A 226,713-nucleotide genomic window follows, 5' to 3' on the forward strand; every position below is an offset into this window, starting at 1 on the left:
ATTTGCCGACGCGGTTGTTGTAGATGCCGCCGAGGTAGAGATAGCCCTTGTGCTCGCGGATCGAGGTGATCATCGGATGCGCCTCGCCGCCAAGGTCCCACAGCACGTCGAGGATGGTGCCGTCGGCGTCGAACTTGATCACGCAGCCCGTGTTCATGTTCGGGTAGAGCCAGTCGTCGCGGCCGACCTTCTGCACCATGCGGCGGCGGAAGGAGGGCATCCTGAGCGCAAGGTCGAAGACCGGGGCGCGCATGCCGCAGAGCGCGCACCAGTAGGTGCCGTCGGAGGCGCGGTTGATGTTGTCGGGATAGCCCGGCAGGTTGTCGATGACGACTTCCCTCTCGCCCTTCTTCGGCCCGTCGAAATACCAGCGGGTGATGCGGCAGCCCCAGGTCTCGGCGAAGAGCAGCGACTGGCCGCTCTTCTCGACGCAGATGCCGTTGGGAAGCTGCAGGTTGGGCAAAACGGTGCGCGAGGAATTGGTCTTCGGGTCGTAGCAGATGATGCGGCCGTTGCCGCGGCCTTCGAGCGCGTCGACCATCCAGTCGTACATCTCGTAGCGGACGGTGGCCTCGGAGAAGTAGACCTTGCCGTCGGGCGCGATGTCGAGGTCGTCGGCAAGGCGCAGGCGGGAATCGTCGACGATCGAGAGCAGCGAGCGGTTGGTTTCGTCGGAGAGTTTCGTCACCTCGCCGGCGGGCGAGATCTTGTAGAGGCCCATGCCGCCGACGCAGGTGTGCAGGTTGCCCTCTGAATCGAAGGCGAAGCCGAGCGGGTGGCCGCCGATATGGGCGAAGACCTCCCAGCGCGTGTGGTCGGGGGCGAAGAAGCGGATGACGTCGCCGTGGCGCGAGCCGCAGTAGAGGTTGTCGTCCTTGTCGAAGATGACGTCCTCCGGCCCGTCGAGCTCGCCGAGGCCGATGGCTTCCACCCCGCGAAGCTTGTCGTTGAGCGCATAGGGCGAGGCGGAGCCTTCGGCCGTCTCCGGCAGCGGCGGCAGGGCGAAATAGGTCGGCGAGACATAGGCCCGCGCAAGCACCTTGTGGCGGTTCTTGACCCAGCGCACGTCGATGGCGACGGCGGCGAGCAGGATCAGGCCGAGGACGAGGGACGAGGTGCCGCTCGACAGGCCCATGCGGATCAGGGAGTTCTGCACCAGCAGGATGATGATGGCGCCGACGACCGCCTTGACGATCGAGCCGCGGCCGCCGCCGAGCGAGATGCCGCCGAGGACGGCGGCCGTCAGCATCGTCACCTCCAGCCCCTTGCCGACATCGGTGCCGGCGCTGGAGAGACGGGCGGCGTAGAAGGTGGCGGCGAGGCCGGTGAGCACGCCGGAGAGGACGTAGGTGGCGCAGATGGTGCGCTTGACGCGGATGCCGGCATTGTAGGCGGAGCGGCGCGAGCCGCCGACGGCCATGACGTGCCAGCCGAAGCGCATGCGGGTGAGCACCACGTGGCCGACGATGGCGATGACGACGGCGACGACGAGGCTCGACGGGATGCCGAACACCTTGCCGATCGCCATGAACTCCCAGGCGGCCGAGGCATTGAAGCCGCGCATGATCTGCTGGCCGTAGTCGAGCAGCGCCTGGTCGACCACCGCGCGCACGATGATCAGCATCACCAGCGTGGTGAGGAAGGCGCGCATGCCGAGATAGCCGATGAGCACGCCGTTGACGAGGCCGATCAGGCCGCCGAGCAGCATGATCGCGGGGATGCCGATGGCGAGGTTGATCTCCATCGAATTGATGAGGAGCAGCGCGGCGAGATTGCAGAAGGCGAAGACCGAGCCGACGGTCAGGTCGATGCCGCCGGCCATCATCACGAAGGTGATGCCGACGATGATGATGAGATACTCGCCGTAGATCTGGGCGATGTCGGAAAGGTTCGAGCCGCCGAGGAAGCCGGGCATCGCCACGCTGAAGAAGGCGAAGACCGCGGCCAGGATCGTGACCGGGATCAGCGTGTCGATCCAGCTCTTGGACAGGATCTCGCCGACGAACTTGTCCGGAATGTACCGGTATCGCCAGCGCGTCCAGGTTTCCGACGACGCCATGTGCACAGTCTCCAATCGCACGTTCGGGAAAGGGACCGGCGCGGCGGGCGCGCCGGTCCGTCAGGCAGGCGTGCTTGTCAGCCGCCGAACGCCTTCATCTCCTCCAGCGTCCAGCAGGACGAGGGGGTGAGATTGTCCTTGGTCAGGATCTTGAGCGGCGTGTAGAGCGCGAAGGGAGCGCTGCCGGGCTTCGGCTTGGTCTGCAGCAGGATCTTGACCGCTGCGTTGAGGTCGCGCGCCTGGCCGGGCACGTCGTAGCTGACATAGGCGTCGAAGCTGCCGTTCTCGATGTTGTCGCAGGCCGCCGCCTTCGAGCCACCGCCCGACGAGACGAAATAGACCTGATCCTGCATGTTGGCCTCGCGGATGGCGGCCGCCGTGCCGGTGTCCTGGCCGTCCCAGACGCCGAGGATGCCGCACAGGTCCGGGTTCTGCTTCAGCACGGTCGAGGTGATCGCCTGCGCCTTGGCGGGATCGAAGTCGGCCGACTGGCGGGCGACGACCTGGATCTCCGGGTTCTGCGCGAAGACGTCGTCGAAGGCCTGGTTGCCGATGACGATGGTGGGGGTGGCGGCCTGCCCGGTGATGATGGCGATCTTGCCGTTCTTGCCCGAATCCTTGCCGCACGCCTTCACGATGGCCTGGGCCTGCTTCAGGCCGAGATCGTACCAGTCGGCGCCGACATAGGCGTCGCCATTGGTGACGGACTTGAGGTTGACCTGCACGACGTTGATGCCCTCGGCCATCGCCTTCGGCACGATGCGGTTGTAGGCCTGCTGGTCGAGCGGGTGCAGGATCAGCACGTCCGGCTTGTCGGCAATGAAGCCGTTGGCGGCCTGGACGCCGGCCTCGACGTTCCAGTTCGGGTCGCGCACGTCGACGGTGTAGCCGAGCGCCTTGGCCTGGTTCTGCAGGCCGGCGTTCCAGCCCTCGGTGAGGTCGAAGCCCATCGACAGCGGCACGAAGGCGACCTTCTTGCCCTTGAGCACGTCGTAATAGCCCTTCGACTGGCCGTCGTCGTACGGTTCGGAGACGGCAACGCCCGCCGTCATCACCAGCGCCGCGGTCGCGGCGAGCGCTTTCAGAAGCTTCATTCCAGACATGTCATTTTCCTCCACTTGAAATGACGGTTCAGATGTCCCCGTGCTGAGCGGTCTGCTCGTCGCGGGGGTTAAGCAGGGTGTCGACCACGATCGCCGCGAGCAGGATGACGCTCTTCAAGATGCTCTGGACGGTGTAGGTCAGGTTCATGATCGTCATGCCGTTGAGCAGGATGCCGATCAGGATGGTGCCGACGATGACGTTGCGGATGCCGCCCTTGCCGCCCGAGAGCCCGATGCCGCCCAGCACCACGACGAGGATGACGTCGTAGACCATGGTCGACAGGGCGAGCCGCGTGTTGATCTGCGACAGGGCGGTGGCCATGACGATGCCGGCGATCAGCGCGATGATCGAGATGAGCACGTATTGCACGACGATCATCGGCCGGACCGGGATGCCGGTGATGCGCGCGGCGGCCGGGTTGTCGCCCATGCCGTAGATGAAGCGGCCGGGCTTGAGGTAGCGCAGGAACAGCCAGGCGACGAGCGCCACCAGGGCGAAGACGATGACCGGAGTCGGCACGCCGAGCACACGCCCGCTGCCGATCGAATAGAACCAGGACGAGCGGTCGCCACCGATGTAGACGGCTTCGATCGGCACCAGATAGGCCTTGCCGAAGCCGTAGATGGCGATGCCCATGGCCAGCGTGGCGAAGATCGCCGGGATCTCGACATAGGCGATCAACACGCCGTTGATGATACCGACCACGATGGCGAAGGCGAGCGCGCAGAGCAGCGCCAGCCACAGCGGCAGCCCGCCATTGACGAGCGAGAGCATCCACGCGACCGAGATCGGCATGGTCGACAGCACCGACAGGTCGATGCCGCGCCCGATGATGGCGATGGCCATGCCGACGCCGAGGATGCCGAGGATCGACACGTTCTGGACGAGCGAGAGCAGGTTGCCCGGATCGAGGAAACCGGGAAGCGCGACCGAAAACGCGACGAACAGCGCCACCGCGATCACCAGCACGATACGTTCCTGAGAGAGGCCTCTCAACATCGGTGTGGTCTCCTCCCCACCGCACCCATCCAGGCTGCGAAATCTAATGAATGATGTTCACTAATACACAGAACTGTCAATCGGATTTTCGACGCCGGCAACAAAATAGGCGCCGGAATTTCTGCGTATTTCGCTAATAGAACACAAGAATATGACATGACGGGCCGCTAATGAATTAGGCCCATCAAAATTACTAACCTGGTTGTGCCGTCCGCTGCTAGGCCGTTCGAACAGTTGGGTTTCCAAGTCGTCGAGGATGCCGATCGCCGCCTTGCTCCGTCATTCCGGGGCCGCGCAGCGGAACCCGGAAGCCAGAACGCCGGCCTTGCCCGTCCAGATCCTTGATTGCGGCGTTGCCGCACTGGATTCCGGGTTCCGCTGCGCGGCCCCGGAATGACGACATGCGTGTCGGCGACGTAGATCTCCCATTGTCCACAACAACCTACAGCGGATAGCCGACGATCTTCCCGTCCTCGATCCGCTCGATGTATTCAGTCATGCCGTATCCGACCTGCTCGCCCCAGGTGAACCGGGTGAAGCCTTCGGCCACGCGGCTCACGAGAACGCCCTCCTCCGTCTTTCGGCGGTTGCGAAGCGGCGCGAGATTGAGGATCTCGCCGTCGATCCTCACCTTGCGCTTGGCCGTCATCACGCCGAGGCGGACGAAGGCGGGGTCTTGGCTGTCTGTCCAGTCGGTCTGCACTTCGAGATCCATCACCTCCTCGTACTGGCCATCGACCAGCAGCACGCCCTGGCGGCGCACATTGCCGGCCTGGTCGGTGATCTTGAGCAGCATGAAGCCGTCGCCGTTCGGGAAATTGGCAAGGAACAGGCGGTAGAAGTAGATGGCCTGCCAGTAGCGCGGACCCCAGGAGTGGTCGCGCCAGCCGTGGCCGTCGATCTCCCAGCTCTGGTCGCCAACCTTGATGACGCCCCTGGCGCGGCTGTGCTGGTTGAAGTGGCCGAGCGAGAAGTCGCGGCCGTACATGGTCTGGACCGTATCGTCGATCGGCTCGCCGCCATGGACGGGCGACTCCGCCACATGCGTCCACGAGGCGTGGCCGGGCAGCCGCGGTCCCTTGGCGAACAGCTCCTGCGGATTGCGCAGGTCTTCCGGATTGTCGACGATGATGAGCTCGCCGTCGTAGCTCATCGTCACGCTCTTGAGCGGCTCGTTGACGGTGTATTTGATGCCGCCGGCCTCGTGCCTGTCATTGCTGGTGATCGCCGGGCGCTGGAACTGGCAGGCGATGCGTCCGTCCGGAAGATAGAGGCAGACCGAAAGCTCTGCGTAGCCCTCGTTGACGCGGTTGCCGAGACGCATCCAGCCGCCGAACTCGCCCTTCGGGTCGAAGGCATTGGTATAGACGCTCTCGTTGAAGTTGACCGACGAGTCCGGCTGGTGCGTGAACTCGTGCTCGGGCCGCATGATGTATTTGTCGTCGCTCACTGTCCGGCCTCCGCTTTGTCGTCGAGGCGCACGATGACCTTCATGCGCCCGCGCTGGATCTGTTCGTCCCGCTGGTTCAGGACCTCGAACCCATAGGTCGCGAGCCCGCGACCCGGCTTGGAGGTGGGACGCAGCTCCTCGACCGTGACCCGCGAGCGGATCGTGTCGCCGATCTTCACCGCGCCCGAAAAATCCCAGCTGATGTTGACGAGGCCGATGACGCGCTCGCCGAACAGGCCGGTATGCGTCGCCATGCCGATCGCGGTGGCCATCGAATGCGGGCCGTGCGCGATACGGGTTCCGTGCGGCGTCGTCTTGGCGAAGGTCTCGTCGACATGGATCGGGGTGAAATCGCCGACGAGGCCGGCGAACAGGCTGACGTCCCCTTCCCCGATGGTGCGTCCCGCCGTCATGGCGGACTGGCCGACTTGCAATGGAATCATGGTCCGTCCTCAGTTCAGCTTGCCGAGCTCGACGCGGGCGAGCGCCTCGCGATGGACCTCGTCGGGCCCGTCGCCGATGCGCAGGAACCGGGTTTCGGCGAAGGCCTCGGCCAGGAAGAAGTCCTGCGACAGGCCGGCCCCGCCATGCACCTGGATCGCGCGGTCGATGACCTTGCCGGCGGTCTCGGGCACGACGATCTTGGCGACGGCGATCTCGTTGCGCGCGGCCTTGTTGCCGAGCCTGTCCATCGTCCATGCCGCCTTGAGCGTGACGAGGCGGGCCTGCTCGATGTCGCAGCGCGACTGGCCGATCGCCTGGCGGATGGCGCCCATCTCGGCAAAGCTGGAGCCGAAGGCGGTGCGCGACTTCGCGCGCTCGCACATGATCTCCAGCGCGCGTTCGGCGAGGCCGATGAAACGCATGCAGTGATGGATGCGGCCGGGGCCGAGCCGCCCCTGAGCGACCTCGAACCCCCTGCCCTCGCCGAGCAGCATGTTTTCGGCCGGCACGCGGACATTGTCGAACACGACCTCGCCATGGCCGAGCGGCGCGTGCTCGTAGCCGTAGACGCTGAGCGCCCGCTCGACGGTGACGCCGGGCGCGTCCATCGGCACGAGGATCATCGACTGCTGCTTGTGCTTGGGCGCGGAGCGGTCGCTCTTGCCCATGACGATGGCGACCTTGCAGCGCTCGGAGTTGGCGCCCGTCGTCCACCACTTGCGGCCGTTGACGACGTAGTGGTCGCCGTCGCGGCGGATGTCGGTCTCGATGTTGGTGGCGTCGGACGAGGCGACGCGCGGCTCGGTCATGGCGAAGCAGGATCGGATCTCGCCGGTGAGCAGCGGCTTCAGCCAACGCTCCTTCTGGGCGTCGGTGCCATACATGGAGAGGATCTCCATGTTGCCGACGTCGGGCGCGTTGCAGTTGAAGATCTCCGGCGCGGCGAGCGAGCGGCCGAGGATCTCGCAGAGCTGCGAATATTCCCAGTTCGACAGGCCCTGCCCTTCCGGGCCGTGATTGTAGAACAGGTTCCACAGGCCGGCAGCCTTGGCCTTCCGCATCAGCTCCATGGCCAGCGGGCGCGGCGACCATTTCTCCGCCTCGCGCGGCGGTTTCAAGAGCGCGTGCTCGTTGGGGTAGACGTGCTCGTCCATGAAGGCGACGAGCTTGTCGCGCAGGGCCGAGGCATGAGGGGAGAGTTCTGCGAACATTACGTCTTCTCCGTCAGGCGCTTTTCAGCCCGACCTTCTCGCGCTTGATGCGGATGCCGGCGGCATCGCGATCCCAGGTGTCGTCGGTGATGCCGGCCTCGCGCAGCTTCACCTTCTCGATCTTCGCCGTCGGCGTGCGCGGCAGGCCGTCGACGACGCGCACGTAGCGGGGGATCATGAAGTGGGCCATGCGCGGCCGCAGGAACTCGATCAGCTCGGCGGGATCGAACTCGACGCCCTCCTTGAGGGCCACGACGGCCATGACCTCGTCCTCGGCGATCTCGCTCTTCACCGCCACCGCGGCCGCCTCGCGCACCGCCGGGTGGGAGAGGACCTCGGATTCGACCTCGAAGGAGGAGATGTTCTCGCCACGCCTGCGGATCGCGTCCTTGAGCCGGTCGACGAAATAGAAGTTGCCCTCGGCATCCTTGCGGAAGCCGTCGCCGGTGTGGAACCAGCCATTGCGCCAGGCAGCGGCCGTGGCCTCCGGATTGCCGGCATAGCCGTGGTTCAGCGCCCAGGGGCACTCGGTGCGAACCACGAGTTCGCCGGTGGCGCCGACCGGCACCTCGCAATCGTTCTCGTCGACGATGCGGACCTCGACGCCCTTGCGGGCCTTGCCGGCGCTGCCGAGCGCGGTCGGGTTCGGGTCCGAGACGATCGGCATCGAGATCTCGGTCATGTTGAAATGGGTATGCACCTCGGTGCCGAAGCGCTCGTGGAACTGCGGCGCGGTGTCGTTGAGCGGCACGTAGGTGCAGGTGCGCAGCGTGTGGTTCTTGTCGTCCGGGCTCGGCGGGCGCTTGAGCAGGAAGCCGCCCATCACGCCGAGCAGGATGACGGTGGTGATCTGCCGCTGCCGGATCGTGTCCCAGAACGTGTTGGTGTCGAAGGCGTCGACCATGACGATCGAACCGCCATGGATGAGCATGGCCGTCACCGGCATGACGCCGCCGGAGTGGAACATCGGCAGGTTGACCATGTAGCGCTCGTCGGAGCGCAGGAAGGGCGCCGCCTTCGCCATCGAGTAGAGATGCATGTAGGACGACATGACGCCCTTGGACGGACCGGTCGTACCCGAGGTGAAGATGATCGACTGCATGTCCCACGGCGCGATCTCGCGCTCGAGCGCCGGCGCGGTCGTGTCCGCCGACTTGAACGCCTCCGCCTGGTGGACCTTGAGGCCGGGAACCTCCTGGGCAGCACCGCCGAGGACCACGATCTCCTCCAGCCGGCCGAGCTCGATCTCGCCGAGGCGCTGGTGCAGGTCGGCGTGGATCAGACCGAGGCGGGCTTCCGAGAGCTTGACCGCGTGCCGCAAAAGGTTGCCGCGATAGGCAAGATTGATCGGCACGAAGACGGCGCCCAGCATGTTCAGGCCGAACCAGGCGCGCAGGCAGTCGGCGCTGTTGGGCAGCCAGCACAGAACCCGCTCGCCCTGCTTCACGCCCAGCGCCTTCAAGGCGTTGGCGGTGGTGATCGCCTCGCGCAGCGTGTCGGCATAGGTCCAGGTCTCGCCGTCCTGGAAGACGGCGAAGACCTTGTCCGGCTGGGCCTTTGTCCAGCGCTCCAGCATGTAGCGCTGGATGCACTGGTCGGGGGCCGGCATTCTGGGATCAAGATGATAGGTCATGGTTCAACCTCGCAGTCATGCTGCCTTCATCAAACTTTGGCGCCGTCGCCGCCGCTGGCGATCTCGGCGAACAGCGGCTTGCGCGTGATCTTCATTTCGGCCGCCATCTCGTCGTGCAGATGCGCCTGGACGAGCGTGGCGGCGCGCGCAAAGTCCGGCTCGTGCCGGCGCGGCCAGATCGTCGCGATCGCATCGCCGATCGCGGCGTCGAGCATGCCCTTGGCGAGAAGCAGCTCCTCGGCCGTGGAGGGGTGCACGGTGGGCGCTTCGGGCAGCGCGCCGGGCACGACATCGGCGATGCCGGCGAGAAGCGCGCGCTTCTCCTCGATCTGCCGGGCAAGCGGCGCCTGCGCCCACTCGACGCGCGGCGCGATGTTGTTCAACAGGTCGATGACGCCGACGGCCTGGCCGCGGGCATAGGAGTCGGCGACGTGCGGGATGACGTCGGAGCGCATCGTGGCGATGATGCCGTCGATCATGCGTTGCAGCGGAATGTTCACGAGGCGCGCTCCATTGCCGTCTCCACCTGCAGGAGCAGGCGCGGGATCTGCGCCCCCATGCCGGCCATCCTGAGATCGTTGAAGCCGCGGCGCGCGAAGCAGTCGGTCGCGCCATAGTGCATGATGGCGAGCTTGAAGGTGCCGAACGCTTCCCAGTAGGCCATGTCGGCAAGCGAGACCTCGTGGCCAGTGAGCGCGCCGTAGCGGTCGCGCAGTTCCTCGCGCTCGAAGAAATGGCACATATAGGGCGAGCGGCCGCGCCAGGCCTGGAGGCAGACCCAGCCGAGATCCTCCACCGGGTCGCCGAGCCGGACCAGCTCCCAGTCGAGGATGGCGGTGATGGTGCCGTCGACTTCGAGGAAATTGCCGATGCGGTAGTCGCCATGGGTGATCGAGATGCGCGTGGCGACCGGCGCATTCTCGCGCAGCCACGCGGCCGCCAGCTCCAGCATCGGCACGCGGCCGGGCGACCAGCGGGCGAGGTTCGCCATCCAGTTGTCGACCTGCTGCGCGGCCGTCTTGCGGACGTCCTTGGTACCGTCGATCGAGGCAACCGGCGTATCCTGCCAGCGGAACTGGTGCAGGGCGGCGAGGGCCGCGACGAACTGGGTGCCGAGCCGCACGCGCCGCTCCTCGTCGAAGGCGGGACCGCCGTCATGCGTCCACGGGATCGGCGCCTCGCCGGGCACCAGGTCGCAGACGAAGAACGGCGCGCCGAGGATCGAGGTGTCGTCGCTGTACCAGTAGACGCGCGGCACCGGCACGGCGCTGTCTGCGAGCGCCTTGAGCGTCACGAATTCGGGATAGGCGTGGTACGGCCCGAAGATGCCCGTCGGCGGGCCGGCGCGCAGGATCAGGTCGCGCTCGATCGCGGTGCCGCCTTCAGACCACTTCGCCCGGAAGCCGTAGGTGACCCAGGAGAAGCCGACGGTGAAGCGCCTGAGCGGGCCGATCTCGACCCCGCCGCCGACCTGCGCGCTGGCGAAGGCGGCGAGCGTCGAGCGGATCGCCTCGACGGCGGTGGGATCGAAGGCGGCGGGACCATCCCGACGCACGCGAAGGGCACTCGCTGTCATACTGCGGAACTTCCATCATGCACTTCGGCTTCGCCGGAGACCGGCAGACCGAGCAGGCGGCGCATGTCGCGGTAGAGCAGGCGCGACATCTCGAGGATCATCAGGCCGAAGGCGAGCGGCATCATCACCAGGATTGGCCAGAGCGGCAGGAAATTGGTGCCGATCTGCATGGTCCGGTTCTGCACGATGCTGCCCCAGACGAAGCGGAGGATGAACCACATGAAGACGGCATAGACGGCGATCTCGACGATCATGGCCACCGCCGCGATCAGCGCCCGCCGGCGCGGCGGCTGCGCGTCCGCGAAGGTCTCCAGCCGCGGGAACAGCCCGTCGCGATGGGCGATCGGCATCGCCCAGAAGACGAGCAGCGGGAAGAGGATGCGCTCGACGATGTTGTAGGCGCCGGGGATCAGGTCCATCTGCAGGAAATAGCGGCCGGCGACGCTGATGACGGTCACCATCATCATGATGAACAGCATCGAGCCTGCCCCGACCGCCGCGAGGCCCCATTCGAACGCCCAGATCGCTCTCCAGAAACGCATGGTCGGCCCTCAGTTCAGATGGCTCGGCAGCCAGGTGGCGATGCCGGGAAACAACATCATCGCCGCGACGACCACGAAGGCGGAGATCGAGGAAAACAGCATGCACGGCCGGAACACGGGCCCGACCGGCGTTCGCGCCGCCGTCGCGGCGGAGAAGGCGACGAGGCCGACCGGCGGCGTGAGCAGGCCGAGCGAAATGACGAAGCAGGCGATGACGCCGAACCAGATGAGGTCCACGCCGGCGGCCTGCACCATCGGCAGCACGATCGGGATCGAGAGGACGATGATGGTCACCTCCTCCAGCACCATGCCGGCGAGGAACAGGCCGAACATGAGCACCAGGATGAGCAAGGTCGGGCTGGCGACCAGCGGCTCGGCGAAATGCAGCAGTTCAGTCGGCAGGCGCGAGAAGGACATGAAGCGCGAGAAGATCTGCGCGGCGATGAGCAGCATGAGGAGCATCGCCGAGACCTTGACGGAATCGACCAGCGCGCGGCCGATGTCGCCCAGCCCGACGCGGCGCATCGCGATCATGCCGACGAAGGCCGCGAACGCCCCCAGCGCACCGGCCTCGCCCACGGTGACGATGCCGCCATAGATGCCGCCGAAGACGACGACCATCAGCGCGACGACGAAGATGAAGGCGCTGACGGAGCGGCGGGTTGCCGCCGGGTCTTCCTCCTCTTGGTCGCCACGCACGCCGTCCTCCGCGCCCGGAACAACGTCGCCGAAGAAATAGAGGCATCCGACATAGACCAGGATGCAGAGCAGGCCGGGTCCGACCGAGCCGATGAAGAGATGGCCGATCGGCGTCTCGGTCAGCGAGCCGTAGATCATGATCAACAGGCTCGGCGGGATGATGACCGACAGCGAGCCGGAGATCGCGGCGAGCGCCACGGAGAAGCTGCGCGTGTAGCCGACGCGCTGTAGCTCGGGGCCGGCCAGTGTGGCAAGCGCCGCCGCGCTCGCCGTGCCGGAGCCGGAAACGGCGCCGAGCAGGCCGCCGGTGATGAGCGTCGCGACGCCAAGCGGGAAACGGCGATAGCCGGCGATGCGATGGCCGACGCGGAACAGGTCGACGATGACGCCGCCCTTGAGCAGGAGCTGCGCCATCAGGAGATAGAGCGGAATGATCGATAGCGTGTAGGTGGACGCGGTGTAGAACGCGTCCTGGCCGACGATGCCGTTGAGCACGCCCGGCCCCATCCACAGCATGATGCCGAGGATGCCAGCCCCCAGGAGGCAGGTGGCGACCGCCTGGCCCGCGATCATGAAGACCACGATCCAGAGCGTGACGGCCCAGATGATCCAATCCTTGGACATGGAAGCTCCGCGCGGAGGAAGAGGCGCCGCGCGAACGCGGCGCCGTCAGGGGCTACTTGGCGAGATAGTCGGCGACGCCGGCCGGCAGCGTGCCGCCCTCGGCCTGGATCAGCTCGGCATAGAGCTTGGCCGTTGCCTTGGCCGGATGGCCGTTCGCCTCGGTTTTCTCGATCCAGGCGACCCAGGTGTCGGCCGCCGCCTTCTCGATATGCTGCTTCATTGCGTCGGACAGCGTGTTGATCGAAGTGAACTCGCCGCCGTCCTTGGCGATCGACTCGTCCTTGACCTTCGTCAGACGCGTCTCCCATTCCTGGGCGTTGGAGGCCGCGACGTCACGGGCGGTCTTGTCGAAGAGCGCCTTCTGCTCCTCGCTCAGCTCGTTCCAGGCGGCGTCGCTGATGGCGAGGTAGCTTTCCCAGTGGCCGATCGACACGTCGACGATCGAATGGCGCAGCAGCTGCTGCAGCGAGTAGGACGGCCAGTCGGAGATGGCGATGACGAGACCCTCGATCGTGCCGCGCGAGGCCGCCTCGAAAGCCTGCGAGCCGGGCAGCGTGACCGGGGTGGCGCCGAGCTTTTCCAGCATGATCGTGTGCAGCGCCGAACCGGCGCGCAGCGGCGTGCCGGAGAAGTCAGCCGGCTCCCTGAGCACCTTCTTCACGGTCGAGATCGAATAGGGCGCGGTGGCGCCGAGCGCCCAGGCGCGGATGCCCTTGTCGGCGATCTCGTACTGGTAGAACGTCTTGCCGTCCTTGATCGCCACATCGGAGTCGAGCAGCTTCTGGAAGGCGCGGGTGACCATCGGCGAGTCTGTGCCGTAGGCCGGCAGCTGCGTCACGTCGGACAGCGGAAAGCGGCCTTCATGGTAGGGCGCGAGCAGGGGTGCTGCGACGGCGATGGTGCCGCTGGTGAGCGCGTCGAGCTCCTTGCCGACGCCGACCAGCTCACCGGCGTAGAAGCGGGTGAACTTGACGTCAGGCGAACCCTTCTCGATCGCATCGGCGAACGGGTCCATATGCGCGCCGACCCAAGGGTGCGGCTTGCCGAGGCCTGTCGAGATGATGAGATCGGCCGCGTTGGCGGAGGTGCCGAGCGCCGCGCCGAAAAGCGCGGTCGCCGTCACCAGATTACGTGCGAAATGAAACATATGCCCTCCCTTGGGACAGCCGGGATCGTTTCGAGACCAGGGGCTCGACAATCGCGGCGTGACATTGGATACGACCGGCCTCCACCGGTCCAGCAAGCGTCCCTTCTGCCTGGATCGGCACTCCTCCGGGAACGTTCACCACATGCATGCTAGTCTCTTTTGCCCGTTTGTAAACAGAAATGAATCACGAGTCATAATTCATTTCGGTTTGACACATCCGCTTTGCGTCATTAGCGTCCGGTGAGCCATGGCGACCAATCCAACCAACGCAACAGCCGCGCCACCTCTGCCGCGCGAGGTCCGAAAGCCTCGGCTTTCCCGTGCGGAAAAGGCCGAGGCCACGCGGGCGCGGTTGTTCGAAGCGGCGATCGAGATCGTCGGCGAGCTAGGCTATGCGGGCGCGTCGGTGGCGCTGATCACGGCGCGGGCGAACGTGGCGCAGGGCACGTTCTACAACTATTTCGAATCGCGGCAGGACCTGCTCGACCAGCTGCTGCCCTCGATCAGCGAGCGGCTGCACGAATTGATCCGCCAGAGGGTCATGGAAGCGCCGGACGACCCGATCGAGCGCGAGAAGGCCCGCCTCGCCGGCTTCTTCGAGTTCCTCGAAAAGGAACCGCACCTGTTCAAGATCCTCAGCGAGGGCTCCGTCCAGGCACCGCGCGGCTTCCGGGCCCATCTGGAGACTCAGTCGGCTAGCTATCGCCGCGCGCTGGAATATGAGCGCCGGCGCGGCAACCTGCTGATCGACGATCCGCTGGAGATCGACATCCTGATGCAGATGCTGATCTCGACCCGAGAATACCTGTCGGGCCGCTTCTGCTACGAGGACGGCGACTTCGTGCGGCCGGCTCCAAGCGTCGTCGACACCTATGTGAAGCTTCTGCGAGGCAAAGTCTTCAAATGACGGCAGCCGAAACCGCCCGCGCCGAACGCGGCGACGTGCCCTCCTTCTTCCACATCAACGTCAACTGCACAGATTTCGATCGATCGCTGGCCTTCTACCGGCTGATCGGCTTCGAGGTGGTCAACGCCTTTGCCGGCGACGCCTCCTTCGGCGAGGTGGGCCTCGGACCCGTGCTCGGACTTCCCGACGACTGCGCCGGACGCGCCGCGCTGATGATGCTGAAGGGCGACGAGCGCGGCATGCGGCTCGACCTTCTGGAATGGACCTCGCCGCGACTGCCTGCCCCTCCCCCACGCTCGATGGCCCAGCCGGGCGTCGGCCGCATCTGCCTGCGCACCTTCGATGCCGACGCAGTTTACCAGCGCCTCTCGGCCGCCGGGCACCTTTGCTACACGGAGCCGACGCGGGTTGTGCTGGGTGGGTCGGTGATCAACGTGTTCTGCGCGGAAGATCCGGACGGGGTGGTGATCGAGTTCATGCAGTTTCTGCGCGGCTGACTCCCCGCAGGCAGCTCAGGGTCGAGGCGGCATCCTGTCGAAGACAGGTATCGCAGGGTCGACGTGGTCCCAGGCTTGTGCGGCGGCATGCCAAGCGACAAGCTGGGGCGCATACCGGCCAGGGTCGTCGAGACTGCTGGCCTTGACCACGAAAAATTCGGGCATGGCCGGGAACGTCATATAGACCGGTGCGCCGCAGACCGGACAGAACGCCCGTGACTTGACCGTCCCGCCGTCGCCCACAGCCTCCCAGCGCGTCGCCTCGCCGGTCATCTCAACCGCAGCGCGGGGAAATGTCAGGTGCGAGCCGTGGCCGGTCCCGCTCTCGCGCTGGCATTGCCGGCACTGGCAATCGTTCATGCCGATCGGTTCGGCGCGGATCTCATAGCGGAGCGCGCCGCAGGCGCATCCGCCCGAATAGGGCTGACTCATATCGGTCTCCTCAGTGATGAGTGTCTGCGATGCCGGCGAGGTTGTGCAAAACCTTCGGCCAGCCGTTGCTCATGTTCGCGTAGGCCGTATCGTTGGTCGGCAGAACGAAGCCCGAATGGACGACGCGCACGCGCGTGCCGTCCGCGACGCGTTCCAGGCTCCACGTCACCACCGTATCCAGCGGCGAACCATAGGCCGCATTCGAAGGGTGTCCGCCCTTCCAGGCGTAGGCGAGGCGTTTCTCCGGGACCACCTGGAGCACTTCGCAGTGAATGGTCCCGTCCCACTCGCCGGCAGGCTTGGTGCTGAACGTGAAACGATTGCCCACGACCGGCTCGAACCCGGTCGGCTGCATCATCCAACGACCGATCAGGTCCGCGCTGGTGAGCAGCCTCCATATCGTCGCGGGCGCATGCGGAAAGACCTCATCGACCACGATTTCCTGCGTGACGGTGCCCAGAACGGCGCGATTCATGGATCGATCTCCTTCAGGAGGGTGCGGAGGTTGGCGAAGCGTTCGCGCCAGAACACGCCGTAATGCTCCATCCAATCGGCCAGCGGCTGGAGACCTTCCGGCTGGACGCGATAATAGACTTTGCGCCCCTCTGGACGCTCGGCGACGAGACCGGCCTGTTTCAGCGATTTGAGATGCTGCGAGATCGCGCCCTGCGTCACGCCGGAGCCCTGGGTGAGCTCGGCGACGCTGATCTCGCGGGCCTTGCTGATGCGCTCGAAGACCGCCCTCCGCGTGGGGTCGGCGAGTGTTCGCATGACGGCGTCGATGGAGTCTGCAGCGATCATGCCAACCAATTAGCATTCACTAATCAATTAGTCAACACTAATAAATAACCTGAAGCTCTTTTCACGGCGCCCGCACGAGCGGCCGTGTACCGGGATCAGCACGGTCTAGGTCTTGAAATAATCCGGCTTGCCGGTCGTCCACGTCTCGCCCCAGAGCTGGCCGCCGCCGTCGACGGTCAAGAGCTCGCCAGTGACGAACTTTCCGGTCGGGCCTCCGAGATAGACGCAGGCCTCCGCGATGTCCCAGGCGTCGCCGGCGCGCATCATCGGGTTGGAGCGCGGATAGGCGGCGCGCGCCTCGGGGGTGTAGACCTTCCAGCCGTCGGTCTCGATGGCGCCGGGCGCGACGCAGTTGACTCGGATGCCGAGCGGCGCCCATTCGACGGCGACGCTCTTCGACAGGCCGATGACGCCGGACCGTGCCGCGATGGTGTGCGCCACGCCGTAGAGGCCGTGCGTGGTGACGACCACGACATTGACGATGCTGCCCGGCCGGCCCGCGTCGCGCCACTTGCGCGCGGCGGCCTGCATCATGAACCAGGTGCCGTTGAGATTGGTGTTGATGACCGCATTCCAGCCCTTCACGCTGAAATCGATCGCAGCCTGAGGGAACTGGCCGCCGGCGCTGTTGACGAGGATGTCGAGCCGGCCGTGTTCGGCCCAGACGGTGTCGAAGAAGGCGGCGACGCCTTCCGGCTCGCGCACGTCGACCGTATGGCCGCTGGCCTTGAGGCCCTTGGCGGTGATCGCCTTGACGACGTCGGCGACCTTGCCCTCGCTGCGGCCCGAAATGACCGCGTGGGCGCCCATGCGCGCGAACAGCCACGCCGTCGCGCGGCCGATGCCGCCCGCACCGCCCGAGACCAGCACGACCTGGCCGGCGAGCGAGCCCTCGGCATAGACGGTGGGGTGGGTCGCGAGGTCGGCATCGGTGAAGCCGAACTGTTCGGGCGTCTCGCTCACCGCTCCATCCCCTTCAACAGCTCGCCCGAGATGATCATCTTGCGCACCTCGGTGGTGCCGGCGCCGATTTCCATCAGCTTGGTCGAGCGGAACAGGCGGTTGATCTCCGATTCCCAGATATAGCCCGTGCCGCCATGCACCTGCACGGCGAGATCGAGAACCTTGTGCGTCGCTTCGGCGGCATACATCACCGAGGCCGCGGTCAGCATGTGGATGTCGCCGCGCCCGCCCTCGCCGATCTCCAGCGGCGCGGCCGCCGCCAGCACGCGATAGGTGAAGGCGCGGATGGTCTCGACCTGGACATACATGTCGGCCAGCATCGACTGCACCATCTGGAACGAACCGATCGGCTTGCCGAACTGCTTGCGGGTCTTCGCATAGTCGACGGAAAGCTCCAGCGCACGCTCGGCGATGCCGAGACAGAGCGGCGAGATCATCGCACGTTCGAGGTCGAGCCCGCTCATCACCACCGCGACGCCGCGATTCTCCCCGCCGACGAGGTTTTCCGCCGGCACGCGGCAGTCCTCGAACAGCAGCTCGCCGGTCTGGCTGCCGCGATAGCCCATCTTCTTCAGCTTCTGCGCGACCTTGAAGCCCTTCATCTCCTTCTCGACGATGAAGGCGGAGATGCCGTGCGCGCCCTTGTCCCGGTCGGTCTTGGCGTAGACGAGCAGCACGTCGGCGACCGGGCCGTTGGTGATGTAGATCTTGGAGCCGTTGAGCACGTAGTGATCGCCGTCACGGCGCGCGGTGGTGCGCATCGAGCCCAGCGCATCCGAGCCGGCGCCGGGCTCGGTCAGGCCGAGCGCGCCGATCTTGCGGCCGGAGCAGAGGTCGGGGAGGTACTTTTTGCGCTGCTCGTCATTGCCGTTGCGATAGATGTTGTTGGCGCAGAGATTGTCATGCGCGACCCAGGCGAGCGCCATGGCGTGATTCCAGCGCGCCATGCCCTGCAGGACGAGACCGGCGGCGACGAGATCGAGCCCTGCCCCGCCATATTCCTCGGGAATCGTGATGCCGAACAGGCCGTTGTCGCCGATCTTCGGGAAGGCGTCCTCGGGCCACCATTCCTCATTGTCCATCCGTTCGGACAGCGCATAGAGCTCGTTGCGGGCGAAGCGGTCCGCATTGTCGAGGATCATCTGCTGGTCCGCGTCGAGGTCGAACAGGTTCGGTTTCTCATTGAGCCCGGTGAAGTCCTGCATTTTCCTCAATCCTCCCGTTCCGGCCGCGCCCGGCAGCCCTTTCTTCATCGTTAATGAGATCATTTCATCATTTGCGCAAGAGGCCAATGCGCAGTTTTGACGCGGAAACGTATGGATTCCCAATCTGCAAATGACACGGTTGCGGAAAAGCGTCGCATTCCGGTTGACAACACTGATGAACTGAAATCATTTAGACGGAGACAAGGCAAGAAAAGCAGCGGGGGAGACCGTGACAGAGCCAGTCCTGATCGAGCGCCGCGGCGCGGTTCAATGGATCACGATCAATCGCGAGGAGCGCCGCAACGCGCTCAATGAAAAGGTCGCGCTCGGCATCCAGGCGGGCCTCGACGCGGCCGAGGCGGACAAGAGCGTGCGCGCGGTCGTGCTCACCGGCGCCGGCGACAAGGCCTTCTGCGCCGGCGGCGACCTGCAGCTCCAGGCGGACGGAACGCCGTTCACCATCGATGCGGCCGACCCGCGCCACTACGTCGCCCGGCTCCTGCGGCGCATGGACGCCTGCCGGCTGCCGATCGTCGCCCGTGTCAACGGTCCCGCGCTTGCCGGCGGCTTCGGCATCCTGTGCGCCTGCGACCTCGCGGTGGCGCGCGAGGACGCCAAGCTCGGTGTGACCGAGGTGAAGGTCGGCATCTTCCCGATGATGATCCTGCCTTATCTGCTCAGGATCGTCTCCTACCGGCGGCTGATGGAACTCTGCATCACCGGAGAACTGATCACGGGCAGGGATGCGGTCGCCGAGAACATCGTCAACTACGCGGTTCCCTATGAGGAACTCGACCAGAAGCTCGACTGGCTGCTGGCGCGCGTCACCGACAAGTCGCCGACCGGCATCCGGCTCGGCAAGCAGGCGCTGGCCAAGATCCGGGAGATGTCGACGGACGCCGCACTCGAGTATGCGCAGTTCATGCTCGCCAACATGACCCGCACCAAGGACGCCCGCGAGGGCATGCTCGCCTTCAACGAGAAGCGCGCGCCCAACTGGACGGCGGAATGAGCGAGATGAGCAAGATCGTTCGCATCGGCTGCGGCGCGGGCTTCTGGGGCGACAGCCCGGAAGGTCCCGCCCAGCTCGTCCGCAAGGGCGATATCCACTATCTCGTGATGGACTACCTGGCCGAGATCACCATGTCGATCCTCGCCCGGATGAAGGCCAAGAAGCCGGAGCTCGGCTACGCCACCGACTTCGTGACGATGGCGATGAAGCCGCTGGCGAAGGAGATTGCAGCGAAGAAGATCCGCGTCGTCACCAATGCCGGCGGCGTCAATCCAGACGCCTGCCGCGACGCGCTGCTGGCGGCGTTCAAGGAAGCCGGCGTCGACCTGAAGGTCGCGGTGGTGCGCGGCGACGATCTGTCGGACTCGGCCGACACCTATCGCGCGGCGGGGACGACCGAAATGTTCTCAGGCGCGGCGATGCCGGAGAAACTGGCCAGCGTGAACGCCTATCTCGGCGCCTTCCCGATCGCGGCCGCACTCGATGACGGCGCGGACGTGGTCATCACCGGCCGCGTGGTGGATTCGGCCGTGGTGCTCGGACCGTTGATCCACGAATTCGGCTGGAAGCCGGGCGACTACGACCTGCTTTCCGCCGGCAGCCTCGCCGGCCATGTCGTCGAATGCGGCACACAGGCCACCGGCGGCATCTTCACCGACTGGCGCAAGGTCGCGGACGACTGGGACGACATGGGCTTCCCGATCGCCGAATGCGCGGCCGACGGCTCGTTCGTGATCTCGAAGCCCGAGGGCACCGGCGGCCTCGTCTCTACCGCCACCATCGCCGAGCAGGTCGTCTACGAGGTCGGCGATCCCCGGCGCTACATCCTCCCCGACGTGACCGCCGACTGGAGCGCGGTCCGGCTCGAACAGGTCGGGCCGGACCGCGTGAAGGTCAGCGGCGCGAAGGGGGCGGCGCCCACCGACAGCTACAAGGTCAGCGCCACCTATGCCGACGGCTACCGCGCGCAGGTGACGATGATGATCGCCGGCCGCGAGGCCAAGGAACGCGCCGAGGCGACGGCGAAGGCGATCCTCGCCCGTTCCGAACGGCTGATGCGCGCCGCCGGCTTCGACGGCTTCGCCGACAGCTCGGTCGAAATCCTCGGCAGCGAAGCGAACTTCGGCGCGCAATCGCGGGCGGGAGCGACGCGCGAGGTCGTGCTCAAGATCGCCGTGCGCCACGCCAGCAAGGACGCCCTCGGCATCTTCGCCAAGGAGATCTTCCCGGCGGCGACGGCCATGGCGCAGTCGATCACCGGCTTTGCCGGTGGACGGCCCGAGCCGCAGCCGATCGTGCGGCTGTTCTCCTTCCTGGCGCCCAAGGCCGACATTCGCGTCGCCTACGAGTTCGATGGAAAGACCCGCGAGATCGCGCCGCATCTGCCGAACGACGTGCAGGGCGATGTGCCCCCTGAAGCATCCGGCGAGATTCCCTCCGGTGGAGGCAAGCTGGCGACCGTGCCGCTGGTGGCGCTGGCGCACGGGCGCAGCGGCGACAAGGGCGACATCGGCAATATCGGCGTCTTGGCGCGCAAGGCTGAGTACCTGCCGTGGATACGCCGCAGCGCCACGCCCGAGGCGGTCGGCCGCTACTTCGCGCATTTCGTCAAGGACAAGGTCGAACGCTTCGAGTGGCCCGGGCTGAACGGGCTGAACTTCATGCTGCATGAGGGGCTGGCCGGCGGCGGCATCGCTTCGCTGCGCCACGACCCGCAAGGCAAGGCGCTGGCGCAGATCTTCATGGACTTCCCGGTCGAGGTGCCGGCCGACTGGCTCGCCAAGGGCGGCGCGCTCGACGGATGGGACAAGGACGCCGCAGCATGAGCACGCCGCTGTTCAACAAGGTTCTCGTCGCCAACCGCGGCGAGATCGCCTGCCGGGTGATGCGGACGCTGAGGGAGATGGGCATCGGCTCCGTCGCGATCCATCACCGCGTCGAGGCCCGCGCCAAGCATGTGCGCATGGCCGACGAGGCGGTGGAGATCACCGGCGACACGCCGGTCGCGGCCCATCTCGACATCGCCCAGATCATCGCGGCGGCGAAGAAGACCGGCGCGGATGCGATCCATCCGGGCTACGGCTTCCTGTCGGAGAACGCCCGCTTCGCAGCCGCCGTGGCCGAGGCCGGCATCACCTTCATCGGGCCGGATGCCGAGACCATTTCGCTGATGGGCGACAAGATCTCGGCGCGCAACTTTGCCGAGGCGCATGGCGTGCCGGTGGCTCCGTCGGTGATGCCGACGGGCGACCTGGACGCGTTCACGAAGCAGGCCGAGGCGATCGGCTTTCCGCTGCTGATCAAGGCGGCGGCAGGCGGCGGCGGCAAGGGCATGAACATCGTGCGCAATGCCGGTGACCTGCGCGAGGCGGCGCGTATCGCGTCGAGCGAGGCGCAGCGCTATTTCGGCGACGGCCGCGTCTATGCCGAGACCTATGTCGAGCGGCCGCGCCATATCGAAGTGCAGGTGCTGGGCGATGGCAAGGGCGGGGCAATCCACCTGTTCGAACGCGAGTGCTCCGTCCAGCGCCGCTTCCAGAAGATCATCGAGGAGGCGCCGTCGGCGAACCTGCCGGCGAAGCTCGCGGCCGAGATCTGCGAGTCCGCGGTCAGGCTGGCGGCGGCGGCGAACTACAAGAATGCCGGCACGGTGGAATATATCCTCGGCGCCGACGGCCGCTTCTTCTTCCTTGAAATGAACACCCGCCTGCAGGTCGAACATCCGGTGACCGAGATGATCACCGGACTGGACCTCGTGCGCTGCCAGATCGAGGTCGCGGCTGGCAAGGGGCTGCCCGGCAGGCAGGCCGACATCAAGGCCAACGGCCACGCCATCGAATGCCGCATCTGCGCGGAAAATCCCGAGCGCGACTTCATGCCGGAGACAGGCACGGTGCAGTATCTCGGCGTGCCGGAGGAGCCCTGGCTGCGCTTCGAGAACGCGCTGGACCAGGGCCAGAAGGTGACCGCGGACTTCGATCCGATGCTGGCGAAGCTGGTGATCCACGGCGCGGACCGCGACGAGGCCGTGAACCGCTCGATCGCGGCGCTGGACGAGCTGGCGCTGCTCGGCGTCACCACCAACATCGACTATCTCGCCCGCGTGCTCGACCATGAGGCGTTCCGCGCCGGCGACATCCACACCGGCTTCGTCGCCCAGCACAAGGATGCCTTGGCAGCGCCCTCCGTGTCCGATGCAGCGCTTGTCCAGGCGCTCGCGGCGGCGGCGCTCGGCTTCCGCGACTTCCGCGATCTGGCACTGGCGACGCCCGAGCCCTACGCGGCCATCGGCGGCTGGAGGAACTGACCATGTCGATCGAACTGACCATCGACGGGAAGGTCCACCACGTCACCATCGCGCGGCGGCGGCCGCATCTCGTCCTCGTCATCGACGGGCAGGAGCACGAAGTGTCGCGCACGCCCGCCATCGGCGACGGCCGCAACCTGATGGCAGTGGGCGGCCACAGGCTCGAATTCGCGCGCGCCGAGTTGGGCGAGAAGCAGTTCGTCCGCTTCGGCGGCCGGACCTACGAGGTCGGCTTCGTCGACCCGTTCTCGGCGGCCGGAGGGGCCGGAGGAGGTGCCGATGCGCTGAAGGCGCCGATGCCCGGCGCGGTGGTGTCGGTGCAGAAGCAGGCCGGCGACAGGGTCGCGCGCGGCGAGGCCGTCGTCACCATCGAGAGCATGAAACTGCAGACCGCCCTGCCCGCCCCGCGCGACGGCGTGATCGCGAAGATCCTCAAGGGCGAAGGCGAGACGTTCGAGAAGGACGAGGTGATCGTCACGCTCGAGCCGGAAGGTGAGAAGGCCTGACGATGCGCAAGATCCAGTCCATGATCTCGACGTCTTCGGCGGACTTCCGCCGCTATGACGCACACAACCGCAGGGTCGTCGCCGAATTCAGGGAGAAGCAGGAGGCGGCGCGCCATCAACGGCCGCAGCGCGACCTCGACCGGCTCGCCAAGCAGGGCAAGATGCGCCCGCGCGAGCGCATCGAGAAGCTGCTCGATCCCGGCACGCCGTTCCTCGAACTTTCTTCGCTCGCGGCCAACATGGCCTATGACGGCGACTCGCCCTCGGCGAGCTCGATCGTCGGCATCGGCATCGTGTCGGGCCGGGAGGTGGTGATCCGTGCCGACGACCCGACGGTGAAGGGCGGCGCGTGGTATCCGCTGACGGCCAAGAAGATCGTCCGCGCGCTCGACATCGCGATGGAGAACCGCCTGCCGGTGATTCATCTGTGCGATTCCGCCGGCGGCTTCCTGCAGCTGCAGTCGGAAGTGTTTCCGGACAAATACATGGCCGGTCGCATCTTCCGGAACCAGTCGATCCTGTCGAAGATGGGCGTCAAGCAGCTGTCGCTGGTGTTCGGCCACTGCACGGCCGGCGGCGCCTATATTCCCGGCCTGTCGGACTACTCGGTGATCGTGCGCGGCACGGGCGCGGTGTTTCTCGGCGGCCCGCCGCTGGTGAAGGCGGCGACCGGCGAGGAGGTGACGGTGGAGGAACTCGGCGGCGCCGACATGCACACCTCCGTCTCCGGCACCGCCGACTATCCGGCCGCGACAGAGGACGAGGCAATCCACATCGGCCGCGAGATCGTCGCGCAGTGGGACCGGCCGAAGAAGTGGGACTGCCAGCAGGAGACGCCGGAGGCGCCGGCCTACGACCCGCAGGAACTCTATGGGATCGTTCCCGACGACATCAAGAAGAGCTTCGACATGCGCGAGGTCATCGCCCGCATGGTCGACGGCAGCCGCTTCCACGAATACCAGCCGAACTACGGCACGACGCTGATCTGCGGCTATGCCAACATCTGGGGCTACAAGGTCGGCATCCTCGCCAACAACGGGGTGCTGTTCAACGACAGTTCGCTCAAGGGCGGCCACTTCATCGAGCTGTGCAACCAGAACAACACGCCGCTGGTGTTCCTGCAGAACATCACCGGCTACATGATCGGCCGCGAATACGAGCGGCGCGGCATCACCAAGGATGGCGCCAAGATGATCATGGCGCAGTCGTGCTCGGCGGTGCCGAAGTTCACCGTGATGTGCAACGGCTCGTTCGGCGCCGGCAATTACGGCATGTGCGGCCGCGCCTTCGACGGCCGCTTCCTGTTCACCTGGCCGAACCACCAGATCGGCGTGATGGGCGGCGACCAGGCGGCGAACACCCTGGCCGAGGTGAAGCTCAACCAGATGAAGCGTGCCGGGCTCGTCGACCAGAGCGAGGTCGACCGGGTGTGGGAGGAGACGCGAAAAGCCTACCAGGAGCAGTTGTCGGCCTATTACTCGACCTCGCAGCTCTGGGACGACGGCATCATCGACCCGGTCGATACCCGCAACGCGCTGGGCATGGCGATCTCGGCCTCCCTCAATGCCCCGCTCGGCGACCTCGGCTACGGGGTGTTCAGGTTCTGAGGATGGGGAGTGTGAGCGGCGGCGGCGAAGGACGCGCATCTGTGGCGAGGTGCAGAATCATACCCTCGACGCCGTCATCCTCGGGCTTGTCCCGAGGATCTATTGCCCTCGCAGCTCAGAAGCGGACGTGGCCAACCGCCAACGCCGGCAGATCCTCGGGACAAGCCCGAGGATGACGGCGCCAATAGGGGTGACGCTGCAGATGAAGGTGACGGCACCGATATGAAGACGGAGCGATCAGATGCGGCGGAGTTGAGCCGCAGCATTCGTAGCGGCGTCATCCTCGGGCTTGTCCCGAGGATCTACAACCATCTCAGCTCAGAAGCGGATGTGGCCAACCGCCAATGCCGGCAGATCCTCGGGACAAGCCCGAGGATGACGACTTTGATATGAAACCACCAAGGCGAGACGCGCTTTAGCCATGCCCGACCCGATCCGCTTCTACTTCGATTTCGCCTCGCCCTACGCCTACTTCGCGGCGCGGCAGGTCGACGAAATCGGGGCGGAGTTCGGGCGCGCGGTCGAGTGGCGGCCGATCCTGATGTGGGCGGTGCTGAAGGCGCACGGCATCGCAGCCCCGATGGATGTGCCGGTGAAGCGCGCCTACATGCTGAACGACATGGAGCGTTCGGCGGCGTTCTTCGGCATGCCCTATCGCAGGCCGGTGAAGCTGCCGCTTTCTTCGCACCTGGCCGGGCGGCTGTTTTACGCGGTGCGCGAGCAGGACCCGGACAAGGCATCGGCGCTTGCCCGCCGCCTGCTGCCGGCCTTCTTCGCCGAGCAGTGGGACATCTCGGACGCGGCGACCCTGACGGAGCTGGCGGCGGAGGTCGGGATCGCACCCGAAATGACGGCCGAAGCGTTGCAGGGGCCCGTCGGCCGCGCCGGCCTGGAAGCGGCGGTAGCGGACGCGGTCACAGCGGGTGTCGTCGGCTCGCCCTATTTCCTGGTCGACGGCGAAGGTCTTTTCGGTGCAGACAGGCTGCCGCAACTGCGCTGGTTCCTTGGAGGAGGGCGGACGTGATCGCGTATGACGACATCAGCTATTCGGTCGAGAACGGCCGCGCGCGCATCGTGGTCAACCGGCCCGACAAGCTGAACGCCTATCGCAACGAGACGGCCGACCAGCTGCGCGACGCCGTGCTGCGTGCCGGCAGCGACCCGTCGGCACGCTCGATCCTGCTGACGGGCGAAGGCCGCGCCTTCGGCGCCGGCTATGACCTCGCCACCGTCGACCCGAACGAAACGCCGGCGCTGGACGACGTGCTGCAGCGCCATTTCAATCCGCTGGTCATCGCCATGCGCCAGTCGCGCCTGCCGGTCGTGGCCGCGGTCAATGGCCCCTGCGCGGGCGCCGCCGTTGGCATCGCGCTCGCGGCCGACATCGTGATCGCGGCGCGCTCGGCCTATTTCTACGAGCCGTTCGTCGGCATCGCGCTGGTGCCGGACGCCGGCAATACGCAGTTCCTGTCGCGTATGCTGGGCCGTGTACGGGCCTCGGGCATGATGCTGCTGGGCGACCGCATCCCGGCCGAGAAGGCGCTGGCCTGGGGCCTGCTGTGGGACGTGGTGGACGATGCCGAGCTCGCGCCAACGGCCGAGGCGATCTGCGCCCGGCTTGCAAAACTCGACGCCGCGGCGCTGGCCGGCACCAAGCGCCTGATCGATCGTGCCGCGGAATTCGGCATCGACGAGCAGCTGGCGCTCGAACGCGACCTGCAGGGCGAGGCGGGACGGACGCCCGCGATGAAGGCGCAGATCGCCGCCTTCTTCGCCAAGCGGAAAGGATGAACGGATGGCGGTGGACGCAGCCGACGACACGGACCTGATTGCCGATGGCTGGCAGTTGGTCCGGCCATCCGCGTTCGTCGACCTGATCGGCCCTTTCTACCAGCGGCGCGACGAGGGCCGGACACGGTTCTGCTTTCGCGTCCAACCCAAGCACGACAACACGCAAGGGCGGCCGCATGGCGGCATGATCCTGTCCTTCCTCGACGAGGCGCTCGGCCTTTCCGCTCATTTCGTCCGTCCGCAGGAGACCTTCTTCACCATCGGATTCGATTGCCAGCTCATCGGCGGCAGCGTGATCGGCGACCTCGTCGTCGCCGAGACGCAGGTGATCAGCGCCACGAGAACGCTGATGTTCATTCGCGGCGACTGCCGGGTCGGCGACCGCGTCATTGCTTCCGCGAGCGGCACCTGGAAGCGGGTGGCGAACAAAAGCCCCTGGTGAGGATCGGATGGACGCGACACTGAAGACAACGCGCTTCGTCGACGCCGACAGCGAGGTCGTCCGCGACTTCGCCGCAGCCCATGCGGGAACGGGCGACGACGTTTCGAAGGCGGTGAACCTCTACTATGCGTTGCGCGACGCGGTGTCCTACGACATGCGTACCTTCGGGCTGGACGAAGACCAGTTCGTCGCCTCCACCGTGCTGCAGTCGCCGGCCGCCTTCTGCGTGCCGAAGGCGGTGGCGCTGGCCGCACTTGCCCGCGCGGTCGGCATTCCCTCGCGCATCGGCTTCGCCAATGTCCGCAACCACCTCGCCTCGCCGAAGATCCTGGCGCTGATGGACGACGACGTCTTCTACTGGCACGCCTACACCTCGCTGTTCCTCGACGGGAAATGGGTGAAGGCGACGCCCGCCTTCGACATCCGGCTGTGCGAGAAGCACGGCGTGACGCCGCTCGATTTCGACGGGCGCGAGGACTCGATCTTCCAGCCCTTCGACCAGGCGGGCCGCCCCCACATGGAGTATGTGGACTTCATCGGCGAATTCGACGACATGCCCTATGACGGCTTCGCCGACGCGATGCGCACCCACCACGCCCGCATGCTGGCGCACCTGGACGACGAACGGGCCGGCCGCCCGACCACCTGATTCCTTGCAACACGATTGGCTGACAGATGACTGAAACCACTTACATTCTTTCCGGCGCGCGCACCGCGATCGGCACCTTCGGCGGCTCCCTGTCCGGCGAGGAGCCGGCCTCCCTCGGCGCGGCGGTCGCGGTCGAAGCGATGAAGCGCGCGGGCGTCGATCCGGCCGTGATCGGCCATGTCGTCTACGGCAACGTGATCCCGACCGGACCCAAGGACGCCTATCTGGCACGCGTCGCGGCGATCAATGCCGGCATCCCCAAGGAGACGCCGGCGATGACGCTGAACCGGCTCTGCGGCTCGGGCACGCAGGCGATCATCTCGGCGGCGCAGAACGTCATGCTGGGTGACGCGGAGGTGGCGCTGGCCGGCGGCGCGGAGGTGATGAGCCGCGCGCCGCACTACGTCCAGTCCGCCCGCTTCGGCCAGAAGATGGGCGACGTGAAGATGGTCGACGGGCTGACCGGCGTTCTGACCGACCCGTTCGGCAACGGCATCATGGGCGTGACCGCCGAGAACGTCGCCGAGAAATACCAGATCACCCGCGCCGAGCAGGACGCCTTCGCCGTCGAGAGCCAGAAGCGCGCCGCCGCCGCCATCGCCGCCGGCCACTTCACGACGCAGATCCTGCCGCTGGAGATCCAGGCCGGCCGCAAGACGGTGACCTTCGACACGGACGAGCATCCGAAGCCCGACACGACGCTGGAGACGCTGGCGACCCTGAAGCCGGCCTTCAAGAAGGATGGCGTGGTGACGCCCGGCAACGCGTCGGGAATCAATGACGGCGCGGCCGCGGTGGTGCTGGCCTCCGAGACCTACGTCAAGCGCACCGGTGCGAAGCCGATCGGCCGCATCGTCGCCTACGCCCACTCCGGCGTCGAGCCGGGCATCATGGGCGTCGGGCCGATCCCGGCGGTCAGGACGCTGCTCGCCCGCGCCGGCATGAAGCTCACGGATTTCGACGTGATCGAATCCAACGAAGCCTTTGCCTCGCAGGCGCTGGCCGTCAACCGCGAGCTCGGCCTCGACCCGGCGAAGGTCAACCCCGACGGCGGCGCGATCGCGCTCGGCCATCCCGTCGGCGCCACCGGCGCGATCCTAACGGTCAAGGCGCTCTACTACCTGCAGCGCACGGGCGGCCGCTACGGCCTCGTCACCATGTGCATCGGCGGGGGTCAGGGTATCGCGCTGGCCATCGAGCGGGTGTGACGCGAGAGTTTTCGACGCCAGTCGCCGAAACTGCCACTCCTCGCCCCCATGAAATAAGGGAGAGGTGGATCGGGCGAAGCCCGAGACGGTGAGCGGGAATTGGCAAAGGACAATCGACTCGCGCTCGACCTGATGTCTCTGGCTCCCCTGCCCCACTTTGTGCCAAAAGCCGGCGAGGAGGACATCATGACCAATCCGCTCTACGACGCCCTGGTCCTGCCGCATCGCGGCGGGGAAAAGACGTTTCTCGATCTCGACGGCAAGGGGCGGATCAGCTTTGGCGATTTCGCCGACCTCGTCGCGCGGATCGCGACGGTGCTGGTCGAGAACGGTGTGAAGCCGGGCGACCGGGTGGCGGTGCAGGCGCCGAAGACGCCGGAGACACTGGCCGTCTACCTCGCCTGCCAGCAGGCTGGCGCGGTGTTCCTGCCGCTCAACACCGCCTACACCCCCTCCGAGGTCGAGTTCTTCCTGACAGACGCGGCCCCTCGCCTGTTCGTCTGCGACGAAGCCGCGAAGGAAGGCTATGCGGGACTGGCGCAGAAGCTCGGCGTCGGGCTGCTGACCATCGCGGCCGACCGGGGCGGCAGCCTGCCGGCGGCGGCGGCGAAGGCGCAGCCGATGGCGGAGGTGGTCGAGCGGGCGCCGGACGATCTTGCAGCGATCCTCTATACGTCGGGCACGACCGGCCGCTCCAAGGGGGCCATGCTGTCGCACGACAACCTGCTGTCGAACACGCTGGCGCTCACCGACATCTGGCGTTTCACCGGCGATGACGTGCTGGTGCACGCGCTGCCGATCTACCACACGCACGGGCTGTTCGTGGCGTGCAACATCATGCTCAGGGTCGGTGGCACGATGATCTTCCATGCCGCCTTCAACCCCGACGCCGTGCTCGACGCGATCCCGCGCGCCACGGCATTGATGGGCGTGCCGACCTTCTACACGCGGCTGCTCGCTTCGCCCCGGCTGACGAAAGAGCATGTCGCGAACATGCGGCTGTTCATCTCCGGCAGCGCGCCGCTGCTGGCCGAGACGCATGTCGAATTCGAGGAGAGGACAGGCCATCGCATCCTCGAGCGCTACGGCATGACCGAGACCTCGATGACGGCGTCGAACCCCTATGACGGCGAGCGCCGGCCGGGCGCGGTCGGCTTCCCGCTGCCGGGCGTGAGCGTCCGGGTGGCCAGCACCGAGGGCAAGGTGCTGCCGCAGGGCGAGATCGGCATCCTGGAGGTCAAGGGGCCGAACGTGTTCAAGGGCTACTGGAACCTGCCCGAGAAGACGGCGGCCGAGTTCCGCCCCGGCGGCTGGTTCATCACCGGCGACATGTCGATGATCGACGCCGACGGCTACGTCCACATCGTCGGCCGGCAGAAGGACCTGATCATCGCCGGCGGGCTGAATATCTACCCGAAGGAGATCGAGGAAGTCATTGATGCGATTCAGGGTGTGATCGAGACGGCCGTCGTCGGCGTGCCGCATCCGGACATGGGCGAGGCGGCGGTCGCGGTGATCGTCGCGAAGCCCGGCCTCGACCTGGAGGCGGTGAAGGCCACCGTCGGCGAGAAACTCGCCCGCTTCAAGCATCCGCGCCGCTACGAGATCGTCGCAGAGCTTCCCCGCAACACGATGGGAAAAGTACAGAAATCGCAGTTGCGCGAGAGCTACAAGGACAGCTTCACGAACTGAACCTGGCGCGATGGACCAACGGAAATCGCGGCTGTCCGGCCTTGCGGCCGGCACTGTCGGCGTGGTCACCTGACCGGCGAGGAGTTCATCACCATGCGCGCGGCGAGCGGCGATTTTCCCGATTTCGGCCTGACCGAGGATGAGCGGCGCCAGGCGGTGCTGGGGCACTACTACGAGTGGCCGGGCATGGACGGGGAGCGCGGCGAGATCTGGGGCTACACCGGCCACTACGCCTACTTCCCCGGCGACGAAGTCGACCTGCATGTCAGTTCCACCGCGCCGCGCTTCTACCTCGACATCGTCCGCGACGGCGGTGAGGAGACGCCGGTCTTGTCGCATGGAAACATTGCGGCGCGCTGGCAGGACACACCCGACCAGTGCTCGGTCGAGGGCTGCGGCTGGGAGACGACGTTTTCGTTTCGCATCCCCGAGGACTGGCCGTCGGGCGCCTACCGCGCGACGCTGACGGCCGAGGGCCGCGACGGCAGGCCGATCGCCTCGCACCATCTGTTCATCGTCAAGCCGAGGCCGGCCAAGCGGCCGGGGCGCGTGCTGCAGGTCGCCGCCACCGGCACCTGGCACGCCTACAACACCTGGGGCGGCTCGAACCACTATCAGGGCATCACCGGGCCGACCCGGGACCAGTTCGCCACCACCGTCTCGAACCAGCGGCCGTGGTGCCGCGGCTTCGTCGTGCTGCCGAAGGAGGCGCCGCGCGTGCCGCTCGACTTCGCGACGCCGATCGCCACCGTGCCGCGCTATCCGCATATGGAATGGGCCTTCGCAACCGGCCATTCCAAAAAATACGCCTCGGCCGGATGGGCGAGCTATGACGGCCATTTCTTCCGCTGGGCCGAGCGGGCCGGCTATCAGGTCGACCTGATCGGCCAGCACGAGTTGCACGACGAGCCGGAAATCCTCGACGGCTACGACTGCGCCGTCTTCGTCGGCCATGACGAATACTGGACCTGGGAAATGCGCGACACGGTCGACGCCTGGGTGGCGTGCGGCGGGGGTGCGGCCCGCTTCGCCGGCAACTTCATGTGGCAGACGCGCCTCGAGGACGAGGGGCGCAAGCAGGTGTGCTACAAATACAAGGCGCGCGCCGAAGACCCAGCCTACCGCCCCGGTGGCGACGTGACGCGCGCGACGAATTCCTGGGAGGCGCCGGAGATCGGCCGGCCGGGGGCTTCCACCTTCGGCCTCAACGCTGCCAAGGGCGTCTATGCCGGCTGGGGCGGCTGCGCGCCGCGCGGCGTGCGCGGCTTTCCGGTCTACCGGCCGGAGCACTGGGCGTTCAGGGGGACGGGCATCTACTATGGCGACCTGCTGGGCGCCGAGGGCGGCGTCTACGGCTACGAGGTCGACGGGCTCGACCACGAGATCCGCGGCGGCCTGCCATGGCCGACGGCCGACAGCGGCGCACCGGAGCGGCTGTCCATCCTCGCCGTCGGCATGGCGAGCCAGGTCGAGGAGAGCGGCGACCTGCCGGCCAGCGCCCGCTTCCTCGCCGACGAGGACGGCCGCTTTATCGCCGAGACGCTCTACGGACGGCCAAGCGACGAGAACCTCGACAAGGTGAAGCGCTCCAACGGCATGATCGTCAACTTTCCCAAGGGCGACGGCGAGGTCTTTCATGCCGGCTCCTGCGAATGGGTCGCCGGCCTGTTGCGCAAGGACGCGATGGTGGAGAAGGTGACGGCGAATGTGCTGGACAGGTATTTGAGGGGTGGGGCGTGATTTCGTTCAGCGTTTGCGCTCTACGGCGCCCCCCTCTGTCCTGCCGGACATCTCCCCCACAAGGGGGGAGATTGGCTGTCGCCGCTGAGTTCGCTAATCGCCAGCGCCGCAGGACGAGCGAAGACATTCAAGCTGCCGATCTCCCCCCTTGTGGGGGAGATGTCCGGCAGGACAGAGGGGGGCGTGACAGAACGCTGACCTCTCATACCATCAAGAGGTATCACGCCTGACATGACCGCAACTGACCCCCGCCCCTCCCACCTCTTCTACGTCACCCGCCTGCGCCGGCCTCTCGTCGACCGGGCGGAAGGCATCTACCTCTGGACGCAGGACGGACGCCGCTTCATCGACGGCTCATCGGGTCCGGTCGCGGTCAATCTCGGCTACTCAAACCGGCATGTGCTGGATGCGATGAAGGCGCAGATGGAGAAGACGACCTTCGCCTACCGGCTGCATTTCGAGAACGACCCGGCCGAGGACCTCGCCCGCGACATCGCGGGACGGATGCCGAACGGACTCGACCGGATCTTCTTCGTCTCAGGCGGCTCGGAGGCGGTGGAATCCTGCGTCAAGCTTGCGCGGCAATGGGCCGTCGCGACCGGCCAGCCGGGCCGCTGGAAGGTGATCGGCCGTATGCCTTCCTACCACGGCGGGACGCTGGGCGCGCTGACCGTGACACATGACGGCCAGCTCACCGGCCCATTCGAGGCGCAGATGAAGGCGATGCCGTCGATCCCGGCGCCGACGGCCTATCGCGACCGGGACAACCTCACCATGGAACAGCGCGGGCTGAAATATGCCGACATGCTGGAGGAGAAGATCCTGGCCGAAGGGCCGGAAACGGTCGTCGCCTTCATCATGGAGCCGATCGGCGGGGCGGCCACCAATGCGCTCGTCGCGCCCGACAGTTATTATCCGCGCATCCGTGAGATCTGCGACCGGTACGGCATCCTGCTCATCCACGACGAGGTGATGAGCGGCGTGGCGCGCACTGGAAAGTTCCTCGGCGGCGATCACTGGGAGGGCAAGCCGGACATCGTGTCGCTGTCGAAGGGCATCGGCTCCGGCTATATGCCGCTGGGCGCCATGTGCGCGCCGATGCGCATCGTCAAGCCGGTGCTCGACATGGGCGGCTTCGCGCACGGCCACACCTATGCCGGCAACCCGCTCGCCTGCGCGGCCGGGCTGACGGTGCTGCAGGAGGTCGACCGGCTGAAGCTCGCCGACAATGCGGCGGCGCGTGGCGCGGACCTGATCGCGGGGTTGCAGTCTCTCGCCGACCGCTTCCCCTTCATCGGCGACGTGCGCGGCAAGGGGCTGATGACGGCGATCGAGTTCGTTGCCGACAAGGAGACGATGCGGAACCTGCCGCTGGAGGTGAACATCGGCCAGCGGGTGCTGGATCTTGCCTATGAGCGCGGGCTGATCGTCTACTTCCGCCGGGTGAAAGGCGGTGTGCAGGGCGACTGCGTGATGGTGGCGCCGCCGCTGATCGTGACGCGGGAGGAGATCGGGGAGATCGTGTCGATCCTAGGAGATGCGATCGCCGCGGCGGCGCGGGAGTTCGGGCTGCCGGTGGCGAGTTGAGAGACGTTGTGATCCTTCGCGCCGCCCTCTGGCCTGCCGGCCATCTCCCCCTCAAGGGGGGAGATCAGCTATCGCATAGGGTTTCGCCAATCTTCATCGCCGCAGGAAAGGCGGTGTCATCGAAACTGCCGATCTCCCCCCTTGAGGGGGAGATGGCCGGCAGGTCAGAGGGGGGCGCGACAGAGCGCGGACGATCCGCATGACTCTCCTCATCCGCGACGCCACGCCCGCTGACGCCGAGGCGATCCACCGCGCCATCCTTGCGATGGGCGAAGTGCTCGGCACGGCGAAGAAGATCACCAGCACGCCGGAGATCTTTGCACGCGAGGGTCTCGCGCCCGGCCGGGCCTTCGAGGGACTGATCGCCGAGGTCGACGGCACCTTTGCCGGCATGTGCCTCTATCTCCCGGTGTTCTCGACCTGGCTCGGCAGGCCGGGCGTCTATGTGCAGGACCTGTTTGTCGACGAGCGATACCGAGGCATGAAGATCGGCGAGGCGCTGATCCGGCGCGTCGCCCGCATCGGCCGCGCGCGAGGTGCGAGCCATCTCAGGCTCGCGGTCGATTTCGACAACGAGAGAGCGCAACGCTTCTACGAACGCATCGGCGTGACGCGCTATGCCGACGACTACATCCACGCCGCCTATGGCGAGGCGTTCGAGAGACTGAGCGAAGAGGACGTGACATGAAGGCATTCTACGCCGCCGAGCAGAAGCGGCACGACCCGAAGGCATTCCGCACGTCGGGGGGCGTCGCCAGCAATCCGGAGACGCCGGAACGCGTCGAACGCCTGCTGGCGGGCGCGAAGGCGGCGGGATGCACGGTCGTACGGCCGAACAATCATGGCATGGGCCCGATCGCGGCCGTCCACACGCCGGAATATCTCGATTTCCTCGAACATATCCATCCGCGCTGGCGGCGGGTGGAGGGCGCGCCGGAAGAGGTGGTGCCGAGCATCCACCCGATCGCCCGCGACGGCACCTACCCCGCTTCGGCGATCGGCCAGGCAGGCTATCACATGGCCGACACGTCCTGCCCCATCTCGGCCGAGACCTGGGAGAGCGCGCAGTGGAGCGCCTGGAGCGCGGTCGAGGCGGCCGACGCCGTGCGGGGCGGCGAACGCGTCGCCTATGCGCTCTGCCGTCCGCCGGGCCACCATGCCTTCGCCGATGTCGCCGGCGGCTTCTGCTTCATCAACAATTCGGCGGTGGTGGCGCAGCATCTGCGCCGGGATGCCGCCCGGGTGGCGATCCTCGACGTGGACCTTCACCACGGCAACGGCACGCAGGGCATCTTCTATGCCCGCGCCGACGTGCTGACGGTGTCGCTGCATGTCGATCCGGTGCGCTTCTATCCCTTCTTCTGGGGCCATGCCGACGAGCGCGGCAAGGATGCGGGGCTCGGCTACAACCTCAACCTGCCGCTTCCGCGTAAGACGGCCGACGCCGGCTTCCTCGAAGCACTCGACGCCGGCCTGAAGCGCATCCGCGCCTTCGCACCGGAGGCGCTGGTGGTGGCGCTCGGACTGGACGCGTTCGAAGGCGACCCGTTCGGTGGCCTGTCGGTCTCGACGCCCGGCTTTGCCCGCATCGCGGAGAAGATCGCCGGGCTCGGCCTGCCGACCGTGATCGTCCAGGAGGGTGGTTATCTCTGCGACGAGCTGGGCGACAACCTGACCTCGTTCCTGACGGGGTATGGTGGGAAGGGGTGAGGGCCTTCGAGGTTCGCGGCTCGGTTGCCTGGCCGCACACTGTCCGCCGTCATACCGCGCCGGGGGCGACCCGGTATCCATTCTTCTTCGCGATCGAGTTCGCCTTCGAGCCATAGTTGCGACCGCCAATCGGTCCCGGCTGACCTCCGGTCACCGGGATGACGTCGCGCCGAAATCTCCCGCAAAGAGCCAGTCAGGCGGCAGCAGGAACTTCCGCGCGCATCCAGGCCTCCAGCGCCGCCTTCTGCGCGGCGTCCAGATGCAGGCCCCGTTTGGTGCGGCGCCACAGCACGTCCTCGGCCGTTACCGCCCATTCGTTGGCGATGAGGTAGCGCACCTCGGCTTCGGTGAGATCGGCGCCGAAATTCTGGCCGAGATCGGCGATAGAGAGGGCATCGCCCAGCAGCGCGCTTGCCCGCGTGCCGTAAAGCCGCGTCAGCCGCCGCGCGAGGCGGGCGTCGAGGAACGGATAGTCGCGCCTGAGCGCCGAGACCTGCGCGTCGAAGCCGGTCGCCGGGAAATCGCCGCCGGGCAGCGGCGCGGCGGCGGTCCATGGCTTGCCCTTCTTCCCGAGGAAATGCTCCACCTTCTCCAGCATGGACTCGGCGAGCCGGCGGTAGGTCGTGATCTTGCCGCCGAAAGCGTTGATGAGCGGCGGCTCGCCGTGGCCGCCCTCGGCCTTGAGCACATAGTCGCGCGTCGCCTCCTGCGCCTTGGATGCGCCGTCGTCATAGAGCGGGCGCACGGCCGAATAGGTCCAGACGATATCGTCGCGCCGCACCGGCTCGGCGAAATACTCGCTGGCCGCGGCGCAAAGGTAGTCGATCTCCTTGTCGGTGATCGCCACCTTGGCGAGATCGCCCTGATAGTCCTGATCGGTGGTGCCGATGAGGGTGAAGTCTTCCTCGTAGGGAATTGAAAAGATGATACGTCCGTCGCGGTTCTGGAAGAAATAGGCGCGCGGATCGGAGAACTTCTTCCGGACGACGATGTGGCTGCCCTGGACGAGGCGAACGTTGTGGACATCGTTCTGGCCGACGGACCCGGCAAGCACCTTGTCGACCCACGGGCCGGCGGCGTTGACCAGGAGCTTCGCATGGACTTCCTCGATCGCGCCCGAGCGCGTGTCCTCGACCGTGATGCGCCACAGGCCGCCGTCGCGCCGCGCGCTGGTGACCTTGGCGCGGGTGCGGATCGTCGCGCCGCGATCGGCTGCATCGCGGGCGTTGAGCACGACGAGGCGGGCGTCGTTGACCCAGCCGTCGGAATATTCGAACGCCTTGGTGAACAGCGGCTTCAACGGCTTGCCGGCGGCGTCGGTGCGCATGTCGAGCGTGCGAGTGGCAGGGAGCAGCTTGCGCCCGCCGATATGGTCGTAGAGGAACAGGCCGAGCCGGATCATCCAGGCGGGGCGAATGCCCTTGGCGTAGGGCAGCACGAAGCGCATCGGCCAGATGATGTGCGGCGCCATCTGCCACAGCACCTCGCGCTCCATCAGCGCCTCGCGCACGAGACGGAATTCGTAGAATTCGAGATAGCGCAGGCCGCCGTGGATCAGTTTGGTGGAGCCCGACGAGGTGCCGCTGGCGAGGTCGTTCATCTCGGCGAGATAGACCGAATAGCCGCGCCCGACCGCGTCGCGCGCGATGCCGCAACCGTTGATGCCGCCGCCGATGACGAAGATGTCGTGGATCACGCCGCTCATGGGTTCCTCCAGCGCTTTCGCGGGAAGCCGTTCTTGCGGGTTTCGAAAGCTGTTCGGATTATTTCGAACCACAAACGAATGTCAAACGAAATGCCGCATTCATGGGCGCGTGACATTGTCTCACGCCGCGAGACCGCCGCAGGGCATGTGAAAGATGCAGAGGTTCGCTATGCGACCGAAATCGTTTCCAGCGCCGCGCGCAAGGCGGGATTGAGCGGTTTCGGTCGACGGGTCTGGCGGTCGACATAGACGTGGACGAAGAAGCCTTCTGCCGCCGCGACGTCCTCCTCGTTGCGGAACAGGCCGACCTCGTAGCGCACCGAGGACGAGCCGATCTGCGCGACGCGTATGCCGGCGGTCACGACATCAGGGAAGGCGAGCTCGCCAAAATACCGGCAGCCGGTCTCGACCACGAGACCGATCTGGTCGCCGCCATGGATGTCGAGCACCTTGTTCTCGATCAGCCAGCCGTTCACCGCCGCGTCGAACAGCGCGTAGTGGACCACGTTGTTCATGTGGCCGTAGATGTCGTTGTCCATCCAGCGCGTGGTGAGCGTGCGGAAGGCGCGGTAGGCGCTGCGCTCGGAGGGAACGGGCCGCGCCATCACCAGGCCGCCCGGTAGATCGTCAGCGCGTCGGCCTCCTGCACCTCGCGCGGATTGTTGACCAGCAGGCGCTGCTGTTTCATCGCGTCGGAGGCCATCTTGGGCAGATGTTCCTCGCCGATGCCGACCTCGCGCAGCTTCGTCTGCATGCCGAGCTTCTTCGACAGGCCGGCGAGTTCCTCGATGAAGGCGGCGCAGCGCCCTTGCGTCCCCTCCTCCTTCGCAAGGTGCGGGAAGGCGTCGGCTGCGATCTCGGCATAGAGATGCGCGGCATCCGGCGCGTTGTAGCGCAGCACATGCGGCAGGACGAGCGCGTTGGAGAGACCGTGCGGAACGTGGAACGTGCCGCCGATCGGATAGGCGAGCGCGTGCACGGCCGCGACCGGCGAATTGGCGAAGGCCTGGCCGGCGAGCATCGAGCCGAGCAGCATCGCGCCACGCGCGGCGACGTCCTTGCCGTTAAAGACGGCGGTCTCGATATTGGCGCCGAGGAGTTGCAGCGCCTGCTTCGCCAGCATCCTCGACAGCGGATTGTTGTTTGCGTTCTTCGACGCATAGGACTCGATCGCATGCACCATCGCGTCCACGCCGGTGGCGGCGGTAATGGCGGCCGGCAGGCCGAGCGTGAGTTCAGCGTCGAGGATCGCGACATCGGGCAGGATGACCGGCGACGACACGCCGCGTTTTTCCTCCTCGCCGACGGTGATGATGGAGACGGGAGTGACCTCCGATCCGGTTCCGGCCGTGGTCGGCACCAGCGCCAGCGGCAGGCGCGGCCCCTTGGCCTGGGCGACACCCCAGGCGCCATCGAGATCCTCGCCAGAGCCGAGGAGCAGCGCGACGAGCTTCGCCACGTCGAGCGACGAGCCGCCGCCGAAGCCGGCGACGCCTGTCACCCCGGCCGCCCTGCCCGCTTCCACCGCCTTCATCAGCGTCGCGCGCGACGGGTCGGCTTCCACCTGGTCGAATACGGTGACGGTGGCGCCCGTCGCCTCCAGCGAAGCAATCGCCGGGTCGGCAAGGCCGAGCCTGCGCAGGCCGGGATCGGTTACCACCAGCACCTTCGGCCCGAGCCTCTTGCCCGCGATCTCGCCGAAGCGACGCGAGGAACCGGCCTCGAAGACGATCGACGGCGTTGTGTTGAAGACGAAGGGGGTCATGCTGCTTCCTCCAAGGTCCGCGCTGGCGGCGGCCGCGCATGGCTGGCATAGGAGGGGCCAGGTTTTCAAGCCCGTCCCGATCGGATAGAAGGGGCCAGGGGACGGCCCCTTGCAAAATTCACATGGATGGGACGACCCATCCGGCAAGGAGTTTCCCATGCACTGGACCTATCTGTTCTTCGCCGGCCTGTTCGAGATCGGCTGGGCGATCGGCCTCAAATACACCGACGGATTCACCCGCCCGCTGCCGACCGTGCTGACCGTCGCCTCGATGGTGGTCAGCCTCGGCCTGCTCGGCCTTGCGCTGAAATCGCTGCCCGTCGGCACCGCCTATGCGGTCTGGACCGGCATCGGCACGATCGGCACCGCCATCCTCGGCATCGCGCTGTTCGCCGAACCCGCGACCTTCGCCCGCCTCGCCTGCATCGGCCTGATCGCTGCGGGAATTATCGGGTTGAAAACGGTCGCCTAAGATTGACTCAAAGACTTTTTGGAGTCCGTCGCTTGACGTGAGTCGTCAGTCATGAAATCTCTGCAAATCAGCGAGGCACTGCTGCTTCGCTGACCAGTAGGCGAGACGCGGGCGTCTGTCCGCATAGCCGCAAATAGCGTGTGTTCAACGAGTTGGGCAACGCGCCGGGCGACCGGCGCGAATGGGAAGTCGTGCGCGGCGGGGCACGGCATCCATCTCCTTCAGGCCGGAAGAGCCGGAGGGGAACGGGATTGGTACGCGCCGGGAACGGCCGGGGGAATGACGATAGCAATTCGGGATGGCGCGATCCGCCATCCGCAAGGAGCGAATCCGGAGCAGCCGCGCAACTGGTCGATGCCTTCTCTCGACCATCTGAGCGGCCCCCTCACGCGAGGCTCGCTGTCGCGCTCGCTGCGCGAATTGTGCGCAGCCGTCGGGGCAGAACAGTTCTGCCTCGCCGACATGTCGCGCAGCCATGCCGAGGAGCCGCCGCGCGTCCTGTCCTCGAACTGGTCCTATGACGCGGTCGAGATCATCGGCACCGCTTCGATCGAGCTTCTGCACCAGAGCCCGTTCGCCGCCTCGCCCGGCGAGACGCCGCATGCTTTCGAGACTGCCTTTCCGGAGCGGACGCCGCGTGTCGTCGACGAGACGGTGGCGTTGCGCCTGATCGAATTCGGCCATGCCGAACTGTTCCTGCTCAGGCTGCGCGCCGGCCTGCGCCGCGGCATATGCCTGTTTTCGGCCTCCGTGCAGGGCAGGATACGGCGCGAGGCGCTGCCGAAGGCGCATCTGCTCGCGAACTACCTGATGTCGCGCTATTGCGAGGCGGTGGGAGACGCGGCGAGCGACCCACTGTCCGAGCGCGAGCGAGAATGCCTGTTCTGGGTCTCCGAGGGCAAGACAACGGACGAGATCGCGCTGATCCTCGGCGTGTCGGGCAACACGGTCAACAAGTACATCGTCAGCTCGATCCAGAAGCTCTCGGCCGGCAACCGGACGATGGCGGTCGCGGTCGCGATCCGCAACGGGGTCATCTGATGAGCGTCGAGCCGATCGACCTCGCAAGGCCGGCAATCGGCGCGGACGAGCCGCGCCCGCTGGCCGAGATCTCCCGCCTGGCGCGAATGGCGTCGAGCGGCGTCATCCCGGAGGCGATCCGCCGCTGCCGCCGGCTGTCGTCCAGCTTCGGCGCCTCCGGCTTCGCGCTCTGTTTCGCCGGACGCGGCGTCGGCAAGGCGAGGCTCACGCCATGCTTCGACGAAGCCTTCCCGGGCCGCTCGCCGGTCACTTCAGCGCTGATCGCCGAGGGCGCCGACGCGCTCAGCCGGCACGCGGGCGCCTCCTGCGTGCCGGGCTTCTGGACGATGCCCGGCGCGGCCGCGGCCTCCGGCGATCCGCTTTGTGTCCGGCTTCCCGCCATTTTGAGCGACAGGGCCGGCCTTGTCCTGCCGGTGTCCGCGGACTCGGTCTATTCCGGCATCTTCGTCTTTACCGGTCCCGAGCTGCGCTTCGACCGGGACGAGCTGCTCGACCTGCACAGGCAGTGCTTCGAGATGTTCCTCCGGATCGCCCAGCTCAAGTCGAGCAGCACATCAAGCGCGTCCTCGATCTCCAAGCGCGAGCTCGAATGCCTGCGCCTCACGGCCGCGGGGCGCACCAGCGAGGACATCGCCCGCATCCTCGGCCTCTCGGTCCACACCGCGAACCAGTACCTGACGACGGCTGCTTCGAAGCTCGACGCGGTGAACCGCACCCATGCCGTTACCAAGGCGATCAGGCTCGGCCTGATCGAATAGGCGCGTCAGGCGACGCGCCGCTCCTGTTCGGGGGCGACCGTCTTGCGGATTCGGGCCCGTTCAAGCCCGTCCTCAAGCCTGCGGGTGTTCACACCGGGATCGGGATCGGGCATATCGAAGGAGACGTAGTTGACCTCGATGCCCGCATATTCATCGGTGAGGGTCAGCGAGAAATAGACCGTCGCACCGCTGGGCCGCAGTTCGAGGTCGAGCACGATCTTCGGCGGCGACGACCACGCGACCTGCGCTTCGCCGCCGTGGCCGAGCTTCAATGTGCCCGGCATGAAATACAGTTCCGCGGCCGACTCCACGAGGTCGGAGATGTTGCCGAAGCGCTCCATCCGGATGAAGGCGATGTAGTCGACGACGTCGACCATGCGCAGCTCGCTCACTACCTCCTGGATCGCGTTGGCGACCAGGGCTTCCCGCGAGGTCGTATGAGGCTGTCGGATCATGCTGGCCTTGGGCTGGGCGATTTCTTCGCGCCGTTCGCGTAAATGATACGGATCAGTTCGGCCACAGCCTGGTAGAACTGGGGCGGTATCACACTATCGACCGAAACTTGACTGTACATGGAGCGGGCAAGCGCCACCTCCTCGAACACCGGAATGTTGTGCTCCTTGGCGATCTCGCGGATCTTGAGAGCGACGAGGTCCTGGCCCTTCGCCACCACCACGGGCGCATTGTCCCTGCCCCGCTCGTAGCGCAGCGCGATCGAGAAGTGCGTCGGGTTGGCGATGACGAGCGTCGCCTGCGGCACGGCCGCGATCATGCGATTGCGCGCCCTGTCGCGCTGCAGCGAGCGCATGCGCGCCTTGACGATCGGATCGCCTTCCTGCTGCTTCAGCTCGTCCTTCACTTCCTGCCGGGTCATGCGCAGGTTCGTCCGCCACTGGAAGCGCGACCAGATCAGGTCGGCGGCGGCGATCAGCGCCATGATGAGCGTGATCGTGGTGAGCATGTCGGTGGCGATGTCGAGCATCACCGGCAAGAAGGAGGTCGGGCTGGTTCCCATGCCGTCGAGAAGGCGCGCCGGCGCGTTGCGGAGCGCAAACACCACGAAGGCCCCTGCGAACACGACCTTTGCGACCGACTTGACGAATTCCGACAGGCCCTGCGCGCCGAACATGCGCTTCCAGCCCTCCATCGGCGAGATGCGGGAGAATTTCGGCGTGATGCGATCGACGGCGAACTGCGGCGGATGCTGGAGGAGAGCGCCCGCCAGGCCGAAGACCATCATCATCGCGAAGATGACGACCAGTGCGCGCGCGATCTCCATGAACACCATCTGCGACAGGCCGATCGCGTCGGCATTGTTGTCGAGCAGCCAGTCGTTCGGCCTTTCGAGGAAGGTCGCCAGGAACTCGCCGAGCCGTATGGCGGTGCTGTAGGCGAAGAAGAAGACGAAGAGCAGGATGGCGACGAAGGAGGCGAAGAGCGGCGTCTCCTTCGAAAAGGGCGTCTGGCCCTTCTCGACGCTGTCACGGATCTTCTTCTCCGTGGCTTCTTCTGTTTTGCTTTCCTTGTCGTCCGTATCCGCCACGCGAGCGAACTCCGATCAGGTTGACCGCCCCGGCAGGGGCACGCTCGCGGCGCGGCTCAGGCCGCTTCCTGCGTCTGAGGAAGCTGCAGGGCGCCCTCGCCGGCCAGGCGGATCGCGGTGGAGGCGATCTGCTTGCGGGCCTTGTTGATGTCGTTGGCGGATACGTTGCCCGGATCAGCCTTCAGTTCGGCCTCGATCATGCGCCGCGCACGCGCGCCTTGGGCGGAGAGGATCGCTTCCGTCAGTTCCGCGCCCGCATTGCGCAGGGCGAGCGTGACGATGTCGGCCGCGATGCCGTCGAACAAAGTGACCCTCGCCTTCTGGTCGAGGAAGACGATGTCCTCGAAGGCGAAGAGCTGTGCGCGGATGGCGTCGAGATTGACCGCGCCGGCCGAGGCGAGATCATCCATCACTTCGTCGAGCTGCGACTTGTCGAGTTCGTTGAGGACGCTCGCTACCCGCATCTGGGCGCCTGAGGCCGCCTTGCCGGAATCGTCTTCGATCAGGGCGGCGCGGACATGCGCCTCCATCATCGCCACCGCGGTCGGCGAGGCCGGGTTGAGCGCCAGCATCCGCTTGACGATCTCGCCGCGCACCGCCTTGTCCAGCACGATCATCACCTGCGCGGCGAAGGACGGCGCGAGTTTGGAGAGTGCGAAGGCGGCCGCCTGCGGATGCTCGTTGGTCAGGAACGCGCCGACGCGCGCGGGCTCGATCTGCTCGAGCTGCGGCCAGATGGGCTTCGGCTCGTCCGTCGCCGTCTCGATGGGCCCGTCGTTCATCAGCGCCGTCATTTCCTCGGGCGTCAGCGTTTCGCTGAAGATCGTGCCCATCGTGTCGGCGGAATCCAGCAGGCCCGCACCCTCGGCGAACTCGGCCTCGAACTCGGCGACGATCCGCTCCAGCTCCGCCTGCGGAATGGTGCGCAATTCGCGTGCGCCGTCCATCAGCGCCCTCAGTTCGTCCTGCTTGAAGAACTTGAGCAGGCGGCCGGCAGCCGGCTTGCCCAGCGCCACGAGGATCGCAGCGGCCTTCTGGGTGCGGGTGAGACTGGGGAGGTCGGACGTCGCGGTCATTCTTCGGTCTTAGGACTTGGCCGCCGCGATGATCTCGGTCAGCTTGACGCCGAAGCGCGACGGATCGCTCTCCAGCACCGTTATCTCGCCGCGGGCGATCTTGCGCCCGTTGACCACCACATCGACCGGCTCGCCGATGCGGCGGTTGAGCGCGACGGTGGAGCCTTTCTGCAGCGCCAGGAGATCAGACACCGGCATCTCGGCGCCGCCGAGCACGATCTGGACCTCCACGGGGATGTTCATGATGATGTTCGGGTTCGAGGCGGGAGCCGCGCCCGGGGTCGCCGCAGCCGTAGCAGCGGGGCGCGGGGCCGCCGGTTGCGCGGGCGCTGCCGGCTCTTCCTTCAGCACGCCGCGAAGCTCCTCGATCGCCCTGGTCAGATCGTCTTCGCCTTCCGTCAGCGTCTTGGCCGTTGCTTCTTTCATTATCCGTCTCCGTAGCCTCGCCCTGCTCTCAGTGCGGAACGAGGTTGTTCATCAGATCCGCTTCCGGATCGAAAGGCTGCTTGACCCGGACGGTGTAATGTCCGCCGAGCCTGCCGAATTCGCAGATGAAGAGCGTCTTGTCCTTCGAGGACAGCCGCGTCTCGCCCGGCGCCTCGGCCGGCATCTCCAGCACCTGTCCCTCGAACAGCGACGCCACCTGGCCGAGCGTCAGCGTGCCCATCGACACGGTCGCCTCGACCGCCACCTTCGAGCGCATGACCTCGCCGCCGAGGCGCGCCTGCCATTCGCCGGAGCCCGCCTGCCCGGCATCGTCGACGCCGCGCGTGGACAGGACGATCCGCTGCGGCATGGTCACGCAGAACAGGCCCGAGCCGCCTTCGTTGAAGATACGGAAGATCAGCCGCGCCGAGGGTCCGTCGCGGTGCACCTGCTTGCGCCGGTCTTCGCCGGCGATCGGACGCGGCAGCGGGAAGCGCACATTGAGCGCTCGCGCGCCCGAACCGTTGAGCGCCTCGGCGATGCCCTGGAAGACCATCCCGCCGATGTCGAGTTCTATCGCCGACAGGGGCCGCTCGATCGGAGCGAGGGACGCATCGGACGCAGCGCCGAAGAGGAGCCCGGTGAACAGCGACACGGCCGCGGCGTCCATCGACAGGATCAGCGCGTCGGGCGAGTTCGTCGAGGGCGCGACCGTGAGCGGCTCGTTGTCGCTCTCTGTCAGGAAGACCTGGGAGATGCGGCCGAGCTCGACGCTTTCGAGCTCGATCTGGAGCAGCGAGGGGACCAGTTGCGACAGCGCCTTCGCGATCGGCGGCAGCGCGCGTTCGCCGAGCGCCCGCGCAGCGGCGGTCACCTTGTCCGGTTCCGCCGTGTCGCCGATCAACCGCTCGACGAGCAGGTTGCGCAGGGCGGCGGGAGATCCGGGGGTGACGCCGAGCGAATTCATCGGATCATGCCGCCTTCTTCTCGGCGCCGCCGTTCAGCGTGCTCTGCTCGACGGCGTCGATCGACGGCCGGTCGTAAGAGGAGATGGTCTTGCGACCGAACTCGATGGCGACCTGCGGCAGCGAGCCGTTCATGTAGGCGATCAGCGTCTGCTTCACGATCGTATAGAGGCGCAGGTTCTTTTCGCGCACCGTCTTGATCTTGGTCGCGATCGGGCCGGCGACGCAATAGGACATGAAGATGCCGAGGAAAGTGCCGACGAGGGCGGCGCCGATCAGGCCGCCGAGGATTTCCGGCGACTGGTCGAGCGCACCCATCGCCTTCACCACGCCCAGCACCGCCGCGCAGATGCCGATGGCCGGAAAGCCGTCGCTCATCTGGTTGAGCGCCTGGTAGGCCTTCAGCCGGTCGTGCTTGATGGTCTGGATCTCCTCGTCCATCAGCGCCTCGATCTCATGGCTCTTTGCGTTGCCGATGATGATGAGGCGGCAGTAGTCGCAGATGAAATACAACAGGCTCTTGTTCTTCAGGATCGTCGGATAGGCCTGGAACAGGGCAGATTCTTCCGGATTGTCGATATGCGCCTCGACCTCGTTGCGCGACTTGGTCCTGAGCTCGCGCATCAGGCTGTGCAGGACGCCGAGCACTTCGAGATATTCGGTTTCCTTGGGAACGGCCTGCTTGAATGCTTCGAGGACGCCCTTGCCGGTGTCCTTCACCGTCTTCATCGGATTGGCGACGAGGAACGTGCCGAAGGCCGCTCCGCAGATGATCACCACTTCCCATGGCTGGATGAGCACTTCGATGTGGCCGCCCATGGCCATGAAGCCGCCAAGCACGCAACCGAGCGTCACGACCAGTCCGATGATGATTCCCACGGCGACCTGCCTTCGCTGTTTCAGCAGACGATGCGTACCCCCCCTGCCTTGCGTGGGGCTTGAATCGACGGCGGAGCCGGACAGCGGCGATTCAGCTTCACGCAAGGAAGTTGCGCTATTCCTTGACGCTGGCGAGCCACGCGAAGGATCGGACGCTTGATCAACACCTATGTGAGCTATCAGCTGATCGCGAAGGATATCGGCAAGTCGCTGGACCGCGTCCAGAACCAGCCGGTCGTCGAGCGCGAGACCGAGTATTATCTCGAAAACATCACGAAGGTTAAGTCGATCAAGGAGTTCGTCGCCGACGACCGGCTCTTCCGCTACGCCATGAAAGCGCATGGGCTGGAGGACATGGCCTATGCCAAGGCCTTCATGGTGAAGGCGCTGGAAGGCGGCGTCGAGGACAAGGACTCCTTCGCAAACAAGCTCAGCGACAAGCGCTACAAGGAATTCGTCAACACGTTCAACTTCGAGGCCTATGGCGACACCGCGACGCTGTTCACCAAGGCCCAGCAGGGAACGGTCGACAAATATCTGCGCCAGACGCTGGAGGAGAACGCCGGCGACCAGAACGAGGGCGTCCGCCTGGCGCTCTATTTCGAGCGCAAGGCTTCGTCCATCACCAATGCCTACGAGATCCTGGCCGATCCCGCGCTGAAACAGGTCGCCTTCACGGCGCTTGGCCTGCCCGATTCTTTCGGCAATGCCGACATCGACAAGCAGGCGAAGCTGATCGAGGAGCGGATCGACCTCGAGGATTTCAAGGATCCTGAACTGCTTAGCAAGTTCATCAACCGCTTCACCACGCTCTGGGAAATCAACAATCCGACGGTGTCCGCGGCGTCCCTCGTTACGACGCTGTTCACCCAGCCCGAATACGGCATCTCGACGAATCTGCTGCTGACCATGCAGTCGATGAAAGCCTACTGAGATGCAGGATTCGCTCTACGTCGCCCTGTCGTCGCAGATCGCGCTCGAAAGGCGTCTCAACACGATCGCCGACAACGTCGCCAATGCGGGCACGGTCGGCTTCCGGGCGACGCAGATCAAGTTCGAGGACGTGCTGACCGGCTCCGGCGCCAACGAGACAGCCTTCGTCTCCACCGGCGGCACCTTCCTGTCGCAGGCCAAGGGCGCGTTCCGCGCCACGGAGAACCCGTTCGACCTCGCGGTGCGCGGCGACGCATGGTTCGCGCTCGCCACGCCCGCCGGCCAGGTGATGACGCGCGACGGCCGCTTCTCCATGCTCCAGACCGGCCAGATCGTCTCGGTCGAGGGCTATCCGGTGCTGGACGCCGCCGGAACGCCGCTGCAGCTCGATCCCGCCTCTGGGGCGCCAGTGGTCAGCGCCGACGGCTTTATCCGGCAGAACGGCCAGCAGGTCGGCGCCTTCGGCCTGTTCAGCTTCGACCCAGGCGAGAACTTCACCCGCTACGGCAATTCCGGCGTTATCGCCAACGGCACGCAGCAGCCGGTTGTCGACCGCGCCGACACCGGCGTGCTTCAGGGCTATGTCGAGGATTCCAATGTCAATCCCGTCATGGAGATGACACGGCTGATCATGGTGCAGCGCGCCTTCGAGAGCGCGGGCTCCGCGATCAAGCAGACCGAGCAGACCTTCACCGACGCCGTCAAGACGCTTGGCAGCCGCTGAGGCCTGAACGGTGACCTCGGACTCCTCCGCCACTTCCGGACAGAACCGGCTCGCCGCGCTGGAAAGCGCCATGGCGCGCTTCACGGCTCCAGACGCGCTCATGCGCACGGGCGGACGCGTGGTCGAGGTCTCGGCGACGCATTACCGGGTGCGCGGCCTGTCGCGGAAGGCCTGTATCGGCGACGTGGTCGAGCATGAGGGGCCAAAGGGGCGGCGCGCCGGCGAGATCGTGCGCGTCACGCCGGACGACGTGCTGGTCTCGCCCTTCGAGACGACAGCGGACCTCGCCATCGACACCCCGGTGTTCAACAGCGGCCCGCTTGCAGTGCGGCCCGATCACACCTGGCGCGGCCGCGTCGTCAACGCGCTCGGCCATCCGATCGACGGCGGCCCGCCCGTCGGCCACGGCGAGCAGGCGGGCGGACATGCGGTGAGCGCGATGAGCCGCCAGCGTGTCGAAGCCGCCTTCAAGACGGGCGTGCGGGTGATCGACATCTTCACCCCGCTCTGCTTCGGCCAGCGCATGGGCGTTTTCGCCGGCTCCGGTGTCGGCAAGTCGACGCTGCTCGCCATGCTGGCAGCGGCCGATTCCTTCGACACGGCGGTCATCTCGCTGGTGGGCGAGCGCGGCCGCGAGGTGCGCGAATTCCTCGAAGATACGGTCGGGCCGAAGAACATGGCCAAGACCGTGGCGGTGGTCTCGACCAGCGACGAGAGCGCGATGATGCGCCGCCGCGCGCCGGCGACCGCGATGAGCGTGGCAGAATATTTCCGCGACCGCGGCGACCGGGTGCTGCTGATCGTCGATTCCGTCACCCGCTTCGCCCATGCGCTGCGCGAAGTCGCGACCGCCGCTGGCGAACCGCCGATCGCGCGCGGCTATCCGGCCTCGGTGTTCACCGAACTGCCGAAGCTGCTCGAACGCGCCGGACCCGGCACCGCGGGAGAGACGGGCTCGATCACGGCGATCATCTCGGTGCTGGTGGACGGCGACGACCACAACGACCCGATCGCCGACAGCGTGCGCGGCATTCTCGACGGCCACGTCGTGCTCGACCGCTCGATCGCCGAGCAGGGCCGGTTCCCGGCGGTCAATCCCCTCGCCTCGATCTCGCGCCTGTCGGGACGCGCCTGGAGCGGCGACGAGAAGACGCTGGTCGCTCGCCTCAAGGCGATGATCTCGCGCTTCGAGGAGACGCGCGACATCCGCCTGCTCGGCGCCTATGCGCCCGGCTCCGATCCCGAACTCGACCTCGCAGTCCGGCAGGTCCCCTTGATCTACGAAGCGCTCGGCCAGTCGCCCGGCGACCCGCGCACCAAGGATCCGTTCGCGGACCTCGCACGTCACCTCAAGGCAAGGGAGGCGCAGAATGGCCAGCAAGCTGCCTGAGTGGAAGGACATCCCCATCGTGGCCCCGGTCGGCGAGCCGAAAAAGGGCTGGTGGAAACGCGACAGGTCGAAACGGCAGAAAACGCCCAAGGCACCGGAGCCCCGCAAGGGCGCGGCGCCGGCGAAGGCCGCCGGCTGGCGCACGCGGCTCGGCCTGTCCAGCAGCTATTCGCGCGACGACATCCTCCTGTTCGCATCGGGCACCGTGCTGGCAGGCTTCTGCGCCTTCTTCCCCTGGTACGTGTTCCTGAACCAGGACCAGTTCGGCATCCGCGCGGTGAAGCTGGAGAACATTCCTTCGAGCGGTCCCTCGCCCCGCAGCGGGATCGCTGCCAACCGCATCGCTTCGGAGACGGCGACGAAGGACAACCGGGAGACCGACCTCGACACCTTCACGACGGGCACCACGCCCGCCGAGGAAGAGGAAAAGGACCTTCCGCGGATCGCCGACCAGCCCTTCCCGGTCGCCACGCCCGAATTCGAGCTCGTCCATGTCGCCAACGGGCGCGCAATGATCCAGGACGACCAGGGCCTTTACGTCGTGCAGCGCGGCTCGCTCCTGCCCGACAACAGCCGCGTGGCCAAGATCGAGAAGCGCGACGGCCACTGGGTGCTGGTGACGACGGCCGACCGCGTGCTCGAAATCACCAACTAGCCCCGCCGCACCTCCCCTCCCCCGCAAGGTCCGCGCAAGTCACGGTGCCTATCGTCGTTTCACTCGCCAGAGAAACGTCGCAAGGAACCGTTGATGGTTCAGTCAGTGCAACTGTTCCAGCTCGCCTCCTTCCAGGCGGACTGGCTGTCGGCCCGCCAGGCGGCGCTGACCAGCAACATCGCCAATGCCAACACGCCGGGATACCGCGCCGTCGACGTCACCTCCTTCGAGAAGGTGCTGAAGAACTCGACTTCCGCCGTCTCGGTCACCAGCCCGGGCCATATCCCGATCGGCGGCTCCGACGCCACGTTCGGCACGCAGGCGCGCGCCCAGACGTCGAGACTCCCCTCCGGCAACACGGTGCAGGTCGAGGACGAACTGATCAAGTCGAACGAAGTCCGCCAGGCGTTCGAACTGAACACCGCGATCGTCAAGTCCTTCCACCGCATGTTCATGATGACGGCGAAGTGAGGGACAGATGGATCCGCTGACAACCTCGCTCCGCGTCGCTGCCTCCGGGCTCACCGCCCAGTCGGAGCGGCTCCGCGTCGTGGCCGAGAACATGGCGAACGCGCAGTCGACCGCCAACAGCGCGCAGGAAGCCCCCTATACGCGCAAGACCATCTCCTTCGGCTCGCTCGTCGACCGGCAGAGCGGCGTCTCCTTCGTCAGCGTGGCATCGCGCTCGACCGATCCGGCCGAGTTCCCGACCGAATATATGCCCGGGCACCAGGCGGCCGACGAGAACGGCTACGTCAAGATGCCGAACGTCAACATGCTGGTCGAGATGGCCGACATGCGCGAGGCGAACCGGTCCTACGAGGCGAACCTCCAGACCATCAAGCAGGCGCGCGAGCTCATCTCGATGACCATCGACCTGTTGAGGAGCCAGTCATGATCGGCGGCATTTCCCCCGTAGGCAGCATCGGCGCCCGCAGTCTCCTCGAGAACCTGTCCGGCGCGGGCGAAACGGCAACGGGGGCGGACTTCGGCGCTTCGCTCGCAAAAGCGCTCTCCAACGCGGCGAGCAACACCGTGACCACCCTCCAGAGCGCGGACCAGGTGTCGATGAAGGCGCTGCAGGGCGGCGACGTGACCGCCCGCGAGGTGGTGGATTCGGTCATGAGCGCCGAGCGCTCGCTCCAGGCGGCGATCGCCATCCGCGACAAGATTGTCACCGCCTATCTCGAAGTCAGCCGCATGGCGATCTGAGGACATAGTATCATGAGAGCACTCGCCATCGCCGCGACGGGCATGAACGCCCAGCAGACCAATCTCGAGGTCATCGCGAACAACATCGCCAACATCAACACGACCGGCTTCAAGCGCGCCCGCGCCGAATTCTCGGACCTGCTCTACCAGGTCGAGCGATTGGCCGGCGTGCCCAACCAGGCGAACGCCTCCGTCGTGCCGGAAGGCGCGCATATCGGCCTGGGCGTGAAGACCTCGGCGGTGCGCAACCTGCACGTCCAGGGTTCGCTCACCAGCACCGGCAACAAATACGACCTCGCGCTGGTCGGCGCCGGCATGTTCCAGATCGAGGGCCCGAACGGCGAGACCTTCTACACCCGCGCCGGCGCCTTCAACACCAATGCCACGGGGCAGCTCGTCACCATCGACGGCAATGCGGTGATGCCCGCGATCACCGTGCCGACCGACGCGACCGAGGTCATCGTCAACAAGTCGGGACAGGTCTTCGCCCGGATCGACGGCCAGACCGCGCTGCAGGAGCTCGGCCAGCTCACGCTTGCGACCTTCGCCAACGAAGCGGGGCTCACGCCGCTGGGCGACAACCTGTTCGCCGAGACCGAAGCCTCCGGTCCGGCGGTCGTCGGCGTGGCCGGCGATCCGGGTTTCGGCACGATCGAGCAGGGCTATCTGGAGAACTCCAACGTCGACCCGGTCAAGGAGATCACCGACATGATCTCGGCCCAGCGCGCCTACGAGATGAACTCCAAGGTCATCAAGGCCGCCGAGGAGATGGCCGCGACCATCTCGCAGCGGTGATGAGTGCGATGCGGCGGCTGGCGACATTCCTCGCAGGTGCCATGGCGGCCACGCTGTGGCTGTCGGCAGCACCTGCCGCGGAAATGGCGGTCGTCGTCACGCGCATTGTCTATCCGGGCGAGACCGTGACCGCCGACACGCTGGACCAGGTGGCGCTGCGGCCCAGTGCGCGCACCACCGCGCCCTTCGTGCAGGACCTCGACCAGGCCGACGGCAAGGTGGCGAAACGCACCCTCCTGCCGGGCAAGCTCATCCCGGTCAGCTCGCTGCGCGATCCCTATATCGTCGAGGCGGGAGAGCCGGTGACGGTCGTCTTCAAGCAGGGCGGCCTGACGATCCAGGCGACCGCGGTCCCGCTCCAGCCCGGCAGCCTCGGCGACGTGCTGCGGCTTCGCAACGCCGACAGCGGCAAGATCTTCACCGGCATCGTGATGGCCGACGGCACGGTCAGGGTCGGCGGATGAAACGCGTCCTCCTCGCTCTCCTGTTCGCCGCCCAGCTCGCGGCGCCGGCCGCTTCGGCCGACCTGGCGGAGCCGATCGTGATCGGGCCCGGCACCGGCGCACCGGCGGTCTATGGCGGCGGCGGATACATCCACGACACGCCGGCGGCGAAGACCGTGCGCTTCTCCGCCAATGGCGGACCTTCCTCGCTGCCTTCGTTGGGGGCGCCGTCGCGCATCAAGGACATCGCGACGCTGCAGAGCTCGCGCGACAACCAGCTGATCGGCTACGGCCTGGTCATCGGCCTCCAGGGTTCCGGCGACAATCTGCGCAGCGCGCCCTTCACCGACCAGTCGATCCGCGCCATGCTGCAGAACCTCGGCATCTCGCTGCAGGGCGGCCAGGCGCGCGCCAAGAATGTCGCGGCCGTCATCGTCACGGCGAACATGCCCGCCTTCGTCCAGTCGGGCGCCCGCATCGACGTCACCGTTTCCTCGCTCGGCGACGCGACCTCGCTCACCGGCGGCACGCTGGTGATGACGCCGCTGCGCGCGCCGGACGGCGAGATCTACGCCGTCGCGCAGGGACCGGTGATCGTCTCCGGCTTCGCCGCGCAGGGCCAGGCCGAGACCGTCTCCAAGGGCGTGCCGACCTCCGGCCGCGTGCCCGGCGGCGCGATCGTGGAGCGCGAGGTGCCGTCGCAGTTCCGAGAGGACGCGGTGCTGACGCTGCAACTGCGCAATCCTGACTTCTCGACCGCGATCCGCATCACCGACGCGATCAACGAATACGGCATGAACCGCTTCGGCAAGCGCGTCGCCAGCGAGCAGGATGCCCGCACCGTCATGATCAAGCGGCCGGACAACATCTCCTCCGCCCGCTTCGTCGCCGAACTGGAGAACATCCTCGTCGCGACGGATTCGCCGGCCAAGGTGGTCATCGACGAGCGGACCGGCACGATCGTGATCGGCCAGGCGGTGAAGATCTCCAAGGTCGCGATCAGCTACGGCGCGCTCACCGTGCGCATCACCGAGATGCCGACGGTCGTTCAGCCGGAGCCGTTCTCGAACGGCGAGACGGCGGTGGAGCCGTCGACGACGATCGATGCCACCCAGGAGGGCGGCGATGTCGCCACGCTCGACGGGCCGGACCTGGAGACGCTGGTCGCGGGCCTCAACCGCATCGGCGTCAAACCCGACGGCATCATCGCCATTCTCCAGGGCATCAAGTCGGCCGGCGCGCTCCAGGCCGACCTGGTGCTGCAATAAGGATGCAGGGATGAACGCGCGAACGATCGAAATCAGGGTTCCGAGGCTGGCAGCGTCCGTGCTCGCCTGCGCGGCGATCGCGGTGGCGGTCTCGGGCGTGCCCGGCGCGACGCAGGACCAGACGACGCAGACCTTCAACTCGGCTGAGGAGATCGAGAAGTTCTGCGGCAACATCGCCGACGCCGCGCGCGACCGCCGCTATGCCATCCAGACCCGCGAGCTGGAGGCGCTGAAGGCCGACATCGACCAGCGCGTGAAGCAGCTGGAGGAAAAGCGCGCCGAATACGAGAAATGGATGAAGCTGCGCCAGGAGTTCATGGACCAAGCGACCGAGAACGTCGTCTCGATCTATGCCCGCATGCGCCCGGACGCCGCCGCCGAACGGCTGGCCGAGATGGACCCCAGGCTCGCCGCGGCCATCATGCTCAAGCTGCAGGTCAAGCAGTCGGGCCAGATCATGAACGAGATGGAACGCGCCACGGCCGCGAAGCTGACCAGCATCATGTCGAGCGCGGCGCGAAAGGAAGACCCGACATGAAGCATATCCTCCTGACGGGCGCGCTTGCTTTCGGACTGGCCGGCTGCGGCGCCAACCTGGCCGAGGTGGGCAAGCCCCCGGTCATGTCGGCAGTGGGCACCGGGCTCGATGCCAATCCGCGCTCGAACTACTATTATCCCAAGGCGCCCGCGAAGCCGGTGGCGCGCAACTCGCTGTGGGACGACCGCCAGAGCAACCTGTTCACCGACGCGCGCGCGCTGTCGGTGGGCGACGTGCTGACCGTCTACATCTCGATCAACGACAAGGCCAAGTTCTCCAACGAGTCCGAGCGCAAGCGCTCCGCCTCGCGCAACTTCGGCATCTCGGGCGACTACAACATCAATGGCGCCGGACAGGCGGCGGATGCCGGCTTCGACATCGGCTCCACCTCGTCCAGCACCGGAAACGGCCAGACGGCGCGATCCGAGGCGCTGAGCCTGTCGGTCGCCGCCGTCGTCACCGACGTGCTGCCGAATGGCAACCTGATCGTCAGCGGCACCCAGGAGGTGCGCGTCAATGCCGAGCTGCGCGTGCTGACAATCGCCGGCATCGTCAGGCCCGCCGACATCGGTGCGAACAACACGATTTCCTACGAGCGGATCGCGGAGGCGCGCATCTCGTATGGCGGCCGCGGCCGTCTGACCGAAGTGCAGCAGCCGCCCTACGGGCACCAGATCCTCGATCAGGTCATGCCTTTCTAGGAAGAGATCATGGCCAAGGCCGCCGCACTCCCCGCACCACAGGAAGGCGCCCCGTCCAAGGGGCCCTCGCTGGTCGTCCAGCTGGCGGTGCTGCTCGTGCTGACGCTGGTCGCGGCCGGCGCGGGCTATTTTTCCGGCGGGATGCTGAAGGGCGAGACGGCGCCGGAAGAGAGCGCCGCGGCATCCGAGGACGGCCATGGGGCCAAGAAGGAAGCCGATCATGGCGCCGCAGCACCCGAGGACCTGGCCGCGGCGGACCTGAAGCGCGGCATCTACAATCTGCCGGCGATCACCACCAACCTTGCCGCGCCAACCGACACCTGGATACGGGTGGAGCTGGCAGGCGTCTTCGAGGGCGAGCCGGATCCGACCGTCGCCGATGCCGTGCACCAGGACATCCTCGCCTATCTGCGCACCGTGAAACTGCACCAGGTCGAGGGAGCCAGCGGCTTCCTTCACCTCAAGGACGACATGGACGAGCGCGCCCGCATCCGCAGCGAAGGGAAGATGTCGTCGGTTCTCATCAGGACCATCGTCTTCGAATGAAACGAGCCGCCGTCACCCTCGCCGCCCTTGCGATGCTCACCGCCGGAGCCGCCGCGCAGACGATCGACCTCGGCCAGATCACGCGCGGCGCGGACGGTCAGACCGTCGGCACGATCATCCAGCTCTTCGGCCTGCTGACCGTCCTTTCGGTCGCGCCGGGCATCCTGATCATGGTGACGAGCTTCACGCGCTTCGTCATCGCCTTCTCGATCCTGCGCACCGGCATCGGCCTGCAGACGACGCCGGCCAACTTCATCCTGATCAGCCTGGCGCTGTTCATGACCTTCTACGTCATGGCACCAACCTTCGATCGTGCGTGGCAGGACGGCGTCAGGCCGCTGATGAACAACGAGATCAACGAGCAGCAAGCCTTCGAGCGCATCGCCGAGCCCTTCCGGGCCTTCATGCTCGACAATGTCCGTGAGAAGGATTTCGACCTCTTCGCCGACCTCGCCCGGGAGCGCGGCCAGAACGTGGTCGAGGGCCAGGCGGTGGACCTGCGAATCCTCGTCCCCGCCTTCATGATCTCGGAGATCCGCCGCGGCTTCGAGATCGGCTTCCTGATCGTGCTGCCCTTCCTGGTGATCGACCTGATCGTCGCCACCATCACCATGTCGATGGGCATGATGATGCTGCCGCCGACCGTGATCTCGCTGCCGTTCAAGATCCTGTTCTTCGTGCTGATCGACGGCTGGAATCTGCTCGTCGGCAGCCTCGTTCGATCGTTTTCCTAATTATTAACCATGCTCCTTACCGGTTTGGTAGAGGAGCGGGCGCTATGACGGTCCCACGCATGACGGACTGATCATCGCAACGACGATCCCAGGCATGATGCCGCCCCGTCATACCGGTAAAGCCCGGTATGTCCCTGTTTGTAACAAGTCTAGGGGCGTATTCCCATGTCCAGTATCAATACCAATTCCTCCGCCATGCTTGCGCTGCAGTCTCTGGCTGCGACCAACAAGGCTCTCGACACCACCCAGTCGCGCATTTCGACGGGCTATCGCGTCGCCGAAGCATCCGACAACGCCGCCTACTGGTCGATCGCCACGACCATGCGCTCCGACAACAAGGCATTCTCGTCCGTCCAGGACGCGCTCGGCCTCGGCTCCGCCAAGATCGACACCGCCTATACCGGCATGAACAAGGCGATCGAAGTCGTGGACGACATCAAGCAGAAGCTGGTGTCTGCGCTCGGCGCCTCGGATGAGGACAAGGCCAAGATCCAGACCGAAATCGGCCAGCTGCAGGAGCAGCTGAAGAGCACGGCGCTTGCCGCGAACTATGCCGGTTCGAACCTGCTCGCCAACGACGACAGCGCAACGCCGCTGCAGATCGTCGCCTCCTATGACCGCGCCAGCGACGGCACGACGACCGTCAACCGTATCTCGGTCGACCTGTCGAACGTGGTTCTGTTCGCAGCCGACGGCACCGACGGCGGCCTGCTCGACGACACGATGGCGATCGATGTGACCGGCGCCGACGACACCACGATCGAAGGCTTCCTGGCCGACGTTGAGACGGCACTGAGCTCGATGGCGACCGGCGCGTCGAACCTGGGTGCGGCCAAGACCCGCGTCGACATGCAGACCGAGTTCGTCTCGGCCCTCAAGGACTCGATCGAGCGCGGCGTCGGTCAGCTCGTCGATGCCGACATGAACGCCGAATCGGCTCGCCTGTCTGCCCTGCAGACCCAGCAGCAGCTCGGCATCCAGGCGCTGTCGATCGCCAACTCCAACTCGCAGAACATCCTCTCGCTCTTCCGCTAAGCCGAACAGCGACTGTTCTGAACACGGGCCGCGCTCCGCAAGGAGCGCGGCCTTTGCCTTTCCGGCATAATTCCGTTTCCGCGCCGCCCGCGGCCCCTCTTCCCACATCGCGAATCACCTTGAAACCGCCGGGCTGTCACAGCTTCCGCGAGCGCTTCCGCGCGTCCCACACCCCTGAAAAACGTTGGTTTTCCGCGCTTAACCGGGCGTTAACCATAAGCCACTACCAATGATTAACCGTAGCCGACAGCGTAGTGGATTTTTAAGGGGGCTTAGAGGTGACATCAATTCTGACCAACGCGTCCGCCATGACGGCGCTTCAGTCGTTGCAGGCCACCAACAAGGCCCTGGAAACCACCCAGTCGCGCATCTCGACGGGTCTCCGGGTCGCCGAGGCGGCGGACAACGCGGCCTACTGGTCGATCGCGACCACGATGAAATCGGACAACAAGGCGCTCTCCTCCATCCAGGACTCCCTGGGCCTGGGCGCCAGCCGCATCGACACCGCCTACACCGCTATCAACAGCGTGGTCGGGCTGGTCGACGACATCAAGCAGAAGCTGGTGTCGGCGATCGGCGCGTCGGAGAGCGACAAGGCGAAGATCCAGTCCGAGATCACGGAACTTCAGAAGCAGCTGAAATTCGCCGCCGACGCGGCGACCTTCAGCGGCGCCAACTGGCTGTCGGTCGATTCGAGCGTCGCCAACGGCAACCCGGCCGACGGCGAACATGCCGACGCCAAGATCGTCGCCGCCTTCAACCGCAGTTCGGCCGGCGACGTCACGCTCGGCACCATCGACATCAACGTCCAGTCCATCAAGCTCTTCGATGCGGCGGCAACCACCGCCGAGAACCAGGGCATCGTCGAGGGTCTGCGGTCGAGCACCACCGGCCTGCGTGACGACAGCGCCACCACGGCCACGGCGGGAACCTACAACGCAACCGACGGCTATTCGGTCTACACGCTCACCGTCGAAGGCTTCCTCGACACGCAGATCGAGCAGATGCTGACCGTCGCCGACCAGACGCTGGCGGACCTGACCGACGCGGCAACCGTCATCGGTGCGGCCAAGACCCGTATCGACATGCAGCAGAGCTTCACCGCCAGCCTGATGGACTCGATCGAGCGCGGCGTCGGCCAGCTGGTCGACGCGGACATGAACGAGGAGTCGACCAGGCTGCAGGCCTTGCAGGTGCAGCAGCAGCTCGGCATCCAGGCGCTCTCGATCGCCAACAGCAACGCGCAGAACGTTCTGTCTCTCTTCAAGTAGCAATCGAAAATCGCTACTTACCAAACTGATTTCAAAAGGCCGCGTCTCGAACGCGGCCTTTCAATTTTCGCACAAGCTTCGATCTCTAGGCTGCCGCAAGACATTGTTCCGAGGAGCCGATAATCCGTGCCCGAGCAGATTCAGCGAATCCTTGACAACCTCCAGGCCATGGGTGGTCGCCGGCTTTCGATCATGGGCGCGGTGGCCGCGCTCGTCGTGTCGGTGATCGTGGTCGGTTCGCTGTGGCTCAACCGCCCGTCCTTCGAGACGCTCTATGTCGGCCTCGACCGCTCCGACGTCAACCAGATCGGCATCGTGCTCGGCGAGGTCGGCATTCCCTTCGACGTCTCTTCGGACGGAACGTCGGTGATGGTGCCCGTGGGCCGCACCGGGCAGGCGCGCATGCTGCTCGCGGAAAAAGGCCTGCCGACCAGCACGAATGCCGGCTACGAGCTGTTCGACAATGTCGGCTCGCTCGGCCTGACCTCCTTCATGCAGGAAGTGACCAAGGTCCGTGCGCTGGAAGGCGAGATCGCCCGCACCATCCAGTCGATCGCCGGCATCAAGGCCGCGCGCGTCCACATCGTCACCGGCGAACAGGGCAGTTTCCGCCAGGCGCAGCGCCAGCCGTCGGCCTCGGTGGTGATCCGCACCGCCGGCCTCGACGCTTCCCGCAGCGCTGCCTCGATCCGCTACCTCGTCGCGGCGGCCGTGCCGGGGCTGGCGGCCGAGAACGTGACGATCCTCGATTCCGACGGAACCCTGCTCGCCGCCGGCGACGACCCGGCCAACAACACCGCGACCCGCTCGATGGGCGTGGAGCGCACGGTCGAGAACCAGATCCAGGACTCGATCCACCGGGCGCTGTCGCCCTATCTCGGGCCGGACAACTTCCGCACCAGCGTCAACGCGGTCGTGAACACCGACAGCAAGCAGATCGAGGAGACGATCTTCGATCCGGAATCCCGCGTCGAGCGGTCGATCCAGGTCGTCAAGGAAAACAACCAGAACAACCAGAGCCAGTCGACCACTCCCACCTCGGTCGACCAGAATCTCCCCAACGAAGGCGCACCCGGCGCGGGCGGTCCGACATCAAGCGAGAAGAACGACCGCAAGGAAGAGATCACCAATTACGAGATCAACTCGAAGCGCATCGCGACCGTCAGCAACGGTTATTCGGTGACGCGCCTGTCGATCGCGGTCGTGGTCAACGAGGCCCGCATCAAGGCCGTGCTCGGCGAAGGCGCGACGCCGGAGAAGGTGCAGGAGCGTCTTGCCGCCATCCGCGAGATGGTCGCGACGGCCGCCGGCCTGACCGAAAGCCGCGGTGACGCGATCAGCGTCAACGCGGTCGAGTTCATCGACGGCATCGACGGCGAGGCGATCAGCGGGCCGAGCTTCCTCGAAACGGCCGGCCGTCACACCGGCACGATCATAAATTCGGGCGCCTTCGTGCTCGTCGTCTTCCTGGTGGTATGGTTCGGCCTGCGCCCGCTCACCGCCGCGCTCCAGGCGGGACCGGCCGCAGCCCCCAGCTTCGACGAGATCCAGCGCTCGCTTCCGGGCGCGGCGGAAAATCTGCAGATCGCCGCCGGCGGCGGCGCACCGGGCGGAGAAGGCGAGGCGACGACCGCCCAGCTGGCGCGCTCCAACGTCAACCCGATCGACGAGCTGCGCAACAAGCTGAAACCCGCCCCGCAGGACCGCCTCGCGCGGATGCTTGAGCTGAACGAAGAGCGCACGGCGCAGATCCTGCGCAAATGGGCGCATCAGGAGGCGAGCTGATGGCGCTGGCGATCGCCGACTACCTGCCCGACTTCGCGCCACCGCCCCCGCGCCCGGCGCCGGTCGCGGCGGTTCCTTCCCGCGTCGAGCTGGTCCGCCCTGCCCCGCAACCGGAACCCGAACCTGTCGACGTCGACAGGATCGTCGCCGAGGCTGTCGCGAAGGCCGAGGCCGATGCCGCGCAGCGGCTCGAGGCGCTTTACGAGGAGCGTGCGGCGGAGGATCGCGCCCGGCACGAGGAGGAGATGGCGGCGCTGCGCACCACGCTCTCGGTCGAGCTGGCCTCGAAAGCGGCCGCGGCACTTTCCGAGCTCGAACGCAGGGCGATCGAGGAAGCGACCTCGATCTGCGCGCGGATCCTGGGACAGATCGTCGACGAGAAGGTGCGCGACCGCGCGGTGGCGGCACTCGCAGCTGCCGTCAGCAATGCGGTCGGTGACGCCGACGCGATCCGTGTGCGGGTCAGCGGGCCGCAATCCCTGTTCATGCCCTTCGCAGCAGCGATGGGAGACCATGCGCGCCATCTCGAATTCGTCGAGACGGACGCCTGCGACCTGACCGTCTCGCTGGACGAGACGCTGTTTGAGACCAGGCTCGGCGAATGGTCGTCCGCACTCACGGGAGCAGTCGGTTGAGCACTGCCAATCACGCGGAACCGCATCAAGAGATCCTGATCATCCGCCACGGCGGGCATGACGACCACGACGACCACCATGGCGGCGCGTGGAAGATCGCCTTTGCCGACTTCATGACGGCGATGATGTGCTTCTTCCTGGTGATGTGGCTGATCAACGCCGCCAACGAGGAAACGAAGGCCGCGGTCGCCAGCTATTTCAACCCGATCAAGCTGACCGACAAGAACGCCAGCCGGCGCGGGCTCGACGAGGAAGGGCAAGGCTCCACCGCCGCCCAGACCCAGGCCCAGAGCGAAACGGACCCGGCGGCGTCGATCGCTGGCGTCGGCGCGGCCGAGACCGGCAACATGAAGCAGGAGAGCGCGAGCGAATCGGCCGACGCCGAGAAATACACCGACGAACACCTGTTCTCGAACCCCTATGCGGTGCTCGCCGAAATCGCGGCAGAGACCGGGAACCTGCAGAACCTGAGCGAGAAGGGCGAAGGCGGCGCACAGCTTTCCGGTCCCGCGACGGGGGCTTCGGGGGGGGAATCCTTCCGCGACCCGTTCGCGCCCGATTTCTGGTCGCAGCAGATCATCCCGGGCGTGGACTCGCCGCCCACCGAGGACAACACGTTGTCGGAAGCGGGCGAGGAGAAGACGCCGGAGGGCGCGAAGGGCGCCGAAGCCGAGACGCCGGCCGCGCAGGCGGAACGCGCGCCCGCTGAACCTGTCGATCCGGCCAAGCCATCCGAGGCGGTCGAGAAACAGGCCGCCGAAATCCGCAAGGAGATTGCGCAGGCGCTCGGCGCGAACGGCAAGCTCGCCGAAGGCCTGACGGTCGAGGCGACGCCGCAGGGCGTGATGATCTCCGTCACCGACCAGCTCGACTTCGGCATGTTCGAGATCGGTTCCGCCGTGCCCCGGCGCGATCTCGTGCTGGCGATGGAGAAGATCGGCAAGATCCTTTCGGAGCGCAGCGGCAGCCTGCACATCTACGGCCACACCGACGGCCGTCCCTTCGCCGGCGGACAGTATGACAACTGGCGGCTCTCCACCGCGCGCGCCCATTCCGCCTATTACATGCTGGTGCGCTCCGGCCTGGACGAGAAGCGCCTGACCGAAGTGGCGGGCTTTGCCGACCGCAAGCTCAAGGTCCAGTCCGATCCGCTCGCGGCCTCCAACCGCCGCATCGAGATCCTGCTGGAGACCGCCGGATGAAGCGGCTGTGCCGGGCCATGGCGTTCGGCGCTTCGCTCTCGGCCGCGGCCTTCGCGACCGGGCCGGCAGATGCCGCGCTGGACACGTTCCAGATGGTCCGCTCCCTCCAGCTCGTGCAGGACCGTATCGCGGGCGGCGATCACGCCGCCCTGCCGATGCAGCAGAAGATCCTGCAGATGATCGACAAGAAGCTGCGGGAGGCAGGCCCCGACGACTTCCGCGAGCGCAAGAACATCGAGGCGCTGCTGATCTATGCCATGAGCGGCGGCAATCCGGTCACCGTCGACGTCGCCATCGCGCGGCTGAAGCCCGACGAGGCGACAAAGCCGCTCACGGATGGAGTGCGCTTCTACATCCGCGGCGATGCAAAATCGGCCATCACGACGTTGCAGTCGATCGACCCGCGCACGCTCAACAGCGACCTCGGATCGTTCCTCGCCTTGATCAAGGGCTCGATGACGGCGGCCGACGAGCCAAAGCCGGCGATCGCCCTGCTCGACACCGCCCGGCTGCTGGCGCCGGGGACCCTGGTGGAGGAGGCGGCGCTGCGCCGCTCGCTGCCTCTCGCCGCACGGCTCGGCGACACCGAGCGCTTCCTGCGCGCCTCCAGCCAGTATGTGCGCCGGTTCCTGCGCTCGCCCTATGCGACGCAATATGCGGACGAACTGGTGAAGGGCATCGTCGCCCTCTACGCCTCGCTCGACCTGCATGTGATCGAGAGCACCATCGCGGAGATGAGCCGGGAGCACCAGAAGGTGATCTATCTGCGGCTCGCCCGCACCGCCGCGATCGAGGGCCTGCGCGAGCTTTCCGATTTCGCCGCGAAGAAGGCGGCAGATTTCGAAAGCGTCGCGGCCGGCGAGGACGACCCGCGCGCGCTGCTCTATTCGAGCCTGTCGGAGATCGCGTCGGAGAAAGGGCCGGAAATCCTCGAACGGCTGAGGTCGATCGACCGCGACAAGCTCGCCGGACCCGACCGGCAATTGCTGGACGCGGCGATCTCCGTCGCCACCGGCATCATGACCTCGCCGAACGATCCGGCCCCGCCGGCGCCGGTCGCGGCGGCCGAGCCTGAACCGGAGCCGCAGCCCGTCGCACATGCGCCGGCGCCTGAACAGCCGGAGCCGCCGCAGGCGATGGACATTGCCGCCGCGCGTCCGGCGCACGCCTCCGCCGAGCCGCCGCCATTGGCCGTGCAACGCGTCGACCGGCGGCCGGACCCGCCCGTCCTGCCCGTCGATGCCAGCGCCTCGGCGGAAGAACCCTTGCCCCTCGTCAGCGAGACGCGGCGCAAGCTGGAGGAAATCGACAAGATGCTCGAAGGGGCCAAATGACAAGTCTCGTGTCCGCGTCCAAACTGGCGCTCGCCGAACCGCGCCAGCAGGCCCGCAAGGACGGATCGAAAGGCCACCCTGGCTTTCAGGACGCCGTCCGTGCATCTGGCGCCGAGCGGCACGGCAGCCCGGCCGTCCGCGCGCCCGCCACTCCATCTTCGCCTTCGCCGATGCAGGGACTGGCGCAGCGGCTGGACGCGTTCGAGAAGGTCGCGGGGCTTGCGGCAGAGACATCAGCGGGGGGTGTGAGCGACGTTCCGCAGCGCGCCGGCGAACAAGCGCATGCGCAGATCACGGAAGCGGCGGACCAGTCATCGCCTGCGCCGTCACGGGGGCAGGCGCAACAGCTGAACACGTTCGCGAAGAGCGAAAACCTCGCGGACCATACGCCGACAGGAGATGCGGCCGAATCACCGCAGCGCACCGTTGAGCAAACGAAGGCACCAGTCGCACAGGCGGTCGCCGGCCGTTCGCCCTTCGGCGAAGCGGGCTCCGTGACGAATGCCAGGGCAGGCTACGGAACCACGGGCGCCGGCGACGCCAAGCCGAAGCTTGCGCAGACGTTTGAGGAAGATGCGGGCGTGCAGGCCGAACAGGTCACCGATCCCGATGTCTCCTTTGACGCGAACGCGCCGCTGGCGAATGACAGGATCGGGCGCGCCGAAGTGGATGAAACAGGCAAAGCAGACGCACATCGTACGCCCCCTTCCCCTGCGCATGTCGACGAGAAGGCCGGGCCGGCGCCGATGGCGGGTATGCGGTCCGCACCGGTCGAGCTCGATACGGAAGCCGCGGAAGCCTCTGACACGATAGACACGCTTGAACCGGCGTCGGAACCGGAGAGCCCCGACACCGCGGTCGCGAAGACGGACACGATGTCGAAACAGCCGGAGGCGGCGGCGACGTGGTTGCCGTTGCAGGATACCCGCCCAGCGGCGCCGAAGCAGAAGCCGACTGACGACATGCCGGCAGAGACGGTCGCCAAGGCTGCCTCGGACGCAAAGACAATTCCGGCGTCGCGTGCTCCGCGCGACGATGCCACCGCCTCGGATGCGCTCCGCTCAGCGCCCGCCGACGCAGGGGCGGCCTCCGTCAAGCCAGCCGCCACCGTGACCGATGCGCAGGCGCGGCAGCCCCAGCCGGCCGCCGACGTCGCGATTGGCCTGACCAGCAAGCAGGCGCAGGCCGTGGCATCGGGGGACGATGGCATCGAGCGTCGGAGGGTTTCCCGCCCGGCCCCCGGCACCGCGTCGGATCAGGCCGAGGTCTCCATGAGTGCAGCCGCCCAGGCGCAGTCGGCGCCGAATGGGAGCGGGAACGCTAGCGGCGAGCGCATGGTTTCCGAGCGCGCCACGTCCGCCCGCGCTACCTCTACAGCAGCAAAACCTGCCTCAACGGCCACAACGCCTGCGCCTGCTTCTCGCCCAGCCCGGGCCGCGGATGCCGCCGTGCATCCAGGATCGCCGTCCGCACCGGCAAACGAGCGCTTCCAATCCGGGACGGAACCGGCCGAGAAGGAGCCGGTTCGCAGCGATTCCGGCGATGACGCGAAGCCGGCCGTTTCCGGCGACGTGCGCCAGGCCGATACAGTCCGTCCCGCGCCCGCTGCGGTGACGGCGGTCTCCGTGCAGACCCAGCCCACCGCCCCCGCCGCGCCGGCGGCTGCCGTGATCGCCACTGTCCGCGCCGACGCCTCGTGGGCCGCTTATTTCCGCGATACCCAGCCGGGGACCGGCGCTCAGGTCAACTCGCTGAAGATCCAGCTCAACCCGCTCGAACTCGGCAACGTGACCGCCCACCTTCAGATCAAGGACGACGCGGTCTCGGTCGAGTTGACGGCGGAGACGGCAGACGCCCAGCGTCAGCTCGCCACCGACGCCGACACGATCGCGAAATCGCTGCGCGCGCTCGGCATCGACGTCGATCGCGTAACCGTGCAGCTCACCGCCCGCGCGGATGCGCAGCCGCAGACGGATGCCTCGGGCCAGCCGCGCCAGCAGGGTTTTGCCGCCGATGGCGGCGCGGGCAACGCGCGCGAGCAGGACGGCGGCTCGCGCCGCGAGCAGCAGCGGCAGTCCGGGGATCCCGCCGCCTCGGCATCGGGTCCCTCCGCGGCCTCTTCGAACAGGAGCTCATCCGCACGATACATCTAGCCGGACGGCCCGTTCGACCTCCCTCGAAACGAGGTCCGGACAGCCGTTCGAATCAATCGGCGATTGCTCCCGAAAATATGGTTAACGAGTGGTTAACGACCGCGCCCGACAGGGCTGCGGGCGATACCCTAATTATGGTTAACAAGAATTCACGGATGTTCGCGATTCCGGCCCGGGGCTACCCCTTTTGACAGAAGTGGGGCTTCTGATTCGTGGGGCGGGGCAATGATCGTTATCGTGGACGAGCGCGAGCTCGTAAAAGGCGGATTCAGTTCGCTTTTCAGTCGTGAAGGCGTGGCCAGCGCGGGTTTTCTTCCTGGCGAGTTCGACGAATGGATCGACACCGCCGCGCAGCCTGACCTGAAGGCGGTTTCAGCGGTGCTGATCGGCGAGTGCGGCGAGCACGATCTGTCGCCGCGCCGCATCCGCGACCGCACCGCAGCTCCGGTCATCGCGCTCAGCGAACAGCACTCGCTGGAGAACACGCTCAAGTTGTTCGAGGCCGGCGTCGACGACGTCATCCGCAAGCCCGTCCACATCCGCGAGATCCTCGCCCGCGTCTGCGCCATCCGCCGCCGCGGTGCCGACGAGGCGAACTATGCCGAGGTCGGCTCCATGCGCATCTACATGGATGGCCGCGATCCGGAGATCGACGGCGCGCCGCTTCCATTGCCGCGCCGCGAGCGCCGCATCCTCGAATATCTGGCGACCAATTCCGGCCGCCGCGTCACCAAGGCGCAGGTCTTCAACGCGATCTACGGCGTCTTCGACGAGGACGTCGAGGAGAACGTCGTCGAGAGCCACATCTCGAAGCTGCGCAAGAAGCTGCGGGACAAGATGGGCTTCGATCCGATCGAGTCCAAGCGCTTCCTGGGCTATCGCCTCGCCACGCAGGCTGCCTGACCTCGATCCGACAGCCCCGCGCAAGTCCCGGGCTGTAGGCTCATCCTCAGCGGCACCACATCCGAGGAGTAACGGAATGAGTCTTTACGGAATGATGCGGACAGGCGTCTCGGGCATGAACGCCCAGTCGAACCGCCTGTCGACAACCGCCGACAACATCGCCAATTCCAGCACCAACGGCTACAAGCGCGCCAAGGCGGAGTTTTCCAGCCTGGTGCTGCCGAGCACACCCGGTGCCTACAATTCCGGTGGCGTGACCACCTCGATACGCTACGCCATCACCGACCAGGGCGCGCTGCAGTACACCACCTCGATCTCCGACCTCGCGGTCAACGGCAACGGCATGTTCGTCGTCCAGGACTCGGCCGGGAACTCCTTCATGACCCGCGCGGGATCGTTCGTGCCCAACGGCAAGGGCGAGCTCGTCAACGCGGCCGGCTTCATCCTGATGGGTTACGACGCCTCGAGCGGCGTCCCGACCGCCACCACCAACGGCTTTGAAGGGCTGGTCCCGGTGAGCCTGTCGCAGAACGAGCTCAATGCCACACCCTCCACAGAGGGCTCGTTGTCGCTGAACCTGCCCGCTCTGGCAGAGGACCTCTCGACCGGAGACGTGCCCTCGGACAACCTGGCCACCTCCAAATACACCGCGAAATCGTCGATGCAGGTCTATGACGACCTCGGCGGCCAGATCGTCCTCGACATCTACTTCACCAAGACGGGCGCCGACACCTGGGAAGTGGCCGTCTACAACAAGGCCGACGCCGGCGCGAACGGCGGCTTCCCCTACTCGTCGGCGGCGCTTGCAACCGAGACGCTGACCTTCGATCCGACCACGGGCGATTACACCTCGACCAGCCCGACATCGGTGTCGCTGACGATCCCGGGCGGCCAGCCGTTCAAGATCGACCTGGAGAACGCGACGCAGCTCAAGGCCGACTACACGCTGTTCGATTCCTGGTCGAACGGCAACGCGCCGAGTTCGATCGAGCAGATCACCATCGATGGCGACGGCATCCTGTACGCTCAGTACGGCGACGGCACGACCAAGGCGCTCTACCGCATTCCGCTGGCCACCACCCGAAGCGACGACATGCTGACGGTGCTGCCGGGCAACGTGTACCGGCCGAGCAACGAATCCGGTTCGGTGCTGGTCGGCTTCCCCGAGGACGGCACGTTCGGCTCGGTGGTGTCGGGCGCCTTGGAGAATTCCAATGTCGACATCGCCGAAGAGCTCACCAGCATGATCGAGGCGCAGCGCAGCTATACCGCCAATTCCAAGGTTTTCCAGACGGGTGCAGACCTGATGGACATCCTTGTGAATCTGAAGCGCTAGCTGAAGGTCTGCCGGGGGGCAGGGCCAAAGGATGTCGCTTACGACCGCACTCAACATCGCGAAACAGTCGCTTCAGTCGACATCGCGCCAGACTGCGGTCGTCTCGCAGAACATCTCGAACGCGAGCAATTCGGACTATGTGAGGCGCAACGCCGTCGTCTCCAGCGAGGCGCCGGGCGCGCGCGTCGTCCTCATCCAGCGCGCGGCCAACGAGGCGCTGTTCCGCGCCAACCTCTCCGCGGTCTCCTCCTACGAAGGCCAGGGGACGCTGCGCACAAGCATAGATTCGCTGGCGCTCGCGGTGAACGGTGTCGACAACGCAAACTCGGCCGCGACCGCGCTCGGATCGCTCTACGAGGCGATCCAGCTCTATTCGAACAATCCGGCCAACGCCTCGCTCGGCGAGAACGCCATCGAGGCGGCGCGCCAGGTGGTGCGTTCGCTGAACGATGGCACGGCGGCCGTCAGCGCCCAGCGCACCAATGCCGACATGCAGATCTCGGTCGCCGTCGGCGAACTGAACGGCCTGCTGGCCGACTTCCAGACCGCCAACAGCGCGGTCGTGGCCGGCACGCAGACCGGCCGCGACGTCTCCGACCAGCTCGACCAGCGCGACGCGCTGTTGAAGAAGATCGCGCAATATGTGCCGATCTCGACCATCACGCGCGAAAACAACGACATGGTGCTCACCACCTCGTCGGGCGCGATCCTGTTCGAGACGACGCCGCGCACGGTGACCTTCGAGCCGAAGCCCGGTTACGACGCCTCGACCATGGGCAACGCCGTCTACATCGACGGCGTGCCGCTGCAGGCCGGCACCGGCGGCGACACCAATGCGGCGGGCAAGATCGCCGCCTACCTGCAGCTCCGCGACACGGTCGCGCCCGCGGTCCAGGCCCAGCTCGACGAAGTCGCGCGCGGACTCGTCATGGCCTTCGCCGAGACGGACCAGACCGGAACCGATCCGGACCTCGCCGGCCTGTTCACCTGGAGCGGCGGACCGACACTCCCCGCGGACGGCACGCTGGCGCCCGGTATCGCAGGCTCGATCGCGGTCAACGCGGCGATGGATTCGCGGCAGGGCGGCAATCCGACCGTGCTGCGCGATGGCGGCGCCAACGGCGCGGACTACGTCGCGAACACCGCCGGGAACGCATCGTTCTCGTCCCTGCTGATCGGCTATTCGAGCAAACTGGACGAGACGATCCCCTTCGACGCATCCGCGGGCGTCGGCACCAGCGCCAGCGTGATGGAATACTCCTCCAGCATCATCGGCTGGCTGGAGAACCTTCGCCAGCAGGCCACGGCCGCCGAGGAGACCAAGGGCGCGCTGGTCTCGCGCACGGCCGAGACGCTGTCGAACGATACCGGGGTGAACATGGACCAGGAAATGTCGCTCCTGATCGAGCTGGAACACTCTTACGACGCATCCGCCCGCCTGCTCAAGGCCGTCGACGAGATGCTGGCCAACCTCATTTCGATGGTGGGGTAACGGGCGATGAAATCCTCCTACGTCTCCTCGAACGCGATCAGCCAGGCGCTGCGCTATTCGATGATGAAGATGCAGACCGACCTCGTGTCGGCGCAAAAGGAAAGCACGACGCTGCGCGTCGCCGACGTCGGCCTGGCGCTCGGCTCGCGCACCAGCGAGACGGTGTCGCTCGCCCGCGACGTCAGCCGCCTCAACGGCATCATCGATTCCAATGCGCTCGTCTCCTCGCGGCTGACCTCTACGCAGGACGTGCTGGGCCAGCTGACCGCGCAGGCCGAGGAATTGCGCTCGACCCTGTCGGCGGCCGTGTCCGGCTCCTCCGACCGCGGCGTGGTCCAGGCCGGCGGCGCGGCGATGATGGACCTGCTGACCTCTTCGCTGAACACCAGCATTAACGGCCAGTACCTGTTCGCGGGCATCAACACCGACGTGAGGCCCATCTCCGATTTCTCGGATCCCTCCTCCCCCGCGAGGGCCGCCTTCGACACCGCCTTCCAGACCTATTTCGGCTTCAGCCAGACAGACGCCGACGCCGCCGACATCACGTCGGCCGAGATGGAGGACTTCCTCACCAATGTGGTCGAGCCGCAGTTCCTGGGCGCGGGCTGGGAGACCAACTGGTCGAGCGCGACGGACGAGGGCATCGTCTCGCGCATCGCGCTCAACGAGACGGCCGAGACTTCGGTCAGCGCCAACATCACCGGACTGCGCAAGCTCGCAATGGTGTCGGCGATCACCTCCAGCATGATGCAAGGCAATTTCAGCGAGGCCGCCACCAAGGCAGTCACCGAACGCGCACTTGCCCTGACGGTCGAAAGCATATCGGACATCACCGACCGGCAGGCGCTGATCGGCGTGACCCAGCAGCGCGTGACCAACGCTTCCGAGCGCATCGACACCCAGATCGGCGTCTTCGAATCCACGATCAGCGATATGGAGAGCGTCGACCCCTACGAGGCCGCCACGCGCGTCTCCGCGCTCGTGTCGCAGATCGAGACCGCCTACGCGCTGACCGCGCGCATCCAGAACCTGAGCCTGCTCAAATACATGAGCTGAAACTGAATTCGGACGAGACCATTTCGGGACACGACCAGGCATGTATCAATTCTCCTACGCCGACATCCAGACGGACTCGATCGCCGACGCGAAGGATCGTGAGCGGCAGGTGCTTGATCGCTCGATCGAACTTCTGATCGAAGCCCGGACCGCGGGGGTCGATTCCTTCAAGTCGATCGAGGCGATCCATTTCTCGCACAAGGTCTGGACCACCCTGCTCGAGGACCTCGCAAATCCCGACAACGAGCTGCCGAAGGAACTCCGGGCCAACCTCATCTCGATCGGCCTGTGGGTCCTGCGCGAGGCCGAGAACATCCGCCAGGGCACTTCGAACAATTTCGACGGCCTGATCGAGATCTCGCAGATCATCAGGGACGGGCTGCAATGAAAAACACCCTGAAGATCTCGCTCAAGCCGAACGAGAAGATCTACATCAACGGCGCCGTGGTAAGGGTCGACCGCAAAGTGTCGATCGAGTTCCTCAACGACGTGCAGTTCCTGCTCGAGAACCACGTCATGCAGCCGGAGAAGGCGTCGACGCCGCTGCGGCAGCTCTATTTCATCGCCCAGATCATCCTGATGACACCCGGCGCGGCCGAAGAGGCGCGCGCGATGTTCAGGAAATCGCTGTCGCTGCTTCTCGCCAACTTCACCGATGACGGAATTCTGGCCGGGCTGAAGGAAGTCGACCAGCTCGTCGGAGAGGATCAGGTCTACGATGCCTTGAAGGCGATCCGCGCGCTGTATCCAATCGAGGCCATGATCCTCGACAAAGACGCCCCGCGCCGGCCGGTCCAGCAGGAAACCTTCGCCGCCGTGGGAGCACGTTGATGTACGTATCCACCTACGCCTCGCAGAACACGTCCTCATCTTCCACGTCGACCGCGACGTCCGGAAGCATGGTCGACTACCAGTCCTTCCTCAAGCTGCTCGTCGCCGAGATGAAGAACCAGGACCCGACGAGCCCGATGGAATCGACGGACTACGTCGCCCAGCTCGCGACCTTCAGCCAGGTCGAGCAGTCGGTGCAGATGAACACGAAGCTCGACAACATCCTCCAGGCCTCGGTCCTGTCCCAGGCGGGATCACTGATCGGCAAGACCGTGACGTCGGCCGACGGTTCGATGACCGGCACGGTCAAGGAGGTGAAGCTGTACAGCGACGGCATCATCGCCGTGCTCGACAACGGCAAAGAGGTTCCTATGCTTCCCGGCGTCAAGATCAGCTAGGACGCCCCATGAACGAGGCCGACGCGCTCGATATCGTCCAGGCCGCCATCTGGACCGTGCTGGTTGCCTCCGCGCCCGCCGTCGTGGCGGCCATGCTGGTCGGCATCGGCATTGCGCTGCTGCAGGCCCTGACGCAGGTGCAGGAAATCACGCTGACCTTCGTGCCCAAGATCGTGGCGATCCTTCTCGCTCTGGTGCTGACCGGCCCTTTCGTCGGCGCGCAGATCTATGCCTTCTCGGAAGTGGTGTTCCAGCGCATCCAGACCGGGTTCTGAGAGTCTCCAAGCCCACCCTCGCACAAGTTTGGCCCCCTAGTCTGAGCGGAGCGCCACGCGTCGGCGTGTGATTCCGCGAGGATTGCCTTGGCACTGATCGAGACGCTTCCGAGGATGGCGGGCGCCCGCAACGGGCGCGACGTCGGATTCGCCATCGGCATCGTCGCGATCCTGTGCATCCTCTTCCTGCCGATTCCGCCCTTTGTCATCGACATCGGGCTCGCCTTCTCGATCGCGCTCTCGGTGCTGATCCTGATGGTGGCGCTGTGGATCCAGCGGCCGCTCGACTTCTCGTCCTTCCCGACGATCCTGCTGATCGCAACGATGCTGCGGCTCTCGCTCAATATCGCCACGACGCGCGTGATCCTCTCGCACGGCAACGAGGGCACCAATGCCGCCGGCTACGTCATCGGCGGCTTCTCCAGCCTGGTGATGAGCGGCGACTTCGTCATCGGCATCATCGTCTTCTCGATCCTGCTTGTGGTGAACTTCATCGTCATCACCAAGGGTTCGACCCGTATCGCCGAGGTCGGCGCACGCTTCACCCTCGACGCCATTCCCGGCAAGCAGATGTCGATCGACGCCGACCTCTCGGCCGGCCTGATCAACGAGAAGGAAGCGCAGCTGCGCCGGCGCGAACTCGAAGAGGAAAGCTCCTTCTTCGGCTCCATGGACGGCGCCTCCAAATTCGTCCGCGGCGACGCCATCGCCGGCCTGATCATCACCGGCGTCAACGTCGTCGGCGGCATCGTCATCGGCTATGCGCGGCACGACATGGATCTCGGCGAGGCGGCGGAGGTCTTCGTCAAGCTGTCAGTCGGCGACGGTCTCGTCACCCAGATCCCTGCGCTGATCGTCTCGCTGGCCGCCGGCCTGCTGGTCTCCAAGGGCGGTACGCGCGGCTCGGCCGACCAGGCGGTCATGGGACAGCTCTCTGCCTATCCGCGCGCGCTCTATGTCGCTGCCATGCTGCTGACCATCCTGTCGCTGCTGCCCGGCCTGCCGATGCTGCCCTTCCTGTCGCTTGCGATCCTGATGGCCGTCGTCGGCTACGTGATTCCGATGCGCCAGAACAGAAGGGCGGCGGAGGCGGAGACCGCCGAGAAGCACAAGCAGGCGCAGAAGGAAGAAGACGAGCGCAACTCGGTCAAGGAATCGCTCAAGACCGCCGAGATCGAGCTCCTGATCGGCAAGCAGCTCTCCACCAAGCTGGTTGTCGTCCACCAGGAACTGGCGTTCCGCATGGGCAAGATGCGCAAGAAGTTCGCCCAGCAATACGGCTTCGTGGTGCCGGAGGTGAAACTCACCGACGATTTCGCCATTCCCGGCAAGGCCTACCAGATCCGCATGCACGGCACCGTCGTGGCCGAGAACCAGATGCGCGTCGGCGAGCTGATGGTGCTGCTCGGCGCCAAGGAGCCGCCCGATATGCCGGGCGAGGAGGTTCGCGAGCCGGCCTTCGGCATGCGCGCCTTCTCCGTGCCCGAGATGTTCGCGGACGACCTGAAGCGCGACGGCTACGCCTTTGCCGACAACCTGTCGGTGCTGCTCACCCACCTGTCGGAAGTGATCCGCAACAACCTGCCGCAGCTTCTGTCCTACAAGGACATGAAGGCGCTGCTCGACCGGCAGGACCCGGAATACAAGAAGCTCGCCGACGACATCTGCACGTCGCACATCTCCTATCCCGGCCTGCAGGCCGTGCTGAAGCTCTTGCTCGCTGAGCGCGTCTCGATCCGCAACCTGCACCTGATCATCGAGGCGATCGCCGAGATCGCGCCGCATGTGCGCCGCACCGAGCAGATCGTCGAGCATGTGCGCATCCGCATGTCGCAGCAGATCTGCGGCGACCTGTCGGAAGGCGGCGTGCTCAAGGTGCTGCGCCTCGGCAACCGCTGGGATCTGGTGCTGCACCAGAGCCTGAAGCGCGACGCCAAGGGCGAGATCCGTGAATTCGACATCGACCCGCGCCTGCTGGAGGAGTTCGGCCAGGAGGCGGGCAAGGCGATCCGCAAGCTGATCGACGGCGGCGAGCGTTTCGCCATCGTCACCGCGCCGGACGCGCGGCCCTACGTGCGCATGATCATCGAGCGGCTTTATCCGACGCTTCCGGTGCTCAGCCACGTCGAGATCGCCAAGGGCGTCGAAATCAGGGTGCTGGGCTCGGTCTCGTGACCGCCACCTTGCCCGACCTCGTCATCGCGGCGTTCATTACCTTCTGCCGCGTCGGCGCCTGCTTCATGGTGATGCCGGGCCTGTCGAGCGCGCGCGTGCCGTTGCAGATCAGGCTGTTCGTTGCCGTCGCCGCGACGCTAGCGCTGCTGATGAACATGTCGGACCAGGTGATCCCCTATGTGCGCCGACAGCCGGCCGAACTCGCGCTCATCGTCATCTCCGAAAGCCTGATCGGCGGCCTGATCGGGCTGATGGCCCGCTTCTACGTGCTCGCGCTGCAGTTCATCGCCAGCGCGATCTCGATGATGGTTGGCTTCAACGGCGGCATGGGCCATTCGATCGCGGAATCGGAGCCGGAATCGACGCTCGCCGCGCTGATCTCGTTCGCCGGCTTGATGCTGCTGTTCGTCCTCGACTTCCACCACGAGATCGTGAAGGCGCTCGTGCTGTCGTACCAGCTGGCGCCGCTGAACGCGTTCTTCAACCCGCAGTCCAGCCTCGTCGATCTGACCGACACGTTGTCCGAGGCCTTCATGGTCATGCTGAGACTCGGCAGCCCGTTCCTCGCCTATTCGCTGCTGGTCAACCTCGCCATCGGCTTCGTCAACAAGCTGACGCCGCAGATCCCGGTCTACTTCATCTCGCTGCCCTTCGTGATTACCGGCGGCTTCATCCTGCTCTATCTCGGCATGCCGATCTTCCTCTCCCTCTTCGCCGGCAGCTTCGCCAGCGTGACAGTCGGGCGCTGACCATGACGAACCGAAGCGACCGCCTGAAGCAGATCGTAAAGCTCCAGAAGAAGGTGACGGAGATCCACGAGATGCGCCGCGCCAACTTCCTCGCGCAGGCCGCGGCGGCCGAGCGCGAGGCGAAGGAGATTCTGGAGGCTCGCAACGAAGGCTCGATGTCGAACCTTTTTCCGGATGTCTATTCGCGCTTCGTCGAGAAGGCTGTCGCGCGCGCCCGCGACAACGAGGCGCTGGCACAGGCCGAGGGCCTGAAGGTGGCCGCCGAAACCGCCCGCACCAACATCGTGGAACGAACCTGGCGCGAGGCGCTGCGCGACGAGGAACGCAAGGCCGAGGAGCGCGCGGCACTCGACGCAGTGGAACAGCGGCTGGCGCTGAAATAGCGGCTCAAGCCTGCCACAAGTTTTCTCGTCCAGATTAGTCACGACGAAACAGCAAGGGAGAGCACCTTGACCAATGCCGTCATCGACGCGCTCGGCGGCACCGCGATCGGGCAGCCTTCCGTGGACGCGTCCGAGAGCCGCGTCGAACGTCTCGCGCGCCTCGCCGCCGTGTCCGATGCCCGCAGCGCCGCTGCACTTGCCTCGCCGCGCGCCGCCGCCGGCAAGGTTCCAGAGACCTTTCAGAAGTTCGAAGGCATGGTGCTGCAGACCTTCATCCAGTCGATGCTGCCGCAGGAAAGCGAGGCGGTGTACGGCAGCGGGCTGGCCGGCGACATGTGGAAGTCGTTTCTTGCCACCGAGATCGCCAACCAGATGGCGAAGGCCGGCGGCATCGGCATTGCCGAACGGGTGCTCGGCCAGCACTACATGGATGGTGAGAAGAAGGTCGCGATCTCCGGCCTGCCCGGTACAGCGGAGAAGTCCGGCCTCGCCGACCAGCGGCTCCTGTCCTCCAGCCTCGTGCAGGAAATGCAGCGTACGATGATGAAATCGCTCGGCGAGGACCTGGCGGCCACCGGCCGATCAAGCGCGGACTGACGGGTAAGACGATGAGCGACACGACATTCTACAGCCCCAACCTGCCACAGCTCGTCTCCGGCGCGTCCGAGCGGACGCCACAGGGCAGCGTCGGTTCGATCTCCGCCATCATCGGCCGCATCGAGGAGGCGATCGAGAGCGAGACCGCGTCCATCAGGTCGGATCCGAAGTTCGACATCCACGCCTCCAACGCCAAGAAGAGCCGCTACCTCTACGAGCTGAACCGCGCCGTGAAGGGCATTTCTATGAGCGACTTCGCCGAGAAACATCGCGACGCGATCGTGCGGCTGCGCGAAAAACTCGTCGCCAACGAAGCAGTCATCCGCGCCCATCTCGCCGCCGTGGCAGAGGTGGCGGGCCTGATCCAGACCGCCATCGAGCGCGCCGAGACAGACGGCACCTATTCCACCAGCGCATTCCAGCGGATCTGACGGGCATGGTGAAATTCATCGTCGCGGCCGTCTGGATCGTCGCCGTCACGGTGGGCTCGATCTTCTTCGCCTTCTCCTCGACCAGAGACAAGCCGGGGGAGGTCGAGAAGCCCGCCCCGTTCTTCGGCGGGCTCGATTATGTGAAGACCGATGTGATTTCGGTTCCGGTGGTGAAGAACGGCGAAGTGGCGGGCTACTTCATCGCCCGCTTCGTGTTCACCGCCGAGCCGGCGCGCATCGCCAAGATGAGCGTGCCGATGCAGGCGATCATCACCGACGAGTTCTTCACCTACCTCTATTCCAACCCGCTGATGGACTTCACCCGTGGCGACCGCATCGACATCGACGCGTTCCGCGCCGGCCTGCGCGACAACCTGAACAAGCGGCTCGGAGAGGACTTCGTCCACGAGGTGATGATGGAGCAGGTGGACTACCTGTCAAAGCAGGAAATCCGCGACAACGCCATGAAACGGCGCTTGCCGCCCAAGGCCAAGCAACTGCCGGAAGCCCCCAAGCCGTCCAGCGGGCATTGAGGGGTCAGCTGAAGTTCGGCTTGCGCTTTTCGAGGAACGCCCGCAGCCCTTCCAGGGCATCCGGTCCGGTTTGCGACAGCGCCGCGCTGAGGCTTTCCGCATAGAGCCCGTCGCCGCGGCTCATGTCGTCGATGCGGGCGATCGAGTGGATGACGAGATAGTTGACCAACGAGGCGTTGGAGGCGATGTCGCGCGCCAGCGCAATGGCCCTGTCGAGCCCTTCGCCCTCGCCGACGAGATAGTGTGCCAGACCGAGCCGGTAGCCTTCCGCGGCATCGTAGACCCGCCCAGTCAGCATCATCTCTGTCATCCGGTCGGGTCCCAGGATGCGGCCGATCCGCACCGTGGCGCCACCGCCGACGAAGATGCCCCGCTTGCCCTCGGGAAGCTGGAACCGCGTGCTGGGCTCCGCGACGCGCACATGGCAGGACGCGGCGATCTCCAGCCCTCCGCCGATCACCGAACCCGACATCGCCGCCACCACCGGGAGCCCGCCGAACTGGATCGTGTCCATGAGCTGGTGCCAGCGGCGCGAATGCTTCATGACGTCCGCCGGCTCGCGCCGCGACTGTTCGCCAAGGTCGAGGCCCGCCGAGAAATGTCCGCCCGCCCCGGTCACGACCACCGCGCGCACGCTCTTGGGCGGCGCGTCGAAGAAGGCGCGCAGCCCGTCCGCGAGCGCGTCGGAGATCGCGTTGCGCTTCTCCGCCCGATCGAAGGTGAGGATCGCGATATCGTCGCGCACTTCGACCAGCACATGGCCTGCCCCGTCCGGCAGGCGTGTCTGGGGGCTGGTGGTGAGGCTCATGACTGCTGCAATTCCGCTGGCGTCGATTGCATTGTTCTATATCATAACAATATCAGCCGATTCAATCGACACATAGCCGCCGTCGATCGCCGCTGGCCGATTTTGCAGCCGTCCTGCACTATTCATGTGCAGATCAGGTGCGATTCGCGGCCGGTGGATGCGGTCCGGCCGACTTCGGACCTCCTGTCATCCCGCGGCTTCCGGCCTTCACCGGAGCCGATTAGAAGAGGCGCCATGACGGTCGATACGAAGCCAGGTCCTCGCCGCCGCGATGCCCCAGCCACCGAGATGCCCGACAAGGAAGGCATCGTCGGCTACAAGCTGCGCCGTGCCCAACTCGTCGTGTTCCACGATTTCCTGCAGACCTTCGCCCGGATGAAGATCCGGCCGGCGGAATTTTCCGTGCTGTCGATGATTGCCCGCACCCCCGGCCTCAAGCAGACCGAGATCGCCGAGGCGCTGGGCATCAAGCGCGCCAACTTCGTCGCCCTGATGGATGGGCTGGAAGCGCGCGGCCTCGCCGACCGGCGCAAGGGCGGCGCAGACCGCCGCTCGCACGCGCTTCACCTGACGCCCGAAGGCGAGCGTTTCGTCAGGAAGATGGTCGCCGTCTGGCACGAGCACGAGGACCGCATGGTCGACAGGCTCGGCGGCCCGCAGGAGCGCGACCGCCTGATCGAACTGCTGGACCGCCTGCTCGCGGGACAGGAGGCGGCGAAGGAGGACTAGCCCCTCAGCGCCGCTGCGACTTCGTCGGGGATCGCATATCCCTTGATCCTGTCCGGATTGTCCGGATCGACGCCCGCCCAGACCCGCGTCTCGCGCGCCTCGATCGCCAGCGCCTCGCTTTTGTAGACCTTGTGCAGAATGTCGAAGGACGAACGCCTGATCCCGCTCGCCTGCGTCTCGATGCGGATCACGTCGCCGTAGCGCGACGGGATGATGAACTTCGCGCCGGTGTCCACCATCGGGATGCCGACGATGCCGTAATGCTTCGTCCAGGCGATCTTCTTCATGCCGGTGGCCTTCTCCAGGAGATAGGCCGTGGAGGCGTCGAACATCGCGAAATAGCGCGGATAGAAGACGATGCCGGCTGCATCGCAGTCGCCCCATTCGATCTCGACGTCGCGGCTGTTCACCAGCATGTGCAGTTCTCCTGTTGCCGCCTAGGGGACGGCGCCCGATGCCGGCACTCTCCTTCGCACTGAGATGCCGGACTGAAATTCCCACTTACCGAGCCTCTGCAGGGCGCCGTCGACATCAGGCCGGGCGGCTGAAAGCCGACGAAGGTCAGGACTGACCTACATCTGTTTGCACACGTCAGAATAGATACTCTGAAGGTTAAAGACATATTAATATTAATGCCCGTTAACCGCTGGCTCCAAGCAGACATGACTCGTGTCAGAATATTATCGATGATAATCGAGCGACGGTGAGTACTAATTGGTATTCATGGACTTATTTTATGAAGGAGATATAAAGTGAATTTGTTTGCATACATACGAAATGCGGTCGGTCTTGGCCTTTTTGCTGGCACAATCAGCGCTTTTGTTGGTGTCATCTACGCCTCCCCTGCGGCGGCTGAGATTACCGAGTGTACCAACATTACGTCGGTTCCGGCGACCATCAGCACCCAAGGCGTGTATTGCATGAAGCAGCACCTGCCCACGAACCTCGCGTCGGGCGCCGGCATCACCGTCACCGTCAACAACGTCACCATCGACTGCAACAACTTCAAGCTCGGCAATCTCGCGGCCGGCGCGAGCAACACCGCCGTCGGGATAATTGCGACCGGACGGAACAATGTCATAGTTCGCAACTGTGGTATCCGCGGCTGGCGCACCGGCGTTCAGCTCTCGGACGGCGCCTACCGGGTCGAAAGCAACGTGCTGGACTTCAACAGACAGACCGGTATCTTCGTCAGTGGCGACGGCTCGTCCGTCCGCAACAATGAAGTCATCGCGACAGGCGGCAGCACGATTCCGGCCCTGACGGATTTCCACGGCATCAATGTCAGCGGCGACGTCGACATCAACGGCAATCTGGTCGACGGCGTCACCGCTACCGCGACCACCAACGGCAACGCTTATGGCATTCGCACCGAGAATTCGAGCGCGAGCACGATCGGCAGCAACATCGTGCGCAACCTCGCAAAGGCCGGAAGCGGCGCCCGGCGCGGCATCTGGAACCAGAACGGCGCCCACAATACCCTCTTTGGAAACACCATCGTGATGGACGGCAACCTGATCGTAGGTGAGGCGGCGCTGCGCTGCGGCGACGGTCTCATCCTCAACGGCGCGTCGCGCGACAACACCATCCTGGGGACCGGCCTGCTGGGCACGGCGCTCGGCCTGTTGAATTGCACATCCGTCGCGGGCGACTACGTGAACCCGCTGTAAGCGGATAGCGCAAGCACTCTGCTTGCCTGAGCGACAGGCGTCGTCCTCCTTGCGATGTAGCGACGCCTGAAACCTTGCGATTAGGAGCGTACCGGCGAGCTCTGCGACGCCAGGATTGCATCGACCAAGCTTCGACAGCCCGCGTCTTCATCCCGAATGATCAACTTCCACCAGCACCGCGATCCCCTGCCCGCCGCCGATGCAGGCGGATGCGATGCCGTAGCGCAGGCCTGAACGCTTCAGCTCGCGCGCCACGGTCGTCGTGATGCGCACGCCGGTCGCGCCGAGCGGATGGCCGATGGCGATCGCGCCGCCGTTGACGTTCGTCTTGTCCTCGTCGAGCCCCAGTTCGCGGATGCAGGCGAGGATCTGCGCGCCGAAGGCTTCGTTTATCTCGATCCGGTCGATTTGGTCGAGCGAGAGCCCCGTCTCGTCGAGCAGCGCGCGGATCGCGGGCACCGGTCCGATGCCCATGATGTGCGGCGGCACGCCGACGGTCGCCGCCGCGACGATGCGCGCGAGCGGCGCGGTGCCGGCGCGCTCGGCCGCAGCGCGCGAGCCGACGATCGCCGCTGCGGCGCCATCCACCACGGCCGATGAATTGCCGCCGGTCTGCACGCCGCCGAAGGCCGGGCGGATCTTCGCCAGCGCCTCGTAGGGCGAGGGACGGACGTGGCTGTCCTTCGCCACGCTCTCCACGCCGCGCGGCAGCCGGATGCCACGTGCGTTGTAACCGTCCTGCTCGAAAGCCTCGCTCGTCACCGCGACGATCTCGCCGTCGATGAAGCCGTCGGCCTGGGCCTTCAGCGCACGATTGAAGGAGCGCTCCGCGAAGCGGTCCACCTCCTCGCGGCTGATCTGGTATTCCCGCGCCAGGTTTTCGGCCGTATCGCCCATGGTGCAGGAGACGGCCGGATCGAGCAGCGCCTCCCACAGGAAATCCTTGAAGGCCACCTGCCCCATCTTGAAGCCGTTGCGGTGGGTGTAGGCGGCGACAGGGTTGCGGCTCATCGATTCGGTGCCGACGCAGAGCGCGAGGCCGACGCGCTCTTGATCGACCATGTCGGCTGCCTGCACGAGCACCTCGATGCCGGTGCCGCAGATGCGCTGCACCAGATGCGCCGGGCGCTCATAGGGCACGCCTGCATAAAGGCCGATATGGCGCGGCGTCATGTAGGCGTCGAACGATGCCTGCGCCATCAAGCCGGCGATGGTCGTGCCGATCTCCTTCGGATCGATGCCCGCTTTGTCCAGCACCGCACGCGCGGCCTTGATGCCGAGGTCGATCGGCGAGATGTCGGCGAAAGCGCCGGTGTAGTCGACGAAGGGCGTGCGCACGCCCTCGATCAGCCAGGCGTCCTCGAAGCGGTAGCGGAGGCCCTTTTCGGCGGTCATGCGGTCTTCCTTGCGACGAGAATGTGAGGTGGCGGCGGTTCGGCGTAGAGATCCTCGACCAGCGCGGCACGCGTGGTGATCACGGCGCGCTGGTTGATCGAGCCCTTGTCGGTGATCTCGCTGCGGTCCATCGACGGCGGCGTATCCAGTATCACCGCTCGGGCGACGAGGTTGGCACTGCCGGTGGACGTCTTCGCCAACGCGTCGAGCCTTTCCTGGAAGAGGTTCCGCAGCACCGGGCTATGCGCAAGGTCGCGCTCGCTCGCCGTGGCGAGCTCCGGCGCGATCCGGCGCGCGGCGTCCACGTCAAGGAACAGCATCGCGCCGATGTGGTTGCGGTCGAGGCCCGTCAGCACCGCCTCGCGCACGTAGGGCGCGAAGGCGCGGATGACCGCGCCCTTGACCGCCGCGAGGTTGACCCAGGTGCCGGTCGACAGCTTGAAGTCCTCGGAGACGCGCCCGTCGAAGAGCAGCCCCTTGTTGACGTCGGCGGGATCGACGAATTTCAGCGCATCGCCGATCCGGTAGAACCCTTCCTCGTCGAAGCATTCGGCCGTCTTGTCCGGCTGGCGCCAGTAGCCGGGCGTGACGTTCGGACCGCGCAGCCTGAGTTCCAGCTTATCGCCGTCCGGCACCAGCTTCAGCTCGACGCCAGGCGCCGGCAAGCCAACCTCGCCGGGCCGCTCGACGGCCCAGGTCGTGGTCGACGCGAACGGCGCGGTCTCGGTCGAGCCGTAGCCGGTGATGATCATGACCCGGCCGCCGGTGGCCTGGCGTGCAATCCGCTCCAGCCCGTCCCACACATGCTGGGCAAGGCCGGCGCCGGCATATTGCATCAGGTTCAGCCGGGCGAAGAAGCTCTCACGCAGCCGGTCGTTACCCTCCAGGTGTCCGAGCAGCATCTCGTAGCCCTTGGGCACGTTGAAGTAGAGCGTCGGCGACACCTCTTCGAGGTTGCGCACTGTCTTCAGGATGCCGGCCGGCGTCGGCGCGCCGTCGTCGATGTGGAGCGTGCCGCCATTGGCGAGCGTGATGCCGAAATTGTGGTTGCCGCCCGCCGTGTGGTTCCACGGCAGCCAGTCGACCATCACCGGCGGCTCGTCCTTAAGGAAGGCGAGCGCGGAGGCGATCATCGCCTGGTTACAGGTCATCATGCGCTGCGTGTTGATGACCGCCTTCGGCATGCCGGTCGAGCCGGAGGTGAACAGGAACTTCGACACCGTGTCCGGCGTGACCGCCGCGTCGGCCGCCTCCACGACTTCGGTGGCTTCGGTCGCCGCCGCGCAGTCGAACATGGTCGCCGGCAGGTCGGGCACGGCGTTTCGGGCGACGAGAAGAGAAATGTCTTCGGACCAGATCGCGCGTAGCGCCCTGTCGAATGGCTCGCCCTCGGCGACGAAGACCATTCCCGGCGTCAGCAGCTTCACCAGATAGCGCAGCTTCTGGTGGTCGGTGGAGACCAGTGAATAGGCGGGCGACAGCGGCGCAAAGGGAATGCCCGCCATCATCGCGCCGAGCGCCAGCAGGCCGTGCTCGACCGAATTGCCAGACAGGATCATCAGCGGACGCTCGGCCGACAGGCCGCTGTCGATGAGGAACTGCGCCAGCGACCGCGCCTTCGCCAGCGCCTGCGCGTAGGTAACGCGCCGCCACTCGCCCTGCGGGCCCCGATCGGCGAGGAAGACACGATCCGGCTCCGTCCGCGCCCAGTGGCGAAGGAAGTCGATCATCGAGCGGGGATAGGCGTCCAGCCGCGCGCGCGGGCGGATCAGCAGCGTCCCATCCGCGCGCTTCTCCAGCTCCGCAGCGAGATCGCCCATCCGCACCGGCCGCATGCCGGGCACGTCGACCAGCGGCATCCTACTCCTCCCAGATACTGTTATCTTGTATAACAATCTTGGGGCAATGGTTCAAGGGCGCATTGCTGCCTGCGGCCGCACCTGGCCAGAGCCGGCCACCCTGCACCCGTGCTTCCCACCCGGCGAGGAGCCGAGCCCTACTGCCGCAGGCCCAACATCGCCCGCGTCTCGGCGGGCGAGGCGATCTCGCGGCCTGCCTTGCGCGCGCAGCCGGCGAGCGCCTCGATCAGCTGGCCGTTCCCGGTCGCGCGCGTGCCGTCAGGCAGGTAGAACGTGTCTTCGAGCCCCGTGCGCAGCATGCCGCCCAGCTCCGCCGCGCGCTGGTGCACCGGCCAGATCTCCGCCCGGCCGATCAGCGTCGCCTGCCAGCGCGCACCCGTGATCCGGTAGTTCAGCAACAGCTCCAGCAGCGCGGCGTCGACCGGCATGCCCGAGGCGACGCCCATGACGAAATTGTACTGCGCCGTCCGCGCCATGCCGTTCGCCACGTACATGCCGACCGAGCGGACGATGCCGGTGTCGAAGCACTCGAACTCGGGCAGCGCACCTGCCTCGGCCATCCCATCGAGGAAGGCTTTCACCTTCGCCACCGGATTGTCGAACAGCATCGGCGGCCAGGCCCACGATCCGTCCACCTTGATCTTGAGGTAGTTCAGGCTGCCCGCATTGCACGCCGCGATCTCCGGCCGCGCCGCGCGGATGCAGGCGAGCGGACCCGATATGTCCGTGCCGACAGTGCCGGTCGTCTGATTGATGACGATGCCCGGGCAGGCGTGCCGGATCGCCTCGCAGACGGCCACCGCGACCTCCGGCTCCCAGCTTGGCAGGTGGCCCCTGCCGGCACCTTGCTGGCGGAAGTGCACATGGATGATGGATGCACCGGCGTCATAGGCCTCGCGCGCCGAGGCCGCGCATTGCTCAGGCGTGACAGGGATAGCGTTCTGCAACGGGTCGGTCAGCACGCCGTTCAGCGCACAGGTGAGGATGGCTCTATCCATGGCCGGGCTCGATCTCCGCGATGAGCTGGCCCGCTGCTACCTGCGCGCCTTCGGCCACGTGCAGCGCGGCGACAATCCCGTCGATGGCCGCGTTGAGCGCGTTCTCCATCTTCATCGCCTCCACCATCGCCACCATGTCGCCCGCCGCCACCGCCTGCCCCGCGACGACGCCCAGCGCGCGCACCACGCCGGAAACGGGCGCCACGATGCGACGCGGGTCCTTCGGCGCCGGAGGTCGCACCAGAGGGTCGGGCTCGTGGAAGACGAAGACCGTGCCGTCCCGGTCGAGATGGACGTCGCGGCCGTCGAACAGGAGACCAGCTCGGCGCGACACGCCGTCCACCGTGAAGACGATTTCGCCATCGCCGAGCCGCGCCGCCTCGATCGCGACCGCTTCTCCGCCAACGCTCACGCCGGAAAGCCGCCCGCGCTCGAAGCGCACTTCCGTCTCCCGCCGATCCATCCCGCAGGAAAGCGTGATCGGACAATTGGCGGTGCCGGTGGAACGGAACCAGCTGCCGCCGTCCCGCATCGCCAGCGCCACCGCGGCGACCGCGAAGTCGAGCCCGGCGGGCTGCGACGCGTCGAGAATGGCAGCGCCCTCGCCGATCCAGCGGTCGATCAGCCCGGTGGTCATGTCGCCCTTGCGGAATGCCTCGCTCGACAGCAGCTCGACCAGGAACCGGCGGTTGGTTGCGATGCCGAGAAGAGCCGAGCCGCGCAGCGCGGCGACCAGCCGGTCGATCGCCTGCGCCCGGTCCGGCCCGTGCGCAATCACCTTGGCGATCATCGGGTCGTAGAAGGGCGTCACGACGCCGCCTTCCGCCACGCCACTGTCGATGCGCACGCCTTTGTCCGGCCGCCAGCGCAGGACCCTGCCGCTTTGCGGGCGGAAGCCGTCATAGGGGTCCTCGGCATAGAGCCGCGCCTCGATCGCATGGCCGGTGAGGCCTACCTCGTCCTGCGTGGCCGGCAGGGCCTCGCCCGCCGCCACGCGCAGCTGCCATTCGACAAGATCGAAGCCGGTCACCATCTCGGTCACCGGATGCTCGACCTGCAGGCGGGTGTTCATCTCGAGGAAATGGTAGGTGCCATCCTGCGCGACGATGAACTCTACCGTCCCGGCGCCCTCATAGCCGACCGCCTTGGCCGCGCGCACGGCGTCCGCGCCCATGGCGAGTCTCAGCGCCGGCGTGACAAAGGGCGACGGCGCTTCCTCGACGATCTTCTGGTGCCGGCGCTGCGCCGAACAGTCGCGCTCGCCGAGATGAATCGCATTGCCGTGGCGGTCGGCGAAGACCTGGATCTCGATGTGCCGGGCCTCGATGACGAGTTTCTCGATCAGCACCGACGGGTCGCCTAATGCGTTCTCCGCCTCGCGCCGGGCGCTTTCGAGGGCTGCCGCGAAATCCCCTGCCCGGTCGACCCGGCGCATGCCGCGCCCGCCGCCGCCCGCGGCGGCCTTAATCAGGACCGAGAAGCCGATCCGCTCCGCCTCCCGCGCCAGCGCCTGGGGAGACTGGTCCTCGCCTTCGTAGCCCGGCACCACCGGCACGCCGGCCTCGGCCATCAATCGCTTGGCGCGCGCCTTGTCGCCCATGGCGTGGATCGCCGCCGGCGGCGGGCCGACGAAGACCAGCCCGGCCGCCGCGCAGGCTTCCGCGAATGCCGCATTCTCGGATAGGAAACCGTAGCCCGGATGGACCGCGTCGGCACCAGCGGTGCGCGCCGCGTCGATCACCGCGCTCGCGTTCAGATAGGACTCCGCCGGGAGCGCTCCGCCGATCCTGACCGCTTGATCGGCCAGCCGCACGTGTGGGGCGTCCGCATCCGCGTCGCTGTAGACCGCGACCGTGGCGATCCCCATACGCTTCGCCGTCCGCATGATCCGGCAGGCGATCTCGCCGCGATTGGCGACGAGGAGGGAGCGGATGTTCGTTCTTCTCCCCGCTTGCGGGGAGAAGGTGGCGGCAGCCGGATGAGGGGCGGCACTTTCGTTCATGATTCTTGCGCCTTGTGCGCCGTGCGGTCCGGCCCCTCATCCGCCCTTCGGGCACCTTCTCCCCGCAAGCGGGGAGAAGGAGGAGCCCAGATCGGCCGGCGCTTTTCCAGAAACGCCGCCGTGCCCTCCGCCCCCTCGGCGCTGCGCAGCGCGATTGCGGACAGTTCCGCCGCGCGGTCGATGATGCCGCCGGTCGGCGCCAGCCGCGCCTCGGCGAGCAGACCCTTGGCGGCGGCAAGCGCGCCGGGCGCGCAGCGCAGGATTTTTCGCACGCAGGCTTCGACCGCCGCATCGAGATCGTCGGCCACCTCGTGCACCAGACCGAGCGACAGCGCCTCGTCGATGTCGATGAAGCCGCCGATGACGGCGAGCCGCCTGGTCTGGCCGTAGCCGATCCGTTCGATCAGCGGCGGCAGGATCTGCGCCGGCAGGATGCCGAGACCGGTTTCGGGCAGGCCGAACTTCGCCCCGCGCGACGTGATCGTCACGTCCGACACGCAGGCGAGCCCGAAGCCGCCGCCGAGGGCCGCGCCCTCGACCGCTGCGACGACGGCGAGGCCCGTGCGCGCGAACTCGGCCAGCATTTCGCCGAAGGCGCGGTTGACGGCCGCGAACGGATCGGGCCGCCCTTCCACCAGCGGCTCTGCGCGCGCCTTCGCCATGTCGGCGATGTCGCCGCCGGCGCAGAACGTGCCGCCGGCGCCGCGCAGCACGATCACGCGCACGCTCCCGCCCGCCTCGGCCGCCGCAAGGGCCGCACGCAACTCGCGCACCATCGCCAACGACATGGCGTTCTTCACCGCCGGGCGGTTCAACGTCAGCGACAGAACGCCGTCGCTCTCCTCGGCGAGGATGGTCTCGTAATCCGCCATCAGTGGGTCTTTGCCGCCTTGTTGCTCGTTCCGGGCAAGGTGCCCTCCAGCTTGCAGATGATCGACAGCATCACCTCGTCCGCACCGGCGCCGATCGAGACCAGCCGCGTGTCGCGATAGGCGCGGCTGACGGGATTGTCGGCCGTGAAGCCCATTCCGCCCCAGTATTGCAGACAGGCGTCGGTGAGTTCACGCGCCAGCCGCCCGGTCTTCAGCTTCGCCATCGAGGCGAGCCGGGTCACGTCGCCGCCGGCGACATACTGTTCCACCGCGCTCCAGGTCAGTGCCCGCAAGAGCTCTACCTCGGTGCGCAACTCGGCCAGCCGGTAGTGAACCACCTGATTGTCGAGGATGGACTTGCCGAATGCCTGCCGGTCGCGCGCGTAGTCGATGGTGAGATCGATCAACCGGTCGAACCCCTTGATCGAGCTTGCCGCCGAATAGAGCCGCTCCTCCTGGAACTGCAGCATCTGATAGGTGAAGCCCATCCCCTCCTGGCCGATCAGGTTCGCCTGCGGCACACGCACCTCGTCGAAGAAGAGTTGGGCGGTGTCGGAGGAGTGCATGCCGATCTTGTGGATCTTCTGCCTGGTGATGCCCTTGGCATCCATCGGCACGCAGATCAGCGACTTGTTCTTGTGCGCGGGCCCGTCCGAGGTGTTGGCGAGCAGGCAGCACCAGTCGGCCTTCAGCCCGTTGGTGATCCACATCTTCTGGCCCGTGATGACATAGTCGCCGCCGTCCTTGCGCGCCGACGTCTTCGCCGCCGAGACGTCCGAGCCGGCGCCGGGCTCGGAGACGCCGAGGCAGCCGACGACATCGCCCGCGATCGACGGCGCGAGGAAATTCTTCTTCACGTGGTCGGAGCCGAAGCGGTTCAGCGCCGGCGTGCACATGTCGGTGTGCACCCCGATCGCCATCGGCACGCCGCCGGCATGGCACAGGCCGAGCTCCTCCGCCATCACCATCGAATAGGAGAAGTCGAGCCCGAGACCGCCATATTCGGTATCGTATTTGATGCCGAGCAGGCCAAGATCGCCGAGCTTCTTGAACAGCTCGTGCGACGGAAATTCCTCCGCCGCCTCCCATGCGTCGACATGCGGATTGACCTCGGTGTCGACGAACTTCGCCACCGTGCGGCGGAGGTTCTCGTGTTCGGGTGTGAAGTGCATGTGGTTTCTCCCTTTCCTTCTCCCCGTTCACGGGGAGAAGGTGGCCCGAAGGGCCGGATGAGGGGCGGCGCCTTCGTCCTGCAATGTTGTCGCTGCCCCTCACCTGCCTGCCGGCATCCTCTCCCCGTGAACGGGGAGAGGAACGCCTTACATCCTCGCCACGCCGAACGTGTTCGCCCGCAACTCCCGCCGCTCGCCCTCCGCCGCGACCGACAGGCACAGCGCCAGCACCGCCCGCGTGTCGCGCGGGTCGATGATGCCGTCGTCCCAGAGCCGTGCGGTGGCAAACAGCGCGTCCGACTGCGCCTCGATGCCACCGCGGATCATCGCGCTCTGTTTTGCCAAAGCCTCCTCGTCGACTGCGCCACCCTCCCGTGCGGCCTTGCCGCGCGCCACGATCTCCATCACCCGCGCCGCCTGCTCGCCGCCCATGACGGCGGTGCGCGCCGACGGCCAGGAGAAGATGAAGCGCGGCGCAAAACCCCGGCCGCACATGCCGTAATTGCCGGCGCCGTACGACCCGCCGATGACGAAAGTGAACTTCGGCACCCGCGCGTTGGCCACCGCCTGGATCATCTTCGACCCGTGCTTGATCGCGCCGTCGGCCTCGGCCTGTTTTCCAACCATGTAGCCGGTCGTGTTCTGCAGGAAGACCAGCGGCGTGCCGGACTGGTCGCAGAGCTGGATGAACTGCGCCGCCTTGGTCGAGCCGTCCGGCATGATCGGCCCGTTGTTGCCGAGGATGCCGACGGGACGGCCGTCCACGAAGGCATGGCCGCATACAGTCTCCGCCCCGTAGGCCGCCTTGAACTCCAGGAATTCCGAGCGATCGACGATCCGCGCGATCACCTCGCGCATCTCGAAAGGTGTCCGGTCGTCGGCAGGCACGATGCCAAGCAGTTCGTCGGGATCGTAAACCGGCGCGGAGACGCTTCGCGGAGCGCCCTCCACCTTGTCCCAGGCGAGATGGCGCAGGATCTGCCGGCCGATCGCCAGCGCCTGCACGTCGTCGTCGGCGACATATTCGCCGAGCCCCGTGACGCGGCCGTGCACGTCGGCGCCGCCCAGCTCCTCGTCGCTCGCGTCTTCGCCGATCGCGGCCTTTACCAGCGGCGGGCCGGCGAGGAAGATCTTCGAGCGTCCCTTCACCAGAACGACATAGTCCGACAGGCCGGGCAGATAGGCTCCGCCCGCCGTAGACGAACCATGCACGATGGCGATCTGCGGGATGCCGGCGGCGGAGAGCCGCGCCTGGTTGGCAAAGGAGCGTCCGCCCTCGACGAACATTTCTGCCTGGTAGAGCAGGTTCGCGCCGCCGCTCTCGACCAGCGAGACAATCGGCAGCCGGTTCTCCAGCGCGATCTCTTGGCAGCGAAGCGCCTTCTTGAGCCCCATCGGCGGGATCGTCCCGCCCTTGATGCCGCTGTCGTTCGCCGTGACGACGACGCGCTTGCCGGCGACCACGCCGATGCCGGCGATCGAGCCGCCGCCCATGATGTTCCTGCCGCCGTCGTCGTCGTGCATGCGATAGCCGGCGAGCGTCGAGATTTCGAGGAAAGGCGCACCGCGGTCGAGCAGCCGCTCCACCCGCTCGCGCGGCAGGATCTGGCCGCGCTTCTCGAAGGTCTCGCGGCGCGCGGCCGAGTTCTGCCGCACCCGCTCCTCCAGTTCGCGCACCTTGGCGAGCTTCGCCGCCATTGCCTCGGCATTGGCCTTGAAGGCGGGGGACTGAGGATCGACAGAGGAGGACAGCACCGGCATCAGCCAGTGTCCTTTCCGGACAGGACCTCAGGCATGACGGCGCGGTGGAAACCGTCGAACGGTTCGGTTCCCCTTCCCTTGCCGATCGGGAACAGCGCCGAGCCGAGCGGCGACCCGCCATCGATCGGGACAGTAACGCCGGTGACGAAAGACGCGGCCGGCGACAGCAGGAAGCAGATCACGGCGGAGACCTCCGCCTCCACACCGATCCGCCCCACCGGCACGTGCCTTTTCAGCTGCGGGATCAGCGCCCGTGTCATGCCGTCATAGGTGTCCATGCCGGAGGAGGCGATCCAGCCGGGCGCGACGCAGTTGACGCGAACGCCGGCCGGCCCCCATTCATAGGCGGCCGTCTTGGTGAGGTTGACCATGCCGGCCCGCGCGGCCCCCGAATGCGCCATGCCGGGCATGCCGCGCCACATGTCGGCCGCCATGTTGACGATGGCGCCGCCGGCCGCCTCCATCGCCTGGACGTAGACCTCCCGCATGACCAGGAAGCCGCCGGTCAGGTTGTTGGCGACGACAGCGTCGAAACCCTTTTTCGAGATCGATTGCATGGGTGCGGGAAACTGCCCGCCGGCATTGTTGACCAGACCGTCGATCCGCCCGCGCGCGGAGATGATCGAGGCGATCGCCTCTTTCACCGCCTCCTCGTCGCGGATGTCGAACGCGCGCGCCTCCGCCGAGCCGCCGTCCTCGGCGATTTCGGCCAGCACCCTGTCCAGCTTGTCCTGCTTGCGCCCGGTGATGACGACATGCGCGCCGAGGCTCGCGAGCTCGTGCGCGACGCAGCGGCCGATGCCCGATCCGCCGCCCGTCACCACGATCGTCTGTCCGTTGAAACAGTCCTGTCGCAGTATGCTGCGATACGTCATCGGCCTCCTCCCCGAGGTGACCGGACGCTAGACTACGTTGACGTAAACGTCAAACGACTGGTAATGACTCGACAGCCCCGGAACGGTCCGGGCCGCCCATCAATCGCCGGCTGGCGCGCATGCCCGCCCGCACTCAGGAGGACGCCATGAGCGTGGAAGACATCGCCGCCAAGATGAAGGACAAGGTCGCCGCCAGCGGTTTCGACCGCTCGGTCAAGTTCGACCTCAAGGGCGAAGGCGTCATCGTCATCGACGGCACCACCGTGTCGACCACCGACGCCCCCGCCGACTGCACGATCACCATGTCGATGGACGACTTCAAGGATCTGATCGCCGGCGAGCTGAACCCCACCGCGGCCTTCATGACCGGCAAGATCAAGGTTGCCGGCGACATGTCGGTCGCCATGGCGCTCAGCCAGATCGTGTGATCAGCCGGCGGGCCTACAGGTCGCCGACCAAATGCCGAGGGATTCGAAAGTCCCTCGGTTTCCAGCTTACTCGACGACGAGCGCCCTGACCCTCGCGTTTCGCGGCAGGTCGAGGGTGAACAGGATACTGTCCACGACCTCACGATTGGTCAGGTTCTCTCTGACCGCGTCCCATGCCTCGGACAGGGGCGACAGGTCCTCGAAGTCTCCCGGATAGACCGCGGTTACTCGGATCCGCGTCTGCTTCAACTCCTCCGACAATCCGTGGACCATCGCATCCTGAGCTGCCTTCGCTGCGCGGAAGGCGATCGATGTCCCCGACAGTGGGGCGTTTGCCAGGCCGCTGGTCGAGACGACGGTGTGAATGTCGGCAAATGGCCGAGCCCTCAGCACTGGCAGCACATGGCGCGTCAGAATCAGCGAGCCGATCGCCGCCGAAGAGATGCAGGCCTGAATCTCGGCATCTACGATGTCGGCAAGCGATCCGGGCAACCACATCGCCCCGTTGTGTATCAAGCCGTCCAGATCAGCATGATCGCGTGCGAGCACGCGACCGGCCTCAGCGCAGCTCTCGGTATTCGACAGGTCGCATTGCTGGACATCGACACTGTGGCCCGTGCGGGCGTGGATCGTGTCCGCAATTCCTTTCAGCATTCGACTATCGCGCGCCAGCAGAACCAGCCGTGCTCCGCGATCGGCCATGACGATGGCCAACGCCGCGCCCAGCCCACGGCTTGCGCCGGTGATGGCGAACTTTCTGCCGGAAATCGACATCCTCAGATCCCTGGCTGCGAGACGGCAATCCGCGCTCGAACGGTGCCTGTCGTCGCCGGGACGAGCCGCCGATGTCAAGATCGAAAGGCGTCGTGATCACCCCTCCCTGCGGATGAGCGCCATGTTCATCGTCTCGCGCAGCTGGAACCCGATGGACTCGTAGAGCCTGATCGCGGGCATGTTGGTCGCATAGGCGTGCAGGAAGGCGGTTTCCCCCGCCTCCTGGATCTTGCGTGCTCCATAGAGCGACATCAGCCGCCCGAGCCCTTGGCCCTGCGCGTCCGGATGCACGCAGACGCCGCTGAGTTCCCGCAGTCCTTTCGGCCCGAGCCGCTGGCCGGCCATGGCGATCAGCCGGCCATTCTGGCGGATGCCCCAGAACGGGCCGAAATCCTGTGCCCTGAGCGAGAACGGCCCGGGCTTGGTCAGCATCGCCAGTTCCAGCATGTCAGCCGCGTCGCCAAGAGCGAGCGGCCGGATGCGCGCATCGTCGGCGAAGGCGACGGGCGCGTCCGCCACCATCTGCACCAGCGTCGCCTGCGAGACCGGCTCGAAGCCGGCGGGGAAGACGAGCGGATCTTTCTGCACGAGCAGCAACGTCCCGCCGAGCTCACCGAGCGCCGCGATGCTCTCCTCCGTCTCGTCGCCCGTCGCCGCGAAGGCGGACATGTCGGCGGGATAGCGCTTCGCCAGCGCCCCGCCCTCGGCCAGCGCCGCGTGACGCCACAGGAGCGATGTCCAGATCGGCCTATCGAGAAGATGCGCCATGACCACCCTCCCCGCCCCTTCGCGCCAGCGGCATGTCGGCCAGCCTGTCCTCGATCGTCGTGAGTTGCTGCAGGAAATCTCCCGGCAGGTCGCGGCAGAGCTCGGCCACCGCCGCCTCGATGCGCGGCCAGATGACGGTCTTGCCTTGATGGACCGCCTCCCTCCCGGCCTCTGTCAGCGTGATGACCCGTCGACGCTGGTCGTCCGGCGGCGCGTCGGCCGCGACCAGGCCCATCTTGGTCAGTTCCGACACCGACCGCGTCGCACCGGGCTGCGTGATCCCCAGCGCCTCGGCGATCTCGCCAATGCCGAGCGGCCCCAGCCTGTCGAGCGCGGCGAGCAGCGGATGGAGCGCCGGCTGCACCGGTCCGTCATGCTCGTCGATGATCTTCTGCGTGTCCGCCTGCAGCCGCTCGCCAATGCGGCGAAACCGGGTACCGAGGCACAGATAGCCCAGCGCGCGTACGACGTCCTCGACCATCGGGATCTCCATAGGCAGTTATATAATCAGTAATATAAATGCGTATGGAGTGGGGCGTCAAGCAGCCGGCAGTGCGGCGTCATCCTCGGCCTTGAGCTGAGGATCTGCTGCCGCCGGCACGTTTGCTTCGCCATTTCTCGTAATCACCGGCGTCAATAGATCCTCGGCTCAAGGCCGAGGATGACGGAGCGGAGAGACAGCCGGAACGTGGCGCGTCCGCTAGCGACCACCCGCCCCGTGGCCTTCATGAATCAGAACTCAGGCCGCCACGGCCACCTTTGTCGCCTCGCTCCTGCGCCCCGCGGCCTTCAGCACCCCGTGCGCGCCATCGAGCGAGCCGTCCCGCAGTTCCAGCGCGAGGAAGCGGTGCTTCTCGTAGGGGCCGGGCATGGCAAGCGTATCGGTCTTTTCAGCCGAGAAGCCGAAGCGCGCGTAGTACGGCGCGTCGCCGACCAGCAGGACGGCGCCGTGCCCGAGACGCGCGGCTTCCGCGATCGCGTGCTTCATGAGCGCCGAGCCGATGCCGGCCGACTTCAGCGACGGGTCGACCGCCAGCGGGCCGAGCAGGAGGGCGCGCCTGTCGCCCGCCTCGACATCCCACAGCCTGACCGTGCCCATCACGCGCCCGTCCTCGTTGCGCGCGACGAAGGCGAGGCCTTCGGCGGGCAGGCGGCCGCGGCGGATCTTCTCCGACGACTTACGCTTGCGGCCCGGGCCCATGGCGCGGTCCAGCAACGCCTCGCGAGCGGCGATGTCACGGGCGGATTCGGTCTCGATCGTGAAGGCGAAAGCGATGGAAGGGGCAGGCACTGCGTTCATTTTTTCTGTCCTCAGGTGTGCGTCAACGCACCCCCAAAGCGAGAGTTGCAGGAGAATCGGTGGATCTGGTCGATTGTCCCAGGCGAGGCAGAACGCCTCGCCTGTCGCATTTCTGTGCAGCCCGGAAGCCGGGCCGGGCTCGTCAGATGACGTAGGCCCGGAGCGGCTCGAAGCCGTTGAACGCCACCGCCGAATAGGTGGTCGTGTAGGCGCCCGTGCCCTCGATCAGCACCTCGTCGCCGATCGTCAGCGACAGCGGCATCGGATACGGCGTCTTCTCGTACATCACGTCGGCCGAATCGCAGGTCGGGCCGGCGAGCACGCAGGGCGCCGTCTCGGTGCCGTCATGCGCGGTCGAGATCGGATAGCGGATCGCCTCGTCCATCGTCTCGGCGAGACCGCCGAACTTGCCGATGTCGAGATAGACCCAGCGCACGTTGTCGTTCGCCGACTTCCGCGAGATCAGCACGACCTCCGACTTGATGACGCCCGCATTGCCGACCATGCCGCGGCCCGGCTCGATGATCGTCTCCGGGATCTGGTTGCCGAAATGCTTCGACAGCGCCTCGAAGATCGACTGACCATAGGCCTGCGCGGTCGGCACGTCCTTCAGGTAGCGCGTCGGGAAGCCGCCGCCCATGTTGACCATCTTCAGCGCGATGCCTTCCTCGGCGAGCGTCGAGAACACGCGCTTGGCATCGCCCAGCGCCTTGTCCCAGGCGTCGAGGTTGGTCTGCTGCGAGCCGACGTGGAACGACACGCCATAGGCGTCGAGGCCGAGCGACTTCGCATGGCGCAGCACGTCGACCGCCATCGCCGGCACGCAGCCGAACTTGCGCGACAGCGGCCACTCGGCGCCCTCGCCGTCGGTGAGCACGCGGCAGAACACACGGGCCTCGGGAGCGACACGCGCGATCTTCTCCACTTCCTCGACGCAGTCGACCGCGAAGAGGCGGATGCCGAGCTCGTAGGCGCGCGCAATGTCGCGCTCCTTCTTGATGGTGTTGCCGAAGGAGATGCGGTCCGCGGGCGCGCCCGCATCCATCGCCATCTCGACTTCGGCAACGCTCGCGGTGTCGAAGGACGATCCCATCGAGGCAAGCAGGCGCAGGATCTCCGGCGCCGGGTTTGCCTTCACCGCGTAGTAGATCTTGCTTTCCGGCAGCGCCTTCTCGAAGGCACGGAAATTGTCGGCCACGACGTCGAGGTCGACCACCAGGCAGGGGCCGGACGGACGTCGGGTGGCGAGGAAGTCGAGGATGCGCTGAGTGGCCATCGGTCTCTCCGTCGCGCGGATGCGCGCCATTGCTGCGAGCGAGCGGGCACGCAGCCTCGCTGTCGCGGTCAAACAAAGGCGGGACGCGTATCCGATGGAACCAGCCGGTGGAGACCCCGGAACCATCGAAAGCCGTCTCGCGGCGATGAACCTTGGTCAGCCCGACCTCGGTTCGCTTTGTCTGCCTTGGCTTGGAGGGGAGACCCGTCCGCACTGCCGGCAATGAGGGTGTGCCTCAGAGGAGACCGGCATGTGGACAACCGGCTTCCAACAAGGCCCGCACCGTCGTTGCTTCAAGGCGTCCTCGGATCGGCGGTTGGCCGCTGAACCGACCGGGTTCGTTACTCCCCAGTTACCTGCCCTCGCCTCGCCATTCCGAGGTTCGGGGGACGCCCACAGGCACGTGCGACTTTGGGCAAGCGCGGATGTAATGAGAGAGGGTGTCACAATCAAGGAAAAAGTAGGGGCGGGGCGGATTTTTTTCGTGAGGTCGCGGCAGATGTTAACGGGTTGTTTCGCCGGAGGATTCCGGCGTTTCCGGCGCAGCGCTTTTCAGACAGGTAAGGAGCACGTCCGCACGACATGCGCCTAGGCGGTCCCCTGCCCGACATATCGCGACGGCGGCACACCCACGAACCGGGTGAAGGCGGTGCTGAAGGCGCTTGCGGAGCCATATCCGACGCGCTCGGCAATCTCCTGCATCCCGATGCCGCTCTGCCGCAGGAGATTCTTGGCGAGCGCCATGCGCCAGGACAGAACATATTCCATGGGGGCGACCCCCATGGCATTGCGGAACCTGATGAAAAAGGCCGACCGGGACAGCGAGGCCTCTCGCGCCAGCGATTCGACGGTCCAGCCCTTTGTCGGATCCTCGTGCAGCCGTCGAAGCGCCGAAGCGAGGCGCTCGTCGCCAAGTCCGCGCAGCAGGCCGGCAGGCATCGATGTTCGCGCGCCGGAGCGCAACGCCTCCAGGAGCAAGGCTTCCAGCAGCCGCTGCAGGATCGCGTCTCGCGCCGGCCGGTCGGAGCGGGCCTCGTCCGTCACCAGTTCGACGATGGCCGACAGTCGCCTGTCGCCGCGGACATGGACGAGTTCGGGCAGCAGCGACACCAGCAGATCCGCATCCGGCGACCCGAAGCCGAAGTGGCCGACGAGCAAGCGCACGTCGGCCGGCACATTCGGATCCCCATGCCGGATCTCGTTCGACCCCGAGACGACGGTCGGCGCATCGACGTCCCCTGGACCCATTTCCTGCATGCTCGACATCGTGAACCCCCGCGCCGCCGGGATCAGGACGAAGTCGCCGGCGTGGAGGATGACCAGGTCGCGGCCGTCTACTGAAAGGCGGGACGATCCGTCGAGCAGCAGGCAATAGAAGGGCTGGCCCGTGGCATCCCGGCGAACCCGCCAGGCGCCCACACCGCTCACCACCTTCGCCACGCGCGCGCAGGGCTGCAGCAAGGCGACAACGTCCGACAGGGGCTCTGACATTCGACACTTTCGATAATGAGATATGGACTTTCCATTATATCAAGTATCGCCCCCTCGATCTAGGCTTCGGGCACTCACAAAAAGGAGTGTTTCATGAAGACCGTTCTCATCACTGGTTGCTCGTCCGGCTTCGGCCTGGAGATCGCGCGGCATTTCCTGCAGGAGGGCTGGAGGGTAATCGCGACGATGCGCACGCCGCGCGCCGACCTTTTGCCTGCCTCTAAAAATCTCCAGGTCGTCGGCCTAGACGTCAGGGATCCGGACAGCATCCGCAGCGCCGTCGAGGCCGCGGGCGACATCGATGTCCTGGTCAACAATGCCGGCATCGGCTGGCTGAACGCGCTGGAAGGGACCAGCCTGGACACGGCGCACGACGTGTTCGAGACCAACACGCTCGGAACCATGGCGATGATGCAGGCGGTGCTGCCTGGGTTCCGGGCGCGCAAGGGCGGCGTCGTCGTTAATGTCTCGTCCAGCGTGACGCTGAAGCCGCTCCCGCTTCTGTCGGTCTACACGGCGAGCAAGGCGGCGGTGAACGCGTTCACCGAATCCGTTGCCCTTGAGCTCGAACCGTTCAACATCCGGGTGCGGATCGTCCTGCCCGGCCGCGCGCCCGTCACCCGCTTTGGCGAAAATGCGCGGACGCGGATGCAGGCCTCCGGCGGCATTCCCGATGCCTATGGCGAACTGGCCCGGAACGTGTTCGCCGGATGGGCCGGAGACACGGCCGACCTGACACAGGCGCGCGACGTTGTAGATGCCGTCTGGCGTGCCGCGACCGACCCAAACTGTCCGATGCGCCTGTATGCCGGAGCGGATGCCGTGGCCCTGGCCGCATAGGCTGCGCTCACGTCAGGTTCCCGCCACGCGCCGGCGGTGGCGGCCGCTGCGCGGCGCAGGAAGGCGCGGGCAAGGGGTCGGCGCATGGCATGTGCATCACGCCGCGACCATGCGTCCCGCCCGACCCCGATACGGCATCAGCCTCTTGCGCTCGATCGCCCGGAATGGTTTAGGCACCGCTTCCTGACGGTCGCGACGGCCGGATTCCTCTCGGCTGGGCACGCATGATCCGTCTCGAATCCATCTCCAAGCAGAACGGCAAGCAGATCGTCTTCATCGAGGCGTCGGCCACGGTGCAGCGCGGCGAGAAGGTCGGTCTCGTCGGCCCCAACGGCGCCGGCAAGACGACGCTGTTCCGCATGATCAACGGCGAGGAGCAGCCGGACGAAGGCCAGGTCTCGATCGATAAGGGCGTCCGCATCGGCTATTTCAGCCAGGACGTCGGCGAGATGTCCGGCCGCAGCGCGGTGGTCGAGGTCATGGACGGCGTCGGCCCCGTCAGCGCGCTGGCGGCCGAGATGGCCGAGCTGGAGGCCGCGATGGGCGATCCGGACCAGGCTGACCGGATGGACGAGATCATCGCCCGCTACGGCGAGGTGCAGGCCAAGTTCGACGAGCTCGACGGCTATGCGCTCGACGGCCGCGCGCGCGAGGTGCTGGGCGGCCTCGGCTTCTCGGACGAGATGATGAACGGCGACGTGGCCAAGCTGTCGGGCGGCTGGAAGATGCGCGTCGCGCTCGCCAAGATCCTGTTGATGCGGCCCGACATGATGCTGCTGGACGAGCCGTCGAACCATCTCGACCTCGAAAGCCTGATCTGGCTGGAATCCTATCTGAAGGGCTTCGACGGCGCGATCCTGATGACCTCGCACGACCGCGAGTTCATGAACCGGATCGTCGGCAAGATCATCGAGATCGACGGCGGCACGCTGACCTCCTATTCCGGCGACTACGAGTTCTACCGCGAGCAGCGCGCGCTGGCCGACGTGCAGCAGCAGGCGCAGTTCGAGCGCCAGCAGGCGATGCTCGCCAAGGAGATCGCCTTCATCGAGCGCTTCAAGGCGCGCGCCAGCCACGCCGCGCAGGTGCAGAGCCGCGTCAAGAAGCTGGACAAGATCGAGAAGGTCGAGCCGCCCAAGCGCCAGCAGACCGTCCGCTTCGAGTTCCAGGCAGCACCCCGCTCGGGCGAGGACGTCGCGACGCTGAAGAACGTCTCGAAGAGCTATGGCAGCCGCACGATCTATGACGGCCTCGACTTCCAGGTCCGCCGCCGCGAGCGCTGGTGCGTCATGGGCGTCAACGGCGCGGGCAAGTCGACGCTGCTGAAGCTCATCGCCGGCGCGTCGGAGCCGGATGCCGGCACGGTGGCGCGGGGACCGAGCGTCAAGATGGGCTATTTCGCCCAGCACGCGATGGACCTGCTCGACGGCGACCATACGGTGCTGCAGTCGCTGGAGGATTCCTTCCCGCAAGCGGGCCAGGCGCCGCTGCGCGCGCTCGCCGGCTGCTTCGGCTTCCATGGCGACGAGATCGAGAAGAAGTGCCGCGTACTGTCGGGCGGCGAAAAGGCGCGGCTGGTGATGGCCAAGATGCTGTTCGACCCGCCGAACTTCCTGGTGCTGGACGAGCCGACCAACCACCTCGACATCGCGACAAAACAGATGCTGATCGAGGCCTTGTCGCGGTACGAGGGCGCGATGCTGTTCGTCAGCCACGACCGCCATTTCCTCGCCGCGCTGTCGAACCGCGTGCTTGAGCTGACGCCGGACGGCATCGAGGCCTATGGCGGCGGCTACACGGAATACGTTCAGCGTACCGGTCAGGAAGCGCCCGGCTTGAGAAGCTGAAGCTCAGTTGGACGGGTCGGTGAGCGCTACGAAGTCGGCGATCGCCTCGACGATCGGGACGATCGCCCGCTCCGGCAGCTCATGTCCTACGCCGCTCAGTTCGAGGAGCCGCGCATTGCGGGCGGTCGAGGCGATTGCCCGGCCGTTGTCGATCGGCACAACCGGATCCTCGGCGCCATGGATCACGAGGACGGGCTGTCCGATCCGCCCGATCGCGCCGCTCCAATCGCCGCGCAGCCCGATCCTGCTGTGGTTGAAGGCGCTTCGCATCTCTCGCGCCCGATCCATCTCGGCTTCGATCCGCAACCGCTCGCGCTTCTCGTCGAAGGCTGAACTCGTCGCGGCGCAGAGCCGCGCCACGCCGAGCATGAAATCGGCCACCGCCGTGCGCGAGGTCCAGTCGAGTGTGGCCAGACGGCCGAAATGGGCCGACACCTCCGGTGCCATTCCAGGCAGGTCCGGTCCCGTCCATCCGAGCGGTTCGGCGGCGATCAGGGTCAACGACCTCACCCTCTGCGGGAACGACAACGCCACCATCTGGCAGATCAACGCGCCCAAGGACGTGCCGATGAGATGCACTCGCTCGATCCGGTAGTGGTCAAGGACGGCCACCAGATCCTGCATCATTTCCTCGACGGAATAATCCGGCATGCCATTGGTCGAGCGTCCCGTGTCTCTGTGATCGTATCGGACGACGTGAAACCCACGAGCGGCCAGCGCGCGACACAGCTCCTCGGGCCACCACATCATCGACGCGGTGGCTCCCATGACGAGGACGAGCGCCGGGTCGCTGGGCGAACCGAACGTCTCGGCGGCCAGAAGCACCTCGCCGGAGCGGACGACCGCCGGGCAGCCGGACGCGGAGGGCTTCGGAATGTCGGGCAAAGGACCAGCGCTCATCATCGCCCCCTCATTTATAACTAACGCGTCAGTTATAAATAATGCCAAGGCGTGTCAAGCTGCGACGAAGTCCGGGAAGCGGATCATGATCGCCTCCGCAGCGCGCCGGCGGACATAGGCCGACAGGTCACCTTCTTGCGTGGCAACCCACTGCATCGTGGCGCCGGCAATCACCGCGTGCAGGTGCAGCGCCAGCTCATCCCGGTCGGCGACATCTGGCAGCCGGAGCGCGATAGCCTCCTGCACCAACCGGTAGCGTTCCGCGGCGCAGGCGCGCAGGGCGGCTTCGCGGCTCTCCATGAAGGCGATGAGGATGCGGACGGAAAACCCTTCGCCCGAGCCCATGCTGTCGATGATCTCGCGAAGGAAACGCCAAAGCCCGTCGAGGCCTTGCTCTATCGGGATCGATGCCAGATAGGCCTTCGTCGCGACGACCTCGCGTTCCGCCATCATGCGCAGGATCGTCTCGCGATTGTCGAAGCGCTGGATCAGCGCCGCACGCGAAAGCGCCACTTTCCGGGCGACGTCGGCCAACGTGAAGTTCGTGGACCCCGCCTCCGCGAGCACTGCATTCGCTGCATCGAGGACGTCGTCGTCACTGGCGGTCTTCTTGCGTGGCATCGCGCAACCCTTTCCGCCTCATGGCAGCCGTCAGCCTGTGCGAGCCGCCCGCGCCAGCCCGTGCGCCACGAGCCGGTCGATGAGCGTGGGGTAGTCGATACCGCTCGCGGCCATTGCCTTCGGATACATCGAGATGTTGGTGAAGCCGGGGATGGTGTTGAGCTCGTTGAGGCGGATGCCGAAATCCTCCGTGACGAAGAAGTCGACGCGCGCCATCGCATCGCAGCCCGTCGCCCTAAACGCCTGTGCCGCCAACTCTTTCAGCCGCTCCTCAACCTCCGCCGGAAGCTGAGCCGGAACGATGATCTTCGCCCCGTCGGCGTCGATATATTTCGCGTCGTAGCTGTAGAAGCCGTGGCTTTCCGCCGGCGCGATCTCGCCCGGCCGCGAGACGAACAATCCGCCCTCGGGGGCCTCGAGCACGGCGAGCTCGATCTCCCGGCCCTTGATGAACTCTTCCACCAGCAGCTTGTCGTCATGGCGGAAGCCGAGATCCAGCGCTGCCGTGTAGCCCGCCTCGTCGGACACCTTGCTGACGCCGACCGAGGAGCCGTGCCGGGCCGGCTTGACGAACACCGGCAGACCGAGCGCCGCCTTCACCTCGGCGAAGGACGGAGCAGAGCCCTCGATGACCGTCAGCGACCGCGCGACGGGCACGCCGGCCTGGAGCAGCAGCTGCTTGGCGATGTCCTTGTCGAGCGCCACCGCCGAGCCGAGGATGCCGCAGCCGGCAAGCGGCACGCGCGCCGCCTGCGCCAGCCCTTGCACCGATCCGTCCTCGCCGTTGAGGCCATGCAGCACCGGGAAGACGATGTCGACCGGAGGCAAGTCGCGCGCAGCACCCGCCTCGATCGCCAGCAGCCGGCCCTGCCCGCCCGCGGTCAGGCAAAGCTCCGTGCCACTGTCCGGCCTGGCCAGCGCTCCGTCGGCGAAGCTGCTCGCCAGCCAACGGCCCTCGCGCGTGATGTAGACGGGGACGGCGTCATATTTCGCCGGATCGAGAGCCGCCATGACGTTCGTCGCCGACATCACCGAAACCTCGTGTTCGGAGGAGCGGCCGCCGAACAGGACGGCGATGCGGAGTCTTTCGGTGTTGGTCATGAAGGCGTCCCGGCGATTCTGTTCGACTCCCGCCTAGTCCCGATGCCCTCCTCCCCGCAAGCGGAAAGCGCCGCCGCTTCCTTGTGACCGAAACCCAGGCGGCAAGCACCCTCCGCCCGCCGCTCTCTTACTTCCCTCCCGCCTTCGCTCCTGCCATAAATCTCGAACGATCCGGCTTCTGCCGTTCCCGATTCGTAAACGACGGTGCGAACATGGACACGCTCACCCGCATGCGCGCTTTCATCGACGTGGTGGAGGCCGAGGGCTTCTCCGCCGCCGCGCGCAAGATCGGCCGCTCCAAGGCGTTGCTGTCGAAATATGTTCGCGAGCTGGAGGACGAGCTCGGCGCGCTGCTGCTCAACCGCACCACGCGCCAGTTCTCGCTCACCGAGGCAGGCCACACCTATTACAAGCGCGCCTCGGAGATACTGCGTGAGATCGACAGCCTAGCGGACACGGTGCGCGATTCGTCCGGCGACGTGCGCGGCCGCATCAAGCTCACCGCGCCGCGCACCTTCGCCGACGCGCCGATCGGCCAGTCGATGATCGACTTCGCCAAGGAGCACCCGGACATCGTTCTGGACATCCATCTGGACGACCGCTTCGTCGACCTGGTGGAGGAAGGCTACGACCTCGCCATCCGCATCACCCGGCTCGAAAGCTCCTCTTTGATCGCCCGCAAGCTCGCCCCCTTCGGCATCAGGATCTGTGGCGCGCCGGAGCTGATCGAGAAAGTCGGCCGGCCGATGCGGCCGCAGGACCTGACGCGCATGCCCTGCGTGATCGACACCAACGGGCGCTGGCTGTCCAACTGGCCCTTCGTCAACGAGGCAGGCGAGCCGATCACCGTGCCGGTGACCGGAAGGCTGGAGGTCAACAGCCCGCAATCCGTGCGCGCGGCGGCGGTCGCCGGGCTCGGCTTCGCCACCATGCCCGACTTCATTGCCCGGCCGGCGCTGGAGGACGGGACGCTGGTCTCGGTCCTCGACGAGTTCGTGCCGACCGGCGGCGGCATCTTCGCCGTCTATCCGCACCGGCGCTACCTGCCGGCCAAGGTCAGGGTCTTCGTCGACTACCTCGCCCAGTGGTTCAAGAAGTACGACGCCGCCTGATGTCCCAATTTCGCCCCCATTGGAAGGCATTTGTCGCGGGGCTCGCGGACACGAGGGGACGGATGCCATTTCCTGAATCGAAGCGATGGATCGTGGCGGCGACGACCCTGTCGGCCGCCCTGCTGTGGTCGGCGCCCGCCTGGGTCCATCCGCACGTCTTCGCCGAGGCCAGCCTCGAGGTGAAGCTCGACCACTCGCACAACGTCTCGTCGCTCCGCCATGTCTGGCGCTTCGACGACCTGTTCTCCTCGACCGTTCTGGTCGAGTTCGACACCAACAAGGACCTGAAGCTCGACGAGGCGGAGCTGGCGGAAGTGTCGAAGACGATCTTCGAGTCGCTCGCCGAATACAACTACTTCCAGCTGGTCGAGGCGGACGGCAAGGATGTGGCGATGAACGCGCCCGACCATCTGATCGCCACGCTCGAGGACAACCAGCTCATCGTCCTGTTCGAATCGAAGCCGAAAGCGCCGTTCCCGCTCTCCGGCAAGATCGATTTCGGCGTCTACGACCCGACCTTCTACACGGCAATCGACTTCACGGAAGACGACAACATGAAGGTCGACGCGCTGCCCACCTCCTGCAAGCGCCAGGTGATCCGTCCCGACCCCGACGAGGCGATCTCGCAGAACCAGGCGACGCTGACCGACGAGTTCTTCAACGATCCGGCGGGCACTGACATGAGCAAGATCTTCGCGACCAAGCTGGAGATCACCTGCCAGGCACAGGGTTGAACGACATGCAGCAGAAGACGGTGCGGATCGCATTTGCAACACTGGCGGCGGCTTACGTACTGACGCATTTCGCCGCCCACGCCCACGCTGCGAGTTCGCTCGGCATCGGCACCAACGAGGCCGTGCTGCCCTCCACCGGCTTCTTCTCTGGCGTGCTCAACTGGATCAACGCCCAGCAGCAGGGCTTCTACCGCCAGCTCACCACGGCGATGAAGTCGATGCGCGACGGCGGTGGCGGGGCCTGGCTGCTGGTCGGCCTGTCCTTTGCCTACGGCATCTTCCACGCCGCCGGCCCCGGACACGGCAAGGCGGTTATCTCCTCCTATATGCTGGCCAACGAGGTGGCGCTGCGGCGCGGCATCCTGCTCTCCTTCATTTCCGCCTTCCTGCAGGCCGCGACCGCGATCGTGGTGATGACGCTGGTCTATTTCCTGTTGCGCGGCACCAGCGTCTCGATGACCGACGCGACCTGGTTCCTCGAAGTGTCGAGCTATGTGCTGGTCACCGCCTTCGGCGCCTGGCTGCTGTGGAAGAAGGCCGGGGCGCGGCTGGTCTCGCGCCTGTCCGGCCGCCCGGCCCACAGCCTTTCCGCCGCCGTCGCCCATGCGCATGCCGGCCATCACCATGGCCATGACCATAGCCATTCGCACGCGACCGCACATGCCCACTCGCATGGTCACGACCATCATGGGCATGGCCATGACGGGCACGACCATCACGCGCACTCCCATGCACACCACCATCATGATCACGCGCATCATGCTCACGGCCCGGGCGAGGTCTGCGAGAGCTGCGGACACAGCCATGCGCCCGACCCGGCTCTGCTGTCGTCGGAGCGGTTCGACTGGCGCGCCGCCTGGGCCGCCGTTGCATCCGTCGGCATCCGTCCCTGCTCCGGCGCGCTGATCGTGCTGACCTTCGCTTTCCTGAACGGCCTCTGGGTCGCCGGCATCGCCTCGGTGTTGGCCATGGCCGTTGGCACCGCCATCACCGTTTCGGCGCTCGCGACGCTCGCGGTGACGGCGAAGAACGTGGCGGTGACGATTGCCGGCGACGGCCGTATCGGCAACCGTATTCACGTCGCAGTCGAAATCGCAGGCGCCGCCTTGGTCTTTCTGATCGGCCTGACGCTGCTGATGGCGACGGTTTGAGTTATCTCTCGCGAGGGCCAAACGATCGGCTAGGGGCAGTCGCTCGGCTCGATCGTGAATGAGATGACTTCGCCGCGAAGCCGGTAGTTGTAGTCCGCGCCGTTGACCCTGCCGGCGGCGAATTCCGGTTTCCAATGCGCGCATAGATCGGACAGAAGGCCGGTCTTCATCGTTTCAGCGGTGACATTCGGAAGGCTGTCGTCCAATTCGTAATGATAGACATAGCGCCGGCCGTCGTAGTCGATCCGCACGATGGTCGTCACCTCGTCGCCCTTTTTCGGCAGGTCAGCGTTAAGGCTGGCTGTGATGATACGCGGAATGACGACCGACTTGGTGACCTGAGTGCTTGCGACAGCTCCGACGACCGCAAGGACGGACGCCAGGTGGGGAATCCGCAAAACCCTCTGCAGTGCTCCCCCGATCAGGCCGCCGAGCCCTCCCAGGATCGCCCCCACGAGACCATGGATCACCCAACTGGGAAGATCGATCAGGCCAGCGAGGAGCCAATCCATCAGGCGAGTTCCTCCTCGACATAGACCTTCACGATCTCGTCGAAGCTGGTCTCCGCCTCGAAGCCGAGTTCGCGCGCCCGCCGCGCCTCGAAGCGGGTCGGCCAGTTTCTGACGATCGACCACACGGCCTCGTCGGGCGCCTCGCGGATGAGGCTGACCACGTTCGAGCCCGCGACCCGCTCCAGCGCCTCGATCTGCTCGCCGACCGTCACGCCCACGCCCGGCATGTTGAGGTTGCGCCTCGGCCCGACGAGATCGCCGTCGATGCCGGCCGCGCGGATCAGGAAGCCTACCGCCGAGCGGGGGCTCGCATGCGTGTGCACCACGGAGCGCGGCACCGGCAGGATCGCCTCCTGCCCGTTGAGCGGCTCGCGGATGATGCCGGAGAAGAAGCCCGAGGCCGCCTTGTTGGGCTTGCCCGGCCGCACGCAGATGGTGGGTAGCCTGATGCCGATGCCGTCCATGAAGCCGCGGCGCGTGTAGTCGGACAGGAGCGCCTCGCCGATCAGCTTCTGCGTGCCGTAGGAGGTCATCGGCGTCGGGTGGAAATCGTCGGGGATGACATCCGGGAACGGCGCCCCGAACACCGCGATGGAGGAGGTGAAGACGACGCGCGGACGGTAGTCCGCCAGCCGGATCGCGTCGAACAGCATCCGCGTGCCGTCGAGGTTGACCCGGTAGCCAAGGTCGAAATTGGCTTCCGCCTCGCCGGACACGACGCCGGCGAGATGGAAGATGACGTCCGGCCGGCGCGAGACCAGCATGTCGACAGTGTCGGGGCTGGCGATGTCGCCGACGAAGACCGAAGTCTCTGCGTCGGCAATGGAAACGAGATCGGCCGCGACGATGTCGTGCAGGTCGAGCGCGGCGATCGGCTTGCCGGCGACCTCGCCGTCTCTTGCGAGCCGGGCGACCAGCTTGCGGCCGATCATGCCGGCCGCACCGGTTACCAGGATGCGCATCAGCGTCCCCCACCCTGCGCGCGGCCGCGCAGCCAGAACACCAGGAAGAAGGCGAGCACGAAGAGGACGGCGACGCCGCCGGCTGCGACGGGCGAGCGCTCGCCGACGAAGAGCATGATCTTCGGCAGGTAGAAGGCGACGATGCCAAAGCCGAGCAGGATGACCAAGGCGGCGATCGCCGAATTGCGGGTGCGCGGGTCCATCAGAGCGTCCAGCCTCCGTCGATTGGAATGGCGGTTCCGGTGGTGAAGGCGGACTCGGCCGCGGCGAGGTAGACGGCCAGCGCCGCGATCTCCGAGGCCTCGCCGACGCGGCCCATCGGCTGGCGCGACACGAACATTTCCATCGCCTTGTCCTTGCCGCCGACCGATTTGCCGAGATCTTCCACCCGCCCCTCCCAAGACGGCGAGCGGACCGTGCCGGGACAGATCGCGTTGCAGCGGATGCCCTGGCGGATGAAGTCGACCGCGACGGATTTGGTGAGGCCGATCACGGCCGCCTTCGTCGCGCCGTAGACGTAACGGTTCGGCGCACCTTTGAGCGAGGAAGCGCCGGAGGATAGATTGATGATCGAGCCGGAGCTTCCATTTGCCTTCGCCCGCGCCAGCATACCCGGCAGGAAGGCGCGGATCGTCCGGTGCATCGATTTGACGTTGAGATCGAAGGAGAAGTCGAAATCCCTGTCGCTCGCGTCGAGCACGGTGCCGTGATGCACGAAGCCCGCCACGTTCACCAGGATGTCGACCTCGCCGACCTTGGCGGCATAGGCCTCGACCGCCTTTGTCGACAGGACGTCGAGCTTCGCCTTCTTCGCCCGCGCCAGCCCATCCAGCTTGTCGCGCGCGATGTCGGAGGCGAAGACCGTTGCACCTTCGGCAATGAACGCCTCCGCGATCGCGCGGCCGATCCCCTGGCCGGCGGCCGTGACGACCGCGATCTTTCCCTTCAGCCTGCCCGCCATCGAGTTCCTCCCGTCAGTGCCGGTGCGCCGCACTCCCGTCGGCGCAGGCGCCATACTCCACCTCGACAGTGGCATGGCCGATGCCGTGGCGCGATGCAAGCCGCTGCTTGATCGCCGTCACAACGCCGAAGGCGTCCGCACCGTCGTTGAGGCAGGCGTGCAGGGTCGCCATGTTGCGCGATCCGTCCATCGACCAGACATGCATGTGGTGCACTTCCCGCACCCCCTTCACGCCGCTCTCAATGTCCTTGGCCACGGCATCCCGGTCGACGTTTGCGGGGACCCCTTCCAGAAGGACATGGGCGGCCTCCTTCATCAGCCGCCAGGCGGTCGACAGGATCAGCAGCGCCACCAGCACCGAGAGGATCGGGTCGATCGGCGTCCAGCCGGTCAAAAGGATGATGATGGCCGCGGCGATGGCCGCGACAGAGCCCAGCATATCGCCGATGACATGGACCAGCGCGCCGCGCATGTTGAGGCTGTTGCGGTCGCCGCCGTGCAGCACGAGGAAACCGGCGATGTTGACGACCAGACCGAGAACCGCAACCCAGAACATCGGCCCTGCCAGAACCGGGGGCGGGTTCATGAAACGGAGCACCGCCTCGTAGCAGATCCACACCGCGATCGCGAAGATGGTGATGCCGTTGGTATAGGCGACAAGCGTCTTCACCCGTCCGAAGCCGTAGGTCATGCGCATCGTCGCTGGCCGTTCCGCCAGCCTGAACGCGAACCAGGCGAGCCAGAGTGCGATCGAATCGGTCAGCATATGGCCGGCGTCCGCGATCAGCGCCAACGATCCCGTCACCAGTCCGCCGATGGCCTCGGCGACCATGAAGCCGCCGGTGAGCAGCGCCGCGATGAACACACGCGTCTTGTCGGCACCTTCGGCATGATCGTGGGAATGTCCGCCGTGCGAATGGCCTTCGTGCCCGTGCGCATGGTCGTGATGATCGTGGTGGTCGTGATGGCCTGACATGGCAAAGCTCCGTCTTTTGCGGACGGCTTACGCCAGCCCGGCGACGTTATGCTATTCCACCGGCCGCGATCGGAAATCTTCCAGTCGCCGCTTCTGATGTCCCGCCGCGTCGAAGTTCGCCGGGTCGAGCCAGGCCTCGTAGGCGCGTTTCAGATCCGGCCACTCCGTGTCGATGATCGAATACCAGGCAGTATCGCGGTTTTCGCCTTTGACGATCAGGTGCTGGCGGAAGATGCCCTCGAAGGAAAAGCCGAAGCGCTTGGCCGCCCGCTTCGACGGCTCGTTGCGGTTGTTGCACTTCCACTCGTAGCGGCGATAGCCGAGGTCGTCGAAGACGTATTTCGCGAACAGATACTGCGCCTCTGTCGACAGACGCGAGCGCTGCATCTTCGGCCCCCAGTGGATGTTGCCGATCTCGATCACGCCATAGGTCGGGTCGATCCGCATCAGGGTCTGCCGGCCCACCGCCTCGCCGGTCGCCTTGTCGATGACGGCGAAGAACAGCGGGTCCTCGCTTGCCTCGACCTTGGAGAGCCAGGCATCGAAGCTCGCGCGGTCGGACGGGGTGGTCTCGAACAGCCAGCGGAACCGGGCGTCGGCTTCGTCCTCGGTCGCGGCCCTGTAGAGACCATCGCCATGTTTCGCCACGCTTAAGGGCTCCAGCCGGACATACCGTCCCTCCAGCACTGTGCGTTGCGGACGCGGTCGCGGGGTCCAGTTCGAGAGATCTTGCATGGGTCTTCCCTTGAAGGCGGACGCCGGAATATGCTCCCCGCCGATTTGACTTCCATACTAGGTCAGAATTCTGGGTCAATTGATTGGTCCAGAGCGAAATACCGTTCGGAACACCGAGGAAACATGACGCTCCACACAGTCCCCGCCTTCGACCGCATCGGCGAGGAGAACGCCTTTGCGGTGCTTGCCCGCGCCACGGTACTTGCCCAGTCGGGCAAGGACATCATTAATCTCGGCATTGGCCAGCCGGATTTCCGCACGCCCGACCACATTGTCGAGGCCGCCATCAAGGCCCTGCGCGACGGCCATCACGGCTACACGCCCGCCACCGGCCTGCTCGCCTGCCGCGAGGCAGTGGCGCGGCGAACGCTGGCGACCACCGGCGTCGAGGTGTCGCCGGAAAACGTGATGATCCTGCCCGGCGGCAAGCCGACGATGTATGCGGCAATCGTCATGTTCGGCGAGCCGGGCGCCGAGATCATGTATCCGGACCCCGGCTTCCCGATCTATCGCTCGATGATCGAGTTCACCGGCGCGACGCCCGTGCCGATTCCGGTGCGCGAGGAGAACGGCTTCGCCTTCTCGGCCGAGGAGACGCTGGCGCTGATCACGCCGAAGACGCGGCTGATCATCCTCAATTCGCCCGCCAACCCGACCGGAGGCGTGACGCCGAAGGCCGAGATCGAGAAGCTGGTGAAGGGGCTGGAGAAGCATCCCGACGTCGCGATCCTGTCCGACGAGATCTACGACGTGATGACCTATGACGGCGAGGTGCACACCTCGCTGCTCACCTTCCCCTCGATCCGCGACCGGCTGATCGTGCTCAACGGCTGGTCCAAGACCTGGGCGATGACCGGCTGGCGCATGGGCTGGTCGATATGGCCGGACAGGCTCTACAACCTCGTGCGCAAGCTCGCGGTCAACTGCTGGTCCTGCGTCAACGCCCCGTCGCAATATGCCGGCATCGCCGCGATCGACGGGCCGCAGGACGATGTCGACAAGATGATGCGCGCCTTCGACCGGCGCCGGAAGGTCGTGGTGGAGGGACTGAACGCCCTGCCCGGCGTCTCCTGCATCACGCCCAAGGGCGCGTTCTACGCCTTCCCGAATGTCTCAGGCACCGGCTGGAAGGCGAAGAAGCTCGCCTCTGCCCTGCTGGAAGAAACCGGCGTGGCGCTGATCGGCGGACCGGACTTCGGCGTGCTCGGCGAAGGCTACATGCGGCTGTCCTACGCCAATTCGGAGGAGAACATCCTGAGGGCGCTGGAGAGGATCGAGGAGTTTCTGAAGCGGTAGTTTGCACAGGATCACCGATTGCTGTAGGTTCTTTGGAACCTAAAGGATGTTTTCCATGGCTGGAACAGTTGCAGCGCATATCGACGAGAAGACGCGCGAGCGGCTCAGGAACACTGCCGACAGCGAAAGCCGTTCGCCTTCGCAGATCATGGGCGTCGCGGTGAAGACCATGCTGAGCTTGTCGCCCGCTGCTCGACGTGCGCTGTTTGCGATAGACGGAGCCGCCTCTGAAGACGAGCGGCAGCTTGCGATGCGCATCGTCGGCCGCAGCGCACTGAAGGCCCACGAACGCCTCATCGTCGCGCGCCACACCGATCCGGACCGTCAGCCGGCAACCAATGAGATACTGGACAACGAGACCGCCATCGAGGCAGAGGCAGTCGAACTTTGCCGCTGATCGAGGAACGGGTCATCCGTCTCACGATCGACCTCAATGTCTTCGTAGCTGATCTGATTGCCACCGAACGCCGTGTGAAGGCGACGGCGGCATCAATGCTCGTGGAAGCCGTGCGCGACGGCACCTGCCCAGCCGGACCAGTTCAGCTCGTGGTATCGATTCCGATGTTGGAAGCACTCTCCGACGTGCTTGTGCGGCGGCTGGCTTTTCCATTCGACGATGCCGCGCGGCTGGTCGACACCGTCGCTGCCTATGCCATCGAAGGACCAATTCCCACGCCCCCGCTCATCGCGCTGGCAGCGGGCTTCATCCCATTCGCCGACGAGCAGGAGATCGCCAAGGCCATGGCCAACCGCCTGTCCCGACGCGATATGCCTTTGTTCGACGAGATCGAAGACGACCGGCATGTGCTGACCACCGCGCTGGCAGGCCGGGCCGACATCCTGATAACCGCGAATATACGCGACTTCCTCCGCGGCCCTGTCATTCGTCTCGCTCGCCCTGATGTCGCTCTCTATCCGTTCGCTGGCCAGACGCTCGTAATCGCAACGCCGACCTTTGCTCGTCACTGGCTATGGCAGGGAATCATGCCTGACGCTGCCTTTGTTCAATCCCAACCGGACGAATTCATCCGTCGATAGCATCGAGAGAACCCGCTACACAGCCTTCTCGAACCAGTGTTCCGCATAGGGATTGTCGTTGTAGCGCGGGATTGCGCGGTATCCGCGCTTGGCGTACATCGCCTGCGCTTCCTTCAAGGTCCCGTTCGTATCGAGCCGCAGCAGTTCGAAGCCCGCCCCCGCGGCAAGCGCTTCCAGCCGGTCCATGATCCGGCTCGCGACGCCGAGACCGCGGGCGGAGGGTGAAGTCCAGACGCGCTTGACCTCGCCAATTCCGTCGTCCAGCGCCTTCAATGCACCGCATCCGACGGGCTCTCCGTCGAGGCGCGCGAGAACGAACCAGCCTTTCGGCGGCGTCATTTCGGCCGGATCGAAATTGTTGCCGGCCAGCGGATCGAAGCCGGAAGGAAAGCGGCGGGCGAGTTCGGCGTAATACTGCTCCAGACAGGACCGGGCATCCGGACTGTCTGCCGGCTCCACCGCCACCGCTACAGAAGCCGCGCGCAGCAGGTGTTCGATCTGCGCCATCGCCTCCACGACCAGTTTGCGGTCCGGCTCGCGCAGCGACCCTAAAAACCCCTCCGCCGCAACGTCGGACAGACGATCGTAAGCTTCGAACTCGACCTGCCCGTTCGCCGTCAACCGTGCCTGACGCGCACGAGCGTCCCGTTCATCCCGGACGAGCTCGACCATTCCCTGAGTTTCCAGCGATCGAATGAGCCTGCTGAGATAGCCTGAGTCGAGACCGAGCCGCTCGCGCAGCGACTGCAGGCCGATCCTACCGGCGAGACCGATCTCGAACAGGACCCGCGCCTCGCCGAGCGGGCGACCGCGCGCAAGATAGGTCTCGTCGAGCACGCCGATGCGCTTTGTGAAGGCGCGGTTGAACCGTCTGACCTGATCGATCTGCGTCCGATGCATTGTCTGACTTTAGTCAGATATATGGCTTTCTGCAAGCCGGAGACTGATCTTGCTTATCCGCGCCCCACGAACGGCATCTTGGTGGCCATCACCGTCATGAACAACACGTTCGAGGCGAGCGGCAGGTTGGCCATGTGCAGGACAGCGTCCGCGACGTGCTGCGGGTCCATCGTCGCCTCGACGGCGATCTCGCCATTGGCCTGCGGCACGCCCTTTGTCATCGGTACCGCCATCTCGGTCAGCGCGTTGCCGACGTCGATCTGGCCGCAGGCGATGTCGAACGGCCGGCCGTCGAGCGCGATCGTCTTGGTCAACCCCGTGATCGCGTGCTTTGTCGCCGTATAAGGCACGGAGCCTGGACGCGGTGCGTAGGCCGAGATCGAGCCGTTGTTGATGATGCGCCCACCCATCGGCGTCTGGTGCCGCATCATGCCGAAGGCAGCTCGCGCGCACAGGAACGAGCCGGTGAGATTGACGTTCACCACGTCCAGCCAGGTCTCGACCGGGATCTCGTCGATCGGCGCGCCCTTCGAACCCATGCCGGCATTGTTGAAGAGCAGGTCCAGCCGTCCGAACTCGGACTTGATCGCGGCGAAGAGCGCGTCGACCTCTGCAGGTTTTGTCACGTCACAGGCGACGGCGAGCGCCCTGCCCGGCGTGGCGCCGGCGCGCGCAACCGTCTCGTCCAGCTTCTCCTTGCGGCGGCCGGTGAGAACCGTGTCCCATCCGTCCCTCAGCAGCGCAGCGGCCACTGCCGCGCCTATGCCGGTGCCTGCCCCGGTGACGAGCGCTACTCCCTTGGCCATGAAGATCCTCCGCGTGTTGGCGCGGCGAACCTTGCAGAAGCGGGGGTGAGAGGCAAGCGGCCGGACAGCGGCAAAAAAAGGCGGCCATTGGTGGCCGCCCAGTGACTGGATCTGCTTGGGAGGATGAGAGCAAATCCGATGGTTAAAATTACGATACGAATCTTAACCAAAGGTTAACGTTCATATCGGGCACCGACGCGGCGAAACTGAACCGTTTGCGAATAGCCGACCTTTTCGGCGCGGGCGCTTTACGACGTAAAGATTGCGGGGCGGCGGGCGGGCGACTACACCGCAGGCGAACATAGATTGTAAGGACGATCGCTTGGGCAAGAGCGGACAGGAAACCGGATCGCCGACCCCGAAAACGCCGTATCATCACGGCGACCTGCGGGAAGCGCTTTTGCGGGCCGCCGAGGCCGAGCTGACGGAAAAGGGCATGGAAGGCTTCACGCTGCGTGGCTGCGCCAAGCGCGCGGGCGTGTCGCATGCCGCGCCGAAGCACCACTTCCGCGACGCGAACGCGCTGCTGACGGAACTGGCGGCGGTCGGTTTCGGCCGGTTCGTGCAAACGATGCGCGCCCGCCGCGACGCGGCTGAGGACACGCCCCGCGCACGGCTGGTGGGCGTGGGCCTTGGCTATATCGACTTCGCACAGGAGAACCCGGCGCTGTTCCGCCTGATGTTCTCCTCCTTCCGCCCGAACTTCGAGACGGCAAGCCTGATGAGCGAGGCCAGCGACGCTTTCAACGTTCTGGTGGAAAGCGTCGGAGAGCTGCGAGGCATCGATCCGCGCATCAGCAAATCGGCGATGCGCGACGTCGCCGCCGCCTGGGCAACCGCACACGGACTGGCGGACCTGCTCCTGTCGGACCGGATCAGGTTCATGGCCGAGATTTCGGACGGCGCGCCCGAACGTCTCTACGCCGACATCGTCAGCCGGTCCGTGCCGGACCGGCCGGTGGGCAGCGATTGAGCCGCCGCCCCATTGGTATGCTCGTCAGGCCGGGACCTTCGCCGCCGACACTGTCGCCTCGACGTGGTCGACCAGCGCATCGGGCAGCTTGAGCCGGCCGGCGAGCATATCGAGATAGCCGCGCTCGGCGCGGGTCTCGGGCTCGATCGCGAGGCGCGAGGCGGTGTAGAGTTCGACCTTCTGTGCATCGGTCTGCGCGGCGGCGACCAGTTCGTCGAGGTTGAACGGCCGCTCCAGTTCGGCGGTGAGGAACTGCTCGGCCTCCTCGCCGATGCCGGAGAGCTTCAGCCTGTCGGCGATCTTCGCCCGCTCCTCGTCGTCGATATGCCCGTCCGCACGGGCGGCCAGGATCATCGCCCGCACCAGGCTCAGCGTGAACTCCGCCTCGCCCTGCGGCGCCTGCGACGGATGGAAACTCGTGTCGGAGGGAGGAGGAAGCAGTTCCGGCCCTTGCTTGGCGGCTTCTGCGGGCTGGTTGCCGTTCTGGTAGTTCTGGTAGGCCTTGTAGGCGAGGCCGGCGATGGCCGCGAGACCACCCGCCTTCAGCGCCGTGCCGGTGACGGCGCGGCCGGTTCCGGTGCCAAGAAGGATCGCGGCAATCGCGCCCGTGGCGATCGGATTGTCCTTGGCGAGCTGGACGGCCTGGCCCGCCTTGTCGCGGACGGTTCCCTGACCGCCCGGAATCTGGGTTCCGAGAAGATCATCAAGCAGTTTCTTGGGATCGAACATGCGTTCTCCTTCGATAGGGCCTGACACGGCCGGTCGCTTCCGCCGAGCCAGAGGTAGGCAGGCGACGGCGACATTGCAATGACGATGAGGCGGCTTGCTAGCTGCGGCGGCCGATGTGCTCCTCGCCGCGCCGCTGGGCCAGGTCGACCTGACGCTGGCGTTCGGCGTACCGGTCCCGGTCGGCATCGCTGCGCACCTCGTGGCAGTGCGGGCAGGACACGCCGGGATGGTAGTGCGGCGCGGCGCGATCGGCGGCGGTGAGCGGCATCCGGCAGGCGCGACACAGCTCCGCCTCCCCCTCCTCCAGCCCGTGCCTCACGGCCACGCGCTCGTCGAAGACGAAGCATTCGCCTTCCCACAGGCTGTCCGACGCGGGAACATCCTCGAGATATTTCAGGATGCCGCCCTTGAGGTGGTAGACGTCCTCGATGCCGAGCGAACGGACATAGGCCGTCGCCTTCTCGCAGCGTATGCCGCCGGTGCAGAACATTGCCACCTTGCGGCCTTCGAGCAGGTCGCGGTTCGCTTCCGCCCAGGCGGGGAACTCGCGGAACGACTTCGTCGCCGGGTCGACAGCGCCGCGAAAGGTGCCGATCGCCACCTCATAGTCATTGCGCGTGTCGATGACGACCGTGTCCGGATCGCTGATCAGCGCGTTCCATTCGCCGGCCGGGACATAGGCGCCCGCCGCGAGCGCCGGGTCGATCTCGGGCCTGCCCATGGTGACGATCTCGGCCTTCAGCCGCACCTTGAGCCGGTGGAACGGCATCTCCGAGGCGCGGCTGAACTTGATCTCCAGATCGGAAAGTCCGTGCGCGGCAAGGCGCTCGACAAGCGCTTCGATCGCCTCTTCGCTGCCCGCCACGGTACCGTTGATGCCCTCGCGCGCAATGAGCAGCGTGCCCTTGATCCCCTGTCCGCAGCAGAACGGCGCGAGATCGGCACGCAGCGCCGCGGGGTCCGCGACCGGCACGAACCTGTAGAGCGCGGCGACCCGGAAAGGCCTGTTGGGGGTGGATCGATCCATGACCGCTGCGCCTAGACCCTCGATGCGGCGATTTCAAGTACGCCCGGATTTCCAGGCCTTTGCCGGCACGGAAGGTCATCGCCGGACCGCCGCAACCGAAAAATCGATCCCCGCCTCCCCAGGACTGCCCCACTCTTGCGCAGAACCAGCACGGGAGAGGCAATCATGTTCAGCAACAGCGAGATCGAGACGATCGCCGTGCGCAGCGGCCTGGAGCCGGCCGCGCTGCTCGCGATCGCGGAGGTCGAATCGGCCGGCAAGGCCTTCGCCAATGTCGACGGCCGGCGCGAGCCGCTGATCCGCTTCGAAGGGCACTATTTCGACCGCCGGCTGCCCGCCGGCAAGCGCGCCGCCGCGCGGGCGGCAGGTCTTGCGAACCCGAAGGCCGGCGCGGTGAAGAACCCGGCCTCGCAGGCGGCGCGCTGGGCGATGCTCGCGAAGGCGGCCGCGATCGACCACAAGGCCGCGCACGAATCCGTCTCCTGGGGGCTCGGCCAGGTGATGGGCGCGCATTGGGAATGGCTGGACTATGCCAGCATCGACGCACTGGTTGCCGAGGCACGCGCCGGCGCGGGCGGGCAGGTCGCGCTGATGGCGCGCTTCATTGAGAAGGCCGGGCTCGCCGGCGCGATCCGCCGACGCGACTGGACCGCCTTCGCGCGCGGCTACAACGGCCCCGACTACAGGCGCCACGGCTACGACCGCAAGATCGCCACGGCCTATGCGAAATATGCCGACGAGATCGCAGCCGCGTCGCCGACCACGGCCAACGCCCCGCTGCGGCGCAGGTCCGCGGGCAAGGCCGTGCGGGAGTTGCAGGACCTTCTCGCAGCCGCCGGCTACTGGGTCTCGTCGGACGGCATCTTCGGCCCCCAGACGGAAGCCGCCGTGCGAGACGTTCAAAGAGCGCGTTCTCTGGACGTCGATGGTATAGCCGGCCCGAAGACGCTGGAAGCGCTGAAGGGACCGGCGATCGAGGCTCCGCCCTCGAATACATCCGAGGCTTCGTCGCCGGCTCGATCTTTCTGGCCGTGGTTCCTGCTCTGGCTGCGCGGTCTCTGGCGCGATTGATGGACTTGGCGGTCGCCATCTGTTAGGCGGTGCAACATCGATCGTGTCAGGGGATGCGCCTGGAATGGCTCAGAAGACCGACCTCCTTCTTCCCGTCATGACCGGTCAGCCGGTCATCCCCGTCATAAAGATCGCCAGGCTGGCGGATGCCGTTCCGCTGGCGCGGGCGCTGGCGCGTGGCGGGTTGAAGGCGATCGAGATCACGCTGCGCACGCCCGTCGCGCTCGACGCCATCAAGCTGGTGGCGAACGAGGTCGAAGAGGCGGTGACGGGCGCCGGCACCATCCTCAACCGCAAGCACTTCGAGGGCGCCGTCGAGGCCGGTTCGCGCTTCATCGTGAGCCCAGGGCTCACGCCGCAACTGGTCGCGGCCGCCGACGAAAGCAACGTGCCGCTGCTGCCGGGGGCGGTGACGTCGAGCGAGATCATGACGGCGCTGGAGGCGGGCTATTCGCTGCTCAAGTTCTTCCCTGCCGAGCAGGCCGGGGGCGCGGCCTATCTGAAGTCGCTGTCGTCGCCGCTGGCAGGCGTGCGCTTCTGCCCAACCGGCGGCGTGACCGAAAAGAACGCCCCGACCTATCTCGGCCTGCCCAACGTGCTGTGCGTCGGCGGTTCCTGGGTCGCACCGGACGAACTGGTCGCCGACGGCAAGTGGGCGCAGATCGAGGATCTGGCCCGACAGGCGGCGACGCTGTCGAAGCCGCGCTGACGTAATCCTGAATCCTAAACGAAACCGGGGCCTCAAGGCCCCGGAAATATCGCACGTGAAGGGTCGGCTCAGTTTGTGCTGAACTTGGCCACCGACATGAAGGTCACCGCCTTGCCGGTGAAGCGCTGCGGATCGGGCGCACGCGCCACCTGCTGGAAGCCGGCCGTGTAGACCTCCCTCGGCGCCTGGCGGATCGACGAGACGGCGAATGCCTTGCCGTCGGGCCGCACCGGCTTCCGGACTGTCGGCTCCGGCGCAAGGGTGCGGTCGACCAAACCGGTCTTGATCGGAACCTGAACGGGCTTCGGGTCCGGCTTGCTGTCGGCGGACACGGGGCGCGCGGATTTGGGCGTGGTCGCCGGACCGGCGTTGAGCGCCGCGACCGGATCGCCGCCACCACGCAACGCATCGCGCGGGCTGGCCGGACGCTCGCCGACAGCAGCGACCTGGCCCACTTCCTGCTGCTCGACGGCATCGGTCACCGTAGGACGCGTCTGCGGCACCAGTGCCGCGAGAACGACCGGCGCATCCGGACGGGCGTGCGGGACTGGAATTCCATTCAACTCGGCCGGACGATTCTCCCTCGCCAGGACGGTTTCGATGGCAAGCTCGCCCGCGGTTGTCGTCGGCTTGCCGGCGATCGCCGTCACAGCGGGCGTGGCTGTCGCCGCAGCGGCAACTGCCGTCTCGGGCGCGGTGTAGGCAGGGCGAGGCATCGGAACCGGCACGTTCTCGGCTACTGCCTGTACCGCATCGCCGACGGTCAGGTCCTGCGCAGCCGCCACAGCGGGAGCCACCTCCGCCGCGCCGACATCCACGGACGGACGCGGCGCGAACACCGGCGCCGGCACATCACGCAGCGGCAGCGCCGCGATGATCGTCGCGGGCGTCTCCGGCTCGGGCTGGGCGGCCTGGACCGGGATCTCCACCGCCGGCGCAGCCGCCGGTGCGGACGCGACTGCGACCGGGGCCTTGGCCACCGAATCGTCGACCCCGCCGGTCTCCTCTTCCTCGTCGGCGCCACCACCAAACAGCGACGCCAGGAAACCGCGCTTCTTGCCCGCAGGCTCGTCGGCGCTGGCATAAGCCACCGCGGCGCCCTTGCGCTTCTGGTAGGCGGCAACCGCCTGATCGTAGCCCGGCAGCGGCTTGCCATCGGTCGGCACATGCATCGTGCCACCCTTCGGGAACACGGCAGCGAGCTCGGTACGGTTCATCTTCGGCCAGTGACGGACATTGCCGACGTCGAGATGAACGAAGGGCGAGCCGGAGGTCGGGTAGTAGCCGACGCCGCCACCCTGGAGGCGCAGGCCCGCATAGCGCAGTTCCTTCAGCTTCACGCCGGGGATGAAGAAGTCCATCGCCTTGCCGAGCATGTGCTGGCTCTTTTCGGCAACGCCGCGGCCGCGCTTGCGCAGCATGGAGTTCGTCGCCGGCGACCGATAGGCCGAGACGACGTGGATGTAGCCGCTCGCGCCGACATTCTTGTAGACCTGCCACACGACGTCGAAGAGCCGCGGGTCCATCTTGGTCGGCTCGTTGCGCCGCCAGTCGCGTAGGAAATTGTTGAGCTGCTTCAGGCCGGACGGAAGATACTTGCCGTTCTTCTTGAACGTGATCTCCGCCTTTTCGCCGGTGTGGATGTAGTAGAGCTTCAGGGAGCGCGTCTCGGCACTGGCCGAAGAGCCTGCGGCGAGGACACAGCCCAACGCCAGCAACAGGCTGGCACACCAGCGTTGCCAAGAAACAGATCCCGCGTCCCGTCCACTTTGGGGTCGTCCGATGCTCGTCAAAACGTCTCGCCTTGTCGGCTGATGGTTGGTCCCCGCGGGATGATTCGCAGGCAAAGCTACCCACGATCATCGTGCCTAATGGTTAATCACAGCTTAGTGAAGCTCAAATGCGGTGACACAATGGCAGCATGTTGGCAAGCGCGTGAGGCGTCCCGGCATGGTAAACGAACGCCTTCCGAGAGGGGATAACGGGGAAATTTCAGCCCTGCGCCGACATCGGGCGCCCCTCGTCCGGATCGATCCCGTATTCCTTGAGCTTCCTGTAGAGCGTCGAGCGGCCGATGCCGAGTCGGCGTGCAACTTCGCTCATCTGGCCTTTGTAGTGCTCGATCGCGAACAGGATCATTTCCAGCTCGACATCGGCCAGCGTCCGCACATTGCCGCCGTCGTCCAGCGCGCGCACCAGGCCGAAGCGGCCTGAATAGGCCCGATCGGCAGCCTCCGTGGCAACGGGCCGCTCTACCGGTATCGAGACTGCCGCCGCGGCGGCGGGTGCGTCGGCATAGGCGTCGAGGTCGACGCCGTCCACCTCGAGTCTGATCTGCGGGAAATCGTCCACCGTCAGCATGTCGCCGTCGGCGAGCACCACGGCGCGGAACACCGCGTTCTCCAGCTGGCGGATGTTGCCCGGCCAGTCGTAGGCCATCAGCATGGCGAGCGCCTGCGGCATGATGCCGTGCACGCGGCCGCGATGTTCCTTCACCTGGATCTGGCGGATGAAATGCGACACCAGCGCCGGAATATCGTCGCGGCGGTCGCGCAGCGGCGGCACGGAGATCGGAAAGACGTTCAGCCGGTAGAAGAGATCCTCCCGGAACAGCCCGTCCTTGACCCTCTGCAGCAGATCGCGGTGCGTCGCCGAGATCAGGCGGATGTCGACCTTCTGTGTGCCGCGGGCGCCGACCGTCTCGATCTCGCCCTCCTGCACGGCCCTGAGCAGCTTCACCTGCACGTCGAGCGGCAGGTCGCCGATCTCGTCGAGGAACAGCGTGCCGCCATTGGCCTCGACGAACTTGCCGGAATGTTTCTCGGTCGCGCCGGTGAAGGCGCCTTTCTCGTGGCCGAAGAGGATGCTCTCGACCAGGTTTTCCGGGATCGCGCCGCAGTTTACCGTCACGAACGGCTTGCCCTTGCGGTCGCTGCTGCCCTGGATGGCGCGCGCGACAAGTTCCTTGCCGGTGCCGGATTCGCCCTCGATCAGGATCGGAATGTTGGAGGCGGCGGCCTTCTGCCCGAGCCGCATGACGCGATCCATCGCAGGACTGGAGGTGACGATGTCGCGGAAGGTGAGCGTTCCGGCGGGCCGGCGTCGCGTCTGGCGCGCCTCGCCTTCCATCGCCTCGACCTTCATCGCATTGGCGATCGCGGTGCGCAGGCGCTCCGGCGAGACCGGCTTCACCACGAAGTCGAAAGCGCCCTCGCGCATCGCGCCGACAACCGATTCGATGCCGCCCTGCGACGTCTGGACAATGACCGGCGCGGCGATGCCGCGCTGGCGCAGCCGGCGGAGCACGTCGAGCCCGCCGACGCCGGGCATGACGAGGTCGAGCACGACCGCGACGATGTCCGCGCCGCTCGGCCCATCGAAGGCGACCAGCCCCGCTTCCCCGCCTTCGGCGAGAATCGTGCGATAGCCGAACTTGGTCAGCGCCGCGTCGACGAGACGGCGCTGCACCGGGTCGTCATCGATGACGAGGACGGCGCCGCCTGCGACAGTCTCCTGTGCTCGCGGGGACGTGAGTTGATTCATGGTGCATCAACTTGGCACAGGCTCCTAAACAACGGCTCAACAAAGCCGGTATACGAATGCTTACGGCCGGTTTAGGAATGCCGTACACTTCGACAGGATCCGGAATGTTGAACGACTTTATCGCCCGCACCCATCTTGCGCCGCAAAGCGCCGCGGCAAAGGCGCCGACGACAGGCGCCCTGCCCGAATGGAACCTGTCCGATCTCTATCCGTCGATGGACGGGCCGGAGCTCGCAGGCGACATCGCCCGCGCCCTGTCGGAATCGGCCACCTTCGAGAACCGGTGGAAGGGCAAGCTCGCAGACGAGGCCGCGAAGGGCGGGCTCGGCGCGGCGATGGCGGAATATGAGGCGCTGGAGGAGTTGATCGGCCGCATCGTCTCCTATGCGGGTCTCGTCTATTCCGGCGACACGTCCGATCCCAAGCGCGCGAAGCTCTACGGCGACGTCCAGGAAAAGATGACAGATGCGAGCGCGCATACGCTCTTCTTCGCGCTCGAACTGAACAAGATCGGCGACGAGGCGATCGAAGCCGCGTTCGATCACGATAAAGGCTTTGCGCACTACAAGCCCTGGATCGTCGATCTCCGAAAGGAAAAGCCCTACCAGCTCGAGGATCGTGTCGAACAGCTCTTCCACGAGAAGTCCGTGACCGGCCGCGGCGCCTGGAACCGCCTCTTCGACGAGACGATGACCAGCCTGCGCTTCACGGTCGACGGCGAGGAACTGACGCTGGAGCCGACGCTCAACAAGCTGCAGGACGCCGACCCGGAGACCCGCCGCAAGGCGTCGGAGGCGCTGGCAGCGACCTTCAAGGCCAACCTGCGCACTTTCACGCTGATCACCAACACACTGGCGAAGGACAAGGAAATCTCCGACCGCTGGCGCGGCTTCGAGGATATCGCGGACTCGCGCCACCTCGCCAACCGCGTCGAGCGCAGTGTCGTCGACGCGCTGGCGACCGCCGTGCGCGAGGCCTATCCGAGCCTCTCGCATCGCTACTACGCGATGAAGGCGAAGTGGCTGGGCCTCGAGAAGCTCAACAACTGGGACCGCAACGCGCCGCTGCCCGACACGCCACAGGCCGTGATCGGCTGGGACGAGGCCAAGCACACGGTGCTGTCGGCCTACCAGCTGTTCTCGCCCGACATGGCCGAGATCGCCCGCACGTTCTTCGACAGGAGCTGGATCGACGCCGCGGTCCGCCCGGGCAAGGCGCCGGGCGCCTTCGCGCACCCCACCGTGCCATCGGTCCACCCCTACGTCCTCGTCAACTACATGGGCAAGCCGCGCGACGTGATGACGCTGGCGCACGAGCTCGGCCATGGCGTGCATCAGGTGCTTGCAGGCGCGCAGGGCGCGCTGATGGCGTCGACGCCGCTGACGCTTGCGGAGACGGCGTCGGTCTTCGGCGAGATGCTCACCTTCCGCTCGCTGCTCGACCAGACCCGTGAGCCGCGCGAGCGCAAGGCGATGCTGGCGCAGAAGGTCGAGGACATGATCAACACGGTCGTGCGCCAGATCGCCTTCTACGAGTTCGAGCGAAAGGTGCACACCGAGCGGCGCAACGGCGAGCTGACCTCCGACCGGATCGGCGAGCTCTGGCTGGAAGTGCAGTCGGAGAGCCTCGGCCCGGCGATCGCGCTGCAGCCGGGCTACGAGACCTTCTGGACCTATATCCCCCATTTCATCCACTCGCCCTTCTACGTCTACGCCTATGCATTCGGGGACTGCCTGGTGAACTCGCTCTACGCGGTCTACCAGAATGCCGAATCCGGCTTCCAGGAGAAGTATTTCGACATGCTGAGGGCCGGCGGCACAAAGCATCATTCGGAGCTTCTGGCGCCCTTCGGCCTCGACGCCTCCGATCCGCAGTTCTGGGCCAGGGGGCTGTCGGTGATCGCCGGGCTGATCGACGAGCTCGAAGCGATGGGGTGAGCCGCTTGGCGGCTCTGCCCGTTCGCGCTAGATTCGGGATTGAGGAGCCAAGCGATGAACATCCCGCTCAAGAAGCAGCAGGCACAGTGGATCGCCGAACAAGTGAGTTCCGGTCGCTACCGCGATGAACTCGAAGCGATCGAGGACGCCATCACGGCTAAGATGCGCGAAGACGAGGCTGACTGGGCCGCGGCCAGGGAAGAATTGCGCGAAAAGCTGCGCCGGTCCGAAGAGGACATCCGCGACGGCCGCGTTGTGGTGGCCAACGATGCATTCTGGAACGAGATCGATGAGAGGATCGACCGGATAGAAGCAACTCGGAAAGCATGACCGCCCGGATCGTTTTCACCGAAAACGCGCGGGAAGATCTGCGAAACATCGCCGAACATATCGCCTTGGAAAATCCGACGCGTGCCCGTTCTTTCGTTGCCGAGCTGCGATCTCGGCTAGAGGCTAAGCTGTCGGTGTTTCCCGCTGGCGGTCCGGCAATCGGGAAATACCGCTATACCGTTGTCGGCCGATATGTTGCGATTTACCGCACGACCCATAACCCCGACACAGTCAGCATCGTCATGGTGACCGAAGGCCACCGCGATTGGCAGCGTATGATCGAGGATATGATCTGAAATCCTCTTTCCCCACCCCCTATGACGGCTCGTCGCGTCCGTTCACCATCGGTTTGAAGCCGATCGATCCGGCCGAGTGGATCGTGCCTGCGGACAACCTCGAAGCGATGCTTGCCGAGAAGGACCGGCTGAACCGCGAGATTCCGGATCTCGTCTTCGTCGAGGAGCCGGGCACGCGCGGCGCGCAGGCGGAATTGCGCGACCTGCTGGCGGCGCATCTCCTCGAATGCCAGCCCGTGCTGTATCGGCGCGACGGAAACGCGATCTCGGTCGGCGGTGTCCGGACGGTGGAACTGGCCGATGCAGACCGTGCGCCGCTGCTCGCCGCCGCCGGTCTCGTTGCGGACGACCTGGTGCTGATGCGCAAGGACGACAGCGGCTGGAGGCTCGTCGCCGCCTCGCTGTGCTTTCCTTCCTCCTGGACCCTGTCGGAAAAATTCGGCCGGCCTCTGCAGCAGATCCACACGCCCGTCCCCGGCTTCGGCGAGGGCACGCGCATGGCAGACGTGATCCAGCGCATCTTCGACAACCTCCAGCCGGGCCAGCCCGTAATCCGCTGGAACTGGTCGCTGCAGGCCGACCGCGCGCTCTACAAGCCGCTCTCCTCGGTCCAGCGCGACGAGCGCGCCGCGGCCCGACCGCCGCGCTTTGCAGACGGCGCAGCCTCCGCCTTCATCCGGGTCGAACGCCAGACGCTGCGCAAGCTGCCGGTATCGGGCGACATCGTCTTCACGATCCGCATCGACCTCGACCCGATGTCAGCGTTGAAGACGCATCCGGACGGCGCACGCCTGGCGGCGGGCCTCGCCGCGCAGCTTGCGGCGCTCGACAGTGCACAGGTCGATTACAAGGGTTTCGGCGCCGATCGCGACCGTCTGATTGCGGATCTGCAACAAGTCGCTGCCGGGTAACCGTGTTCTGGCAAACCGCTTTCCGCTTTATTGTGACAGGCTAATATGGTTTGACCGGGGTGCGGCCGTTCAAAAAGGCCGGATATTGAAGGAGTTTTTAAAGAATGGCGGAAAAGAACTGGCCGATCTACGGCGAAATCAGCGGGCCCGTGGTGATGATCGGCTTCGGATCGATCGGCCGCGGCACGCTGCCGCTGATCGAGCGCCATTTCAAGTTCGACAAGGCGCGCATGACGGTTGTCGACCCGTCGGGGGAGAACCGCAAGCTGCTCGACGAGCGAGGCATCGCCGTCGTGAACGAACACGTCACTAAGGACAACTACAAGAAGCTGTTGACGCCGCTGCTGACCAAGGGCGGCGGCCAGGGCTTCTGCGTCAATCTCTCCGTCGACACTGGCTCGGTCGACCTCATGCGTCTCTGCCGCAAGCTCGGCGTTCTCTACATCGACACCGTTGTGGAGCCCTGGCTCGGCTTCTACTTCGACGCGGAAGCCGACAATGCGAGCCGCACCAACTATGCGCTGCGCGAAACGCTGCTGGAGGAGAAGCGCAAGCATCCCGGCGGTCCGACGGCGGTTTCCACCTGCGGCGCCAATCCCGGCATGGTGTCGTGGTTCGTCAAGCAGGCGCTGGTCAATCTCGGCAAGGACATCGGCCTCGACTTCGAGGAGCCCGCGACTTCGGATCGCGAAGGCTGGGCCAAGCTGATGAAGAAGGTCGGCGTCAAGGGCGTCCATATCGCCGAACGCGACACGCAGCGCACCAAAAAGCCCAAGCCTCTCAACGTGTTCTGGAACACCTGGTCGGTCGAGGGGTTCATCTCCGAGGGCCTGCAGCCGGCCGAGCTCGGCTGGGGGACCCACGAGAAATGGATGCCGAAGAACGCGCGTCAACACAAGCACGGGTCCAAGGCGGCGATCTTCCTCGAGCAACCCGGCGCCAACACACGCGTGCGCACCTGGTGCCCGACGCCGGGGCCGCAATACGGCTTCCTCGTCACCCATAACGAGGCAATTTCGATCGCCGATTTCTTCACCGTCACCAACAAGAAGGGCAAGGTGACCTACCGGCCGACCTGCCACTACGCCTACCATCCCTGCAACGATGCCGTGCTGTCGCTGCATGAGATGTTCGGCGCAGCCGGCAAGGCGCAGCCCGTCCATCACGTGCTGGACGAAAACGAGCTGGTCGACGGCTCGGACGAGCTGGGCGTTCTGCTCTACGGCCATGACCTCAACGCCTACTGGTACGGCTCGCAGCTCTCGCTCGCGGAGGCGCGCAAGCTGGCTCCCAACCAGAACGCGACCGGCCTGCAGGTCACCTCGGCGGTGCTCGCAGGCATGGTCTGGGCGCTCGAGAACCCGAATTCGGGCATCGTCGAGGCCGACGAGATGGATTTCCAGCGCTGCCTCGAGGTCCAGATGCCCTACCTCGGACCGGTGAAGGGCTACTACACCGAATGGACCCCGCTCGCCGATCGTCCCGGCCTTTTCCCGGAGGATATCGACGAGAAGGATCCCTGGCAGTTCCGCAACATTCTGGTGCGGTAACTCCACGTGCAAGGTCTTGCTTTCGCGCGGATAACGCGCGATGCAAACCATGTAGGGGGACTCACTACAGGAGAATCGCCGATGCCGAATGCGCGCACGCTCTTATCGGCCACACCGCTTGTCGCGCTTCTGGCGCTCGCCGGATGTCAGGCAACCGGCCCCGGCCCGGGAGGTTCCGGGACAACCGCCTCGCGCCCCTCCGGCGTCGAGGGCGAATGGCTGAGCACGGACGGGGTGGCGATGTCGCGCTTCACCGGCGGCTCGTTCGAGACGCTCGCGGTCGATACCGGGAACAAGCTCGCGACGGGCTCGTACCGCTATGCCGACCAGCGCACGATCGAGATTTCCGTCACCTCGATCATTCGCCAGACGACCTCCAGCGTGAACTGCGCCCTGGTGACCATGCAACAGCTCAACTGCACCAGCTCCGCCGGCCAGCAGTTCGTGCTGGTGCGCAAGCAAGCCGGTGCATGAGCGCCGGACGCTAGCGGACTGATGTCGGAGGGCGGTACGTGATCGCCCTCCTCGCGGTCGCATTCCTCTCGGTTGCGATCCTTCCGCAGCTTTGGGTCCGCTGGACGATCAACCGGCATGCCGCGGACAGGGCGGACTATCCCGGCACGGGCGGCGAGCTGGCGCGTCATCTGCTCAACCGCTTCGACCTTGCCCATGTGAAGGTCGAGATCACCGACAAGGGCGATCACTACGATCCGGACGACAAGGCGGTGCGGCTCTTGAGGCAGCACCATGACGGCCGCTCGCTCTCGGCAGTCGCGATCGCCGCGCACGAGGTCGGCCACGCCATCCAGGACGGGCGCGGCGAGCGCGCGCTCCAGGCGCGTCAGTCGCTGGCAAAGCTGGCGATGCAGACCGACCGGATCGCGTTCTGGTTCTTCCTCGCCGCTCCGTTCTTCGGCATCCTCGCCCGCACCCCGCTTGCCTTCGCCGCCGTGCTCGGACTTGGCGTCGCCCTGCTCGGGGTCCGCGTCCTCGTCAACCTGGTCACGCTGCCGGTCGAGTTCGACGCGAGCTTCGGCAAGGCGCTGCCGATCCTGAAACAGGGACGGTATCTCGACGAAGGCGACCTGCCGCGCATCCGCAGCGTGCTCGCCGCGGCCGCGCTGACCTATGTCGCCGGTGCGCTTATCTCGATGGTCAACCTTGCGCGTTGGATCAGCCTGTTGCGATAGTGCGGAAAAACCATCGGGAGGACACATGCCGGACCATTTCGACGCGCTCGAGACACGTGCGCCCGCCGAGCGCGAGGCGGACCATTTCTCGCGGCTTCCAGTTTTCCTGAGCCAGGCGATGGCGAACGCGCCGGGACTGGCGGCGTGGCTTTCCGGGCACGACCCCGCAACGGTCACCGACCGGCGCGCGCTGGCCAGGCTTCCGGTGCTGCGCAAGTCCGAGCTGATGGAATTCCAGCAGAAGGATCCGCCTTTCGGGGGCTTCGCGAACACTTCGCAGCTGAAGGGCGGGCGCGTCTTCCTGTCGCCCGGTCCGCTGTGGGAGCCGCAGGCGGCCGGCGTCGACCCCTGGCAGGCCGCGCGCGCCTTCCATGCCGCCGGCGTGCGCCAGGGCGAAATCGTCCACAACGCCTTCGCCTATCACATGACGCCCGGCGGCTTCATCCTCGATGAGGGCGCGCGCGCCATGGGCTGCACGGTCTTCGCTGCCGGCACTGGCAATACCGAGATGCAGGTCGACGCCGCCGCGAGCGTCAAGCCGTCGGTCTATGCGGGCACACCGGACTTCCTCAAGGTGATGCTCGACAAGGCTGCCGAGATGGGCCGGGATCTCTCGTCGATCAGAAGGGGCCTCGTCTCGGGCGGCGCGTTGTTCCCCTCGCTGCGCGAGGAATACCGCTCCCGCGGTGTTTCGGTGCTGCAGTGTTACGCCACCGCAGAGTTCGGCGTCATCGCCTACGAGACCGCGCAGGCCGACGGAACCCCCCTGCCCGGCATGATGGTGAACGAGGGGCTGATCCTGGAGATCGTCCGCCCCGGCACGGACGAGCCGGTTCCCGACGGCGAGGTCGGTGAAGTCGTGGTGACGTCGTTCAATTCCGCCTATCCCCTGGTGCGGCTCGGCACCGGCGACCTGTCCGCCATCATCAGCGAGCCTTCGCCCTGCGGGCGCACCAACACCCGCATCCGTGGCTGGCTGGGCCGCGCCGACCAGCGCACGAAAATCAAGGGCATGTTCGTCGATCCGAAGCAGGTCGCGGCGGTCCTCTCGCGCCATCCGGAGATCGCCAAAGGCCGGCTGGTCGTCACCCGGGACGGCGAACGCGACGCGATGGCGCTGCACGTCGAGGCCACGGCCGGCGCTACGACGGACGCCGCGGCGGTCGAGGCAACGCTCCGCGACGTGACCAAGCTGGGTGGCTCGGTGCTGATCGCGCCGGCCGGCAGCCTTCCCAACGACGGCAAGGTGATTGCGGACGAGCGCGACTACCGCGCCTGAGCCCGGCCGGAATCCGCTTGCATCGCTAACGAGCCGGTGGAAGATTGCCCCTACCGGGTTTGCAATATCGCTGACACCTCGCCCCTTTAGGAAGGTGCCGTCGCGAAACATGGGAGACGAAAACATGCGGAAAACCGCCCTGATCGGAGCGCTGTCGGCATCGGTTCTTGCGATGTCCACCGCGGCGTCCTTTGCCGACTACACGCTGAACATCCTGCACATCAACGACTGGCACAGCCGCATCGAGAGCAACAACAAATACGAATCCACCTGCTCGGCCGAGGAAGAAGGCAAGGGCGAGTGCATCGGCGGCGCCGCGCGCCTTGTCACCGCGATCGCCGACCGCCGCAAGGCGCTCGAAGGCCAGAACGTGCTGCTGCTCAACGGCGGCGACAACTTCCAGGGCTCGCTGTTCTACGCGACCTACAAGGGTGCGGCCGAGGCCGAGTTCCTCAACCTGATGAAGTTCGACGCCATGACCGTCGGCAACCATGAGTTCGACGATGGCGAACCGGCTCTCAAGACCTTCCTCGACCTGGTGAAGTTCCCGGTGCTGAGCGCCAACGTCAAGGCGGCTTCCGCCTCCACCATCGTCGACCGCATCAAGCCGTCGCTGGTGCTCGACGTCGGCGGCCAGAAGATCGGCATCGTCGGCGCTGTGACGACCGACACGCCCGAGATCGCCTCGCCCGGACCGAACATCACCATCGAGGACGACATCGCCACCATCACGGCCGAGGTGAAGAAGCTCGAGGCCGAGGGCGTCAACAAGATCATCGCGCTGACGCATGTCGGCTACCCGCGCGACAAGGAACTGATCGCGAAGATCCCGGGCGTCGACGTCGTGGTCGGCGGCCATTCGCACTCGCTGCTGTCGAACACCGATGCGAAGGCCGAAGGCCCGTATCCGACGATGATCGACAATCCGGGCGGCTACAAGGTGCCGGTGACGCAGGCCGCATCCTACTCGAAATATCTTGGCGAGTTCACCGTCACCTTCGACGACAACGGCGTCGTCAAGGAAGCCAAGGGCGACCCGCTCTACCTCGACAAGTCGATCATCCCCGACGAGGCGGTTCTTGCCCGCATCAAGGAACTCGGCGCGCCGATCGAGGAGCTGAAGAAGAAGGAAGTCTCCGAAGCCGCCGCAGCGATCGACGGCGACCGCAAGTCCTGCCGCGCCGTCGAATGCACGATGGGCAACCTGATCGCCGACGCGATGCTCGACCGCACCAAGGACCAGGGTGTCACCATCGCCATCCAGAACGGCGGCGGCATCCGTGCCTCGATCGACCAGGGCGTCATCACCATGGGCGAGGTCCTCACCGTCCTGCCCTTCCAGAACACGCTCGCCACTTTCCAGCTCTCCGGCAAGGACCTGAAGGATTCAATCGAAGCCGGCCTCTCCGAGATCGAAGAGGGCAAGGGCAAGTTTCCGCAGGTCGCGGGCCTGAAATATACGTTCGACAAGTCGGTCGCGCCGAACGGCGGTCGCCTCAAGTCGCTCGAGGTCATGGACGGCGGCGCATGGAAGCCGATCGACGAGGCCAAGGTCTACACGATCGCCACCAACAACTTCGTCCGCGCCGGCGGTGACGGCTACAAGCTCTTCGCCTCCAACGCGCAGAACGCCTATGACTTCGGCCCGAGCCTCGAGCAGGTGGTCGCCGACTACCTCGAGAAGAACCGGCCCTACACGCCGAAGCTCGACGGCCGCATCACCGAGGTGACGCCTGCCGCAGCCGCTGCCCCGGCCGCCGAGCCGGCGCCGGCTGCAACCCCCGCTCCTGCCGCCACTCCGGCTCCCGCCGCGACTCCTGCGCCGGCCGCGACGGCGGAGCCTGCCGCCAAGCTGCCGGAGCTGCCTGCCGCGTCCAACGAGATCGCCAACCAGGCGCCGAAGGTCGAGGGAGCACCCGCGGCGCCTGCGCCCGCCGCGGCCCCCGCCACGCAGACGGCTGCCGCTCCTGCGACGCAGGCCGCATCCCCGGCCACGCACACGATCGTCGCCGGTGACAACTTCTGGAACCTCGCCAAGGAAATCTACGGCGACGGCTTCCTGTGGAAGAAGATCTCGGAGGCCAATCCGGGCCTGAAGCCGAAGGAACTGCCGATCGGCGGCACCCTGAACATCCCGCCGAAGGGCTGACGCGCCGACGCATCGAAATGCGGCCGGGCCGTCCGAACCTCGGGCGGCCCGGTTTCCATTTGCCGCAGCCTTGCCGGCGGCCTTGTTGTTGAATTCGTGCCCGCACGGGCTAAGTGTGGCGCAACACGGAGCAGGCGATGGGCACGACGGAACTGACACCACAGGCCGACCGAAAATCGATAGGGCCCTTGCCTGCCGGCCACCCACCCGTACGCAAGGGCCGCATTGGAGTCCTCCTCGTCAATCTCGGCACGCCCGACGGCACGGACTATGGGTCGGTTCGGCGCTATCTGAAGGAGTTTCTCTCCGACAGGCGCGTCATCGAGATACCTCCCCTCGTCTGGCAGCCGATCCTCAATCTCTTCATCCTGACGACGCGGCCGCAGAAGACCGGCGCCAACTACCGCAAGATCTGGAACACCGAGCTGGACGAGTCGCCGCTGCGCACCTTCACGCGCGGCCAGGCGGAGAAGCTTGCTGCCGCGCTCTCCGACAACCCGGACATCTCGGTCGAATGGGGCATGCGCTACGGCAATCCGTCGACCGCCAGCGCGCTCGATCGCCTGCTCCAGCAGGGCTGCGACCGTATTCTGACCTTCCCGCTCTATCCGCAGTATTCCGCCACCACGACGGCGACCGCGAACGACCAGCTCTTCCGCGCCCTGATGGAGATCCGCAACGCGCCGGCCGTGCGCACCGTGCCGGCCTATTACGACGAGCCGGTCTATATCGACGCGCTGGCAGATTCACTGAAAGGCCATCTCGCCAAGCTCGACTTCGAGCCGGAGGTTGTTCTCGCTTCCTATCACGGCCTGCCGAAGGTCAATCTCGAGAAGGGCGACCCCTATCATTGCCATTGCCTGAAGACGACGCGTTTGCTGCGCGAAAGGCTGGGCTGGGACGAGAAGCGGCTGATCAGCACCTTCCAGTCGCGCTTCGGCGCGCAGGAATGGCTGCAGCCCTACACCGACAAGACGGTCGAGCGGCTGGCCAAGGAGGGTGTCAAGCGCATCGCCATCCTCAATCCCGGCTTCTCGGCCGACTGTATCGAAACGCTGGAAGAGATCGACGGCGAGGTACGCGAAGTGTTCCTGCATGCCGGCGGCGAGCGCTTTGCGCACATCCCCTGCCTCAACGACAGCCCTGAAGGCATGACCGTGATCGAGAGCCTGGTCCGGCGCGAAGTCCAGGGCTGGATCTGACCGGCCGGAACGTCCTTGCAGGCGGCGCGTTTCCCTCGGCTGACTGAGGGGATAGCCGAATGATCCGCAGACTCGACCTGAGGACCGGAACGCCGGTCTGGATGGCCTATCGCGCGCCGCGCGTACCAGTCGCGACGCTCTCGCGCGACATGAAGACCGACGTGCTGGTCGTCGGCATGGGCATATCCGGCGCAATGATCGCCGAGGCGCTCACTGCCGACGGACTGGACGTGATTGTCATCGACCGGCGCGGTCCGCTGAAAGGCTCCACGCCCGCGACGACAGCGCTCGTCCAGTATGAGATCGACCAGCCCCTCACCCTGCTGTCGCGGAAGGTCGGCAAGACGCATGCGCAGGCCGCGTGGCGCCGTTCGCGCGTCGCTGTCGCCAACCTCTCCGCCAGGCTGGACGAACTCGGCATCGCCTGCGCAAAGACTCCACGCCCCTCGCTCCTCCTCGCAGGCAATGTGCTCGGTGCGTCTGGCCTGCGCGACGAAGCCAATGCGCGGCGCGAGGCAGGGCTTTACGCGGAATATCTCACCGCAGGGCAGCTTCGAGATCGTTTCGGCATAGAACGGGACGGCGCGATCCTCAGCCCCGACAACCTAGCGCTCGATCCGCGCAAGATGACGGCGGGATTCCATCTGGCGGCGATCGCGAGGGGTGCGCGCTACCACGCCCCCGCCGAGGCGAGCGCCTTCCGCTCGTCCGCTTCCGGCGTTGAGGTAGAGACGAGCCAGGGCCCGGTCATCTCCGCGAAGCATGTTGTGCTTGCGACCGGCTACGAGCTCGCATCCGTGGCCCCCGCCAAGGGCCACTCCGTCATCTCCACCTGGGCGATCGCGACGCGGCCGCAGAAGCAGGCCCTCTGGCCTTCGCAAGCCTTCATCTGGGAAGCGTCGGACCCGTATCTCTATCTACGCGCCACGGCTGACGGCCGCGTCGTTTGCGGCGGCGAGGACGAGGAATTCCAAGACGAGGACGCGCGCGATGCCCTCATGGCCGCTAAGACGAAACGCATCGCTGAAAAGCTCGGCCGGCTGATGCCGCACCTGGACGTCACGCCGGAATTCGCCTGGACCGGCTCTTTCGGTACGACCGCAACCGGCCTGCCGATCATCGCGAAAATCCCGCGCCACCCACGCATCCATTCCGTCATGGGATATGGCGGCAACGGCATCACCTTCTCGCGCATGGCGGCCGAGATCATCCGCACGGACCTCGCCGGCGGCCGCGATGCCGACGCCGCGCTCTTCGCCTTCCCCGAATAGCAACCCGGCCGGGGATTGTTGCGCGCCGAGATTGTAACGCGCACGGAACACGCTTAAATCGTTGGACGCAGGCGATGCGAAGCGGCATCCGTCCACCGAAACGGGGGTTCCCATGGACTTTTCTGGCCTCGATATCGTGATACCGGTCCTCGTGGTCCTGGTGCTTCTGCTCATCTTCGCAGGTATCAAGACCGTCCCGCAGGGGTTCAACTACACGGTCGAGCGCTTCGGCCGTTACACCCGAACGCTCACCCCCGGCCTTAATCTGATCATCCCGTTCATCGACCGCCTCGGCGCGAAGATGAACATGATGGAGCAGGTTCTGGATGTTCCGACCCAGGAGGTCATCACGCGCGACAACGCGATCGTCGCAGTTGACGGCGTCGCCTTCTTTCAGGTGCTGAACGCGCCGCAGGCCGCCTATCAGGTGTCGGGCCTGCAGAATGCTATCCTCAACCTGACAATGACCAACATCCGCTCGGTCATGGGCTCGATGGATCTCGACGAGCTTCTGTCCAACCGCGACGCGATCAACGAGCGCCTGCTCAAGATCGTCGATGACGCGGCGAGCCCATGGGGCATCAAGATGACCCGCGTCGAGATCAAGGACATCAATCCGCCCGCGAACCTGGTGGAATCCATGGCCCGCCAGATGATGGCCGAACGCAACAAGCGCGCCCAGATCCTCGAAGCGGAAGGTTTGAAGCAGGCGCAGGTGCTGGAGGCGGAAGGCCGCAAGGAAGCCGCCTTCCGCGATGCCGAGGCCCGCGAACGCGCCGCCGAGGCCGAGGCCCGCGCCACGCAGGTCGTGTCCGAAGCGATCGCCAAGGGTGATGTCCAGGCCATCAACTACTTCGTCGCACAGAAATACACCGAGGCGCTGGCGAAGATCGGTTCCGCCACCAACAGCAAGGTGGTGTTGATGCCGATGGAGGCTTCCTCGCTGATCGGCACGCTGGGGGGCATCGGCGAGATCGCCAAGGAAGTGTTCCGCGCGGAGGGCACCGCGGGCGCGCAGCGCTTGGCCGGCCGCACTCCACGCGTCCCGCCGGAAGGCGGGAACTGAGGCCGCGCCTCGTTCCAGGCGCAGGGAGGTAACGCATGCTCGAACGGATATTCCTGGAGCTCGGACCCTGGAACTGGATGGTTCTCGGCTTCGTGCTGCTCGCGCTGGAAATTCTCGTCCCGGGTGTCTTCCTGCTCTGGATCGGCATCGCGGCGATCATCGTCGGTGCGCTGTCGCTGCAGTTCTGGGACTGGGCGGCCTGGACCTGGCAGGTGCAGACGCTGCTTTTCCTCGCCTTGTCGCTGGTCGCCGCCTATGTCGGCCACCGCGTCAACAAGGCGCGCGAGACCGACAGCGACGAACCCTTGCTCAACCGTCGCGACGCCCAGCTCGTCGGGCGCACCGCGACGCTCGAGGAGCCGATCCGCGAGGGCCGCGGTCGCATCAGGCTGGATGACACGGTCTGGAAGGTGATCGGCCCCGACGCCCAGCCGGGCACGCGCGTCCGCGTCGTCAGCGCGCATGGCGGAGAGCTGACCGTCGAGACGGTCTGACGGAACTCAGGCCGCGCCGATCCTCAAAAGATCATGCAGGTGGACGATGCCGACCGGCTTCGGGCCTTCGACAACCATCAGCGTCGTGATCGCGGACGAGTTGATCAGCTGCAGCGCGGTGGCGGCGAGCATGTCGGGCGAGATGGTCTTGGGATTGCGCGTCATCACCTGCTCGACGCTGAGCGACAGCAGGTCGCTGTCGATGTGACGGCGCAGGTCGCCGTCGGTGATGATCCCGGTCAGCGCACCCTCCCCGTCGACGATGCCGACGCAGCCGAAGCGCTTGCGCGAGATCTCCAGGATCGCCTCGCGCATGCTCGTGCCCGCCGGCACGATCGGCAGGCGGTCGCCGGTATGCATGATGTCGCCGATGAGCGTGAGGTTGGCGCCGAGTTGTCCGCCCGGGTGGAAGGTGCGGAAATGGTCGGCCGTGAAGCCCCTTGCCTCCAGCAGCGCCACCGCGATCGCGTCGCCGATGGCGAGTTGCAGCAGCGTCGAGGTGGTCGGCGCCAGCCCGTGCGGGCAGGCTTCCGGCGCGCGTGGAAGGCAGAGCACGACGTCGGATTCCCGCGCCAGGATCGAGCCATCGTTCGAGGTGATCGCGATCAGCGGGATGGAGAAGCGCCGCGCATAGGAAACGATGCCCTTGAGCTCGGCGCTCTCGCCCGACCACGACATAGCGATGACGACGTCATCGCTGGCGATCATGCCGAGATCGCCGTGATTCGCTTCAGCTGGATGGACGAAAAAAGCCGGCGTACCGGTTGAGGCAAGCGTCGCGGCGAGCTTCGAGCCGATATGGCCGCTCTTGCCGACGCCGGTGACGATCACGCGGCCGGAAATGCCCGAAATCGCCGAGACCGCATCCGCGAAGGGCTCGGCGAGCCCGTTGTCGAGCGCGGCTGCGAGAGCAGCCATTCCGGCCTGTTCCGTCGTGATTGTCCGCACCGCGGAGCGGATCGCGGCGGCGCGGTCTACGGTCTTGCGTTTCAGGCCTGCATGCATGGCGCCCGGATTAGCGCGTCGTCCCGTTCCTGTCCAACGCTGTTTCAGAGCGGCTGGCGCTTCTCAACCCTCCATTAACCATCGCCGTTTACGGTTCGGTAAGCATGGCGCAAGCAGCGCCGTGGCAAATTCGAGTGGTCATGCCGCGTCTTCGAACCCCTTCGTCGCGCCTGCTGCGCAGCCGGGCTCTGCTGCTCTCGGCTGGCGTCGTGCTCGTCGCGCTCGCCCCGGCATTCTCGCAGGAAGCAGGTCTGCGCGGCGAAGTGACCGAAGCCGATATCCGCAGGGACCTCGTCTCCCGCCCCTCGCCGCTCTATCCGGTGACGCCGCCGACGCCGGAGGAGCAGCGCGCCGCCAACCCCGCCTACGTTCCCGAAGGCCCCCGCGCGACCGAGGAAGAGGCCGTTCCGGCGGAAACGCTCTCGACCCTGTTCTCCGATGCGGCAGGCGATGCCGCGGCACTCGGAGAACCCGAAGCGGCGGAGAGGCCCGTTGGCGTCCGCAAACGCGAGAGCGAGACAGAAGCCGTTCCCGAAGAACCCGCCGCGGAGGAGGAAGAGCCCGCTTCCGCCAACCCGCGCGCGGAAAAGGTCGATTCGGAGGACGAAGAGCGCAACATCCGCATTGAGCCCGAGAACGTCCGCACCGCCGGCATCGAGAGCCCCGAGCCGGAGGTGGAGGAGAACCCCTACGCGCCGCTCGGGCTGCGCCTCGGCACCTTCAATGTCATCACCACGCTGGAACAGGGCCTGACCTGGACTTCCAACGCGACCTACAGCCCACAACCGAAGTCGGCATTGCTCTCCGAGTCGACGCTGCGCCTCAATGCGGCATCCGACTGGTCGCGACACTCGGCGAACATCAACGCGTACGGCACCTACCGCAAATCGATCAGCGGCGAGCCCGTCACCGATCCGTCGGCGGGCATTGACGCCACGCTCAACCTCGACTTCGCCGACGACCTGCGCGGCATCGGCAAGCTCGGCTATGTGCTGAAGCGCGAGGACGCCGATTCGCCCGTCGAACAACCGGAAACAGTCACGTCACGACCTATCCGCCAGGAGATCACAGGTAGCCTCGGGCTCGAGAAGGATGTCGGCAAGCTGCGCTTTGCCGCGACCGCCAACCTGCTGCGCCTCGACTACAGCGACGCCGACCTCAGCGAGGGCGGAACCCTCTCGCAGCGCGAGCGCAATTCGACGCTGGTCACCGGCGTTCTTCGCGCCGGCTATGAGATCTCGCCGGCGATCACGCCCTTTTTGGAACTCGAATACGGCCGCCGCAGCTACGACTTCACGCCCGAGGGCGGCAACCACCGCTCCTCCGACCGCATGGCCGCGCGGCTCGGCACGGAACTCGACCTCGGCGAAAAGCTGTCCGGCGAGCTGGCGCTCGGCTATGTGACTGAAAACTTCGACGATGCCGCCCTCTCCGACATTTCGGGCATGTCGGCGAGCGCCGACCTGTCCTGGTCGCCGCAACGCGGCACGACCGTCGGCTTCAACGCCTCGACCGAGGTGGAAGGCACGACGACTGCAAACGAGAGCGGGTCCGTCCTCTATTCGGGAACCGTCTCGTTGCAGCGCGAGATCCGCGCCAACCTGTCGGCAAACGCCTCGCTCGGCCTGTCCTGGCGCGATTATGCCTCGACGCCGGACCACGATCTCACCTGGCGCGGAGAAACCTCGCTGACCTGGTGGCTCAACCGCTATGCCGGGGTGACCGGGCGCTACCGGTTCGAGCATCTGACCAGCACGAAGACGGAAAGCGACACGACGGTCCACAACGTCTTCCTGGGCGTCACGCTGCAACGGTAGCGGCCGTGCCGGCCGCTATTCCGTGGGCGTCACCTCGGCAGACAGCCGTTCGATCGCCGACTGGACATGGCCGCGCATGTCCGGCCGCCAGAGGCCGAAGGCAATGTTCGCCTCGATGAAGCCTTCGGGCGAGCCGCAGTCGAAGGTGCGGCCGCGATAGTGGAAGCCGTGGAAAGTCTGTGCCTTGGCGAGCGTCAGCATTGCGTCGGTAAGCTGGATCTCGTTGCCCGCCCCGCGCTCCTGCGTGGCGAGGATGGAGAAGATCTCCGGCTGCAGGATGTAGCGCCCGTTGATGAACAGGTTGGACGGCGCGGTGCCCGGCTTGGGCTTCTCGACCATCTGTGAGATCTCGAAGCCGGTGTGGACATCCCTGCCCTTGCCGACGATGCCGTATTTGTGCGCTTCGGCGGGATCGCATTCCTGCACGGCGACGACGTTGCCGCCCGCCTCCTCGTAGAGCTCGACCATCGAGGCCATGCAGCTCTTCTGCGACTGCATGATCATGTCCGGCAGCAGCAGCGCGAACGGCTCGTCGCCGACGAGTTCGCGCGCGCACCATACTGCATGCCCGAGGCCGAGCGGCACCTGCTGGCGTGTGAAGCTGGTCGTGCCGGCCTCCGGCTGCATCGCCGACAGCTTGTTGAGCGGCTCCGTCTTGTTGCGCTCCCGCAGCGTCGCGTTGAGCTCGAACTGGATGTCGAAATGGTCCTCGATCACGGCCTTGTTGCGGCCGGTGACGAAGATGAAATGCTCGATGCCGGCGGCGCGTGCCTCATCCACCACATACTGGATCACCGGCTTGTCGACGACGGTGAGCATCTCCTTCGGGATAGCCTTCGTCGCCGGGAGAAACCGTGTTCCGAGCCCTGCGACCGGAAACACTGCCTTGCGAATCTTCTTCTTGGACACCTTTTCCTCCGCGCCGGTTTCACCGGCGTTGGTCCGACACTTTCATGCCGGAATTTAGAAATACTGAACATTTCCGCAACTGACCAAACGGAATGCGTACTTGACGTTCAGGTTCCGTATCGTCTCTATGGTAAACTGAATCCTAACCCTCTTCTCCGATGAATTGGCTTCCGAAACGACGATGGAGGCAAGTATGTTCATTCGCAGAACGACGATCCGCGCGGGGGTTGCCGCTCTTGCGCTCACGCTCGGCTCGATGGTTGCGGCTGCGCCCGCCCTCGCCGACGCCGGCTTCAAGCGCTGGATCGCCGATTTCCGCGGCGTCGCCGCCGGTGCCGGGATTTCCGGCAGCACGTTCGACCGCGCCTTCCGGGGGGTCAGCGATCCCGATCCGGAAGTGCTCGAAAAGGCGCGCTACCAGCCCGAATTCACCGCTCCGGTATGGGACTATTTCGACAACCGGGTGAACGAGGATTCGGTCCGCGTCGGCCGCGAGATGGCGCGCAAATACAAGTCCACCCTCGACAAGATCGAGGCGCGCTTCGGTGTCGATCGCCACATCCTGCTCGCCATCTGGTCGATGGAATCGAACTACGGCGAAATCCTCGAGAACGACAAGGTCATGCGCAACGTCGTGCGCTCGCTCTCGACGCTCGCCTATGCCGACAAGAAGCGCGCCAAATTCGCCCGCACCCAGCTGATCGCGGCGCTGAAGATCCTGCAACGCGGCGACATCGACGAAAGCCATCTGACCGGCTCGTGGGCCGGCGCCATGGGGCACACGCAGTTCATTCCGACGAGCTTCATCGCCTACGGCGTCGACTTCGACGGCAACGGCCGCCGCGACATCTGGAATTCGGTTCCCGATGCGCTCGCCACCGCGGCCAACCTGCTTGCCAAGAACGGCTGGCAGTCGGGGCAGACGTGGGGCTACGAGGTCGCCCTGCCGCAGGGCCGCAAGTTCCCGGGCGGCAAAGCGTCGATCGCGAAGTGGGTGGACATGGGCATTACGAGGGCAAGCGGCAAGCCGTTCCGCTCGACGGGCATGTCGGCCGAGCTGAAGGTTCCGGACGGACGTTCCGGCCCGGCATTCCTGGCGACGAAGAACTTCTTCGTGCTGAAGGCCTACAACAATGCGGACAAATATGCCCTGGCGGTCGGCCTCCTTGCCGACCAGATTGCAGGCTATGGCGAACTCGTGAACGACTGGAACCGGCCGTTCACGAAGCTGACCTTCGCGGAGAAGCAGGAACTGCAGAAGCGTCTCCTCACGCTCGGCTATTATGACGGCGAGTTGGACGGCAAGATCGGCTCGGGCTCGCGCGAGGCGATCAAGGCGTTCCAGCAGCGCGCAGGTCTCGCGGCCGACGGACATCCGAGCAAGGAAGTGCTGACGACGCTTCGTCAGAGATAGTGGTGGGTTTTGCGACACACGGCGTTCCGGAACATCTCATCCAGGGCCATCGCGATCTTGACGGTCGCGGTGGCCGCGACTTTTTTCGTGTCGTCGATCGCACCCGTCTTCGCGCAGGATCGCCCGCGTTCGCTGTTCGACTTTCTGTTCCGGTCGAACAGGCCGAGGCCGGAGGTCGAGGTTCCGGAGAAGCTGCCGCGCCCGACGATCAAGCGCAAGACGTCCGCCAGCGCGAGCGAGCCCAGCGCGCCGGCGCCAGAGGCCGTCGCCAAGGCGGAGGATGCCCGCGTGGTGCTCGTCGTCGGCGACTTCCTGGCCAGCGGCCTGGCCGAGGGGCTTGAGAGCGCTTACGCCGAGCTTCCCAACGTGCGCGTCGTGGTGAGGGCGAACGGCTCCTCCGGCATCGTCCGCGACGATTTCTACGATTGGCCGGCTGAGATCGGCGGCATCATCGAACAGGAAAAGCCTGCGGCGGTGGTGGTCATGCTCGGCGCGAACGACCGTCAGGAAATGCGCGTCGGAGACGTGCGTGAACCGAAGCGTTCCGAGAACTGGATGAAGGAATACGAACGGCGCGTCGCCAATCTCGCCAAGGCGGTGACCGATCGCACGATCCCGCTCGTCTGGGTCGGCATGCCGTCGTTCAAGAATTCCACCATGGCGTCCGACATGCTCGCCTACAACGACGTCTACCGCTCGGCGGCGGAAGCCGCGGGCGGCAGCTTCGTCGACATCTGGGACGGTTTCGTCGACGAGAACGGCGCCTTCGTCTCGACCGGTCCGGACATCAACGGCAACCCGGTGAGGCTGCGGTCGGGCGAGAACGGCATCAACCTGACCCGGCCCGGCAAGCGCAAGGTCGCCTTCTACGCCGAGAAGCCGCTGGAGAAGATTCTCGGCACGGCCAGGCCGGCGCAGATCGGGGCAATCGGCCCGAACGGGCTCTTGCCGCAGCCGCCGGGCGCGGTCGGCCCGGTCGATATCGATCGCACCGTTCCGATTTCGCTGTCCGATCCGGAACTGAACGGCGGTCAGGAACTGCTGGGCGCCACATTCAAGCCCGGCGTGGAAAAATCGCAGACCGCGGCGGAAAAGCTCACCAAGGAAGGCATCGCGCCGCGGCCGGTCGTCGGCCGGGCAGACGATTTCGGCGACGGCGTCGCGGCGAAGTCCGCAGCCGGAACTCCCCCGGCGGCAGCGGAGAAGACGACGGCGATCGCGAACTGACGTCGCCGCCGGTGATCCGGCCTATCGCGGCAGGACCGAAGACCCCATCAGATGCTCGTCGACCGCGCGGGCGGCCTGCCGGCCCTCGCGGATCGCCCAGACGACCAGCGACTGGCCGCGACGCACGTCGCCGGCGGCGAACAGCTTGTCGACGGAAGTGCGGTAGTCCTTGTCGTTGGCCACGACATTGGTCGAGCCGCGCGCATCGCGGTTGAGCTTCAGCCCCTCGGTGGTCGATGCGAGCCCATCCTCCATCGGCCCGGCGAAGCCGATCGCGATGAAGGCGAGATCCGCGCGGATGACGAATTCGGTGCCGGCGATCGGCTTGCGCTTCTCGTCGACCTCGCAGCACTTCACGCCGGTCAGCGCCCCGTCCTCGCCGATGAACTCCAGCGTCGCGACCTGGAACTCGCGCTCTGCGCCCTCGGCCTGGCTGGACGAAGTGCGCATCTTGGTCGCCCAGTACGGCCAGACGGTCAGCTTGTCCTCCTTCGCGGGCGGCTGGGGGCGAATGTCGAGCTGCGTGACGCGGACGGCGCCCTGGCGGAACGCAGTACCGACGCAGTCGGACGCCGTGTCGCCGCCCCCGACCACGACCACATGCTTGCCGTTGGCGAGGATCGGATCCGCCGCCCAGGCGACCGACGTGATCGGCTCGCCGCCGACACGCTTGTTCTGCTGCACCAGATACGGCATCGCATCGTGCACGCCGGAGAATTCGATCCCGGGGATGCCCGCCGGACGCGGCTTCTCGGAGCCGCCGCAATAGAGGACGGCGTCATACTCGGCGATCAGCTCGTCGAGCGGCTTGTCCACGCCGACATTGACGTTGCAGAAGAAGGTGACACCCTCGCCCTGCATCTGCTCGACGCGGCGGTCGATATAGTGCTTCTCGATCTTGAAGTCGGGAATGCCAAAGCGCATCAGCCCACCGGGACGGCTCTCGCGCTCGTAGACATGCACCTCGTGCCCGGTGCGGCCAAGCTGCTGCGCCGCCGCCATGCCGGCCGGCCCCGAACCGATGATAGCGACCTTCTTGCCCGTCTTCGCGGCTGCCGGCTGCGGCACGATATAGCCGCTGTCATAGGCCTTGTCGGCAATCGCCTGCTCGATCGTCTTGATCGCGACCGGAATGTCCTCGAGATTCAGCGTGCATGCCTCCTCGCAGGGCGCCGGGCAGATGCGGCCGGTCCACTCCGGGAAGTTGTTCGTCGAATGGAGATTGCGGATCGCGTTGTCCCAGTCGCCATTGTAGACGAGGTCGTTCCAGTCCGGAATCTGGTTGTGGACCGGGCAGCCCGTCGGGCCATGACAATAGGGCACGCCGCAATCCATGCAGCGCGCGGCCTGTTTCTCGACCTCCTTGTCCGACATCGGCAGCGTGAATTCGCGGAAGTGCCTGATGCGGTCGGAGGCCGGCTGGTACTTGTGCACCTGCCGGTCGATCTCAAGAAAGCCTGTTACCTTGCCCATCGAAGTTCCTACTCACGATCCACGGGAGCATCCCGCAGCCAATTCTCTACTTTCAGTCCAGGAACGCGAACGAATTCTCGTTCGTTGTCCGTGACCAGCGTCACCCCGAGTGCCACGGTGTGAGCGGCGATAAGCATGTCGTTCTGGCCAATTATCCTGCCTGTGCGTTCCAGCAACGTCCGTATGCGCGCATATGCAAAGTCGGCTGGCGTATCCCAAGGTGCGATCTCGAAACTTGCCAGGGTCTGCTCTATCAGCTGCTCCAGCTTGGGCGAATCCGCTTTCGTGTAACCGAACCTCAGTTCGGCAGCGACGATGATGCTGGTGCCGAGCTCGCCCACTTCCAAGTTCCGCACCCGACTTGCGGCGGCACCATTCGGAAACCTGTAGATGTTCGAGATCACATTTGTGTCGAGCAGATACCTCACTTCGGAAAGTCCAGATCCACCGGGTCGGGCGGAAAGTCCTCTATTTCCGGAAACTCATCGTCGGTCAGCGGCGGCTGCTGCCGCAACCAGTCGATGAGTTCGCGAGGAGACATCCGTTTCTTGCCCGGTGAGATCGTAAGGCTACCATCGGCCTCTCTGCTGATCGTGACTTCATCTCCCTCAAGCTCGAATTCCTTAGGAATGCGCACCGCCTGACTCCGCCCATTGCGAAAAAGGCTGGCAGTGCGCGTTTTGTTGTCGTGTGCGTTCACCGAACCTCTCCTTATGGCATATGACAAAGCATATGCCATAAGTCGCCCCATTTCAATGGAGCCTACTCCGCCGCGACCCCCATGCGAGAGCGCTCCATCTCGATCAGCGCACGGCGGTACTCGACCGGCATGACCTTCCGGAACTTCGGCCGGAACTCAGCCCAGTTGTCGAGGATATGCTTGGCCCGCGTCGAACCCGTATAGTGCAGGTGGTTCGAGATGAGCTGGTAGAGCCGCTCGTCGTCGTGCCGCGTCATGTCACCGGTCACGTCGACGCGGCCCATATGGGCAATGTCGCCGCCATGGTGATGCAGCTTCTCGAGCAGCTCGTCCTCTTCCGGCACCGGCTCCAGGTCGACCATCGCCATGTTGCAGCGTTCGGCGAAGTCGCCGGCCTCGTCGAGCACATAGGCGATGCCGCCCGACATGCCCGCCGCGAAGTTGCGGCCGGTCTTGCCGATAACCACCACCACGCCACCGGTCATGTATTCGCAGCCGTGGTCGCCCACGCCTTCGACGACGGTGACGGCGCCGGAGTTACGCACGGCGAAGCGTTCGCCGGCGACGCCGCGGAAGTAGGCCTCGCCCTCGGTTGCACCGTAGAGCACGGTGTTGCCGACGATGATGGAGTCCTCCGCCACGATCCGTGCATCATCCGCCGGGCGGATGACGATGCGACCGCCCGACAGGCCCTTGCCGACATAGTCGTTGCCGTCGCCCACCAGCTCGAACGAGACGCCACGCGCCAGGAAAGCCGCGAAAGACTGCCCGGCCGTTCCGGTCAGCTTGACGTTGATCGTGTCGGGACGAAGCCCCTTGTGACCGAAGCGCTTGGCGACCTCGCCCGACAGCATCGCGCCGGCCGAACGGTCGACGTTGCGAATGGTCGCCTCGATCGTCACGGGCTGCCGGGCGACGAGCGCCGGCTCAGCCTCGGCGATCAGCCTGCGGTCGAGGACGTCGTCGATCGGATGCTTCTGGGTCTGCGTCCAGTAGGTCTCTTCCTTCAGCGCGTCCGGCTTGTAGAACATGCGCGTGAAGTCGAGGCCCTTCGCCTTCCAGTGATCGATCACCGCCCGCTTCTCCAGCAGGTCCGATTGGCCGATGATCTGGTCGAGATGCGTGTAGCCCATCTGGGCGAGCAGCTCGCGCACCTCATCGGCGACGTAGAAGAAGAAGTTGATCACGTCTTCGGGCGTGCCCTTGAAGCGCTTGCGCAGCACCGGGTCCTGCGTCGCCACGCCCACCGGACAGGTGTTGAGGTGGCACTTGCGCATCATGATGCAGCCGGCCGCGATCAGCGGCGCCGTCGAGAAGCCGAACTCGTCGGCGCCGAGGAGCGCGCCGACGATCACGTCGCGGCCGGTGCGGAGCCCGCCGTCGACCTGAAGCGCCACGCGGCTGCGCAGGCCGTTCAGCACCAGCGTCTGGTGCGTCTCGGCAAGGCCCATCTCCCAGGGCGAGCCGGCATGCTTGAGGGAGGTCAGCGGCGAAGCGCCGGTGCCGCCGTCATAGCCCGAGACCGTGATGTGGTCCGCGCGCGCCTTGGCGACGCCGGCGGCGACCGTGCCGACGCCGACTTCCGAAACGAGCTTGACCGACACGCCTGCGGCCGGATTGACGTTCTTCAGGTCGAAGATCAGCTGCGCGAGATCCTCGATCGAATAGATGTCGTGATGCGGCGGCGGCGAGATCAGGCCGACGCCCGGCGTCGAATGCCGGGTCTTGGCGATGGTCGCGTCGACCTTGTGGCCGGGCAACTGGCCACCCTCGCCGGGCTTGGCGCCCTGCGCGACCTTGATCTGCATCATGTCGGAGTTGACGAGATACTCCGCCGTCACGCCGAAACGGCCCGAGGCCACCTGCTTGATGGCCGAGCGCTCCGGGTTCGGAGAGCCGTCCGGCAGCGGCTTGTAGCGGTCAGGCTCCTCGCCCCCTTCTCCCGTATTCGACTTGCCGCCGATCCGGTTCATTGCGATCGCGAGCGTGGTATGGGCCTCGCGCGAGATCGAGCCGAACGACATCGCGCCCGTCGAGAAGCGCTTGACGATCTCGGACGCAGGCTCGACGCTCTCCAGCGGCACCGGCTTGCGGCCGGCAGCTTCCGCCAGCTTGATCTCGAACAGGCCGCGAATGGTCTTGGCCCGCGCCGCGGCGCTGTCGAGCTCGGAAGAATATTCCTTGAACGTCTCCCACGACTTCTTGCGCACCGCGTGCTGCAGCGTCGCGACCGCGTCGGGCGACCACATATGCGCCTCGCCGCGCATGCGGAACATGTATTCGCCGCCGACGTCGAGCGCGCTGCGCAGCACGGGGTTGTCGCCGAAGGCGTCCGAGTGGCGACGCACCGTCTCCTCGGCGATCTCGTCCAGGCCGACGCCCTCGATCGTGGTCGCGGTGCCCGCGAAGTAACGGTCGACAAACTCGGACTTGAGACCCACCGCGTCGAAGATCTGCGCGCCGCAATAGGACTGATAGGTCGAGATGCCCATCTTGGACATGACCTTCAGGATGCCCTTGCCGATCGACTTGATGAAGCGGCCGACGATCTCGCCCGCATCCACCTCAGGCGGGAACTCGCCGCGCTTGTGCATGTCGAGCAGTGTGTCGAAGGCGAGATACGGATTGATCGCCTCCGCGCCATAGCCGGCGAGACAGCAGAAGTGATGCACCTCGCGCGGCTCGCCGGTCTCGATGACGAGGCCGACAGACGTGCGCAGACCCTTGCGGATCAGGTGGTGATGCACGGCCGCCGTCGCGAGCAGCGAGGGAATGGCGATGCGGTCCGGTCCGACCTGGCGGTCGGACAGGATGATGATGTTGTAGCCGCCCGCGACCGCTGCCTCCGAGCGCTCGCACAGCCTCTCCAGCGCACCCTGCATGCCCGCCGCCCCTTCGGACGACGAATAGGTGATGTCGATGGTCTTGGTGTCGAACCGGTCTTCGGTGTGGCCGACCGAGCGCAGCTTTTCCAGATCGCCATTGGTCAGGATCGGCTGGCGCACCTCGAGCCGCTTCTTGCGCGACGTCCCCACGAGATCGAAGATGTTCGGCCGCGGCCCGATGAACGAGACGAGGCTCATCACCAGTTCCTCGCGGATCGGGTCGATCGGCGGGTTGGTGACCTGGGCGAAGTTCTGCTTGAAATAGGTGTAGAGCAGCTTCGACTTGTCCGACATGGCCGAGATCGGCGTGTCGGTGCCCATCGAGCCCACGGCCTCCTGGCCGGTGGTGGCCATCGGCGACATCAGGATCTTGGTGTCTTCCTGCGTGTAGCCGAAGGCCTGCTGGCGGTCGAGCAGCGTCACGTCGCGGCGCGGCTCGCGCGGCGCCACCGGCTTCAGGTCCTCGAGGATGATCTGCGTGTTCCTCAGCCAGTCGCGATAGGGATGCTTCGCGGCAATCTGCGACTTGACCTCGTCGTCGGAGACGATGCGGCCTTCCTGCAGGTCGATCAGCAGCATGCGGCCGGGCTGCAGCCGCCACTTCTTGACGATGTGCTTCTCCTCGACCGGCAGCACGCCGGCCTCGGATGCCAGGATCACCCGGTCGTCGTCGGTGACGATGTAGCGCGCCGGGCGCAGGCCGTTGCGGTCCAGCGTCGCGCCGATCTGACGACCGTCGGTGAACGCGACCGCCGCCGGCCCGTCCCACGGCTCCATGAGCGCGGCGTGATACTCGTAGAACGCCTTGCGGTCGGCGCCCATCAGCTTGTTGCCGGCCCAGGCTTCCGGGATGAGCATCATCATCGCATGGGCCAGCGAATAGCCGCCCTGCGTCAGGAACTCGAGCGCATTGTCGAAGCAGGCCGTGTCCGACTGCCCCTCATAGGAGATCGGCCACAGCTTCGAGATGTCGTTGCCGAACAGCTCCGAATCGACCGACGCCTGCCGCGCCGCCATCCAGTTGACGTTGCCGCGCACCGTGTTGATCTCGCCGTTGTGCGCGACCATCCGGTACGGATGCGCCAGCTTCCACGACGGGAAGGTGTTGGTCGAGAAGCGCTGGTGGACGAGGATCAGCGCGGATTCGAAATCCGGATCCGAGAGGTCCTTGTAGTAGGAGCCGACCTGGTAGGCGAGGAACATGCCCTTGTAGACGATGGTGCGCGACGAGAGCGACACGCAGTACGCGCCGACGTCCTTGTTGTCGTGCTCGTGGTAGAGCCGCCCCGAGATCACCTTGCGCAGGATATAGAGCCACCGCTCGTATTCGTCGTCGGACGAGGCCTCGGCAGGCCGGCCGAAGAAGACCTGCCGGTGCACCGGTTCGGCGGCCGCGATGTCGGGCGCCTTCGACAGTGACTCGTTGTCCACCGGCACGTCGCGGAAGCCGAGCAGGGGCACGCCTTCCGAGGCCGCGCTCTCGCGAATCAGCTCCTCGACGTGCAGACGCTTCGTCTCGTCCCGCGGCATGAACCAGTGACCGACGGCATACTGGCCGACCGGCGGAAGCTCGACGCCCTGCGCCGCCATCTCGCGGCGGAAGAACTTGTCTGGAATCTGGACGAGCACGCCCGCGCCGTCGCCCATCAGCGGGTCAGCTCCGACTGCGCCGCGATGCGTCAGGTTCTCGAGCATGAACAGCCCGTCCTTGACGATCTGGTGCGACTTGACGTTCTTCATCTGCGCGATGAAGCCGACGCCACAGGCATCGTGCTCGTTGCGCGGATCATAGAGGCCGACGCGGCCAGGCTGCGTTTTGACGGCGCGCGCATTGCCCTGCGTACGGGCAGCAAGCTCCGTCGTCAGAGATGGCGTCATGTCCGTCATCGCTTCATCCTCCTGTTCGATCGGGGAATCGGTCCCCGCACCCATCGCGCGCAAGGCCGGAATGGCGCGATGATACGCCAATTCCGGCCATCGTAACGACGATAATTAAGACAGCAGTGCTGTCCTATATTTTGTATGGCAGAAATCGGGCGGCCACACAAGACCGAATTGCAAAGGTTGAGGTCGGGCTGCGTATTTTTCATGCATGGGCATGCAGTCGACGGAAATTTTCTTTCGCCACCAGCCGGCAGGCGAAAACGGCGCGCCCGACGGCAAGCCGGCCGCCGGCCGTTGCCCGCTGAAAGATGCTTGCACAAGACGATCTGAACGAACAGTGTCCCGCCGCACTGCAACAGGGGCCCAGCATGATCTTTTCCTCCGACAACTGGGCAGGCGCCCACCCATCCATCGCCGAAAGCCTCGTCAGGCACGCCCGGGGCTTCGCATCGGCCTATGGGACGAGCGATCTCGACAAGGCGGTCGACGCCACATTTAGCCGGATCTTCGAACGCGATGTCGCCGTCTTTTTCGTCGGCACCGGCACGGCCGCGAATTCGCTTGCGATGGCCGCCTGCTACAGGCCGGGCGGCGTGGCCTTCTGCCATTCCGACGCACATATGATCGTCGACGAGTGCGGCGCGCCGGAATTTCTCGCCGGAGGGATCCGCCTCTGTCCCGTGGCGGGTGCGCTCGGCAAGATCGGCCCGGATGCGCTTTCCGCGGCGATCGGTCGCTATTCGGCGCGGGTCGTCCATTCCGGTCAGCCGATGGCAGTCTCGATCACCCAGGCGACGGAAGTCGGAACCGTCTATTCGCTGGACGAGATCGAGGCGGTGGCAGGGGTTTCGCATGCCCACGGACTGCCCTTGCACATGGACGGCGCACGCTTCGCGAACGCGCTCGTGGCGCTGGAGACGACGCCGGCCGAGATGACCTGGAAGCGCGGCGTCGACCTGGTTTCCTTCGGCGGCACCAAGAATGGCTGCTGGTGCGCGGAGGCGCTCGTCGTCCTCGATCCGGGGAAAGCCGCCGAGATTCCCTTCCTGCGCAAGCGGTCGGCGCATCTCTTCTCGAAATCGCGCTTCATAGCGGCGCAGTTCGAGGCCTATTTCGCCGACGATCTGTGGCTCGCCACCGCGCGCCACGCCAATGCGATGACGAAGCGCCTGGCGGACGTGCTCGCCTCGTCCAATCGCGTCAGGCTTGCCTGGACGCCGGATGCGAACGAGGCCTTCGCCGTGATGCCGCGGGCGCTGATGGAAGAGCTGAACGCCCAGGGCGCCCGCTTCTATCCCTGGGCAAAGCCCGCGTCCTATGACGAGCCGGTCGCCGACGACGAAACGGTCTGCCGCTTCGTGACGAGCTTCGCGACGCGCGATGAGGATATCGACGGGTTCCGCAAGCTGCTGATGTCGAAATAGATCCTGACCCGATTGTCAGGAGGTCCGCCCGCCCCGGCTGGCCGGACGGACCCAGGCCTCCTAGCTGTGTCACGGGCGGATCGCCAGTGACGGAACAGGAGCCACACGATGTCCTCATTCGCGGAATTCATGGAGCGGCGCGAAGCCGCGGCGGAAGCGTATGTGCGCGGCCGGTCCGACAAGGTCGAGGCCATGGCCTCCGAAACCGAACCATCGACCTTCTTCGGTCCCGACGGCAAGGTGCTCGCCGGAAGGTCTGCGATCGTCGCCTCCTACCAGGCTGGCGCTTCGCGGTTCGGGTCGGATGGAGAGAGCCGGCTGGACGTGATGCAGTCCGCCGAGGGCGGCGACATTGCCTATTGGTGCGGCATCCAGCGGGCGATCGTCGAGATGGATGGCAAGGCCGTCCCGATGAACCTGCGGGTGACCGAGCTGTTCAGACGGGAAGACGGCGACTGGCGGCTGGTTCATCGCCACGCCGACTTCCTGCGGGAGTAGAAAACGGAAGCGGCGCCCGGAGGCGCCGCCATGATGTGCCGTGAAGACTGGATTACGCGGCCGCTTTGGCCTCGATCTGCTTCGAAGGCTTGGCCGCGGTCGCAATCGCGATCTTGCGCGGCTTCATCTCTTCCGGAATGTTCCGCTTGAGATCGACATGCAGCAGGCCGTTCTTCAGCGTGGCGCCGGTTACCTCGACATGGTCGGCGAGCTGGAAGCGGCGCTCGAACGCGCGGGACGCGATGCCGCGGTAGAGCAGCTCCGAACCCTCATTGGCGCTTTCCTCGGACTTCTCGCCCTTGACGGTCAGCACGTTGCGGTGAGCCTCGATGGAGATCTCGTTCTCGCCGAAGCCGGCAACCGCCATCGTGACGCGGTAGGCGTCCTCGCCGGTGCGCTCGATATTGTAGGGCGGGTAAGTCTGGCCCCCGTCGGGCTGGCCGATCTGGTCCAGCATCGAGAAGAGACGGTCGAAGCCGACAGTGGAACGATAGAGCGGCGAAAAATCAACAGAACGCATGGGTGTTCTCCCTTGAGCAACAAGTCTTGCGTGATGACCGACTCTCGAAAACCCGTAGCGGCGTTTCCTGTCGGTCAGTGGCCCCTTCAAGGCGGCCACGACAATGATTTGGGAACGGCATTTTGCGATTTCAAGGACTTTTTCGCGCCACCTTCGATGAACGCAGGATGAACCGCCGCTTCGGATGCCGTTCAGGCCGCGACGCCTAGAGTTCGGTCATGGATCAACGGTCGATCGGGGCCTGCGATCCCGGTTCGGGTGTATCGTCCCTTCCACCCGGGCTTGAATCGGCCGGAGGCGGCTTGTCCGCTTCCGGCCATTTTTTTGCGATCGCGACAATGTGGAGCTGCTCGACATCCGGCGGTTACGTCGACCCATTTTGACATGCCCGAGCCCTCGGAGGCTTTGCTTTTGCAGCCGGCCTCCCTATCAAGGACCGCAGTGCCACCGGATTCTTCAATGACCGAATCTCTGGTCGACATTCCCGAAAATCCCGCACCGGACTGGGGCGAGGTCGAACGCTTTTCCGCTCATGACGGCCGCTCCATCCGCTATGCCCGCTTCCCTGCGCAGACGCGGCCGCTGAGAGGCACCGTCGTCATCCTCGCCGGGCGCAACGAGTGCATCGAGAAGTATTTCGAGACGATCCGGGAGCTCTCCGCGCGCGGCTTCGGCACGGCCATCATGGACTGGCGCGGCCAGGGCGATTCGGAACGGCTGCTGCGCGACCGCGCCCGCGGCTATGTGACGAGTTTCGACGAATACGTCTCCGACCTGGAGAAATTCTTCGACGACGTCGTCCTGCCGGATTGCCGGGGACCTTACTATATCCTCGGACACTCGACCGGCTCGCTGATCGGGCTGCTCGCCACTCCGCGTCTCTTCAACCGCGTGCGACGCATGGTCCTCGTGGCGCCGCTGGTGGAGTTCGTCGGCCTTCCCGTCTCGATGACGGCGCTGCGCCGCATGACCGCGGTCCTCTACAGCCTCGGCCTCGGCACCCTCTACGTCTCCGGCGGTCCACGCCCGAAGGGTGGCTACCCCTTCGCCGCGAACAAGCTGACGACCGACCTCGCCCGCTTCACCCGCAACACTGCTTTGTTCAACCAGGCGCCGCATCTCGCGATGGGCGGGCCGACGGTCGCATGGGTGCACGCGGCCTGCATCGCGGCCGAACGCGTGCGCGATCCCGATTTCGCGGCAAGGCTGCACATTCCGACGCTGTTCGTCGCTGCCGGCGGCGACGAGGTCGTGTCGACGCCGGCCATCGAGGCCCTGTCGCGGACGATGCGGTCCGGGTCGGTCGTCACGATCGACGGCGCCCGCCACGAGATCCTGCAGGAAGCCGACATCTACCGGGAGCAGTTCTGGGCGGCCTTCGACGCCTTCATACCCGGCGAAGACGCCGAGGACTGACCGCGCTCAGCCGTTGATCAGCTTGAGCGCCTTCTCGTGCAGGACCGGATTGGCGCTGGCGAGGATATCGCCGCCGCCTTCGGCCGCTCCGCCCGTCCAGGTCGTCACCACGCCGCCCGCCTGCTCGATCAGCGGGATCAGCGCGACGATGTCGTAGGCCTGCAGGCCCGCATCGACCGCAATGTCCGCATGCCCCGCGGCCACCATGGCAAAGGCGTAGCAGTCGGTGCCGTAGCGCGGCAGGCGCACCGAGGCTTCCAGCCGGTCGTAACGCTCGCGCATCGCGCCCTTGAACAGCGCCGGCGTGGTGGTGAACAGGGTGGCGTCGGAAAGAGCCGCTGTCGCACGCGTCGCAAGCCTGCGCGGCCCGCCCGGCCCCTCGAAATGCGCGCCGTCGCCGAGCGCATAGAACAGCTCGCCGGTGAAGGGCTGCGACATCAGCCCCGCCTTGGCGTCGCCGTCGACCGTCAAGCCCACCAGCGTGCCCCATACCGGCAGGCCGGAGATGAAGGCGCGGGTGCCGTCGATCGGATCGATCACCCAGACATGGCTCGACGTGATGTTTTCGGCGCCGTGCTCCTCGCCCAGTATGCCGTGGCCGGGATATTCGGACAGGATCAGAGCCCGGATGGCGCGCTCGGCCTCGCGGTCGGCCTCGGTCACCGGATCGAACCCGGACGCTTCCTTGTTCGATATCGAACCTTCCATCCGGAAGCGCGGCAGCGTCTCCGCGGCCGCGACGGCGGCCAGCCGGCGCATGAAATCGGCGCTGACGGTCATGTATCCCCCTGTTCCGTTGCCTATCTGCCACATTTGCAGGCAGGCAAATCAGTGTGAATTATTTTTAAGCGTTTCGCCTTGACATTTGTGCAATGCAGCAAGATTGTAACGACAGACGGGTTCGCCCGTCTATGCCCTCCTTGGGCGTTTCCTCCCTAGACTTGGACCGCGTCGTGCGAACGATGCGGTCTTTTTTTCGGTCCGGCTGGGGGGAAGCCGCTATTCGGCGGCGAGCGCCGGGCGGTCGAAAAAGAAGTCGGCAAACGCCATCAGCCGCGCGGAGAACTCGGTCAGGTCCTCGGCCAGCGCCTCGAAGCCGGCCGACTTCTCGTAGGTCCGCTCGTTCATGTAGAGGCCGCGGTTGATCTCGATCTGCATGGCGTGCAGGCCCTTGCCCGGCCGGCCGTAATGCTCGGTGATGAACCCGCCGGCATAGGGCTTGTTGTGCGCAACCGTGTAGCCCATCGAGGTCAGGATCGCGATCGCCTGCTGCGACAGCGGTTCGGCGGCCGATGCGCCGAACCGGTCGCCGAGGATGAAATCCGGCCGCAGCCCCGCCTCCCCGACCCGGATCGAGGCCGGCATCGAGTGGCAGTCGATCAGGATCGCGCGGCCGAAATGCGAATGCGCCCGCATCAGGAGGCTGCGCAGGCGCTGGTGGTAGGGTTTGTAGAACGCCTCGATGCGCGACAGCGCCTCTGCCAGCGGCAACCGGCCCGAATAGATGTCCTGCCCCTCGCCGACGATGCGCGGGATCGTGCCGAGCCCGCCCGCGACGCGCGCCGAGCGCGCATTGGCGAACGGCGGCAGCGGTTCGGCGAACATCCGCGGGTCGAGTTCCCAGGGCTCGCGGTTCACGTCCAGATAGGCGCGCGGGAAGTTGGCGGCGAGCAACGGCGCGCCGAGCGAGGCGACGCCGGCAAAGAGCTCGTCTACATAGCAGTCCTCCGAACGGCGGATGCCCTCGCCATCGAGGCGGATCATGCCGAGGAAGCGCTCCGGGTAGTGGCTGCCGCTGTGGGGAGAGTTGAAGACGAAAGGAACGACAGGATCCGCGGGCGAGATCTCGAAAAAGGGTGTCGTTTCAGCGAAGTCCGCGCCTGCGTTCATCAATCTTCGGTCGGTTGGATAGGCCATGCCGGCTGTTCCCGCACCGTGCCACCCGCACGCCCTCCTGTCCAGAGCGGCTGCCGGCGGCGGATGCGCGCGTTCACTTGATATTTACCCGCCGCCTTTCATATACAGAACATGGTTAACGGGCGGGTTTTCATCCGCCTGCACATGTGATTCGGACGGGACAATGGCACGAATTCTCCTTGCGGAAGACGATGACGACATGCGCCGCTTCCTCGTGAAGGCGCTGGAGAGGGCGGGCTACGACGTCTCCGATTTCGACAATGGCGCATCCGCCTACGAGCGCCTGCGCGAGGAGCCGTTCTCGCTGCTCCTGACCGACATCGTCATGCCGGAGATGGACGGCATCGAACTCGCCCGCCGCGCGACCGAGATCGACCCGGACCTGAAGGTGATGTTCATCACCGGCTTCGCCGCCGTCGCCCTCAACCCCGATTCGAAGGCGCCCCGCGACGCCAAGGTCCTGTCGAAGCCCTTCCACCTTCGCGATCTTGTCAACGAGGTCGAGAAGATGCTGCAGGCGGCCTGAGACCCGCCGCCCCGCCCTGCCCCGGCTTCCCCTGGGCGCACTCACTTCCCCGCCATTTGGCTATTGACGCCCGGCGTCAGGCATGATGTATGCGCCGCGTCGGATGGGCGTGTAGCTCAGCGGGAGAGCACTACGTTGACATCGTAGGGGTCACAGGTTCAATCCCTGTCACGCCCACCATCCGAACTCTCTGACCTCGTTGAAAAATTCGACTTCACCCCGGCCCCTCACCGCTGGGATGCGTTCTCGTCCACGGCCGCGAGGCCCTTGAGTGCGTCGCGGCTGCCGGTGCCGGCGGCGGCTTCGAATATACGGCGGGCGTCTTCGCGGCGGTTGAGGTTGAGATAGGCGTAGCCGCGCAGCACCATCAGGTCGATCCGCTCCGGGGCGATCTGCGCGCGCTGGTCGAGGGCGATCAGGGCCTCGACGTAGCGACCGTTCTCGAAGGCGCCGAGCGCGCGTTCCGCCAGGATGCTCGACTGCAGCTCGGCCACCCGGCGCCGCTGCTGCGGTGCCTTCGCAGCCGCCACCGCAGCGTCGTCGACAAGGCCGGCGCGCAGATAAGCGAGGCTCTGGCCATAGGCCGCGTCGCTGCGGGCATGGCCGTCCGTCGTCGCCAGGGCGCGTTCGAACGCCTCGGCCGCTTCGAGCGGCCGGTTCGCTTCCATCAGGCACCAGCCGCGGTCGAGCGCGCCCTGCGCCGAGAGCGTCGACGGATGGATCGTGTCGGCGCAGCCGCGCGGACGGCTCGCCGTACCCGGCGCGGCGGCGCTCTCGCTCACCGCATTGTTCCGGGGCGCTGCGAGAACCGGGGCGGTCTCGACTGCAACGGATTGCGCCGACGGGGGCGCGGCGGGCGTCTCCACCGCGACCGACGTCGGTGTGCCGCCGGCCGGTTGGCCGCGCGTCCGCTCGCCAACGGCGAGGATGCGCTCCGAACGTCCGCGCCAGATGCGCTTCAGTTCGGCCAGTCCCGTCGCATTGCCGAGCTGATGGTACGTCAATGCCAGCCCGTAGGCGGACGGCTCATCGTCGGGGTTCCAGGACAGAGCGGTCGAGAACCATTTCCCGGCCGTGTCGAACTGGTTGAAGGCGCGCGCATACCAGCCGAACTGCTGCGCGGCGGCAACGTCGCGCGCGCTCGCGGCGGCCGCGGCCATGCGCTGCAGCACCTCGGGAGGCACGTCGACACGCGGCTCGACCCCGAGCAGGTTGGCAACCGCGGCGAGATAAGAGGAGCGCGTCTCGTCATTGGCGTCGCGCCATGGATAGAGGACGCTTTCGGCCTCCTCGAAGGCCTTGCGGGCGACGAGGACCAGGGAAAGTCCCTGCGATGCCTCGGCGCTGTCCTCGATCCCGCGCGCCGCCCGGAACCACTTCTCGGCGGCCTCGCTCTGGCCGTGCCGCAGGTTGTACCATCCCAGCAGCAGGCTGTCGGATGCCTTGCCCTCGGCGGTCGCCAGCTTCTCCACCCGCGCCAGCTGCTCCGGCGAGGCGTCCACCGCCGGATCCGCGCCGCCGGCCGCCACGCCCTTGCGCGCGAGATCGTCGCGCACCGGCCCGAACTCGCCGACGCCCGCCGCGTCGAAGCGCTCGAGCGCCAGGAGCTCGTCGGCCATCTCCGACGGCAGCAGCCGCACCGCGTTCTGCGCCGTTGCCAGGCGTTCCTGCGTGTCGTCGCAATTGGTGAGGATGTAGCGGTAGGCGTCGCGCGCCCGGTTCGCCCGCTGCGTCTCGGCAAAGGCCTCTGCAACCCGCCACAGCACGTCGACCTCGCTGCAGGTCAGCAGGCTCGGATGTCCGGAGCCGATGCGGATCACCGTGTCGTACTGGTGAAGGTTGGAAGCGTTGACGAGTTGCTCGCGTGCCTCGGCGACGGCCAGCCGCTCCAAGAGGTCAGGCGGCGGCGTCCAGCCGGGTTCGTCCGTCCGGCGCTGTGCGATCGCACGGCGCGCCTCGGCATATTTGCCGGCGGCATAGAGCGCCCAGACAGCTTCCAGCTTCTCATCGACATTGACCGGAACCGCGAGCGGATCGGCAGGCGGCGTCCAGTCGGGGTAAAGCGCCTTGAGCCTGGCGATCTCGGCCTCCAGACGCTTCGTGTCGCCCTGGCGTGCGAAGTAACGCAGCGCCGACTCGTCCACCTTCGGCCGCTGGCCGGCCTGATCAGGCGCGGAAACAACCGGAGCCGGCGGGGAAGCCGGGGCTGGCTGCGCCTGCGCCGTTTCCAGCGGCGGCCGCGGCATCTCCTGCTGCACCTCGATCACATCGGCGGCGGGAAGCCTGAGCCTGTGCGGCGGGACGGTTCCGGTCGGGCGCGGATCCCATGGCGGCACGATGTCGTCGGCGATCGCATGAAAGCAGGTGCCGACCCCAAGCAGGGCGACAGCGAACAGCCGGATCGCGCCTCTCACGGCAGGCATCGTCCGCCCCCGCTCCGCAGATGGGACAGGGCCAGGAGGTGGAGGGTGGAGGGATAGTACAGGGTGGGCGAGAAGCGCCGGAGCTCTTCGGGAATCGGCGTGCCCTCGACGACGCAGTCGATCAGCGCTGGCAGGATACGGTAGCCAGGATCGTCCAGCCGGTCGCGCACGCCACCACTGCTCAGGTTTACAGTCGTGGGGGTAGTATCGGTCCCCGCCATTCCCTCGCGCAGCCTCCTCAAGACTTCCACCTGGTCCGTTCCGTCCCGAATAAGATAGAGCGGAATCCGGAGGGCATTATAGCCAAACTCGGCGGGAAAGCCTTCAGCCGATTTCAGTTCATCCCCAAGTGCAAGCCAGTCGGGCGGAAGCTGTCGAGGGCCGAGCCTGGCGGCGCGGACCAGCCTCACGCCGTCGTTACGAAGCCGCTGCCAGTCATAGGCCGGCGCCAGCGACGCCAGCACCGGAAAGGCCTCGAAGACCCAATAGGACAGGTTCACCACCGGTCCGTCCTTGCGGCCGTCGGCGTCGAACCCAGCTACGCCCGGTCGCAGGAGCATCACGCCGCCATATTCGTAGACGACCGACCTGCCGATCGCCTCCGCGAGTTGCCTGGCCGCCGCGGTGAGATCCGGCCGCTGCCAGGCCTCGCCCGCCAGCGCGAGCGCATAGGCGATCAGGATGTCGCCATCCGAGGCGTTGTTGGGATCCGTGACATGCGGATTGGCATTCTCCTCCCAGCGCCATGCCGCCAGGCCGTCATCGCGCAGCAGCAGCTCCGTGCGGGTGAACGTCCAGACCTGATCGAAATCGGCCATGTTTCCGGCGAGGTAGGCGAGGATGAGACCATAGCCCTGGCCTTCGCTGTGCGAGATACCTCCGTTGCCGTCGTCCACCACGCGGCCGTCGGGCATCACGAAACGCGCGCGATAGCTCTCCCATTCATCGGGCCGAACCGTCGACTCCAAAGCCGCGGCAAGAGAGGTGGTGCACATCGCGATCGCCGCTGCCCAGAGCAAGCGCCTCACCGCCGCCTCCCGAGACGGCTCAGCAGGAACGTCGTCGTCGCGCCGAGGACAACGCAGGCGAGGATCAGAGCAAGGGAGTAGGACAAAATGTTCGCCGAAAGCCAGTTGGCAGCGATGAGCCGGTAATTCCAGATCGACGGCGGCACCGTCTCGACGAATTCGAACTGCCCGACCGGCACCGCATCGACTTCGCGCGTCGCGGGATTGAACGAGGTAATATGTCCTGCCAGCCTGCCCCAGTTGCCAAGATCGGTGAACGCGGCCAGGTTCTCGCGAAGGGCGGCCGTATCAGGCGCGACGACGACGGTCCACGTTCCCGATCGCGCCGGGTTGCTGCTCTGCGCGATCACGAGGCCGGACGTGGGCGGCGGCACATAGGCCGCCTCCTCCTCTGGCACGAAACGGAGCATGTCGGAGGTGATGTTGAAGGTGCGCTGCAGCCATTCACGGAAATCGCGCCAAGTCCTGCCGAACCAAGATCCGGTGACCTGCTGACGCCACTCGTCGAGCGTTGGTCCGGCGGGAGCAGGGCTGCCCGACGCGCCGGCCTCCCAGTCGGCATCGCTCTCGACGGAAACGCCAACCTGCTGGAGTATCTCCTGCGGAATGTCGGCCGCGCCGCCCATGATAATCGCGTCGCGCATGCCGAGCCCGTCCTGCGATGCGACGAATTCGATCGGCAGGATACGGCCGGCTGATCTCGCCATGCGCGCAAGCAGGGTCGCGAGGCTCGAAAGCCCGTCATCCGTCGAGCGGTCCACCACGACGGCGATCGGGTCCACCGCGCGGCCGTAGGGAAAACTCGTACCCGACAGGGCCGACAGGTTTGGACGCTGCGCGATACGCGCGAAGGTCGGCATAACGAAGCGGGAAGTGTCGAAGAGCGCAAAGCGCGGCGTATCGTCCGCAGCCGTGCCGGGGCTGCATACTTCGTCGGCCGCCGTGCGCAGATCCGCCTCGAGGACAATGCGGTTCAGGCCGGGCCGGATATGCTGCATGGTGAAGTTGATAGGGAAGCGGTTGAGCACCGCACCCTGCGTGGCCGTGATCGGCATCGAGGCCGCAACGCTGCCGTTGACATAAACGTTGATGAGGCTGCCGGGTTCGACCCGGTCGGAATAGGCGGCGTCCAGCAGGATGCGTGCCTCTCCATAGGCGTCGGCATAGAAGTCGGCCGGCACGCCGAACTCGAATTCGGCCGTGTAGCGGCGGCCGGAGAATTGCTCGGAACGCAACCCCATGTCGGCGAAGGGCACTTGCTCTCCGACAAAGATCATCGGCGCGTTGGGCGTACGCCACGCTTCTGTCAGGAAGACGTCCCGCTGCAAGTCCACGGACCTGTCGACCGGAGTGACGAGGCTGTCGAGCGCGGCACTCCACTGCGCCCTGTCGCGGCCGCTGACGAGGTAGACTGGAGCCTGCCCCTGCCTCGCCGGCGCGAAGGCGCTGAAGGGGCCATCGATCGCGGGCAGCGCATATCCAAGGGAGGAAAGATCTTCGGCCGTTCCGAGCAGCACCACCAACTCCGCCGCCGACTCGGCAGGCGGGCGGGAACTCACGCTGATCTCGATGTCCGGCGTATTGATATGCCGCGCGAGCGCCTGGGAAAGCCGCATAAGTTCGCTGGCGATATCGAGGCGCGCCAGGGCCGGGGCGACGATTGCAACGCGGACTTTGCCTGCGGCATCGCCGCCGACCGCGGAAAGCTCCTCGGCGGTCGCGAGTTCGGCCGCGGCCGGATCTTCGAACGAGAGATAGGTCCCGCTCGCTGCGATCTCAGTCCACAATTCGTACGTCGATTCGATCGTGCAGTCCGTCCGGTGGCGGTGGCGGGCCGAGAAGCCGATCTCGTTGCGCCCGGCGCGCAGCACGCCGGGCGGAATCTTGACCTCCCTGCTGACGACCCCGTCGGGTGCTGCGACCTGTTCCTGATGGATCGCGGTTCCGTTCACAATGACGCTCAATTCCGAGCTTTCCGGCGCGACGACGACAGCGTTCTGATAGCCGAAGGTCAGCGTGGCAGGCGATGCGGCCTGGCGGGGAGAAAGATAGATCGCCCAGGTGCGGCGGGCCTGCTCGCCGGCAAGCGTCAGCTTGGAGTCGGGCAGCAGGAAACGCCGGAACCGTGCGGGCGTCGCTGGCGGCGCGGGTTCGACAGGCACCGGCGCAGCCTCCTCGTCCGGCGGCACTGCGGGATCGTCGGCCGGCTCGGACTGTGCGGGACGCTCCGGGCTCATGTCGAACGGCGTGTTTTCCTGCGCGTAGGCGCCGCAGGCCCAGGCCAGCATCAGGACGGCGACCAACGCAAGCCTCATCGGGACACCTCCCCGCTTCGCGCCTCGTCCTTGTCGCCGCGCGCGCTCCGGAAGAGATAGACGAGACCGCGATAGGTCTGGAACATCGCCAGCCGCAGGAACCAGATCGTTCCCATCAGGACGCCGGGATTGCGGCGTCGCGCACTCTGGAACTGCGTCCACTGATCCGCGCTCGCGAAGACGAGATCGGCGACGTAGCGGTGATGGTCGGCTGTGGACCGGACGTATCTGCAGCCGATGGCGAGCCCGTCCGCCGATCGTTCCGAATTGCGAATCTCTACCGGCAGGATCGCAGTGCCTGCACCGGACAGCATCTCGAAGCGGAGATTGACCTCGCCGTCACCCAAAGCGTCGAGGGCGTCGCCGCGATAGACCTTGATCCGCGCCCCGTTGACCGAAACATCCTCGATCGTGCCCGGATACCAGATGCCCTCGCGCCCGAATTCGCAGCGGCGCTTCACTTTGATCCGGCGCGTCGCGGCCCGCTCCCGCTTTTCCGACACCACGCCGAGCGCGCAACCCGCCATGATGAGGTTGAGCAGGTTCCAGCCTCCGACAACCAGCGTCACGTCGGCCTTGTAAGGCTCGGCATAGATCCGCCAGGCCGCGACAAACGTCGCGACCACCAGGAGGGCGAAGATGAGAAAGAACGGCCGGCTGAGCTCCGAAAGACGGCTGACCGCGACGGATTCGTCCTTGGCCGTCACCTTGAAGGTCGGCTTGCGCGGATTGAGCATCACCGAGATGACGGCCGGCAAAAGGTGGACCGACTGGATATATTCGTAGAGTTCCGAAATCCACGGCCAGCGGAAGCTGCCATAGAGATAGTTCTGCATCATCAGGTTCACGATCATGTAGCTGAACGTGTAGGCGAGGAACTCGCCGCCCGAGGCCGTAAAGATCTGCAGGTCGAAGAAGAGATAGAACAGCGGCGCGAGAAGAAAGATCGTGCGCGGGAAGGGAAACAGCCAGAACAGCGTCGAGGACATGTAGCACAGGCGTTGGGGAAAGCTTAAGCCGCGCTTGAGGAGCGGGAAGCGGAACCGCAGGATCTGCATCATGCCCTGCGCCCAGCGGCTGCGCTGTCCGATAAAGCTCGCGAAGGTCGTCGGCTGGAGGCCGGCGATCAGCGGCTTGTCGACATAGACGCTGTTCCAGCCTCGCGAATGCAACTCGATCGCCGTCTCGCAGTCTTCGGTGATCGAAACGCCCGAGAAGCCGTTCGCCTCCATCAGCGCCGCGCGGCGCAGGACAGCCGCCGAGCCGCAGAAGAAGGCGCCGTTCCACTTGTCGAGGCCGCGCTGGATGATGCCGTAGAACATCTCGTTCTCGGACGGCATCTTCTCGAAGGTCCTGAGATTCCTTTCGAGCGGATCGGGATTGAGGAAGAAGTGCGGCGTCTGGACGAGGAACAGGCGCGGGTCCTCGTTAAAATAGCCGACTGTCTCCCGCAGAAAACTGCGCGTGGGCGCGTGGTCGGCATCGAAGACGGCGATGAGCTCGCCTTGCGAATAGGCGAGGCCGTTGTTCATGTTGCCGGCCTTGGCGTGCTCGTTGCGTTCGCGCGTCAGATAGCGGGCGCCGAGATCGGCGCAGAGCTGCTGCAGCGACTTGTGCCGCTCGAGCGCCGTCTCGGCCTCCACGACATGGGTAGCGTTGCGCTTCTGCACCGTTCCGCCGTCGTCGAGCAGCCAGACGGTGAACTTGTCGGCGGGATAGTCCATCGCACGTGCCGCCGCGATCGTGTCGGCCAGAAGCTGCGGCTCCTCGTTGTAGCTCGGCACGAAGACATCCACGGTCGGCAGGTTGGATTCGTCCGTCACGATCTTCGGCGGGCGCGACGGCAGCGGCTTGGCGACGATGAACAGGCTCAGCCCCAGCATGAACACGCTGTACATCTCGGCGAGGTAGAGCAGCAGTCCGGGGATGAAATTTTCAAGCTGGCTCACCGGCGGCAGCGTGCTCGTCGTGCGCCAGTAGGCGTAGCGAAGCACGATGGCGGTTCCCAGCGCCAGCGCGACGAGGCGCCAGTTGCCCTCGGCCCGCAGCAGCTTGAGAGCCATCATCAGCACGAGGACGACCGTCCCGGCGATCAGATGCGTCTGGAGGTTGATCGGCAGCGACACGATCAGAAGGACCAGCGCCGCCGAAAGGGCCCAGACCAGGACAAGGAGAAACTTACTCATCGACCGCACCCGGCTGAACGGTTTCGTGTCGCGTGACTACCCCTCAAGTCCGCGCATCATCTAAACGTCTGCGCCACTGCAGATTGTCTTAACACACCGTGAAACGACCGAGTTCGGTAAGTTTTTCGTTAACGGCATCGGGCAGATAGCGCCAAAACTATCCTCCGCCCGGCGGCGGAGTGGGCACGATCGGCACCGATCCTTCGCCCGGAGGAGGAGGCACCACCGGCGCGCCCGCGGGAGGAGCAGGCACCGCCTCGGCGGCCGGCTTCGGCGGCGGCGACGCGCTGGTGCGCACAGTCCGCCGCACAGCCGGCTGCGGCGCAGGTTCCGCTACCCCGTCGACCCAGGAGCCGTCGGCGGGATTGACTGTCTGCCCCGTCCTGCCGAGACGAGGATCCGGGTCCGGCGCGTTTCCGTAAGGGTTCCATCCGCCCGGCAGAGATGCGTTGATGGTGTAGCCGTACATCATCGCGAGCAGCGAGCGCTCGCTGGCGCCGCGCTGGCAGATGCGCATTCTGACCTGGATCGACCCCTGAGGCGAAAACGGGCCGGCATTCTTGGCGCTGGTCATGCGCTGCCAGCCATAGAGGCACATGTCGCCCGACCCATGCGTGCCGACGGCGTAGCCAAAGGGTCCGTAGCTGTTTTGCGCATAGAGCGGCGACCGGCGCATCGCCACACCTGGAAAATAGGCCCTCAGCTCACGGCCGATGTCGGATGAGGCCAGAAAGGGATCGCCTGCGCGCGATGTGCCGGCGCCCTGCCCCGTGCGTCCGAAAATCTGTATCCGGATCATGTTCTGCCCCGACACAGCCGTGTCGGATGCAAGCACGATCTCCTGCTGGATGGCATTGCTGTAGGTGCGCTCGATAACGCCGGTGACCGCGGGACCACCGGGCGGCGGCAGCGCGAACGCCTTGGCCGGCTCCACGCTGCCGTTAAGCGCGTGGCGCGTCACCGCAGGCCCGCCGCAGCCAGCCAGCGTCAGAACACAGAAACTCAGCGCCGCCGCAGAGCAGACATGCCAACGCGGAAAGAACGCGAGGACCAAGACAAGCCTCGAATCATTATATGCCCTCCGGCATCGTAGATCGCCTTGTCCGCTTTGCGCGCAGATAGTGGCGCCGGCACCGGTTCATCCACAACGAGGGTTGGCGACACTGGTTCCAGGCCGACCCTACGCGGCTGCGCCGCGATAATGCTCACGTCAGCCCGCCGTCCGCCAGGATGGTGCGGCCGCTGATCCACCGCGCGTCGTCGGAGACGAGGAAGGAGACGATGCCGGCGATGTCATCGGGCTGGCCGATGCGGCCGAGCGGCGTCGCGGCACGGATCTGGTCGCCGCGTTCGGCGATGATCGCCGTCGTCATGTCGGTCTCGATCACGCCCGGCGCCACGGCATTGACGGTGATGCCGCTCGGGCCCAGCTCCTTCGCATAGCCTTGCACCAACGCGACGACGGCCGCCTTCGAGGCGGCGTAGACGGTGCTGGTCGGGATCGGGCTGTAGGCGAGGCGCGAAGAGAAATGCACGATCCGCCCGCCCTGCCCCGCCATGGCGGCCGCCGCCGCCTTGGTCAGCATGATCGAGCCGAGCACGTTGGTGTCGAACATCGCCCGCACATAAGCCTCGTCGACCTTGGCCAGCGGCCGGTACGGACCTATCCCCGCCGCGTTGACCAGCGCGTCGAGCCGACCGAAATGCCGATGCGCTTCCTCGACCATCCGCATAGCGTCGCCATCGACACCGATATCGCCTTTGACCGCGCGTGCCCGGCCCCCCGACGCGACGATCTCGTTCACAATCGTCTCGGCCTCGGCCGTCGCCGAACGGTATCCGATTGCGACCGCGGCGCCGTCCGCCGCGAGCCGCCGCGCCACGGCCGCGCCGATCCCGCGTGAGCCGCCGACGACCAACGCCACCTTGCCTGCGAGCTTTCCGGTCATGATCTCCTCCTTACCTCTGCTGCCGCCACGCGCCGTCCGGCACGAGGTCGAGCGGGCTCTCGATCTTGAGGCTGCGGTCGACCGGCTTCTCGGCCGCCCTCAGCACATGTTCTTCCAGTGCATCGAGATAGGCCGCGCGTCCCGCAGCGTCGACGCGCGGCGCGCCATAGGCGACGAAGGGCGGCTCCAGCTCATAGCCCATATATTCAAGGCCGAGATGCTGGATCTGCCACAGCACCTGCCTCTCCAGCTCGCCATAGGCCGCGCCCGCGCCGAAGCGGGCCGTGGTGCCGCCCGACGTCAGCGAGACCATCGCACGCCGGCCGCGGAAGACGCCGGTGTCGAAGCGCAGCCCGTCGGCATAGCCGAAGCCATAGGAGAAGACGCGCTCGCCCCAGCCCTTGAGGATCGCCGGCACGCCGCCCCACCAGAGCGGGAACTGCAGGATGAGGAGGTCGGCATCGGCCACGCGCTTCTGCTCGCGCGTGATGTCGGGTGCATAGCTGCCGTGGCGGGCCGCATGCGCCTGTTCGGTCTGGTAGTGGAAGACCTGTTCGTCGGCGACCGAAAGAAAATCGTGACGGCCGGCAACCGGATTGAATCCTTCGCCATAAAGATCGGAAATCACCACCTCATGCCCGGCTCGGGTCAGCGCATCCCGCGCGCGGTCGCGCATCGCGGCGTTAAAGGAGGCGGGTTCAGGGTGGGCGTAGACGATGAGGACGTTCATGGCCGGAGGAAGATCCTGGCAAGCGCTGACATCAAACCATCATCCTCAGAAATTCACCTTGTCTGCGCCCTTGAGCTGCAGGATATCGCGGGCCTCGGCGGGGGTGGCGATCTCCAGCCCAAGGCCTTCGATGATGGAGCGCACCTTGGCGACCTGCTCGGCATTCGTCTTCGCCATCCGCCCCGGCCCGAGCCACAGCGAATCCTCCAGCCCGACGCGGACATTGCCGCCCATCGCGGCCGCCTGCGCGGCGATCCGCATCTGGTTCGCGCCCGCTCCCAGCACAGACCACGAATAGCTGTCGCCGAACAGACGGTCGGCCGTCCGCTTCATGTGCGCCACATCCTCCGCATGCGCCCCGATGCCGCCCAGGATGCCGAACACCGACTGCACGAAGAACGGCGGCTTCACCAGGCCGCGGTCGACGAAATGCGCCAGCGTGTAGAGATGGCCGATGTCGTAGCACTCGATCTCGAAGCGCGTGCCGTTCTCCGCGCAGGTCGTCAGGATGTTCTCGATGTCGGCGAAGGTGTTCTTGAAGATGCGGTCGCGCGAGCCTTCGAGATAGGGCAGCTCCCAGTCGTGCTTGAACTCCTTGAAGCGGGCGAGCATCGGGTAGAGGCCGAAGTTCATCGAGCCCATGTTGAGCGAGGCGACCTCCGGCTTGAAGGTCGCCACCGGCTGCAGCCGCTCGGCGATCGTCATGGTCGAGGCGCCGCCGGTGGTGATGTTGACCACGCAGTCGGAGCGCTGCTTGATCACCTTGAGGAACGGCTCGAAGGCCGCCGGCGACTGGTCGGGCAGGCCGTTCTTCGGATCGCGCGCATGCAGGTGCACGATCGCCGCCCCCGCCTCCGCCGCCCCGATCGCGGCATCCGCGATCTCCTGCGCCGTCACCGGAAGATGCTCCGACATCGACGGCGTGTGGATCGAGCCCGTCACCGCACACGTGATGATTACCTTGCGAGGCGCCATCGGCGAACTCCCTTATCTGTCAGACGTCAGGCCGCGAGGCCCAGCAGGCCGGCGGCGTTCGCCGAGGTGATCTTCCTGATGTCAGCCTTCGACACCTGATGGTCGAGCAGGTCGGAGACGATCATCCGGTAGCCGTCGACCGGCTTCGGCGCCTGGGTCAGTCCGAGGTCGGAGCCGAGGATGGTGCGGTCGACGCCCGCAACCTCCATCATGTGGATCAGGTCCTCCGTCTCGTGCTGCTTGGCGCGACCGGGAATGAACATGCAGATCGAGTGCTCCATATAGGCGCCAAGCGCCACCAGGCCCCTGATGTCCTCGTCCGAGCAGCCGATGATGTAGCTTGGATGGTTGACCATCATCTTCTTCACGCCACGCTTCTTCGCTTCCTCGAACAGGATGAACAGTTCCGAGACGTGCAGGTGGCCGCCGGCGAGGATGATGTCGCCTTCCGCGATCAGGTCGCAGATCTGCTTTGTATCGTCGGTCAGCTTGCCATTGGCGTCGAGCACGGTCAGCGGGATCGGCGGCAGCATCGGCTTCGCCGTCTTCGGGAACGACTTCGCGGCATAGGCTTCGATGTGGTTCTTGGCCGCGAAGGTCGGGAACCAGACGATCTTGCCGCCGAGCTTGATCGCGTGGTCAACGGCGTGCGGGTTGATGCCGCCGGACGCATTGTTCAGCGCGACGCCGGAGAAGAGCTCGACCTTCGAATCCGGATAGATGTCCTTCAGCACCGCGCAGTGCGGCATGCCGACATAGTAGTGGTCCTTGTAGAGCAGCGCCTTGAAACCCGCTTCCTCCGCCATCCGGAACGCCTCGGTATGCCCGAGGATACGTGGCATCGCGGCCGGACCGGAATGGCAATGAAGGTCGATCGCGCCGACCAGCAGATCGGCGACTTCGGCCTTGCGCGCCGCGCTCATTTCCGGAAGCGGCACGATCATCGGATAGTTCGTCGTGGTGTCGGCCATGGTCTGTCTCCTTGCTGGCTCGCGTCAGGCGCTCTTGGCGCCCACGGCGGAAATGTCTGCATAGGCCTTCAGCGCCGCCTGGCGCATGAAACCCTGGTCGGACGCGACGATGAACGTCGTCGCGCCCATCTTGTGGAAGCGGTTGGCGTCGTCGGCATTGGCGACCATCATCGCCACCGGCTTGCCTACCTTCTTGGCGGCGGCGATGATCTTCTCGCAGGTGGCCATGATCTCAGGCGCGTCCATTGCAGGCGCGCCGAGCGCGACCGTCAGATCGCCGCGGCCGATGAAGACGCCGTCCAGCCCCTCGGTGGCGACGATCGCATCGATCTCGTCCAGCGCTTCGGGGTCCTCGATCATCGCGATGAACGTCACCGACGCGTCCTGCGCGTCGACATGCGGCCAGACGCCGACAGCGCCGAAATTCCCGGCACGCGTCGTGTTGGAGAAGCCGCGCCGGCCGCCGCGGAAGCGGCAAGCCCTGGCGATCTCCTGTGCCTTGGTGACCGAGCTCACATGCGGCACCAGCACGCCGGTCGCGCCGTCGTCGAGCACCGCGAGGATCTTGGCCGCACTCGGCTCGGCAACCCGCACGATGCCGGCGGTGCCGGACGCCCGCGCTGCCAGCAGCGCATGGTCGATCGTCACGCGATCCCACGGCGCGTGCTCCTCGTCGATCACCACGAACTCGAACCCGGCCTGGCCGAGGATCTCCACGGGGTGGCTCGCCGGCGTCTTGACGAAGGTGCCGACAAGGGTCTCCCCGGCGATGAAGCGCTGGCGGAAACTGCGAGCGGCGGAAGACTGTATCATGGGAATTCTCCGGATTGATCGCTCAGTTGCCCACGAGCATCGCGTGCGGCAGCCAGAGCGTGACGGCAGGAAGCGCGGCGACAAGGACCAGCACGAGCAGACAGACCGCAAGCAGTGGCAGCGCCTCGCGCGAGACCGCCGTCAGCGATTGCCCGGAGGCGGCGCAGACGATGAAGAGCAGGATGCCCACCGGCGGCGTAGCCATGCCGATCACCACGTTGAGCACGACCATTGTGCCGAACTGCACCGGGTCCATGCCGATGATTTTCAGGAACTGCATCAGGATCGGCATGGTGAGGATCAGGATCGAGATCGGCTCCAGGAACATGCCGAGGACGAGCAGCACGAGGTTCAGCATGATCAGCACGACGATCGGATTGTCGCTGACCGTCAGCACCGCCTGCGCGATGGTCGTCGGAACTTGTTCGAGAGTGAAGACGAAGGCGACAATGTTCGCCATCGCCGTGATGAACAGAATGGAGGAACTTACGATCGTTGTAGCGATCATCGCCTCCCAGACCCTGCCCAGCGTGAGGTCGCGATAGGCGAAGCCAACGATGAGCGCGTAGATCACGGCCACCGCTGCCGCCTCGGTCGGCGTAAAGATGCCGGCCTTGATACCGACCACGATGATCAGCGGCAGGATCAGCGCTGGCAGCGTGCGAATGGTCGCCGCCCGCCTGTCGCCCCACCCCATTTTCGGCGTTACCGGAAACCCGTCGCGGCGGGCGCGATATCCGGCATAGGCGAGCAGTCCGCCTGCAAGAAGCAGCCCCGGTCCGACGCCTGCGAGGAAGAGCTGTCCGATGGATGTGCCGGACAGCACCCCGTAGATGATCATGGTAATCGACGGCGGGATGATCGGCCCCATGATCGAGCTGACGCCGACCAGCGCCGCCGCATAGGCCGGCGGAATGCCCTGCTTCTGCATCGCGGGGATCAGGATCGAACCGAGCGCCGAGGCCTCCGCAGTCGCGCTCCCCGAGATGCCCGCGAAGAAGCCCGATGAGAGCACCGTCACCGACGACATGCCGCCGCGCCTGTGACCGACCATGGCGCGAGCGAAGGTGACGATGCGATCCGTGATGCCGCCGACGTTCATCAGCATGCCGGCGAGCAGGAAGAGCGGGATGGTGAGCAGGATGAACTGGTCGACGCCGGCCATCATCCGCTGCGGGAGGGCGAGAATGACCGCGCCGTTGCCCGAGAGGAACAAGTAGAACATCCCGCCGACGCCGAGCGCGAATGCGATCGGCACGCCGGTCGCGAGCAACAGTAGAAACGAACCAAAAAACGCGCCCATGCCTCAGCCCTCCGCTTCGGTCGGCGCCGGTTTCTCTGGCGCGTTGGGGAGCTGGCGCCAGTCGAGCACCAGCGATGCAATGATGTGGAGGGCGAGAAGCGCCGAACCGACGGCAACCGAGACGTAGACCCAGAAGATCGACAGGCCGACGCCGTGGCCGATCAGCGACATGAAGATGAAGTCGACCGCGGGTACGATCTGATGGCCGAACCGCGTCGAATAGTCGAAGCCGTTCACCATCATCAACCAGAGGAAAACGAGGATCGGGATCGACACCAGCGCCTTCAACGCCAGCCGCCACCTTGGAGAAAGCATGAGCGGCACGATGTCGACGGCGACAAGCTCACCCTTCGTGTAGGCAAGTCCGATGAACAGGAAGGTCTGCCAGATCAGGATGTAGCGGCAGAGTTCCTCGGCCCAGATGAGCGATGAGCCGAATATGTAGCGGGCGGTGACCTGGGCCGTCATGATCACGACGATCATCATCATGGTCGCGCCTGCGAGAAAGCGCAGGGTTGAGACATACCAGCCGATCGGCCCCCGGACGCGCGCGTCCGCAGTTTCAGAATGCTGCATGAGTTCTGCTCTTCGTCATCTTTGCGCGAGGTGGTGGCGGGCGGTCCTGCGTCCGCCACCCAAAGAGAACCTCAGGCCATGCCGCGCGCGGCGGTGACGAATTCGGCGATCAGCGGATCCTTGGCGCTCCAGGTCTCGACGATCGGAGCGACCTTGGCCTGCATTTCGGCAAGATTCTCCAGGTTGTGGATCTGCACGCCCTTGGCCTTGAGTTCATCGCGGCCGGTCAGGTCCTGGTTCTTCGTGTATTCGAGCGTCGGAGCCACCGACGTGCGGCCGGCCTCGCGCACTGCCTTCTGCAGCTCCTCCGGCAGCCCGTCGAACACCGCCTTGTTCATGGCGATGACGTTGTGCCACGGATAGTGGCCGGTCAGGGTGAAGTTCTTGCCGACCTCCCACAGGTTCTCGCCGAGCATCGAGGAGACGTTGATCTCCACCGCGTCGATGACCTTGGTTTCGAGGGCGCCATAGACTTCGCCGTAGGGCATGCCCACCGGCGACACGCCGACGCCTTCCCAGATCGCCTTGTGCAGGGGCACGGGCAGGATGCGGGTCTTGAGGCCGGCGAAATCGGGCACGGACTTGACGACCTTGGTGGCCGACAGGAAGTGGCGCTGGCCGATGTCGGTGGTCTGCAGGCCGACAAGGCCGGCGGGCGCGAGGTCGTCCAGCACCTTCTGCCCGATATCGCTCATCGCGATCTTGGCGAAGTGGTCGTAGTCCTTGATCAGGAACGGCAGCTGGTAGGCGTCGAGCGCCTGACGGCCCGTCACGAGCGGGAACAGCACGCCGGAGCAGCCGCACAGCTCGTTCGTGCCGGCCATGGCCGACTCGAGGTTCTGCTTGTCCTCGCCGAGCTGGCGGTTCGGGAAGATGGTGATGTCGATCGCGCCGGGCACAAGTGCCTCGAGCGCCTTCTTGAATTCGACCGCGGCGATATGGCCGGGATGAATTTCATTGGCGGCATGGGCGAGACGCATCTTGATCGGTGCGGCGCGCGAGACGTGGGGCATGGCAAGCGTAGCGGCCATCGCGCCTGTCGACACGATGAGTTGTCTGCGGGTCAGCATGAACGTTTCCTCCGTTTCGTTATGCAGAACACTGTTTCGTCCAATAGTTCCTTGATCAAATGATGCTGTCAAGCGGGATCGGCCAATTTTTGCCGCATGTGTGCAATCTCTGCAACCGGTCTTGACAAGAACGGCGGAGACGGCTTTCTAATTTTAGATCAAACGTTCTGCTCTACAGAACGATTCAGGGAGAGAGACGATGTACGACCCTAGCGATCCCAGATCCCGCATGGCCGCGAGCGCCGCCGCTCCGAAAGCCGCAGCGCCGCAGGCTTTCGCCGGCGCCGACTACGGGCTCTTCTACGAGATCGCACCGCAGGTCGTCGGCGACGGCGCGAAGACCTGGCTGACCCGCGGACAGAACTTCCTGGTCGCCCAGAGTGAGGTCGATGCGGGCGGATCGCTGCAGCGCAGCGGCCAGGCCGATGAATACGTGCTGCTGCTTCCCGACCGTGACACGCCCGCCCTTATCGAGGCCAACGGCGAGCGCGTCGATGTCGACGGCTTCTCGCTCGTCATCCTCCCGCCGGGCGACAGCGGCATCACCCTGCCCAAGGGCGGCCGTGCGACACGGATCTTCTCGACGGGGTCGGACGACCTGAACGCTCTCTGTTCGAACGCCGAGTCGTACGCCGAGCCGCATCCGAATGTCGCGCTGCTGGAGCCCTGGCCCGATCCCATCGGCGGTTTTCGCATCCGCGCCTACAGCCTCGACGTGCCGCCGACTCCGGGTCGTTTCGGCCGCATCTTCCGCTGCACGACCCTGATGGTGAACTATCTCGACCCGCAGCACGGGCCGAGGGACATCACCAAGCTGTCGCCGCATCATCACGACGATTTCGAACAGGGTTCGCTGGCCCTCGACGGCGCCTTCACGCATCACCTGCGCTGGCCCTGGACGACAAACCTCAACGTCTGGCGTGATGACGAGCATGCCCTCGTTCAATCGCCTTCGTTGACAGTAATTCCGCCGCCGGCGATCCACACCTCGCGCGGCATGGAGCCGGGCCTCAACCAGCTGGTCGACATATTCTCGCCGCCGCGCGTCGACTTCGCGAAGCAGGGTTGGGTGCTGAACGCGGACGAATACCCGATGCCGAGCCATCTGGCAGACTGACCATGCGCGGTTTGCCGCCCTTCAGCGGGCTTGCTCCTCGCAGCAGGAACGATAAGTCTGGCAATGGTGCCGATGTCGTTACGCGGCGCGGAAGGGATAAGGGCGCAGTGAAGGACGGCACGAACGGCGAGACATCACGCGGAGGGTCGATCCAGGCTGTCGAGTTCGCACTCGAGATCCTGGAATATGTGGCACGCGGCCAGACATCCGTCGGCGTGTCGGAAATGGCGCGCGCCTTCGACACCACCAAGAGCCGGATCCATCGCCACCTGCAGACCCTCGTCTCCGCCGGCTATCTGATTCGTAATGAAGAGACCGAGCGCTATTCGATCAGCGCCCGGCTGATGGCGCTCGGCCAGGCCGTCAGCGAGAGCTTCGAACTCGCCACCGCCGCGCGTGACGTCGCGCGCGAGCTGCGAGACCAGACCGGCCATGCCGTCGCCATCAGTCAGCCCGAGGGCGACGGCATGCGCATCCTTTTGGTGATGCCCAGCAGGTCCAACATCGAGATATTCGTCAAGCCGGGCTCGCTGCTGGCCTACAATTCCAGCTCACAGGGCAAGATCTCGCTCGCCTTCGGCGACGAACTCGTCTTTGCACGCGTCCTGTCCGAACCGTTGGAAATGCGAACGCCCTATACCATCACCGACCCGGAGCAGCTCCGCCGCGAGGTCGAAGCGATCCGCAAGCGCCGATGGGCGGTTGGCCCCAACGAATCGATGATCGGCCTCAACGCGCTCGCAGCACCGATCTTCGATGCGCTCGGCGGCTATGTCGGCGCGATCGCCATGACCGATTCGGTGCAGTACATCCCCGAGACACCAACGACGGACCAGGTTCGCCATCTGCTGGCGGCGGCTGCCAAGATCTCCGCCAATCTCGGCTTCAGGCCGAGGAAGTGATCGGACGAGAGGTCAGCTCACCCGCTGGCCGCAACGCCAGACCGAACGAACCGTCGGCAGGCCATGATGGTGGCGCACGCGCACCAGGTCGGCCCGCTTCTCCAGCGCGATCTCGCCGCGGTCATCGAGCCTGACGGTCCGGGCGGGCGTGGAGGTCACCAGCGCGACAGCCTCGGGCAGCGAGATCGCCCCCTCACCTTCGGCCAGCAGGAATGCCGCATGGATCAGCGAGGACGGGATGTAGTCCGAGGAGAGCACGTCGAGGATGCCGGCATCGGCAAGGTCCCGGGCCGCGATGTTGCCGGAATGCGAGCCGCCGCGCACGATGTTGGGCGCTCCCATCAGGACGCTCATTCCCGCCTCGTGCGAGGCGCGTGCCGCTTCGAGCGAGGTCGGGAACTCTGCCAGCCGCACTCCGTCCGCGATCGCCTCGTCGACATGGGCGAGCGTCGCATCGTCATGGCTGGCGAGCGTCACGCCCGCCGCGCGGCAGTGCTCGGCGACGGCCTTGCGATGGACGGCCGAATAGCGCGCGGATTGTTCCTTGCGGGTCGCGACATAGCGCTCGAACGCTTCGTCGGACAGGCCCCGCTTCGTCTTGTAGTAGAGCGTATACTGCTCCATCGTCTGGAACTGCCGCTGACCGGGCGCATGATCCATCAGCGAGGCGAGCCGCACGTTGCTGTCCGCCTTGAACTGTTCCAGCGCGTCGAGCACGTCGGGCGAGGAAACCTCGCAACGCAGGTGCAGCAGATGGTCCGCGCGCAGCCTGCCGTGTCCCTGCGCCGTCTCGATCGCGTCGGCCAGGAGGCGCATCTCGTGCGGATCGAAGCCGCCGTCCTCGTCCGAGCCCATGCGCAGGCAGTCGAACACCGTCGTGATGCCGGAAGCCGCGATCTGCGCGTCATGCGCCTGCACGGCGGCGACCGCGTTCCACCGCACGCCGGGTCGCGGCGAATAGTGGCCTTCGAGATGGTCGGTATGGAGCTCGATCAGGCCCGGGACGAGATAGTCGCCCTCCAGGTCCTCGCCCACGGTGCTCGACGACGAGATGTCCGCGATGCTGCCGTCGCGGATGAGCACCGCGCCCGGCCTCACCTCGTCGCGAAGGACGATCATGGCGTTGCGAAGAACGGCTTCCTGCGGCATGCGGACGACTTCCCATTGCGATCGACCCGCCGAACCTTCGGTCGCGGGCCTGTAGCCGGTCGCTTAGGAGATTTGCATGACAGTTTGACGAAGGCCGGTGGGCAAGCCCGCGGGATCAGGTCGGGCCGGCCGGCGGCGCGATCAGCCGCTGTCTCAGCGCGGTCGAAATGTTGTCGAAGATGAACACGACGATCAGGATCAGGATCACCATATAGGCGACATTCTCCCAGTCGGAATTGGTGCGGATCGCCTCCCAGAGCTTGAGGCCGATGCCGCCGGCTCCGACGGCGCCGATGATGGTCGCCGAGCGCGTGTTCGATTCCCAGAAGTAGAGCGATTGCGACAGGAACACCGGCAGCACCTGCGGCACCACGCCGTAGCGCTGCACGACGGCCGGCGCGGCACCCACCGAGCGAACGCCCTCGCGCTGCTTGTCGTCAATGTTCTCCAGCGCCTCGGAATAGAGCTTTCCGAGCGTGCCCGTGTCGGTGAAGAAGATCGCCGAGATGCCGGCGAGCGGCCCCGGCCCGAAGGCGCGGGTGAAGAACAGCGCCCAGATCAGCATGTCGACCGAGCGCTGGAAGTCGAAAAAGCGCTTGGCGACCTGGTTGAGCAGCCGGTTCGGCATGATGTTGCGCGCCGCGACGAAGGCGAGAGGGAAGGCGATCAGCGAGGCCAGCACCGTGCCGGCAAAGGCCATCACGATCGTCTGCAGCAGCTTGGTCCAGACGTCGAGATGCTGCCAATCGGCATTGTAGAGGATGTTGTCCCAGGCGAGCGACAGGTTGGAGCGTGACGGATCGATCCGCTCGCCCGACACGATCAGGTCGAACACCTCCCCTGCGGATTTTCCCCAGAAGGGCGAGTTGATGTCGAAGACGAAATTCGCCCAGCCGAGGAAGCGGTGGCGGATCTTCACCTCGTCGCTCTCGATCTCCGCGCGACCGGGAACGCCGAAATAGACGATCACCTTGTCCCCGGGTGAACGTTGGCTGGCCCAGGACGGCAATGCGCCTCGCACGTTGACGGCTTCATTCCGGACGATATCGAGCACCAGCGTCTCGTCGCCGCGCGTGACGGTGACCTGGTCGGGGCGGACATCGACGGTGCCAGCCCCGCTGAAGTCGACCGTCGCGCGGACGACCTCCTCGGTCGGCGCTGCTGGTGCTGCCTGGACGGATGGGGTGGCCGCGGCGCCTGCCGACCCGGTGGGAGCAGGCGCGCCGCCGACCGGCCCGAGGAAACTGCCAGAGGAACTCGATGCTCCACCGCCCGCGCCGCCGATCTGGTCGGCCTTCTTCACGACCATCGCGGTCTCGCGCGCCAGCCAGTCGGGGTTGCCGTTCGGACCCAGCGGATCGAAACGGGTGAACTTCACGTCGAGATGGCCGTCCCGCAGGTCGATGTTCGGCCGCACTTCATAAGACACCCAGTCGGCGAGATAGGTGCCGGCAATGTCCCACTTGGCGTTGGCGAACACGCTGCCGATGGAGAAGAACCACCAGGCGAAAACGAGATAGAGGACGAAGCCGCCCGCAACGGCCCAGGATACCAGGCTCTTGCGCGCCGAGCCTTCGAGGGCGGCCGGATAGCGGGCCGCCACTTCTCGCATTTCAGCGGTGACCACATTCGGCATCGTCAGGCGCCCCGTCCGAATTCGAATGCCTGGTCGCCGACCAGGCGGCGGCGCAGCCAGGCGGACAGTTGGTCGACCGCGACGATGGTGACGAACAGCAACAGGATGATCGCCAGCGTCTTGGCCTCGTGGGTGCGGCTGATCGAGAGGCGCAGCGCCTCGCCGATGCCGCCGCCGCCCACCGCGCCGATGATGGTCGAGGCGCGCACGTTGATCTCGAAGCGCAGCAGCACATAGGAGACGAAATTCGGCATCACCTGCGGCACGATGCCGAACCAGACGCGCTCGATCCAGCTTCCGCCGACGGCGCGCAATCCCTCGTCCGGCCGCATGTCCGCGTTCTCGACCACCTCGAAGAACATCTTGCCGAGCGCGCCGATGGTGTGGATCGAAACGGCAAGGATGGCGGGAATCGCGCCGAGCGAAAACACGGCGAGGAAGAAGCCCGCGATGACGATCTCCGGGAAGGCGCGCAGGATTTCCATGAAGCGGCGCACGAAAAAGCGCAGCCAGCGGTTCGCAACGAGATTGCGCGCGGCGAGAAAGCAGAGCAGGAAGCCGAAGAAAAAGCCGATCAGCGTCGAGAGCAGCGCGATGTTGAGCGTCTCGATCATCAGGTAGACATATTCCGGCACGTAGAGCGCCTGGGTGAAGTAGGCGCGCCCTTCCGGATAGTCGAATTTGAGGCTGCCATCGTCATAGGGCGACGGCAGATCGAACAACGCGCGCCAGATTTCCCACCCGTCGCGCGGGACGAGCTGCCAGACGAAGTCGAAGAAATAGGGAAGCCTGTCGAAGAACTTGCCGGCGTTGGATTCGTTGGCGAACCACAGCGATCCCGCCATGGCGATCAGGAGGAAGGCGACGCCGCCGAACGTGTAGAGCCGGCGACGGCCGGCCAGCTCGCGCCAGTGGCGCTCGACCAAGCTGCCGCTTTCGGACAGGGCCGGCTTCGGCGCTCTTGTCGTATCTGTGATCGCGCTCATCGGGTGCCCCGCAATAAAAACGCCGCGGGGGTTTCCCCGCGGCGTCTTCGTCCCTGTTTCGATCAGGAGCCGATCTGGGCCTTACGGGCGTCGATGATCGGCTGGTAGAACTCGGTGGTGACCTCGGTATAGCCGGTAAAGTCGCCGCCCTGGATGGCCGAGAAGCAGGCCGGATCGGCCTTCGGCAGGTTGATCATGAAGTCCTTGAACTTGGATTTGATGTCGGCGTCGAGCGAGGTGCGGACGACGATCGGGCCGTTCGGGATCAGCGGCGACTTCCAGATCTCGGTCAGGTCGTCCATATCGAGGATGCCCTTGTCGACCATCTTGCGCAGGTTGCCCGAGGTGTAGCCCTCGCTGAAGTCGCCGACGCCCGAGCCCCAGGTGGTGCCGGCATCGAAGGTGCCCTTGAGCACTTCGAGCACGAGGTTCTCGTGGCCGCCGCCGAAGCCGGTCTCGGAGAAATAGTCCTTGACGGCCGCGCCGCCGAGATCCTTCGGCAGGGTGACCGACGGGATCAGATAGCCGGAGGTCGAGTCCGGATCGGCGAAGCCGAGCTTCTTGCCCTTGAGGTCGGCGAGCGTCTTGATGCCGGAATCCTTGCGGGCGACCATGATCGAATAGTAGCCGGTCGCGCCGTCGGTCTGAACCGTGGTCAGGATCGGCTCGACCGCCTTGGCATCTGCGAGATAGATCTTGGCGAAGCCGGAGGCGCCGAGCTCGGCATAGTCGAGCGTGCCGCCGAGCAGGCCCTGGATGGTGCCGTCATAGTCGGCGGCCGGGAAGAGCGAGACCTTCTCGACGCCGATCGCGGCCGGCAGCTTGTCGACCATGCACTGGAAGTTGCGCAGGCGGTCGGCCTCGTTCTCGCCGCCGATGATGCCGATGCGGAACTCCTTGAGGTCCTCGGCCTGGGCGGAGTGGGCGACGAGCGCGCCGAGCGCGGCGGCGGCCAGAAGTGCTTTCCTGAACATGTGGTCTCTCCTGTTGCAAGCGGCGGCTGCCGCAGCTTTCCGAACTCAGTCTTGATGCTGGCCCGTCACGAGGGCGATACGATCCCGGTCGCTCACAGCCCGGCGAAGGCGGGTTCGAGCGGACCGGCGGATTGGAATTTTCGGGGCTTTTCCGAAGCGATGCTGGTGGACGTGATCTCTTCGGGAATGTCGTCCGCATCGGCGCCATAGACGCGCGCGACGGCCTCGCGATCGAGGTCCTCCGGCCCGCCGTCGAACACGACCTTGCCGCCGGACATGCCGATGATGCGGTCGCAATAGCTGCGGGCGGTGTCAAGCGTGTGGAGGTTGGTGACGACGGTCAGGCCTTCGCGGCGGTTGATGTCGCGCAACGCGTCCATCACGATCTTGGCATTCAGCGGATCGAGCGAGGCGATCGGCTCGTCGGCGAGGATCACCTTCGGCTGCTGCATCAGGGCGCGGGCGATCGCGACACGCTGCTGCTGGCCGCCCGACAGCGTGCCGGCGGCCTGCAGCGCGGTCTGCGCGATCCCGAGCCGCTCCAGCGCGTTGATCGCAAGGATCCGCTCGTCGCGGCTGAAGATGCTGAGCAGGTTGAGGATGGTGGAGCGATGGTTGAGCCGGCCGAGCAGCACATTGGTCAAGACGTCGAGACGCGGCACGAGGTTGAACTGCTGGAAGATCATGGCGCAGTCGCGCTGCCAACCGCGCAACTGAGCCCCGCGCAGCGTCGAGACGGTCGCGCCGCCGAAAGAAATCGAACCTTCGGACGGATCGATCAGCCGGTTGATCATGCGCAGCAGGGTAGACTTGCCCGCGCCCGAGCGGCCGATGACACCGACCATCTGCCCGGGCTCGATGTCCAGCGTGACGCTGTCGACGGCGGTGTTCCTGCCGAACCTGCGCGTCACATTGGTGATCTTTAGCATCCGCAGCGCTTTCCCGCCGAGCGGGTCCCCTTCGCATCTGCGAGAAGCGCTATGGGATCAACATGAAACCGGCATGTCCGTTGGATGACGGTTTTGTTACGATTCACAGCGGCGCGGGCCGCCGGAACCAGGCCTCAACCGCCGTGCTTTTCCAGGAAAGCCTCGGCGCTCAGGGAGCGGAAATCCCCCAGTGCGTCGCGCAGGCGCCGGTGGTCCCAGTCCCACCAGGCGAGCGCCTGGTAGCGTTCTGCCGTCCTGCGGTCGAAGCGCTCGCGGATCGGCCGGGCGGGAACGCCGGCGACGATCGTGTAGGGCGCGACATCCTTCGTCACCACCGCGCCGGCACCGACCGCCGCGCCGTCACCCACGGTCACGCCGGGCAGCACCGTCGAGCCGTGGCCGAGCCAGGTGTCGTGGCCGACCGTCACCTTGCGCGCCCGCCGCGCGGCAAAGAAATCCGCCTCGTGTTCGGCGTCCGGCCAGTAGTCGGAGGCGCGGTAGGTGAAATGGTGCAGCGTCGGCCGGTCGACCGGGTGGTTGGTCGCATTGAGCCGGACGGAGGCCGCGATGTTGGCGAACTTGCCGATCTCGGCGCACCAGACATGGCAGTCCTGCATCAGGTAGGAATAGTCGCCGATCTCGGCCTCCGCGACGCGGCAGCCTTCCGCGATCTCCGTGTAGCGGCCGAGCCTGGTGTCGCTGACCTGCGCAGAGGAATGGACGAGCGGCTCTTCGGACAGGCCCTTGGGCATCAGGCGGCTTTCTTCGGTGCGAATGCGGTGACGTCGATGACGTGGTCGGCGACCGCCTCGCGCACGTCCTGATCGTGGAAGATGCCGAGCATGGCGACGCCCGCCCGCTTTTTCTCGCCGATCATGTCGATGACGATCTGCCGGTTGGCAGCGTCGAGCGAGGCGGTCGGCTCGTCGAGCAGCAGGATCGGATGGTCGGTGATGAAGCCGCGCGCGATGTTGACGCGCTGCTGCTCGCCGCCGGAGAAGGTGGCGGGCGGCAATTGCCACAGGCGCCCCGGCAGGTTCAGCCGCTCGAGTAGCGCCCGCGCCCTGCCCCGAGCCTCTTCCCGGTCCTCGCCTCGCGCCAGCAGCGGGTCGGCGACCACGTCGACGGCCGAAACGCGCGGCACCGCGCGCAGGAACTGGCTGACATAGCCGATCGTGTCGCGGCGGATCGCCAGCACGGTGCGCGGCCCTGCGGCCGCCAGATCGACCAGATGGCCGTTGTGGGAGACGATCACCTGGCCGGCGTCGACGCCGTAATTGCCGTAGAGCATCTTGAGGATCGAACTCTTTCCCGCGCCGGACGGGCCGCCGAGCACGGCGCACTCGCCCGCCTTGAGCGAGAAGGAGACGTTGCGCACCACGGGCAGCTCCACGCCACCGCGCAGATGCATGACGAAGCTCTTGGCGACGTCGGAGACGACGAGTGGGGTGGGCATGTCACACCTGCAGGATCGAGGAGACGAGGAGCTGGGTGTAGGGCGCGCGCGGATCGTCGAGCACGCGGTCGGTCAGGCCGTGCTCCACCACGACGCCGTCCTTCATCACCATCATCCGGTGCGAGAGCAGACGCGCCACCGCAAGGTCGTGCGTGACGACGACCGCCGCGAGCCCGAGGTCGCTGACCAGCCCGCGCAACAGGTCGAGCAGGCGCGCCTGGACGGACACGTCGAGCCCGCCAGTCGGCTCGTCCATGAACACCAGCCGCGGTCCGGTGACGAGGTTGCGCGCGATCTGCAGCCGCTGGCGCATGCCGCCCGAAAAGGCGCGCGGCTGGTCGTCGATCCGGTCGGCGGAGATCTCCACGCGGCCGAGCCAGTCGATCGCCGTCTCGCGGATGCGGCCATAGTGCCGGTCGCCAACGGCCATCAACCGCTCACCGACATTGGCGCCGGCCGAGACAGACATGCGCAGGCCATCGGCCGGGTTCTGGTGCACGAAGCCCCAGTCGGTGCGCATCAAGAAGCGGCGCTCGGCTTCGCTCATCCGGTAGAGGTCGCGCCACTGGCCGTCGCGCATGCGATAGGAGACGAGGCCAGAACTCGGCGGCAGGCGCGTCGAGACGCAATTAAGCAGCGTCGTCTTGCCGGAACCTGATTCGCCGACCACGGCCAGCACCTCGCCGGGCCACAGCTCGAACGAAACGTTCTCGCAGCCCCGCCGCGCGCCGTAGGATTTTGACAGCGAGGTGACGCGGAGCAGGGGTTCGTCGGTCACGACACAGCCTCCGCCTTCTCCCCCAGATCGCCCACATGCCCCTCCGCCCGTCGCGTCTCGCAATGATCCGTGTCGGAGCAGACGAACATCCGTCCGCCGCGGTCGTCGAGGATCACCTCATCGAGATAGACATGCTCCGCGCCGCAGAGCGCACAGGGCCGGTCGAAGGTCTGCACCTCGAAGGGATGGTCCTCGAAGTCGAGGCTCACCACTTCGGTGAAGGGCGGAACGGCATAGATGCGCTTCTCGCGCCCCGCGCCGAAGAGCTGGAGCGCCGGCGACATGTGCATCTTCGGATTGTCGAATTTCGGCGTCGGCGACGGGTCCATCACGTAGCGCCCCTCGACCTTCACCGGATAGGCATAGGTTGCTGCGATGCGCCCGTGCCGGGCGATGTCCTCGTAGAGCTTGACGTGCATCAGGCCGTATTCCTCCAGCGCGTGCATCTTGCGCGTCTCGGTCTCGCGCGGTTCGAGGAAGCGCAGCGGCTCGGGGATTGGCACCTGGTAGACAAGCACCTGGCCTTCGGTCAGCGGATGCTCCGGGATGCGATGCCGCGTCTGGATGATGGTCGCCTCGGCCGTCGAGGTGGTTACCGCCACATCGGCGACCTTCTGGAAGAAGGCGCGGATCGACACCGCATTGGTCGTGTCGTCGGCGCCCTGGTCGATCACCTTCAGCGTGTCGTCCGGTCCGATGATCGACGCCGTCACCTGCACGCCGCCGGTGCCCCAGCCATAGGGCATCGGCATCTCTCTGGATGCGAACGGCACCTGATAGCCGGGGATCGCGATCCCCTTCAGGATCGCGCGGCGGATCATCCGCTTCGTCTGTTCGTCGAGATAGGCGAAGTTGTAGGCGGCGATGTCTGTCACTTGCATTTTCATTCCGCGGCCTCCCGGAGATCGTCGCGCTGTCCCGCCTCGAATTCGGCTCGCATGCGCCGCACAAGCTCGAGCTCGGCCTGGAAGTCGACATAGTGCGGCAGCTTCAGGTGCTCGACGAAGCCGGTCGCCTGGACGTTGTCGGAATGCGAGATGACGAACTCCTCGTCCTGCGCGGGAGCGACGATATCCTCGCCGAACTCGGCGGCGCGCAGCGCCCGGTCGCAGAGCGCCATCGCCATCGCCTTGCGCTCCGATTGACCGAACACCAGCCCGTAGCCGCGCGTGAACTGCGGCGGCGCCTTGGACGAGCCCTTGAACTGGTTGACCATCTGACACTCGGTCACGCGGATCGAACCCAGCGGGACGGGAAAGTCGAGTTCCGGGACGTCGAGCTCCAGCTCGGCCTCGCCGATCCTGATCTCGCCCACGAAAGGATGCGTGCGCGCGTAGCCGCGCTGGGTGGAGTAGGCGAGCGCGAGGAGAAAGCCCTCGTCGCCGCGTGCCAGCGCCTGCAGGCGGGCATCGCGCTCCAGCGGGAATTCGAGCGGTTCGCGCGTGATGTCGGCGACCGGCGCACCGGCGGGTACCGCGCCATCGGCCTCGATCAGTCCCTCCTCGCCCAGCAGGTCCGAGACACGCGGCATCGACGCGGTCTCCGGTTCGCGCTGCATCGGCTCGTCCTGAGGCGCATCGCCTGCCAGCGCCGGATCGAGCAGGCGGTGCGTGTAGTCGAAGGTCGGTCCGAGAAGCTGGCCGCCCGGCAGGTCCTTATAGGTCGCCGAAACGCGCCGTTCGACCTTCATGGCCGCCGTGTCGAGCGGCCGCGTGTAGCCGAAGCGCGGCAGCGTCGTGCGATAGGCGCGTACGAGGAAGATCGCCTCGATCATGTCGCCCCGCGCCTGCTTCATCGCCAGCGCGGCAAGTTCGCGGTCGTAGAGCGAGCCCTCCGCCATCACGCGGTCGACTCCGAGCGCCAGTTGCTCGACGATCTGGTCGAGGCGCAGCGCCGGCACGGAGCGGTCGCCGCGCCTGCGGTCGGCCAGCAGCGAATGGGCATTCCGGATGGCGGCCTCGCCGCCCTTTACTGCGACATACATGGCTCAGCCTCCCGCCTGTCCGTCGGCAATGCGCGTCGTGCGCGGCAGGCAGACGATTTCGCCGCCCGACACCAGGATCAGGTCGACACCGCGTGGAAACCGCGCCCCGTTCTGCCGCCACTGCGCACTGAAATGGCGCGGCATGGGCGACGGCGCGACGGTCGCGGTCGTCCGGATTCCCGGTCCCGTGAGCACCAGAGGCGGGCCCGAGTCGAAACTTTCCACCTGCAGCACGATCGTGGTCGACCGGTCGGGATAGTCCTGCGAGCCCTGAGCAAAACTCTCCAGCGCCACCAGTTCGTCCGGCGCAGCCGCGAAAGCGAAATGCGCCTCGGTCGCGATCGACGTCACCGGTGCGCCGCTGTGGAAGCCGAGCCAGTTGCGCACGTCGACGCTCAAAAGCTGCCGGTCGAGCCAGACCGGCGTGTCGTGATCGCAGAGCGCCAGCGCGACCGCTCCGGCGAGCGGCGACATGGGCGCGGGAGGCAAGGTCAGGGCAGTAACGGAGCGGCGGCTGCCCGGCCGCGCCATCGCATCCATTACCGCGCGAAATACGGATTGCGCATCGAAGACAGGCGCCCGGAAGCCGCCCTGGATCACGGCCGTCGTCGGCATCAGTCCTCTCCTCTCACCATGGTGAAGAAGTCGACCTTCGTCGCGGCGACCTCGGCGGCGCGGCGCGCGGCATGAGCATCGTGTTCCAGCCGCAGCGGTGAGAGGATCAGGTCTTCAAGGCGCGACCGCAGCTCCGGCTTCTGCCACAGCGCGTCAATCGTCGCGGCGATCCGCGCCTTGTCTGCGTCGCGGCCGAGCGCATAGGAATGGCCGACTTCGCCGCCTGCGAGCCGTACCGTCGCGCGGGTGACCGTCGCCTCGCCGGCATTGAAGGGCGCGCCGCCGCCGCCCATCCGGCCGCGCACCGTGACGAGACCCGTCTCCGGCCCCCGCACGGGCTCGGCCGCAGCGTCGAACGCCGCGGCGGTCCAGAGTTCCGACAACCGCGCCGCCGGGGCGTGGGCGAGCACCGCCATCATCTCCCGCCGCAATTCGCTTTCGGGCCTCGCGCCCGTCCGGATGCCGTGCATGCTGCAACTCGACTTGTCTAGTGTTATAGACAACTATATGATGACCTCGATTAGACCCATCGCATGACGATCTGATGACAGCGACAGTTGCAGAAACCTCCGCCGACAGCTCGATCCGCCGCAACAGCGGCGTGTCGCTCTGGCGTCAGATCTCCGACCGGATCCGCCGCCTGGAGACGGACGGTCAACTCGATGCGGATGGCCGCCTGCCGCCGGAATTCAGGCTCGCCGAAGAGTTCGGCGTGAACCGCCACACCGTCCGCAGCGCCATCTCGCATCTCGTGCAGGAAGGCGTGCTGCGCACCGAGCAGGGGCGCGGCACCTTCTTCCGCAGCCGTCCGCGCCTTGCCTATCCGATCGGGCGACGCACGCGCTTCTCCGCCGGCCTCGAAGGCCAGACCTCGACGCTCCAGACGGTACTGGTGGACTCCGCCACCGTTCCTGCCGACACCCGCGTGGCGGAAGCGCTCGGCATGGCGCCGCAAGCGCACACGGTCTGGCTGAGAACGATAGGCCTGGCCGACGGCGAGCCGGTGTCGACGGCTGAGAGCTGGTTTCCGGCGGACAGTTTGGGAGGGATCGCCGACACGTTCCGGCGTACTGGCTCGATCACCGCGGCGCTCGCCGCGCTCGGCGTCGCCGACTACACGCGCCGCTCGACGGTGCTCACCGCGACCCATGCCGGCGACGATGATCTGGCGCGGCTGAAGCTCGCGCCCGGCGCCATCGTGCTCGCGACCGAGAGCGTCAATGTCGACCCCGCCGGCAGGCCGATCCAGTATTCCCGCACGCGCTTTTCGGCGGATCGGATCGAGCTGACGATCGAAAACGGCTGACCGGCCGCCCGGGTCGGCAGGCGGCCGGTCAGAAGCTGGAAGACATAGCTTGAAGCCGCGCGCTGGTTCGTCAGATCTCCTGATAGGCGGCGATGACGGCCGCGACCTGATCGGAGTTCATCACCTGGATCTGTGCGGTCGTCAGCGCCTGGACCTGGTCTTCGTCCAGGGCCTCGATGTCTTCGACCGCAAGGCCGGAGATGGCGCCCGTGTTGATGGCGGCGATGTCGCCGGTGGAGAAGCGCTCGAAATCCTCGGACTCCATGGCCGCGATCTGACCGGAGCCCAATACGGCGGTCTGGGCTTCCGAGAACGCCTCGACCTGGTCGGCGGTCATGGCCGTGATCTGCGACGCCGTGAGGCCGACCACAGCCTTGACGCTCAGCGCGCCGACCTGATCCTCGGTCAAGGCGCCGATCTGGTCCGTCGTCAGCGAGGCCACCTGCCCGGCGGTGAGCGCGCCGACCTGGTCGGTCGAGAGATCGCCGATCTGGTCGGTGGTCAGCGCGGCAATTTGCGTCGGCTTCATCAGCGCGATCTGCGAGGTCGTGACGGCCGCGAGTTGGTCCGTGCTCAGCGCCGCGACGGCATCGTTGCTCAGGCCGGAGATGGCTTTTGTACTGATGGCGGCGATCGCGTCGGTCGACAGCTCGGCGATATCGTCAGCGCCGAGCGCGCCGACCTGCACCGCGCTCAGCGCGCCGACCTGCGCCGTCGTCAGCGCCCCGACCTGATCCGTGCTCAACGCACCAACCTGCGTGGCGCTGAGCCCGATGATAGCCTTGGTGCTGATCGCGCCGACCTGGTCCTCGCTCAACGCGCCGATCTGGTCCGCGGTGAGCGAAGCCGCCTGGATCGCGGTCAGCGCCCCGACCTGTTCGGCCGAGAGATCGCCGATCTGGTCGACGGTCAAGGCCGCGATCTGCGAGCCCTTCATCATGCCGATCTGGCCCGTGGTCAGTGCGCCGACCTGGTCGGTGCTCAGGGCCGCGACGGCGTCGTTCGACAGGCCCGAGATCGACTTGGTGCTGATCGCGGCAACCGCATCGGTCGTCAGCTCGGCGACATCGTCGGCGCCGAGCGCTCCGAGCTGCGTTGCGCTCAGGACGCCGACCTGCGCGGTCGTCAGCGCTCCGACTTGATCAGTGCTCAGCGCGCCAACCTGGGTGGCGGTCAGGCCGAGGACGGCTTTGGTGCTGATCGCACCGACCTGCTCCTCGCTCAGCGCGCCGATCTGGTCAGCCGTCAGCGACGCGACCTGGGTCGCGGTCAACGCGCCGACCTGGTCGGTCGAGAGATAGCCGATCTGGTCCGTGGTCAGCGCTGCGATCTGCGTACCCTTCATCATGCCGATCTGACCTGTGGTCAGCGCGCCGACCTGATCCTCGCTCAGCGCCGCGACGGCGTCGTTCGACAGGCCCGAGATGGACTTGGTGCTGATGGCCGCGATTGCATCGGTAGACAGTTCGGCGACATCGTCAGCGCCGGGCGCGCCCAGCTGCACCGCGCTCAGCACGCCGACCTGCCCTGTCGTCAGGGCTCCCACTTGGTCAGTGCTTAGCGCCCCCACCTGCGTGGCGGTCATGCCGATGATCGATTTCGAATTGATCGCGCCGACCTGATCCTCGCTCAGCGCACCGATCTGGTCGGTGGTCAGCGAGGCGACCTGCGTCGCCGTCAGCGCGCCGATCTGGTCGGTCGACAGATCGCCGATCTGGTCCGTCGTCAGTGCCGCGACCTGCGTGCCCTTCATCATCGCGATCTGACCGGTCGAGAGAGCGCCGAGCTGGTCGGTGCTGAGTGCTGCGACCGCGTCAGCGGAGAGGCCGGAAATGGATTTCGTGCTGATGGCCGCGACTGCATCGGTCGAGAGTTCGGCCACGTCGTCAGCGCCCAATGCCCCGAGCTGCGTCGCGCTCAGCGCGCCGACCTGCGCCGTGGTCAGGGCCGCGACCTGGTCCGCGCTCAGGGCGCCCACCTGCGTCGCGGTCAGGCCGATGATCGACTTCGAATTGATCGCGCCGATCTGCTCCTCGCTCATGGCGCCAATCTGGTCGGTGGTCAACGCCGCGACCTGCGTCGCCGTCAGCGCGCCGACCTGATCGGTCGAGAGATAGCCGATCTGGTCCGTGGTCAATGCCGAAATCTGCGTCGGCTTCATCGCGGCGACCTGGCCGTTGGTCAAGGCCCCGATCTGGTCCTCGCTCAGCGCCGCGACCGCGTCAGTGGTCAGGCCGGAGATGGATTTCGTGCTGATCGCGGCGATCGCGTCGGTCGACAGTTCGGCGACGTCGTCAGCGCCGAGACCGCCGAGCTGCGCGCCGGTCATTGCGCCGACCTGTGCAGTCGTCAGGGCTGCGACCTGATCCGTCGAGAGGAGAGCAACCTTGGCCGAGGTCAGGCCGAGGATGGCCTTGGTGCTGATGGCGCCCACCTGCTCCTCGCTCAGCGCGCCGATCTGGTCGTTGGTCAGGGCAGAGACCTGCGTGGCGTTGAGCGCGCCGATCTGGTCGGTCGAGAGGTCGCCGATCTGGTCCGTCGTCAGCGCCGCGATTTGCGCGCCCTTCATCATCGCGATCTGGCCGGTCGTCAGCGCGCCGAGCTGGTCGGTGCTCAATGCGGCGACGGCGTCATTCGAGAGACCCGAAATGGCCTTGGTGCTGATGGCGGCAACCGCGTCGGTCGACAGTTCGGCGACGTCGTCAGCGCCGAGTGCGCCGAGCTGCAGCGCGCTGAACGCACCGACCTGCGCCGTCGTCAAAGCGCCCACCTGATCCGTGCTTAGCGCGCCCACCTGCGTTGCGGTCAGGCCAAGGATGGCCTTGGTGCTGATCGCGCCCACCTGCTCTTCGCTCAGCGCACCGATCTGATCGGTGGTCAGCGACGCGACCTGCGTGGCGGTGAATGCGCCGACCTGCGCGGTGCTCAGATCGCCGATCTGGTCGGTGGTGAGCGCGGCGACCTGCGTGCCCTTCATCATGCCGATCTGACCGGTCGTCAGTGCGCCGAGCTGGTCCGTGCTGAGCGCTGCGACCGCGTCGTTCTTCAGGCCCGAGATCGACTTGGTGCTGATGGCGGCGATCGCGTCGGTCGACAGCTCGGCGACGTCGTCAGCGCCCAGCCCCCCGAGCTGCGCCGCGCTCAGCACGCCGACCTGGGCCGTCGTCAACGCACCCACCTGGTCAGTGCTCAAGGCGCCGATCTGCGTGGCGCTCAAGCCGATGATCGCTTTGGTGTTGATCGCGCCGACCTGCTCCTCGCTCAGCGCGCCGATCTGGTCCGCCGTCAGCGACGCGACCTGGCTAGCCGTCATCGCGCCGATCTGGTCGGTCGAGAGATAGCCGATCTGGTCCGTGGTCAGCGCGGAGATCTGCGCCGGCTTCATCGCAGCGATCTGGCCGGTGGTCAGCGCGCCGACCTGATCTTCGCTCAGCGCCGCGACGGCGGCGGTGGACAGGCCGGAGATCGCCTTGGTGCTGAAGGCGGCGATCTCGTCGGCCGAGAACTCGGCGATGTCGTCGGCGCCGAGTGCGGCGAGCTGCGTCGAATTGAGCCCGCCGACCTGTTCAACGGTCAGAGCCTCGACCTGATCGGTCGTCAGCGCCCCGATCTGCGTCGCCGTCAGCGCGGACACCTGGGTCTTGTTGAGGCTCTCGATCTTGGTGCTGTCCAGCGCGCCAAGCTGGTCGAGGGTGAGGCCCCTCATGCCGTTGGCGGAGATCGCACCGAACTGGTCCGCGCTCAGCGCCTCGAAATCTTCCTGCTCCATCGCCGCGATCTGCGTCGCGGAGAGCGCGTTGACCTGGGCGGTTGAGAGGGCCCCGATGTCCTCGGTGGTGAGATTGGCGATGGTCGTCGCGGACATCGACCGGATCTGATTGACGGTCAGCGAAGAAACGATGGAAGTCATGAGCGGCGCCCCCAGAGATACGCGTTACCGGTATGATGGCTTCGCCACGCGGCTGGGGGATATCTCGACGAGGGTCCACGCAGCCGGAGGCATTTGCCGCGCCTACTGACAGGTTGTCCGTTTGGCGGGCCGGCAATGGCAGCCCCCAGGCGGCGCCTCGTTGGACGCTTTCAAGCTAGGCAACATGGCCCTCTTGCAGGAGCCCGGGGATCGGAAGCGCATCATGCTGCCGGAGCCGACGGCTCCTCGTCCGATACCTTGTTCACGCGGCCGTCCCGGCTGTGCGGGACGTGCGTCGCGAAACTCCCCTGCCCGATTGAAAACTCACTCCGGCCAGAGCTTCGCATGTGTCAAATACGACGAGACCTTCTAATTTTGCATTAACGTTAAAGGCTCTTCACCTTGGCCGCGGCGGCGTCGGGGGACGGCGAGGAACCGGCCGCGCCTCAGCGCGGCCGGACAACCTTCACGACCACCTCCGCATCCTCCGTCAGCGGAATGTGATCGCTCGCCCGGCCGTTCACCGAGATCCCCGCTTCCTCTTCGGCCACGACGCGGATGCGGATCGTCCTGCCGTCGAGCTTGAGGGTTGCGGCAAATCCGTTCCAGCCGGACGGCAGCGACGGTTTCACGACGAGCCTGTCGCCTTCCCGCTTCAGCCCCAGGATGCCCTCCACCGCCGTGCGGTAGAGCCATCCGGCCGAGCCGGTATACCAGGTCCACCCTCCGCGACCGGCCAGCGGACCTTCTGAATAGATGTCCGCCGCCACGACATAGGGTTCGACCCGGTAGCGCTCGGCCGCGTCGGCATCGAGCGCGTGGTTGACCGGATTGAGCATGCGGAAGCCGTTATGCGCCTCGTCGCCGAGGCCGAGCTCCGCCAGCGCCAGCACGAACCAGGCCGCCGCATGTGTATATTGCCCGCCGTTCTCGCGCACGCCCGGCGGGTAGGCCTTGATGTAGCCGGGCTCCTTGTCCGTCCTGTCGAAGGGCGGCTTGAACAGGCGGATGATCCCGATCTCGGGCTCGACCAGCCGCTCCCGCGCCGACGCCATCGCAAGGCGCGCGCGTTCCGCGTCGCCCTGGCCGGAGAGCACGCTCCACGACTGGGCGATGGAATCGATCTGGCATTCGTCGGCCAGATGCGAACCGAGCGGCGTCCCGTCGTCGAACGAGCCGCGGCGGTACCACTCGCCGTCCCAACCGGAGCCTTCGAGTGCCTGCTTCAGCCGCGCCGCATGGGCGAGCCACCTCTCGGAGCGCGCAGAGTCGCCTCGCTTCTGCGCGAACGGCGCGAAGTCGTTCAGCGTCTTGAGCAGGAACCAGCCGAGCCAGACACTGTCGCCCTTGCCGCCCTCGCCCACCCGGTTCATGCCGTCGTTCCAGTCGCCGCCGAGGATCAGCGGCAGGCCGGTCTCGGCCGTCCGCGTGATGGCGAGATCGAGCGCGCGGGCGGCATGCTCGTAGACGCTCGCCTTCTCCTTCGACACTTCCGGCGTGAAGAAGGAATCGTGCTCGCCCGGCTTCAGCGGGTCGCCGAGGATGAAAGGCAGTTCCTGGTCGAGGATCGAGGCGTCACCCGTCACCTTGATGAAATGCGCCGCCGCGTAGCCGAGCCACACCACGTCGTCCGAGATCATGGTGCGCACACCGGCCCCGGTGCGCGGCAGCCACCAGTGCTGCACGTCGCCGTCCGGGAACTGGCGCGAGGCCGCGTTCAGGATCTGCGAACGCGCCAGCTCCGGATCGTGCAGCAGCAGCGCCATCGTATCCTGCAGCTGATCGCGGAATCCGAAGGCACCGCTCGCCTGGTAGAAGCCGGCCCGCGCGCGGATGCGGCAGGCGAGCGCCTGGTAGGGCAGCCAGTGGTTGACCATCGCGTCGAGCGCCGGATCGGGCGTCTCGACCTGGACCGTATCAAGGAAGCCGCGCCAGCTTGCCTCGTTCTCGGCCAGGCGCTGGTCGAAGCTAAGTGCGCGGTGGCGCTTCACCAGGCTTACGGCCTCCTCTTCAGACGTCGCGTCGCCCATCAGCCACAGCATGTCGAACGACATGCCGGGTGCGAGCTCGATGTCACGCGCCAGCGCCGCGCAGCCGTCGAAGCCCGGTTCCACCTTGCCGGACAGCGCGCTGCCAGAGGCGACGGCGGCCGGCTGTATCACCGATCCGGCCTGGCCGAGGAATTCGAGCCGGTCGGAGGTGCGGTGCGACGGCGCGATGTCCGACGCTAGGAACGCGAAGCGGTCGCCATAGTCGAGGCTGTAGGCGTTGCGCGCGAGAAGCGCGCCCGTCTCGGCGTCGTGCGAGGGCACGATCATCGGCGCGGTGCGGCTTCGGCTGGTGCCCAGCACCCATTCGGCATAGCCGTAGACCCGCAGCCGCTTCGTCGCGTCTCCCCGGTTGGTGACGCGCAGCCGGGTCACCTTCACCGGTTCGGACGGGTCGACCAGCATCTCGGCACGGACCGACAGCTCGTCGGTCCTGGCTGAAAAGACGCTGACGCCCTGCCCGTGCCGCGCCTCGTAGCGCGCGCCGGCGTCTGGTGCCAGGCAGGCGAAGGGCGACAGCACCGACCCACCGTCCAAGTCGCGGATATAGAGGCCCTCGCCCGGCCGGTTCGTCACCGGATCGTTGGTCCACGGCGTGAGCTGGAAGTCGCGGCTGTTGCGGCTCCAGGTGAAGGTCGAGCCCTCGGCCGAGACGTGGAAGCCAAAGCCCGGATTGGCGATGACGTTGATCCAGGGCTGCGGCGTGGCCCGGCCGGCAGCCAGCCGCACCACATAGGTGCGCCCACCATCGGCGAAGCCGCCGTAGCCGTTCCAGAATTCGAGCCCGTCGCTCGTCACCGCCGGCGCCCGATCCGCGCGTGCAGGAGGCGAAGCCGGCAGAGCAGGCGGCTGCGGCGCCGCCAGCTGTTCCGCCTCGGCGCGGTCGATCTGGTCCTCGATCTTGCCGTTGCGGGTGTGCAGCACGATGAGTGCGGAGGCGATGAGCGTGCGGTAGGACCGCTCGTCCATCAGGTCGCGGCGCACGGCGAAGATATGCTGGCGCGGGCCGAGCTCGGTGCCGCGATGACGCGCGTTCTCGCACAGCCAGTCGATGGCGTTCTGAAGGTCCTGGACATAGGAGGAGGACTGTTCATTGACGACGACGAGATCCACGAGCAACCCGCGCGCGCGCAGATATTCCTGAACTCGTAGAGCCTTGGCGACGATCTCGATGTCGGCGACGTCGGCGATGCGCAGCGCGAAGATCGGGAAGTCGCCCGAAATGCTCATCGGCCAGAGCGCCGCCTGCGACCCCATGCCGGTGGCGATGGTCTCAGGCGCCGCGCGAAGCGCGGGATGCGGGTAGAGCAGGTAACGGGCCAGCTTCTGCACGTTGGCCGCGTCGGCGAGGCTGAAGCCGACATGGCGCGTCTGCACCTGCGAGCGCGTCCAGGCGTGCATCGACTGGCGGGCGAAGCTCTCCGGATGGTCGATCCGGCCGATCGCTTCCTCAAGCTGCGCCCTGTCGGCCGCGGCAATGGTCCAGAACGTGACGCTCACCTTCTTGTGGGCGGGAATGCGGATCCTGCGCCGCAGCGAGAAGATCGGATCGAGCACAAAGCCCTGCCCGCCGCCGAGCCGCGCGCCGTCGTCGAACGCGGCGGGATTGCGAATGTCGCGGCCGCGCCCGATGAAGGCGCGCCGGTCCGTCTCGGCCTCGGTCTCGCCGGTGTGGCTGGCGCCGATGGTGAGGAAATGCGCCGCCGCGATGCCCTTGTCGGAGGGCGCGCGCTTGCGCCGCTCCGCGAAGATCACGCCGCGCGCGGAATCGATCTCCGTCTTCACGAACATCTTGGAGAAGGCCGGGTGCGCGCTGTCGCTCGCCTCCGGCGCCAGCGCCAGTTCCGCGAAGGACGTCACCTCGATGACCCGCTCGCTGCCCGAGTGGTTGAAGATGGTGACCTGCCTGCCCTCGCCGTCGGCCTCCGAGGCGACGATGCACTCGACCTCGCTGCGCAGGTTGCCGACGGTCTTGAGGAAGGTCGACTTGTCGTCCGAGAAGATCACCTCGCTCGTCTCTTCGACCGCGGCCTTCGGCTCGCCGGTCGCGGACCACCACTCCCCGCTCTCCACGTCGCGCAGGAAGATGAAGGAGCCCGCGCGGTCCTCCACCGGATCCGGTTGCCAGCGCGTGATCGACAGGTCGCCGAGCCGCGCATAGCCCGCACCGGTCGACGACAGCATCAGCGAATAGGTGCCGTTCGACAGGACGTTGGTCGCCTTCGGCGCCCGGATCGGGTCCGCGATCTTGCGGATATCGGGCGTCTCGTCGACCTGGTCGAGCTTGCTGCGCTCCGGCGCCTCGCTGCGGACCGTCGTGATCGGGATGTCGCGCGGCGCCTTTTCCTGCAGCAGCAGTTCCGCCGCCTCGATCACCGGATCGGCGTGGAAGCGCTCGCGCATCCGGCCCTCGTGGATCACGTTGGAGATGGCGACGATGCACATGCCCTGGTGGTGGGCGTAATAGTTGCGCACCACCGCGCATTCATGCCCCTCAGGCACGCGGGTGGGCGTGAAGTCGACGGCGTCGTAGAAGCCGTAGCGGCCGACCGCGCCAATGGAGGCCAGCCGGTCGAGATTGTCGACGGCCACATGCGGCATGAACTGGCTCGCCAGCACCGTCGCATAAGGCGCGATGACGACGTTCTGCCCGAGGCCGCGCTTCAGCCCGAGACCCGGCACGCCGAAATTGGTGTACTGGTAGGTCATCTCGCGGTCGCGGGCGTTGTAGGCCGCTTCCGAAACGCCCCACGGGATGCCCTTGGAACGGCCGTAGGCGATTTGGCGCTTGATGACCTGGCGGCTCGTCTGCTCGAGGATGCTGCCCGGCGGCTCGTTCATCACCAGCGGCGGCATCAGATATTCGAACATCGATCCCGACCAGGAGATCAGCGCTCCCCGGAAGCCGATCTCCACGATCGGCCGGCCAAGCCGGAACCAATGCTCGGTCGGCACGTCGCCCTTGGCAATGGCGAACAGGCTGGCGAGCCGCGCTTCCGAGGCGAGCAGGTCGTAGCAGCTCTCGTCGAGCTGGCGGTCGTCGACCCGGTAGCCGATGGACAACAGCTTGCGGTCCTGCCGCAACAGGAAGGAGAATTCCATCTTGAAGGCAATGGTGCGGGCGCGGCGCGAGATCTCCGACAGCCTGGCGCGCAGCGCCGCGAGCTTCGCCTCCTCGAAATGCGCGTCGGCGATATGCGCCTCGCACACGGCCTGGAGCTTGGCTGCCCAGGTGACCAGCAGGTCCGAGCCGGCGGTGCCGGTCTCCTCGTGCAGGGCACGGGCGAGCTTCAGGATCTCGGCGGCGTTCACCGCGAGGTTGAGTGTGCGGATCGCCGCGGTCTCCGGCTCGTTCCTGATCGATTCGACCGCGCGCCGCATGCCGGTGACGCGTTCCGCCAGGCGCTGACGCACCGGGCGGATCTGACGCCTGTCGTCGGGAAGCGCAGACAGTGTCAGGTCGAACATGCCGGTCGTGTCGAGCACCCCTTCCAGATCGCCCTGCAGGTAAGCGGCCGGCGCCTCCGCCCATTCCTCGAAGGCCCGCGCTACCGCGATCAGGTGCCCGGCGAAATTGCCGCTGTCGACGCTCGAAATGTAGCGCGGATAGAGTGGGTTGAGGGTGCGCGTGTCGTACCAGTTGTAGAGGTGGCCGCGATCCTTATCGAGCTTGTCCACCGTATCGAGAGTGGCGGCGACGCGGTCGGCCGCATCGTTGAGCGAGATCCAGCCGAAATCGCGCGCGGCGATCGTCGACAGGAGATACATGCCGATATTCGTCGGCGAGGTGCGTGGCGCCTCGACCGGGTGCGGCGTCTCCTGGAAATTGTCCGGCGGCAGGAAATTGTGTTCCGCAGTGACGAAAGTCTCGAAATAGAGCCATGTCCGCCGTGCGACGCGGCGGAGCTTCTCGCGGTCGGACTGCGTGACCTCGATCTGGTCCTCGATCTCGGCCGAGCGGCTGACGAGCCATGCGATGGCCGGCGCGGCGATCCAGATCACCGCGTAGGCAAGCGCCAGGTAGAAGCCGGTCGTGCCGCCGAACGCCGCGATCACCACCGATGCGACACCAATCACGACCGATCCGAACATCAGCCGGTAATAGGGCGCGATGCCCTGCGATTGCGATTTCTGCACCTGCGAGGCGGTGCGCCATTCGAGCAGGTTGCGGCGGGACACGAACATGCGGTGAAGCGTGCGCAGGATCGCGTCGCCCATCATCCAGGCTGAGTGCGCAATCAGCACGATCTTCAGCGCCACCTGCGCCGAGGCGAAGACGAAGTCGCGCACGAAGGCGGCGAAATGGCCCCTCAGCGTGTTCTCCGCGCTCTTCGGCGTCAGGCCGTGAATGATGTCGAAGGTCGGCCCAATGAACAGGGCTATGACGAGCAGCGCCATCCACTGCGAGGCGATCGTGAACGGCATCAGAGCCCAGGCGGCCACCGCGGCCATGATCCAGAAGATCGGCGTGAGCGTGCGACGCAGGTTGTCGATCATCTTCCAGCGCGAGACGCCGCTGATGCCCGCGCGCAGGTCGAAGATGAACGGCAGCAACTGCCAGTCGCCCCGCGCCCAGCGATGGTGACGCGACGCATCGACCGGATAATGCGCTGGATAATCCTCGACGACCTCGACGTCGGTTGCCAGCGCGGCGCGCGCGAAAGCGCCTTCGAGGAGATCGTGGCTGAGCACGGCGTTCTCGGCAATGCGGTCCTTCAGCGCCGCGATCATGGCGTCGACGTGGTAGAGGCCCTTGCCCGTGAACGTGCCCTCGCCGAATACGTCCTGATAGAGGTCGGACACGGCGAAGACATAGGGGTCGAGGCCGCGATTGGCCGAGAAGACCCGCTGGAAGAACGAGGACTCCTCGCCCGAGGTGAGCGACGGCGTGACGCGGGGTTGGAGGATGCCATAGCCGCGCACGACCTTGCGGCCGGCCACGTCAACGACAGGCCTGTTCAGCGGATGCGCCATCTTGCCGGCCATCTTGGTGGCGGCATCGCGCGTCATCCGTGTGTCGGCGTCGAGCGTCAGAACATGGACGACGTCGGGCGGCAGCGGATGGTCGAGCGGCAGGAAGGTCGTATCCGGATCGCCGCGCAGGAGGAGGTTGAGCTCGTCCAGCTTGCCTCGCTTGCGCTCCCAGCCCATCCAAACGCCTTCCGCCTCGTTGTAGAGACGGCGGCGATGCAGCAGGTGGAAGCGCTTCGCCACGCCCTCGGGATAGCGCTCGTTGAGCTGGGCGATCTGGGCGCGCGCATGGGCGAGCAGTTCGAGATCCTGGTCCGACTGCTCGAAGCGACTGTCCGGCCAGTCGGTCAGAAGCGCGAAGTAGAGCTCGCCCCGCATGTTGGCGAGGTGGTGCACCTCGATGCGGTTGATCAGTTCCTCCACGTCGCCGCGCGAACCGATCAGGGCCGGGACGACGACCAGCGTGCGCGCCTCGGCCGGCACGCCGTCTCGGTATTCGTAGCCGACGAGCCGGGTCGGTTTCATGAAGACCAGCATCAGCGTGTTGAAGAGCGCCACCGCGCCTTCCATCGCCGGGAAGGCGAACAGGACCAGGAGCAGCGCCGTCCATTCGCCGGACAGCCCGGCCGCCCGCGTCACGGTCCAGGCGGTCAGGATGAACAGCGCGGTCAGCACCGCGACCGGCGCGGCGATGGAAAGCCAGCCGCCGCGACGCAGCGTCCGCATCAGCCGTTCCATCGGCTTGGGCCGATAGCCTATGGCGCGTTCGAGCTCGCCGCGGCGCGGTCCCGCGAGAAAGAAGCCGATGTCGGATTCGTCCGATCCATCGGCCGCAGCCGCCATCTGCAGCGCCTTCTCCGTCACGTCGTGCTCGGTAAGGCGTGAGCGTCGGGCCATGTCCTCGATGGAGGTGCGGTACTGGTCGCGCGAGGCGAAGTCGAGGTCCGAGAAGTTCGACCCATCGCGCAGCATGGCGTCGATCAGGCTGACGCCCTCGAACCAGCTGGTCCAGTCAACGTCGTTGACGGTCCTGAAGCCGCGGATGATGTTGCCGGTGGTGACGTTGCCGCTGGCGAGCGTCCGGTGCTCGGTGCGCGTGATCTCCTCGGCGTCGGAGCCGTGTTTCTCGAGCTCCCGCTCCAGCCATTGCAGGGCGGTGCCGGCGCTGCGCGAGCCGTCGCGCAGGCGATAGAGCAGTTGCGTGGCAAAGGAGGCGTCGCTGGCGTGCGCGGTGTAGCCGCTCAGCAGCGCTTCCTGGGCCGCCGGGTCGGCCTGCTGCGCCAGCTGGTCGGCGGTCTGGTTCGCGGTCCGCCGCATCAGCCGCGCGCGATCCACCCGCACCGCCAGCCGGCGAAGGTTTTCCGCCAGGACGAAGCGGACGAAGGAGGGCAGCGCCCAGATCTCGCCGATCCGCAGCGGCTCCACCGACTGGTAGCCTTTCACCAAAGCGCGCAGCGTGTCGGGCGAGATCGTGCTGTCGGTATGGCCGACATAGGCCCAGGCGATGAGGAGCGTGCGCGGCACCGACGCGCCGTTGGGCAGCTTCACGGTCGGCAGTTCGCGGTAGAAACGCTTCGGCAGGTCGCGGCGCACCTGCACGATGCTTTCCTCGACGAGGTAATTGTTGTCGAGCAGCCACTGCGCCGCCGGCGTGATGGTCTCGCCTCGCGCCTGGGCGGCGTTGGTGTCGTTGTAAACCGCGAGGATGCGGGCGGCGTCCTCCTTGATCCGCGCATGGAAGTCGCCCTCCCCCAGACCCGGGAAGTTCGGGATGCGTCCAGACGCGAGGTCGGCACCCAACCGGCCGAGCCGCTCTTCCTGAAAGAAGTCGTACCGGATCGGCTGTTCGGCTTTCGGCGGCAGGGGATGCACATCCGGGTCGGTCCGGAGTGACTTCACAGAGGCGTTCATCAAGCGAAAATCCAGGTGGCGAACGTCACATCGGCAGGTCAGACAAGCGCCGGCCGGGCGCGCCTAAAATCGTTTAGAAAGCGATCCGTTCCGTTGCAATACGCCGCTCCTCACAAATGAGCATTCTTTGTTTCAATCGTATCACGACGATGGAACCAATGCCGCAGTCGCGCGTTCGTGGGTCCGGGACAGCAGGTCTGCCGTCTCGGAGGCGGTGGCTGTCCTGCTGGTCTGCGGCATGTTGTCCGGCAAAACCGGGGACGCAAGAAAAAGGGGATCGAGATCGACGCGGAGCGATCGCAATCCGCTCGATATTCCAACGGTTCGAACCATTTCCATTCACAGACCCGTGATCACGCAGCATTACAATCGCGGCACGAGATTTGTAGTCGATTTCGGAACGTCTGCCATGTTTGGCCCATTGTCTGCCGACATGCCTCTCTACATGGTGCGATGCACAAAGCCTCGGGTGGAGTAAACGAGTGACACTGCTGGAAGTTTATTGGCGGGCGTTGAACTATCTTGCCCCCAAAGGCAGGAGCGTGCTGCTTGTCTGCTGCTCCAACATCGTTCTTGCGATGGTCGTGATCGCCGAGCCGATCCTCTTCGGACGGATCATCGATGCGATCGCCGACAAGCAGGACGTGGTGCCGACCCTGATGCTATGGGCGGGCCTCGGCCTTTTTAACATCGTCGCTTATGTGCTCGTCGCCCGCCAGGCCGATCGTCTGGCACACCGCATGCGCGTCGAAGTGCTCACCCGCTCCTTTTCGAACGTCATGACGATGCCGCTGTCGTGGCACTACGAGCGCGGCACGTCGAACGTGCTGCACACGCTGATCCGCGCCGTCGATACCCTGTTCGGGCTGTGGCTTGAATTCATGCGCCAGCACCTGACGACGGCGGTCTCGCTGATCCTCCTCATCCCGACGGCGATCGCGGTCGACTACCGCCTGTCGCTGGTACTGATCGTGCTCGGCGTGATGTATTTCGCCATCGGCCGCTTCGTGATGCGCCGCACCGAGCAGAACCAGAAGGCCGTCGAGGCGCACCACCACAAGGTGTTCGCCCATGTCAGCGATTCCGTCAGCAACGTCGCGCTGCTGCAGAGCTACAACCGCGTCTCGCAGGAGACGCAGTCGCTGCGCGTCTTTGTCGACCGTCTGATCAAGGCGCAGTATCCGGTACTCGACTGGTGGGCGCTGGCCTCGGCCATGCACCGCGTCGCGTCGACCATCTCGATGATGGTGGTGATGATCATCGGAGCCTTCCTCGTCTCCAGGGGCGAGCTCCGCGTCGGCGACATCGTCGCCTTTACCGGCTTCGCCTCGCTGCTGATCAGCCGTCTCGACCAGATCTCGGCCTTCGTGAATCAGATCTTCGAAAGCCGCGTGCGGCTTGAGGACTTCTATCGCCTCGAAGACGCGACCGAGATGCGCAAGGAGCCCGACGGCATCGACGCGCTCGGCCACGTCGCCGGTCATGTCCGCTTCGACAATGTCAGCTTCGCCTTCCCGAACGCGGCCCGCGGCGTGTCCAACGTCTCCTTCGCCGTGGAGCCGGGCAAGACGGTGGCCATCGTCGGCCCGACGGGCGCGGGCAAGACGACCCTGATCAACCTCCTGCAGCGCGTCTACGATCCGCAGGAAGGCTCGATCTTCATCGACGGCGTCGACACCCGCCGCGTCACCCGCGCCTCGCTGCGCAGCTCGATCGCGACGGTTTTCCAGGATTCGGGCCTGCTTAACCGAACGATCGAGGAGAACATCCGCGTCGGCCGCGCCAACGCGTCGAACGACGACGTGCACGAGGCGGCGTGCGCCGCCTCCGCGCACGAGTTCATCCTCGGCAAGACCGACGGCTACGACACGCTGGTCGGCGAACGCGGCGGGCAGCTCTCGGGCGGCGAGCGCCAGCGCATCGCGATCGCGCGCGCCATCCTCAAGGACGCGCCGATCCTCGTCCTCGACGAGGCGACCAGCGCGCTCGACGTTGAGACCGAGGAACGGGTCCGCGCCGCCGTCGACGACCTGCGCCGCAACCGCACCACCTTCATCATCGCGCACCGCCTCTCGACCGTGCGCGACGCCGATCTCGTGCTCTTCATGGACGAGGGCCGGATCGTCGAGCAGGGCTCGTTCGACGACCTCGCCGCGCGCGACGGGCGCTTTGCCGCGCTGCTCAAGGCCGGCAGCCTGATCGCCGACCGCAAGCCGGCAGGCGTCGTGGTGCCCTTCGAGTTCCAGGCCGCCTGAGTTCCAGAAGGCATCTCGGCGGGACGCTTCCCGCCGATTGCATTCGGCTCCACGATCGATCACCTTCCGATGGAACGGCGTCGCCGACGAGGCGGCACCCATACGGGGACGATTCGTCAATGGATTGGAACAAGCAACGGCTCGACGAACTGCGCGCCAGATATGGCGCGGACAAGGGCGGCGAGATCCGCGATCCTGCCTTCCGCAAGGTGGCGGAGAAGATCTTCGACAGCCGCGGCACGCGGCTGGCGCCCTATGCCGGCGTGCCGACCTTCCTCGCAGCCCCCTACCTTTCCCTCGACCCCCAGGCGCCCGACTTCGGCGACCTGCAGGTGGCGATGCTTGGCGTGCCGATGGATCTCGGCGTAACCAACCGCAACGGCTCCCGCTTCGGCCCCCGCGCACTGCGCACGATCGAGCGGATCGGCCCCTACAACCACGTGCTGAAATGCGCCCCGACGCATGAGCTGCGGGTCGCCGACATCGGCGACGTGCCGTTCCGCAGCCGCTACCTGCTGGAGCAGAGCCATGAGGACATCGAGCACCACGTGGCGAGGATCGTCGGCGCCGGCGTGATCCCGCTATCGGTCGGCGGCGACCATTCGATCAGCCATCCGATCCTCAAGGCCGTCGGCAGGGACCGCCCGGTCGGCATGATCCATATTGACGCGCATTGCGACACGGGCGGGCCGTTCGACGGCACCAAATTCCATCATGGCGGCCCGTTCCGTAACGCAGTGCTCGACGGCGTGCTCGACCCGACCCGCACGATCCAGATCGGCATACGCGGGCCGGCGGAATATCTGTGGGAGTTCAGCTACGAATCCGGAATGAGCGTGATCCATGCGGAGGAGATCGCGGCGATGGGAGTGCCGGCGGTAATCCGCAGGGCGCTGGAGGTCGTCGGCGACGGCCCGACCTACCTCTCCTTCGACATCGACAGCCTGGACCCGGCCTTCGCGCCGGGCACTGGGACGCCGGAGGTCGGCGGGCTTACGACGCGCGAGGTGCTGGAACTGCTGCGCGGGCTGAAGGGCGTGAATCTCGTCGGCGGCGACGTGGTCGAGGTCGCGCCGCAATACGACGCAACCAGCAACACGGCGCAGGCCGGCGCGCAGGTGCTGTTCGAGATCCTGAGCCTGATGGTGTTCAGTCCATCGGTCGGAGGCGCGGCGTAACTTTCGCGGCCTCTCCCTTCTCCCCGTTCACCGGGAGAAGTGCCCGAAAGAGGCGGTTGACGGGCGCTCTGCCTGTTCCGGCGAACCCGCCTACGCGTCCAGCACCAGCAGGTCCGCCGGCGAGAAATGGACCGTGGTCTGGTCGCCGGGCGCAGGCGGTGGAGATGCGGGGTTGTTGAAGGTGTCGAAGGACAGCTTGTTGCTTGCGGCGTCCGCATTGATGCGGATGACCGAGCCGAGGAAGTTGACCGCGGTGATGGTGCAGGGGATGGCGACGGCGCGGGCGCCCTCCTTCGCCATCGAGATCGCCTCCGGCCGCAGCGCCAGCGCCACCTTGTCGCCGGGCTTCGCGCCGCCGAGACCGCGGCCGAGCGCCACCGGCACGCCGCCGACCTCGACCGCGCCGGAGGCCGCATCCTTGACCACCGCCTCGATGACGTTGAGCGTGCCGACGAAGCCCGCGACGAAGCGCGTGGCGGGCCGGTTGTAGACCTCGAAGGGCGCGCCGACCTGGTCGGCGCGGCCGGCATTCATGACGACGATGCGGTCCGACATCGACATCGCCTCTTCCTGGTCGTGCGTGACGAAGATGGTGGTGATGCCGAGATCGCGCTGGATGGCGCGGATTTCGTCGCGCAGCGACACGCGCACCTTGGCGTCGAGCGCCGACAGCGGCTCGTCGAGGAGAAGCAGGCGCGGCTTGGGCGCGATCGCACGCGCCAGCGCCACGCGCTGCTGCTGGCCGCCGGAGAGCTGATAAGGATAGCGCGCGCCGAACTCGCCGAGCTTGATCAACCCGAGCATCTCGCCGACACGCGCGTCGATCTCTGCCCTCGGCCGGCCGGCGACCCTGAGCCCGAAGCCGATGTTCTGCGCCACCGTCATGTTGGGGAACAGCGCATAGGCCTGGAACACCATGCCGATGTTGCGCTGGTTGGGCTTCAGCCCCGTCACATCCTTGCCGCCGACGACGATGCGGCCGTCGGTCGGCTGCTCGAAGCCGGCCACGATGCGCAGCATGGTCGTCTTGCCGCAGCCGGAGGGCCCGAGGAAGGAGATGAACTCGCCCTTGTCGACGTCGAGGTTGAAGTCCTGGACGACCGTCGTCGCCCCGAAGGACTTCCGCACATGCTGGATCGAGAGGAACGGTTCCGACATGGGTTCTTCCGGTTAGTGGGGCTGGGCCGGCGCTTTGGGAGCGAAGCGCGACACGACCTGGATCAGGGCCATGCAGCCCCACGTGATGGCGAAGGCGATGACGGCGAGCGCGGCGGGCTCGTAGGCGCGGTTGGCGCCGAGGAGCTGCATGAACGGGCCGAAAGCGGGGCGGTTGAGAAGCGCTGCCATCGTGAACTCGCCGATGACGATCGCGAAGGTGAGGAACGCGCCGGACAGAACGGCCACCAGAACGTTGGGCAGGATGATGCGGGCGAGGATCGTCACCCACCCGGCGCCCAGTGACTGCGCCGCCTCGGTCAGCGTCGCGACGTCGATGGTGCGCAGGCCGGTATCGACGGCGCGATACATGTAGGGCAGCGCCAGTGTCGCATAGCCGAACATCAGGAGGATGTTGGTGCCGAGCGTGGAGCCGGTGAGCGGCAGGAAGCTCGACGTGTTGTAGAGCCGGATGTAGCCGAAGACGATGACGATGGCCGGGATGACCAGCGGCAGAAGCGTGATGAACTCGATATAGGGCCTGAGGCCGGGCAGCCTGAGCCGCACCCAGTAGGCCGTGGGCACGATGAGCAGCACGCCGAAGATGATGGTGGCCACCGCCATGCCCACCGAATAGAGGAACGTCTCCTGGAAGCGCGGGTCGGCCAGCACGCGGGCATAGGCGTCGAAGGAGTAGACGCCGCGGCGCATCTTGAGCGAGAACTCGGTCATGCCGACCAGCGGCAGGATGAAGTAGACGATGCCGGCAATCAGCGCGGCCCAGGCCCAGAACTTTCTCATTTGAGCCAGCGCTCCGAGCGCGCCCTGAGCCAGATGTAGATCGTGTTGGCGATGCCGGTGACGACGATCATGCCGAAGGCGAGCGCATAGCCGAGATGCGGGTCGCCGAGCACGTCGCCGCGGATCTGGGCGAAGAGCAGGATCGGCACGATCGACAGCGACGAGCCGGTGAGCGCGATGGCCGTGGCGACGGCGCCGAAGGCGTTGGCGAAGAGCAGCGCCAGCGTGCCGAGCAGCGACGGGAACAGGATCGGCAGCGCGATCATCGTCCAGTACTGCCGGCCGGTGGCGCCGAGGATGCTCGCCGCCTCGCGCCATTCGCGCTTCAGCCCGTCCAGCGCCGGCGTGATGATCAGGATCATCAGCGGAATCTGGAAGAACAGATAGGTGATCGTCAGGCCCCAGAAGGACAGGATATTGAAGCCCATCGCCCTGAGGTCGATGCCGAGATTGGTGCGCAGGAAGACCGTGACGAGGCCGATCGGACCCAGCGTCGCGATGAAGGCGAAGGCGAGCGGCACGCCGGCAAAGTTGGAGGCGACGCCGGAAAAGGTCAGCAGCGGCGAACGCACCCATTGCGGCAGGCCGCCGAGCACGACGGCCGCGGCCATGGCGAAGCCGACGAGGCAGCCGAGGATGGCCGAGGCGAGGCTGATGCGGATGGAAATCCAGTAGGCCGCCATGATCGACGGCGTGAACAGGCCCTGGACGTTCTTGAGCGTGAACTCGCCGGCAGGCGTCTGGAAGGCCCCGATCACGATGTTCATCGTCGGCAGGATCAGGAAAAGAAGCGCGAAGAGCAGGAACGGCGCAACGCCCAGCCAGTCGAGCGGCAGCCTGAAACGGGTACTGGCGGGCTGCGCGGCGGGTGCGCTGGGCGGCATCTGGGTTTCGCTTCGCGGGAGGAGCGCCTGCCCCGCCGGATGGCGGGACAGGCAGGTTCGGGTAACGTCTTACTGCACGTTGGCGCCGACGACCTTGTCCCAGCCACCGGTGACGGCGGCCTTGTTCTCGTTCACTTCGTCGAGCGTCGGGAAGTAGGCGGCCTCGTAGGCGGCGGCCGGCGGCAGCTTGTCAAGCACGTCCTGCGGGATCACGCCGCGCTTGGCCATGTCGTTGAAGCGGATCGGGTGGCAGTAGCCCTTGAGCCAACCGAGCTGGCCTTCATCGGAATAGAGATACTCCATCCACAGCTTCGCCGCGTTCGGATGCGGCGCGTAGGCGCTGATCGCCTGGACGTAGACGCCCGCGAGCACGCCCGACTTCGGCACCACGACCTCGACCGGCGGGTTGCCGGCGAGCGTGTCCTTGGCGGCGAGCGCATTGTAGTCCCACATCACGACGATGGGCGTGGCGCCCTGCGCCAGCGTGCCGGCCTTGCCGATGACGGGCACGAAGTTGCCGGCCTTGTTGAGCTCGGCGAAGAACTCGAGGCCCTTTTCGCCCGCTTCCTTGCCCGACTTGCCGCCCGTCGCGATGCCGGCGGCGAGAGCCGCGAGGATCGCCTGGTTCGACGCGCGCGGATCACCGGCGAGCGCCACCTGGCCCTTGTATTCGGGCTTCAGCAGGTCGGCCCAGTCGGCCGGCGCGTTCGGCACGAGGTCCTTGTTCACGAGGAACGACATCACGCCGTAGTAGTCGCCGTACCAGTGACCCTCGGGGTCCTTGGCGCCTTCCGGGATCGAATCCCAGGTCGAGACCTTGTAGGGCTGCACCAGGCCTTCGGCCTTGGACGACGGGCCGAAGGCCAGGCCGACGTCGATCACGTCGGGCGCCTGCGGGCCCTTGTTGTCCTTGTTCGCCTTGATCGCCTCGATCTCGTCCGCAGAACCCGCGTCCGGATTGAGCTCGTTGACGGAGATCTCCGGATACTTCTTCTTGAAGCCCTCGATAACCGCGCCGTAGCCGCACCAGTCGTGCGGCAGCGCGATCGTGGTGAGCATGCCTTCCGCCTTGGCAGCCGCTTCGAGCGCCGCCAGGTCCTGAGCCGACGAAATCGCCGACGAGGCCATCAGCGTGACCGCCGTGACCGAGAGAACCTTCCCCATAGCCTTGAACATATTCTTCTCCTTGAGACTGACGCCCACAGGCACCGGCAACGCGGGTAGCCGTTTCCCATGACAACTGGATGAACGTTATGCGAAGTCTGCGCCCTATCGAAATTAAAGCGTTTTCCGACTTTCCCCGCAATCAGGCCGCAGAATTAATTTCTTCGGCTAACAACCGGATATTGGCGGACGACCCTTGCCGCCCGCTTCTCCTCACAGCTTGCCGCTAATGGCGTGGTCGAGAACTTCGAGCGCCGCCTTCTTGGTAAACTTGACCGGATTGGAGCCCGTCGACGGGTCGGCGACCGCCATCTCGGCGATCATCGCCTTGCGCTTCTTGTCCATGTCCAGGCCCTTGATCAGCTCGGGCAGTGTGTGCGGCACCTTGAGCTGCTTGCGCAGCTTGAGCACCGCCTTGGCGAAGCCCTCATAGCCGCCCTTGATGCCGAGATAGGCGGCGGCGCGCGTCAGCCGCTCCTCGATGGCGGGACGGTTGAATTCCAGCACATAGGGCATGAACACGCCGTTGGTCATGCCGTGATGGGTGTCGTAGAGCGCGCCGATCGGATGCGACAGCGAATGGATCGCGCCCAACCCCTTCTGGAAGGCGGTCGCGCCCATGGCGGCCGCGCTCATCATGTGGGCGCGAGCGGTCAGGTCGCCCGGATTGGCGACGGCCTTGGGCAGGTTCTCGAACACCAGCCGCATGCCTTCCAGCGCTATGCCGTCGGCCATCGGGTGGTAGCCTGGCGCACAATAGGCCTCGAGGCAGTGCGCCAGCGCGTCCATGCCGGTGCCGACGGTGATGAAGGCCGGCATGCCGACCGTCAGCTCCGGATCGGCAATGACGATCTGCGGCAAAAGCTTCGGGTGGAAGATGATCTTCTTGGTGTGGGTCTCCTCGTTGGTCAGCACCGCGGCGCGACCGACCTCGGAGCCGGTGCCGGCCGTGGTCGGCACGGCGACGATCGGCGCGATCTTCGAGGCGTCGGCGCGGGTCCACCAGTCGCCGATGTCCTCGAAGTCCCAGACGGGGCGGGTCTGGCCGGCCTGGAAGGCGATCAGCTTGCCGAGGTCGAGCGCCGAACCGCCGCCGAAGACGATCGCGCCGTCATGCTTGCCCTTCTTCCAGACCGCGATGCCGGCGGTGAGGTTCGCCTCGACCGGGTTCGGCTTGACGTCGGAGAAGACGCCGTAGGGCACGCCGGCATCGTCGAGGATCTTCAGCGTCCTGGCCACGACCGGCAGCTTGACCAGACCCGGGTCGGTAACGAAGAGCGGCTTCTTGATGCCGACAGCCGCGAGTGCATCGGGCAGTTCCGAAATGCGGCCGGCGCCGAAGCGGACGGTGGTCGGGTAGTTCCATTTGGAGACGAGCTTGGTCATGGTTGCCTCTATGGGGAAAGTCAGGTTGTCGCGAATGATCGATGGGCCGCCGGAGCGGCCAGCTTTGCACCGGGCTGCCGGCCGGACAGGATCTTGTCCGCCACGCGATCGACGAAGCCGCGCATGCCGGGAACCGACAGCGCGTCCGCGTAGCCGATGGTCCAGTAGCGCGCCGCCGATGACGTCCGGGGGGGAAACAGCTGCTCGTCGGGCAGGTTGACGAACAGCCCACGGTAGCGATCGAGCTCGCGCGCCGCGGGCGGGTCCCAGTCGGCGGCGAAGGACCGCTCCACGGCACTGCCGCGCCCCAGCGCAGTGACGGCCTCGCGCAATTCCTGCGGCATCTCGCGGACGGCGTAGTGGGCCATATAGATGGTCTCGGTGCTCCTGCCGGCGCCGGCATTGTCGAACAGCTCGTCCGGCGCGACGCCGAAGCGCGCCGACAGCGCGCCGTTGACGAGGCGTGTGATCTCGGCGAGCTCCGGGTCCGCGTTGCGGTGGACCCATTGCTGGCTTGCGCCGGCCGCGAGCGTCGCGGGATCGTCGATGCCCATTTCGGCGAGAAGGGTGGGCACGACGCTGCCGTCTCGGACGACGGCCCAGTCGCACGACACCGCCTTCACCTTGCCGCCGGCGACCGAGGTCGCCCGGTCGAGAACGAGGTCGAACCGGTGGTCGACATGCCGCCCGGCGACGACCTTGTCCAGAAAGGCGGGGAAGGACTGCGCGTCGCGCCTGCGGCAATATTGAGCCCAGCGCGACGGCAGGTAGCCCGCCCAGTGGCGGAAGGCGAAGATGAAGGTGAGGTCGCAATCGCCGAAGCAGCCCGCCACGGTGCGCAGCGCCTCCGGCGGAAAGGTCGTCAGCGCCTCCCCCGAGAGCACCAGCTTGCCGGAACCCTTCGCGATCGCGGTCTCCACCACCTTGCGCAGTTCGGCCGGATTCCAGTCCGGCCGGATCGCGTAGAGCAGCGGTCCGTGCTGCCCCTTCGGCCCCGGAGCATAGAACACGCCGGCGGCGAGAAGCTCGTCGCGCCGCGCATCCATGAAGGTCTGGAACGAGGTCGTGCCCGTCTTGTGCATCCCGCCGTGGATGAAGACCTCGAGCCTGCGCCCAGCGGACATCACACCTGTCTCAGATGATAGCTCTTCGGCCGGGTGAGGTTGTCGTAGCCGATGGCGGAGAGGGCTGCGCCCTTGCCGGTGTCCTTGACGCCGGTCCAGACGAGAGCCGGGTCGAGATAGTCGCAGCGGTTCATGAACAGCGTGCCGGTCTCCACCCTGTCGCCGATCTTCTCGGCCCGCTCCAGGTCCCTGGTCCAGATCGAGGCGGTGAGGCCGTAGGGGCTGTCGTTCATCAACGCGATCGCGTCCTCGTCGCCGCGCACCTTCATGATGCCGACGACCGGGCCGAAGCTCTCCTCGCGCATGACGCTCATCTGGTGGTCGACATTGGTCAGCACCTCGACCGGGAGATAGGGCGAGCCAGCGACGTCGCGCTCGTCCTTCGTGTTGAGGTGTGCCGTCGCACCCTTGCGCAGGGCTTCGGCCTTCTGCTCGCGGATGAAGTCGGCGAAACGGGCCTGAGCCATCGGACCGATGACGGTGTCGGCCTTCGTCGGGTCGCCGAGCGTCCAGTTTTTGCTCTCTGCGATGAAGCCGTCGACGAAATCGTCATAGACCTTCTCGTGCACGTAGATGCGCTCGATGCCGCAGCAGCACTGGCCGGAATTGTAGAACGCGCCTTCGGCGAGATTGGCGATGGCGTGGTCGAGCTTGGCGTCGGGCAGCACATAGGCCGGGTCCTTGCCGCCGAGCTCCAGGCCAAGCGTCATGAACGTGCCCGCGGCCGCCTTCTCGATCGCACGCCCGCCGGCGACCGAACCGGTGAAGTTGACGTGGTCGATCTTGCCCGAGGCGAGCAGCTTCTCGGTCTGCGAATGGTTCATCACCAGGTTCTGGAACAGGCCCTTCGGCAGGCCCGCCACATCGAAGGCCTTCTGGAAGCGCTCGCCGACCAGAAGCGTCTGCGCCGCGTGCTTGAGGATGACGGCCGAGCCCGCGATCAGCGCCGGCACGATCGTGTTGACGGCGGTGAGGTATGGATAATTCCAAGGCGCGATGACCATAACCACGCCGAGCGGCTCGCGCTTGACGTAGCGCTTGAAGCCTTCCTTCGGGTTGGACGCCATGACCGGCTTCAGCGCCTGTTCGGCGATCTCGACCATGTACTGGACGCGTTCCTTCACGCCGCCGAACTCGCCGCCATACTTGACCGGACGGCCCATCTGCCAGGCGAGCTCCGGCACGATCTCATCGGTCATGCCCACCAGCGCCTCGAGCATGGCGAGCATATACTTGCAGCGCTCGGCGACCGGCACGTCGACCCACTTCGCCTGCGCGGCCTTGGCGCGCTCGACGGCGGCGTTCACGGCCTGGTCCGTTGCGACCGGACGCTCGGCATAGATCGAGCCGTCGACGGGTGATTTGATCTTGACCGTTTCGGTCATGGCATTTCCTCGTTCTTGATGTCTCAGTAGCGTTCGAAGCCGCGGTGCAGCTCCCAGTCGGTGATGCGCCGGTCGTATTCGAACTGTTCCCAGCGCGCGGTGTGGACGTAGTGTTCTATCACGTCCTCGCCGAGCGCCGATTTCAGCATCTTCGACTTCGCCAGCGTTTCGGTCGCCTCACGCAACGTCTTCGGGATCTCGGGCAGCTTCGCGGCCTGGTAGGCGTCACCCACAAAGGGCTTCTGCAGCTCAAGCTTCTCGTCGATGCCAGCGAGACCGGCGGCGATCAGCGCGGCGAAGGCGAGATAGGGGTTCAGGTCCGCGCCCCCGATGCGGCACTCCATGCGGATACCCTTGGTCCCCTCCCCGCAGAGCCGGAAGCCCGCGGTGCGGTTGTCCTCGGACCACATGATCTTGGTCGGTGCGAAGGTGCCCGACTGGAAGCGCTTGTAGGAGTTGATGTAGGGCGCCAGGAACCAGGTGAACTCCTTGGCATATTTGATCTGTCCGGCCGACCACTGCTGGCCAAGCTTGGACAAGGTCCACGGCTCCTTCTTGTCGAAGAACAGCGGCGTCTTGCCGTCGGCGCTCCACAGCGAATTGTGGATGTGCGACGAGTTGCCGGCGAGCGCGTAGTTGTACTTGGCCATGAACGTCACGGCCTTGCCCTCTTGGTCGGCGATCTCCTTGGCGCCGTTCTTCAGGAAGACGTGCCGGTCGGCCATTTCGAGGGCCTCGGCGTAGCGGACGTTGATCTCCTCCTGGCCGGGTCCCCACTCGCCCTTGGAGTTTTCGACCGGGATGCCGGCGGCGTGCATCTCGTTGCGCAGCCGGCGCATGAAGCCTTCTTCCTTGGTGGTGATGCCGATCTGGTAGTCGCCGATATGGGGCGAGGCGGTCGATAGGTCCTGCCAGTGCTTCGCGCGCGCCGTGTCGTAGGTCTCGCTGAGCAGGTAGAATTCGAGTTCCGAGGCGAAGTAGCCGATGTAGCCGCGCTCCGCGAGGCGGGCGACCTGCTTGCGCAGGATGGCGCGCGGCGAATGCGGCAGGTCCTCATGATGGTGGTGATCCTGGATGTCGCAGATGACCAACGCGGTCTTTTCGAGCCACGGCACCCGGCGCAGCGTGTTCATGTCCGGCTTGAGCACGAAGTCACCATAGCCCTGGCTCCAGCTCGCCGCCTTGTAGCCTGGCACCGGCTCCATATCGATATCGAGCGCCAGCAGGTAGTTGCAGCCATGCGTCTCGTCATAAGCGGACTCTGCAAAGAAGGACGCGAGGAACCGCTTGCCGAACAGCCGGCCCTGCATGTCGACGCCGCAGGCGAGCACGGTGTCGATCTCGCCCGATGCGATCGCTTTCTTCAGGTCTGCGAAGGAAAGATTTCCGGCCATTCGTCCCTCTCGATGCGGTTCATCCGCCCAATCCGCAAAACGGCCGGGCCCATGCCCGGCCGCCTCGTGTTTCTATCCCTTTGTCAGCCCTGCGTGTAGACGCCGCCGGCCTTCTTGAGGATCTGGTTGTACTCCTTGAAGATCGAGACCACCTTGGCCTTGACTTCGCCTTCGGCGGCGATCTCGTCCCAGAACTTGAGCGCCGCGTTTTCCACCTCGGCCCATTCGGCGGCCGGGATGGTGGTGAGCTTCAGCTTGTCGCCGGTGGCGCGCAGCTTGGCCTCGCCGCCCCAGTACCACTGATTGCGGTAGGTGTGGCCGGCGTCGACGCAGGCCTGCCAGAGCTGCTTGAGGTGGTCCGGAATGTCGGCCCAGCTCTTCTCGTTGACGAACCACGAGCCGATCCAGGCGCCTGAGATGTTGTTGGTGGTGAAGTGGTCGGTCACGTCGGCCCAGCCCACCGTGTAGTCCTCGGTGATTCCCGACCAGCTCATGCCGTCGAGCTCTCCGGTCTGGACCGCCACCTGAACATCCTCATAGGGCAGCACGACCGGCACCACGCCGAACTGTGCGAGGAACTTGCCGGCCGTCGGGAAGGTATAGAGACGCAGGCCCTGCAGATCCGAAAGCGAGTTCAGCGCCTTCTTGGTATTGAAATGGCACGGGTCCTGGCCTGCGGCCGACAGCCAGACGACACCGCCGGCCTTGGCATAGGCGTCGCGCCAGATGTCGGCGAGGCCGTACTGGTTGAACAGCACCGGCACGTCGAGGATGTGCTTGGTGGCGAACGGGAAGTAGCCGCCGAAGACGGAGATGTCGACGGGCGCGGCCATCGAGTCGTCGTCCGAATGCACGGCATTGATCGTGCCGGCCTGCATGGCGCGGAACAGTTCGCCGGTCGGCACGATCTGGTCGGCATAATAGAGCTCGATCTCCATCTCGCCCTTCGCCGCCTTGTTGAACATGTCGACCGCCGGCTTGGTGACGTGCGGGCCGAGGGCCGCGCCGGCATAGGTCTGCAGCCGCCACTTGATCGGCGTCTGGGCGATCACGGCCGGAGCGGCGAGCGTTGTAGCGCCGGCCGCGCCCGCGGTGACAAGGCCGGCCTGCTTCAGGAAATTGCGTCTGCTGTGTATGGTCTTCATCATGTTCCCCTTTGCTTGAAACTCATCGGACTATTTCGAGTAGACGTAGTTCGGCAGCCACGTGGCGATCGCCGGGAAGAGCCCGATGATCAGCAGCGTGAGCAGCATGATCCCCACGAACGGGAATACGGATCGGTATATGTCCGGCAGGGTCACCTCCGGCGGCGCCATCGCCCGCATCAGGAAGAGGTTGTAGCCGAAAGGCGGCGTCAGATACGCGATCTGGCAGGTGATGGTGTAGAGCACGCCGTACCAGACAAGATCGAAACCGAGCGCGCCGGCGAGCGGGATGAACAGCGGCGCCACGATCACCAGCATCGCCGTGTCGTCGAGAAAGATGCCGAGGCCGAGGAAGGTGAGCTGCATCAGCACCAGCACCTGCCACGGTTCCAGCCCCATGTCGCCGAGGAACAGCCGTTCGATCGACTTCACCGCCCCCAGCCCGTCGAACACAGCGCCAAAGCAGAGCGCGGCCGTGATGATCCAGAAGAACATGCACGAAATGCCGAGCGTCTTCCTGATCGTCTCGTGCATCACCTTGCCGGTCAGGCGGCCGCGCGCCGCCGCCGCAAGAATGGCGGAAACGGCACCGACCGCTGAACTCTCGACCAGGCTGGTGACGCCGGTGACAAACAGGCCCATCATCGACACGAAGATCGCAAGCGGGATAAGGCCGGCGCGCAGCAGTTTCAGCTTCTCGGCCAGGCTGTAGCCGTCGCGCTCTTCCCTGGCGAGGGGAGGACCGAGGCTCGGCTGAAGCCAGCAGCGGACCGCGATGTAGACCACGAAAAGCGCGGCCATCAGCAGGCCCGGAAACACGCCGGCGAGCCACAGATTGCCGACGGGCTGCCTGGCGATCATGCCGTAGAGCACGAGCACGACGCTCGGCGGCACCAGGATGCCGAGCGAGGAGCCGGCCTGGATGACGCCCGTCACCATGATCTTGTCGTAGCCGCGACGCAGAAGTTCCGGCAACGCGATGGTGGCGCCCACCGCCATGCCCGCCACGGACAGGCCGTTGATGGCGGAGATCACCACCATCATGGCGATCGTGCCGATGGCGAGCCCGCCACGCACCGGCCCGAACCAGACGTGGAACATCTTGTAGAGGTCGTCCGCAATGCGCGATTCCGCCAGCATGTAGCCCATGAACACGAACAGCGGCAGCGTGAGCAGCGGATACCACTTCATCACTTTGATGAAGGCGGTGAACGGAATCTCGATCCCGCCCTCGCCCCACAGCAGCAGGGCGGCGAAGGCGCCGACGAAGCCGATGACCGCGAACACCCGCTGCCCCGTCAGGAGCAGCAGCATCATCGAAGAGAACATCAGCGTGGCGATGAGGCCATAGCTCATGGGAGAGGTTCTCCCCTGAGTTCCGCCCAATCGCGGAAGAACAAGGCGACCGCCTGGAGCAAGGTGAGAAAGATGCCGATATTGAGCACGACCTTGACCGGCCACATCAGCGGCGCCCACGCCGAGAAGCTCTTCTCGCCGTAACCGATCGCATAGATCAGCGAGGAGACCCCGCCGATCTGCAGAATGACCAGGAAGCCGATCAGCACGACGCTGGTGAAGAGGTCGGAGCGCGCTTTCCCCCGCATGGTGAAGCCGCTGTAGAGCAGATCCATGCGCACATGCTCGCCTTCCTTGAGGGTGTAGGCCCCGCCCAGCGCGAAATACGCCACCATCACGAACTGGGCCATCTCGACGGTCCAGATCGAAGGATGGAAAAACACCTTCATGATGGAGGCGTAGGACAGGATGCCGATCATCACAAAGATCAGGTACATGGCGAAGAGGCCTATGTACCTGCTCCAGGAATCGATCACCCTGACGTAAAGCTTGATGGCCTCAGGCACTGTGACGGTATCCTTTCGGTTCTCTGGCCGTCTCCATCCTGAGCTTCACGTCCGATTCTTCGATGCCGGACAGGATTGTCGCCAGGCGCTGCGCCCACACGTCCTGGGACGCAGCGTCGACGATCTCATCATTGCGTATTTCGACCATCGCGCAAGGCAGTTCGCGCGGGCGGGCATGTCTTTCGAGCGTGTAGTAGACACGGTCGGCCGGGCTGTAAGGCTGGTTTGCGCCCACCGTGATGCCGGCGATGCCGCGCAGGCCTGCCAGCAGCGGCGCGGCAAGACACTCGTCTTCGTCATGGATGATGCCGATGTGCCAGGGCCGCGACACGCCCTTGTAGAGCGGCGTGAAGGAGTGGATCGTGACGATCCAGGTCTCATGCCCCTGCGCGAGGCGGTCCTCGATCACACCGGCCAGCGCGTCGTGGAACGGCCGATGCGACAGGGCAATCCGCGCTTCCCGTTCCGCCGCGCCAAGACCGGCATTGCCGGGGATACGCGTCGTCTCGCTCGTTTCCGCGATGAGGTCCGGCGCATCGACGGGGCGGTTGCAGTCGATCGCGAGACGGGACACGCACGATTCGACCAGCGTCGCGTCCAGTATCTCCGCCAGCCTTGCCGCGACCGGCAGGGCGCCCGGATCCCAGGCGATGTGGCGTTCGAGGTCGGCGGCGGGAAGTCCGAGCGTTCCGAGCGAGGCCGGCAGCCAGTTCGAGGCGTGTTCGCAGACGATGAGGTACCGGCTCTTGCCGGCCGGATTCGTGACCCGCACCGGATCACGCCCTTCATTCGCTATCTGTTCGACTGCTATCGCCACAAGACCCCACGCCGACGTACTGTTTGATACGTTTTCTGATTGATTTTGCCGGCGCGGACGATTTCATACAGAATTTGAAGCGTTGTCAAATACCAAGTAGCGTCCGAACGTCTACCAAGTAGCGTCCGAACGTCGGACCGAAAGGAGCGCCGGATGGCGTCGAGCATAGCCGAGATCATCGCCGACCGGCTGACGGACATGCCCGCCCGGGAACGACGCGCCGCGCAGGCCCTGATCGCCAGCTATCCGATGCTCGGCCTCAAGACCGTCGCCGAATTCGCGCAGCGCGCGGGCGTCAGTTCCCCGACGATCCTCCGGCTCGTGTCGCGCCTCGGCTACCAGAACTATGCCGAGTTCCAGTCCGCGCTGAACGACGAACTCGCTGCGCGCCTGCAATCGCCGCTGTCGCGCACCGGGCTCGCGCGCGCTGGGCAAGAGGGAGAGGCGGCCCCCCTGCTCGCGGCGACGCTGGACAACGTCTCGGAGACGTTCCGGGTGGTCTCCGACAAGCAGCTGGGCGAGATCGTCTCGGTGCTTTCGGAGACCAGGCGCAGGGTTCATCTCGTCGGCGGCCGCTTCACCGATCCGATCGCGCGGTATCTGACCGCCCATCTCGCCATCATCCGCCCGGGCGTGGTGCATCTCGACGGGCAGGAGAACCTGTGGCGCGACCGGCTGATCGACATGGGAAAGCGCGATGTGCTGGTGGTGCTCGACATCCGCCGCTACCAGGACAGCCTGCTGACAGTCGCAGAAAAGGCCGGTGCCCGGGGCGTGACCATCATCCTGTTGACCGACCAGTGGCTTTCGCCGATCGCCCGCTTCGCCACCCATGTGATCGCCGCGCGCACGTCGGTTCCGTCCGCCTGGGATTCGTCGGCGGCGCTGTTCATCCTTGCCGAGCATCTCATCGCCGGCGTCACCGACAGGCTGCCGGAGCAGAGTGCGGCGCGCATCCGCGAGATGGACGCATTGCGGCGCGAATAACGCAGTCGTGATGCGATGCAGCATCATACGGGATGTCTGGCGCACGACATTACCAAACTTTAAGATGACACCGGTGGCGACGCCGACGACATGTCGTCTGGCGCGTTTTGTGATGCATGCCTGGCCGGGACCGCCGGGCGTGCAATGAAACCTTTAGCGAACGGCATGCCGAGGCGCGGGTGGGCGTCGAGGCATCGAACCGGAGTAGCGAATGTCGTTCTGGAAACAGGCACTTGTGTCGCTGGTGCTGCTTGCCGCGGCCTTTCTCGGCTGGGCGAAGTTCTTCCCCGGCGCTGGCGATGTCCTGGCCCGCTGGGGCGTCGACTGGGTGCCGTTCGCCTCCGCCGATGCGCGTCCGTCCGAACAGGCGCGCAATGCGGGCCGCAACGCAAACGGCCAGTCGCGTATCCAGCAGCCCGTCATCGCCGCCACGGTCACGCAGGAGACGATCAACAACCGGCTTTCGTCGATCGGAACCGGGCGGGCGAAGCAGACGGTTGCCGTCACGCCCTATGCTTCCGGCCGTATGACCGAAATGCTGGTGACATCGGGCGCCACCGTGCAGGCGGGCGAGATGATCGCGCGTCTCGACGACGAGACGGAAAAGATCGCCGTCGATCGCGCCAAGTTCGCGCTGGACGATGCGCTGGCCAAGCAGGAGCGCATCCAGCAGCTGCGCGCGACCAACACGGCGACCAATGTGCAGGTGAACGAGGCGGCGCTTGCCGTCGACAATGCGCGGCTCGCGGTCCGAGACGCGGAGCTGGCGCTGGAGCGCCGCTCGATCCGCGCGCCGATCTCCGGCATCGTCGGCATCCTGCCGGTCGCGGCGGGCAACTATGTCGCCACGACCACCGAGATCGCCCGCATCGACGACCGATCCCAGATCCTGGTCGACTTCTGGGTGCCGGAACGCTACGCGAGCATGATGGAGGTGGGCATGCCCCTTTCCGCCGCCTCGGTCGCGCGGCCGGGCGAGGCCTACCAGGGCAAGGTGAGCGCGCTCGACAACCGCATCGACGACCAGAGCCGCACGCTGCAGGTGCAGGCCCTGCTTGAGAATCCGGACGACCGGCTGCGCGCCGGCATGTCCTTCCAGGTGACGATGGAGTTCCCAGGCGATGTCTTCCCGGCCGTCGATCCGCTGGCCGTGCAGTGGGGATCGGGTGGCGCCTATGTCTGGCTGGTCAGAGACGGCAAGGCGGTGCGCACGGACGTCAAGATCATCCAGCGCAACACCGATTCCGTCCTCGTGCAGGCGGCAATCACCCCCGGCGAGATCGTCGTGACCGAAGGCGTCCATGCGGTGCGCGACGGCCAGCCGGTGACGATCGCCCGAACCAACGGTGCGTCGGAGGCTTCGCCTGCCGCGGCCGCGCAGACGACGGCCAGCGGAACCTGACCGATGAGCGGCGCGCCCCAGTCCAGTCCCGAAACAGGCATCACCGCGCTGTTCGTGAGGCGGCCGGTGCTGGCCTTCGTCCTCAACGTCCTCATCATAGTCGCAGGCATGGCCGCCTTCCTGGCGGTCGAGATCCGCGAATTGCCGGACGTCGACCGGCCGGTGGTCACCATCGACACCACCTTCTCCGGCGCGGCGGCCGAGACGATCGATCGCGAGCTGACCTCGATCCTCGAAGGCGCCGTCTCGCGCGTCTCGGGCGTCAAGTCCATCTCTTCGTCCTCGTCTTTCGGCCGCAGCCGCGTCACGGTGGAGTTTAACGATGGCGTCAACCTCGACGTCGCCGCCTCCGACATGCGCGACGCGATCAGCCGCGTCCAGAACGACCTGCCGGACGATGCGGACGTGCCGCGCATCGTCAAGGCGGACGCCAACGCCGACGCCGTCATGCGGCTCGCTGTCACTTCCGAGACGATGTCGATCCAGGACCTGACCATTTTCGTCGAAGACCAGATCGTCGACGCGCTGTCGGCCGTGCCCGGCGTAGCGGACGTGCAGGTCTATGGCGACCGCGCAAAGATCTTCCGCGTCGACATCAACCAATCACGCCTTTCCGCGCTGGGCCTCACCGTCGCCGACGTGCGCAACGCGCTGGCCTCGGTCGCGTTCGACACACCTGCCGGCTCGCTGACCAGCAACTCGCAGGACCTCGTCGTGCGGGCGACAGCGTCCGTCACGACGCCGGATGAGTTCGAGAACCTCGCGGTCGGCGACAGGGCGGCGATGATCAAGCTGCGCGACGTCGCGTCCGTAACGCTGGGCGCCGACATCGGCCAGTCTTCGCTGCGCGCCAACGGCAAGACAGGCATCGGGCTCGGTATCATCCGCCAGGCGCAGTCGAACACGCTGCGCATTTCCGAAGGTGTGCGCGCCGCGATCACCACGTTGAACGAATCGCTGCCGCCGGGCGTCGAGATCCGCATCACCAGCAACGACGCGATCTTCGTGGACGGCGCGATTCATGAGGTGGAGATCGCGCTCGGCCTGTCGGTGTCGCTGGTGCTGCTCGTCATCTACATGTTCCTGCGCGACTGGCGCGCCACCCTCATTCCGGGCATGTCGCTACCGGTGGCGCTCGTCGGAACCATCGCCGCGATCTACCTCGTCGGCTTCTCGCTCAACATCCTCACCCTCCTGGCGCTGGTTCTGGCGACGGGCCTGGTCGTCGACGACGCGATCGTGGTGCTGGAAAACATCGTGCGGCGGCGCAACGAAGGCATGGGCCCCCGCGCGGCGGCCGTGCTCGGCGCGCAGGAGGTGTTCTTCGCCGTCATCGCCACCACCGCGACGCTGGTGGCGGTGTTCGTGCCCCTGTCCTTCCTGCCGGGTCAGACGGGCGGCTTGTTCCGCGAGTTCGGCTTCGTGCTTGCCATCTCGGTCATCCTGTCGGCCGTCGTGGCGCTGTCGCTTTGTCCGATGCTCGCATCACGCATGCTGCGCGGCCATTCGCATGAGGAGGACAACGGCGTCCTTGCGCGCATTGGCGGTGGCCTGGCCGGGCTCTACAAGCGAGTGCTGCGCGCCTGCCTCGACGCGCCGCTGATCGTGGTGCTCGTCTCGGTGCTGTTCGGCGCGGTCGCCTGGGGCATCTCCGGCGCCATCAAGTCCGAACTCACCCCGCCGGAAGACCGTTCAATGATGTTCCTGCGCATCAGCGCGCCGCAGGGCGTATCAATCGACTATCTCGGCCAGCGCATCTCGGAAATCGAGCGGCTGCTGCAGCCGCTGCGCGACAGCGGGGAGCTCACCAACACCTTCGGCATCGCAGGCTCCCAAGGCTCCTCCAACAGCGGCTTTCTGGTGCTGACGCTGGCGCCCTGGCAGGATCGCGAACGCACCCAGCAGCAGATCGTCGGCGAGGTCGAGCAACTCGTCGTCAAGGTTCCTGGCGTGCGTGCCTTCGCCAACCAGCCCAACAGCCTCGGGATCCGCGGTGCCGGCAGCGGTCTACAGTTTGCGCTTGCCGGCAACAGCTATGCCGAACTCGGGCAGGCGGCGCAGGCGATCGTGGCCGACATGGAGAAAGATCCGCGCTTCACTCAGCCGCGCCTCTCGCAGGACACGACCCAGCCACAACTGTCGGTCGACATCAACCGCGAGCGCGCCTCGGACCTCGGCATCGACATCACCGGCCTCGCCGAAGCGATGCAGGCGATGCTTGACGGCCGCGACGTGGGTTCCGTCTTCATCGAGGACCGCAGCTTCGACGTGAAGCTCGTCTCCACCACCAATCCGATCAACGACCCGACGGACCTGGAGAACATCTTCCTCAAGACCCGCGACGGCAAGTTCGTGCCGATGTCGACTATCGCGTCGCTGACCGAGCGCGCCGTGGCGCCGTCGCTGGCACGCGAGCAGCAGTTGCGCGCGGTCGCGATCACTGCCGGCCTGAGGTCCGACTTCGCACTCGGCGAGGCATATCAGGTCGCGCAGGAGATCGCCCGGCCGCACATGCCCGCCGGCTCGCGCATCATTCCGCTGGCCGAGACCGCGACGCTGGGCGAATCCACCGGCTCGATGCTCACAACCTTCGGCTTCGCCATCGTCATCATCCTTCTTGTGCTCGCGGCGCAGTTCGAGAGCTTCGTCAGCGCGATCATCATCATGGCCACCGTGCCGCTCGGCCTCGCCTGCGCGATCTTCGCCATGCTGCTCACCGGCACGAGCCTCAACGTCTACAGCCAGATCGGCCTCGTGCTCCTGGTCGGCATCATGGCGAAGAACGGCATCCTGATCGTCGAGTTCGCCAACCAGCTGCGCGACCGCGGCCAGGGCGTGCGCGAGGCGATAGAGAACGCGGCGAACATCCGGCTGAGGCCGGTGATGATGACGATGATCTGCACCATTCTCGGCGGCCTGCCGCTGATCCTGGCGTCCGGCGCAGGGGCGGAAGCGCGCATCGCGCTCGGCTGGATCATCGTCGGCGGGCTTGGCCTCGCCACTGCCTCGACGCTGTTCCTGACGCCTGTCGCCTATGTGCTGCTGGGCCGCTTCGTGACGCCTAAGGTCGATGAGGAAAAACGCCTGCATCGCGAACTGGAGGACGCCGAGGCGCTGGAGAAGCGCCTCCAGCCGGCGGAGTAGGGTTGAAGCGCGGCCACGCCGCGCAATCCCGCTGAAAAGGCAAAAAGGCCGCGCCGGTTTCCCGACGCGGCCTTCTTCAATGAGGGCTCAACTCACTGCGACTTGGTCGGATCGACGCGGCCGATCTCGACCCACTTGCCGCCCTGGATCTGCGAGATGAAGATCAGGTCGCCACCCTGATGATCGTTCGGGCCATACTTGACCGGAACGTCGCCGGAGACCACGTCGGTGTATTCCAGGCTCTCCATGCCCTTCTGGAAGCTCTCCGCCGTCAGGTCCTTGCCTGCCGCCTCCAGAGCCTTGATCAGAGTGTTCGCGGCGCCGTAGCCGAGGATGGCCGCGGTTCCGGCCGGCTCGCCTGTCTTGGCCTTGTAGTTCTCCGCCCAGGCCTTCACCTCAGGATTGTCCATGCGGGCCTCATGATCGGTCCAGCCGGCGGCGGCGTAGTAGCCCTCGGTCACGCCTTCCGGCACCTTGGCGACGGCGGTGTTGAAGCCAGCCGAGGAGCCGATGAAGGAGACATTCGTCCAGCCGAGCTTCTTGGCGGTGCCGAAGGCGACGATCGTCTGGCGTACGCCGACCGCGGTCGCGACGATGTCGCACTTGGCGTCGCGCAGCTTGGAGATCGTGCCGACGAAGTCCTGCTCGTCCGGCTTGTGCGTGGTTTCCGCCGCGAAGGTCAGGCCCAGCGCCTCGGTCTCGTCCTTCGTGCCTTCGTAGACCTCAAGACCGAAGTCGGTCGGCAGGTACATCGCGCAGACGTTCTTCGCGCCCTTTTCCTTGGCGAGGTGGCGCACGCCCGCGCGCATCTGGTCGTAGTAGGACGAGAAGCCCGCATACTTGTAGGTGATGTCGCCCTCGAGCATCTGGCGCGCGGCGGTCAGCGGGCCGACATTGGCCACCTGCTTGGCTTGCATCATCGGGAAGCCGGCGATGTTGTGCGGCGTGCCGAGATTGAGGATCATCGCGAACACCTTGTCCGAGTTGATCAGCTTGTTGAAGTTCTGCACGGCCTTCGGCACCTGGTAGCCGTGGTCCTCCACCACGAACCGGATCTTGCGGCCGTGGATGCCGCCCTTCTCGTTGACCTCGTCGAACATGACCTGCGCGGCCTTGATCGCGCCGACATTGAAGGCGGCGAAGATGCCGGACAGGTCGCCGTTCGATCCGATGACGACTTCGGTGTCGGTGACGCCCTGCGTCGCGAACGCGGCCGAGCTCATGCCGAGCGCGAGACCCGCCGCGAGAATGGATGTCCTGAGTGCAGTTTTCATAAAGTCTCCTCCTGGTTTGTGACGTGAGTCATGCGGCGTCCTTGCCGTACATCTCGTCGATCAGCTTCTTGTGTTTCTTTTCAACGAAGCTGCGTTTCAGCTTCATCGTGGCTGTCAGTTCCTCATCTTCTGCGGTCAACAGCACATCGATCAAGCGGAAATCCTTGATTTGCTCCACGCGGGCGAACTCGCGGTTGGTGTCCTCGATCACGCCCGCGATCAGATCGCGCACCTCCTGCGCGGCGCATAGCGAGCGGAAGTCGGAGAACGGCACCCTGTTGTCCTGCGCGAACTTCTCGACGTTCTCCTGGTCGATCATCACCAGGCAGGACAGGAACTTACGCCTGTCGCCGATCACCACGGCGTCGGAGATGTAGGGGCTGAACTTGAGCCGGTTCTCGATCTCGGCCGGCGTGATGTTCTTGCCGCCGGCGGTGATGATGATGTCCTTGGCCCGGCCGGTGATGGTGAGGAAGCCCCCGTTGTCGATGCGGCCGACGTCGCCGGTCTTGAGCCATCCGTCCGGCGTGACTGTCTCGGCCGTCTTCTCCGGCTTGTTCCAGTAGCCCTTGAAGACGTTGGCGCCGCGATAGAGGATCTCGCCGTCCGGCCCGATCGCGACCTCGCCGCCCGGCACCACCTTGCCGATGCTGCCGGTCTTGTAGTCCTCGATCACGTTGACCGAGATGACGCCGGAGCTTTCGGTCATGCCGTAGCCTTCGAGCACGGTGACGCCGATGGCGCGGTACCAGCGCAGCAGGTCGGGAGAGATCGGGGCGGCACCCGTCGTGCCGCGGCGCAGCCGCTCCAGCCCGATCATCCGCCTGAGGTTCTTCAGCACCGCGAAATCCCAGAAGGCGTAGGCGAGCCGTGTGCCGAGCGGCACCGCCCTGCCCTCCTCGATCAGCAGTTGACGCTTCATGCCGGTGGCGACCGCCATTTTGTAGGCGACCTTGCCGAGCCGGGTCGCCTCGTTCGACATGATGGTGATGCGCGAATAGACCTTTTCCCAGACGCGCGGCACGGCGGTGAAGACGTGCGGCGAGACCTCACGGACATTGTCGAACACCGTCTCGGGGCTTTCGGCGAAGTTCACCGTCGAGCCCATGCCGATCGGGATGAAAGCTGTGATGAGCCGCTCCAGGATGTGGCAGAGCGGCAGGAAACAGACCTGCTCGTCGCTTGTCGTGACCGGCAGGGTGATCGCCGCGCCGATGATCGAGACGATGATGTTCTCATGGCTGATCATCGCGCCCTTGGGCGGGCCGGTCGTGCCGGACGTGTAGACCAGGATGGCGGTGTCTTTGGCCGAGGAATTCGCGATCTCCTCCTCGAAGCGGTTCGGATTCTGCTTCAGGAACTCGCGGCCGATCCGGTAGAGGTCGTCGAGGAAGATCACCCGGTCGTCGGAAAAGCCGTGCAGCCCGTCGCGGTCGTAGACGATCACCCAGGCCAGCCCCGGCATCTCGTCGCGCACCGACAGGTATTTGTCGAGTTGCTCGTCGTTTTCGACGAACAGGAAGCGGCTGTCGGAATCATTGACCAGATATTTGAGCTGGGCGGCGGAATCGGTGGTGTAGACGCCGGACGCGACGCCGCCGACGCTCTGGACGCCGAGGTCGGTGTAGAGCCATTCCTTGTTGTCTTCCGACAGGATCGACACCACCTCGCCGCGCCGCAGGCCGAGCGACAGCAGCCCGAGCCCGATCAGGCGCGCATTATCGTAGAACTCGGTCCACGAATAGGCGAGCCAGATGCCGTAGTCCTTCTCGCGGTGCGCGATCTTCTCGCCCCAGCGCTTGCAGCTCTCGCGGAACAGCTTCGGCAGCGTATCGCAGCCGTCGAAGTAATACGGTCCCTTCGTCAGGTCCTCGTTGAAGGAGTGTCCGTTCAACGTCCGCTGGGCGGGGATCTTGCCGGCAATCGTCATGCTGTCCTCCTCACCGCCATGTCTTTTTCTGCTTCCAGCGCTTCTGGCCGCGCTGGGTCTCGCCCTGGACGCCGAGATAGAACTCCTGGATGTCCTTCGAGGCGAGCAGCCGCGCGGAATCGTCGGCCATCACCATGCGGCCGAGCTCCATGACGTAGCCGTAGTCGGCGACCTCGAGCGCCACCTTGGCGTTCTGCTCGACCAGCATCATGGTGACGCCCTGCTCGCGGTTGAGCCGCCGGATGATGGTGAAGATCTCCTTCACCAGGAGCGGCGAGAGGCCGAGCGAGGGTTCATCGAGCAGCATCAGCTTCGGCCGCGCCATCAGGCCGCGCGCGATGGCCAGCATCTGCTGCTGGCCGCCCGACATCGTGCCCGCCGCCTGCCGCCGACGCTCCTTCAGGATCGGGAAATAGCCGTAGACCATCTCCTCGTCGGCCTTGATGCCGGCCGTGTCGCTGCGGACATAGGAGCCCATGCGCAGGTTTTCCTCGACGGTCAGCAGCGGGAACACCTCGCGCCCCTCCGGCACGTGGACGATGCCGGCCTTGACGATACGGTCGGGCTCCTCACCGGCGATGTTGCGGCCGCCGTACCAGATCTCGCCCTTCTCGGGGTTCATCACGCCGGAGATGGTCTTGAGCAGCGTCGTCTTACCTGCGCCGTTGGCGCCGAGCACGGTGACGATCTGGCCCTGGCGCACGTCGAGGCTGACGCCGCGGATCGCCATGATCGGCCCGTAATAGCTTTCGAGGTTGCGCACCGACAGCACGGCTTCCGCCGTGGAGGACGCCAGGTTGATCGCCTGCTTCAGCATCACGCGACCACCCTTTCGTTCTCGTCGGCGACGCCGATATAGGCCTCGATCACCTTTGGATGGTTCTGAACCTCCTGCGCCGAGCCGATCGCCAGCGTCTTGCCGTCGGCGAGCGCCATGACGCGGTCTGAGACGGAGGCGACGAGATGCATGTCGTGCTCCACCATCAGCACGGTGATGCCCATCTGGGTCTTGATGTCCTCGATCCAGAAGGCGACATCCTGCGTCTCCTCGACCGACAGGCCGGACGCCGGCTCGTCGAGCAGCAGCAGGCGCGGCTCGATCGCCAGCGCCCGGCCCATCTCCACCACCTTGCGCACGCCGTAGGGCAGGCCGGCGATATACTTCTCGCGATAAGGCTGCAGGTCGAGGAAATCGATCACCTTCTCGACCGCCTCGCGATGCCGCCGCTCCTCCTTGCGGACGAAGGGGGTGAACAGGATCTCGTTGAACACGTTGCCGCGCCGGTGACGATGGCGGCCGACCAGAAGATTCTGCAGCACGGTCGCCTGGTCGAACAGTTCGATGTTTTGGAAGGTGCGCGCGATGCCGAGCCCGGCAATCTCGTGCGGCGCCTTTTTCAGGATCGACTCGCCCGCGAAGCGGATGTCGCCCGCGACCGGGTCGTAGAAGCGCGAGACGAGGTTGAAGAGCGTCGACTTGCCGGCGCCGTTCGGTCCGACAAGGGCGAACACTTCGCCCTCCTCGACCGAGAAGGAGACGTCGTTCACCGCGGTGACGCCGCCGAACTTGAGGGTGACGTTTTCGACTTCCAGCAGGCTCATCGCATGCGCTCCGTCTTGAGGTAGCTCCGCTGGCGGCGGAACATGTCGCGGCGGTAGAAGGGGAACAGCTCGAAATAGGTGCGTATCTTCAGCCAGCGGCCGTAGATGCCCATCGGCTCGAACAGGATGAACAGGATCAGGATCGCGCCGAACACGGCCGTCTCCAGCCCCGGTATGGTGATCGCTGTTCCGGTGATCGAGCCGACCCAGTCGCGCATCTGCGCGATCGCCTGCGGCAGCAGCGCGATGACCATGGCGCCGAAGAAGGCGCCGTGGATCGAGCCGAGGCCGCCGATGACGATCATCAGCAGCATCTGGATCGAGATGATGATGGTGAAGGTCTCGTTGTTGAAGATGCCGGCGAAGTGCCCCATCAGCGCGCCGGCGAGACCGGTGATCGCCGTCGACAGGCCGAAGGCGACCGCCTTGGTGCGCGCGACGTTGACGCCCATCGCCTGCGCCGAGATCTCGGAGTCGCGCACCGCGGCGAGCGAACGGCCGAGCGGCGTGCGCAGGATGTTGCGATAGGCAAGCACCACCAGGATCGTGACGAACAGGATCAGCCCGTAGAACCGCACCGGCGTGGCATAGCGGTCGAACTGGATGCCAAAAATGTCGATGGTCGGCGCGAGCAGGCCATTGATGCCGCCGGTGAGCGGTTCGGCGATGACGATCAGGTCGTCGACCAGGATCGACACGGCGAGCGTGCCGATTGCGAGGTAGATGCCGTGCAGCTTCGACGTCGGGATCGCCAGCGCCACGCCGGCGAGCCCAGCGATGACGCCCGCGAGCGGCAGCGACAGGATGAAAGGCAGGCCGAGCCGGTCCTGCAAAAGCACATTGGCGTAGCAGCCGACGGCCAGGAAGGCCGCATGGCCGAGACTGGCCTGTCCGGTCTGGCCGACGAGAAGCATCAGCCCCATGCCGGCGATCGCCCAGATGAGCACGTTGGTGACCTCGCCCAGCGCGAAGTCAGATAGGAGGAAGGGCAGCACGAGCATCAGCGCCACCAGCGACAGATACCAGAAGGCCTGCGCGCCATGGCGGAAGAGATTGATGTCGGCGTCGTAGCTGGTCTTGAAGACGGTGCGCATGGTTACACCTTCTTCCGGTGGATCTGGGCCAGGATGCCGTGCGGCCTGAACACCAGGATCACGAACAAGAGTAGATAGGGCATGATCTGGGAGTAGCCGGCGGCGATGTAGTAGGAGGCGAAGGGCTCGATCAGCCCGACGATGATGCCGCCGAGCAATGCGCCGGGAAGCGAGCCGAAGCCGCCGATGACCGCCGCCGCGAAGGCCTTGATGCCAAGCAGTCCGATCGACGGGTCGATCGATCCCTTCGAGGCGAAGAGGATGCCGGCGACCGCCGCCACCATGCCGGCCAGCGCCCAGATCAGCGAATGCACGCGCTTGACCGGGATGCCCATATAGTAGGCCGCGAGCTGGTTCTGCGACGCCGCCTGCATGGCGACGCCGAGCTTGGTGACGTTGAAGAAGAAGTAGAGCAGGATCGTCGAGATGATCGTCACCGTGATCACCACGATCTCGTCCAGGCCGAGCACGAGGCCGCCGAACCGCACGTCCTTGCCGGCGATGGGCGATTCCAGCGCGATCGGCTCGTTGCCCCAGATCAGCCCGGCCGCGAAGCGCAGCACGAAGCCCATGGCGATGGTGAGGATGACGATCGAGACCTGGGACTGGCCGAACATGCGGCGCAGCACGATCATCTCGATCAGGTAGCCGAACAGGCCCATCGCCGCGATGGCGATTGGCACCGAGAGCCAGAACGGCAGGCCCCAGAACTGGTCGTTGGTGAGCCCGAGCGTGATGAACGCCCCGAGCATCATGAAGTCGCCCTGGGCGAAATTGACGGCCTCGGTGGCCTTGTAGATGAGCACGAAGCCGAGCGCGATGAGGCCGTAAACACAGCCGTTCGCAAGGCCGCTCACAAAGAGCTGCAATACGTCCAAGGACGTTCTCCTCCCAATGTCGTCGCGGTCTTATGCCGCGTTTGGTTCGACTATAGACGGCCGTGCCCCCAGCACAAGCCGCGTACATTCACTAACGTTTATGGTGCGATGAAGACCTTTCCATTTGGCTTGGCCAGTTCTT

General features: G+C 66.0%; 210 protein-coding genes, 1 tRNA gene and 1 pseudogene (2 of these 212 cut by a window edge). 100 read left to right on the forward strand and 112 right to left on the reverse strand.

What is annotated here, in order from left to right:
* From B9Z03_RS22250 to B9Z03_RS22305, 12 genes are all read right to left on the reverse strand, one after another.
* Positions 1-2,059: the 5' portion of an ABC transporter permease gene (locus tag B9Z03_RS22250; protein WP_085466214.1), read on the reverse strand. It extends 65 nt beyond the left edge of the window; only the first 2,059 of its 2,124 coding nucleotides appear in the window; it begins with the start codon at positions 2,057-2,059; its stop codon lies beyond the left edge, outside the window.
* 77 nt (positions 2,060-2,136) lie between these two features.
* Positions 2,137-3,162, reverse strand: a complete 1,026-nt coding sequence (locus B9Z03_RS22255) for a sugar ABC transporter substrate-binding protein (RefSeq protein WP_085466215.1) — start codon at positions 3,160-3,162, stop codon at positions 2,137-2,139.
* A gap of 28 nt (positions 3,163-3,190) precedes the next feature.
* On the reverse strand, positions 3,191-4,162 hold the full coding sequence (locus tag B9Z03_RS22260) for an ABC transporter permease (RefSeq protein ID WP_085466216.1): 972 nt from the start codon (positions 4,160-4,162) through the stop codon (positions 3,191-3,193).
* A 442-nt stretch (positions 4,163-4,604) separates the two neighbouring features.
* Positions 4,605-5,612: a DUF7064 domain-containing protein gene (locus tag B9Z03_RS22265; RefSeq protein ID WP_210191381.1), complete on the reverse strand. Its 1,008-nt coding sequence runs from the start codon at positions 5,610-5,612 to the stop codon at positions 4,605-4,607.
* The gene (locus B9Z03_RS22270) at positions 5,609-6,055 is read right to left on the reverse strand and encodes a MaoC family dehydratase (RefSeq protein ID WP_085466217.1); all 447 of its coding nucleotides are present in this window, start codon (positions 6,053-6,055) and stop codon (positions 5,609-5,611) included. Before B9Z03_RS22270 ends, B9Z03_RS22265 begins: the two co-directional genes overlap by 4 nt.
* Positions 6,056-6,064: 9 nt before the next feature.
* Positions 6,065-7,267: an acyl-CoA dehydrogenase family protein gene (locus tag B9Z03_RS22275; RefSeq protein ID WP_085466218.1), complete on the reverse strand. Its 1,203-nt coding sequence runs from the start codon at positions 7,265-7,267 to the stop codon at positions 6,065-6,067.
* A gap of 13 nt (positions 7,268-7,280) precedes the next feature.
* Entirely contained in the window at positions 7,281-8,900 is a 1,620-nt protein-coding gene (locus B9Z03_RS22280) for an AMP-binding protein (protein ID WP_085466219.1), read from the reverse strand.
* 29 nt (positions 8,901-8,929) lie between these two features.
* Positions 8,930-9,400, reverse strand: a complete 471-nt coding sequence (locus tag B9Z03_RS22285; RefSeq protein WP_085466220.1) for a hypothetical protein — start codon at positions 9,398-9,400, stop codon at positions 8,930-8,932.
* Positions 9,397-10,476: a phosphotransferase family protein gene (locus B9Z03_RS22290; protein WP_085466221.1), complete on the reverse strand. Its 1,080-nt coding sequence runs from the start codon at positions 10,474-10,476 to the stop codon at positions 9,397-9,399. Before B9Z03_RS22290 ends, B9Z03_RS22285 begins: the two co-directional genes overlap by 4 nt.
* Positions 10,473-11,018: a TRAP transporter small permease gene (locus tag B9Z03_RS22295; protein ID WP_085466222.1), complete on the reverse strand. Its 546-nt coding sequence runs from the start codon at positions 11,016-11,018 to the stop codon at positions 10,473-10,475. The genes B9Z03_RS22290 and B9Z03_RS22295 overlap by 4 nt, the downstream gene beginning before the upstream one ends.
* Before the next feature lie 9 nt (positions 11,019-11,027).
* The gene (locus B9Z03_RS22300; protein ID WP_085466223.1) at positions 11,028-12,341 is read right to left on the reverse strand and encodes a TRAP transporter large permease; all 1,314 of its coding nucleotides are present in this window, start codon (positions 12,339-12,341) and stop codon (positions 11,028-11,030) included.
* A gap of 52 nt (positions 12,342-12,393) precedes the next feature.
* Positions 12,394-13,488, reverse strand: a complete 1,095-nt coding sequence (locus B9Z03_RS22305; RefSeq protein ID WP_085466224.1) for a type 2 periplasmic-binding domain-containing protein — start codon at positions 13,486-13,488, stop codon at positions 12,394-12,396.
* Positions 13,489-13,735: 247 nt separating this feature from the next.
* Between B9Z03_RS22305 and B9Z03_RS22310 the strand changes: the two genes are divergently transcribed.
* A complete protein-coding gene (locus B9Z03_RS22310; protein ID WP_085466225.1) occupies positions 13,736-14,395 on the forward strand; it encodes a TetR/AcrR family transcriptional regulator in 660 nt (219 codons plus the stop codon).
* Complete coding sequence (locus tag B9Z03_RS22315; RefSeq protein WP_085466226.1) at positions 14,392-14,892, forward strand: VOC family protein; 501 nt, start codon at positions 14,392-14,394, stop codon at positions 14,890-14,892. The genes B9Z03_RS22310 and B9Z03_RS22315 overlap by 4 nt, the downstream gene beginning before the upstream one ends.
* A 15-nt stretch (positions 14,893-14,907) precedes the next feature.
* Here B9Z03_RS22315 and B9Z03_RS22320 read toward each other — a convergent pair whose 3' ends face one another.
* From B9Z03_RS22320 to B9Z03_RS22340, 5 genes are all read right to left on the reverse strand, one after another.
* Positions 14,908-15,324, reverse strand: coding sequence for a GFA family protein (locus B9Z03_RS22320; RefSeq protein WP_085466227.1), 417 nt, complete (start codon positions 15,322-15,324; stop codon positions 14,908-14,910).
* A gap of 10 nt (positions 15,325-15,334) precedes the next feature.
* A complete protein-coding gene (locus tag B9Z03_RS22325; protein ID WP_085466228.1) occupies positions 15,335-15,799 on the reverse strand; it encodes an SRPBCC family protein in 465 nt (154 codons plus the stop codon).
* On the reverse strand, positions 15,796-16,125 hold the full coding sequence (locus B9Z03_RS22330) for an ArsR/SmtB family transcription factor (RefSeq protein WP_085466229.1): 330 nt from the start codon (positions 16,123-16,125) through the stop codon (positions 15,796-15,798). Before B9Z03_RS22330 ends, B9Z03_RS22325 begins: the two co-directional genes overlap by 4 nt.
* Positions 16,126-16,230: 105 nt before the next feature.
* A complete protein-coding gene (locus B9Z03_RS22335) occupies positions 16,231-17,088 on the reverse strand; it encodes an SDR family NAD(P)-dependent oxidoreductase (protein ID WP_085466230.1) in 858 nt (285 codons plus the stop codon).
* Positions 17,085-18,293 (reverse strand): acyl-CoA dehydrogenase family protein, encoded by a 1,209-nt coding sequence (locus tag B9Z03_RS22340; protein ID WP_085466231.1) that lies wholly within the window; start codon positions 18,291-18,293, stop codon positions 17,085-17,087. Before B9Z03_RS22340 ends, B9Z03_RS22335 begins: the two co-directional genes overlap by 4 nt.
* Before the next feature lie 229 nt (positions 18,294-18,522).
* Here B9Z03_RS22340 and B9Z03_RS22345 point away from each other — a divergent pair, with 229 nt between their 5' ends.
* The 16 genes and pseudogenes from B9Z03_RS22345 (at position 18,523) to B9Z03_RS22420 (ending at position 35,544) form a co-directional block, all read left to right on the forward strand.
* A complete protein-coding gene (locus B9Z03_RS22345; RefSeq protein WP_085466232.1) occupies positions 18,523-19,305 on the forward strand; it encodes an enoyl-CoA hydratase-related protein in 783 nt (260 codons plus the stop codon).
* Between the two features lie 5 nt (positions 19,306-19,310).
* Positions 19,311-21,131 carry an acyclic terpene utilization AtuA family protein gene (locus tag B9Z03_RS22350; RefSeq protein WP_085467816.1) on the forward strand — a complete coding sequence of 607 codons (1,821 nt, stop codon included), beginning with the start codon at positions 19,311-19,313 and terminating at the stop codon, positions 21,129-21,131.
* Positions 21,128-22,612, forward strand: coding sequence for an acetyl-CoA carboxylase biotin carboxylase subunit (locus tag B9Z03_RS22355; RefSeq protein WP_085466233.1), 1,485 nt, complete (start codon positions 21,128-21,130; stop codon positions 22,610-22,612). The genes B9Z03_RS22350 and B9Z03_RS22355 overlap by 4 nt, the downstream gene beginning before the upstream one ends.
* A 2-nt stretch (positions 22,613-22,614) precedes the next feature.
* The gene (locus B9Z03_RS22360) at positions 22,615-23,118 is read left to right on the forward strand and encodes an acyl-CoA carboxylase biotin carboxyl carrier protein subunit (protein WP_085466234.1); all 504 of its coding nucleotides are present in this window, start codon (positions 22,615-22,617) and stop codon (positions 23,116-23,118) included.
* A 2-nt stretch (positions 23,119-23,120) separates the two neighbouring features.
* A complete protein-coding gene (locus B9Z03_RS22365; RefSeq protein ID WP_085466235.1) occupies positions 23,121-24,725 on the forward strand; it encodes an acyl-CoA carboxylase subunit beta in 1,605 nt (534 codons plus the stop codon).
* A 421-nt stretch (positions 24,726-25,146) separates the two neighbouring features.
* Positions 25,147-25,749 carry a 2-hydroxychromene-2-carboxylate isomerase gene (locus tag B9Z03_RS22370; RefSeq protein ID WP_085466236.1) on the forward strand — a complete coding sequence of 201 codons (603 nt, stop codon included), beginning with the start codon at positions 25,147-25,149 and terminating at the stop codon, positions 25,747-25,749.
* The gene (locus tag B9Z03_RS22375) at positions 25,746-26,516 is read left to right on the forward strand and encodes an enoyl-CoA hydratase-related protein (protein ID WP_085466237.1); all 771 of its coding nucleotides are present in this window, start codon (positions 25,746-25,748) and stop codon (positions 26,514-26,516) included. The genes B9Z03_RS22370 and B9Z03_RS22375 overlap by 4 nt, the downstream gene beginning before the upstream one ends.
* A 4-nt stretch (positions 26,517-26,520) precedes the next feature.
* Positions 26,521-26,958, forward strand: a complete 438-nt coding sequence (locus B9Z03_RS22380; protein ID WP_085466238.1) for a PaaI family thioesterase — start codon at positions 26,521-26,523, stop codon at positions 26,956-26,958.
* Positions 26,959-26,965: 7 nt separating this feature from the next.
* The gene (locus B9Z03_RS22385; protein ID WP_085466239.1) at positions 26,966-27,607 is read left to right on the forward strand and encodes a transglutaminase domain-containing protein; all 642 of its coding nucleotides are present in this window, start codon (positions 26,966-26,968) and stop codon (positions 27,605-27,607) included.
* A gap of 26 nt (positions 27,608-27,633) precedes the next feature.
* Positions 27,634-28,815 (forward strand): beta-ketothiolase BktB, encoded by a 1,182-nt coding sequence (bktB, locus tag B9Z03_RS22390; RefSeq protein ID WP_085466240.1) that lies wholly within the window; start codon positions 27,634-27,636, stop codon positions 28,813-28,815.
* A 186-nt stretch (positions 28,816-29,001) separates the two neighbouring features.
* On the forward strand, positions 29,002-30,507 hold the full coding sequence (locus B9Z03_RS22395) for a malonate--CoA ligase (protein WP_085467817.1): 1,506 nt from the start codon (positions 29,002-29,004) through the stop codon (positions 30,505-30,507).
* Between the two features lie 93 nt (positions 30,508-30,600).
* A complete protein-coding gene (locus tag B9Z03_RS22400) occupies positions 30,601-32,247 on the forward strand; it encodes a N,N-dimethylformamidase beta subunit family domain-containing protein (RefSeq protein ID WP_085466241.1) in 1,647 nt (548 codons plus the stop codon).
* A 25-nt stretch (positions 32,248-32,272) separates the two neighbouring features.
* Positions 32,273-32,436, forward strand: a pseudogene (locus B9Z03_RS30680) (ABC transporter ATP-binding protein); the annotation flags it as partial.
* A gap of 42 nt (positions 32,437-32,478) precedes the next feature.
* Positions 32,479-33,834, forward strand: a complete 1,356-nt coding sequence (locus B9Z03_RS22405) for an aminotransferase family protein (RefSeq protein ID WP_085466242.1) — start codon at positions 32,479-32,481, stop codon at positions 33,832-33,834.
* A gap of 199 nt (positions 33,835-34,033) precedes the next feature.
* Positions 34,034-34,522 carry a GNAT family N-acetyltransferase gene (locus tag B9Z03_RS22415; RefSeq protein WP_085466244.1) on the forward strand — a complete coding sequence of 163 codons (489 nt, stop codon included), beginning with the start codon at positions 34,034-34,036 and terminating at the stop codon, positions 34,520-34,522.
* On the forward strand, positions 34,519-35,544 hold the full coding sequence (locus tag B9Z03_RS22420) for a histone deacetylase family protein (RefSeq protein WP_085466245.1): 1,026 nt from the start codon (positions 34,519-34,521) through the stop codon (positions 35,542-35,544). The genes B9Z03_RS22415 and B9Z03_RS22420 overlap by 4 nt, the downstream gene beginning before the upstream one ends.
* A 193-nt stretch (positions 35,545-35,737) precedes the next feature.
* On the opposite strand, the gene glpD is transcribed toward B9Z03_RS22420, so the two are convergent.
* The 3 genes from glpD to B9Z03_RS22435 all read right to left on the reverse strand — a co-directional run bounded on the left by glpD (position 35,738) and on the right by B9Z03_RS22435 (position 39,014).
* Positions 35,738-37,249, reverse strand: coding sequence for a glycerol-3-phosphate dehydrogenase (gene glpD / locus B9Z03_RS22425; RefSeq protein WP_085466246.1), 1,512 nt, complete (start codon positions 37,247-37,249; stop codon positions 35,738-35,740).
* 167 nt (positions 37,250-37,416) lie between these two features.
* On the reverse strand, positions 37,417-37,854 hold the full coding sequence (locus B9Z03_RS22430; RefSeq protein ID WP_139832365.1) for an acyl-CoA thioesterase: 438 nt from the start codon (positions 37,852-37,854) through the stop codon (positions 37,417-37,419).
* The gene (locus B9Z03_RS22435) at positions 37,854-39,014 is read right to left on the reverse strand and encodes an iron-containing alcohol dehydrogenase (RefSeq protein ID WP_085466247.1); all 1,161 of its coding nucleotides are present in this window, start codon (positions 39,012-39,014) and stop codon (positions 37,854-37,856) included. The genes B9Z03_RS22430 and B9Z03_RS22435 overlap by 1 nt, the downstream gene beginning before the upstream one ends.
* 157 nt (positions 39,015-39,171) lie before the next feature.
* On the opposite strand from B9Z03_RS22435, the gene sugE reads away from it, so the two are divergent.
* From sugE to B9Z03_RS22450, 3 genes are all read left to right on the forward strand, one after another.
* Positions 39,172-39,486, forward strand: a complete 315-nt coding sequence (sugE, locus tag B9Z03_RS22440) for a quaternary ammonium compound efflux SMR transporter SugE (RefSeq protein ID WP_085466248.1) — start codon at positions 39,172-39,174, stop codon at positions 39,484-39,486.
* 279 nt (positions 39,487-39,765) lie between these two features.
* Positions 39,766-40,527 (forward strand): helix-turn-helix transcriptional regulator, encoded by a 762-nt coding sequence (locus B9Z03_RS22445; RefSeq protein ID WP_139832366.1) that lies wholly within the window; start codon positions 39,766-39,768, stop codon positions 40,525-40,527.
* Positions 40,527-41,285, forward strand: coding sequence for a helix-turn-helix transcriptional regulator (locus B9Z03_RS22450; RefSeq protein ID WP_085466249.1), 759 nt, complete (start codon positions 40,527-40,529; stop codon positions 41,283-41,285). The genes B9Z03_RS22445 and B9Z03_RS22450 overlap by 1 nt, the downstream gene beginning before the upstream one ends.
* Positions 41,286-41,290: 5 nt before the next feature.
* Here B9Z03_RS22450 and B9Z03_RS22455 read toward each other — a convergent pair whose 3' ends face one another.
* The 6 genes from B9Z03_RS22455 to motA are packed head-to-tail and all read right to left on the reverse strand — an operon-like array spanning position 41,291 to position 46,174.
* Complete coding sequence (locus B9Z03_RS22455) at positions 41,291-41,740, reverse strand: hypothetical protein (RefSeq protein ID WP_085466250.1); 450 nt, start codon at positions 41,738-41,740, stop codon at positions 41,291-41,293.
* The gene (flhB, locus tag B9Z03_RS22460) at positions 41,737-42,828 is read right to left on the reverse strand and encodes a flagellar biosynthesis protein FlhB (protein ID WP_085466251.1); all 1,092 of its coding nucleotides are present in this window, start codon (positions 42,826-42,828) and stop codon (positions 41,737-41,739) included. The genes B9Z03_RS22455 and flhB overlap by 4 nt, the downstream gene beginning before the upstream one ends.
* A gap of 56 nt (positions 42,829-42,884) precedes the next feature.
* On the reverse strand, positions 42,885-43,904 hold the full coding sequence (locus tag B9Z03_RS22465) for a flagellar motor switch protein FliG (protein WP_085466252.1): 1,020 nt from the start codon (positions 43,902-43,904) through the stop codon (positions 42,885-42,887).
* A gap of 9 nt (positions 43,905-43,913) precedes the next feature.
* A complete protein-coding gene (gene fliN / locus B9Z03_RS22470; RefSeq protein ID WP_432417044.1) occupies positions 43,914-44,333 on the reverse strand; it encodes a flagellar motor switch protein FliN in 420 nt (139 codons plus the stop codon).
* Between the two features lie 25 nt (positions 44,334-44,358).
* On the reverse strand, positions 44,359-45,297 hold the full coding sequence (locus tag B9Z03_RS22475; RefSeq protein WP_085466254.1) for a FliM/FliN family flagellar motor switch protein: 939 nt from the start codon (positions 45,295-45,297) through the stop codon (positions 44,359-44,361).
* 4 nt (positions 45,298-45,301) lie between these two features.
* On the reverse strand, positions 45,302-46,174 hold the full coding sequence (motA, locus tag B9Z03_RS22480) for a flagellar motor stator protein MotA (RefSeq protein ID WP_085466255.1): 873 nt from the start codon (positions 46,172-46,174) through the stop codon (positions 45,302-45,304).
* A gap of 156 nt (positions 46,175-46,330) precedes the next feature.
* Here motA and B9Z03_RS22485 point away from each other — a divergent pair, with 156 nt between their 5' ends.
* The 35 genes from B9Z03_RS22485 to B9Z03_RS22655 all read left to right on the forward strand — a co-directional run bounded on the left by B9Z03_RS22485 (position 46,331) and on the right by B9Z03_RS22655 (position 76,687).
* Positions 46,331-47,107 carry a DUF1217 domain-containing protein gene (locus B9Z03_RS22485; protein WP_085466256.1) on the forward strand — a complete coding sequence of 259 codons (777 nt, stop codon included), beginning with the start codon at positions 46,331-46,333 and terminating at the stop codon, positions 47,105-47,107.
* 1 nt (position 47,108) lies between these two features.
* On the forward strand, positions 47,109-47,831 hold the full coding sequence (gene flgF, locus B9Z03_RS22490) for a flagellar basal-body rod protein FlgF (RefSeq protein ID WP_085466257.1): 723 nt from the start codon (positions 47,109-47,111) through the stop codon (positions 47,829-47,831).
* A 70-nt stretch (positions 47,832-47,901) separates the two neighbouring features.
* Positions 47,902-49,221 carry a flagellar protein export ATPase FliI gene (fliI, locus tag B9Z03_RS22495; protein ID WP_085466258.1) on the forward strand — a complete coding sequence of 440 codons (1,320 nt, stop codon included), beginning with the start codon at positions 47,902-47,904 and terminating at the stop codon, positions 49,219-49,221.
* Positions 49,202-49,876 (forward strand): hypothetical protein, encoded by a 675-nt coding sequence (locus tag B9Z03_RS22500; protein ID WP_085466259.1) that lies wholly within the window; start codon positions 49,202-49,204, stop codon positions 49,874-49,876. Before fliI ends, B9Z03_RS22500 begins: the two co-directional genes overlap by 20 nt.
* A gap of 93 nt (positions 49,877-49,969) precedes the next feature.
* Positions 49,970-50,347, forward strand: coding sequence for a flagellar basal body protein (locus tag B9Z03_RS22505; RefSeq protein WP_085466260.1), 378 nt, complete (start codon positions 49,970-49,972; stop codon positions 50,345-50,347).
* Between the two features lie 7 nt (positions 50,348-50,354).
* Complete coding sequence (gene flgC / locus B9Z03_RS22510; RefSeq protein ID WP_085466261.1) at positions 50,355-50,774, forward strand: flagellar basal body rod protein FlgC; 420 nt, start codon at positions 50,355-50,357, stop codon at positions 50,772-50,774.
* Positions 50,771-51,088: a flagellar hook-basal body complex protein FliE gene (locus tag B9Z03_RS22515; RefSeq protein WP_085466262.1), complete on the forward strand. Its 318-nt coding sequence runs from the start codon at positions 50,771-50,773 to the stop codon at positions 51,086-51,088. The genes flgC and B9Z03_RS22515 overlap by 4 nt, the downstream gene beginning before the upstream one ends.
* A gap of 12 nt (positions 51,089-51,100) precedes the next feature.
* On the forward strand, positions 51,101-51,883 hold the full coding sequence (gene flgG, locus B9Z03_RS22520; RefSeq protein ID WP_085466263.1) for a flagellar basal-body rod protein FlgG: 783 nt from the start codon (positions 51,101-51,103) through the stop codon (positions 51,881-51,883).
* Positions 51,883-52,347 carry a flagellar basal body P-ring formation chaperone FlgA gene (gene flgA / locus B9Z03_RS22525; protein WP_244561816.1) on the forward strand — a complete coding sequence of 155 codons (465 nt, stop codon included), beginning with the start codon at positions 51,883-51,885 and terminating at the stop codon, positions 52,345-52,347. The genes flgG and flgA overlap by 1 nt, the downstream gene beginning before the upstream one ends.
* Positions 52,344-53,594, forward strand: coding sequence for a flagellar basal body P-ring protein FlgI (locus B9Z03_RS22530; protein WP_085466264.1), 1,251 nt, complete (start codon positions 52,344-52,346; stop codon positions 53,592-53,594). Before flgA ends, B9Z03_RS22530 begins: the two co-directional genes overlap by 4 nt.
* Before the next feature lie 10 nt (positions 53,595-53,604).
* On the forward strand, positions 53,605-54,132 hold the full coding sequence (locus tag B9Z03_RS22535; protein WP_085466265.1) for a MotE family protein: 528 nt from the start codon (positions 53,605-53,607) through the stop codon (positions 54,130-54,132).
* Entirely contained in the window at positions 54,129-54,833 is a 705-nt protein-coding gene (gene flgH, locus B9Z03_RS22540; RefSeq protein ID WP_085466266.1) for a flagellar basal body L-ring protein FlgH, read from the forward strand. The genes B9Z03_RS22535 and flgH overlap by 4 nt, the downstream gene beginning before the upstream one ends.
* Before the next feature lie 9 nt (positions 54,834-54,842).
* Complete coding sequence (locus tag B9Z03_RS22545) at positions 54,843-55,379, forward strand: flagellar basal body-associated FliL family protein (RefSeq protein ID WP_085466267.1); 537 nt, start codon at positions 54,843-54,845, stop codon at positions 55,377-55,379.
* Positions 55,376-56,113: a flagellar type III secretion system pore protein FliP gene (fliP, locus tag B9Z03_RS22550; protein ID WP_085466268.1), complete on the forward strand. Its 738-nt coding sequence runs from the start codon at positions 55,376-55,378 to the stop codon at positions 56,111-56,113. The genes B9Z03_RS22545 and fliP overlap by 4 nt, the downstream gene beginning before the upstream one ends.
* Before the next feature lie 165 nt (positions 56,114-56,278).
* Positions 56,279-57,148 (forward strand): flagellin N-terminal helical domain-containing protein, encoded by an 870-nt coding sequence (locus B9Z03_RS22555; protein ID WP_085466269.1) that lies wholly within the window; start codon positions 56,279-56,281, stop codon positions 57,146-57,148.
* A gap of 278 nt (positions 57,149-57,426) precedes the next feature.
* Positions 57,427-58,419: a flagellin N-terminal helical domain-containing protein gene (locus tag B9Z03_RS22560; RefSeq protein ID WP_085466270.1), complete on the forward strand. Its 993-nt coding sequence runs from the start codon at positions 57,427-57,429 to the stop codon at positions 58,417-58,419.
* Positions 58,420-58,545: 126 nt separating this feature from the next.
* Positions 58,546-60,204 carry a flagellar basal-body MS-ring/collar protein FliF gene (gene fliF, locus B9Z03_RS22565; protein WP_085466271.1) on the forward strand — a complete coding sequence of 553 codons (1,659 nt, stop codon included), beginning with the start codon at positions 58,546-58,548 and terminating at the stop codon, positions 60,202-60,204.
* Positions 60,204-60,839, forward strand: a complete 636-nt coding sequence (locus B9Z03_RS22570) for a hypothetical protein (protein WP_085466272.1) — start codon at positions 60,204-60,206, stop codon at positions 60,837-60,839. Before fliF ends, B9Z03_RS22570 begins: the two co-directional genes overlap by 1 nt.
* On the forward strand, positions 60,836-62,041 hold the full coding sequence (locus B9Z03_RS22575; RefSeq protein WP_244561817.1) for a flagellar motor protein MotB: 1,206 nt from the start codon (positions 60,836-60,838) through the stop codon (positions 62,039-62,041). The genes B9Z03_RS22570 and B9Z03_RS22575 overlap by 4 nt, the downstream gene beginning before the upstream one ends.
* Positions 62,038-63,375 (forward strand): hypothetical protein, encoded by a 1,338-nt coding sequence (locus B9Z03_RS22580; RefSeq protein ID WP_085466274.1) that lies wholly within the window; start codon positions 62,038-62,040, stop codon positions 63,373-63,375. Before B9Z03_RS22575 ends, B9Z03_RS22580 begins: the two co-directional genes overlap by 4 nt.
* Entirely contained in the window at positions 63,372-65,528 is a 2,157-nt protein-coding gene (locus tag B9Z03_RS22585) for a flagellar hook-length control protein FliK (protein WP_085466275.1), read from the forward strand. Before B9Z03_RS22580 ends, B9Z03_RS22585 begins: the two co-directional genes overlap by 4 nt.
* Positions 65,529-65,753: 225 nt before the next feature.
* Positions 65,754-66,431: a response regulator transcription factor gene (locus tag B9Z03_RS22590; protein ID WP_085466276.1), complete on the forward strand. Its 678-nt coding sequence runs from the start codon at positions 65,754-65,756 to the stop codon at positions 66,429-66,431.
* 76 nt (positions 66,432-66,507) lie between these two features.
* Positions 66,508-67,767 carry a flagellar hook protein FlgE gene (locus B9Z03_RS22595; RefSeq protein ID WP_085466277.1) on the forward strand — a complete coding sequence of 420 codons (1,260 nt, stop codon included), beginning with the start codon at positions 66,508-66,510 and terminating at the stop codon, positions 67,765-67,767.
* Positions 67,768-67,798: 31 nt separating this feature from the next.
* Entirely contained in the window at positions 67,799-69,259 is a 1,461-nt protein-coding gene (flgK, locus tag B9Z03_RS22600) for a flagellar hook-associated protein FlgK (protein WP_085466278.1), read from the forward strand.
* A gap of 6 nt (positions 69,260-69,265) precedes the next feature.
* The gene (locus tag B9Z03_RS22605; RefSeq protein WP_085466279.1) at positions 69,266-70,315 is read left to right on the forward strand and encodes a flagellar hook-associated family protein; all 1,050 of its coding nucleotides are present in this window, start codon (positions 69,266-69,268) and stop codon (positions 70,313-70,315) included.
* A 40-nt stretch (positions 70,316-70,355) separates the two neighbouring features.
* Positions 70,356-70,703, forward strand: coding sequence for a flagellar biosynthesis regulator FlaF (gene flaF, locus B9Z03_RS22610; protein ID WP_085466280.1), 348 nt, complete (start codon positions 70,356-70,358; stop codon positions 70,701-70,703).
* On the forward strand, positions 70,700-71,146 hold the full coding sequence (gene flbT / locus B9Z03_RS22615) for a flagellar biosynthesis repressor FlbT (protein ID WP_085466281.1): 447 nt from the start codon (positions 70,700-70,702) through the stop codon (positions 71,144-71,146). The genes flaF and flbT overlap by 4 nt, the downstream gene beginning before the upstream one ends.
* On the forward strand, positions 71,146-71,544 hold the full coding sequence (gene flgD / locus B9Z03_RS22620) for a flagellar hook assembly protein FlgD (RefSeq protein ID WP_085466282.1): 399 nt from the start codon (positions 71,146-71,148) through the stop codon (positions 71,542-71,544). Before flbT ends, flgD begins: the two co-directional genes overlap by 1 nt.
* A gap of 8 nt (positions 71,545-71,552) precedes the next feature.
* Positions 71,553-71,819, forward strand: coding sequence for a flagellar biosynthesis protein FliQ (gene fliQ / locus B9Z03_RS22625; protein ID WP_085466283.1), 267 nt, complete (start codon positions 71,553-71,555; stop codon positions 71,817-71,819).
* Positions 71,820-71,933: 114 nt separating this feature from the next.
* Positions 71,934-73,994, forward strand: coding sequence for a flagellar biosynthesis protein FlhA (gene flhA / locus B9Z03_RS22630; RefSeq protein WP_176247684.1), 2,061 nt, complete (start codon positions 71,934-71,936; stop codon positions 73,992-73,994).
* Complete coding sequence (gene fliR / locus B9Z03_RS22635; protein WP_085466285.1) at positions 73,991-74,743, forward strand: flagellar biosynthetic protein FliR; 753 nt, start codon at positions 73,991-73,993, stop codon at positions 74,741-74,743. The genes flhA and fliR overlap by 4 nt, the downstream gene beginning before the upstream one ends.
* A 2-nt stretch (positions 74,744-74,745) precedes the next feature.
* Positions 74,746-75,126, forward strand: a complete 381-nt coding sequence (locus B9Z03_RS22640; protein ID WP_085466286.1) for a hypothetical protein — start codon at positions 74,746-74,748, stop codon at positions 75,124-75,126.
* Between the two features lie 66 nt (positions 75,127-75,192).
* The gene (locus tag B9Z03_RS22645; protein WP_085466287.1) at positions 75,193-75,723 is read left to right on the forward strand and encodes a rod-binding protein; all 531 of its coding nucleotides are present in this window, start codon (positions 75,193-75,195) and stop codon (positions 75,721-75,723) included.
* Between the two features lie 11 nt (positions 75,724-75,734).
* Entirely contained in the window at positions 75,735-76,154 is a 420-nt protein-coding gene (locus B9Z03_RS22650) for a hypothetical protein (RefSeq protein WP_085466288.1), read from the forward strand.
* A 5-nt stretch (positions 76,155-76,159) separates the two neighbouring features.
* The gene (locus B9Z03_RS22655) at positions 76,160-76,687 is read left to right on the forward strand and encodes a hypothetical protein (RefSeq protein ID WP_085466289.1); all 528 of its coding nucleotides are present in this window, start codon (positions 76,160-76,162) and stop codon (positions 76,685-76,687) included.
* Between the two features lie 4 nt (positions 76,688-76,691).
* Here the strand turns inward: B9Z03_RS22655 and B9Z03_RS22660 are convergent, their stop codons facing one another.
* A complete protein-coding gene (locus B9Z03_RS22660; RefSeq protein ID WP_085466290.1) occupies positions 76,692-77,495 on the reverse strand; it encodes a crotonase/enoyl-CoA hydratase family protein in 804 nt (267 codons plus the stop codon).
* Positions 77,496-77,729: 234 nt separating this feature from the next.
* Between B9Z03_RS22660 and B9Z03_RS22665 the strand changes: the two genes are divergently transcribed.
* Positions 77,730-78,224, forward strand: coding sequence for a MarR family winged helix-turn-helix transcriptional regulator (locus B9Z03_RS22665; RefSeq protein ID WP_085466291.1), 495 nt, complete (start codon positions 77,730-77,732; stop codon positions 78,222-78,224).
* Here the strand turns inward: B9Z03_RS22665 and B9Z03_RS22670 are convergent.
* The gene (locus B9Z03_RS22670) at positions 78,221-78,640 is read right to left on the reverse strand and encodes an acyl-CoA thioesterase (RefSeq protein WP_085466292.1); all 420 of its coding nucleotides are present in this window, start codon (positions 78,638-78,640) and stop codon (positions 78,221-78,223) included. The two genes, B9Z03_RS22665 and B9Z03_RS22670, sit on opposite strands and share 4 nt — an antisense overlap.
* 336 nt (positions 78,641-78,976) lie before the next feature.
* Between B9Z03_RS22670 and B9Z03_RS22675 the strand changes: the two genes are divergently transcribed.
* Entirely contained in the window at positions 78,977-79,894 is a 918-nt protein-coding gene (locus tag B9Z03_RS22675; RefSeq protein ID WP_139832368.1) for a right-handed parallel beta-helix repeat-containing protein, read from the forward strand.
* A 147-nt stretch (positions 79,895-80,041) separates the two neighbouring features.
* On the opposite strand, the gene B9Z03_RS22680 is transcribed toward B9Z03_RS22675, so the two are convergent.
* The 8 genes from B9Z03_RS22680 to B9Z03_RS22715 form a co-directional block, all read right to left on the reverse strand.
* Positions 80,042-81,289 carry a thiolase family protein gene (locus B9Z03_RS22680; RefSeq protein WP_085466294.1) on the reverse strand — a complete coding sequence of 416 codons (1,248 nt, stop codon included), beginning with the start codon at positions 81,287-81,289 and terminating at the stop codon, positions 80,042-80,044.
* The gene (locus B9Z03_RS22685; protein ID WP_085466295.1) at positions 81,286-83,148 is read right to left on the reverse strand and encodes a feruloyl-CoA synthase; all 1,863 of its coding nucleotides are present in this window, start codon (positions 83,146-83,148) and stop codon (positions 81,286-81,288) included. The genes B9Z03_RS22680 and B9Z03_RS22685 overlap by 4 nt, the downstream gene beginning before the upstream one ends.
* Before the next feature lie 137 nt (positions 83,149-83,285).
* Positions 83,286-84,146: a beta-keto acid cleavage family enzyme gene (locus B9Z03_RS22690; protein WP_085466296.1), complete on the reverse strand. Its 861-nt coding sequence runs from the start codon at positions 84,144-84,146 to the stop codon at positions 83,286-83,288.
* Positions 84,139-86,148, reverse strand: coding sequence for an acetyl/propionyl/methylcrotonyl-CoA carboxylase subunit alpha (locus B9Z03_RS22695; protein ID WP_085466297.1), 2,010 nt, complete (start codon positions 86,146-86,148; stop codon positions 84,139-84,141). Before B9Z03_RS22695 ends, B9Z03_RS22690 begins: the two co-directional genes overlap by 8 nt.
* The gene (locus B9Z03_RS22700) at positions 86,145-87,020 is read right to left on the reverse strand and encodes an enoyl-CoA hydratase-related protein (protein WP_085466298.1); all 876 of its coding nucleotides are present in this window, start codon (positions 87,018-87,020) and stop codon (positions 86,145-86,147) included. The genes B9Z03_RS22695 and B9Z03_RS22700 overlap by 4 nt, the downstream gene beginning before the upstream one ends.
* Complete coding sequence (locus B9Z03_RS22705) at positions 87,020-88,192, reverse strand: acyl-CoA dehydrogenase family protein (protein ID WP_085466299.1); 1,173 nt, start codon at positions 88,190-88,192, stop codon at positions 87,020-87,022. The genes B9Z03_RS22700 and B9Z03_RS22705 overlap by 1 nt, the downstream gene beginning before the upstream one ends.
* Positions 88,193-88,339: 147 nt before the next feature.
* Positions 88,340-89,953 (reverse strand): acyl-CoA carboxylase subunit beta, encoded by a 1,614-nt coding sequence (locus tag B9Z03_RS22710; protein WP_085466300.1) that lies wholly within the window; start codon positions 89,951-89,953, stop codon positions 88,340-88,342.
* A complete protein-coding gene (locus tag B9Z03_RS22715) occupies positions 89,953-90,828 on the reverse strand; it encodes an SDR family oxidoreductase (protein WP_085466301.1) in 876 nt (291 codons plus the stop codon). Before B9Z03_RS22715 ends, B9Z03_RS22710 begins: the two co-directional genes overlap by 1 nt.
* Before the next feature lie 146 nt (positions 90,829-90,974).
* On the opposite strand from B9Z03_RS22715, the gene B9Z03_RS22720 reads away from it, so the two are divergent.
* Positions 90,975-91,256 carry an SCP2 sterol-binding domain-containing protein gene (locus B9Z03_RS22720; RefSeq protein ID WP_085466302.1) on the forward strand — a complete coding sequence of 94 codons (282 nt, stop codon included), beginning with the start codon at positions 90,975-90,977 and terminating at the stop codon, positions 91,254-91,256.
* Positions 91,257-91,322: 66 nt separating this feature from the next.
* On the opposite strand, the gene B9Z03_RS22725 is transcribed toward B9Z03_RS22720, so the two are convergent.
* The 5 genes from B9Z03_RS22725 to odc2 all read right to left on the reverse strand — a co-directional run bounded on the left by B9Z03_RS22725 (position 91,323) and on the right by odc2 (position 95,374).
* The gene (locus B9Z03_RS22725; RefSeq protein ID WP_085466303.1) at positions 91,323-92,030 is read right to left on the reverse strand and encodes an SDR family oxidoreductase; all 708 of its coding nucleotides are present in this window, start codon (positions 92,028-92,030) and stop codon (positions 91,323-91,325) included.
* Between the two features lie 96 nt (positions 92,031-92,126).
* The gene (locus B9Z03_RS22730; RefSeq protein WP_085466304.1) at positions 92,127-92,798 is read right to left on the reverse strand and encodes a GNAT family N-acetyltransferase; all 672 of its coding nucleotides are present in this window, start codon (positions 92,796-92,798) and stop codon (positions 92,127-92,129) included.
* Positions 92,779-93,279 carry a MarR family winged helix-turn-helix transcriptional regulator gene (locus B9Z03_RS22735; protein WP_085466305.1) on the reverse strand — a complete coding sequence of 167 codons (501 nt, stop codon included), beginning with the start codon at positions 93,277-93,279 and terminating at the stop codon, positions 92,779-92,781. Before B9Z03_RS22735 ends, B9Z03_RS22730 begins: the two co-directional genes overlap by 20 nt.
* Positions 93,280-93,537: 258 nt before the next feature.
* On the reverse strand, positions 93,538-94,098 hold the full coding sequence (locus B9Z03_RS22740; protein WP_085466306.1) for a GNAT family N-acetyltransferase: 561 nt from the start codon (positions 94,096-94,098) through the stop codon (positions 93,538-93,540).
* A gap of 142 nt (positions 94,099-94,240) precedes the next feature.
* Complete coding sequence (gene odc2, locus B9Z03_RS22745; protein WP_085466307.1) at positions 94,241-95,374, reverse strand: ornithine/lysine decarboxylase; 1,134 nt, start codon at positions 95,372-95,374, stop codon at positions 94,241-94,243.
* On the opposite strand from odc2, the gene B9Z03_RS29550 reads away from it, so the two are divergent.
* A complete protein-coding gene (locus tag B9Z03_RS29550) occupies positions 95,367-95,600 on the forward strand; it encodes a hypothetical protein (protein ID WP_139832369.1) in 234 nt (77 codons plus the stop codon). The genes odc2 and B9Z03_RS29550 overlap by 8 nt on opposite strands.
* A 362-nt stretch (positions 95,601-95,962) precedes the next feature.
* Here the strand turns inward: B9Z03_RS29550 and B9Z03_RS22750 are convergent, their stop codons facing one another.
* Entirely contained in the window at positions 95,963-96,865 is a 903-nt protein-coding gene (locus B9Z03_RS22750; RefSeq protein WP_085466308.1) for an AraC family transcriptional regulator, read from the reverse strand.
* A gap of 93 nt (positions 96,866-96,958) precedes the next feature.
* Between B9Z03_RS22750 and B9Z03_RS22755 the strand changes: the two genes are divergently transcribed.
* Both B9Z03_RS22755 and B9Z03_RS22760 read left to right on the forward strand, forming a co-directional pair.
* Positions 96,959-97,705 carry an SDR family oxidoreductase gene (locus tag B9Z03_RS22755; protein ID WP_085466309.1) on the forward strand — a complete coding sequence of 249 codons (747 nt, stop codon included), beginning with the start codon at positions 96,959-96,961 and terminating at the stop codon, positions 97,703-97,705.
* A 224-nt stretch (positions 97,706-97,929) separates the two neighbouring features.
* On the forward strand, positions 97,930-99,552 hold the full coding sequence (locus B9Z03_RS22760) for an ABC-F family ATP-binding cassette domain-containing protein (protein WP_085466310.1): 1,623 nt from the start codon (positions 97,930-97,932) through the stop codon (positions 99,550-99,552).
* 3 nt (positions 99,553-99,555) lie between these two features.
* On the opposite strand, the gene B9Z03_RS22765 is transcribed toward B9Z03_RS22760, so the two are convergent.
* The 3 genes from B9Z03_RS22765 to B9Z03_RS22775 are packed head-to-tail and all read right to left on the reverse strand — an operon-like array spanning position 99,556 to position 102,174.
* Positions 99,556-100,452 carry an alpha/beta fold hydrolase gene (locus tag B9Z03_RS22765; RefSeq protein WP_085467821.1) on the reverse strand — a complete coding sequence of 299 codons (897 nt, stop codon included), beginning with the start codon at positions 100,450-100,452 and terminating at the stop codon, positions 99,556-99,558.
* A gap of 54 nt (positions 100,453-100,506) precedes the next feature.
* Positions 100,507-101,073: a TetR/AcrR family transcriptional regulator gene (locus B9Z03_RS22770; protein ID WP_085466311.1), complete on the reverse strand. Its 567-nt coding sequence runs from the start codon at positions 101,071-101,073 to the stop codon at positions 100,507-100,509.
* 30 nt (positions 101,074-101,103) lie between these two features.
* Positions 101,104-102,174 (reverse strand): D-alanine--D-alanine ligase family protein, encoded by a 1,071-nt coding sequence (locus B9Z03_RS22775; protein ID WP_085466312.1) that lies wholly within the window; start codon positions 102,172-102,174, stop codon positions 101,104-101,106.
* A 212-nt stretch (positions 102,175-102,386) separates the two neighbouring features.
* On the opposite strand from B9Z03_RS22775, the gene B9Z03_RS22780 reads away from it, so the two are divergent.
* From B9Z03_RS22780 to B9Z03_RS22790, 3 genes are all read left to right on the forward strand, one after another.
* Positions 102,387-103,286 (forward strand): LysR family transcriptional regulator, encoded by a 900-nt coding sequence (locus tag B9Z03_RS22780; protein WP_085466313.1) that lies wholly within the window; start codon positions 102,387-102,389, stop codon positions 103,284-103,286.
* Positions 103,287-103,348: 62 nt separating this feature from the next.
* The gene (locus tag B9Z03_RS22785; protein ID WP_085466314.1) at positions 103,349-104,020 is read left to right on the forward strand and encodes a DUF1007 family protein; all 672 of its coding nucleotides are present in this window, start codon (positions 103,349-103,351) and stop codon (positions 104,018-104,020) included.
* Positions 104,021-104,025: 5 nt separating this feature from the next.
* Positions 104,026-105,171 (forward strand): nickel/cobalt transporter, encoded by a 1,146-nt coding sequence (locus tag B9Z03_RS22790; RefSeq protein WP_085467822.1) that lies wholly within the window; start codon positions 104,026-104,028, stop codon positions 105,169-105,171.
* A gap of 29 nt (positions 105,172-105,200) precedes the next feature.
* Here B9Z03_RS22790 and B9Z03_RS22795 read toward each other — a convergent pair whose 3' ends face one another.
* From B9Z03_RS22795 to B9Z03_RS22820, 6 genes are read right to left on the reverse strand one after another with little or no spacing between them, the layout of a single operon-like run.
* Entirely contained in the window at positions 105,201-105,683 is a 483-nt protein-coding gene (locus tag B9Z03_RS22795; protein WP_085466315.1) for a hypothetical protein, read from the reverse strand.
* Entirely contained in the window at positions 105,683-106,645 is a 963-nt protein-coding gene (gene denD / locus B9Z03_RS22800) for a D-erythronate dehydrogenase (protein WP_085466316.1), read from the reverse strand. The genes B9Z03_RS22795 and denD overlap by 1 nt, the downstream gene beginning before the upstream one ends.
* Positions 106,645-106,848, reverse strand: coding sequence for a hypothetical protein (locus B9Z03_RS22805; protein ID WP_176247597.1), 204 nt, complete (start codon positions 106,846-106,848; stop codon positions 106,645-106,647). The genes denD and B9Z03_RS22805 overlap by 1 nt, the downstream gene beginning before the upstream one ends.
* Entirely contained in the window at positions 106,848-107,606 is a 759-nt protein-coding gene (locus B9Z03_RS22810) for an SDR family oxidoreductase (RefSeq protein WP_085466317.1), read from the reverse strand. The genes B9Z03_RS22805 and B9Z03_RS22810 overlap by 1 nt, the downstream gene beginning before the upstream one ends.
* A gap of 13 nt (positions 107,607-107,619) precedes the next feature.
* Positions 107,620-108,582 (reverse strand): cation diffusion facilitator family transporter, encoded by a 963-nt coding sequence (locus B9Z03_RS22815; RefSeq protein WP_085466318.1) that lies wholly within the window; start codon positions 108,580-108,582, stop codon positions 107,620-107,622.
* 51 nt (positions 108,583-108,633) lie between these two features.
* Complete coding sequence (locus B9Z03_RS22820) at positions 108,634-109,317, reverse strand: GNAT family N-acetyltransferase (RefSeq protein ID WP_085466319.1); 684 nt, start codon at positions 109,315-109,317, stop codon at positions 108,634-108,636.
* 123 nt (positions 109,318-109,440) lie between these two features.
* On the opposite strand from B9Z03_RS22820, the gene B9Z03_RS22825 reads away from it, so the two are divergent.
* Genes B9Z03_RS22825 through B9Z03_RS22835 form a run of 3 tightly spaced genes read left to right on the forward strand, consistent with a single transcriptional unit; the run spans position 109,441 to position 111,651 of the window.
* On the forward strand, positions 109,441-110,613 hold the full coding sequence (locus B9Z03_RS22825; protein WP_085466320.1) for a pyridoxal phosphate-dependent aminotransferase: 1,173 nt from the start codon (positions 109,441-109,443) through the stop codon (positions 110,611-110,613).
* Between the two features lie 55 nt (positions 110,614-110,668).
* On the forward strand, positions 110,669-111,010 hold the full coding sequence (locus B9Z03_RS22830) for a hypothetical protein (protein ID WP_139832370.1): 342 nt from the start codon (positions 110,669-110,671) through the stop codon (positions 111,008-111,010).
* Positions 111,001-111,651 carry a PIN domain-containing protein gene (locus tag B9Z03_RS22835; protein WP_085466322.1) on the forward strand — a complete coding sequence of 217 codons (651 nt, stop codon included), beginning with the start codon at positions 111,001-111,003 and terminating at the stop codon, positions 111,649-111,651. The genes B9Z03_RS22830 and B9Z03_RS22835 overlap by 10 nt, the downstream gene beginning before the upstream one ends.
* A 15-nt stretch (positions 111,652-111,666) precedes the next feature.
* Here B9Z03_RS22835 and B9Z03_RS22840 read toward each other — a convergent pair whose 3' ends face one another.
* A complete protein-coding gene (locus tag B9Z03_RS22840; RefSeq protein ID WP_085466323.1) occupies positions 111,667-112,551 on the reverse strand; it encodes a bifunctional helix-turn-helix transcriptional regulator/GNAT family N-acetyltransferase in 885 nt (294 codons plus the stop codon).
* Between the two features lie 53 nt (positions 112,552-112,604).
* A complete protein-coding gene (locus B9Z03_RS22845; RefSeq protein WP_085466324.1) occupies positions 112,605-113,357 on the reverse strand; it encodes an SDR family oxidoreductase in 753 nt (250 codons plus the stop codon).
* A gap of 322 nt (positions 113,358-113,679) precedes the next feature.
* Between B9Z03_RS22845 and B9Z03_RS22850 the strand changes: the two genes are divergently transcribed.
* Complete coding sequence (locus tag B9Z03_RS22850) at positions 113,680-114,330, forward strand: TetR/AcrR family transcriptional regulator (RefSeq protein WP_139832371.1); 651 nt, start codon at positions 113,680-113,682, stop codon at positions 114,328-114,330.
* A gap of 24 nt (positions 114,331-114,354) precedes the next feature.
* Here the strand turns inward: B9Z03_RS22850 and B9Z03_RS22855 are convergent, their stop codons facing one another.
* Positions 114,355-115,059, reverse strand: coding sequence for a tellurite resistance TerB family protein (locus B9Z03_RS22855; protein ID WP_085466325.1), 705 nt, complete (start codon positions 115,057-115,059; stop codon positions 114,355-114,357).
* Positions 115,060-115,156: 97 nt separating this feature from the next.
* Positions 115,157-116,086: an oxygen-dependent tRNA uridine(34) hydroxylase TrhO gene (locus B9Z03_RS22860; RefSeq protein ID WP_085466326.1), complete on the reverse strand. Its 930-nt coding sequence runs from the start codon at positions 116,084-116,086 to the stop codon at positions 115,157-115,159.
* Between the two features lie 165 nt (positions 116,087-116,251).
* Here B9Z03_RS22860 and B9Z03_RS22865 point away from each other — a divergent pair, with 165 nt between their 5' ends.
* Together B9Z03_RS22865 and B9Z03_RS22870 are read left to right on the forward strand one after the other, a co-directional pair.
* Positions 116,252-117,157, forward strand: a complete 906-nt coding sequence (locus B9Z03_RS22865; RefSeq protein WP_085466327.1) for an N-acetylmuramidase domain-containing protein — start codon at positions 116,252-116,254, stop codon at positions 117,155-117,157.
* 64 nt (positions 117,158-117,221) lie between these two features.
* A complete protein-coding gene (locus B9Z03_RS22870; RefSeq protein ID WP_085466328.1) occupies positions 117,222-117,866 on the forward strand; it encodes a 2-dehydro-3-deoxy-phosphogluconate aldolase in 645 nt (214 codons plus the stop codon).
* 68 nt (positions 117,867-117,934) lie between these two features.
* On the opposite strand, the gene B9Z03_RS22875 is transcribed toward B9Z03_RS22870, so the two are convergent.
* Both B9Z03_RS22875 and B9Z03_RS22880 read right to left on the reverse strand, forming a co-directional pair.
* A complete protein-coding gene (locus B9Z03_RS22875) occupies positions 117,935-119,584 on the reverse strand; it encodes a peptidoglycan L,D-endopeptidase MepK (protein ID WP_085466329.1) in 1,650 nt (549 codons plus the stop codon).
* Between the two features lie 274 nt (positions 119,585-119,858).
* Positions 119,859-121,409 carry a sigma-54-dependent transcriptional regulator gene (locus B9Z03_RS22880; RefSeq protein ID WP_085466330.1) on the reverse strand — a complete coding sequence of 517 codons (1,551 nt, stop codon included), beginning with the start codon at positions 121,407-121,409 and terminating at the stop codon, positions 119,859-119,861.
* A 104-nt stretch (positions 121,410-121,513) separates the two neighbouring features.
* Here B9Z03_RS22880 and B9Z03_RS22885 point away from each other — a divergent pair, with 104 nt between their 5' ends.
* The 13 genes from B9Z03_RS22885 to B9Z03_RS22945 all read left to right on the forward strand — a co-directional run bounded on the left by B9Z03_RS22885 (position 121,514) and on the right by B9Z03_RS22945 (position 135,084).
* Positions 121,514-123,346, forward strand: coding sequence for a M3 family oligoendopeptidase (locus tag B9Z03_RS22885; RefSeq protein ID WP_085466331.1), 1,833 nt, complete (start codon positions 121,514-121,516; stop codon positions 123,344-123,346).
* Positions 123,347-123,400: 54 nt separating this feature from the next.
* A complete protein-coding gene (locus B9Z03_RS22890) occupies positions 123,401-123,676 on the forward strand; it encodes a ribbon-helix-helix domain-containing protein (RefSeq protein WP_085466332.1) in 276 nt (91 codons plus the stop codon).
* A complete protein-coding gene (locus B9Z03_RS22895; RefSeq protein ID WP_085466333.1) occupies positions 123,673-123,972 on the forward strand; it encodes a type II toxin-antitoxin system RelE/ParE family toxin in 300 nt (99 codons plus the stop codon). Before B9Z03_RS22890 ends, B9Z03_RS22895 begins: the two co-directional genes overlap by 4 nt.
* Entirely contained in the window at positions 123,942-124,883 is a 942-nt protein-coding gene (locus B9Z03_RS22900; protein ID WP_244561818.1) for a heme-dependent oxidative N-demethylase family protein, read from the forward strand. Before B9Z03_RS22895 ends, B9Z03_RS22900 begins: the two co-directional genes overlap by 31 nt.
* Before the next feature lie 104 nt (positions 124,884-124,987).
* Positions 124,988-126,433 (forward strand): homospermidine synthase, encoded by a 1,446-nt coding sequence (locus tag B9Z03_RS22905; protein WP_085466334.1) that lies wholly within the window; start codon positions 124,988-124,990, stop codon positions 126,431-126,433.
* 81 nt (positions 126,434-126,514) lie between these two features.
* The gene (locus B9Z03_RS22910; protein WP_085466335.1) at positions 126,515-126,907 is read left to right on the forward strand and encodes a hypothetical protein; all 393 of its coding nucleotides are present in this window, start codon (positions 126,515-126,517) and stop codon (positions 126,905-126,907) included.
* 38 nt (positions 126,908-126,945) lie between these two features.
* On the forward strand, positions 126,946-127,623 hold the full coding sequence (locus tag B9Z03_RS22915; RefSeq protein WP_085466336.1) for a zinc metallopeptidase: 678 nt from the start codon (positions 126,946-126,948) through the stop codon (positions 127,621-127,623).
* A gap of 25 nt (positions 127,624-127,648) precedes the next feature.
* Complete coding sequence (locus tag B9Z03_RS22920; protein WP_085466337.1) at positions 127,649-128,902, forward strand: phenylacetate--CoA ligase family protein; 1,254 nt, start codon at positions 127,649-127,651, stop codon at positions 128,900-128,902.
* Between the two features lie 124 nt (positions 128,903-129,026).
* Positions 129,027-131,051 (forward strand): bifunctional metallophosphatase/5'-nucleotidase, encoded by a 2,025-nt coding sequence (locus B9Z03_RS22925; protein ID WP_085466338.1) that lies wholly within the window; start codon positions 129,027-129,029, stop codon positions 131,049-131,051.
* A 137-nt stretch (positions 131,052-131,188) separates the two neighbouring features.
* On the forward strand, positions 131,189-132,253 hold the full coding sequence (gene hemH / locus B9Z03_RS22930) for a ferrochelatase (RefSeq protein ID WP_085466339.1): 1,065 nt from the start codon (positions 131,189-131,191) through the stop codon (positions 132,251-132,253).
* Between the two features lie 59 nt (positions 132,254-132,312).
* Positions 132,313-133,524 (forward strand): NAD(P)/FAD-dependent oxidoreductase, encoded by a 1,212-nt coding sequence (locus B9Z03_RS22935; RefSeq protein WP_085466340.1) that lies wholly within the window; start codon positions 132,313-132,315, stop codon positions 133,522-133,524.
* A gap of 112 nt (positions 133,525-133,636) precedes the next feature.
* On the forward strand, positions 133,637-134,590 hold the full coding sequence (locus B9Z03_RS22940; RefSeq protein WP_085466341.1) for an SPFH domain-containing protein: 954 nt from the start codon (positions 133,637-133,639) through the stop codon (positions 134,588-134,590).
* Positions 134,591-134,625: 35 nt separating this feature from the next.
* Positions 134,626-135,084, forward strand: a complete 459-nt coding sequence (locus B9Z03_RS22945; protein WP_085466342.1) for an NfeD family protein — start codon at positions 134,626-134,628, stop codon at positions 135,082-135,084.
* A gap of 6 nt (positions 135,085-135,090) precedes the next feature.
* On the opposite strand, the gene B9Z03_RS22950 is transcribed toward B9Z03_RS22945, so the two are convergent.
* The gene (locus B9Z03_RS22950; RefSeq protein ID WP_085466343.1) at positions 135,091-136,089 is read right to left on the reverse strand and encodes a KpsF/GutQ family sugar-phosphate isomerase; all 999 of its coding nucleotides are present in this window, start codon (positions 136,087-136,089) and stop codon (positions 135,091-135,093) included.
* Positions 136,090-136,229: 140 nt separating this feature from the next.
* On the opposite strand from B9Z03_RS22950, the gene B9Z03_RS22955 reads away from it, so the two are divergent.
* Positions 136,230-137,906 (forward strand): outer membrane beta-barrel protein, encoded by a 1,677-nt coding sequence (locus B9Z03_RS22955; protein WP_176247598.1) that lies wholly within the window; start codon positions 136,230-136,232, stop codon positions 137,904-137,906.
* Positions 137,907-137,921: 15 nt separating this feature from the next.
* On the opposite strand, the gene galU is transcribed toward B9Z03_RS22955, so the two are convergent.
* Positions 137,922-138,815 (reverse strand): UTP--glucose-1-phosphate uridylyltransferase GalU, encoded by an 894-nt coding sequence (gene galU, locus B9Z03_RS22960; protein ID WP_085466345.1) that lies wholly within the window; start codon positions 138,813-138,815, stop codon positions 137,922-137,924.
* Between the two features lie 193 nt (positions 138,816-139,008).
* Here galU and B9Z03_RS22965 point away from each other — a divergent pair, with 193 nt between their 5' ends.
* Positions 139,009-140,229: a lytic murein transglycosylase gene (locus B9Z03_RS22965; RefSeq protein ID WP_085466346.1), complete on the forward strand. Its 1,221-nt coding sequence runs from the start codon at positions 139,009-139,011 to the stop codon at positions 140,227-140,229.
* 69 nt (positions 140,230-140,298) lie between these two features.
* Complete coding sequence (locus B9Z03_RS22970; protein WP_176247599.1) at positions 140,299-141,456, forward strand: SGNH/GDSL hydrolase family protein; 1,158 nt, start codon at positions 140,299-140,301, stop codon at positions 141,454-141,456.
* A gap of 21 nt (positions 141,457-141,477) precedes the next feature.
* Here the strand turns inward: B9Z03_RS22970 and B9Z03_RS22975 are convergent, their stop codons facing one another.
* The 4 genes from B9Z03_RS22975 to gltB all read right to left on the reverse strand — a co-directional run bounded on the left by B9Z03_RS22975 (position 141,478) and on the right by gltB (position 148,401).
* Positions 141,478-142,929, reverse strand: coding sequence for a glutamate synthase subunit beta (locus tag B9Z03_RS22975; RefSeq protein WP_085466348.1), 1,452 nt, complete (start codon positions 142,927-142,929; stop codon positions 141,478-141,480).
* An 8-nt stretch (positions 142,930-142,937) separates the two neighbouring features.
* Positions 142,938-143,357: a type II toxin-antitoxin system VapC family toxin gene (locus B9Z03_RS22980; RefSeq protein WP_085466349.1), complete on the reverse strand. Its 420-nt coding sequence runs from the start codon at positions 143,355-143,357 to the stop codon at positions 142,938-142,940.
* Positions 143,354-143,629 (reverse strand): antitoxin, encoded by a 276-nt coding sequence (locus tag B9Z03_RS22985; protein WP_244561819.1) that lies wholly within the window; start codon positions 143,627-143,629, stop codon positions 143,354-143,356. Before B9Z03_RS22985 ends, B9Z03_RS22980 begins: the two co-directional genes overlap by 4 nt.
* Positions 143,630-143,691: 62 nt before the next feature.
* A complete protein-coding gene (gltB, locus tag B9Z03_RS22990) occupies positions 143,692-148,401 on the reverse strand; it encodes a glutamate synthase large subunit (RefSeq protein WP_085466350.1) in 4,710 nt (1,569 codons plus the stop codon).
* A gap of 365 nt (positions 148,402-148,766) precedes the next feature.
* Here gltB and B9Z03_RS22995 point away from each other — a divergent pair, with 365 nt between their 5' ends.
* Both B9Z03_RS22995 and B9Z03_RS23000 read left to right on the forward strand, forming a co-directional pair.
* Positions 148,767-149,822 (forward strand): threonine aldolase family protein, encoded by a 1,056-nt coding sequence (locus B9Z03_RS22995; protein WP_085466351.1) that lies wholly within the window; start codon positions 148,767-148,769, stop codon positions 149,820-149,822.
* A 108-nt stretch (positions 149,823-149,930) separates the two neighbouring features.
* Positions 149,931-150,320 (forward strand): YybH family protein, encoded by a 390-nt coding sequence (locus tag B9Z03_RS23000; protein ID WP_085466352.1) that lies wholly within the window; start codon positions 149,931-149,933, stop codon positions 150,318-150,320.
* 52 nt (positions 150,321-150,372) lie between these two features.
* Here B9Z03_RS23000 and B9Z03_RS23005 read toward each other — a convergent pair whose 3' ends face one another.
* Positions 150,373-150,840: an Hsp20 family protein gene (locus B9Z03_RS23005; protein WP_085466353.1), complete on the reverse strand. Its 468-nt coding sequence runs from the start codon at positions 150,838-150,840 to the stop codon at positions 150,373-150,375.
* 459 nt (positions 150,841-151,299) lie between these two features.
* On the opposite strand from B9Z03_RS23005, the gene B9Z03_RS23010 reads away from it, so the two are divergent.
* Positions 151,300-152,256, forward strand: coding sequence for an alpha/beta fold hydrolase (locus tag B9Z03_RS23010; RefSeq protein ID WP_085466354.1), 957 nt, complete (start codon positions 151,300-151,302; stop codon positions 152,254-152,256).
* Between the two features lie 6 nt (positions 152,257-152,262).
* On the opposite strand, the gene hisN is transcribed toward B9Z03_RS23010, so the two are convergent.
* Entirely contained in the window at positions 152,263-153,036 is a 774-nt protein-coding gene (hisN, locus tag B9Z03_RS23015) for a histidinol-phosphatase (RefSeq protein WP_085466355.1), read from the reverse strand.
* A 219-nt stretch (positions 153,037-153,255) separates the two neighbouring features.
* Positions 153,256-154,146, reverse strand: coding sequence for an N-formylglutamate amidohydrolase (locus B9Z03_RS23020; RefSeq protein ID WP_085467827.1), 891 nt, complete (start codon positions 154,144-154,146; stop codon positions 153,256-153,258).
* 190 nt (positions 154,147-154,336) lie between these two features.
* Between B9Z03_RS23020 and cpdR the strand changes: the two genes are divergently transcribed.
* On the forward strand, positions 154,337-154,699 hold the full coding sequence (cpdR, locus tag B9Z03_RS23025) for a cell cycle two-component system response regulator CpdR (protein WP_085466356.1): 363 nt from the start codon (positions 154,337-154,339) through the stop codon (positions 154,697-154,699).
* A gap of 105 nt (positions 154,700-154,804) precedes the next feature.
* Positions 154,805-154,879 (forward strand) — tRNA-Val (locus B9Z03_RS23030).
* A gap of 47 nt (positions 154,880-154,926) precedes the next feature.
* On the opposite strand, the gene B9Z03_RS23035 is transcribed toward B9Z03_RS23030, so the two are convergent.
* The 13 genes from B9Z03_RS23035 to B9Z03_RS23095 all read right to left on the reverse strand — a co-directional run bounded on the left by B9Z03_RS23035 (position 154,927) and on the right by B9Z03_RS23095 (position 171,038).
* Positions 154,927-157,122, reverse strand: coding sequence for a YbbN family protein (locus B9Z03_RS23035; RefSeq protein WP_085466357.1), 2,196 nt, complete (start codon positions 157,120-157,122; stop codon positions 154,927-154,929).
* Positions 157,110-158,117 (reverse strand): glycosyl hydrolase family 8, encoded by a 1,008-nt coding sequence (locus B9Z03_RS23040; RefSeq protein WP_432417045.1) that lies wholly within the window; start codon positions 158,115-158,117, stop codon positions 157,110-157,112. The genes B9Z03_RS23035 and B9Z03_RS23040 overlap by 13 nt, the downstream gene beginning before the upstream one ends.
* A gap of 29 nt (positions 158,118-158,146) precedes the next feature.
* Complete coding sequence (locus tag B9Z03_RS23045; protein ID WP_085466359.1) at positions 158,147-160,465, reverse strand: cellulose biosynthesis cyclic di-GMP-binding regulatory protein BcsB; 2,319 nt, start codon at positions 160,463-160,465, stop codon at positions 158,147-158,149.
* A complete protein-coding gene (bcsA, locus tag B9Z03_RS23050; protein ID WP_085466360.1) occupies positions 160,462-162,651 on the reverse strand; it encodes a UDP-forming cellulose synthase catalytic subunit in 2,190 nt (729 codons plus the stop codon). Before bcsA ends, B9Z03_RS23045 begins: the two co-directional genes overlap by 4 nt.
* Before the next feature lie 157 nt (positions 162,652-162,808).
* Positions 162,809-163,612: a cellulose biosynthesis protein BcsN gene (bcsN, locus tag B9Z03_RS30445; RefSeq protein WP_176247600.1), complete on the reverse strand. Its 804-nt coding sequence runs from the start codon at positions 163,610-163,612 to the stop codon at positions 162,809-162,811.
* A 244-nt stretch (positions 163,613-163,856) separates the two neighbouring features.
* On the reverse strand, positions 163,857-164,600 hold the full coding sequence (locus tag B9Z03_RS23060) for an SDR family NAD(P)-dependent oxidoreductase (RefSeq protein WP_085466362.1): 744 nt from the start codon (positions 164,598-164,600) through the stop codon (positions 163,857-163,859).
* Positions 164,601-164,610: 10 nt separating this feature from the next.
* Positions 164,611-165,330, reverse strand: coding sequence for an NAD(P)H-dependent oxidoreductase (locus B9Z03_RS23065; RefSeq protein ID WP_085466363.1), 720 nt, complete (start codon positions 165,328-165,330; stop codon positions 164,611-164,613).
* Between the two features lie 45 nt (positions 165,331-165,375).
* Complete coding sequence (locus B9Z03_RS23070; RefSeq protein WP_085466364.1) at positions 165,376-166,305, reverse strand: 3,5-dioxohexanoate:acetyl-CoA acetone transferase; 930 nt, start codon at positions 166,303-166,305, stop codon at positions 165,376-165,378.
* Between the two features lie 26 nt (positions 166,306-166,331).
* Positions 166,332-167,276 carry a DUF6282 family protein gene (locus tag B9Z03_RS23075; RefSeq protein WP_244561820.1) on the reverse strand — a complete coding sequence of 315 codons (945 nt, stop codon included), beginning with the start codon at positions 167,274-167,276 and terminating at the stop codon, positions 166,332-166,334.
* 24 nt (positions 167,277-167,300) lie between these two features.
* Entirely contained in the window at positions 167,301-168,089 is a 789-nt protein-coding gene (locus tag B9Z03_RS23080) for an HpcH/HpaI aldolase family protein (protein WP_085466365.1), read from the reverse strand.
* A 22-nt stretch (positions 168,090-168,111) separates the two neighbouring features.
* Positions 168,112-169,392: a TRAP transporter large permease gene (locus tag B9Z03_RS23085; protein WP_085466366.1), complete on the reverse strand. Its 1,281-nt coding sequence runs from the start codon at positions 169,390-169,392 to the stop codon at positions 168,112-168,114.
* A gap of 3 nt (positions 169,393-169,395) precedes the next feature.
* Positions 169,396-169,968, reverse strand: coding sequence for a TRAP transporter small permease (locus B9Z03_RS23090; RefSeq protein ID WP_085466367.1), 573 nt, complete (start codon positions 169,966-169,968; stop codon positions 169,396-169,398).
* Between the two features lie 71 nt (positions 169,969-170,039).
* Entirely contained in the window at positions 170,040-171,038 is a 999-nt protein-coding gene (locus B9Z03_RS23095; RefSeq protein WP_085466368.1) for a TRAP transporter substrate-binding protein, read from the reverse strand.
* A 199-nt stretch (positions 171,039-171,237) separates the two neighbouring features.
* On the opposite strand from B9Z03_RS23095, the gene B9Z03_RS23100 reads away from it, so the two are divergent.
* Both B9Z03_RS23100 and B9Z03_RS23105 read left to right on the forward strand, forming a co-directional pair.
* Entirely contained in the window at positions 171,238-172,155 is a 918-nt protein-coding gene (locus tag B9Z03_RS23100) for a cupin domain-containing protein (protein WP_085466369.1), read from the forward strand.
* A gap of 107 nt (positions 172,156-172,262) precedes the next feature.
* Entirely contained in the window at positions 172,263-173,057 is a 795-nt protein-coding gene (locus tag B9Z03_RS23105; RefSeq protein WP_176247601.1) for an IclR family transcriptional regulator, read from the forward strand.
* Positions 173,058-173,069: 12 nt separating this feature from the next.
* Here B9Z03_RS23105 and B9Z03_RS23110 read toward each other — a convergent pair whose 3' ends face one another.
* The 12 genes from B9Z03_RS23110 to phnG form a co-directional block, all read right to left on the reverse strand.
* The gene (locus B9Z03_RS23110) at positions 173,070-174,206 is read right to left on the reverse strand and encodes an alpha-D-ribose 1-methylphosphonate 5-triphosphate diphosphatase (protein ID WP_085466371.1); all 1,137 of its coding nucleotides are present in this window, start codon (positions 174,204-174,206) and stop codon (positions 173,070-173,072) included.
* A gap of 115 nt (positions 174,207-174,321) precedes the next feature.
* Entirely contained in the window at positions 174,322-175,842 is a 1,521-nt protein-coding gene (phnE, locus tag B9Z03_RS23115; protein WP_085466372.1) for a phosphonate ABC transporter, permease protein PhnE, read from the reverse strand.
* A gap of 2 nt (positions 175,843-175,844) precedes the next feature.
* Positions 175,845-176,828 carry a phosphonate ABC transporter, permease protein PhnE gene (gene phnE / locus B9Z03_RS23120; RefSeq protein WP_085466373.1) on the reverse strand — a complete coding sequence of 328 codons (984 nt, stop codon included), beginning with the start codon at positions 176,826-176,828 and terminating at the stop codon, positions 175,845-175,847.
* 62 nt (positions 176,829-176,890) lie between these two features.
* The gene (gene phnD, locus B9Z03_RS23125) at positions 176,891-177,802 is read right to left on the reverse strand and encodes a phosphonate ABC transporter substrate-binding protein (protein WP_085466374.1); all 912 of its coding nucleotides are present in this window, start codon (positions 177,800-177,802) and stop codon (positions 176,891-176,893) included.
* A 92-nt stretch (positions 177,803-177,894) separates the two neighbouring features.
* Positions 177,895-178,731, reverse strand: coding sequence for a phosphonate ABC transporter ATP-binding protein (gene phnC / locus B9Z03_RS23130; protein ID WP_085466375.1), 837 nt, complete (start codon positions 178,729-178,731; stop codon positions 177,895-177,897).
* A gap of 134 nt (positions 178,732-178,865) precedes the next feature.
* Complete coding sequence (locus tag B9Z03_RS23135; RefSeq protein WP_085466376.1) at positions 178,866-179,483, reverse strand: DapH/DapD/GlmU-related protein; 618 nt, start codon at positions 179,481-179,483, stop codon at positions 178,866-178,868.
* Positions 179,483-180,187: a phosphonate C-P lyase system protein PhnL gene (gene phnL / locus B9Z03_RS23140; RefSeq protein ID WP_085466377.1), complete on the reverse strand. Its 705-nt coding sequence runs from the start codon at positions 180,185-180,187 to the stop codon at positions 179,483-179,485. The genes B9Z03_RS23135 and phnL overlap by 1 nt, the downstream gene beginning before the upstream one ends.
* A gap of 1 nt (position 180,188) precedes the next feature.
* The gene (gene phnK / locus B9Z03_RS23145) at positions 180,189-180,965 is read right to left on the reverse strand and encodes a phosphonate C-P lyase system protein PhnK (protein ID WP_085466378.1); all 777 of its coding nucleotides are present in this window, start codon (positions 180,963-180,965) and stop codon (positions 180,189-180,191) included.
* On the reverse strand, positions 180,962-181,852 hold the full coding sequence (locus B9Z03_RS23150; protein WP_280174848.1) for an alpha-D-ribose 1-methylphosphonate 5-phosphate C-P-lyase PhnJ: 891 nt from the start codon (positions 181,850-181,852) through the stop codon (positions 180,962-180,964). Before B9Z03_RS23150 ends, phnK begins: the two co-directional genes overlap by 4 nt.
* Positions 181,849-182,949 carry a carbon-phosphorus lyase complex subunit gene (locus tag B9Z03_RS23155; protein WP_085466379.1) on the reverse strand — a complete coding sequence of 367 codons (1,101 nt, stop codon included), beginning with the start codon at positions 182,947-182,949 and terminating at the stop codon, positions 181,849-181,851. The genes B9Z03_RS23150 and B9Z03_RS23155 overlap by 4 nt, the downstream gene beginning before the upstream one ends.
* 3 nt (positions 182,950-182,952) lie before the next feature.
* Positions 182,953-183,564 (reverse strand): phosphonate C-P lyase system protein PhnH, encoded by a 612-nt coding sequence (phnH, locus tag B9Z03_RS23160; protein WP_085466380.1) that lies wholly within the window; start codon positions 183,562-183,564, stop codon positions 182,953-182,955.
* Entirely contained in the window at positions 183,564-184,034 is a 471-nt protein-coding gene (gene phnG, locus B9Z03_RS23165; protein WP_139832372.1) for a phosphonate C-P lyase system protein PhnG, read from the reverse strand. Before phnG ends, phnH begins: the two co-directional genes overlap by 1 nt.
* Positions 184,035-184,108: 74 nt before the next feature.
* Between phnG and phnF the strand changes: the two genes are divergently transcribed.
* Complete coding sequence (gene phnF, locus B9Z03_RS23170; RefSeq protein WP_085466381.1) at positions 184,109-184,870, forward strand: phosphonate metabolism transcriptional regulator PhnF; 762 nt, start codon at positions 184,109-184,111, stop codon at positions 184,868-184,870.
* A 70-nt stretch (positions 184,871-184,940) separates the two neighbouring features.
* Here phnF and B9Z03_RS29940 read toward each other — a convergent pair whose 3' ends face one another.
* Positions 184,941-188,780 (reverse strand): beta strand repeat-containing protein, encoded by a 3,840-nt coding sequence (locus tag B9Z03_RS29940; RefSeq protein WP_085466382.1) that lies wholly within the window; start codon positions 188,778-188,780, stop codon positions 184,941-184,943.
* Positions 188,781-189,226: 446 nt separating this feature from the next.
* Positions 189,227-197,710, reverse strand: coding sequence for a glycoside hydrolase family 94 protein (locus B9Z03_RS23180; protein WP_085466383.1), 8,484 nt, complete (start codon positions 197,708-197,710; stop codon positions 189,227-189,229).
* Positions 197,711-198,192: 482 nt separating this feature from the next.
* On the opposite strand from B9Z03_RS23180, the gene B9Z03_RS23185 reads away from it, so the two are divergent.
* A complete protein-coding gene (locus B9Z03_RS23185; protein WP_085466384.1) occupies positions 198,193-199,965 on the forward strand; it encodes a glucan ABC transporter ATP-binding protein/ permease in 1,773 nt (590 codons plus the stop codon).
* 119 nt (positions 199,966-200,084) lie between these two features.
* A complete protein-coding gene (gene speB / locus B9Z03_RS23190) occupies positions 200,085-201,143 on the forward strand; it encodes an agmatinase (RefSeq protein ID WP_085466385.1) in 1,059 nt (352 codons plus the stop codon).
* A gap of 90 nt (positions 201,144-201,233) precedes the next feature.
* Here the strand turns inward: speB and B9Z03_RS23195 are convergent, their stop codons facing one another.
* The 12 genes from B9Z03_RS23195 to B9Z03_RS23250 all read right to left on the reverse strand — a co-directional run bounded on the left by B9Z03_RS23195 (position 201,234) and on the right by B9Z03_RS23250 (position 214,239).
* Positions 201,234-202,301: an ABC transporter ATP-binding protein gene (locus B9Z03_RS23195; protein ID WP_085466386.1), complete on the reverse strand. Its 1,068-nt coding sequence runs from the start codon at positions 202,299-202,301 to the stop codon at positions 201,234-201,236.
* A 12-nt stretch (positions 202,302-202,313) separates the two neighbouring features.
* Positions 202,314-203,099, reverse strand: coding sequence for an ABC transporter permease (locus B9Z03_RS23200; protein WP_085466387.1), 786 nt, complete (start codon positions 203,097-203,099; stop codon positions 202,314-202,316).
* Positions 203,096-203,983, reverse strand: a complete 888-nt coding sequence (locus tag B9Z03_RS23205; RefSeq protein ID WP_085466388.1) for an ABC transporter permease — start codon at positions 203,981-203,983, stop codon at positions 203,096-203,098. Before B9Z03_RS23205 ends, B9Z03_RS23200 begins: the two co-directional genes overlap by 4 nt.
* 69 nt (positions 203,984-204,052) lie before the next feature.
* Complete coding sequence (locus B9Z03_RS23210; RefSeq protein ID WP_085466389.1) at positions 204,053-205,159, reverse strand: ABC transporter substrate-binding protein; 1,107 nt, start codon at positions 205,157-205,159, stop codon at positions 204,053-204,055.
* 201 nt (positions 205,160-205,360) lie between these two features.
* Complete coding sequence (locus B9Z03_RS23215) at positions 205,361-206,533, reverse strand: iron-containing alcohol dehydrogenase (RefSeq protein WP_085466390.1); 1,173 nt, start codon at positions 206,531-206,533, stop codon at positions 205,361-205,363.
* A 20-nt stretch (positions 206,534-206,553) separates the two neighbouring features.
* Positions 206,554-207,657, reverse strand: coding sequence for a hypothetical protein (locus B9Z03_RS23220; RefSeq protein WP_085466391.1), 1,104 nt, complete (start codon positions 207,655-207,657; stop codon positions 206,554-206,556).
* Positions 207,657-209,042, reverse strand: coding sequence for an aldehyde dehydrogenase family protein (locus B9Z03_RS23225; protein WP_085466392.1), 1,386 nt, complete (start codon positions 209,040-209,042; stop codon positions 207,657-207,659). The genes B9Z03_RS23220 and B9Z03_RS23225 overlap by 1 nt, the downstream gene beginning before the upstream one ends.
* Positions 209,043-209,065: 23 nt before the next feature.
* Positions 209,066-210,436 (reverse strand): glutamine synthetase family protein, encoded by a 1,371-nt coding sequence (locus tag B9Z03_RS23230; protein ID WP_085466393.1) that lies wholly within the window; start codon positions 210,434-210,436, stop codon positions 209,066-209,068.
* Positions 210,437-210,519: 83 nt separating this feature from the next.
* Positions 210,520-211,581: a TRAP transporter substrate-binding protein gene (locus B9Z03_RS23235; RefSeq protein ID WP_176247602.1), complete on the reverse strand. Its 1,062-nt coding sequence runs from the start codon at positions 211,579-211,581 to the stop codon at positions 210,520-210,522.
* A gap of 30 nt (positions 211,582-211,611) precedes the next feature.
* Positions 211,612-212,937 (reverse strand): TRAP transporter large permease, encoded by a 1,326-nt coding sequence (locus tag B9Z03_RS23240; protein WP_085466394.1) that lies wholly within the window; start codon positions 212,935-212,937, stop codon positions 211,612-211,614.
* Complete coding sequence (locus B9Z03_RS23245) at positions 212,934-213,443, reverse strand: TRAP transporter small permease subunit (RefSeq protein ID WP_085466395.1); 510 nt, start codon at positions 213,441-213,443, stop codon at positions 212,934-212,936. Before B9Z03_RS23245 ends, B9Z03_RS23240 begins: the two co-directional genes overlap by 4 nt.
* Positions 213,436-214,239 carry an N-formylglutamate amidohydrolase gene (locus B9Z03_RS23250; RefSeq protein WP_432417046.1) on the reverse strand — a complete coding sequence of 268 codons (804 nt, stop codon included), beginning with the start codon at positions 214,237-214,239 and terminating at the stop codon, positions 213,436-213,438. The genes B9Z03_RS23245 and B9Z03_RS23250 overlap by 8 nt, the downstream gene beginning before the upstream one ends.
* A gap of 174 nt (positions 214,240-214,413) precedes the next feature.
* Between B9Z03_RS23250 and B9Z03_RS23255 the strand changes: the two genes are divergently transcribed.
* From B9Z03_RS23255 to B9Z03_RS23265, 3 genes are all read left to right on the forward strand, one after another.
* Complete coding sequence (locus tag B9Z03_RS23255; RefSeq protein ID WP_085466396.1) at positions 214,414-215,247, forward strand: MurR/RpiR family transcriptional regulator; 834 nt, start codon at positions 214,414-214,416, stop codon at positions 215,245-215,247.
* Between the two features lie 211 nt (positions 215,248-215,458).
* Positions 215,459-216,649 (forward strand): efflux RND transporter periplasmic adaptor subunit, encoded by a 1,191-nt coding sequence (locus B9Z03_RS23260; protein WP_085466397.1) that lies wholly within the window; start codon positions 215,459-215,461, stop codon positions 216,647-216,649.
* Between the two features lie 3 nt (positions 216,650-216,652).
* A complete protein-coding gene (locus B9Z03_RS23265) occupies positions 216,653-219,793 on the forward strand; it encodes an efflux RND transporter permease subunit (protein WP_085466398.1) in 3,141 nt (1,046 codons plus the stop codon).
* A 92-nt stretch (positions 219,794-219,885) separates the two neighbouring features.
* Here B9Z03_RS23265 and B9Z03_RS23270 read toward each other — a convergent pair whose 3' ends face one another.
* The 7 genes from B9Z03_RS23270 to B9Z03_RS23300 form a co-directional block, all read right to left on the reverse strand.
* Positions 219,886-221,067: an ABC transporter substrate-binding protein gene (locus B9Z03_RS23270; protein WP_085466399.1), complete on the reverse strand. Its 1,182-nt coding sequence runs from the start codon at positions 221,065-221,067 to the stop codon at positions 219,886-219,888.
* A gap of 28 nt (positions 221,068-221,095) precedes the next feature.
* Positions 221,096-222,997: an AMP-dependent synthetase/ligase gene (locus B9Z03_RS23275; RefSeq protein ID WP_085466400.1), complete on the reverse strand. Its 1,902-nt coding sequence runs from the start codon at positions 222,995-222,997 to the stop codon at positions 221,096-221,098.
* Between the two features lie 10 nt (positions 222,998-223,007).
* A complete protein-coding gene (locus tag B9Z03_RS23280) occupies positions 223,008-223,814 on the reverse strand; it encodes an ABC transporter ATP-binding protein (protein ID WP_085466401.1) in 807 nt (268 codons plus the stop codon).
* Positions 223,814-224,599 carry an ABC transporter ATP-binding protein gene (locus B9Z03_RS23285; protein ID WP_085466402.1) on the reverse strand — a complete coding sequence of 262 codons (786 nt, stop codon included), beginning with the start codon at positions 224,597-224,599 and terminating at the stop codon, positions 223,814-223,816. Before B9Z03_RS23285 ends, B9Z03_RS23280 begins: the two co-directional genes overlap by 1 nt.
* Positions 224,596-225,693 carry a branched-chain amino acid ABC transporter permease gene (locus B9Z03_RS23290; protein WP_085466403.1) on the reverse strand — a complete coding sequence of 366 codons (1,098 nt, stop codon included), beginning with the start codon at positions 225,691-225,693 and terminating at the stop codon, positions 224,596-224,598. Before B9Z03_RS23290 ends, B9Z03_RS23285 begins: the two co-directional genes overlap by 4 nt.
* Positions 225,694-225,695: 2 nt before the next feature.
* Positions 225,696-226,571 carry a branched-chain amino acid ABC transporter permease gene (locus B9Z03_RS23295; protein WP_085466404.1) on the reverse strand — a complete coding sequence of 292 codons (876 nt, stop codon included), beginning with the start codon at positions 226,569-226,571 and terminating at the stop codon, positions 225,696-225,698.
* 98 nt (positions 226,572-226,669) lie between these two features.
* On the reverse strand, positions 226,670-226,713 hold the 3' portion of the coding sequence (locus tag B9Z03_RS23300) for an alcohol dehydrogenase catalytic domain-containing protein (protein WP_085466405.1). Its footprint extends 997 nt past the window's final position; 44 of the gene's 1,041 nt are visible here — the last part of the coding sequence; its start codon lies off the right edge, out of view; the stop codon is at positions 226,670-226,672.

Origin of the sequence: Mesorhizobium australicum, from assembly GCF_900177325.1 — a bacterium.
Lineage (GTDB): Bacteria > Pseudomonadota > Alphaproteobacteria > Rhizobiales > Rhizobiaceae > Mesorhizobium_A > Mesorhizobium_A australicum_A.

Excerpts from the sequence above, each read along its gene's own strand:
- B9Z03_RS22275 (WP_085466218.1), bottom strand. The coding sequence starts at position 7,267 with ATGTTCGCAGAACTCTCCCCTCATGCCTCGGCCCTGCGCGACAAGCTC.
- B9Z03_RS23235 (WP_176247602.1), bottom strand. The coding sequence starts at position 211,581 with ATGAAGACCATACACAGCAGACGCAATTTCCTGAAGCAGGCCGGCCTT.
- B9Z03_RS22680 (WP_085466294.1), bottom strand. The coding sequence starts at position 81,289 with ATGACCGCCGAAAAGGGCCTCCGCTACCGCTTCGAGGACGCCTGGCTG.
- B9Z03_RS22725 (WP_085466303.1), bottom strand. The coding sequence starts at position 92,030 with ATGTCGATTTCCGGCAGAAAGTTCGCCATCACCGGCGCAAGCCGTGGG.
- flgA (WP_244561816.1), top strand. The coding sequence starts at position 51,883 with ATGAGTGCGATGCGGCGGCTGGCGACATTCCTCGCAGGTGCCATGGCG.
- B9Z03_RS22780 (WP_085466313.1), top strand. The coding sequence starts at position 102,387 with ATGGACACGCTCACCCGCATGCGCGCTTTCATCGACGTGGTGGAGGCC.
- B9Z03_RS22260 (WP_085466216.1), bottom strand. The coding sequence starts at position 4,162 with ATGTTGAGAGGCCTCTCTCAGGAACGTATCGTGCTGGTGATCGCGGTG.
- B9Z03_RS22845 (WP_085466324.1), bottom strand. The coding sequence starts at position 113,357 with ATGGCCAAGGGAGTAGCGCTCGTCACCGGGGCAGGCACCGGCATAGGC.
- B9Z03_RS22925 (WP_085466338.1), top strand. The coding sequence starts at position 129,027 with ATGCGGAAAACCGCCCTGATCGGAGCGCTGTCGGCATCGGTTCTTGCG.
- B9Z03_RS22840 (WP_085466323.1), bottom strand. The coding sequence starts at position 112,551 with ATGCATCGGACGCAGATCGATCAGGTCAGACGGTTCAACCGCGCCTTC.
- B9Z03_RS23110 (WP_085466371.1), bottom strand. The coding sequence starts at position 174,206 with ATGCCGCAGGAAGCCGTTCTTCGCAACGCCATGATCGTCCTTCGCGAC.
- B9Z03_RS22955 (WP_176247598.1), top strand. The coding sequence starts at position 136,230 with ATGCCGCGTCTTCGAACCCCTTCGTCGCGCCTGCTGCGCAGCCGGGCT.
- B9Z03_RS22945 (WP_085466342.1), top strand. The coding sequence starts at position 134,626 with ATGCTCGAACGGATATTCCTGGAGCTCGGACCCTGGAACTGGATGGTT.
- B9Z03_RS23180 (WP_085466383.1), bottom strand. The coding sequence starts at position 197,710 with ATGAACGCCTCTGTGAAGTCACTCCGGACCGACCCGGATGTGCATCCC.
- B9Z03_RS22905 (WP_085466334.1), top strand. The coding sequence starts at position 124,988 with ATGGCGGAAAAGAACTGGCCGATCTACGGCGAAATCAGCGGGCCCGTG.
- B9Z03_RS22360 (WP_085466234.1), top strand. The coding sequence starts at position 22,615 with ATGTCGATCGAACTGACCATCGACGGGAAGGTCCACCACGTCACCATC.
- B9Z03_RS22765 (WP_085467821.1), bottom strand. The coding sequence starts at position 100,452 with ATGAGCGCTGGTCCTTTGCCCGACATTCCGAAGCCCTCCGCGTCCGGC.
- flhA (WP_176247684.1), top strand. The coding sequence starts at position 71,934 with ATGGCGGGCGCCCGCAACGGGCGCGACGTCGGATTCGCCATCGGCATC.
- flgH (WP_085466266.1), top strand. The coding sequence starts at position 54,129 with ATGAAGCATATCCTCCTGACGGGCGCGCTTGCTTTCGGACTGGCCGGC.
- B9Z03_RS23095 (WP_085466368.1), bottom strand. The coding sequence starts at position 171,038 with ATGCTGACCCGCAGACAACTCATCGTGTCGACAGGCGCGATGGCCGCT.
- B9Z03_RS23040 (WP_432417045.1), bottom strand. The coding sequence starts at position 158,117 with ATGTGCACCACCTCTCTTGCCGCGGCTTTGGAGTCGACGGTTCGGCCC.
- B9Z03_RS22505 (WP_085466260.1), top strand. The coding sequence starts at position 49,970 with ATGGTTCAGTCAGTGCAACTGTTCCAGCTCGCCTCCTTCCAGGCGGAC.
- flgG (WP_085466263.1), top strand. The coding sequence starts at position 51,101 with ATGAGAGCACTCGCCATCGCCGCGACGGGCATGAACGCCCAGCAGACC.
- flgF (WP_085466257.1), top strand. The coding sequence starts at position 47,109 with ATGCAGGATTCGCTCTACGTCGCCCTGTCGTCGCAGATCGCGCTCGAA.
- B9Z03_RS22290 (WP_085466221.1), bottom strand. The coding sequence starts at position 10,476 with ATGACAGCGAGTGCCCTTCGCGTGCGTCGGGATGGTCCCGCCGCCTTC.
- B9Z03_RS22805 (WP_176247597.1), bottom strand. The coding sequence starts at position 106,848 with ATGGACCCGCGCACCCGCAATTCGGCGATCGCCGCCTTGGTCATCCTG.
- B9Z03_RS22280 (WP_085466219.1), bottom strand. The coding sequence starts at position 8,900 with ATGACCTATCATCTTGATCCCAGAATGCCGGCCCCCGACCAGTGCATC.
- B9Z03_RS22910 (WP_085466335.1), top strand. The coding sequence starts at position 126,515 with ATGCCGAATGCGCGCACGCTCTTATCGGCCACACCGCTTGTCGCGCTT.
- B9Z03_RS22650 (WP_085466288.1), top strand. The coding sequence starts at position 75,735 with ATGAGCGACACGACATTCTACAGCCCCAACCTGCCACAGCTCGTCTCC.
- phnC (WP_085466375.1), bottom strand. The coding sequence starts at position 178,731 with ATGCTAAAGATCACCAATGTGACGCGCAGGTTCGGCAGGAACACCGCC.
- B9Z03_RS22710 (WP_085466300.1), bottom strand. The coding sequence starts at position 89,953 with ATGCCGGTGCTGTCCTCCTCTGTCGATCCTCAGTCCCCCGCCTTCAAG.
- flgD (WP_085466282.1), top strand. The coding sequence starts at position 71,146 with ATGTACGTATCCACCTACGCCTCGCAGAACACGTCCTCATCTTCCACG.
- B9Z03_RS23085 (WP_085466366.1), bottom strand. The coding sequence starts at position 169,392 with ATGGGCGCGTTTTTTGGTTCGTTTCTACTGTTGCTCGCGACCGGCGTG.
- B9Z03_RS22870 (WP_085466328.1), top strand. The coding sequence starts at position 117,222 with ATGGCTCAGAAGACCGACCTCCTTCTTCCCGTCATGACCGGTCAGCCG.
- B9Z03_RS22500 (WP_085466259.1), top strand. The coding sequence starts at position 49,202 with ATGGCCAGCAAGCTGCCTGAGTGGAAGGACATCCCCATCGTGGCCCCG.
- B9Z03_RS22775 (WP_085466312.1), bottom strand. The coding sequence starts at position 102,174 with ATGACCAACACCGAAAGACTCCGCATCGCCGTCCTGTTCGGCGGCCGC.
- hemH (WP_085466339.1), top strand. The coding sequence starts at position 131,189 with ATGGGCACGACGGAACTGACACCACAGGCCGACCGAAAATCGATAGGG.
- B9Z03_RS23155 (WP_085466379.1), bottom strand. The coding sequence starts at position 182,949 with ATGTATGTCGCAGTAAAGGGCGGCGAGGCCGCCATCCGGAATGCCCAT.
- B9Z03_RS22585 (WP_085466275.1), top strand. The coding sequence starts at position 63,372 with ATGACAAGTCTCGTGTCCGCGTCCAAACTGGCGCTCGCCGAACCGCGC.
- B9Z03_RS22815 (WP_085466318.1), bottom strand. The coding sequence starts at position 108,582 with ATGTCAGGCCATCACGACCACCACGATCATCACGACCATGCGCACGGG.
- phnF (WP_085466381.1), top strand. The coding sequence starts at position 184,109 with ATGACAGCGACAGTTGCAGAAACCTCCGCCGACAGCTCGATCCGCCGC.
- B9Z03_RS22950 (WP_085466343.1), bottom strand. The coding sequence starts at position 136,089 with ATGCATGCAGGCCTGAAACGCAAGACCGTAGACCGCGCCGCCGCGATC.
- B9Z03_RS22420 (WP_085466245.1), top strand. The coding sequence starts at position 34,519 with ATGAAGGCATTCTACGCCGCCGAGCAGAAGCGGCACGACCCGAAGGCA.
- gltB (WP_085466350.1), bottom strand. The coding sequence starts at position 148,401 with ATGACGGACATGACGCCATCTCTGACGACGGAGCTTGCTGCCCGTACG.
- B9Z03_RS22720 (WP_085466302.1), top strand. The coding sequence starts at position 90,975 with ATGAGCGTGGAAGACATCGCCGCCAAGATGAAGGACAAGGTCGCCGCC.
- phnG (WP_139832372.1), bottom strand. The coding sequence starts at position 184,034 with ATGCACGGCATCCGGACGGGCGCGAGGCCCGAAAGCGAATTGCGGCGG.
- B9Z03_RS22790 (WP_085467822.1), top strand. The coding sequence starts at position 104,026 with ATGCAGCAGAAGACGGTGCGGATCGCATTTGCAACACTGGCGGCGGCT.
- B9Z03_RS22750 (WP_085466308.1), bottom strand. The coding sequence starts at position 96,865 with ATGTCAGAGCCCCTGTCGGACGTTGTCGCCTTGCTGCAGCCCTGCGCG.
- fliQ (WP_085466283.1), top strand. The coding sequence starts at position 71,553 with ATGAACGAGGCCGACGCGCTCGATATCGTCCAGGCCGCCATCTGGACC.
- B9Z03_RS22315 (WP_085466226.1), top strand. The coding sequence starts at position 14,392 with ATGACGGCAGCCGAAACCGCCCGCGCCGAACGCGGCGACGTGCCCTCC.
- B9Z03_RS22820 (WP_085466319.1), bottom strand. The coding sequence starts at position 109,317 with ATGCAAGATCTCTCGAACTGGACCCCGCGACCGCGTCCGCAACGCACA.
- B9Z03_RS22700 (WP_085466298.1), bottom strand. The coding sequence starts at position 87,020 with ATGGCGGATTACGAGACCATCCTCGCCGAGGAGAGCGACGGCGTTCTG.
- B9Z03_RS23275 (WP_085466400.1), bottom strand. The coding sequence starts at position 222,997 with ATGACGATTGCCGGCAAGATCCCCGCCCAGCGGACGTTGAACGGACAC.
- phnH (WP_085466380.1), bottom strand. The coding sequence starts at position 183,564 with ATGCCGACGACGGCCGTGATCCAGGGCGGCTTCCGGGCGCCTGTCTTC.
- B9Z03_RS23280 (WP_085466401.1), bottom strand. The coding sequence starts at position 223,814 with ATGCTGAAGCAGGCGATCAACCTGGCGTCCTCCACGGCGGAAGCCGTG.
- fliP (WP_085466268.1), top strand. The coding sequence starts at position 55,376 with ATGAAACGAGCCGCCGTCACCCTCGCCGCCCTTGCGATGCTCACCGCC.
- B9Z03_RS23265 (WP_085466398.1), top strand. The coding sequence starts at position 216,653 with ATGAGCGGCGCGCCCCAGTCCAGTCCCGAAACAGGCATCACCGCGCTG.
- B9Z03_RS23150 (WP_280174848.1), bottom strand. The coding sequence starts at position 181,852 with ATGAAAATGCAAGTGACAGACATCGCCGCCTACAACTTCGCCTATCTC.
- B9Z03_RS22405 (WP_085466242.1), top strand. The coding sequence starts at position 32,479 with ATGACCGCAACTGACCCCCGCCCCTCCCACCTCTTCTACGTCACCCGC.
- B9Z03_RS23000 (WP_085466352.1), top strand. The coding sequence starts at position 149,931 with ATGTCCTCATTCGCGGAATTCATGGAGCGGCGCGAAGCCGCGGCGGAA.
- flbT (WP_085466281.1), top strand. The coding sequence starts at position 70,700 with ATGAAAAACACCCTGAAGATCTCGCTCAAGCCGAACGAGAAGATCTAC.
- B9Z03_RS22475 (WP_085466254.1), bottom strand. The coding sequence starts at position 45,297 with ATGAATTCGCTCGGCGTCACCCCCGGATCTCCCGCCGCCCTGCGCAAC.
- B9Z03_RS22385 (WP_085466239.1), top strand. The coding sequence starts at position 26,966 with ATGGACGCGACACTGAAGACAACGCGCTTCGTCGACGCCGACAGCGAG.
- B9Z03_RS22975 (WP_085466348.1), bottom strand. The coding sequence starts at position 142,929 with ATGGGCAAGGTAACAGGCTTTCTTGAGATCGACCGGCAGGTGCACAAG.
- B9Z03_RS22320 (WP_085466227.1), bottom strand. The coding sequence starts at position 15,324 with ATGAGTCAGCCCTATTCGGGCGGATGCGCCTGCGGCGCGCTCCGCTAT.
- B9Z03_RS22695 (WP_085466297.1), bottom strand. The coding sequence starts at position 86,148 with ATGAACGAAAGTGCCGCCCCTCATCCGGCTGCCGCCACCTTCTCCCCG.
- B9Z03_RS23230 (WP_085466393.1), bottom strand. The coding sequence starts at position 210,436 with ATGGCCGGAAATCTTTCCTTCGCAGACCTGAAGAAAGCGATCGCATCG.
- B9Z03_RS22855 (WP_085466325.1), bottom strand. The coding sequence starts at position 115,059 with ATGTTCGATCCCAAGAAACTGCTTGATGATCTTCTCGGAACCCAGATT.
- flaF (WP_085466280.1), top strand. The coding sequence starts at position 70,356 with ATGTATCAATTCTCCTACGCCGACATCCAGACGGACTCGATCGCCGAC.
- B9Z03_RS23090 (WP_085466367.1), bottom strand. The coding sequence starts at position 169,968 with ATGCAGCATTCTGAAACTGCGGACGCGCGCGTCCGGGGGCCGATCGGC.
- B9Z03_RS22860 (WP_085466326.1), bottom strand. The coding sequence starts at position 116,086 with ATGGATCGATCCACCCCCAACAGGCCTTTCCGGGTCGCCGCGCTCTAC.
- hisN (WP_085466355.1), bottom strand. The coding sequence starts at position 153,036 with ATGACCGTCAGCGCCGATTTCATGCGCCGGCTGGCCGCCGTCGCGGCC.
- B9Z03_RS23080 (WP_085466365.1), bottom strand. The coding sequence starts at position 168,089 with ATGATACAGTCTTCCGCCGCTCGCAGTTTCCGCCAGCGCTTCATCGCC.
- B9Z03_RS22435 (WP_085466247.1), bottom strand. The coding sequence starts at position 39,014 with ATGACCCCCTTCGTCTTCAACACAACGCCGTCGATCGTCTTCGAGGCC.
- B9Z03_RS23215 (WP_085466390.1), bottom strand. The coding sequence starts at position 206,533 with ATGACCAAGCTCGTCTCCAAATGGAACTACCCGACCACCGTCCGCTTC.
- B9Z03_RS22810 (WP_085466317.1), bottom strand. The coding sequence starts at position 107,606 with ATGGCGGGCAGGCTGAAGGGAAAGATCGCGGTCGTCACGGCCGCCGGC.
- B9Z03_RS23005 (WP_085466353.1), bottom strand. The coding sequence starts at position 150,840 with ATGCGTTCTGTTGATTTTTCGCCGCTCTATCGTTCCACTGTCGGCTTC.
- B9Z03_RS22830 (WP_139832370.1), top strand. The coding sequence starts at position 110,669 with ATGGCTGGAACAGTTGCAGCGCATATCGACGAGAAGACGCGCGAGCGG.
- flgK (WP_085466278.1), top strand. The coding sequence starts at position 67,799 with ATGTCGCTTACGACCGCACTCAACATCGCGAAACAGTCGCTTCAGTCG.
- B9Z03_RS22325 (WP_085466228.1), bottom strand. The coding sequence starts at position 15,799 with ATGAATCGCGCCGTTCTGGGCACCGTCACGCAGGAAATCGTGGTCGAT.
- B9Z03_RS22535 (WP_085466265.1), top strand. The coding sequence starts at position 53,605 with ATGAACGCGCGAACGATCGAAATCAGGGTTCCGAGGCTGGCAGCGTCC.
- bktB (WP_085466240.1), top strand. The coding sequence starts at position 27,634 with ATGACTGAAACCACTTACATTCTTTCCGGCGCGCGCACCGCGATCGGC.
- B9Z03_RS23225 (WP_085466392.1), bottom strand. The coding sequence starts at position 209,042 with ATGACCGAAACGGTCAAGATCAAATCACCCGTCGACGGCTCGATCTAT.
- B9Z03_RS22430 (WP_139832365.1), bottom strand. The coding sequence starts at position 37,854 with ATGGCGCGGCCCGTTCCCTCCGAGCGCAGCGCCTACCGCGCCTTCCGC.
- B9Z03_RS23210 (WP_085466389.1), bottom strand. The coding sequence starts at position 205,159 with ATGTTCAAGGCTATGGGGAAGGTTCTCTCGGTCACGGCGGTCACGCTG.
- B9Z03_RS22450 (WP_085466249.1), top strand. The coding sequence starts at position 40,527 with ATGAGCGTCGAGCCGATCGACCTCGCAAGGCCGGCAATCGGCGCGGAC.
- B9Z03_RS23195 (WP_085466386.1), bottom strand. The coding sequence starts at position 202,301 with ATGTCGGAACCGTTCCTCTCGATCCAGCATGTGCGGAAGTCCTTCGGG.
- B9Z03_RS22940 (WP_085466341.1), top strand. The coding sequence starts at position 133,637 with ATGGACTTTTCTGGCCTCGATATCGTGATACCGGTCCTCGTGGTCCTG.
- B9Z03_RS22530 (WP_085466264.1), top strand. The coding sequence starts at position 52,344 with ATGAAACGCGTCCTCCTCGCTCTCCTGTTCGCCGCCCAGCTCGCGGCG.
- B9Z03_RS22395 (WP_085467817.1), top strand. The coding sequence starts at position 29,002 with ATGACCAATCCGCTCTACGACGCCCTGGTCCTGCCGCATCGCGGCGGG.
- B9Z03_RS23070 (WP_085466364.1), bottom strand. The coding sequence starts at position 166,305 with ATGGCGCCTCGCAAGGTAATCATCACGTGTGCGGTGACGGGCTCGATC.
- B9Z03_RS22660 (WP_085466290.1), bottom strand. The coding sequence starts at position 77,495 with ATGAGCCTCACCACCAGCCCCCAGACACGCCTGCCGGACGGGGCAGGC.
- denD (WP_085466316.1), bottom strand. The coding sequence starts at position 106,645 with ATGCGCATCCTGGTAACCGGTGCGGCCGGCATGATCGGCCGCAAGCTG.
- B9Z03_RS23020 (WP_085467827.1), bottom strand. The coding sequence starts at position 154,146 with ATGAACGCAGGCGCGGACTTCGCTGAAACGACACCCTTTTTCGAGATC.
- B9Z03_RS22995 (WP_085466351.1), top strand. The coding sequence starts at position 148,767 with ATGATCTTTTCCTCCGACAACTGGGCAGGCGCCCACCCATCCATCGCC.
- B9Z03_RS22640 (WP_085466286.1), top strand. The coding sequence starts at position 74,746 with ATGACGAACCGAAGCGACCGCCTGAAGCAGATCGTAAAGCTCCAGAAG.
- B9Z03_RS22310 (WP_085466225.1), top strand. The coding sequence starts at position 13,736 with ATGGCGACCAATCCAACCAACGCAACAGCCGCGCCACCTCTGCCGCGC.
- speB (WP_085466385.1), top strand. The coding sequence starts at position 200,085 with ATGGATTGGAACAAGCAACGGCTCGACGAACTGCGCGCCAGATATGGC.
- B9Z03_RS22415 (WP_085466244.1), top strand. The coding sequence starts at position 34,034 with ATGACTCTCCTCATCCGCGACGCCACGCCCGCTGACGCCGAGGCGATC.
- B9Z03_RS22380 (WP_085466238.1), top strand. The coding sequence starts at position 26,521 with ATGGCGGTGGACGCAGCCGACGACACGGACCTGATTGCCGATGGCTGG.
- B9Z03_RS22515 (WP_085466262.1), top strand. The coding sequence starts at position 50,771 with ATGATCGGCGGCATTTCCCCCGTAGGCAGCATCGGCGCCCGCAGTCTC.
- B9Z03_RS22730 (WP_085466304.1), bottom strand. The coding sequence starts at position 92,798 with ATGGCGCATCTTCTCGATAGGCCGATCTGGACATCGCTCCTGTGGCGT.
- B9Z03_RS23240 (WP_085466394.1), bottom strand. The coding sequence starts at position 212,937 with ATGAGCTATGGCCTCATCGCCACGCTGATGTTCTCTTCGATGATGCTG.
- B9Z03_RS22350 (WP_085467816.1), top strand. The coding sequence starts at position 19,311 with ATGAGCAAGATCGTTCGCATCGGCTGCGGCGCGGGCTTCTGGGGCGAC.
- phnD (WP_085466374.1), bottom strand. The coding sequence starts at position 177,802 with ATGTTCAGGAAAGCACTTCTGGCCGCCGCCGCGCTCGGCGCGCTCGTC.
- B9Z03_RS23135 (WP_085466376.1), bottom strand. The coding sequence starts at position 179,483 with ATGCCCAAGGGCCTGTCCGAAGAGCCGCTCGTCCATTCCTCTGCGCAG.
- B9Z03_RS22965 (WP_085466346.1), top strand. The coding sequence starts at position 139,009 with ATGTTCATTCGCAGAACGACGATCCGCGCGGGGGTTGCCGCTCTTGCG.
- phnE (WP_085466372.1), bottom strand. The coding sequence starts at position 175,842 with ATGCCGAATGTGGTCACCGCTGAAATGCGAGAAGTGGCGGCCCGCTAT.
- B9Z03_RS22545 (WP_085466267.1), top strand. The coding sequence starts at position 54,843 with ATGGCCAAGGCCGCCGCACTCCCCGCACCACAGGAAGGCGCCCCGTCC.
- B9Z03_RS22595 (WP_085466277.1), top strand. The coding sequence starts at position 66,508 with ATGAGTCTTTACGGAATGATGCGGACAGGCGTCTCGGGCATGAACGCC.
- B9Z03_RS22270 (WP_085466217.1), bottom strand. The coding sequence starts at position 6,055 with ATGATTCCATTGCAAGTCGGCCAGTCCGCCATGACGGCGGGACGCACC.
- B9Z03_RS23285 (WP_085466402.1), bottom strand. The coding sequence starts at position 224,599 with ATGAGCCTGCTGGAAGTCGAAAACGTCACCCTCAAGTTCGGCGGCGTC.
- B9Z03_RS23255 (WP_085466396.1), top strand. The coding sequence starts at position 214,414 with ATGGCGTCGAGCATAGCCGAGATCATCGCCGACCGGCTGACGGACATG.
- B9Z03_RS22715 (WP_085466301.1), bottom strand. The coding sequence starts at position 90,828 with ATGACGTATCGCAGCATACTGCGACAGGACTGTTTCAACGGACAGACG.
- B9Z03_RS23220 (WP_085466391.1), bottom strand. The coding sequence starts at position 207,657 with ATGTCCGCTGGGCGCAGGCTCGAGGTCTTCATCCACGGCGGGATGCAC.
- B9Z03_RS22865 (WP_085466327.1), top strand. The coding sequence starts at position 116,252 with ATGTTCAGCAACAGCGAGATCGAGACGATCGCCGTGCGCAGCGGCCTG.
- B9Z03_RS22935 (WP_085466340.1), top strand. The coding sequence starts at position 132,313 with ATGATCCGCAGACTCGACCTGAGGACCGGAACGCCGGTCTGGATGGCC.
- B9Z03_RS22300 (WP_085466223.1), bottom strand. The coding sequence starts at position 12,341 with ATGTCCAAGGATTGGATCATCTGGGCCGTCACGCTCTGGATCGTGGTC.
- B9Z03_RS22770 (WP_085466311.1), bottom strand. The coding sequence starts at position 101,073 with ATGCCACGCAAGAAGACCGCCAGTGACGACGACGTCCTCGATGCAGCG.
- B9Z03_RS23060 (WP_085466362.1), bottom strand. The coding sequence starts at position 164,600 with ATGACCGGAAAGCTCGCAGGCAAGGTGGCGTTGGTCGTCGGCGGCTCA.
- B9Z03_RS22880 (WP_085466330.1), bottom strand. The coding sequence starts at position 121,409 with ATGAATCAACTCACGTCCCCGCGAGCACAGGAGACTGTCGCAGGCGGC.
- B9Z03_RS22605 (WP_085466279.1), top strand. The coding sequence starts at position 69,266 with ATGAAATCCTCCTACGTCTCCTCGAACGCGATCAGCCAGGCGCTGCGC.
- bcsA (WP_085466360.1), bottom strand. The coding sequence starts at position 162,651 with ATGAGTAAGTTTCTCCTTGTCCTGGTCTGGGCCCTTTCGGCGGCGCTG.
- glpD (WP_085466246.1), bottom strand. The coding sequence starts at position 37,249 with ATGAGCGGCGTGATCCACGACATCTTCGTCATCGGCGGCGGCATCAAC.
- B9Z03_RS22920 (WP_085466337.1), top strand. The coding sequence starts at position 127,649 with ATGCCGGACCATTTCGACGCGCTCGAGACACGTGCGCCCGCCGAGCGC.
- B9Z03_RS22365 (WP_085466235.1), top strand. The coding sequence starts at position 23,121 with ATGCGCAAGATCCAGTCCATGATCTCGACGTCTTCGGCGGACTTCCGC.
- B9Z03_RS22895 (WP_085466333.1), top strand. The coding sequence starts at position 123,673 with ATGACCGCCCGGATCGTTTTCACCGAAAACGCGCGGGAAGATCTGCGA.
- B9Z03_RS22705 (WP_085466299.1), bottom strand. The coding sequence starts at position 88,192 with ATGCACTTCACACCCGAACACGAGAACCTCCGCCGCACGGTGGCGAAG.
- B9Z03_RS22785 (WP_085466314.1), top strand. The coding sequence starts at position 103,349 with ATGCCATTTCCTGAATCGAAGCGATGGATCGTGGCGGCGACGACCCTG.
- B9Z03_RS22465 (WP_085466252.1), bottom strand. The coding sequence starts at position 43,904 with ATGACCGCGACGTCCGACCTCCCCAGTCTCACCCGCACCCAGAAGGCC.
- B9Z03_RS23010 (WP_085466354.1), top strand. The coding sequence starts at position 151,300 with ATGACCGAATCTCTGGTCGACATTCCCGAAAATCCCGCACCGGACTGG.
- B9Z03_RS22670 (WP_085466292.1), bottom strand. The coding sequence starts at position 78,640 with ATGCTGGTGAACAGCCGCGACGTCGAGATCGAATGGGGCGACTGCGAT.
- B9Z03_RS23205 (WP_085466388.1), bottom strand. The coding sequence starts at position 203,983 with ATGCCGCCCAGCGCACCCGCCGCGCAGCCCGCCAGTACCCGTTTCAGG.
- B9Z03_RS22655 (WP_085466289.1), top strand. The coding sequence starts at position 76,160 with ATGGTGAAATTCATCGTCGCGGCCGTCTGGATCGTCGCCGTCACGGTG.
- B9Z03_RS22330 (WP_085466229.1), bottom strand. The coding sequence starts at position 16,125 with ATGATCGCTGCAGACTCCATCGACGCCGTCATGCGAACACTCGCCGAC.
- flgC (WP_085466261.1), top strand. The coding sequence starts at position 50,355 with ATGGATCCGCTGACAACCTCGCTCCGCGTCGCTGCCTCCGGGCTCACC.
- cpdR (WP_085466356.1), top strand. The coding sequence starts at position 154,337 with ATGGCACGAATTCTCCTTGCGGAAGACGATGACGACATGCGCCGCTTC.
- phnL (WP_085466377.1), bottom strand. The coding sequence starts at position 180,187 with ATGCCCACCCCACTCGTCGTCTCCGACGTCGCCAAGAGCTTCGTCATG.
- B9Z03_RS22825 (WP_085466320.1), top strand. The coding sequence starts at position 109,441 with ATGACGCTCCACACAGTCCCCGCCTTCGACCGCATCGGCGAGGAGAAC.
- B9Z03_RS22400 (WP_085466241.1), top strand. The coding sequence starts at position 30,601 with ATGCGCGCGGCGAGCGGCGATTTTCCCGATTTCGGCCTGACCGAGGAT.
- B9Z03_RS22690 (WP_085466296.1), bottom strand. The coding sequence starts at position 84,146 with ATGGATAGAGCCATCCTCACCTGTGCGCTGAACGGCGTGCTGACCGAC.
- B9Z03_RS22305 (WP_085466224.1), bottom strand. The coding sequence starts at position 13,488 with ATGTTTCATTTCGCACGTAATCTGGTGACGGCGACCGCGCTTTTCGGC.
- B9Z03_RS23045 (WP_085466359.1), bottom strand. The coding sequence starts at position 160,465 with ATGAGGCTTGCGTTGGTCGCCGTCCTGATGCTGGCCTGGGCCTGCGGC.
- B9Z03_RS23100 (WP_085466369.1), top strand. The coding sequence starts at position 171,238 with ATGTACGACCCTAGCGATCCCAGATCCCGCATGGCCGCGAGCGCCGCC.
- B9Z03_RS22555 (WP_085466269.1), top strand. The coding sequence starts at position 56,279 with ATGTCCAGTATCAATACCAATTCCTCCGCCATGCTTGCGCTGCAGTCT.
- B9Z03_RS22760 (WP_085466310.1), top strand. The coding sequence starts at position 97,930 with ATGATCCGTCTCGAATCCATCTCCAAGCAGAACGGCAAGCAGATCGTC.
- B9Z03_RS22445 (WP_139832366.1), top strand. The coding sequence starts at position 39,766 with ATGACGATAGCAATTCGGGATGGCGCGATCCGCCATCCGCAAGGAGCG.
- B9Z03_RS22340 (WP_085466231.1), bottom strand. The coding sequence starts at position 18,293 with ATGCAGGACTTCACCGGGCTCAATGAGAAACCGAACCTGTTCGACCTC.
- sugE (WP_085466248.1), top strand. The coding sequence starts at position 39,172 with ATGCACTGGACCTATCTGTTCTTCGCCGGCCTGTTCGAGATCGGCTGG.
- B9Z03_RS22740 (WP_085466306.1), bottom strand. The coding sequence starts at position 94,098 with ATGAACGCAGTGCCTGCCCCTTCCATCGCTTTCGCCTTCACGATCGAG.
- B9Z03_RS23260 (WP_085466397.1), top strand. The coding sequence starts at position 215,459 with ATGTCGTTCTGGAAACAGGCACTTGTGTCGCTGGTGCTGCTTGCCGCG.
- B9Z03_RS29940 (WP_085466382.1), bottom strand. The coding sequence starts at position 188,780 with ATGACTTCCATCGTTTCTTCGCTGACCGTCAATCAGATCCGGTCGATG.
- B9Z03_RS23065 (WP_085466363.1), bottom strand. The coding sequence starts at position 165,330 with ATGAACGTCCTCATCGTCTACGCCCACCCTGAACCCGCCTCCTTTAAC.
- B9Z03_RS22665 (WP_085466291.1), top strand. The coding sequence starts at position 77,730 with ATGACGGTCGATACGAAGCCAGGTCCTCGCCGCCGCGATGCCCCAGCC.
- B9Z03_RS22255 (WP_085466215.1), bottom strand. The coding sequence starts at position 3,162 with ATGTCTGGAATGAAGCTTCTGAAAGCGCTCGCCGCGACCGCGGCGCTG.
- B9Z03_RS22580 (WP_085466274.1), top strand. The coding sequence starts at position 62,038 with ATGAAGCGGCTGTGCCGGGCCATGGCGTTCGGCGCTTCGCTCTCGGCC.
- odc2 (WP_085466307.1), bottom strand. The coding sequence starts at position 95,374 with ATGGCCACTCAGCGCATCCTCGACTTCCTCGCCACCCGACGTCCGTCC.
- B9Z03_RS22355 (WP_085466233.1), top strand. The coding sequence starts at position 21,128 with ATGAGCACGCCGCTGTTCAACAAGGTTCTCGTCGCCAACCGCGGCGAG.
- B9Z03_RS22795 (WP_085466315.1), bottom strand. The coding sequence starts at position 105,683 with ATGGATTGGCTCCTCGCTGGCCTGATCGATCTTCCCAGTTGGGTGATC.
- B9Z03_RS22590 (WP_085466276.1), top strand. The coding sequence starts at position 65,754 with ATGATCGTTATCGTGGACGAGCGCGAGCTCGTAAAAGGCGGATTCAGT.
- B9Z03_RS22295 (WP_085466222.1), bottom strand. The coding sequence starts at position 11,018 with ATGCGTTTCTGGAGAGCGATCTGGGCGTTCGAATGGGGCCTCGCGGCG.
- B9Z03_RS22370 (WP_085466236.1), top strand. The coding sequence starts at position 25,147 with ATGCCCGACCCGATCCGCTTCTACTTCGATTTCGCCTCGCCCTACGCC.
- B9Z03_RS22455 (WP_085466250.1), bottom strand. The coding sequence starts at position 41,740 with ATGATCCGACAGCCTCATACGACCTCGCGGGAAGCCCTGGTCGCCAAC.
- B9Z03_RS23200 (WP_085466387.1), bottom strand. The coding sequence starts at position 203,099 with ATGAGAAAGTTCTGGGCCTGGGCCGCGCTGATTGCCGGCATCGTCTAC.
- B9Z03_RS22755 (WP_085466309.1), top strand. The coding sequence starts at position 96,959 with ATGAAGACCGTTCTCATCACTGGTTGCTCGTCCGGCTTCGGCCTGGAG.
- fliI (WP_085466258.1), top strand. The coding sequence starts at position 47,902 with ATGGCGCGCTTCACGGCTCCAGACGCGCTCATGCGCACGGGCGGACGC.
- B9Z03_RS23075 (WP_244561820.1), bottom strand. The coding sequence starts at position 167,276 with ATGGCCGACACCACGACGAACTATCCGATGATCGTGCCGCTTCCGGAA.
- B9Z03_RS22685 (WP_085466295.1), bottom strand. The coding sequence starts at position 83,148 with ATGCCGCTGGTCGACGTGCCCGGCATGCGGCCGGTGCGGATGGGCGAT.
- B9Z03_RS22890 (WP_085466332.1), top strand. The coding sequence starts at position 123,401 with ATGAACATCCCGCTCAAGAAGCAGCAGGCACAGTGGATCGCCGAACAA.
- B9Z03_RS23270 (WP_085466399.1), bottom strand. The coding sequence starts at position 221,067 with ATGAAAACTGCACTCAGGACATCCATTCTCGCGGCGGGTCTCGCGCTC.
- B9Z03_RS23035 (WP_085466357.1), bottom strand. The coding sequence starts at position 157,122 with ATGCCTGCCGTGAGAGGCGCGATCCGGCTGTTCGCTGTCGCCCTGCTT.
- B9Z03_RS22570 (WP_085466272.1), top strand. The coding sequence starts at position 60,204 with ATGGCGCTGGCGATCGCCGACTACCTGCCCGACTTCGCGCCACCGCCC.
- B9Z03_RS22885 (WP_085466331.1), top strand. The coding sequence starts at position 121,514 with ATGTTGAACGACTTTATCGCCCGCACCCATCTTGCGCCGCAAAGCGCC.
- B9Z03_RS23290 (WP_085466403.1), bottom strand. The coding sequence starts at position 225,693 with ATGCGCACCGTCTTCAAGACCAGCTACGACGCCGACATCAATCTCTTC.
- B9Z03_RS22735 (WP_085466305.1), bottom strand. The coding sequence starts at position 93,279 with ATGGTCGAGGACGTCGTACGCGCGCTGGGCTATCTGTGCCTCGGTACC.
- phnE (WP_085466373.1), bottom strand. The coding sequence starts at position 176,828 with ATGAGCGCGATCACAGATACGACAAGAGCGCCGAAGCCGGCCCTGTCC.